A 230,686-nucleotide genomic window follows, 5' to 3' on the forward strand; every position below is an offset into this window, starting at 1 on the left:
CTGTCATTGCATGAGCGCGAGCTGCTGCAGCGCTTCCGCCAACTCTCTCACCGCCAGCAAAACGCTCTCGTTTCACTGATCGCCCATGACGCCGAAATGGCTGCAGACGCCTCCTGATTCATCCCCGCAAGTTCAAGCCAGCCTGATCGCTGGCTTTTTTTGCCTGAAATTCGGCCGAAAAAAAGCCCGCCGTAGGGCGTAATGCTGTTCACATAAGCATGGGGTTGTATATAAGAACTGAATTGGGGGGGGGGGAATATCCATTGCTGCGGTAACGGCTGCTAATGGTTTCGCCCTTACGGCGACTCACTTTTCCAAACGCCGGAATGCCGGCCCAGCGAAAAGTAAGCAAAAGGCTTTGCCCCACCACTCGGTGCCTCGCTTAGGCTCGGCATGCCCTCTCTCCGGCATTGCTCCGTGGGTCGCCGCGATGGGCCGTCCCTGGCCCAGCACGGCTAAACCGGCGTCCTGCCGGTTTACCCACTGCGCAATGCCTGCGTTCGGCCATCGTGGTTTAACGGGGCGCCCAAATCTAAAGCCAAAGCGAGGCGGCCTGACAGCCGACCTGATTTTTGCAGATACCCCCAATCCCCTGTGGGAGCGAGCTTGCTCGCGATGTTCGTCAACGATAACGCGCCCTGTCTGGATGAACGCGTTGCCTGGAAGTCCATCGCGAGCAAGCTCGCTCCCACAGTTGGATCGCGGACAGACCTGCAATCAGGTCGGCTTTAAGGCCGCCTCGCGTTGCTTTGGCTTTTGATTTTCTTGCCCCATCGAGAGGCCGAGTGGAGGTTCTGCGCAGTGGGTAAACCGGCATGGATGCCGGTTTAGCCGCGCTGGGCCAAGGATGGCCCATCGCGGCGAGCCCACGGAGCAGGACCGGAGCGAGGGCATGCCGAGCCACAGCGAGGCACCGAACGCCAGGGGCAAGAGCCCTTGGTTACTTGGGGCCGGGCGGCGTTCCGTTTTTCCAAGTGACTCGCTGTAAGAGCGAAACCGCCAGTGGCCCTTACCGCAGCAACGGATATTCACCCAAGCCAAATATGCACCCGCCCCCCCCAACCTAAAGCGAACAGCATTACGCCGTAGGGCGGGCTTCAAAACAAGCGCATCAGAGCAGGAAAATCGTTGCCAGCCCAAGGAAGATAAAGAAGCCACCACTATCGGTCATGGCGGTAATCATTACGCTGGCACCCATGGCAGGATCTCGCCCGAGCCGCGCCAGGGTCATCGGGATCAAGACCCCCATCAATGCCGCAAGTAACAGATTGAGGGTCATGGCAGCGGTCATCACCACACCGAGCGACCAGCTGCCATACAACAGGTAGGCAACAACGCCAATCACCCCACCCCAGATCACGCCGTTGATCAAAGCAACCGCCAGCTCCTTGCGCATCAGCCGCGAAGTGTTACCCGTACTCACCTGGTCCAGCGCCATGGCCCGAACAATCATGGTGATGGTCTGGTTGCCGGAGTTACCTCCGATACCAGCAACGATCGGCATCAGTGCGGCCAGCGCCACCAGCTTCTCAATGGAGCCTTCGAACAGACCAATCACCCGGGAAGCCACAAATGCGGTGATCAGGTTCACTGCCAGCCAGGCCCAGCGGTTACGCAGGGACTTCCAGACCGACGCAAAAATATCTTCCTCTTCACGCAGACCCGCCATGTTGAGAACTTCGTTTTCGCTCTCTTCACGAATCAGGTCGACCATTTCATCGATGGTCAGACGACCGATCAGCTTACCGTTCTTGTCGACGACGGGCGCCGAAATCAAGTCGTAACGCTCAAACGCCTGAGCAGCATCGTAGGCCTCTTCATCCGGATGGAAACTCACCGGATCGCTGGCCATGACTTCGGAAACCTGCTTTTCCGGATCGTTGACCAGCAAGCGCTTGATCGGCAGCACACCCTTGAGCACGCCGTCGTAGTCAACCACAAACAGTTTGTCGGTATGGCCTGGCAGTTCCTTGAGGCGACGCAAGTAGCGCAGAACCACTTCGAGACTGACATCCTCACGGATGGTGACCATCTCGAAGTCCATCAGCGCGCCGACCTGCTCCTCGTCATAGGACAACGCCGAGCGCACACGCTCGCGCTGCTGAGCATCGAGGGTTTCCATCAGCTCGTGGACGACATCTCGTGGCAGCTCGGAAGCCAGGTCGGCCAGCTCGTCGGCATCCATGTCCTTGGTCGCAGCCAGGAGTTCGTGATCGTCCATGTCGGCGATCAGGGTTTCACGAACCGAATCGGATACTTCGAGCAGGATGTCGCCGTCGCGATCGGCCTTGACCAATTGCCAGAGCGTCAGGCGGTCATCCAGCGGCAAGGCTTCAAGAATATAGGCGACGTCGGCGGAGTGCAGGTCATCGAGCTTGCGTTGCAGCTCAACGAGATTTTGCCGGTGAACCAGGTTTTCGACGCGATCCTGATTCGGACCTTCCTGGCGATGAGTCAGGTCTTCAACCACTCGCTGACGCTGCAACAGCTCAACAACTTGAGCCAGGCGGTCCTGCAAGCTTTCCTGCGTTTTCTTTACTTCAACTTCAGACATAGGCGAACTCCACTCCCAGCAGCGGGGTGCGCCGGAAGGATCAATCAGTCAATTCATGATTGGAAAATCGGGTTATTGAGTAACTACTGGGTAAGTCCATGGAGGTAATCCAAAAGCCCCGGCGGGGCTGACGGGCGCAATCATACACCGACTGACGGCTTAAAACGTTAAAAAATCGCGGATGAAACAAGCGCTTGCGAAACAATCTTGAGCGCGTGCCTGACACTTGAAAGTGCGACGACTCATCTCGAAAAGAAAACACACTGGTGATGAAAAATGCAGGCGCCAGGCTTGATCGGAAGCTGTCATGGAGGACGCTGAATGTCACCGAGAACATCCCGCCGCCGGCTTGAGCCAACTGGAGGTCGAAAGCGCTCTGGGCAAGATCAGCATTCAAAACTCAAGCATCAGCTACCAGGCGAGGTCGCAGCACCAGCATTGAGTTCGACGAGAGAGGATGCACGAAGGGAAAAGCCAAATCCCAGACGGCAAAAAGCCCGCTTTAAAGGCGGGCTTTTTGTTTGTATGGTGCACTCGACAGGATTCGAACCTGTGACCGCTCGGTTCGTAGCCGAGTACTCTATCCAGCTGAGCTACGAGTGCATTTGTGTTTTTATACCAGATCACAACTGGTTGGAGCCAAGCTATTCACATCACTGCAAACAACTCTTAAATGGTGCACTCGACAGGATTCGAACCTGTGACCGCTCGGTTCGTAGCCGAGTACTCTATCCAGCTGAGCTACGAGTGCATTTGTTGCCGCGCATTATAGGCCGTCTAATCTCTATGTCAAGCACTTTTTCTAGTAATTTCAACAACTTACCGAAGAAGCCAGATTACAACGTACTACGCAAATAATGGCGGAGAACGGGGGATTCGAACCCCCGACACCCTTTTGAGGTGTACTCCCTTAGCAGGGGAGCGCCTTCGGCCACTCGGCCAGCTCTCCGCAACACGGGGCGTATCTTAACCAACCTTTTCCCCGTTTGCAAACATAAAAAACGATAAAAATTAATGGCTTGGTTCTTCGTCCTTCTCTTTCTTTATACGCAGGTAAATTTCCTCACGGTGGACCGCAACCTCTTTCGGGGCGTTGACACCGATGCGCACTTGATTTCCTTTGACGCCGAGCACGGTCACGGTGATTTCGCCATCACCTATAATCAGGCTTTCTGCGCACCGACGAGTCAGAATCAGCATACCTTTCTCCTCACGCATTACATTTTCAGGGACAACAGTCTGCAAAAAAAAGGCACTCGACCTACAACCAAAAAGGTCGTAGCCCTACATGCCTGAGTATTGACCAGCGCGAGCAAAAGAACAGCCTTGAGGTCGCGCCTTGCAAAAAAACAAAGGGCGCGGTCAGACCGCGCCCTTTGGCAAACGCATCACTCGCCCTGGCGGACCGGTGCGTCCAGTTCGAAAGCCGTGTGCAAGGCGCGCACAGCCAGTTCCAGGTACTTCTCTTCGATCACTACGGAGACTTTGATTTCCGACGTCGAGATCATCTGGATGTTGATGGTTTCCTTGGCCAGCGCTTCGAACATGCGGCTGGCGACGCCTGCGTGGGAGCGCATGCCAACGCCGACGATCGACACCTTGGCGATCTTGGTGTCGCCGATGACTTCACGGGCACCCAGCTCGCCAGCGGTCTTTTCCAGCACGGTTTGCGCCGCCTGGTAGTCGTTGCGGTGCACGGTGAAGGTGAAGTCGGTGGTGTTATCGTGCGCGACGTTCTGCACGATCATGTCGACTTCGATGTTCGCGGCGCTGATAGGGCCGAGAATCTTGAAGGCAACGCCCGGGATGTCTGGCACGCCACGGATGGTCAGCTTGGCTTCATCGCGGTTGAAAGCGATACCGGAAATGATCGGCTGTTCCATGGTTTCCTCTTCATCAATAGTAATGAGGGTGCCCGGACCCTCCTTGAAGCTGTGCAATACGCGCAGCGGGACGTTGTACTTGCCGGCGAACTCCACCGCACGAATCTGCAGCACCTTGGAACCGAGGCTGGCCATTTCCAGCATCTCTTCGAAAGTGATCTTGTCCAGGCGCTGAGCCACGGACACGACGCGCGGGTCAGTGGTGTAGACGCCATCGACGTCGGTGTAGATCTGGCACTCGTCAGCCTTCAAGGCTGCCGCCAGGGCCACACCGGTGGTGTCGGAACCGCCACGACCGAGGGTGGTGATGTTGCCGTGCTCGTCGACGCCCTGGAAACCGGCGACAACCACCACGCGACCGGCCTTCAGGTCGCCGCGAATCTTCTGGTCGTCAATCTGCAGGATTCGCGCTTTGTTGTGTGCGCTATCCGTCAGGATCCGTACCTGGTTGCCGGTGTAGGACACTGCCGGCACACCGCGCTTGATCAGCGCCATGGCCAACAGGGCAATCGTCACCTGCTCACCGGTGGAGACGATCACATCCAGCTCGCGAGGAACCGGTTGATCACCGCCACTGATTTGCTTGGCCAGATCGATCAGACGGTTGGTTTCGCCGCTCATTGCAGACAGCACAACCACCAGGTCATCGCCGGCATCGCGGAATTTCTTAACCTTGTCGGCGACCTGCTCGATTCTCTCGACAGTGCCGACCGAGGTGCCTCCAAATTTCTGTACGATCAAAGCCATTTCAAAGCCGCCTCTGCCCATGAAGGGCGCCCAAATAATCACTCAAACAGCGTTGCGACCCGCCACTAGACTGCGCGCCGCAGGCACTGCCTTATAAACCCTGCTCTACAAACGGAACGGTCAGCGCCAGTGCCGCATCCAGGGCGCCAGCGTCGGTACCGCCGCCTTGCGCCATGTCTGGACGACCACCGCCCTTCCCGCCCACTGCCGCAGCGGCCTGCTTCATCAAATCACCGGCTTTGAGTTGGCCAGTCAGGTCTTTGGTTACGCCTGCAACCAGAACGACCTTTTCCTCATGGACACTGCCGAGCAGGATCACTGCGCGGCCGAGTTTGTTTTTCAGTTGATCGACCAGCGCCAGCAGCGCCTTGCCATCCTGCCCGTCCAGACGCACGGCCAGCACTTTCACGCCCTTGACGTCCAGGGCTTGCGCCGACAGATCGTCACCCGCCGCACTGGCGGCCTTGGCTTGCAACTGCTCGAGTTGCTTCTCCAGCAGACGGTTGCGCTCCAGCACAGCCGACAGCTTGTCGATCAGGTTGTCGCGGCTGCCCTTGACCAGGCTGGCCGCTTCCTTGAGTTGCTCTTCCGCAGCGTTCAGGTAAGCCAGTGCTGCAGCGCCTGTCACCGCTTCGATACGACGCACGCCAGAAGCCACACCGCCTTCGCTGATGATTTTCAGCAGGCCGATGTCGCCGGTACGGTTGGCGTGGATACCGCCGCACAGCTCGACGGAGAAATCGCCCATGCTCAGCACCCGCACGTTGTCGCCGTACTTCTCGCCGAACAGCGCCATGGCGCCTTTCTGCTTGGCGGTTTCGATATCGGTTTCTTCGGTTGCAACTTCGGAGTTCTTGCGAATCTCGGCGTTGACGATGTCTTCCAGTGCTTTCAGCTGTTCAGGCTTGATGGCCTCGAAGTGGCTGAAGTCGAAGCGCAGGCGCTGACTGTCGACCAACGAGCCTTTCTGCTGGACGTGATCGCCCAGCACCTGACGCAATGCGGCGTGCAGCAAGTGAGTCGCCGAGTGGTTCAGCGACGTCGCGTGACGCACTTCGGCATCGACATGAGTCTCGACCGGAGCACCTACGATCAGGCTACCCGAATCCAGCACACCGTGGTGCAGGAACGCACCGCCGGTCTTGGTGGTGTCGCGCACGTCGAAACGTGCAGCGCCAGCCTGGAGGAAGCCGCAATCGCCAATCTGACCACCGGATTCGGCATAGAACGGCGTCTGGTTCAGAACGACCACGCCCTCTTCGCCTTCATTCAACACGTCGACCGATTGCCCGTCTTTATAGATAGCAACGATTTTTGCCGAACCGCTGTGAGCGGTGTAGCCGGTGAACTCGGTGTCCACATCGACCTTGACCAGGCTGTTGTAGTCCATGCCAAAGGAGCTGGCCGAACGTGCACGGACGCGCTGGGCTTCCATCTCACGCTCAAAACCTGCTTCGTCGATGGTCAGGCTGCGCTCGCGAGCGATGTCGCCCGTCAGGTCCATCGGGAAACCGTAGGTGTCGTAGAGTTTGAACACTACGTCGCCCGGTACCACGTCGCCCTTCAGCTCGGCCAGATCCTGCTCGAGGATCTTCAGGCCCTGTTCCAGGGTCTTGGCGAATTGCTCTTCCTCGGCTTTGAGCACGCGCTCGATGTGCGACTGCTGGGATTTCAGTTCCGGGAAGGCTTCGCCCATCTCGGCGACCAGGGCCGCGACGATCTGGTAGAAGAAGCTGCCCTTGGCGCCCAGTTTGTTGCCGTGACGGCAAGCGCGACGAATGATGCGGCGCAGTACATAACCGCGGCCTTCGTTGGACGGCAGCACGCCATCAGCGATCAGGAAACCGCAGGAACGGATGTGGTCAGCCACGACTTTCAGGGAAGCCTGGGCGTCGTTGGTGCAACCGATGGCCTTGGCCGATGAGCTCAGCAGACTCTGGAACAGGTCGATTTCATAGTTCGAGTGAGCGTGCTGCAGCACGGCACTGATTCGCTCCAGACCCATGCCGGTATCGACCGACGGCGCTGGCAGCGGGTGCAACACGCCGTCGGCGGTGCGGTTGAACTGCATGAACACGTTGTTCCAGATTTCGATGTAGCGGTCGCCGTCTTCTTCCGGCGAGCCCGGTGGGCCGCCCCAGATGTCGGCGCCGTGATCGTAGAAAATCTCGGTGCAAGGACCGCACGGGCCGGTATCGCCCATGGTCCAGAAGTTGTCGGACGCGTAAGGCGCGCCTTTGTTGTCGCCGATGCGAACCATGCGCTCGGCCGGAACGCCGATTTCCTTGGTCCAGATGTCGTACGCCTCGTCATCGCTGGCGTAGACGGTGACCCAGAGCTTTTCCTTCGGCAGGTTCAGCCACTTGTCGGAGGTCAGGAAGTTCCAGGCGTAGGTGATGGCGTCACGCTTGAAGTAGTCACCGAAGCTGAAGTTACCCAGCATTTCGAAGAAGGTGTGGTGACGTGCGGTATAACCAACGTTTTCCAGGTCGTTGTGCTTGCCGCCGGCGCGCACGCATTTCTGGCTGCTGACGGCGCGGGTGTACGCGCGCTTTTCCTGGCCCAGGAAGCAGTCCTTGAACTGGTTCATCCCCGCGTTGGTGAACAGCAGGGTTGGGTCGTTGCCCGGAATCAAAGAGCTGGAGGCTACACGGGTGTGGCCTTGCTCTTCGAAGAAGCGAAGGAAGGCTTCACGGATTTCTGCGCTTTTCATTAGGTTCTTCCACGGAGGCTGCGGCCAAAGGCCTGTTCGAAACGTCAACAGACGAAGCGACGGCAAAGGGCCGCATTATATCGGCCCTGCGCGCGGGGTACAGCGTGTTTATACGATAGAAACGGTCAATTGGAGCGCTAACGCTATCACTTACTGGAAAAGTCGACGAATGTCGCGACGACCTGCTCGATTTGCGTAGCGCTGACGTCCATGTGCGTGACCATGCGCAGACGAGCGGCAGCGCTGAGCTTGATCCCGCGCTCGGCGGCGAAAGACTTGAGTGCTTCGGCCTTGTCGCCCATTGCGACGTAAACCATGTTGGTCTGCACGGGCTCTACCTCAAAACCTGCTGCACGCAGGCCTTCGGCGAGCAATTGGGCATTGGCGTGGTCCTCGGCCAGGCGCTGAACGTTATGCTCCAGCGCGTACAGGCCTGCCGCCGCCAGGATCCCGGCCTGGCGCATGCCGCCACCAACCATTTTGCGCAGGCGCCGTGCCTTGCCGATCAGCTCCGCCGAACCGCACAACACCGAACCAACCGGTGCGCCCAGGCCTTTGGACAGGCACACCGAGACGGAATCGAAATGCCGGGTGATGTCCCGGGCATCGACACCCAGCTTCACCGCCGCGTTGTACAGCCGCGCACCGTCCAGGTGCAGTTGCAACCCGTGTTCGCGGGTAAAGCTGCGCGCCCGGGCCAGGTATTCGAGGGGCAGGACCTTGCCCTGCATGGTGTTTTCCAGCGCCAGCAAACGGGTGCGGGCAAAGTGGAAGTCGTCCGGTTTGATCGCCGCGGCAACCTGCGAAAGGTCCAGCGAGCCATCGGCCTGCACTTCCAGTGGCTGCGGCTGGATCGAGCCGAGCACCGCCGCCCCGCCTCCTTCGTACTTATAGGTGTGAGCCTGCTGGCCGACGATGTATTCGTCACCGCGCTCGCAATGGGCCATCAAGCCCAGCAGGTTGCTCATGGTGCCCGTCGGGACAAATAGTGCCGCGGCGAAATCCAAACGATTTGCCAGCTCTGCTTCCAGTCGATTGACCGTCGGATCTTCGCCATACACGTCGTCACCGGTGACGGCGGTGACCATCGCGTCGAGCATGCCAGGGGTGGGTTGGGTGACGGTGTCGCTGCGAAGATCGATAACGCTCATGAATCCGGCCTCGGTTAGCAGGGGGAAATCCCTTTCGGACAGCAAGTACTGCGGTCATGCCAACGAATATTCAACCCTTGGGGAGCAAACGACTCCTTGAGCTGACGAAAAAGTCGATAGCAATCATCAAATAGCAGCAATGCGCAGATGAGAAATATGTGATAAAAAAGCTGCGCCGCCAAACAATCTGGCGGCAAAACGTTCTCAGGGCGGGGTGCAACTCCCCACCGGCGGTAATTGCGTGCAACACGCATAGCCCGCGAGCGCTTGGTGGCAGACACGGCCTTTGCCGTGCATGGCGACAAGGTCAGCAGACCCGGTGTGATCCCGGGGCCGACGGTCATAGTCCGGATGAAGAGAGAACGGGATTGGCGCCGCCTAGGCTCTATACCAAAGCGCCGTCCGTAGGCACTTATGCCTGCGCAGCCTTAAATCCCATTCGATTCATAAGCCCTGTTTTTCACACAAACAGGAACCAGAACATGCAACCCACCGCAATCGACAGCAAAAGCAAACACCATCATGGCGAGCGCGTTGCGTTCATCCAGGCCTGCTGGCACAAAGACATTGTCGACCAGAGCCGTAAAGGCTTCGTCAGCGAAATGATTGCTCAGGGTTATCAGGAGTCAGACATCGATTTCTTCGAAGTCGGCGGCGCCTTTGAAATGCCCCTGCACGCCAAGTTGCTGGCCAAGACCGGCCGTTATGCCGGCATCGTCGCGGCAGCCCTGGTGGTGGACGGCGGGATCTACCGTCATGAATTCGTCGCCCAGTCGGTGGTCAGCGGCCTGATGCAGGTTCAGCTGGAAACCGAAGTGCCGGTGTTCTCGGTGTCACTCACCCCGCATCACTTCCATGCCGGTGAAGAGCACCAGAAGTTCTTCTTCGAGCACTTCCTGCATAAAGGCCAGGAAGCGGCGAAGACGTGTGCGGATACGTTGCTGAAGATCCGCTCCCTGCGTCGCAGTGAGCCGCGTGCGTTAGCTGTCTAAACGCCACAAAAACCTGTGGGAGCGAGCTTGCTCGCGATTACGGGCTATCAGTCGACGATTATGTTGACTGATGCACCGCTATCGCGAGCAAGCTCGCTCCCACATTGGTTCGATGTCTGGCTTGAGATCGCGGTCAGGCCAGGTTTTCGTCGGTGGTCGGCACGATCAGGATGCCGGCACGCAGGCCATTCTTTACTTTGGGGTTCGGGAAGATGATCCGGGCGCCCTCCTCCTCGATGATCCAGCGGGTATTGGCGATGTCTTCCGCCAGCAGGTAACCAACCTCCAGTTCCGAAAAGTTCTCGATGTCCACTGGCAGGTTCAGGCGGAAGCTGTCGCTGTGCTTGATGATTTCCCGTGCCACGCTGAACAGCTGCAAACCGTCCAGCGCCTCTTCAGCCATCTCGGGTTCGGTGCCTTCGATGATCTGTTTGAGACGGGTTTCCAGCCGGGAGACGTTCACCCCGTCGTTCTGCCCGAACGGCCGCGCCTTGCCCAGCTCAAGGGTGAAGGACTCGGCCCCGAGCTTGTCGTAGGTATAGGAGCTGAAGACGATGGACGGCTTGTTCTGCAACAGCACCGCTTCCATGCCTGCGGCGCGCAACCGGGCTAGCTCCTGGCGCGAATGCTGGCGATCTTCCTTCCAGGGGTACAAGGCGAACTGCTCGATTTTCGAGCCGCGAATCGCGGTGTGCAAGTCGTAGTGCAGACGCTGGCGATCCGGCAGGCTGAAGAAACTGGCGGCCAGCCGCTCCAGCTCACAAGCACGCAGGGCTTCGCAGCCACTGCTCTGCTCGTGACGACCATTGAACAGCCGATTGACGTCCTGCTCGACGAAACGCTCGCCACGGCGAATGGCGTCGGGGTTGCCGAACAGGAACAGAATACGTGCGCGCGGCTTCAGATCGCCGCGAGCGATGTCATGCAGCAGCCGATCAAGTAATTCGATCGGTGCTGTTTCGTTGCCGTGGATCCCCGCAGACAGCAGCAGGTCCAGGCCATTGTCGCGCGCTTCGGGTGGCCGGACTTCCAGCGCACCTTCGCTCAACCAGCGCATGCGCACGCCTTCGACAGTCAGTTGAGTCTTCTCCGCCGGTTCGCGGCCGGCGAGGGTCAGTTCAAGCAGTTTGCCGAGGGCGAGCATAGAGCGGTTTCCTTAATGGTCGTGATTGCAGTCCGGGCCGTGAACGTGGTCCTCGTCGTCACCGAGTTCCGCCGGTTCCATCTCCAGTTGCAGACTTACCAGATTAGTCGCCAATGGGCGCAACAGCAGGTTGGCGTATTCGGCGTCGCCTTCTTCGACGTCCACGCCGATCAGCAATTGGCCACGGCCATCGTGTTGGATCCACAGCTCTTTGCCTTGCCACATGACCGCGACGCGGGTGCAGGACGTTTCCAGTTGCGTGCCATCGGTGTCTTCAAGGATCAGCTGCAGGGTATCGCTCATGTCTTTACGCTCTCGGTGGAGATGAAGCGGCGCGCTGTCATGCATAACAACGCGCCGTCGATCAATTGATCTGGAATGGATAAACCGCGCCCAGTTTAAGGATTTGCGTCAGTTCATCCAGTGCCGTCCGGCACTCAAGCAACAATTGCGGGTCCGCCAGATCGTTTTCGGTCATGCGGTCGCGGTAGTGCTTCTCGACCCATTCGGTCAGAGTGCCGTACAACGGTGCCGTCATGATAACCCCTGGGTTGACGGCCGCCAGCTCGGTTTCGTTGAGCGCGACACGCAACCTCAGGCAAGCAGGGCCACCGCCGTTCTGCATGCTCTGCTTGAGATCGAAGACTTTCACTTCGCGGATCAGGCCGCCGGAGGTGGTCAAACCCTGCAGGTATTGCCATACGCGCTCGTTGCCACGGCATTCTTCCGGCACGATCAACAGCATGGAGCCGTCAGGACGCGAAAGCAGCTGGCTATTGAACAGGTAGGACCGAACTGCGTCTTCGACGGTTACCGCGGAACGCGGAACGCACACTGACTGAAATTTCCCACCGACCTTGGCGAGTTTGCTCTGCAATTCGGCAAGCATCTTCTCGGTCTCGAGGAAAGCGTCCTCGTGATAGAACAATACTTCACCATTACCGACCGCGATCACGTCATTGTGGAACACGCCCTGATCGATCACAGACGGGTTCTGCTGGGCGTAGACCACGCCGTCATCGCTCAGACCGTGCAGGCGAGCGACCGCCTGGGATGCTTCGAGGGTCTGGCGAGCCGGATATTTCTGCGGTGCCGGGTAACGGGTGTCGAAGGCACTGCGACCGAACACGAAGAACTCGACACCGGCTTCGCCGTACTCACGGCAGAAACGCGTGTGGTTGGCCGCGCCTTCGTCACCGAACTGCGCCACGGCCGGCAACGCGGCGTGGTGGGCGAAGTGCTGCTGGTCGGCGAACATGGCGCCCAGCACGCGACTGGTGGTCGGATGCTCGATGCTGCGGTGGTACTTGCAGTTGAGATTGGCGGCGGTGAAATGCACGCGGCCATCCGCGGTGTCGGCGCTCGGGCTGACGGTGGCGGCGTTGGCCACCCACATGCTCGATGCCGAGCAGCTGGCGACCAGCAATGGCATCGCTTCTTTGGCGGCGCGCTCGATGACTTGAGCGTCGGTGCCGCCAAAACCCAGGCGACGCAGTGCAGCCACGTCCGGGCGTTCTTGGGGCGCCAGCACACCTTGTTGAAAGCCCATGTCCGTCAGCGCTTTCATCTTCGCCAGGCCTTGCAGCGCCGCTTCCTTGGGATTGGAAGACTGCTGGCTGTTGCTCTGGGACGCGACGTTGCCGTAGGACAGGCCGCCGTAGTTATGGGTCGGCCCCACTAGACCGTCAAAATTGACTTCATAGGATTTCATCAGCGAGGCTCCACGAGAATCTGTTGTTATGGCTTCAAGTAACAAATCTTTTAGACCGAGTCGCGGCCTTCGCGAGCAGGCTCGCTCCCACATTGGAATGCATTTCCCTGTGGGAGCGAGCCTGCTCGCGAATGGCCGTTACGCCATCTTCACGCCAGGCGTCAAAGCCGCAGGCAACACCAGGCTCGGCGTTTCCAACGAAGCCACCGGGTACGCGCAGTAATCGGCTGCATAGTAGGCGCTGGCGCGATGGTTACCCGAGGCACCGACGCCACCGAATGGCGCGCTGCTCGCCGCACCGGTCAGTTGTTTGTTCCAGTTGACGATACCGGCACGGCTTTCCAGCCAGAACTGCTGGTAGCGTGCTTCGGAATCCGACAGCAGGCCGGCCGCCAGACCATATTCGGTGTCGTTGGCTTCAGCGATCGCCGCTTCAAAATCAGCGTAGCGGATCACTTGCAGCAACGGACCGAACAGCTCTTCGTCCGGGCGCTCAGCTACTGCCGTGACGTCCAGAATCCCTGGGGTCAGCAAGGCGGCCCGGGCCTGAGGCTGCGTCATTTCCAGCAGCGCCACGGCGCCGTTGGCCAGCAAATGCTCCTGGGCATCCATCAACGCTTTCGCCGCGCCGAGGGAAATCACCGAGCCCATGAATGGCGCCGGTTGCTGATCGAAAGCACCGACATCAATTGTCGAGCTGACCGCGACCAGACGCGCCAGCAATGTGTCGCCCCAGGCGCCTTGCGGCACCAGCAAGCGGCGGGCACAGGTGCAGCGCTGGCCGGCAGAGATGAACGCCGACTGGATGATGGTGTAGACAGCGGCATCGAGATCGGCGACCTGATCCACCACCAGCGGATTGTTACCGCCCATCTCCAGCGCAAGAATCTTGTCCGGACGACCGGCGAATTGATTGTGCAGGTGATTGCCAGTGCGGCTGGAACCGGTGAAGAACAGGCCGTCGATGCCCGGGTTCGCCGCCAGGGCGATACCGGTTTCGCGAGCGCCCTGCAGCAGGTTCAGCACGCCCGCCGGCAAACCGGCTTCGATCCAGCACTTGACCGTCAGCTCGGCGACTTTCGGCGTCAGTTCACTCGGCTTGAACAGCACGGTGTTACCGGCCAGCAGCGCCGGCACGATATGCCCGTTGGGCAAGTGGCCCGGGAAGTTGTAAGGGCCGAACACCGCCACCACGCCGTGCGGCTTGTGGCGCAGCACTGCGGTGGCGTCGCCCAGCGGGCCGCTCTTCTCGCCAGTGCGCTCACGATAGCTCTGCACCGAGATCGCAATCTTGTTGACCATGCTGGTGACTTCGGTGGTTGCTTCCCACAGGGGCTTGCCGGTTTCCTCACCGATGGCATGGGCCAGTTCGTCCGCGTGATTTTTCAGGGCTGCAGCAAAGGCTTCCAGCACCGAAATACGCTCTTGCAGGGTCCGACGGGCCCAACCGGCAAACGCCTGGCGCGCAGCCTGCACGGCCGACTCGACCTGATCAGTGGTAGCACCGGTGCCGGACCACAGCACTTGCTGGGTCACCGGGTTCAGCGATTCAAAGGCTTCGCCCCCACCTGCCAGCCATTCACCTGCAATGTATAGCGACTTCATTATTTCGACTCCCGAGCAGCGGACAACGCCACGGCGCGCACTTGATCGCCAGCGTTGAGTTGAAGACGTTTGGCGGTCAGCGGATCGACCACCAGCGTGCCGGCGGCGAGACGTGCCGGAGCGGCAGTGATGCGGCAGTCATCGCGCTTGCGGTTGTGAATGATGAACGGCGTGGCGTCGTCACCCGGTGTGCCGATGGCCAGCACCAGCGCCTGGCTGTCGCGCACTGCGCGGATCTTGCCGGTTTCGCACTCGATGGCCGGACCGGCGTCGAAGATGTCGACGTAGCCTTGATAGCTGAAGCCTTCGCTCTTGAGCATCGACAACGCAGGCTCGGTGTCAGGGTGCACCTGGCCAATCACGTTGCGCGCATCGGGCGACAGGAAGCAGGTGTACAGCGGAAACTTCGGCATCAGCTCAGCAATGAAGGCTTTGTTGCCCACGCCGGTCAGGTAGTCAGCCTGACTGAATTCCATCTTGAAGAAGTGCCGGCCCAGGCTTTCCCAGAACGGTGAACGCCCGGCTTCGTCGGAAACACCGCGCATCTCGGCAATGATCTTGTTGCCGAACAGTTGCGGGAACTCGGCGATGAACAGCATCCGCGCCTTGGACAGCATGCGGCCGTTGAGGCCAGTGCGATAATCGGCATGCAGGAACAGCGAGCACAGCTCGGAATTACCGGTCAGGTCGTTGGCCAGGAACAGCGTCGGGATTTCGCGATAGATGTTCAGCTCTTGCGAAGCGCTGACAGTCAGGCCGACCCGGAAGTTGTACCAGGGCTCACGCAGGCCGACGGCGCCAGCGATGGCGGAAATGCCCACCACACGGCCGTTGTCGTCTTCGAGCACGAACAGGTAGTCCGCATCGCCCCGCCCGGCTTCGCCGCGGAAGGTCTTCTCGGCCCAGCCGACCCGGTGGGCCAGACGCTCTTCGTTGGCCGGCAAGGTGGTCAGGCCGGTGCCAGTGCTGCGGGCCAGGTCGATCAGAGCGGGTAAATCGCTGCTGCGTACGGGACGAACGATCATGCTATCTCCTCAATCGGGCCGCTTGCGCCACCCGTGAAACTTCGCTGCTTTCTTGGCAATTCTCTAGCGCTTGAAGCAGGCGTTAAACCGCCACCAGGCGCACGCTCGCACCTTCACCGACGCCCAGGGCTTCGGCCGCTTCCAGATCCAGGGTCACGGGCTTGCCCGGCGCGTAATCGAGCTCGAGCATGATTGCGCGGTAATCCTGCAACTGGGCGTTGGCCACCAGGTACTGACGACCGGCACCTTTGACCGGCTCACCGATCTTCACCGGCACCACGCGGCTCTGGGCGATCGAACGGATCCCCGAAACACGGGCATGCAAGGTCGGGCCGCCGTCGAAGATGTCGATGTAGTGATCGGTTTCGAAGCCTTCACGCATCAGGATGTCGAAGGTGATTTGCGCCCGAGGGTGCACCTGGCCCATCGCTTCCTGAGCGGAGTCCGGCAGCAGCGGCACGTAGATCGGGTAGTGCGGCATCAGTTCGGCGAGGAAGGTCCGGCTCTTCAGGCCACACAGACGCTCGGCTTCGGCGTAGTTGAGGTCGAAGAAGTTGCGACCGATGGCATCCCAGAACGGCGAGTCGCCATTTTCATCGCTGTAACCGACGATCTCGGTCACCACCGAATCGGCGAAGCGCTCCGGGTGGCTGGCGACGAACAGCAGGCGGCCACGGGAATTGAGCTCGGCCCAAGGCGAACCCACCAGCTCGCGCTGCACGTAGAAACTGGTCAGCAAGCTGTTACCGGTCAGGTCGTGGCACTGCGAGAGCACGTGTATCTTGTTATGAATCTTCAGCTCGCGGGAGGCGTGCACGAAGGTTTCATTACGGAAACTGTAGAACGGCTCGGAATAACCCGCCGAGGCCACGATCGCCGAACAGCCCACCAACTTGCCGGTGGCCGTGTCTTCAAGCACGAAGAAATAGCTCTCTTCACCGTTGAAGCTGACTTCGGCGGCGAACGAAGCTTCGCTCGCGGCGATCTTGTCGCTCAGGCGTTCAACGTCATCCGGCAAGGAAGTGACACCAATCGGGCTGTCCGCAGCCAGACGCTGTACCTCGCCCAGATCAGCCATTTGCGCGGGGCGCATCACCAGCATGGTGTCACTCCTTTCTCTTATAAATTTCACAGAAAAAACGCCGGATACTGTGGGAGCGAGCCTGCTCGCGAAAGCGGTGTATCAGTCAGCAGAGATATTGACTGACACGCCCTCTTCGCGAGCAGGCTCGCTCCCACAATGGAACAAGCCCGGCATCAAAATTGGGTTCGACGCCTGACGTGCAGGCGCCGAAGGGTCCATCAGGCTTGCGTCAGTTTTGCCGCGGCGCGTTCGAAACGGTCCAGACCTTCGTCGATGTCCGCGTCTTCGACCACCAGGCTTGGCGCGAAACGCACCACATCCGGGCCGGCTTGCAGCACCATCAAGCCTTCACGCTCGGCGGCGTTGAAGATGTCCTTGGCCTTGCCTTTCCAGGCATCGCTCAGTACGCAACCGATCAACAGGCCCATGCCACGGACCTGGGTGAACAGGCCGTACTTCTCGCCGATCTGCTCAAGGCGCGCCTTGAACTTGTCGTGCTTGGCGTTGACACCGGCCAGCACTTCAGGGGTGTTGATCACATCGATCACGGCCTCGGCAACAGCGCATGCCAGCGGGTTGCCGCCGTACGTGGTGCCGTGGGTGCCGACGACCAGGTGCTTGGCCAGGTCTTCGGTGGTCAGCATTGCCGCGATCGGGAAACCGCCGCCCAGGCTCTTGGCACTGGTCAGGATGTCCGGGGTCACGCCGTAATGCTGGTAGGCGAACAGATGGCCGGTGCGACCCATGCCGGTTTGCACTTCGTCGAAGATCAGCAGCGCGTTGTGCGCGGTGCAGAGTTCGCGGGCACCTTGCAGGTATTCGAGTTCCGCCGGAATCACCCCGCTCTCGCCCTGGATCGGCTCCAGGACCACAGCGCAGGTCTTGTCGGAAATGGCAGCTTTCAGCGCGGCCAGATCGTTGTACGGCACATGGGTGATACCGGTGATCTTTGGACCGAAGCCGTCGGAGTACTTCGACTGGCCACCGACGTTGACGGTGAACAGGGTACGGCCGTGGAAGCTATTGAGCGCGGCGATGATCTCGTACTTCTCGCTGCCGAAACGGTCGAAACCGACACGACGGGCCAGCTTGAAGGCCGCTTCGTTGGCTTCGGCGCCAGAGTTGCAGAAGAAGGCACGCTCGGCAAAAGTGGCATCGACCAGCTTATGGGCCAGGCGCAGGGCCGGCTCATTGGTGAATACGTTGGACACGTGCCACAGCTTGTTGGCCTGCTCGGTCAAGGCACCGACCAGCGCTGGATGTGCGTGGCCCAATACGTTGACGGCGATGCCGCCGGCGAAGTCGATCAGCTCGCGACCAGACTGGTCCCATACGCGGGAACCGGCGCCACGCACAGGAATAAAGGCGGCTGGCGCGTAGTTGGGAACCATTACCTGGTCGAAATCGGCGCGTTCTACCGCAGCGTGCTCAACGGACATCGGAGTCTCCTGAAGAGGAACACCCGCCTGAAACTGGCGAGCGATGGGGGGATTGTAAGGACAGTTTTCAGCCCGGCCTTGCCGCCAAGCGACAACTTCTTATAGCGCAAACCCCGGTTTTTCCCGGGTTTACGGCAATGCGACATATAGGGTCGCAAAGGCGCAGTTTAAACTGCTGGAGGGGTTAGAGGCAGGGTTGTCGGGATTTCAATTCAGACATTCGGCACACCTTTAAATATGTACCGCATCTTGAGAGGTGCTTTCTGTTTTGCTCGGCGCTCTCTCAACGCTAAAGGATTGGCAAGATGCCCCCGACCGACGAACAGCAAGTAACCATTCTGGCTGAAGCGATAATCGCGCAACACCCGGACACCCACTATCAACATCTCAGCACCGCCATACCGCAATGGGTGGGCAAGGCTTCGCCTGCCAAGCGCCAAGCGTTGAAAAACACCCGCCCTCAGCTCCTCGAGCAACTCAAGGCAGCGCCAGCCACAGAACACGAAAAACTGCAGGCACTCAACGCTGCACACTGGACGGCGCAAAATGAAGTCGATCGAACGCTGGAACACCTGCAAGACGCGAGCGCATTTGCCGAGCCCTTGCTCAGAGAAGCCCTGAAAACCCGATTCGGCCTCGATCTGGACGTCAGAAAAACCTTCTTGCGCCTGTACATTCCCGCGACGATCCCCTGGTTCCCGGTCAAGTCCGGAGCGGCTCGCGCCTGGACGGTTTCGCTGCTGGACGCGGCCTTGCACAACTTTGAAGAGTCAGAAACCGAAGACAGCGCCTATGAGCCTGACTCGACCTTCATTACTGAACCCTCTGCGTCCGGACAATTCGACACCCTGCCCGCCCTCAAACGCACAATCACCATCCCGGCGTTTACCAGGTTATGCCGGGAGCTGGATATTGGCGGCCAATACACCACCTACCTGGAAGACGCCCTGGGTGTGTCCAACCCTGTCGTCGCGGCCACACTGCAACCCAAGGTAGCGACGAGTCAAAAAGCGGCGCTGAAAGCTGCGCTGCAATTTGCCCGGATGAACGGTGATATTCAGGTTGATTATTTCCGCCTGATTCAGGGCATGCTCGATGGCCTGCAAGGCATGAGACTGGATGGCCTGGACTTGCGGTGTCACGACTTGACGATGATGTCTACCAAACTCACCGGCATCGTGCTTTTTTCCCCGGACCTTGAACAGGCCCGGAAGGTGGTACGGGTGGTGGCTTATGTCCCGGAAGACCCGGAGCACCCGATCAAGGAGTACAGCTCGTTCGTCGAACTGATCAAGGAACTGACCCGACAATTACGCTCAAGCGATTATCAGCGTTATTTCAGTCGTTTCGTGGCCCATGAGCAACGAGGTCATTTCTTCGGCGAGCTGAGTCATCGCCTGGCAAAAATGACATGGCATCCAACCGTCGAAGGCAGCCACCTGCCCAATTGGCGGGAGACGCCCGTCGACGATCCCAATCTGCAATTCGCTGCCACCCCGTTCTACGACAATCTGTGGCAACACCTCTATCAGGAAAAACTGAACAAGATCCTCAATGACGCACGGGTCATTGCCGTTTCAACCGCAACCGTCGACCAGAACGCCCGCTGGGCACTGTGGGACTCCTTCTCAAAAATAGTATCTACGATCCTTGAGATTGCGACGTTCGTCATCGCGCCGTTCGTACCTTACCTGGGTGAACTGATGTTGGCTTATATGGCCTATCAACTGCTCAACGAGGCGTTCGAAGGCATCATCGATTGGGCACAAGGTCGGACCACCGAAGCGTTCGAGCACCTCATGGGCGTGGTCGAGTCTCTGGTCCAGCTAGGCGCCTTTGCAGTAGGTGGCACCATCGTCGCCGGTGAGTTTCGGGCAGTGCTTCCCGGTGAAATAGTGAAATTCATCGATCAGTTCAAACCCGTTGAGGTCCGCAACGGTAAAACCCGTTACTGGAAACCGGACCTGGCCCCCTACGAGCAGAACATTGCACTGCCGCAAGGTTCGAAAGCCAACAACCTGGGCCTGCACCGGTACGAAGGCAAAAACATTGTGCCCATCGAGGATGCGCACTACGCCGTGAGCGAGAACCCTGACAGCGGCCAGCACCACATTGAGCATCCGAGCCGACCCGACGCTTACAAGCCAACACTGCGGCACAACGGAGATGGCGCGTGGCACACGGAACTGGAGCAACCACTGGAGTGGGATACAGCCACTGCATTGCGTCGTATTGGCCACCCTGTCGAGTCATTTTCTCCTGCCCGGCGCGAGCAGATTCTCAAGGTCAGTGGCTACCCGGAGAACGCACTGCGCAAAATGCACGTCAACCAGGAGCCATTACCGCCACTGCTGGCCGACACTATCAAGCGTTTCAAAATAGATCAGGACCTTCAACACTTTGCTGACCAGATCGCCAGCGACCTGCCTGAACATTACCTCAACGCCGATCCACAGACTCAGCTGCAGACTCTCAAGGACGAAGGCTTATGGCCAGATAGCAAAAGGCTGCGCCTGCTCAATGAACAAGGACAGATCGCCTGGGAATCTTCAACCAACGAGAACCTGCCCCTGACAGTGATTCGCCAAGACAAGCTGAGCGACGGGGATTTGCTCAAAACACTCCTTCAAACCCTTGATGAAAGTGAGATGAAAACGCTGCTGGGTGAAGAGTTCGGCGGTCCGATAATCACCCTCGACATCCGCACCAGGACCCTGAGGACGAAATTGGCGCAGATCGCCAAGAAGCAAAGAGCCTCACGCTTTGATTCACGCTACAAATCCCTCGAGCAAAATGAAAACCCACTCGTACAAAACATTGTCCAGGCTGAACCAGAGCTGCCTGCAAGCGTCGCGCAAGAACTGCTGAACGTTGCCACCGGTTCGGAACTGCAACAGATCAGCCAGGGACAACTGCCTGATCGACTGGTACCACTCGCAAACCTGGCCAAACAAGAAGTGCGCGTCACCCACGCCTATGGAGGACTGGAACTGGAGTCGGTTGAAAGTCCGGATACCGACATACTCGCGCTGCACACCCTGCAAACATTGCCTGGCTGGTCTTCTGACGTGCGCATAGAAGTGCGCAATGACTCCTATGGCGGAGAACTGCGCGACAGTATCGGCCGCGAGGATGCGTCCATATACAAAGTTTTGGTCCGCCAGGAAAACGGTACGTACGAGGCCTATGACAACGAGGGACAGCAATTACATGGGGCCGCGGATCTCTACACCAGCATCTTGCAGGCGCTGCCAAATGCCGAGCGCACCGCACTGAACACTCACATCGGCCAAGGGGAGAAGCTCAAACAGATGGTTCGCGACAAGCCTCTGGAGAGAAACGAGCTTCGAACGGCGCTTTCGTTCCAAAGCATCCGGGAACCGGTCGTTGACACACTGCGCCTGTTAGGCATGGAAGGGTATCCCCGCCTTGTGGGTGAGCCTCCACGCACATTGGAAGAAAGGGTACTGGAAGTTTACCCGAGCCTTTCTCTCGAAGAGGTCCAGTCCCTGATTCAGACGCTGCAAAACCATCCCGCAGGCCCGCGCGCAGAACTTTCCCGCTTGCGCAACGAGTACTTTGAGCTGATGAATGATCTGCAAATATGGGCCAATGATCCACCGCGCCTTCACCCGGAAACCGGTGTCAGGCTCAGCCGGGAGGAATCTACAATCGCAACACGAAATCGAAGACTCTTCAGGGAGGAAATACTGCGTTGCTGGCGCAGGGAAACAGGCGGAAATCATGGCTATGCACTTCAACTCCTGGAACCGACACTCGGGGACCTCCCCACCCTGAGCGCCGACTTCAGCCATGTTTCCATTCTGTCGCTCAACGGAAGCAGCACCACGCGTGGAGTCCTTCCTTTCCTTGAGCACTTCCGAAGGCTACTACGCCTGGAAATGCGCAATTTCACCCTGGATGATCTGCCCCAGGCAATCAGCAGAATGCCGACACTTCGGCAACTGAGGTTGCGCGATTGCGGCATCGTACTCACCCCCGACGGTCAGGCAACACTCTCATCACTCGACAGCCTCACAATGCTGGATCTGCATGGCAATCCACTAGGGCTCACCCCCGATATGGAAGCCATGCCCGGGCTGAGCTACATTCGACTGTCCAACACAGGTATTTCCAGCCTTCCAACCGGTCTGTCGAATCACCCGCGGCTTAGAATAGCGATCTTCAATGGCAACCAGATAAGCGAACTTCCCGACGCGCTCTTCAATCTTCCCGTTAACCGCAGCAAGGGGTTTCATTTCTCCGGCAATCCACTGCACTCAACCACCCGAGAAAGAATAAAGACCCACTACAGTCGAACCGGGCAGAACTTTGGGGTATTGGCCGAACAGGCCGATCTCGATCTAACCAGAGCGTTGTATCCTGGCCTGGACAACGAACAAGCAAGTGATTTGATCTATCGCTTACCCGGGACGCTGGATGAAGGCCGAATCCAGCTCACCCACCGGGAAGCAGAGATCACCCAGTTAATCATCGACCTTACTGCATGGGCTCGTGACGTTCCTGACCGCCACCCCTCAACTGGCCAGCCTCTCTACGCCACCGAGATGTACGCCAATCACGTCGCAAGAGAAGTATTCAGCCAAGACCTTGAACGGTTCTGGCGCCAGAGATCGACAGACAATCCAGGAGTAACAAGGGGAGACAAGCTCGAGTCGACCCTGGCATTCACAGGTGATATGCCTGTGCTCACAGCGGATTTCAGCCATGTTTCCTTCCTGACCCTCAATGGCAACCGTGCCGTCGGTGCAACCGACCCGTTCCTCGAGCTGTTTGCGGGATTACGCAGCCTGCAAATGCGCAATTTCGCCCTGGAACAGGTTCCCCGGGCGATCACCCGCATGCCGGTACTTGAGGAGCTGGTGTTGAGTGATTGCGGCGTTGTACTCACTCCCGAGAGCCAGGCAGCTCTTTCATCACTCAGAGAGCTTGCAATACTGGACCTGCGCTACAACCCGCTAGGCATCGTACCCAGCCTGGAGGCCATGCCTGGGTTAACCCATATCGACCTTTCCAATACCGGCATTTCCAGCGTTCCCGCCGGCCTGTCGAGTCATCCACGGCTTGATATGGCGATCTTCAGTGGCAATCAGATAACCGAACTGCCCGACGCCCTCTTCAACCTTCCCGCCAGCACCAGTGAGGAGTTGGATTTCGGCAACAATCCACTGTCCGCAGTCACCCGAGAACGGATAAAAACCTATTACAGTCAGACCGAGCAATACCTTGGGGTATCGGCTGAACAGGTTGATCTCGATCAGGCACAAGCGCTATATCCAAGCCTGGACACCGAAGAGGCGAGTCACTTTATCTATAGCTTACCTGGCACGCTGGAGGACGGACGAACCTTACTGACACGCAAGGAGGCCGAGCTCGTCGCCTTGGTTAACGACCTTACGGTATGGATGACCGATATACCCCAAGACCACCCAATAACAGGCAACCCCCTCAATGCCGAGGAACTGCTCCAGGAGCAGTACAAAAGAAAGGAGTTCAAGGAGAGCCTGGAACGGTGCTGGCGCCAGATCCCAACAGAAAGTGTGGCCACGAGCGAATTCGGGTTTGCATCGAGCCTGCCGATCATGGGGGATTTGCCTGTGCTGACAGCCGACTTCAGCCATGTGCCCGAACTGTACCTGACGAGCGCTGGCGACATTGCCCCAAGGGCAAGTCGTTTCCTGGAGTATTTCCCGAACCTGGAAAGCCTTACCGTACGGGGCTACCAGCTGGATAACATCCCCGAAGCCGTCTTCAGGATGGGTAGGTTGACGGCATTGAACCTGCCTGAATGCCGTATCACCTTGACTCAGCAAACGCTCAATGCATTGGCAGGCATTGAGCACCTTGACCATCTGAATCTCAGGAACAATCCACTAGGCCTCACCCCCGATCTCAGCAACATGACGGATATATCGACATTGGATCTGAGTCATACAGGTATCACGGAAATTCCAGGCGGTTTGCTCAGTATCGATTCCTTGACGGACGTCGACCTGAGCCATAACGCAATTACCGAGATGCCAGTCGAGCTCATGCAAGTCCATCCGGATCGCAGTGACGGTTTTGACCTCAATGGTAATCCATTCACTGAAGAAAGCCTGCAACGCATTGCCGCTTACTTTCGCGCCACGGGGAACGATCTCAATATTGACGAGGTAGCCAATAGGCCAGCTGCGGCGGATGAGGCCCCAGATACTGATATGGAAGACTGAGCGCAGGGAATGTGCCCGGGGCCATGGTGCATAACGGCGTCCCATGGCCTCCACTCAATATCCCGTTCAGCCTATCCTCGCTCTGAAGGCACCGAGGACAATTCGAACGGGCTGCTGCTGCGCCGCTGGTTGCGATCTTCGCGCGGTGTGGCACCGAAGAAATTGCGGTACGCGCTGGAGAAGTGCGGCCCTGAGGAGAAACCACAGGACAGGCCGATCTGGATGATCGACTTGCTGGTTTGCATCAACATCTGCCGGGCCTTGTTCAGGCGCAGTTCCAGATAGTACTGGCTCGGCACGCGGTTGAGGTATTGCTTGAAGATCCGCTCCAGTTGCCGACGGGACACGCACACATGCTGAGCGATTTCGTCGGTGGTCAGCGGCTCTTCGATGTTGGCTTCCATCAGCAACACCGCCTGGGTGAGCTTTGGATGGCTGGAGCCAAGGCGGTTCTGCAACGGAATGCGTTGGCGCTCACCCCCCTCACGAATACGCTCGACCACCAGCTCCTCCGACACCGCGCCGGCCAGCTCGGCGCCGTGATCGCGAGCCAGTACCGCCAACAGCAAGTCGAGCACCGACAGGCCGCCACACGCGGTCAGGCGATCGCGATCCCAGTCGAACAGATGACTGGTGGCGATGACTTTCGGGAAGCGCTCGGCGAAATCATCCTGCCAGCGCCAGTGCACCGCAGCGCGGTAACCGTCGAGCAAGCCCAGTTGCGCCAACGGATAAACACCAGCCGACAGCCCGCCGATCACGCAGCCCGCACGCACCAGCTGCTTGAGCGCACTGCTCAGCGCTGGCGCGAGACTGGTCGGCGGCTCGTCAGCGAGCAGGAACAGTTTCTGGAAGTTTTCGAGCTTGCCGGCCCAGGGTTCACCGGGCAATTGCCATTGGCCTTCGCTCGGCGGTTCGGCCTGCAAAAACGAGAGTTCGTAGACCACGTCCGGGTGCACACGCTGGGCAACTCGCAAGGCCTCCTCAGCCAGCGCCAGCGTCAGTGCTTTTGTGCTGGGCCAAATCAGGAAACCTATTCGATGGGCAGTCATGGCGGGCAATCCGAAACGAAAACAGTGAAGAAGGCATGGGCCAATGCTAGCCCGGAAATGAACGCAAATCTCAAAACCAACTGAGATCAACTGTAGGAGCCGGCTTGCTGGCGATGGCGGTATGTCTGTGCCAGATATTTAAATTGACCCACCGCTATCGCCAGCAAGCCGGCTCCTACAGGGGATCGGCCAGCCTCTGGATCGCGAAGCATGCACTATCCCGGTGCACAACGGCAGCCCTGATTACTTCAGGCTGCCCGAGAGGAATTGTTGCAAACGTTCGGACTGTGGATTGACCAGCACCTCACGCGGGTTGCCGCTTTCTTCAACGATACCTTTGTGCAGGAACACCAGTTGGTTCGACACTTCACGGGCGAAGCCCATTTCGTGGGTCACCACCACCATGGTCCGGCCTTCCTGGGCCAGGGCCTGCATGACCTTCAGCACGTCGCCGACCAGTTCCGGGTCGAGGGCTGAGGTCGGTTCGTCGAACAGCATCACCTCAGGCTCCATCGCCAGCGCACGGGCAATCGCCACGCGCTGCTGTTCACCGCCGGACATGTGGCCCGGGTAAGCGTCTTTACGATGCGCCACGCCAACCTTGTTCAGGTAGTGCTCGGCTTTTTCACGGGCTTCGGCCTTGGACATGCCCAGCACGTGAACCGGCGCTTCCATGATGTTTTCCAGCGCGGTCATGTGCGACCACAGATTGAAATGCTGGAACACCATCGACAGGCGCGAACGCATGCGTTGCAGCTGTTTCGGGTCGGCAGCTTTCATTGCGCCGTCCTTGTTCGCCACCAGTTTCAGCTCTTCGTTGTTGAGCAGGATCCTGCCCGCGTGCGGCTGCTCCAGCAGATTGATGCAGCGCAGGAAGGTACTCTTGCCGGAGCCACTGGAGCCGATGATGCTGATCACATCGCCGGCCGCCGCTTTCAGGGACACGCCCTTGAGCACTTCGTGACTGCCATAGCGTTTATGCAGGTCTTGGACTTCAAGTTTGTACATGCGGTCGGTTCTCACAAAAACAGTCAGTCAGTCGTTGAGCAAGCGCCCGTGACGCAGCGCTTCGCGCCCCGCCACCTTGGCCAGCCAGAAACCGGGTTGGGCGTAACGCAGCCGTTCAATGGCAAACAGCACCCCGGACGTACCAGCACACACCGTGCTGACCCGATCCGCCAGCGGATCGATCACTTCGAAAATCTCATCGCCTGCCTCAACCCATTCACCGGGTTTGCGCAGGAAACTCACCACACCGGGATGCGGCGCGAACAGCAATTCAGTACCTTCGAACGGCAGGCCTTCGCACGCCTCCTGCGCAGGTTGCGGCCAGTCACCGCTGATCAATCCCTGCTCGGCGAGGAACGCCAGAATGCCTTCGGCGTAGGCCTCGGTTTCAGAGCGGCCGGTATCAGCCTGACCACCCAGTTCAAGGGTAGTCGCCAGGCACGCCAGCGGAATCTGCGCATCCGGGAACAGACGCGACAGGCGCAACCACGGCAGCGAACAGGCTTCATCAAAAGAGCTGCCGCCGGAATCTTCCGCCAGCAAGCCAACCCGGACATTCAGGTGCGCCGCTAGCGAACGCCACTGCGGCCAGTGTTGCGGCAAGGCGTACATGTGCAGCGCGGCTTCGGTATCGCAATGCAGGTCCAGCACCACATCGGCGGTGCAGGCATGGCTGAGCAGGATGCGCTGCATGCCTTGCAACTGACTGGAGGCAGGCGGCAAAGCGGCCAGCACATCACTCATGGTCTGGCGAATCAAACGGATATTGGCGTGAGGATCATCGCCCAGGTGCCCGGCAAGCTCGGCGGCCACTGGCGCGCTCAACTCAACGAAATCCCGGTTGAAATTCTTGCCGCTACCGGCCTCGAAACGCCCTTGATGATTGCCCTGCAGCAACTGACCGAGACCCAATGGATTGGCCACCGGCACCAGTTCAATCACACCGTTCAACAGGCCTTGGGCTTCGAGTTCGGCCAGGCGCTTTTTCAGCGCCCAGGCCGTGCGCATGCCCGGCAGTTCGTCGGCGTGGAGGCTGGCCTGGATGTAGGCCTTGCGCTCGCCATTGCCGAAGCGGAACACCGAGATCTGGCGTTCGCTGCCCAGGTGGCTCCACGGCAATGAATGATCGATGCGTTCCATATCAGTGCTTCCGCGGGGCCAGGTAGCCCAGCCAGCGGCGCTCGGCCATCTTGAACAGCTTCACCAGAATGAAGGTCAGGCACAGGTAGAACACGCCGGCGGTGATATACGCCTCGAACGGCAGGTAGAACTGCGCGTTGACCGTGCGCGCAGCACCGGTGATGTCGATCAGGGTCACGATGGATGCCAGACTGGTGGTCTGCAGCATCATGATCACTTCGTTGCTGTACTGCGGCAGCGCCCGGCGCAGGGCCGACGGCAGCAGGATGCGCTTGTACATCTTGAAGCGCGACATGCCCATGGCCTTGGCCGCTTCGATCTCGCCGTTCGGCGTGGCACGCAGGCTGCCGGCGATGATTTCGGCGGTGTAGGCGCTGGTGTTGATGGCAAACGCCAGGCACGCACAGAACGTGGCGCTGGACAGCCACGGCCACAAGAAGCTTTCACGTACGGCTTCGAACTGCGCCAGACCGTAGTAGATCAAAAACAGCTGCACCAGCATCGGCGTGCCGCGGATCACGTAGGTATAAAGCCAGGCCGACATGTTGACCACGGCGTTTTTCGAGACGCGCATCAAGCCCAGCGGCAACGCACACAGCAAGCCGAAGAACAGCGACAGCGCGAGCAATTTGAGGGTGGTCAGCAGGCCGCCAAAGTACAGCGGCAAGGCCTCCCAAATGACGTTGTAGTCGAAGATCATAGCTCAGCCGCCCTTACGCCTACCGAGTAGCGCTTCTCGAGGTGACGCAATGCCAGCAACGAGACACTGGTGATCACCAGATACATCGCCGCCACTGCGAGGAAGAAGGTGAATGGTTCGCGGGTAGCGTCTGCTGCCTGCTTGGCCTTGAACATCATGTCTTGCAGGCCCACCACCGAAATCAGTGCGGTAGCCTTGGTCAGCACCAGCCAGTTGTTGGTGAAACCCGGAATCGCCAGGCGAATCATCTGCGGCACCAGCACCCGGAAGAACACCTGGAAACTGCTCATGCCGTAGGCCATGCCCGCTTCGGCCTGCCCTTTGGGGATCGCCATGAACGCGCCACGGAAGGTTTCCGACAGGTACGCACCGAAGATAAAGCCCAAGGTGCCGATACCGGCGGCCAACGGGTTCAGGTCGATGTAGTCGTCATAGCCCAGCATCGGCGCGACGCGATTGAGCAGGTCCTGGCCGCCGTAGAAAATCAGCAGGATCAGCACCAGGTCGGGAATCCCGCGGATCACCGTGGAATACAAATCGCCCAGCCAGGCCAGCCAGCGCACCGGCGACAGACGCAGTGCCACGCCGATCAGGCCCAGGACAATGGCCAGGGCCATGGACGACAAGGCGAGCTGAAGCGTCAGCCAAACGCCATCGAGGATGACAGCCCCGTAGCCTTTCAACATGATTCAGGTCCTCGAAAGTTGGGATGAAAAAATGGCGCAAACCTCAGAGATCCTGTTGCTTGCGCCATTTAGGACTTGTCGTTGCGACGTGTTTACTTGCCGTAAATGTCGAAATCGAAGTACTTGTCCTGGATTTGCTTGTACTTGCCATTCTCGCGGATGGCAGTGATCGCGGTGTTGATCTTGTCCTTCAGTGCGTCACCTTTACGAACTGCGATACCCACGCCGTCGCCGAAGTATTTGACGTCGGTGAACGCCGGCCCAACGAAGGCGAAGCCTTTACCGGCGTCGGTTTTCAGGAAGCCGTCATTCAACAGGGTAGCGTCTGCCACGGTGCCGTCGAGGCGGCCGGCGGCCACGTCGAGATAAATTTCGTTCTGCGAACCGTATGGCTTGATCTCGGCACCCAGTGGCGCCAGGACTTCGCGGGCGAAACGCTCGTGGATCGAACCACGCTGTACGCCGATGTTCTTGCCCTTGAGCTCGGTCAGGCCGTCGCTGACCTGAGTGCCTTGCTTCATGACCAGGCGAGCCGGGGTGTTGTAGTACTTGTTGGTGAAGTCCACGGACTTCTTGCGGTCTTCAGTGATCGACATGGAGGACAGGATCGCGTCGATCTTGCGCACTTTCAGGGCCGGGATCAGACCGTCGAACTCTTGCTCGACCCACACGCACTTGACCTTCATCTCTTCGCACAGGGCGTTACCGATGTCGTAGTCGAAACCCACGATGCTGCCGTCCGGTGCTTTGGAAGCGAACGGAGGGTAAGCCGCTTCGATACCGATCTTCAGAGGTTTTTCATCGGCGAAGGATGGCATGGACAGCACGGCGGACATTGCCAGGGCGCCAAGCAGCACGAGTTTCTTCATCTTGGGACTCCATCGGTAAAGGGCTAAAACGGCAGAGTGAGCGACAGCCCAATATGCGAATGAGTGGAACCGGAAAGCGTTGCTGCGTCCCGGGATGCGAGTGTTGAAATTAAACACCGGCAACGACGAGCGAGTGATCGGCATTCTAACGACAGGCCCGAAGCCGATATTTCTTCAATGCGACAACTAATTACAGATGCACCGAGAAAGCCGTTCGAGCACGTTGACAGCCCTGCAAAATCATGCAAGAGCAAAAGACAGTGAACCGATCTATATTGCAAGTTGCGGGCCTATTATTGGCAAACCCTTCTAATCCGGCAAGCGCAGCGTGGGGTCTTATTTTTTGCGCAAGCGTCTGAAGCCCTGACCGGGGGCTTGGCGTTTCCCAATGCCCCGTATGGGCGCGGCGCGGTTACACATTCAGTAACCTGAAAAATCGCGGGTAACAGTAGGAAACATCCCACAGAGGAAGCCGATAATTATTGGCCGATATTTAAGTGGCGCCTGACAAACCGCCATCGCGAGCAAGCTCGCTCCCACAGTGGTTTGGTATCGAACGCAAATTCCGCATTCACTGCAGATCCCCTGTGGGAGCGAGCTTGCTCGCGATGAGGCCAGCCCAGACCACACAAAAACCTCAGGCACAAAAAAGCCCCGCCAGACTCAACATCTGACGGGGCGTTTATGTGACTCAGAACCGCCGCTTACGCCACATTCATGGTCCTGTGCGTATCAATCAAATGCTGCACCACACCCGGATCTGCCAGTGTGGAGATATCGCCCAACGCATCGTACTCAGCGGTAGCAATCTTGCGCAGAATCCGGCGCATGATCTTGCCCGACCGAGTCTTCGGCAGCCCCGGCGCCCACTGGATCACATCCGGCGAAGCAATCGGACCGATCTCCTTGCGCACCCAGTTTTTCAGCTCCAGGCGCAGTTGCTCGTTCGGCTCCTCGCCAGAGATCAGGGTGACATACACGTAGATGCCCTGCCCCTTGATGTCGTGCGGCACACCGACCACCGCCGCTTCGGCGACTTTCGGGTGAGCGACCATCGCGCTTTCGATCTCGGCGGTGCCCATGCGGTGGCCGGACACGTTGAGCACGTCGTCGACGCGACCGGTGATCCAGTAGTAACCGTCTTCGTCACGACGGGCACCGTCACCGGTGAAGTACATGCCGCGGAAGGTCTTGAAGTAAGTGTCAACGAAGCGGTCATGGTCGCCGTACAGCGTACGCGCCTGGCCCGGCCACGAATCGAGAATCACCAGGTTGCCCTCGGCCGCACCCTCGATGATATTGCCCAGGTTGTCCACCAGGGCCGGCACCACGCCAAAGAACGGACGCGCCGCGGAACCCGGCTTCAAGCCATGGGCACCGGGCAGCGGGCTCATCAGGGTCGCACCGGTTTCGGTCTGCCACCAGGTGTCGACGATCGGGCAACGGGATTGACCGACGTTCTTGTAGTACCAGTCCCAGGCTTCCGGGTTGATCGGCTCGCCCACCGAACCCAACAGGCGCAGGCTGCTGCCATCGGCGCCTTCAACGGCGGCGGTACCCGACGCCATCATCGCGCGAATCGCGGTGGGTGCGGTGTAGAGGATGTTGACCTTGTGCTTGTCGACGATCTTCGCCACCCGGGTGATGTCCGGATAGTTCGGCACGCCTTCGAACAGCAGCGTGGTCGCGCCGTTGGCCAGCGGGCCGTAGACGATGTAGGTGTGGCCGGTGACCCAGCCGACGTCGGCGGTGCACCAGTAGATTTCACCCGGGCGGTAGTCGAACACGCGTTCGTGGGTCATGGCCGCGTACAACAGATAGCCGCCAGTGGTGTGCTGCACGCCCTTGGGCTTGCCGGTGGAGCCGGAGGTGTAAAGGATGAACAGCGCTTCTTCGGCGCCCATCTCTTTGGGGGCGCAAACGGTGCCCGCCACTTTCATCAAGTCTTCGTACCAGATGTCGCGGTGCTGGTTCCACTTGATCTCGCCACCGGTGCGCTTGCACACGATGACTTTCTGGATGCTGCTGGTTTCCGGATTGGTCAGGGCGTCATCGACGTTGGCCTTGAGCGGAATCTTCTTACCGGCACGAATGCCTTCGTCAGCGGTGATCACCACCTTGGAGCGGCAGTCGATGATGCGACCGGCCAGGGCCTCCGGCGAGAAACCGCCGAACACCACCGAGTGAATCGCGCCGATCCGGGTACAGGCCAGCATGGCGACCACGGCTTCGGGGATCATCGGCATATAGATCGTTACCACATCGCCGCGGTGCACGTCCTGGCCACGCAAGGCGTTGGCGAACTTGCAGACTTGTTCGTGCAGTTCGCGGTAGGTGATGTTGCGGCTTTCGGACGGATCATCACCTTCCCAGATGATCGCAACCTGGTCGCCGCGCTCGGCCAGATGACGGTCGAGGCAGTTGTAGGAAACGTTCAGGGTGCCGTCGGCGAACCATTTGATGTCGACATGGTGATCATCGAAGGAAGTCTGCTTGACCGTGGTGAAAGGCTTGATCCAGTCGAGGCGCTTGGCTTGCTCGCGCCAGAAGCCGTCCGGGTTGACGACCGACTGCTGGTACATGGCCTTGTAGGTCGCCTCGTCGGTCAGGGTATTGGCCAGAACCTCGGGACGAACGGGATACAGGGAAGCCGCACTCATCTTTCTTACCTCGGTGGAATAGTTGTTTTTGTATGACCCTGTTGTAGCCGGGTGGGGCCTATAGAACCATTCGACGATGGTAGTAACAAGCCCACACAAAACGTCCTGACAACCGCGAAACACGCCTGGTACAAATGTCCCAAATCCCCCTTACTGATCGTTCCCACGCTCTGCGTGGGAATGCAGCCCGTGACGCTCCGCGTCACTGGACGCAGAGCGTCCCTTGAGGCATTCCTTTGCGGCGCATGGGAACGATCAGAATCTAATCAGGGATTGTTACAAAATCCGTCAAAGGTGTTTATCAAATCCACGCCTATATGAATGCCACCCCCACGCCTAAAATTCGCCCCGCCAACCCGGCAAACTGAGTTAACCCAGTTACAGCCCCCACGAAGGCAGTTAACCCAAATCCAAATAGTCAGACCCACACGCAACCCCAAAAAGGTTGCGTGACCCCACTCGACTTTTAAAAGGTAAACACTAGATGAAAGCTTTATTGGTTCTGGCCCTCACTAGCCTGTGCGCAACCGCCATGGCAGACGAGGTCCAGACTGATGTCGCGCAGCAACAACCGGCCATCGAGGATTACACTTACTCGATGCACCTGGACATCGCCAAAGTTATTTCAATGAGCGAAGTCCCCAATGTGTGTGAAGTTGTCCCGATGAAAATGGAATATGACGACTCCAAAGGCCAGCGCCATATTCTGCGTTACAGCGTCATGGGTAACGGCTGCTCCAGCGGCTGATCTGACTGCGCCGAATCCGCCCTGCTCAGCAGCTTGTTGAAGGTCGATTCCAGCCCGGCTAACGTCGGGCTCAGTTGTGTCTGGACTGGTTAAAAATCGCTCAGAAACACAAGATGTAGTGAAAAAGGCCCTTTTCTGCTTACTTTTTGAGCAAAACAGATTCCACGCCATTTCCACGAAAAAAAATCTTCACCCGCCAAAGCCCTGTAAACCCTCGCTCCGACCGAAAAACCCGCCCTCTCGACCGCTGCATGCGCGGATTCGCCCCACCACGACCGTGAAAATTTCCCTATAATGCGGCCTTAAACGGGCCTGCAATATCCCCTTACAGGGATGAATAGCCAGTCTGAAGCCCCGCAGCAGCATTCGATGCTGATTGCGCCCATCAGTGGCTCTCGGAACCCCGTACTAATTTATGTTTATTTGCCTGCGTAGCAACGGCGCAAAAAACGATATCCAACGCGGCCAGCACCGCCGTGTGAAAAAACCAACCGATCAATTTTCACACGGGCACACTGGCCCTCACGCAGGAGACGACACGTCATGCTGAGCTGGGACGAATTCGACAAAGAAGACACGGAAGTAGCAGTCAAGAGCGCCAACGCCGGCCACGCTACCGAAGCCAACATGGACCGTCTCGACAGCGCCGGCGGTGCCGCCGCCCTGGAAGCTCGCGCCGTGACCGCCGCTGACTCCGCCGCCGTTGCCCGCGCCAAGGCTGCCCTTGACTCCCTCGACGTCGCCGAAGGCCTCGCCGAACTCGAAGGCGCCTCCGCCCGTGTCGCTGTCGATGAAAAGCGCATGATCAACTGCCGTGCCGACCTCAACCAGCTCGTACCCTTCAAGTACGACTGGGCCTGGCAGAAGTACCTGGACGGCTGCGCAAACCACTGGATGCCGCAAGAAGTCAACATGACCGCCGACATCGCGCTCTGGAAAGACCCGGAAGGCCTGACCGACGACGAGCGCCGCATCGTGATGCGCAACCTCGGCTTCTTCTCCACCGCCGACTCCCTGGTAGCCAACAACCTGGTCCTGGCCGTATACCGCCTGATCACCAACCCGGAATGCCGCCAGTACATCCTGCGCCAGGCATTCGAAGAGGCGATCCACACCCACGCCTACCAGTACTGCATCGAATCGCTGGCCATGGATGAAGGCGAGATCTTCAACATGTACCACGAGATCCCATCGGTCGCGAAAAAAGCCACCTGGGGCCTGAAATACACCCGCTCGATCTCCGATCCGAAGTTCGAAACCGGCACCGTCGAAACCGACAAGGAATTGCTGCGCAACCTGATCGCCTACTACTGCGTCCTGGAAGGCATCTTCTTCTACTGCGGCTTCACCCAGATCCTCTCCATGGGCCGCCGCAACAAAATGACCGGCGTCGCCGAGCAGTTCCAGTACATCCTGCGCGACGAATCCATGCACCTGAACTTCGGCATCGACGTGATCAACCAGATCAAAATCGAAAACCCACACCTGTGGGACGCCGAAATGAAGGAAGAAGCTTCGCAGATGATCCTGCAAGGCACCCAACTGGAAATCGAATACGCCCGCGACACCATGCCTCGCGGCGTGCTGGGCATGAACGCGGCGATGATGGAGGACTACCTCAAGTTCATCGCTAACCGTCGCCTGTCGCAGATCGGTTTGAAGGAAGAGTACCCAGGGACGACTAACCCGTTCCCTTGGATGAGCGAGATCATGGACTTGAAGAAGGAGAAGAACTTCTTTGAGACTCGCGTAATCGAGTACCAAACCGGTGGTGCGCTTAGCTGGGACTGATTCCAGAGTTAGCCACGATTTGACGACTTGAATCGACAAATCGAAAATCTAAAAGCCCCCGATCCGTTCGGGGGCTTTTTTATGAAGTAGGAAAACTCTTACTAACCCTCTCAGTAGTTGCTAAACCTCCCACGAGAATTACAGCTGCGTCCGTATTGAAGACTGTCTCAAGTGCTTTTAAGCTCTGTTGTAGGTGCCTAAGAAACGCCCAACGTAGAAGCAATTCCCTCACACGGTACGCATGCTGGCACAAGCTATGTATGCGCAATCTTGTGTGTCAAAGGAGCTGCTGGTTGGGATTTCTTTGATCCTCTACGTCGGGTTCCGGCCCTCTCCAATTTCATACGTAGAGGTAATGGATATGCCTGCAGAAATCCCCCACCGATCAGTCATTCCTGATCCTTGCAGACCGACAGTCTTCACCCGTCATAACCTTCGACTCCATGCCCTTCTCGTGGAAAACCAAACTTGGTTCTGCGCCCGAGATATCGGTCGCTTAATGGGGGTCCATCTGAGTGATCGAATGGTCAGCAAGCTAGATAAGGATCAGCGCCGCATTTTGTGGATTGAGTATTTCAGAAATCCAGAAAAACAGATGATGCTCAGCGAGTCTGGCGTGTATGCATTGTTGGTATATCACTACGTCCCAGGGAATCGATTGTTGCGTGAGTGGCTGACTCATCAGGTCGTGCCAGCCTTACGCGACGCTGCACCCTCGGCAAATACAGAGCGACCGATGCTGAGTTTGCTGGATTGGCCGGATATGTCGTTGAGCCTACTGCACTGGCAGAATGAGGGTTGGATTCGGCTGCGAGATATGCCTTACGTTCTGCACGATCACACGCAACGGAGAGTGCCTGTCGCTAAGCCTTGGTGGCGGAGAGTCGCGCAGATATTTCAATCGTCGAAGCATTCGATGGGTTAGATGACGCGTTTGTAGGATCCACTGCAAGATCCGTCGCTACTTCTTGTAGGAAAATTCGTAGACAGCCGTAATGGCCACTCAGTATCGTCCGAGGGTTTTCAACTCTCGGCGATTTTATGAGCGTAAAGATAAAAGATAGCGACTGGAGCGTTTTTGAGATCAAGGCCGCGGTGAATGCCTATCTGAAGATGCTCGCGCTGGAGCTAAGCGGCCAGAAATTCGTGAAGACGGAAGAAAATCTTGCTCTACGCGAAACGGCCCTACCCACCCGTACCAAAGGCTCCGTCGAATTCCGGATGCAAAACATCTCTACGGTTTTGATGAAGATGGATAGGGAATTCATCAAGGGCTATAAACCTGCCAAGAATGTTGGTTCGAATGTTGAGCAGTTAATTCGAGCAGCGCTCACCGAACGAGGCGTTCGGCCTGGCGACCCTACCGCTCCGACAGCTGATGAACAAACGCTAGAGCGTCGTGCTGCTGCGCTTCAAAAGCAAAAGATCAAGGAGCCGCCAAAAGGCATTAAGAAACCGAAGCGAGCGGCAAGCTCTAGCACAGTTTATGTTCGCGATCCCGAGGTGCGAGCGTGGGTGCGAAATGAAGCCGAAGGTCATTGCGATAGCTGTGGCGAACGCGCTCCGTTTCAAAAACTTGGATTGCCTTATCTCGAGGTTCACCACGTTAAGCCCCTCGCTGAAAAAGGCTCGGATCAAGTCACCAACGCCGTAGCGCTGTGCCCGAACTGCCATCGTCGCTGCCATCATTCAAGTGATAGCGAGGAGTTCACCGCTTCCCTTTATAAGAAGGTCAGACGGTTGATTCCTGAATAATCGAGCTCAGTGTCGGGATCGCAAGTCTTGTCGAAATCCGCGAACATCCGAATTTTCCCTTTCAACCGTCCGGGCTTGCGCGCGCGAGGTGTTTCGACATGAGGTAGCAGATCCAGATAAGGCTTGCCGGCCTTGGCGATTACAACCTTGTCACCATGCCATGCACGCTCAGCAAGCTGGGAGAGTTGGGATTTTGCTTGATGCATATTTACTTGCACAAGTTCATTCATATGGCATCTCGATAGAGTTAGCTAAGCTAGCCTAAGCCGTTGTCGGACTCACCGTCTGTCAGGCAGGTCGTTCGCGAATGCCGCTGGCTCAAGCTCTTGCCGAAGCTGATCTTCCAGAGCCCATATTTCCCGCTTCACTTCCATGCGCCTATCTCGGGCGGCTTGAATGCGAGACTCATCAAGACCACCGTAACGGCGTAGCCAATGAACGATCATTTCCTCATCCGGGTAGTAATAGTCCTTGCGGCCTTTACTACTTCTCGGGGTGTCGTTCATATCACTGTCGAAGCGGCCAGCCGCGAACTCATCCGGGGGCAACGTACCCCATTCGGCGGCGCAATCCTCGAATATCCAGGCAATTTCATTGAGGTGTTTTTGCGCACCGCGATGACCGCGTTTGTAGAACACGTGCTCGCGGCAACTCTCCTTGAAACGCTCCATCATCGGCTCGTCATCGACCCAGCGAAGGATGTCGTGGTGGCCCGCATGGCGGATCAGGCCGTTTAACCAACGCTCGGCAAAACGATCGACAAAACCTTCCACATCCGCTTTTTTCGCGTCCGCGAAAATCATGCAATACCGGGTTTGCACATGGATGACGAACAGCACGTGCTTGCGTTGAACGGTAATAGCGTGGACCAGCCACTGTTCGGCCGACTCATCAGGCGCATCGTCCTCAATAATGAGCGATGGCGGTTTCTCCACCGGGGTGATTTTCTTGCCCTTGTGAACACGACTGAAAAAGTTGCTGGCGGCTTCGGTGCAATTGAAGATCAACATCCTGGTCCTCTGGTAGACGGCTGGCGATAGCGGTTGTCAGTCTTGCGGCACAATCTCATCAGCCCATTCAATCTCATAGGGCTGGCGAACCGCGTCAGCAATCTCTTCCCGTGCCGCTTCGCTGAGGACCGATAGCTCTGCATCGGTCAGCAAGTCGTGCCTGACCATCATTCTCAAAGCCATAATTGCGTTAGAGCGACTGTAAGGATCGAAAGTCCGGACGATGTCTTTATCCCGGTCGCGCATCAGTCGGTAAAGCATCCCATACCTGGCTTGAGCCGAAAGCGCACCATGTTGAGTGATGGTCTGGGCATCGGCCAACACACCCTGGCAGAAACGATCGAGCGCTAGCTTGTGCAGTTCCTTGAACTTCTTCCAGTCGCTTTCGATGATGGACATGAGCATTACCTTTGCGAAGAATTATTGCCGAAGTAAAACTCATTCTTGCTAAAAAGTCCTGTCGCATTCAGGTCATCACTGTCCATCAGGCGCCGCAATCAAACGCTTATCCGCTTTGCCGACTCCACGAAGTCCAAAGCAGCTGCGCCGCATACCCTCGATAAGGCCGCCACCCCTCAGCCCGCGCCAACAACTGCCGAGCCGTCACCGGCCCGCCCTCCAATGCCGCCAACGCATTGATCAGCCCCACATCCCCATTCGGCAACCCATCCATTTCCCGCAGCTGCCGCAGGGCGATGTATTGCGCCGTCCAGTCGCCAATGCCATACAACGCCAGCAACCGCGCCACCCCGCCGTGCCGACCGGGTTCAAACAACAGGGGATCATCGAGCACCGCCTGAGCCACGCCCGACAGCGTACGGCCTCGGCTTTTGGGCATTCCCAATGTCGCAAGGTCCGCCGCCGCCAACACTGCCGCCTCGGGAAACACATGGGTCAAGCCACCGCGCGCCGAGGTCAAGGGCGCGCCGTATTGCGCCACCAGTTTCCCGGCCAGTTTGATGGCCGCGCTCACGGTAATCTGCTGCCCCAACACCGCGCGGATCGCCAGTTCCAGACCATCCCACGTCCCCGGCACGCGTAGCCCTGGGCGCTCTGCAATCAGCCGTGCCAGCAGTGGATCAGCCGCCAGATGCCGATGAATCGTGATCAGATCGGCATCCAGATCAAACATCCGCCGCAGTCTGGCGACGATCTCTGGGACTGCATTGGTATCGGGAAAGTCCAGGGTCAGTTGCAGTGAGTCCGCCGTTGCAGGCTTGATCGACAGCGTGCCGTGTACCCCGTTCAAGCCGATGCTGCGCGAGTAGACGTCGTCGACCACTTCTTCGATTCCGGCAATCGCCCGTGCCGACAGGAACCCCATCATCGCGGGCCAGTCGTAGGGCGGCTGGAACGCCAGCAGCAACTTCACAGGCTGAGCACCCCGCTGTACAGCCCATACGCCGCCAACCCGGCAGCGCTGATGACACAGGTAAATATGCCTTTCTCGATCGTGGTAAACAGCGGCTTGCCCTGTTCATGCCTGGCCTTGGCGAACAGGATCACCCCCGGCGCATAGAGCAACGCCGAGAGCAGCAGATACTTCACGCCACCGGCATACAGCAACCACACCGCATAGCTCAGGGCGATGCCGCCGATCAGCAGGTCCTTGGTCCGTTCGGCGGACGCGTGTTCATAGGTTTCTCCGCGCCCACTTAACAACACCGCATACGCTGCCGACCACAGATAGGGCACCAGGATCATCGACGAAGCGAGGTAGATCAGGCTGGTGTAGGTGCCGGCGGAAAACAGCGTGATCAGCAAAAATAGCTGAATCATCAGGTTGGTCATCCACAGCGCATTGACCGGCACATGGTTGGCGTTTTCCTTGGTCAGGAACGCCGGCATGGTCTTGTCCCTGGCCGTGGCAAACAGAATCTCCGCGCACAGCAACGCCCAGGACAGCAAGGCACCCAGCAGTGAAATCCCCAGGCCGATACTGATCAGCAACGCGCCCCAAGGGCCGACGATATGTTCCAGCACCGATGCCAGCGACGGGTTCTGCAAGGTGGCCAGTTCCGGTTGGCTCAGGATCCCCAGCGACAGCACGTTGACCAACACCAGCAGCGCCAGCACCCCGAGAAAACCGATGACCGTGGCCCGGCCCACATCCGAACGTTTCTCCGCCCGCGCCGAGTAGACACTGGCCCCCTCGATGCCGATGAACACGAACACCGTGACCAGCATCATGCTGCGCACCTGGTCCATCACGCTGCCGAAACTCGGGTTGCTGTGCCCCCAGATGTCTCGGGTAAAGATGTCCGCTTTGAACGCCACGGCAGCGATCACGATGAACATGATCAGCGGCACGATCTTGGCCACGGTCGTCAGCAGGTTGATGAACGCTGCCTCCTTGATCCCGCGCATCACCACGAAATGCACTGTCCACAGCAGCACCGAGGCACAGGCGATGGCGATCGGTGTGTTGCCTTCGCCGAACACCGGAAAGAAAAAACCCAGGGTGCTGAACAGCAACACGAAGTAACCGACGTTGCCCAGCCAGGCGCTGATCCAGTAGCCCCAGGCCGAAGAGAATCCCATGTAGTCGCCGAATCCGGCCTTGGCGTAGGCGTACACCCCGGAGTCCAGTTCCGGCTTGCGGTTGGCCAGGGTCTGGAACACGAAGGCCAGGGTCAGCATCCCGACGGCGGTGATGGACCAGCCAATCAGGATCGCCCCCGCATCGGCCTTGGCCGCCATGTTCTGCGGCAGGGAAAAGATCCCGCCGCCAATCATCGACCCCACCACCAGGGCGATCAGTGCGCTCAGGCGAAGCTTTTGCGTCGATTGCGACATGGCGTCTCCAGTTACCTAGGGGCGGCAGTCGCCGCGAGAACGTCACTAAACCTGTGTTAACTAAATGGATGAAGCGTAATGACGTTTATTGGATAACGCCAACAAACGTCCTTTTAATTGCCAGATATGTCGGAACAGCCATCGATATAATCATTCGCTTTATACAAGTTAATCTATAAGCCATATCTGTTCTGATTCACCATGGAGAAAATTTGCGTATTGAAAAAAACGAACTAGTTTGATAATTCGCAAGAATGCGAAAAAATTTCAACAAAAGTTCAACGAAGCCTCTGGAACAAGCCTTACAGGCAGTATCCGTGCACGAACTAATCTTTCAGTTATTAACGATGGAATGTAGACCTGCGTTGATCTAAGTCAGTCGACTGGATGGCTGGCGGACTTAGTCTGCTATCTCACCTCTCCTGCAATGGAGTCATGCAATGTCTGAAGCACCCGGAAAACTGAAACTCGGCGCACTGGTTGCCTTGGTCGTCGGTTCGATGATTGGTGGCGGTATCTTTTCCCTGCCGCAGAACATGGCGGCCAGTGCGGACGTCGGCGCCATTCTGATTGGCTGGGCGATCACCGCTATCGGCATGCTCACCCTCGCTTTTGTCTTCCAGACCCTGGCCAACCGCAAGCCTGACCTGGACGGCGGGGTCTACGCCTACGCCAAGGCCGGTTTCGGCGACTACATGGGTTTCTCTTCAGCCTGGGGTTACTGGATCAGTGCCTGGCTGGGCAACGTCGGTTACTTCGTGCTGTTGTTCAGCACCCTGGGCTACTTCTTCCCGGTTTTTGGCGAGGGCAATACCGTAGCCGCCGTGATCGGCGCGTCCGTGTTGCTGTGGGCCGTGCATTTGCTGGTGTTGCGGGGGATCAAGGAAGCGGCGTTCATCAACCTGGTCACCACGGTCGCCAAAATCGTACCGCTGATACTCTTTGTGCTGATTGCGATTTTCGCCTTCAAACTGGAGATCTTCACCGCCGACATCTGGGGCCTGAAGAACCCGGACCTGGGCAGCGTGATGAACCAGGTGCGCAACATGATGCTGGTCACCGTATGGGTGTTCATCGGCATCGAAGGCGCGAGTATTTTCTCGGCGCGTGCCGAAAAACGCAGTGATGTGGGTAAAGCCACGGTGATCGGTTTTATCAGCGTGCTGCTGATCCTGGTGCTGGTGAACGTGCTGTCGCTGGGCATCATGACCCAGCCGGAACTGGCCAAGCTGCAGAACCCGTCGATGGCCGCCGTGCTGGAACACGTAGTGGGTCAGTGGGGGGCGGTGCTGATCAGCGTCGGCCTGATTATCTCTTTGCTCGGAGCGCTGTTGTCGTGGGTGCTGCTGTGCGCGGAGATCATGTTCGCCGCCGCCAAGGACCACACCATGCCAGCGTTCCTGCGCAAGGAAAACGCCAACCAGGTACCGGTCAACGCGCTGTGGCTGACCAATGCCATGGTCCAGATATTCCTGGTTATCACGCTGTTTTCGGCCAGCACCTACCTGTCGCTGATCTACCTCGCCACCTCGATGATTCTGGTGCCGTACCTGTGGTCGGCGGCCTACGCCCTGCTGTTGGCCGTGCGCGGCGAAACCTACGAAGGCGCGGCGGGCGAGCGCCAGAAGGACCTGCTCATTGGCGCCGTGGCCCTGATCTACGCGGTCTGGCTGCTGTACGCCGGTGGCATCAAATACCTGCTGCTCTCGGCCCTGCTCTATGCCCCCGGCGTGATCTTGTTCGCCAAAGCCAAGCTGGAACTCAAAAAACCGGTTTTCACCAACGTCGAGAAGCTGATCTTCGCTTTGGTGGTCGTCGGCGCCCTGGTGGCGGCCTACGGTCTCTACGACGGCTTCCTGACCCTGTAACACGATTGTTTTGCCATCTGGAGGTTCACTGAAATGACCACGGAAAAAGTTAAGTACGGCGTCCATTCCGAAGCCGGCAAACTGCGCAAAGTCATGGTTTGCTCCCCCGGCCTGGCCCATCAGCGGCTGACCCCGAACAACTGCGACGAACTGCTTTTCGATGATGTGCTGTGGGTAGCCCAGGCCAAGCGCGACCATTTCGATTTCGTCACCAAAATGCGCGAACGCAATGTCGATGTGCTGGAAATGCACAACCTGCTGACCGACATTGTTGCCATCCCCGAAGCCCTGGACTGGATTCTTGAACGCAAGATCACCGCCGATTCGGTGGGCTTGGGCCTGATCAATGAAACCGGCTCGTGGCTGCGCAGCCTGGAGCCGCGCAAGATCGCCGAGTTCCTGATTGGTGGTGTCTCAGCCGATGACCTGCCGGACAGTTTCGGCGGCAAGACGATTCAGATGTTCCGCGAATTCCTCGGCCACTCCAGCTTCATTCTGCCGCCACTGCCCAACACCCAATTCACCCGCGACACCACGTGCTGGATCTACGGCGGCGTCACCCTCAACCCGATGTACTGGCCGGCGCGTCGCCAGGAAACCCTGCTGACCACGGCCATCTACAAGTTCCATCCGCAATTCACCAACGCTGATTTCCAGATCTGGTACGGCGACCCGGACAAGGACCACGGTAGCTCCACCCTTGAAGGCGGCGACGTGATGCCGATCGGCAACGGCGTGGTGTTGATCGGCATGGGCGAACGTTCTTCCCGCCAGGCCATCGGCCAACTGGCGGTCAATCTGTTCAAGAACAAGGCCGTGGAAAAAGTCATTGTCGCCGGCCTGCCGAAATCCCGCGCAGCGATGCACCTGGACACCGTGTTCAGCTTCTGCGACCGCGACGTGGTGACCATCTTCCCGGAAGTGGTGAACCAGATCGTCGCCTTCACCCTGCGCCCCGATGAAAGCAAACCGGGTGGCATCGATATCCGCCGCGAAGAAACCAACTTCCTCGACACCGTGGCCCAGGCCCTCAACCTCAAGGCCCTGCGCGTCGTCGAAACCGGCGGCAACAGTTTCGCCGCCGAACGCGAGCAATGGGACGACGGCAACAACGTGGTCGCCGTGGAGCCTGGCGTGGTCATCGGCTACGACCGCAACACCTACACCAACACCCTGCTGCGCAAGGCCGGGGTAGAGGTCATCACCATCAGCGCCGGCGAACTCGGACGCGGTCGCGGCGGTGGCCACTGCATGACCTGCCCGATCATCCGCGATCCGATCGACTACTAACCTATCAGCCTTGGCCCGCACCGACCGAGTGCGGGCCAACGGGATAACCGACACCTTAGGAGATCCAAAATGGCGTTCAATATCCATAACCGCAATCTGCTGAGCCTGGAACACCACACCCCTCGCGAATTGCGCTACCTGCTCGACCTGTCCCGCGATCTCAAGCGTGCCAAATACACCGGCACCGAACAGCAACACCTCAAGGGCAACAACATCGCGCTGATCTTCGAAAAAACCTCGACCCGCACCCGTTGCGCATTCGAAGTCGCCGCCTATGACCAGGGCGCCAACGTCACTTACATCGACCCGAACTCCTCGCAGATCGGCCACAAGGAAAGCATGAAGGACACCGCCCGCGTGCTCGGGCGCATGTACGACGCCATCGAGTACCGTGGCTTCAAACAGGAAATCGTCGAGGAGCTGGCCAAGTTTGCCGGCGTGCCGGTGTTCAACGGCCTGACCGATGAATATCACCCGACGCAAATGATCGCCGACGTGCTGACCATGCGTGAACATGCCGACAAGCCGATTCACGAAATCAGCTACGCCTACCTTGGGGATGCGCGTAACAACATGGGCAATTCGCTGCTGCTGATCGGCGCCAAACTGGGCATGGACGTGCGCATCTGCGCGCCGAAAGCCCTGTGGCCGGCGGACGACCTGGTGGCCCGATGCAAAAAATACGGTGAAGAAAGCGGTGCTCGCATCACCCTCACCGAAGACCCGAAAGCCGCGGTCAAGGGCGTGGACTTCATCCACACCGACGTCTGGGTCTCCATGGGCGAACCGGTCGAAGCCTGGGCCGAGCGCATCCAGCAACTGCTGCCGTATCAGGTGAATGCCGAACTGATGAAAGCCACCGGCAACCCGCGCACCAAGTTCATGCACTGCCTGCCGGCCTTCCACAACAGCGACACCAAGATCGGCAAACAGATTGCCGAGCAGTACCCGAACCTGAAGAACGGCATCGAAGTGACCGATGACGTGTTTGAGTCGCCGGCCTGTATCGCCTTCGAGCAAGCGGAGAATCGCATGCACACGATCAAGGCGATTCTGGTGTCGACGCTGGCGGATCTCTGAAGACCCACCCGGTCAATGTGGGAGCGAGCCTGCTCGCGAAAGCGGTCTGACATTCAGCATTGATGTTGACTGACACGACGCCTTCGCAAGCAGGCTCGCTCCCACAAGGGATCGAGTCGCTTGTGACTAATCTTTTAGAAGGACATGCACCATGCGTATCGTCGTTGCTCTGGGCGGTAACGCCCTGCTCCGCCGGGGTGAACCCATGACCGCGGACAACCAGCGCGCCAATATCCGGATCGCCACCGAGCAGATCGCCAAGATCCATCCCGGCAACCAGTTGGTCATCGCCCACGGCAATGGTCCGCAGGTCGGCCTGCTGTCGTTGCAGGCGGCCGCCTACACCTCGGTGTCGCCTTACCCGCTGGACGTACTCGGCGCCGAAACCGAAGGCATGATCGGCTACATCATCGAACAGGAACTGGGCAATCTGCTGGACTTCGAGGTGCCGTTCGCCACCTTGCTGACCCAGGTCGAAGTCGATGCCAACGACCCGGCCTTCCAGAACCCCACCAAACCCATCGGTCCGGTGTACACCAAAGCCGAGGCAGAAAAGCTCGCTGCCGAAAAAGGCTGGGCCATTGCCCCCGATGGCGACAAATACCGCCGTGTGGTCGCCAGCCCCAAACCCAAGCGCATCTTCGAAATCCGCCCGATCAAATGGTTGCTGGAAAAAAACAGCATCGTGATCTGCGCCGGCGGTGGCGGCATCCCGACCATGTACACCGCACCCGGCAAGCTGGAAGGCGTCGAAGCGGTGATCGACAAAGACCTGTGCTCGGCGCTGCTGGCCGAACAGCTGGAAGCCGATCTGCTGGTGATTGCCACCGACGTCAACGCCGCGTTTATCGACTTCGGCAAACCGACCCAGAAAAGTATCGCCCAGGCGCACCCCGACGAAATGGAAAAACTCGGCTTCGCTGCCGGCTCCATGGGACCGAAGGTGCAGGCAGCCTGCGAGTTCGCGCGCCATACTGGAAAGGTCGCGGTGATCGGCTCACTCGCGGACATCGAAGCGATCGTCCAGGGCAAGGCCGGCACCCGCATCAGCACGGCGACACCTGGCATTACCTACTCGTAAGGAGAGACGCCCATGGCACAGTTTGAGCCAGGTCACTTGCACATCGAGCGTCATGCGCTGACACCGGACGATGTCAGCTACAACGTGCACCTCGACTATGAAGTCAGCAAGAATGACAAAGGTGAAAAGGGCATCCAGTTCACCATGCATGGCAGCATTCAGGGCAAGGAGATGTCAGAGCCCTTCTTCCTGCTCAAGGAGGATGCCTACAACTTCGCCAGGGATGTGACGAGAATTGCCGAGAAGTACGGAATTCCGAAAACACATAGCCAGATCGGCTCGATCCACAAGCATTACGATTTGATGTTTGAAGACATCCGGCAGCAGTTGAATATGAAATCCGGCGATCCGGTAAACCCCGAGCACTTCGAATAACCCGAACACACATTCTGTGATCAACCACAAACTACTGTGGGAGCGAGCCTGCTCGCGAAAGCGGTGTGTCAGTTGCCATCCACGTTGCCTGACACGACGCCTTCGCGAGCAGGCTCGCTCCCACAAGGGGTCATCGCCGCGTTGAAATCCCGCGCAGGATTTCACCATTAGCCCGCCCCAAGGCATACTTGCCACCCTCCGCATTCCAGAACCCAAAACCGCACCATGCGTATCCACGTCAGCTTCATCGATCGCGTCGGCATCACCCAGGAAGTCCTGGCCTTGCTCGGTGGACGTAACCTCAATCTGGATGCGGTGGAAATGGTTCCGCCCAACGTCTATATCGACGCGCCGACACTTCGCCCGGAAGTGCTCGAAGAGTTGCGCGATGCGCTGCTGAGCGTGCGTGGCGTGCAGGCGATGACAGTGGTCGACATTCTTCCAGGCCAGCGTCGGCACTTGCAGCTTGATGCGTTGCTCGCGGCGATGACCGACCCGGTGCTGGCGCTGGACAGCGCCGGCAAGGTGTTGCTGGCCAATCCGGCGTTGATTGATTTGTACGGTCGCGAGCCGGCCGGAGAAAGTGTCGCCGACCTGTTTGCCGACCCGGCGCTGCTCGGTGCGTTGCTCGAACACGGTTTTCGCCTGCCGCTGCGGGAAATTACCGTCAACGGCCAGACATTGTTGCTGGACGCCACACCGATCACCGACGCCGGCGCCCTGTTGACCCTGTATCAACCGAACCGTATCGGCGAACGACTCTCTGCACTGCACCATGATCACGCCGAAGGCTTCGATGCACTGCTAGGCGAATCGCCGGTGATTCGCACGCTCAAAGTCCGCGCGCAACGGGTCGCGGCACTCGATGCACCGCTGTTGATCCAAGGCGAGACCGGCACCGGCAAGGAACTGGTGGCCCGGGCTTGCCACGCGATCAGTGCGCGACACAATTCACCGTTTCTGGCGTTGAACTGCGCAGCATTGCCGGAGAACCTCGCCGAAAGCGAACTGTTCGGCTACGCCCCCGGCGCCTTCACCGGCGCGCAACGGGGCGGCAAGCCGGGGCTGATGGAACTGGCCAACCAGGGCACGGTTTTTCTCGACGAAATCGGCGAGATGTCACCGTACTTGCAGGCCAAGTTGCTGCGCTTCCTCAACGATGGCAGCTTCCGTCGGGTCGGCGGTGATCGCGAGGTCAAGGTCAACGTGCGGATCCTCAGCGCAACCCACCGCGACCTGGAAAAAATGGTCAGCGAAGGTTTGTTCCGCGAAGACCTGTTTTACCGGCTCAACGTGCTCAATGTCGAAGTCCCGCCCCTGCGCGAACGCGGACAGGACATCCTGCTCTTGGCCCGCTATTTCATGCAGCAGGCCTGCGCACAGATCCAGCGCCCGGTCTGTCGCCTGGCGCCGGGTACTTACCCGGCGTTGCTGGGCAACCGCTGGCCGGGCAACGTGCGGCAACTGCAAAACGTGATCTTCCGTGCAGCGGCCATTTGCGAAAGCAGTCTGGTGGACATTGGCGACCTCGACATCGCCGGCACCTCGGTGGCACGCCAAGGCGATCACGATGTCGACAGCCTGGAGCAAGCCATGGATGAATTCGAGAAAACCCTGCTGGAAAAGCTCTACGTGAGCTACCCCTCGACCCGCCAACTGGCCAGCCGCCTGCAAACCTCGCACACGGCGATTGCCCATCGGTTGCGCAAGTACGGGATTCCCAACAAAGCCTGAGGTGCTGATTGATCGTTCCCATGCTCCGCGTGGGAATGCAGCCCGGGACGCTCTGCGTCCCAAAGCGTGACGCAGAGCGTCACAAGAGGCATTCCCACGCAGAGCATGGGAACGATCAAGTTGGTCCTGATATCGCATCAAAAGCGACCTCTACCTGTACTGAAAGCGCTACAGCGGAACGATATCGCTACACCCCTCTTCAACTAGCCCTGCGCAAGGCTTTGATCCACTTCAGCTTTTTTCTCCTGCTGCCGCTGTAGCGATTTCGCTACAGGCTGCCCTTTTCGTCGAACCACAAATCAACATAACTTATTGATTTATAACAATAAAAAAACATTGGCAGCGTTCTTGCTTAGTAACCCCTCATAAATCAGGGCATTGCCCAAGCATTCAATCGCGTCCACCAGACGAGTCTGGCCCCCTAGGAGTTTCCATGAGCGAGTTGCGTTTTACTGAAGATCACGAATGGCTGCGCACCGAAGCTGACGGTAGCGTCACAGTCGGTATCACCGCTTTCGCACAGAACGCACTGGGCGACGTGGTTTTCGTACAACTGCCAGAGCTGCAGTCCTACGACAAAGGCGCTGAAGCAGCCACCGTGGAATCGGTAAAAGCCGCCAGCGGTGTGTACATGCCACTGGACGGAGAAGTACTGGAAGTGAACCCGGCGCTGGATGGCAGCCCTGAATTGGTCAACGAAGATCCGCTGGGCGAAGGCTGGTTCTTCCGTTTCCAGCCAAGCGACGCTTCGGCGGTCGCCAAACTGCTGGATCAGGACGCGTACGACCGTCTGATCAAAGCCCAAGCCGAAGCCTGAGGAGCCCGCCATGACTATCAATCTCAGCACCGCCAACGAATTCATCGCCCGTCACATTGGCCCCCGCGCCGGTGACGAGCAAGCCATGCTCAACACCCTCGGTTTCGACTCCCTCGAAGCCCTGAGCGCCAGCGTCATTCCCGACAGCATCAAGGGCACCAGCGTGCTCGGCCTGGAAGACGGTTTGAGCGAAGCCGACGCTCTGGCGATGATCAAAGGCATCGCCGGCAAGAACCAGCTGTTCAAGACCTTCATCGGCCAGGGCTACTACGGCACCCACACGCCGTCGCCGATCCTGCGTAACCTGCTGGAAAACCCGGCCTGGTACACCGCCTACACCCCGTACCAGCCGGAAATTTCCCAGGGCCGTCTCGAAGCGCTGCTGAACTTCCAGACCCTGATCAGCGACCTCACCGGCCTGCCGATCGCTAACGCCTCGCTGCTCGACGAAGCCACCGCCGCCGCCGAAGCCATGACCTTCTGCAAGCGCCTGAGCAAGAACAAGGGCAGCCACCAGTTCTTCGCTTCCGTGCATTGCCACCCGCAAACCCTCGACGTGCTGCGCACCCGTGCCGAGCCGCTGGGCATCGAGGTGGTGGTCGGTGACGAGCGCGAATTGAGCGACGTGACGCCGTTCTTTGGCGCCCTGCTGCAATACCCGGCGAGCAACGGTGACGTGTTCGACTACCATGCCCTGACCGAACGCTTGCACGCCGCCAACGCCCTGGTGGCGGTGGCCGCCGACCTGCTGGCCCTGACCCTGCTGACCCCGCCGGGCGAGTTCGGCGCCGACGTGGCCATCGGTAGCGCGCAACGCTTCGGCGTGCCGCTGGGCTTCGGTGGCCCGCACGCGGCGTACTTCTCCACCAAGGACGCGTTCAAGCGCGACATGCCGGGCCGTCTGGTCGGTGTCTCCGTCGACCGTTTCGGCAAGCCGGCCCTGCGCCTGGCGATGCAAACCCGCGAGCAACACATCCGCCGCGAGAAGGCCACCAGCAACATCTGCACCGCGCAGGTTTTGCTGGCCAACATCGCCAGCATGTACGCCGTGTACCACGGTCCGAAAGGCCTGACGCAGATCGCCCAGCGCGTGCATCAGCTGACCGCGATCCTGGCCAAGGGCTTGAGCGCACTGGGTCTGAGCGTCGAGCAGGAAAACTTCTTCGACACGCTGACGATCAAAACTGGCGCGCAAACCGCTGCGTTGCACGAGCAGGCCCGCGCCCGTCAGATCAACCTGCGCGTGGTCGATGCCGAACGCCTGGGCCTGTCCCTCGACGAAACCAGCACCCAGGCTGACGTCGAAACCCTGTGGGCGCTGTTCGCCGCTGGCCAGACCCTGCCGGACTTCACCGCCCTCGCCGCGTCGACTCAAGCGACTATCCCGGCCGCCCTGCTGCGCCAATCGCCGATCCTCAGCCACCCGGTGTTCAACCGCTACCACTCGGAAACCGAGCTGATGCGCTACCTGCGCAAGCTGGCGGACAAGGACCTGGCGCTGGACCGCACTATGATCCCGCTGGGCTCGTGCACCATGAAACTCAACGCCGCCAGCGAAATGATCCCGGTGACCTGGGCCGAATTCGGCGCCCTGCACCCGTTCGCCCCGGCCGAACAAAGCGCCGGTTACCAGCAACTGACCGATGAACTGGAAGCGATGCTCTGCGCCGCTACCGGCTACGACTCGATCTCGCTGCAACCGAACGCCGGTTCGCAGGGTGAATACGCCGGCCTGCTGGCCATTCGCGCCTACCACCAGAGCCGTGGCGAAGACCGTCGCGACATCTGCCTGATCCCGTCCTCGGCCCACGGCACCAACCCGGCCACGGCACAAATGGCCGGCATGCGCGTGGTGGTCACCGCCTGCGACGCCCGCGGTAACGTCGACATCGAAGACCTGCGGGCCAAGGCCATCGAGCACCGCGAGCACCTCGCGGCCTTGATGATCACCTACCCGTCGACCCACGGCGTGTTCGAGGAAGGCATCCGCGAAATCTGCGGCATCATCCATGACCACGGCGGCCAGGTGTACATCGACGGCGCCAACATGAACGCCATGGTCGGCCTCTGCGCCCCGGGCAAGTTCGGCGGCGACGTCTCGCACCTGAACCTGCACAAGACCTTCTGCATCCCCCACGGCGGTGGCGGCCCGGGCGTCGGCCCGATCGGCGTCAAGTCGCACCTGGCGCCGTTCCTGCCGGGCCACGCGCACATGGCACGCAAGGAAGGCGCGGTGTGTGCCGCACCGTTCGGCAGCGCGAGCATTCTGCCGATCACCTGGATGTACATCCGCATGATGGGCGGCGCCGGTCTGAAGCGTGCGTCGCAACTGGCGATCCTCAACGCCAACTACATTTCCCGCCGCCTCGAAGAGCACTATCCCGTGCTGTACACCGGCAGCAACGGCCTGGTGGCCCACGAGTGCATCCTCGACCTGCGTCCGCTCAAAGACAGCAGCGGCATCAGCGTCGATGACGTGGCCAAGCGCCTGATCGACTTCGGCTTCCACGCCCCGACCATGTCCTTCCCGGTGGCCGGCACCTTGATGATCGAGCCGACCGAAAGCGAATCCAGGGAAGAACTGGACCGCTTCTGCGACGCCATGATCCGCATCCGCGAAGAAATCCGCGCGGTGGAAAACGGCACCCTGGACAAGGACGACAACCCACTGAAAAACGCCCCGCACACCGCGGCGGAGCTGGTCGGCGAGTGGTCGCATCCGTACAGCCGTGAGCAGGCGGTGTATCCGGTTGCCTCGTTGATCGAAGGCAAGTACTGGCCGCCGGTCGGTCGTGTCGACAACGTCTTCGGTGATCGCAACCTGGTCTGCGCCTGCCCGTCGATCGAAAGCTACGCTTAAACGAATGAAGGGGCGGATTTATCCGCCCCCAATTTCAAGAACAGCGCATATCCCCCTGTGGGAGCGAGCCTGCTCGCGAAAGCGGTATGTCAGGCAACATCGATGGTGACTGACCCACCGCTTTCGCGAGCAGGCTCGCTCCCACAGGTGATCTGCACCTGATATCAGATTCCGCCATTCCTATAACAAGAAACCGGAGAACAACCATGTCGTTAAGCGTGTTCGACCTGTTCAAGATTGGCATCGGCCCCTCCAGCTCCCACACCGTCGGCCCGATGCGCGCTGCTGCACGTTTCGCCGAAGGTTTGCGCCGTGAAGGGCTGTTGGCTGCAACCACCTGCGTCAAAGTCGAGCTGTACGGCTCACTCGGCGCCACCGGTAAAGGCCACGGCAGCGACAAGGCTGTGTTGCTCGGCCTGGAAGGCGAACACCCGGATACCGTGGATACCGAAACCGTCGCCGCCCGTCTGCAAGAGATTCGCGGCAATGGTCGTTTGAACCTGCTCGGCGAACACAGCATTGCGTTCAATGAGAAAGAACACCTGGCGATGATTCGCAAACCCTTGGCCTATCACCCCAACGGCATGATTTTCCGCGCCTTCGACGCAGCGGGCTTGCAGATCCGCAGCCGCGAGTACTACTCGGTCGGCGGTGGTTTTGTCGTCGATGAAGACGCCGCCGGCGCCGACCGCATCGTCGAAGACGCCACCCCCCTGACCTTCCCGTTCAAAAGCGCCAAGGACCTGCTTGCTCACTGCGCCACCTACGGCCTGTCCATCAGCCAGCTGATGCTGACCAACGAAAGCGCCTGGCGCCCGGAAGCGGAAACCCGCGCCGGCCTGCTGAAAATCTGGCAAGTGATGCAGGACTGCGTCGCCGCCGGTTGCCGTAACGAAGGCATCCTGCCGGGCGGCCTGAAGGTCAAGCGCCGGGCAGCAGCGCTGCATCGGCAATTGTGCAAGAACCCCGAATCGGCACTGCGCGATCCACTGTCGGTATTGGACTGGGTCAACCTGTACGCCCTGGCGGTCAACGAAGAAAACGCCAATGGCGGACGCGTGGTTACAGCCCCGACCAACGGCGCGGCCGGGATCATCCCGGCGGTACTGCATTACTACATGCGCTTCATCCCCGGCGCGAACGATGACGGCGTGGTGCGCTTTCTGCTGACCGCCGCGGCCATCGGCATTCTGTACAAGGAAAACGCCTCGATCTCGGGCGCCGAAGTCGGCTGCCAGGGCGAAGTCGGCGTGGCCTGCTCCATGGCGGCGGGCGCCCTGTGCGAGGTGCTTGGCGGCACCGTGCAGCAAGTGGAAAACGCCGCGGAAATCGGCATGGAACACAACCTCGGGCTGACCTGCGACCCGATCGGCGGGCTGGTGCAAGTGCCTTGCATCGAACGCAATGCCATGGGTTCAGTCAAGGCCATCAATGCCGTGCGCATGGCCATGCGCGGCGACGGACAGCACTTCGTGTCCCTCGACAAGGTCATCCGCACCATGCGCCAGACCGGCGCCGACATGAAAAGCAAATACAAGGAAACCGCCCGTGGCGGTTTGGCGGTCAACATTATTGAGTGCTGATGCGCGCTCATCTTCACACTTCTCCAGGAGCTGAATATGTCCACCGAACAACTGTTGAAAACGCCGTTGCACGCCCTGCACATCGAATTGGGCGCGCGCATGGTGCCGTTCGCCGGCTATGACATGCCGGTGCAGTACCCGCTGGGTGTGATGAAAGAACACCAGCACACCCGCGAGCAGGCCGGCCTGTTCGACGTCTCGCACATGGGTCAGATCCGCCTGACCGGCGCCAATGCCGCCAAGGCCCTGGAAACCCTGGTGCCAGTGGACATCGTCGACTTGCCGGTCGGCATGCAGCGCTACGCGATGTTCACCAACGAGACCGGTGGCATCCTCGACGACCTGATGGTCGCCAACCTGGGTAACGACGAACTGTTCCTGGTGGTCAATGCCGCCTGCAAGGACCAGGACCTGGCCCACCTGCGCAATCACATCGGCGATCAATGCACCATCGAGCCGCTGTTCGAAGAACGCGCCCTCCTCGCCCTGCAAGGGCCGGCTGCAGTGACCGTGCTGGCACGTCTGGCGCCAGAAGTGGCAAAGATGACCTTCATGCAGTTCGCCCGCGTGAAACTGCTGGGCGTGGACTGCTTTGTCAGCCGCTCGGGTTACACCGGTGAAGACGGTTACGAAATCTCGGTACCGTCCGACAGCGCCGAAGCCCTGGCCCGGGCCCTGCTGGCCGAGCCTGAAGTGGCGGCCATCGGCCTCGGCGCACGCGATTCGCTGCGCCTGGAAGCCGGCCTGTGCCTGTACGGCCATGACATGAACACTGACACCACCCCGATCGAAGCCAGCCTGTTGTGGGCCATCTCCAAGCCGCGTCGTGCCGATGGTGCGCGCGCCGGCGGCTTCCCTGGCGCAGAAAGCGTATTCGCCCAACAACAAGCCGGTGTTACCCGCAAGCGCGTTGGCCTGCTACCGCAGGAACGCACCCCGGTGCGCGAAGGTGCCGAAATCGTCAACGAAGCCGGCGAGATCATCGGCAGCGTTTGCAGCGGCGGCTTTGGACCGACCCTGGGTGGCCCTTTGGCCATGGGTTACCTGGACAGCGCCTACATCGCCCTCGATACGCCGGTATGGGCAATTGTGCGTGGGAAAAAGGTAGCGTTGCTTGTAAGCAAAATGCCATTTGTTCCACAACGCTACTATCGCGGCTGATTGACTGTTCCTATAAGTAACGCGGTTGCGCTTACACTGCACTAATGTGTAACGCAACCGCCATAAAATAGTGCATCGTTTGGCTCTAAGCTTCGATTATGAACTTTGCTTATAACGATCGAAAACAATTGAACACCGCCAGCGCATAAGCCCGTGCTAGTTGTCGGGTGTGCCAGCAACCTGAGCAAATCCGGGCCTCTCACAGGGCTTGTTTTTTCTCCCGTAGTTGGCGTAGAGTTTGTTCACTGTGTTTGCATGGGTCGCTTGGAATCGTGACCTGGGCAGTAGCCTACAAGTTAGCTACATCCCGTTCGACGTCTTCTTACTCTCCTGCAACCAGCCCCAGTACTCTTTCATGAGAAGGAGACTGTCATTAATTTTTGCGTCAAAGGAAATAAGAAATGTCCCAACGTCAGAGCGGTACCGTCAAGTGGTTTAACGACGAGAAAGGTTTTGGTTTTATCACGCCTGAAAGCGGTCCGGATCTGTTCGTGCATTTCCGCGCCATCCAGGGCAACGGCTTCAAGAGCCTGAAAGAAGGCCAGAAAGTGACTTTCATCGCCGTGCAGGGCCAGAAAGGCATGCAGGCTGACGAAGTACAAGCAGAAGCATAATCTTCTGTAACGAAAAAGCCCCTGATGCTGACATCAGGGGCTTTTTTGTGTGCGTAAATCCGTAAAATGGCTTCTTTTGCGTCCAGAGGCTGCCATGTCGAAACACCCGCTCAAACCCCAGGGCGATTTCCCCGCCGTCGGCCTGGGTCGTCGCCTGGCAGCGATGTTCTATGACTTCCTGCTGTGCACAGCCCTGCTGATCGTCACCAGCGGCGTCTACAAGATGATCCAGATGGCGATCATCGGCGAAGAGAAAATGCGCACCCTCACCGAAGCTGGCGCGCTCGACGGCGATCCACTGCTTTCAACGGTGCTGCTGTTCGTACTATTCGGTTTCTTTGCCAAGTTCTGGACTTACTCAGGCCAGACCCTGGGTATGCAGGTCTGGGGCGTGCGCGTGCAGAATGCCGATGGCTCGTCCATCAGCCTATGGCAGGCGCTGCTGCGGTTTGTAGTGTCGATCGCATCGTTGCTGTGCGTGGGCTTGGGGTTCTTCTGGTCGCTGTTTGACGAGCAGAAACGCAGCTGGCATGACATGTATTCCAATACCCAGCTGGTGCGGATCCCGAAGAAGACCAAGTAACCCCGGTAAGCACAAACCAATGTGGGAGCGAGCCCGCTCGCGAAGGCGGTGTTTCAGCAACATTCATGTTGGCTGACACTCCCTCTTCGCGAGCAGGCTCGCTCCCACAGTTTTAGCGATTTTGATGGCAATTAAGCGTTGCCGGCCAATTTCATCCGCGCAGCCTGGGTGAAATCGAGCATGCGCTTGAGCGGTCGAATAGCCTGCGGAATCAACGCCGGATCAACAAAGATCTCGTTCGTCCCTTCCTTCAAGCTCTTGAGCGTGCGCTCAAGGGTGTTCATCGCCATCCAGGGGCAGTGCGCGCAACTGCGGCATGCCGCGCCGTTACCGGCCGTAGGCGCTTCGATAAAGACCTTGTCGGGGCACAACTGCTGCATCTTGTAGAAGATACCGCGATCGGTGGCGACAATCAGGGTCTTGTTCGGCAGGCTCTGTGCCGCAGCGATCAACTGACTGGTGGAGCCTACGGCATCCGCCAGCTCGATCACCGCGGTCGGCGACTCCGGGTGCACCAGGATCGCCGCATCCGGATACAGCGCCTTCATGTCTTCGAGCTGCTTGGACTTGAACTCTTCGTGAACGATGCAGGCACCGTCCCACAGCAACATGTCGGCGCCGGTCTGACGCTGGATGTAGGTGCCCAGGTGCTTGTCCGGCCCCCAGATGATGGTTTCACCGTTATCCATCAGGCTTTCGACGATTTCCAGCGCGCAGCTCGAAGTCACCACCCAGTCCGCCCGGGCTTTGACCGCCGCCGAGGTATTGGCGTAAACCACCACCGTACGCTCCGGATGCTGGTCGCAGAACGCAGAAAACTCATCGACAGGGCACCCAAGGTCCAGCGAGCAGGTCGCTTCCAGGGTCGGCATCAGGATGCGTTTTTCGGGGTTGAGGATCTTGGCCGTCTCGCCCATGAATTTCACACCGGCGACCACCACGGTCTTGGCCGGGTGGGCATTGCCAAAGCGGGCCATCTCCAGTGAGTCGGAGACACAGCCTCCGGTCTCTTCGGCCAGGGCCTGAATCACCGGATCGCAATAGAAGTGCGCCACCAGCACCGCGTCCTGAGCTTTTAGCTCGGCAGCGATGGCGGCACGATAATAAGCTTCCTCATCGGCGGTCAGCGGTTTGGGCTGCTTGGCGTCGAGGTGGGCTTGAACCAGAAGGCGTTCGGAAATCTGCGTCATGTTCGCAAGACCTGCAGGCGCGTTCGCGCGAAAGTCGAGTATACACCCGGCTCCGGACCCATCAGGGTACCGCCGGGAAAGTGAGTATTGATCAGGCACGGACAGCGTTGAAGCTGCGCAAGGCTACAGAATATCGGATGGATGCAAAAGATGATTCTGACCTGCGCCCTGCAGTGCAGCCCAGGAATCGGGCGGCGTTAAATTGCGGGCAAAAAAAAACCCGGAAATCCTCACTTTCGTGGGCCTTCCGGATTTTCTAAACCGCCAAAAATGGTGGGTCGTGTGGGATTCGAACCTACGACCAATTGGTTAAAAGCCAACTGCTCTACCAACTGAGCTAACGACCCGCTGTGTGGTGGCGCGTATAATACTGATTTTTAAGGACTATTCAACACCTATTTTAAAATAATTCAAAAATAAGGTGTTGGGTCGCTGATTCCGGCCGCGGCAAAGCCTTCTGCACGCAGGCGGCAGCTGTCGCACTTGCCGCAGGCACGGCCATTGTCGTCGGCCTGATAGCAGGAAACGGTCAGGCCGTAGTCCACGCCAAGCTTTACACCCGCCTGGACGATCTGCGCCTTGCTGAGGTTTTGCAGCGGCGCCTGAATGCGAAACCCCTTCCCTTCTACGCCGGCCTTGGTTGCCAGATTGGCCATGCGCTCGAAGGATTCGATGAACTCGGGACGGCAATCCGGGTAGCCGGAGTAATCCACTGCGTTCACGCCGATAAAGATGTCACGTGCGCCGAGCACTTCTGCCCAGCCCAGCGCCAGGGACAGGAACACCGTGTTACGCGCTGGCACGTAAGTCACCGGAATGCCCTCGCCCAACTCTTCCGGGATATCGATGCTGCTGTCAGTCAGCGCCGAGCCGCCCATGCCGTTCAGGTTAAGACCGATGACCTTGTGTTCGACCACACCCAGGTCGCGAGCGACGCGTTCGGCGGCATACAGCTCAGCGTGAGACCGCTGGCCGTAGTCGAAGCTCATGGTGTAGCAGCTGTAGCCTTCGGCGCGCGCCATGGCCACGACAGTTGCCGAGTCCAGGCCACCGGACAACAGGATGACCGCACGTTTTTCAGCAGTGTTGAGTGGTTCAGTCATTTCAGCGCCCCGGCTCGTCATTCCATAGATATTTATGCAGCTGCAATTGCAAACGCACTGGCAGGTTGTCCGCCACCACCCAGTCCGCCAGGTCTCGAGCATTGAGATCATGGTGGCTTGGCGAGAACAGGACTTCACCGGCGCGCTTGTCCAGACCGTATTGGATCAGCTTGGACACGGACCAGTCATAATCTTCCCGCGAGCAGATGACAAACTTCACCTGATCGTTGGGCGTCAGCAGCTCGATGTTTTCGTAGCGATTGCGGTGCGCTTCCTTCGAACCTGGGGTTTTCAGGTCGACAACGCGACTGACCCGGGAATCTACCGCCGAGATGTCGATAGAGCCACTGGTTTCCAGTGACACTTCGTAACCGGCATCACACAAGCGCTTGAGCAATGGAATGGCGTTGGGCTGGGCCAGGGGCTCGCCACCCGTGACGCAGACGTAACGCGGCCGAAAGCCGGCTACCTGCTCGAGGATATCGTCGAGGGTGCGGATGGTCCCACCGGTGAAGGCGTAGGCGCTGTCGCAGTATTGGCAACGCAGAGGGCAACCGGTCAGGCGCACAAAAACAGTGGGCAGGCCAGCAGTCCGCGTTTCACCCTGCAACGAGTAGAAAACTTCGGTAATTCTCAATGTGTCTTGCATAGTCGCCACGGGCGTAACAGCTAAACAGGCTGTCCGCCTCCGTCAGGCACTTCAAGGAACCCCGGCAATGCGCAGGCCCCAAAAAGCGTGTTTCATAAAAAGGGCGTGAATTCTAACGAAAAAACCCGCGACAAGCGCGGGTTTCTTCGAAACGGGTCAAGCAGCCCTTACATTTTTTGCAGATCACGCTGGGCCAGCTGAGCGGCGGAAGTGCCCGGATACTGGGACACAACCTGTTGCAGAATGCCTTTTACCTTGTCGGGATGACCCAGGCGGCGCTCTACATCAGCGAGCTTGTACAGCGAGTCAGGCACTTTGGCGTGCTTGGGGTACAGCTGCGAAACCTTGGCAAAAGCCTGACCTGCACCTTGCAGATCACCTTTGGCCAGGTTCACTTCGCCCAACCAGTACTGGGCATTGCCTGCGTACTGGCTGTTCGGGTACTTGCGCAGGAAAGCGGCAAAAGCCTGGCTGGCCTTGTCGAAATCCTTGGCCTTGATCAGGTCGAAGGCAGCATCGTAATAGAGCTTTTCCTTCGCCGGATCCGCCGGTTCGCTACCCGCGGCGGGTGCTTGAGCGGCTGCCGCTCCCGCACCTGCAGCTGCGCCAGCTGCTGCACCGGGGGCGTTCAAGTCGCCACCGGTTGAAGAATTCTCAGGAGTCGCGGCTGGTGCAACGCCGGTTCCTATGCGCCTATCAAGATCCTGGTATCGCTCCAGGCTTTCCTGCTTCATGCGCGCTACATCATTTTGCAGTTCTTCGATCACACCTTGTTGGCGCGAGATCTGATCCTGCATTTGTTGCAGTTGGTTGAACAGCTGGCCCTGTGCCGAGACAGGGGTCGAAACCCCTCCCCCGGCATAGGCGCCGTTCGTACCGTAACCTGCAGGCGGATTACTGGTCCCGCTATTGTTATAGCCGGAGTCGTTTTCGACCACAGGAACCGCAGCCCACGCCGCAAGCGGCGCGAGACTGAGAGCCAGGACAGTTACAGCACGACGGCACGTTCGCATGACGAATTACTTACGCAGTTCGACGCGACGGTTTTGAGCCCAGGACTGCTCGTCGTTGCCGGTAGCAACTGGACGCTCTTCGCCGTAGGAAACCAGTTCCAGCTGAGCTGGGGAAACACCTTGCAGTACCAGGTAGCGCTGAACGGCTTTCGCACGACGCTCGCCCAGTGCCATGTTGTACTCACGAGTACCACGTTCGTCGGTGTTGCCTTCCAGAACAACGCGAGCGCCGTTTGCTTTCAGGTCCTTGGCGTGAACGTCCAGAGCGCGCATGGCTTCTGGCTTCAGGTCCGAACTGTCGTATTCGAAGTAGAAAGTGGTGATAGCGCGCAGAGCAGCTTCTTCGCTCAGGGAGCCGTCAACTGCACCAGTGTTTGCGCCGTAACCAGCGTTTGGATCTACCGCGCCTTCACCGGCATTGTCGCCGCCTTTGGACGAGCAACCTACAGCTACAGCCATGGCCAGTGCCAGCGCAGCAAATTTACCAAACTTCAGCATTTCCATCGTGAAACTCCTAATGAACCCCAGTGTGTTAAGTACAACGTATAGCGCCGCGTCAGTTCAGGTAAGGGGACCAGGAAGGTTCTCTGACTTCGCCTTGAGCGGTAGGAAGCGGGAGCCTTACGCGTCCATTAATGGACACGAGCATCAAGACTCCCCGGCCCTGCTGGCGGGTGGCGTAGATTACCATGGTGCCGTTGGGCGCGACAGTAGGCGACTCGTCCAGAGTGCTATCAGTGAGGATTTTTACGCTACCGCGTTGCAAATCCTGGGCCGCCACCTTGAAATTGGTGAAACCTTCCTGACGATGGATCATCACCAGGGTCTTTTCATCGGCCGACAGTTTAGGGTTGGCGTTGTAGTTACCGACGAAAGTCACGCGTTCCGCACCACCACCGCTAGCGCTGGTTTTGTAGATCTGTGGCTTGCCGCCACGGTCGGAAGTGAAGTAGATGGTCGAACCATCCTTGCCCCAGAACGGTTCAGTGTTGATGCCCTGACCGTTGGTGACGCGACTGATCGAACGCGAACCCAGGTTCATCACGTAGATGTCCGGGTTACCGTCCTTGGACAATACGAATGCCAGTCGCTGACCATCCGGCGACCATGCTGGCGCGCCGTTCAGGCCTTCGAAGTTGGTGATCTGCTCACGGCGACCGGTGTCGATGTTCTGCATGAAGATGCGCGGACGCTTCTGCTCGAACGAGACGTAGGCGATACGCTTGCCATCGGGAGCGAAACGCGGCGACAGGATCGGCTCGCGCGATTGCAGCAGGGTCACGGCGCGGGCACCGTCATAGTCCGAACGCTGCAGTGTGTAACGCGTGTTCTTTTCGGAGAAGCGCTCGGCCGTCACGTACAGCAGGCGAGTCGAGAACGCACCCTTGATACCGGTGAGTTTTTCGAACGACTGGTCAGCGATGTAGTGCGACATGTCGCGCAACTGATCGACGCTGCCCGACACGCTGCCGGTGAGCACTTGCTGCTCGGTGGCGACGTTGAACAGGGCGTATTGAACCTGCAGGCGACCGCCCGCTGGCGCAATGCTGCCGACCATGACGTACTGGGCGCCCAGCGCCTTGAAGTCACGGAAGATGATTTCGCTGGCCTGGCTAGGCTGGCTGATCATGTTCTGCTTTGGAATCGGCGAGTAGTAACCCGAGTTACGCAGGTCGTTACCGATGATTTCCGCCATGTCGTCCGGTAGCACGCTACCGCCCTGGTTGCCGAACGGCACGACTGCAATCGGAGTAGCCCGATCGGTGCCGCTGGTGACCAGAATGTTTTTCTCATCTGCCATCGCGATCCCTGCCATGCAGCAGATCACGACGAGCATTCCTCGAAGGAGGTTTCTCACGGGGCTAGATCCTCAGGTGTGAATGTCATCTTGAATGAACGATACGGAGCAAAATCGCTCGGCTTCATTCCCTGCATTTCTGTCAAACGTCCAATATTCTTCACTGCCGCTACGGCTGAAGCGTCAAACGGACCGTCGCCACTGGACTTGAGCACCTTGACCGAAGTCACCGTACCGTCCGGCAACATGCCGATTTGCAGCTGAACCGTCATGCCTTTGCGGGCCGAAGGTGGACGAGCCCAGCCTTCCGCTGCACGCAATCGAATCAAATCATCGAAGCTGCCGGCGACTTCGTCGCCCTGCTCATCCGCCAAGGCCTGCTGACGCTGCGGCGTGTCGGAAAGCAAATCTGCCAAGGCCTGGGCCTTCTTGTCTTCGGCGGATTTACGTGCCGCATCCTGCGATTTCTTCTTCGCAGCATCGGCAGCAGCTTTCTTCTTCGCTTCGTCGGCGACTTTCTTCTTCGCCTCTTCAGCTTCAGCTTTCTTCTTGGCGTCTTCGGCGGCTTTCTTCTTCGCGTCTTCGACGATCTTTTTCTTCGCTTCTTCAGCGGCCGCTTTCTTGGCCTCTTCTTCAGCAGCCTTCTTGGCTTCTTCTTCCGCTTTCTTCTTGGCTATATCAGCCAATTGTTTCTCTTCTGCCTTCTTGGCTTCGGCGGTCTTCTTCGCTTCATCGGCTTTCTTGGCTTCATCAGCCTTCTTGGCCTCATCAGCCTTTTTCGCCTCTTCCGCTTTCTTCGACTCGTCGGCCTTCTTGGCTTCCTCGGCCTTTTGAGCCGCTTCTTCTTTCTTTTGTTCCGCAGCCTTCACCGCTTCCTGCTCGACCTTCTTCTGTTCCAACTGCTCGACTTCGGTCTGGCGCGCGGCGGATTTCTTCGCCTCACCCGCAATCTTCTGATTGGTCTGGGTGGTTGCCTGACTTTTCGATTTCAGCTGGTACAGGGTCGCCTGGACAATCGGCTTGGCCGGCGGCAACTCCGGAGTGAAGGCAAAACTGACGAACAGCATGCCGAACACCAGCACGTGCAAGCCAATCGCCCAGACACTAGGCCAGAAGTAGCTTTCCGAGGCGGACGGCTCTCGCTGTTGCTGCATCAGGGCGCCTCGGTAATCAAGCCAACATTACCGACGCCGGCTTTCTGCAACCCGCCCATGGCGCCCATGACGGAGCCGTAGTCGACACTCTTGTCACCGCGGATGAAGACCTGGGTGCGCTTGCCGCCTTCGTTGCCCACGCGAATGATCTTGGTCACGGCGTCGGTCATTTGCGGCAAGGTCATGGCCCTGTCCTGCTGCTTCTCGGTGTCGACTTCGCTGCCAAGGTTCCAGTAGTAGGTCTTGTCAGACTTGATCGAAATGGTCAGGACCTGGGTGTTGTTGTCCTGCGGCAAGGCTTCGCTGGAAACCTTGGGCAGATCAACTTTCACGCCCTGATTGAGCATTGGCGCGGTCACCATGAAGATGACCAGCAGCACCAACATCACGTCGATGTAGGGCACCACGTTCATCTCGGCGACCGGCTTGCGCTTTTTGCGAGCTCGAGCGATTAAAGCCATTGGAAATTACCTGCTTATTCTTCGCTGGTGTGCACTTTGCGGTGCAGGATCGCCTGGAATTCATCGGCGAAGGTGTAGTAACGGCCCAGCAAGGTTTCGCTGCGGGCAGCAAAACGGTTGTAAGCGATAACGGCTGGAATGGCGGCGAACAGACCGATCGCGGTGGCGATCAGGGCTTCGGCGATACCCGGAGCCACAGTGGCCAGAGTGGCTTGCTGGGCAGTCGCCAGGCCACGGAAGGAGTTCATGATGCCCCAAACCGTACCGAACAGACCGATATACGGGCTCACGGAACCGACGGTGGCGAGGAACGGCAGGCTCTGCTCGAGCTTTTCTTCTTCACGGGAAATGGCAACGCGCATGGCACGGGCCACGCCTTCCATGACCGCCTCGGGATCGACCCCTGGCTGTTGGCGCAGACGGGAAAATTCCTTGAAGCCGGCGCGGAAGATCTGCTCGACGCCGGAATCCGGGTCCGGGTTGCTACCCGCCTGACGGTAGAGTTTGGACAGGTCGATACCCGACCAGAAGCGCTCTTCGAAGCTCTCCAGGGCGCGTCGACCGGCGCGCAGCAGGTTGCTGCGCTGAAAGATCATGATCCATGAGGTCACCGATGCGGCTACCAGGGTCAGCATTACCAGTTGCACCACGATACTGGCATTGCTGACCAGGCTCCACATGGAGGAATGGTCGACGACGTTAGCTTCCACGCTTTATCTCCTGCTTTGAGTGTGTACCCGCGCCGCTCACGTCGGCAAAGGCCGCTCGTAGAGCTTCGGGAATGGCCCGGGGTTTTAAACTTTCAGTGCGCACACAGGCCACCAGAAACTGCCCTTCACAGAGCAGTGCATCATCCGTGGCCCGCCTGACCTGCTGCTTGAAGCGCAAGCTGGCACGGTTCAATTCGATTACTTCAGCGCTTACCAGCAGTTCGTCGTCCAGTCGCGCCGGCGCGTGGTAGCGCGCTTCGCTGGAATGCACGACGAACAACAGGTCCTCTCCGGCAAGCTGCGATTGGGCAAAGCCCAGCTCTCGTAGCCGCTCGGTTCGAGCCCGTTCCATAAACTTGAGGTAATTGACGTAATACACGATGCCGCCCGCATCGGTGTCCTCGTAATAAACGCGACAACGATGTGCGAAAGGCTCAAGCCCGTTTTGCGCGCGCATACTCTAGTGCTTACTCCTCGGGTTGCCAATCCGGCCAGGCAACTGTTTTTCAATGTTCTGCGGCTTTTTCGCGAAAGTACGGTCCTAGGACAGCACAATGCCGGAAAATTCAGCGCGCAAAAGTTAATTAATCGTCCACGGCATCAAGGAACTCGTCTACCACGGGCATCTCACCCAATCGTGACGGAATGTTTAAGCCGAAGTGCAGGTACGCATGCCGGGTCACCACCCGACCACGCGGCGTGCGCATGATATAGCCCTGCTGGATCAGGTACGGCTCCAGCACGTCTTCAATGGTGTGACGCTCTTCGCTGATGGCCGCCGCCAGGCTGTCTACCCCTACCGGCCCGCCATCGAACTTCTCGATCATGGTCAGCAACAGGCGTCGGTCCTGGTGATCGAAGCCACGCTCGTCGACATCCAGCAGGTTGAGGGCCAGGTCGGCAATCGGCTTGGTGATGTGGCCTTTGGCGCGTACTTCTGCGAAATCGCGCACCCGCCGCAGCAAGCGGTTGGCGATCCGCGGCGTGCCGCGGGCACGGCGGGCAATTTCGAAGGCGCCTTCCGGGTCCAGCGGCAAGCCGAGAATGCCCGCCGAACGACTGACAATCGTCGAAAGATCGGCGGTGTTGTAGAACTCCAGGCGCTGGACGATGCCGAAACGGTCACGCAACGGGTTGGTCAGCATCCCCGCCCGCGTGGTCGCACCGACCAGGGTGAACGGCGGCAGATCAAGCTTGATCGACCGCGCGGCCGGCCCTTCGCCGATCATGATGTCGAGTTGGAAATCCTCCATGGCCGGATACAGCACTTCCTCGACAATCGGCGACAAGCGATGGATTTCATCGATGAACAGCACGTCGTGGGGCTCAAGGTTGGTCAGCAGCGCCGCCAGGTCGCCAGGACGCTCGAGGACCGGGCCCGATGTGCTCTTGATCGACACCCCCATTTCCTGGGCGATGATATTGGCCAGGGTGGTCTTGCCCAGACCCGGCGGGCCAAAGATCAATGTGTGGTCCAGGGACTCTTTACGCCCGCGGGCAGCCTGGATGAACAGTTCCATTTGCTCGCGAACGGTCGGCTGGCCAATGTACTCGGCCAGGCTGACTGGACGAATCGCCCGGTCCTGGACTTCCTCGCGATCACGTGGGGCACCCGTGGCGGCGATCAGACGGTCAGCTTCAATCACTTAGATCATTCCCTTCAGGGCACGACGAATCAGGTCTTCGCTGCTCAAGCCTTTCTCCTTGATTGCGGAAATCGCCTTGCTGGCTTCCTGTGGCTTGTAGCCAAGGGAGATCAGCGCGCTGACCGCGTCGTTTTCGGCGGTATTGACCGGCGCAGGGGCATCCGGCTGGTTGGGCACCAGGGCAAACATGGCAGGCACGGTTTCCCAGGCCTTGAAGCGATCCTTGAGCTCTACCAGCAGGCGCTCGGCAGTTTTCTTGCCCACGCCCGGCACCTTGGTCAGCGCCGATGTGTCCTGGGACTGCACGCAACGCACCAGCTCGTCGACTTCCAGGCTCGACATCAAGGCCAGGGCCAGTTTCGGCCCTACACCATTGAGACGGATCAGTTCGCGAAAAAAGTCTCGCTCACGCTTGCCGACGAAGCCATAGAGTAACTGCGCGTCTTCGCGTACGACCAAATGGGTATGCAGCGTCAGCGGTTCACCGACCGACGGCAGGCGATAAAGCGTGGTCATGGGCACTTCAAGCTCATACCCCAGGCCATTTACATCCAGAATCAGGTGCGGTGGCTGTTTCTCAGCCAGTGTGCCGCGCAAGCGTCCAATCACGTTACAGATCCTTGAGCGTTGGCCAGCCCTGGGTCAGCGACTGAGAGAACAAGGGTTTTGCGCCGACAACACAGGCGCATGACCCTCATTCCAGAAAAATGATTGCTGATGCTATCAGAGACGCAGGCGCCCGCCACGACTGCGTGCCGCGCCCAGGCCATGGGGCAACAGGCTGGAACGGGTGTGCGCATGGCAAATGGCAATGGCCAGGGCATCGGAGGCATCGATTTGCGGTTTGCTGGTCAGCTTCAGCATGTGCATGACCATCATCTGTACCTGCTCTTTATTGGCCGCGCCGGTGCCGACCACCGCCTGCTTGACCTGGGTTGCCGTGTATTCGGCGATTTCCAGGTTTTCTTCCGCGCCGGCCACGATGGCCGCGCCACGGGCCTGCCCCAGTTTCAGGGCGGAATCGGCGTTACGGGCCATGAACACCTTTTCGATGCCCATGGTCACCGGACCGTAGGTCTGGATGATTTCCCGCACGCCGCGATAAACAATCTGCAGGCGTTCATGCAGCTCGCCGGCACCGGTGCGGATGCAACCGGAGGCCACGTACTCACAGCCACGACCGGTATCGCGTACCACGCCGTAACCGGTAATGCGCGAACCGGGGTCGATACCAAGAATTAAAGTCATAACGCCTGCGGGTTCAATAAATGCACGAATAACAAATGTGGGAGCGAGCCTGCTCGCGAAAGCGGTTTCATATTCAGCAACTATGTCGCTTGAAAATCCGCATTCGCGAGCAGGCTCGCTCCCACAAAGGATCCTGTTCGCCCTTAACCGAGCTGTGCGGCGACCGACTCCGGGATATCGGCATTGGAGTAGACGTTCTGCACGTCATCCAGGTCTTCGAGCATATCGATCAGCTTGAGGACTTTCTCCGCCCCTTCCAGATCCAGTTCGGCACTGGTGGTCGGCAGCATGACGATTTCTGCGTCATCACCCTTGAAACCAGCCGCTTCAAGCGCGTTACGTACGGAATAGAACCCGGCAAACGAGGTGAAGACATCGATCGAACCGTCTTCGTTGGTCACCACGTCATCGGCATCGGCTTCCATGGCGGCTTCCATCAGCGCGTCTTCGTCAACGCCCTGGGCGAAGGAAATTTGTCCCTTGCGCTCGAACAGGTACGCCACCGAACCGTCGGTGCCGAGATTACCGCCGCACTTGCTGAACGCGTGACGAACCGCGGCTGCGGTGCGATTGCGATTGTCGGTCATGCATTCGACCATCACCGCCACGCCACCCGGGCCGTACCCTTCGTAGGTCAGCTCGACCATATCGTCGGTATCGGCAGCACCGGCACCACGGGCAACCGCGCGATCAATGATGTCGCGGCTCATGTTCGCACCAAGGGCCTTGTCCAGCGCCAGGCGCAGGCGCGGGTTGGAGCCTGGATCGCCACCACCCTGACGGGCCGCGACGGTCAGCTCACGAATCCACTTGGTGAAGATCTTGCCCTTCTTGGCATCCTGACGTTCTTTGCGGTGCTTGATGTTCGCCCACTTGGAATGACCTGCCATAACTCGCTCCGAATTCTCTTTGAAACATTGCCCGCCACGCTGTTGTGCGCCGGCCGGCAACCAAAAATCTTGAAGTGCTCTACGTATAAAGAAAGGGCGCATCCGCAGATGCGCCCTCCAGGTGAGCCTTACTCTGCCTTAGGCGTTTCGCGCAGACGAATGTGCAGTTCGCGCAATGCCTTGGCATCGACCTGACCCGGTGCCTGAGTCATGACGTCCGCCGCGCTCTGGGTTTTCGGGAAGGCGATCACTTCACGGATCGACTGGGCGCCGGTCATCAACATCACCAGACGGTCCAGACCGAAGGCCAGGCCACCGTGCGGCGGCGCGCCGTATTTCAGGGCGTCGAGCAGGAAGCCGAACTTCTCTTCCTGTTCCGCTTCGTTGATACCCAGCAGACGGAACACCGACTGTTGCATCTCTTTACGGTGGATACGGATCGAACCGCCACCCAGCTCGGTACCGTTCAATACCATGTCGTAAGCACGGGACAGAGCGCCAGCCGGGTTGGCTTCCAGTTCTGCCGGGGTGCACTTCGGCGCGGTGAACGGGTGGTGCAAGGCACTGAAGCTGCCGTCGTCGTTCTCTTCGAACATCGGGAAGTCGACGACCCACATCGGCGCCCACTTGCAGGTCAGCAGCTCCAGGTCGTGGCCGAGCTTGATCCGCAGCGCGCCCAGGGCTTCGCTGACGATCTTGGCTTTATCGGCACCGAAGAACACGATATCGCCATCGACTGCGCCAACGCGATCGAGGATCACGTTGAGGTTGGCTTCAGGAATGTTCTTCACGATTGGCGACTGCAGGCCTTCGACGCCTTTGGCGCGCTCGTTGACCTTGATGTACGCCAGGCCCTTGGCACCGTAGATACCGACAAACTTGGTGTAATCGTCGATCTGCTTGCGCGGCATGCTTGCCCCGCCTGGAACACGCAGAGCGGCAATACGGCATTTAGGGTCGTTGGCCGGGCCGCTGAACACCTTGAAGTCGACTTCCTTGAGCTGGTCGGCAACATCCACCAATTCCAGCGGGTTACGCAGGTCTGGCTTGTCGGAACCGTAGCGACGCATGGCTTCTTCGAAGGTCATGTGCGGGAACTCGCCGAATTCCAGACCCAGCACTTCCTTGAACAGGTTGCGGATCATTTGTTCGGTCAGGCCCATGATCTCTTTTTCATCGAGGAAGCTGGTCTCGATGTCGATCTGGGTGAATTCCGGCTGACGGTCGGCGCGCAGGTCTTCGTCGCGGAAGCACTTGGCGATCTGGTAGTAGCGGTCGAAGCCAGCCACCATCAGCAATTGCTTGAACAGCTGCGGCGATTGCGGCAGGGCGAAGAACGAACCGGCGTGGGTACGGCTTGGCACCAGGTAATCACGCGCGCCTTCAGGGGTGGCGCGAGTCAGGATCGGCGTTTCGACGTCGAGGAAGCCATTCTCGTCCAGGAAGCGGCGGATGCTGGTGGTCATGCGCGAACGCAGGCGCAGCTTCTCGGCCATTTCCGGACGACGCAGGTCCAGGAAGCGATAGCGCAGGCGGGTCTCTTCGCCGACGTCGGAGAACTCGTTCAGCGGGAACGGCGGGGTTTCCGACTCGTTCAGCACTTCTAGCTCATAGCCCAGGACTTCGATCATGCCCGACGCCATGTTGGCGTTGGTGGCACCGGCCGGACGCAGGCGAACCTTGCCGGTGATCTTCACAACGTACTCGCTGCGCACGCGATCGGCAGCGGCGAAGGATTCAGCGCGGTCCGGATCGAATACCACTTGGGCCAGACCGTCACGATCACGGATATCGAGGAAAATCACCCCACCGTGGTCACGACGACGGTGGACCCATCCGCAAAGGGTAATTTCCTGGCCTTCCAGGCTTTCGTTCAGTTGGCCGCAATAATGGCTGCGCATCATGGTAGTGGTTTCACTTCTCGTAATTCGACATTCGGTTGGAGACCTTGCGTCGATCCGCTGACGGATGACGCAAGAGCTCGCGCGTGTGGTTCAACTCAGGTCCTGATCCCTAGTCAGCTTTGTCGCCGCCGGCCAGGTTCTTCTTGGAACCGGTCTTGAAATCGGTCTCGTACCAGCCCGTGCCGCTGAGGCGGAAGCCCGGCATGGACAGCATCTTCTTTAGCTCTGGCGCCTGGCACGCAGGGCAGTCGACCAACGGTGCATCGCTGATCTTTTGAATGGCTTCCAACTGATGACCACAGGAAGCACATTGGTAATCGTACATCGGCATGGGGGTTGTCTCGGCGATCAGATTGCTACCGCGCACGCTGGGTTTTGCGGCAAAGAGCGGGATTATATCCATTAAATGCAGCCTGTGCAGCCGTAAGACTGCACAGATCGACACGCTGCTCTTTGATTCATCGGGTTCAAGCCATGACCGGGCAACGCCCTTCCTTGAGGCTGTGGACAACACAGACTACCCGCACCAGCCCGCTGAAATTTCTTACCCCGCCATGACGCAAATGCACCTGGCGATCGACATGGGACAGCAACGCACTGACCGAACAGCTATTGACCCTGGCCATGTCGCCCAAAATATCCCAATACACCTGCTCAAGCCGCAAACAGGTGGCAAAGCCATTCAATCGCACCGATCGGGATAAAGGCTGGGCCAGCCCCATATCGAACTCACTGACAAATGGATCGATCCTTATATCCCTGGCCAGCCCACCCCGCCCCTCATCTCTCCTGCCTTCATATTCCATATCACTGACACTCCTTTGCCAATTGCGATTTCCATAAAAGCAATTTGAATGCCTATAAAAACGCTAGGGCAAAGTTATAGCCAGATGACTTTATGACCATCCGCGTAGGATAAGCCAACAACGGAAGGCAGATCAGGGAGAGCGTCCTAGTCCGGCACTTTTCCCACAGCAACAAGCGAAGATTCGCTCAACCAACAGGTCGCCTATCTGAAGGAAAGAAGCGCGCGAACAACAGTGCCATCCACGCGCCGGCGAATCATTGATCCAGCAGTGCGCGGAGCATCCACGCGGTTTTCTCGTGGACCTGCATGCGCTGAGTCAGCAGGTCAGCCGTAGGTTCGTCGCTGACTTTATCGAGCAACGGGAAGATCCCTCGGGCAGTGCGCGTGACAGCCTCCTGCCCCGCCACCAATTGCCTGATCATGTCTTCGGCAGCCGGCACACCTTCTTCTTCCTTGATGGAGGACAGGCGCGCATACACAGAATAGGCGCCCGGCGCCGGGAATCCGAGCGCGCGAATTCGCTCGGCAATCGAATCGACCGCCAAAGCCAACTCGTTATATTGCTCCTCGAACATCAAATGCAGGGTGCGGAACATCGGGCCGGTGACGTTCCAATGGAAGTTATGGGTTTTCAGGTAAAGCACATAGGTGTCCGACAGCAGCCGCGAAAGTCCGTCGACGATGGACTTGCGGTCCTCTTCACTGATACCGATATCGATTGCCATGTTTTTCCCCTAAAGGTGATGAAGTTCATCCAACAGGTGCACGACCACTCTAGCAAGCCTGCCGCCAGGCTGCAGCCCGGATGCCCCGCCAAGCGGCGGCAAGGCCCTCCGATACACCGCTGGACTCCTTGATTTGAGTAGGCTGCAGCTTTGCTGTTAAATAGGCAGCGTGTCGTCAGTGCCTATTTTTTCGGGCGCGGCGCATAGGCTGATACCGGGTACGTGTCCAACGCCTCTCATTTATTCCGAAGCGAACCGTGCGCCATCAGCTCTTCCTTGTGAGCTGTCTTAACGTGAGTTAATCAAAATGTTGAAAATCGTCCACCTGCTGATAGGCGCAGCGGCCTTGCTGCTGTCCTTCTTCCCTAGCCTGCGATCCGAAGCCCTGCCTTACCTGCAACAACCCGAGGCGCTGTACCTGGCCTTTTTTGGCCTGCTCAACCTGACGCTTGCCCCAGTTATCCCTTACTGGAACAAAGGCCCGCGCCATCAACTGCAGAACCTGGTCAGCGCCCTGCTGGTTCTGGCTGTCGTCCTGCAAACCCTGACGCTGATCGCGGAGATTTCGGTCATTGCCGGCCAGCCTGCCGTGCTGTTCAGCCTGGTTGCAGCCCTGGTCGCTGTTGCCCTGCACCTGGCCATCAGCTTCTACAAATCGTCACCGGCCGCCGCTTCGCCTAGCTACGACATGAGCAACCGCGATACCGGGACCGTCAAGTGGTTCAACACCTCCAAAGGCTTCGGCTTTATTTCCCGCGACTCCGGTGACGATATTTTCGTGCACTTCCGGGCCATTCGCGGAGAAGGCCATCGCGTTCTGGTCGAAGGCCAGCGCGTCGAGTTCTCCGTCATGAATCGTGACAAAGGCCTGCAAGCCGAAGACGTCATCGCCGCCCTGCCGCGACGCTGATCAAAGGCAATAAAAAACCGCGAACATGTTCGCGGTTTTTTTATGTCTGCGCTTCTACCTGCACTTCTACTAGTAGTTAGTAGTGCGGTGGCGGCGCATCTTCTTCGAAAGACTCGAACTGGCCGACCATTTCCTCTTGCCGCTTGAGCAGCGCGGCCATTTGCAGCTGCAGGCGCTCGACCACCCGCTGCTGCGCCACCAGGACATCATTCAACGCCTGGATGGTGTCATCTTGAAACGCCAGTCGGCTTTCAAGGTCGGTTACGCGCTCTTCAAGGCTCATGGCTCAACCCTCCACAAACGTAAAATCATCGGTCAGCACCAGGCGCAGCCGTTCGCGAATCGCCGCGACCTGCTCTGCATTGTAAGGCCTGGCCGGGTGCTTGCCCCAGACAGGTGCCGGCCAGGCCGCGTCTTCACGCTTGCGCACGATCACATGCATGTGCAACTGACTGACCACGTTGCCCAGGGCAGCGACGTTCAGCTTGTCGGCATCGAACGAGTCCTTGAGCAACTCTGACAACGAGGTAGTTTCCTGCCACAGCTGCACCTGATCGGCGACACTTAACTGAAATATCTCGCTGATATCGTCCCTGCGTGGCACGAGGATGAACCAGGGGTAGTTCGAATCATTGGACAACAGCAACCGACAAAGCGGGAAATCACCGATCGGTAGTGTGTCTTGTTGAAGTCGTGGATCTAAAGCGAACACTGCGCATACTCCCGCCAGGTCATCATTTTTCAGCTTGGCGCTCCTCTAGAGTGATCGTACGCCAGGCCACTGGACGGCAGCATACCCTGCCGGCTTCGCAGCGAACCACTGGCTATGCCACTCGAGGATCTACAAATGGCTTCAAGCCCGCCCCGAGATGAGACATTTGCTGCAAAAACGCACCAATACCGCACCAGCATGCTTTAAAAAACGCCGAAATGACCAGAAAACCACGGCCTGTTCACACTACGTATAAACGCCCACTGTTTGAATTCAGTACAGTCATTGAAATTTTTTGCACCAAAACCGCACAGTACGTCTACGCTGAGTGCTTCGCATATCCGCCTTTTACTCACTGGCGGGGTGAACCGGTAACGCTTTTGCATGTCACGTGGCCTGACAGGAGGCTGAAACACGATGCCAACCTTCGCGTCAAGCCCGAAGTAAAGAAGCATGAGCCCCCCGGTTTTATGAGGTTTTTACCGCATCAGGCAGCCAGACAGAAAAAAACATCGATGGAGTTCTGATTTGTGCACGCTTGTTGCATTGATACCCACATCGTCTATAAGGCAACCGCTGGAAGCGGGCGGCCTTAAGACCAAGAAAAACAGCGGCAGGGTAGCCCGATGGAGATTCAAACGTTTCACCAGGGACTCTTTTTATCGATGCGCCAGTCCAGAAAAACAGCACTAAAGTTGTCAGTCCGGTTGCATCGGGGCTGTAAATTTGCGACATCTAGCTAGCCGTTTACGACAGGGTCGTAAAGAAGCTGAAAGGTTAGATGCGCAAGTATCGCCAACATTGTCGGCGTGATATAAGTTTGCGCCGACACAAAAAGAAAGAGCCGCCCAGATAATAAAACAGGTGGGACGGCAGTACTCTTCTAAAAACCAAAGGAGCAAATCACGATGCGCGTGATGAAGTGGAGCATGATCGCACTGGCTGTTGCAGCTGGTACCTCGCAGTTCGCAGTGGCGTCGTCCCAGGACGAGTCCAAGGGTTTCTTCGGCGACCAAAGCCTGAAACTCAAAACCCGTTTTGAGTATATGAACCGCGACTACAAAAACGGTGCAAGCAACCCATCCAGCGGCACCGCCGGCTATCGTCAGGACTCCGGTCTGAGCCAGTTGCTCTCTTACGAGTCGGGCTTCACTCAAGGTACTGTTGGTTTCGGCCTCGACGCCATGGCCATGGGTTCGGTCAAACTGGACGGCGGCTCGGGCAAGCGCGGTAACGGCCTGTTCGCCAACGACAGCGAAGGCAACCCTGAAAAATCCCAGGGCAAGGTTGGCGGTGCAGTGAAACTGCGTCTGTCCGACACCGTCCTGAAATACGGCCAGCAATTCGTTGCCAGCCCTGTATTCGCCACCGACGACAGCCGTTTGCTGCCAGAAGTCGCTACCGGCACCCTGCTGACTTCCAAGGAAATCAAAGGCCTGGAAGTGAGCGCTGGTCGCTTCACCGCACTGAGCAAACAAACCGGTATGGCCCGTGACAGCATCGGCGGCCTGCCAGATGAAGACGGTTTCCACTCCAAAGGCCTGAGCGACGGCATCAACATCTTCGGTGCCAGCTACGCCTTCACCGACAACTTCACCGCTGCCGTGGCTGCGTCGGATGCTGAAGAGTACTTCAAGAAGTACTACGTCAACATGAACCTGACCGTGCCGATCAACGACGAACAGTCGCTGAACTTCGACCTGAACGGTTACAAAACCAAGGGCGACAAACGTGGCGACCTGGTTGACGCCATCGGCGACGGCACCCTGGGTGTGGACAACAACCTGTGGTCCCTGGCAGCTGCCTATAGCCTGGGCGCTCACAAGTTCACCCTGGCTTACCAGCAGTCGAGCGGCGACAACGCTTACTACTACGGCGTTGACGGCAACAGCACCATCTTCGTCTCCAACTCCATTCAGATCTCCGACTTCGTGGGCCGCGAGGAGAAATCCTACCAAGCTCGCTACGACCTGAACATGGCGACCTACGGCGTACCTGGCCTGAGCTTCATGACCCGTTACGTAATGGGTGACAACATCAAGACCAACGGTCTGGGTGAAGGCAAGGAAAACGAGTGGAACCTGGAGTCCAAGTACGTCGTACAGGAAGGTCCGGCAAAAGACCTGTCGTTCCGTGCACGTTTCGCCAACTACCGCTCGAACGGCGCGTACAGCGGCTACTCGTCTGACGTCTACGACACCCGCCTGATCATCGAGTACCCACTGAGCATCCTGTAATCAGGGTGTAAAACCGGAACTCTGTAGATCAAGAAACCGCCCACCTCTTCAGGTGGGCGGTTTTTTTATGCCTGCCACATGCCAAACATCGCAGCAAGCAACTTCCGCGCATAACGTTAATACTTTTTTCAATGAACCGATCAATAGTCACAAAAAAACCCAAGAGACTATTAGCCTCTTGGGTTTATGCATTAAGAAACAAATCAGGCTTACTGCACTGCCGCTTCCTGAACCACGCGAACTACACGCTGAGGAAATGGAATGTCAATACCCGCCGCTTTCAATCGATCACGGGACTGTTCGTTGAACATAAACATTACATCCCAGTAATCTGCAGTCTTTACCCACACACGCAGGGAAACAGTGATCGAACTGTCACCAAGCGTCGAGATGACGGCCTGAGGTTCCGGATCAGGCAACACTCGTGGATCCTTGGCCAGGTCCAGTAATACTTGACGAGCCTTTTGCAGGTCCGCTTCGTAATCAACGCCAACATCAAATACCACCTTGCGGGTCGGTTGGCGGTTGGTGTTGGTGATAATGCCGTTCGACAGATTGCCGTTAGGCACGATGATGGTTTTGTTGTCACCAGTGCGCAGCACCGTGTGGAAGATCTGGATACTGTCGACGGTACCCGCCACACCCTGGGCTTCGATCCAGTCACCAATACGGAACGGACGGAACAACAGAATCAGCACGCCGCCAGCGAAGTTCGCCAGGCTGCCCTGCAAGGCCAGGCCGATGGCCAGGCCTGCCGCACCGATCGCTGCCACGAACGAAGTGGTTTCCACACCGATCATCGACGCCACGCTGACGACCAGCAGGATCTTCAGAATGATGTTCGCCAGGCTGCTGATAAAGCCTTGCAGCGCAAGGTCAGCGTTACGCAGGGCTATCAGACCACCGAGCTTGTGCGTGACCTTGTTGATCAACCACCAGCCGATAGCCAGGGTGAGCACCGCCAACAGCACACGGCTGCCGTATTCCATGATCATCGGGATCCAGGACTGGGACACCTTGACCAGGTTGTCTACTTCAGCATTTAAGTCCATCTGCTTTCTCCTGCACTTTTCCGGCTACCCGGCACGCGAAAAATAAAGCGGCAGAAAGACCGAACCCTATCCGGATCGATCGTTCCTGCCGTTGCTTGGGCCTCGGACGCCGAAAACGCCGAGAGGTTCCCGCCTTGTACGTTAATCGCGGAAGTTGTTGAACTGCAGCGGCATGCCAAATTCCTTGGCCCGCAACGCAGCAATGGCTTCCTGCAGATCGTCACGCTTCTTGCCGGTGATGCGCACTTGCTCACCCTGGATGGCGGCCTGCACCTTCAGCTTGGCGTCCTTGACGTGAGCGACGATTTTCTTCGCCAGCTCTTTGTCGATGCCTTCCTTGAGGACAGCTTCCTGCTTCATCAACTTGCCCGACGCAAAAGCGTCCTTGACCTCAAGGCACTGCACATCGATCTTGCGCTTGACCAGCGCCAGCTTGAGGATCTCAATCATCGCTTCGAGCTGGAAATCCGCTTCAGCGGTCAGGTTGACGGTCAGGTCCTTTTCCTTGAACTCGAAGCTGCCTTTGCCTTTCAGGTCATAACGACGATCGAGCTCCTTGACGGCGTTCTCGACCGCGTTGGTGACTTCGTGTTTGTCCAGTTCGGATACCACGTCGAACGACGGCATGTAATCTCTCCAATAAATAGGGCGCGCTCGATCAAGATGGAGCACGCCTGGCTTGCGGTTAAAATCCGCGCTGATTATAACGGGTCTTTCCGATCATTCACTGCGAGCCTCCCATGCGCGCCTTAAACAGAGCAAAAAGCTGATGTCCACCACCTGGCATGTTCTAGGCGCCGGTAGCCTCGGCACATTGTGGGCCACCCGCCTGGCGCGGGCCGCAGTGCCGGTGCGGCTGATACTGCGTGACGCGGCCCGGTTGCAGTCGTACGAGGCGGCAGGCGGTTTAACCCTGGTCGAACATGGCCAGGCCCAGCGCTATCCGGTGAGCGCCGAAACGGCCGACAGCCTCGCCCCGATCAATCGCCTGCTGGTCGCCTGCAAAGCCTACGACGCGGAACAGGCCGTGGCACAGCTGGCACCCCGCCTGGCGCCCGGCGCCGAGCTGATCCTGTTGCAGAACGGCCTGGGCAGCCAGGACGCCGTGGCGGCGCAAGTACCGCAGGCGCGCTGCATTTACGCGTCAAGCACTGAAGGCGCCTTTCGCGATGGTGACTGGCGTGTGGTCTTTGCCGGGCACGGGTTTACCTGGCTGGGGGATGCCGGCCATCCTGTCGCACCGATCTGGCTGGACGACCTCGACGCCGCGGGTATTCCCCATGAGTGGAGCACCGAAATCCTCACCCGGTTGTGGCGCAAACTGGCACTCAACTGCGCGATCAATCCGTTGACGGTGCTGCACGATTGCCGCAATGGCGGGTTGCAGGAGCACCACTGTGAGGTCGCCACCCTGTGCGGTGAACTGATCGAGCTGTTGCAGCGTTGCGGCCAGCCGGCTGCTGCCGAAAACCTGCAACAGGAGGTTGAACGGGTGATCCACGCGACCGCTGCCAACTACTCCTCGATGTACCAGGACGTCAGCAACCGGCGCCGCACCGAAATCAGTTACCTGCTGGGTCATGCCTGTAAAGTCGCAGCACGGCATCAACTGAACCTGCCGCACCTCAATCAGCTTGAGTCGAGGTTGATCGCGCGCCTGCAAAGCCTTGGATTGCCCAGCGACTGAGCAGCGGCTACGCTGGCCACTTGTTCCTTTGCAGCGATAAACCTGATGCCATTGCGCCAGCGTCTTGAAAACCTTCCTGTCGGCCAGAAACTGCTGGCCGCCCTGTTGGTGCTGTTGACCACTGTACTGCTGGTTGCCAACCTGACCTTTATCAGCGCCGCGTACTATATCTCCCAGGAAAGCATGGCGCCCCAGGCCCTGCAGACCATCGGCCGCCTGGTCTCCAACCCAAGCCTTGTGGCCGAGGCACTGGAATCGCCGCAAAGCGCCCAACGCCTGCTGGACGAGCTCGACAGCTATTCACCGCTGCGCGCTGCGGCCCTGTATGACGGCAAGGGCGAGCGCCTGGCGCAGTTGCAACATGGCGATCATCTGAGCCTGCCCAAGCGTTACCAGCACATCGAATCCTGGCAAGTCACCGAATTTCGCAGCAACCAGGTCATCACGCTGCCCCGCCCCGGCACCGCACCCGGCCATCTGCTGCTGGTGGCCAGCAGCGAGTTGCCCATGGCGTTCTATACCGGGACCCTGACCGCCAGCCTGGGGATCCTGATTTTCAGTGTGCTGCTGTGGCTGGTCATCGCGCGGCAAATCAAACGCCTGATTACCCGGCCGATTCATCAACTGGAGGAACTGTCCCGGCAAGTGACCCGGGAAGAGAACTACGCCCTGCGTGCTTCCCGGGGCAACCACGATGAAATCGGCAGCCTGGCCGAAGCGTTCAATACCATGCTCTCGCGAATCGAGGCACGGGAGCAGCAACTCAAGCGCGCCCGTGATGACTCCCAGGCTGCGTATGACCAGGCCCAGGGCCTGGCCGAAGAAACTCGCCACACCAATCGCAAGCTCGAACTCGAAGTCCAGGTACGGAGCAAGATCGAGAAAAAGCTCACAGGTTTTCAGAATTACCTCAACAGCATCATCGACTCCATGCCATCGGCACTGATCGCCCTCGACGAACAGCTTTACGTGACGCAGTGGAACCAGGAAGCCAGCGCCCTTTCCGGTACGCGCCTGGACGAAGCCTTGAACCAGCCGATCTTCCTCGCCTTCGAACCGCTCAAGCCGTTTCTGCCGCAGCTCAAGCAAACCGTCGAGCAGCACACGGTGGCCAAAATCGAGCGCGTGACCTGGGTCAAGGACGATGAACCCCGCCACTACGCCCTGACCTTCTATCCGCTGATGGGCGGCGCCGGGCGTGGCGTGGTAATCCGCATCGACGACATCACCCAGCGCCTGTCCCTTGAAGAAATGATGGTGCAGTCAGAGAAAATGCTTTCCGTCGGCGGCCTCGCCGCGGGCATGGCCCACGAAATCAACAACCCGCTCGGCGCGATCCTGCACAACGTGCAGAATATCCGCCGTCGCCTGTCCCCCGAACTGCCCAAAAACCTGGAGCAGGCCGAGCAGGTCGGCATCGAACTGTCGACCGTCAACCAATACCTGCAAGCGCGCGAAGTGCCGCAGTTGCTCGACGGCATCCAGCAGGCCGGGGCCCGGGCGGCGAAGATCGTCACGCACATGCTCAGTTTCAGTCGCCGCAGCACCCGACAAATGGCCCCGTGCGATCTGCCCGCGCTGATCGATCAGGCAGTGGAAATCGCCGGAAACGACTTCGACCTGGCGATTGGTTTCGACTTCAAAGGCCAGGCGATCATTCGCCAGTTCGACCCGGCGCTAGGCCCGGTACCCGGCACCGCCAACGAGTTGGAACAGGTGCTGCTCAATCTGCTGAAAAACGCCGCGCAAGCCATTCACCAGCGTGAAGACGACAGCGAACCAGGGCGGATCATTCTGCGCACCAAACTGAATCCGCCATGGGCGGAGATCCAGGTCGAAGACAACGGCATCGGCATGAGCGAAAGCGTGCGAAAGCGCACCTTCGAACCGTTTTTCACCACCAAGGAAATCGGTCAGGGTACCGGCCTTGGCCTGTCAGTCTCGTACTTCATCATTACCAATAACCACAAGGGCCAGATGGAAGTGCAATCGACCCTGGGCCAAGGCACCTGCTTTACCCTGCGCCTGCCATTGGCGAGCACCCCGCTCGTCTCTCAAGAATTCAACCAGCTAACGAGGTAACCATGGGCTTTCGCTTGTCGAAGATTTACACCCGCACCGGCGACAAAGGCGAAACCGGGCTGGGCGACGGTCGCCGTGTGCCCAAGGACCACCCACGGATCGAGGCCATTGGCGAGGTCGATACGCTGAACAGTCAGGTGGGCGTTTTGCTGGCCGGGCTGGCAGCGGAAAGTGTCGAGTATCCAGGGCTGGATGAAGTGATCGAGGTATTGGCGCCCTGTCAGCATCGATTGTTCGACCTGGGCGGTGAACTGGCGATGCCGGAGTATCAAGCGTTGAATGCGGCGGAAATCGAACGCCTGGAAGCGGCGATTGATGTGTGGAATGAAGAGCTGGGGCCGCTAGAGAATTTTATTCTGCCGGGGGGTTCGGCGTTGATTGCCCAGGCTCACGTCTGCCGCAGTCTGGCCCGCAGTGCGGAGCGCCGGTGTCAGCATTTGAATTCTGTAGAGCCGTTGGCCGGGGTGGGTTTGGCGTATATCAATCGGCTGTCGGATTTGTTGTTTGTGGTGGCAAGGTTGATTGCCAGACGCCAGGGAGTTGCCGAGATTTTGTGGCAACCTGCGGCGAAGCCAGAGATTTAGCCGTCGCCTTTCAGACCGCCTTCGCGAGCAGGCTCGCTCCCACATTCGACCGTGTTCTCGGTCAACTGTGGGAGCGAGCCTGCTCGCGAAGGGGCCACTCGCAGCGCTTTAAAATCAAGCCTCAGGCCAGAACGCCCGAATCCCCGCCACACCCTGGGCACCGGCAGCCCATGCCTTCTGAACTTCCGCAGGGCCAACACCACCGAGCAAAAACACCGGCCTGCTGAAGCCCTCGATCAAGGTCGACGCCTGCTCCCAACCCAGCGGCTCAGCCCCCGGATGCGTCAAGGTCGGCTGCACCGGCGACAGGGTCACGAAGTCGACACCCATCTCCTCGGCCAGCGCCAGCTCTTCAGCATTATGGCAAGACGCTGCCAACCAGCGCGATGCCGGCAGAGGCCGACCGGCAGCCGCGTACTTGCGCAACTGGGCCGACGTGATGTGCCAGCCGGCGGACGGAAAATCCCCCAGCCACTCGAACGGCCCCTTGATCATCAACTGCGCCTTGCCGGCACACAGACCCACTGCATCCACTGCCAGATCACGGTACTTGGGGTCGTAACCGTTTGGCGCGCGCAACTGGATCAGCTTGATGCCGCCCGCGATGGCTTTCTGGATCCCCCGCAACAGGGCCGGGGTTTCCAGGTCTTCCGGGGTGATCAGGTACTGCTCGGGCAAGCGCGCGGCCGCCACGATTGGCCGGTTGGCCTCAGGGAACTCGTAACCCGAGAGTTCACGCGCCGTCACCCAGGCCAATGGCTGACCTTCGGCGCCGTGAGGTTCGCCGCTGAATGCCGAGACCTCCCAGACATCCAGCAACACCTGTTTATCCGGGTAATCATGGCGGACCTTGATCAACGGGCGCGCCGCGCCGACCACGATACCCAGCTCTTCCTGCAGCTCACGGGCCAAGGCGCTTTCAACCGACTCGTCGGCCTCGACCTTGCCACCGGGAAACTCCCACAGGCCGCCCTGGTGCTGAGTGTCCGCACGGCGGGCGATGAGGATCTTGCCGCTGCCATCACGGATAACGGCGGCCGCTACATGTACTCGTTTCACCGCTCGATTTCCTCCAGGCCAGCCTTTTGCCAGGCCTTGAAAGCGGGCCATTGGTAGATGGTTTGAACATAGGCTTCGTCAGCCTCGGGCAGCTTCACCTGATAGGTGCGCAGGCGCACGGCAATCGGGGCGAAGAACGCATCGGCCAGGGTTATACGGCCAAACAGGTACGGGCCACTTTCGGTCGCCGCGGCGCGGCACTCGGCCCACAATGCCGACATGCGCTCAACGTCCGCCTGCACATCCGCCGGAACCGGAGACAGCGGTGCATCATGGCTCAGGTCGAATGGCATGTTGCCGCGCATGGCGAAGAATCCACTGTGCATTTGCGCGCACGCCGAACGCGCCTGGGCACGGGCGGCGATATCTTTCGGCCACAGGCCCGCTTCGGGGAACTGTTCCGCCAGATACTCGGCAATCGCCAGGGAGTCGGCGATGGTGCCGTGTTCGGTCTTCAACAGCGGGACTTTGCCGGTCGGCGAGTGTTTGAGCAGGCGCTCGCGGGTGTCAGGCTGATTCAGCTTGATCAGTTCTTCGGTGTAGGAGGCGCCGGTCAGATCGAGGGCCAGCGCGCCGCGCAAGGACCAGGAGGAAAGCAGTTTGTCGCCGATGATCAGGTGCAGGCTCATGTTCAGGCGTCCTTATGCATAAAGAGGACCTGTAGGAGCTGGCTTGCCAGCGATAACGGTAGCGGCCTCAACACAACTATCGCGGCAGAGGACGCCTTCGCCAGCAAGCCGGCTCCTACAGGTTTTGCACCGTTAAGTACGGTACTCGGCGTTGATCTTCACGTACTCGTGGGACAGGTCGGTCGTCCAGATGGTTTCGCTGCAATCGCCGCGACCCAGTTCGATACGGATGGTGATTTCTTCCTGCTGCATCACCGCCGCGCCCTGGGCTTCGGTGTAGGTCGCAGCGCGGGCGCCACGGCTGGCAATGCACACTTCACCGAGGAACACATCGATCTTGCTCACGTCCAGGTTCGGTACGCCGGCACGACCGACAGCCGCGAGGATGCGGCCCCAGTTCGGGTCGGAAGCGAACAGTGCGGTCTTGATCAATGGCGAGTGAGCCACGGTGTAGCCGACGTCCAGGCACTCCTGGTGATTGCCGCCGCCGTTGACTTCAACGGTAACGAATTTGGTCGCGCCTTCGCCGTCGCGCACGATCGCCTGGGCCACCTCCATGCACACCTCGAACACCGCTTGCTTGAGCTTGGCGAACAACTCGCCCTCGGCACGGGTGATTTCCGGCAGCGCCGCCTGACCGGTGGCGATCAGCATGCAGCAGTCGTTGGTAGAGGTGTCGCCATCGATGGTGATACGGTTGAACGACTTGTTGGCGCCGTCCAGCATCAAGTTTTGCAGCACATCGCGGGCAACCTTGGCGTCGGTGGCGATATAGCCGAGCATGGTCGCCATGTTGGGACGAATCATGCCCGCGCCTTTGCTGATACCGGTGACGGTGATGGTCACGCCGTCGTGCTGGAACTGGCGGCTGGCACCCTTTGGCAGGGTATCGGTGGTCATGATGCCGGTGGCGGCAGCTTCCCAGTTGTTTACCGACAGATCGTCGAGGGCGGCTTGCAGTGCGCCTTCGATTTTCTCGACCGGCAGTGGCTCGCCAATCACGCCGGTGGAATATGGCAGCACCAGGCTGGCATCGACACCGGTCAACTCTGCCAGTTTGGCGCAAGTGCGCTCGGCCGCGGCCAGGCCCGGTTCACCGGTACCGGCGTTGGCATTGCCGGTATTGGTCAGCAAGTAACGCACCGGACCTTGCACGCGCTGTTTTGCCAGGATTACCGGGGCTGCGCAAAAGGCGTTCAAGGTGAACACACCCGCCACCGTTGAGCCTTCGGCACAACGCATGACCACAACATCCTTGCGCCCCGGGCGCTTGATACCGGCCGAGGCGATACCGAGTTCAAATCCGGCAACCGGGTGCAACGTTGGCAAAGGACCAAGACCAACAGCCATGAATGCGCTCCTTTATAGATGATGTCTGCACCGCTTCAGCAAAAGCGGTGGTCAAATTGGCAAAACGCCGCGACGGCATGAGCCGGTCGCGGCGCGGGTATTTCAGCGTATGAAACGGGGGTTACTGGATCTGCCCGTGGCAATGCTTGAACTTCTTGCCCGAACCGCAGTAGCACAGCTCGTTACGGCCCAGCTTCTGCTCGTTGCGAACCGGGGCGGTGGCGAGGGCCACATCGACCTCTTCACCCAACTGCTCCGGCTGCTCAAGGCCAGGGGCCTCTTCATGCAGAAACTGCATGCGTGCCGCCAGTGCCTCGGCTTCCTGGCGCAGGCGCGCCTCTTCCTCGGCCGGATCTTCGCGACGCACCTGAACGTGCGACAACACACGGATCGAGTCGCGCTTGATCGAATCCAGCAGCTCGGAGAACAGCGTGAACGACTCGCGCTTGTACTCTTGCTTCGGGTTCTTCTGCGCATAACCACGCAGGTGGATACCGTGACGCAGGTGGTCCATGGTCGACAGGTGGTCTTTCCACAGGTCATCCAGCACGCGCAGGACGATCTGCTTCTCGAAGGTGCGCAGCGCTTCGGCGCCCGCCTGGTCTTCTTTCTCGTTGTACGCGGCGATCAGCTCCTGCATCAGTTTCTCGCGCAGGGTTTCCTCGTACAGGTGATCGTCTTCGTCGAGCCACTGCTGGATCGGCAGCTTCACGCCGAAATCGCTTTCCAGGGTCGCTTCCAGACCCGCCACGTCCCACTGCTCTGGTAGCGATTGCGGTGGAATGTGCGCGCTGACCGTAGCGTTGAGTACGTCCTGACGGAAGTCGGCAATGGTTTCGCCGATGTTGTCAGCGGCCAGCAACGTGTTACGCATGTGATAGATCACTTTACGTTGTTCGTTGTTGACGTCGTCGAACTCGAGCAGTTGCTTGCGAATATCGAAGTTGCGGCCTTCAACCTTGCGCTGGGCCTTTTCGATGGCGTTGGTCACCATGCGGTGCTCGATCGCTTCGCCAGGCTGCATGCCCAGGGCCTTCATGAAGTTCTTCACCCGGTCAGAGGCGAAAATGCGCATCAGGCTGTCTTCCAGCGACAGGTAGAAACGGCTGGAACCGGCATCACCCTGGCGACCGGCACGACCACGCAACTGGTTGTCGATACGGCGCGATTCGTGACGCTCGGACGCGATCACCTGCAAACCGCCCGACTCGAGCACTTGCTGGTGACGTTTCTGCCAGTCGGCCTTGATCTGGGCAATCTGCTCAGGGGTCGGATTTTCCAGGGAAGCAACTTCGACTTCCCAGTTGCCACCCAACAGGATGTCGGTACCGCGACCGGCCATGTTGGTGGCGATGGTCAGTGCACCCGGACGACCGGCCTGGGCGATAATCTCGGCTTCTTTTTCGTGGAACTTGGCGTTCAGGACCTTGTGCTCGATGCCTTCCTTGTTGAGCAGGTCGGACATGCGCTCGGAGGTTTCGATGGTCGCAGTACCCACCAGCACCGGTCGGCCCGCAGCCATGCTTTCCTTGATGTCAGTGACGATTGCCGCGTATTTCTCGTCGGCGGTCAGAAACACCAGGTCGTTGTAGTCTTTACGGGCCAGCGGCTTGTTCGTCGGAATGACGATGACCTGCAGGCCATAGATCTGATGGAACTCGAACGCTTCGGTGTCGGCCGTACCGGTCATGCCGGACAGTTTGTTGTACAGACGGAAGTAGTTCTGGAACGTGGTCGATGCCAGGGTCTGGCTTTCGGCCTGGATGTTCAGGTTTTCCTTGGCTTCGATGGCCTGGTGCAGGCCTTCGGACAAACGACGGCCCGGCATGGTACGACCGGTGTGTTCGTCGACCAGTACGACCTGACCGTCCTGCACGATGTATTCAACGTTGCGATGGAACAGCTTGTGCGCGCGCAGGCCAGCGTAAACGTGCGTCAGCAGGGCCAGATTGTGTGCCGAGTACAGGCTCTCGCCTTCCGCCAGCAGGCCGAGACGGGTCAGCGCGTCTTCGACGAACTGGTGACCGGCTTCGTTGAGTTCGACCTGACGGGTCTTTTCGTCAACGGTGTAGTGGCCGGCCTTGGTGACTTCGCCTTCGACTTCTTCGATGTGCAATTCCAGCTGCGGGATCAGTTTGTTGATCTCGATGTACAGCTTGGAGCTGTCCTCGGCCTGACCGGAAATGATCAGCGGGGTACGGGCTTCGTCGATGAGGATGGAGTCGACTTCGTCGATCACGGCAAAGTTGAGTTCGCGCTGGAATTTTTCTTCCATGCTGAACGCCATGTTGTCACGCAGGTAGTCGAAACCGAATTCGTTGTTGGTGCCGTAGGTGATGTCGGCGGCATAGGCCAAACGCTTCTCTTCCGGCGGCTGGAATGGCGTGACCACGCCGACCGTCAGGCCGAGGAATTCGTAGAGCGGACGCATCCAGTTGGCGTCACGACGGGCCAGGTAGTCGTTCACCGTCACAACGTGCACGCCCTTGCCGGACAATGCGTTGAGGTAAACGCCCAGCGTTGCCACCAGGGTCTTGCCTTCACCGGTACGCATCTCGGCGATCTTGCCTTCATGCAAGGTCATGCCGCCGATCAGCTGGACATCGAAGTGGCGCATGCCCATGACGCGCTTACCGGCTTCACGGGCGACCGCGAAGGCTTCCGGCAGCAGCTGGTCGAGGGTTTCCCCTTTGGCGAAGCGGGCCTTGAACTCATCTGTCTTGGCACGCAACTGATCGTCCGAAAGGGCCACCATCCGCTCTTCGAAGGCATTGACGAATTGCACCGTCTTGAGCATGCGTTTGACTTCACGCTCGTTCTTGCTTCCAAAAAGTTTCTTTAACAAAGGCGCAAACATATCGGCAGGATCTTCCACACTAAAGGGATGGAGGGCGGCCCCGTGAGTCGCCCGAGCAGCCCTCATGGCCGCATGCGAACGAGCATTCTACCCGGAAACGGTGGTGAGGAAAGTGGCGTTATTCCACGATGCTGGCACAGCGTTGTGACGGGGCTCACTTAAAATAAGGGCAAATAGCTGAACTTCAACCCATTCACGGCAGAAGTTACTTGTTGATTTAATGGGTAATGCGCGCGCAAAGCAATGGGTCGGGCGCATCCGGCGCTTTCTGCTACCATGGCGGCTCTGTTACTTCAGGTGTCTGATCATGGCATTTCGCCCTCTTACGGCCAGAGCACCCGCCGTTCTCCTTCGCGAAGCCAAGCCGCTAAAAGCCATTCTCGGCCACGCTCAACGCCTGGGTCATTTGCAACGCCTGCTCGAAAGCCAGCTGCAGCCCGCCGCGCGCGCGCATTGCCACGTGGCGTCCTGGCGCGAAGGCAGTTTGCTGTTGATTGTCACCGACGGTCATTGGGCCACTCGCCTGCGCTACCAGCAAAAGCGCCTGCTGCGGCAATTGCAGATGTTCGACGAGTTCGCCAACCTCACGCGAATCCTGTTCAAGGTCCAGCCACCCACCGTTCAGCAAGGCGCAGTGGGGCATACCATGGACTTATCCTTTGATGCGGCCGCGACCATCCAGGCCACGGCCGACGGGATCAGCGATCCTAATCTGCGGGCGGCACTGGAGCGCCTGGCGGCGCACGCCAAGTCCAAGGCATGACATAGAACCCATGTGGGAGCGAGCCTGCTCGCGAAAGCGGTGGATCAGTCAACATAAATGTTGAATGTAAAATCGCATTCGCGAGCAGGCTCGCTCCCACAGTTTTTAATTGTGCTCACTCCAATCAGCGGCGTTTGCTGCCACCGAGTAAAGACCCCATCAACCCACGCACCAATTGCCGCCCCAACTGATTGGCCGCCTGTCGCATCGCCGATTTCAATGCCTGCCCCGCCGCCGTGCCGAGAAACTCTCCGGCCTGCTCGGTGAAGCTCGGTTCCTGCGCCGCCGGTTTTGCCGGTGCCGCCTCAGATTCGGGCGCAAGTCCCTTGCGCCCCATCAGCACTTCATAAGCCGATTCGCGATCGATCGGTTTTTCGTACCGCCCCTTGCACGGCGAACCGGCTATCAGCAGCGTGCGCTCCGTTTCGCTCAGCGGCCCGATGCGTGATTGCGGTGGGGCTACCAGCACGCGCTGGACCATTGCCGGTGTCCCCTTGTCCTGCAAGGTGCCCACCAGCGCTTCGCCGATGCCAAGTTCGGTCAATACTGACAGGGCGTCAAACGCCGGGTTCGGGCGGAAGCCGTCGGCCACCGCCCGCAGGGATTTCTGCTCCTTGGCAGTGAACGCTCGCAAGCCGTGCTGCACGCGCAGGCCCAGCTGTGCCAGCACGTCGTCCGGCAAGTCGCCCGGTGACTGGGTGACGAAATACACCCCCACGCCTTTGGAACGAATCAGCCGCACCACTTGCTCCAGACGATCCTGCAGCGCCTTGGGCGTACCGGCGAACAACAAGTGCGCCTCGTCGAAAAACAGCGCCAGCAGCGGTTTGTCCACATCGCCGCGTTCCGGCAGTTGCTCGAACAGTTCGGCCAGCAGCCACAACAGGAAGGTCGCGTAGACCTTCGGCGCTTCATGCACCAGACGACTGGCATCGAGCAGGTGAATGCGTCCGCGGCCATCGGCGGTCGGTTGCAGAATGTCCTCCAGTTGCAGCGCCGGTTCACCGAACAGCGCTTCAGCGCCCTGCTGTTCCAGGGTTGCCAGGCGTCGTAGCAGGGCCTGGCTGGAACCGGTGGTCATCAACGCCGCGTCATCGCCCAGCAGCTCGGGGTTGTCCTTGAGGTGATTGAGCAGCGCCTTGAGGTCCTTCAGATCCAGCAGCAACAGGCCTTCGCGGTCGGCAACCTTGAACGCGGCATACAGCGTCGACTGCTGGCTGTCGGTCAATTCCAGCAGGCTGCCCAGGAGTAACGGCCCCATTTCGCTCAATGTCGTGCGTAACGGATGACCGGACTGACCGTGAATGTCCCACAAGGTCACCGGATACGCCGCAGGCTTGTGGTTCAGCCACGGCATGCCGGCGATCCGCTCGGCGACCTTGCCCTGGGGGTTGCCGGCGGCGCCCAGGCCGCACAGGTCACCCTTGATGTCGGCGGCAAACACCGCCACGCCGGCATCGCTGAAGGCTTCGGCCATGCGTTGCAACGTGACGGTCTTGCCGGTCCCGGTAGCGCCCGCGATCAATCCGTGGCGGTTCGCCAGGCGCATGGCCTGGGCGATCGGCTGACCCGCGAGATCGGCGCCGATAACAAGTTGCAATGAATCAGGCATTTGGTCACCCATGGTTAATCTTTGGTCCTACACGGCCGATAGAAATAACGACAAAGCAGACAGACACAAATTTGTCGGACATTTCCCTTAAGGAGCGTCGGAAATATCTCTTGCTTTCAACATTGCCCATCGTGCGTCCCTTTATAAAAGCACGCGCTGGACATTAAGACCTTAGCGGAACCCCAAGCCATGAACAAAAATCTACGCTTCAGCCATAAAATCCTGCTTGCCGCCGCCCTCATCGTCATTGCCACTTTCGCCTCATTCACCCTGTATAACGACTATTTACAGCGCAATGCCATCCGCGAAAACCTGGACAACTATCTTACTGAGATGGGCGACGTCACCGCCAACAACATCCAGACCTGGTTGACCGGCCGCATCCTGCTGATCGAGAGCCTCTCGCAAAACATTGCCATCAACCCGGAACAAGCCAACGTCGCTGCTCTTCTGGAACAGAAAGCACTGACGTCGACGTTCATGGCGTCCTACCTGGGTGACGCTACCGGGCACTTCACCATCCGTCCGGATGCGAAGATGCCGGAGGGTTTCGACCCACGGGTTCGCCCTTGGTACAAGGGTGCGCAAAACAGCAGCACGCCGACCCTGACCGAACCCTATATCGATGCAGCGACCGGGCAAACGATCATTTCCATGGCCATGGCCTCGACGAAAGCCGGGCAAAGCGTTGGCGTGGTGGGCGGCGACCTTAGCCTGCAAACCTTGATCGAGACCCTCAGTGCCCGGGATTTCGACGGCATGGGCTACGCCTTCCTGGTCAGCGCCGATGGCAAGATCCTGGTCCACCCGGACAAAGCCCTGGTCATGAAGTCCCTGGGCGAGGCCTACCCGCAAAATACCCCGCGCATCAGCAGCGACTTCAGTGAAATCGTGGTCGACGGCAAGACCCGCATCGTCACCTTTACCCCGATCAAAGGCCTGCCGTCGGTCAATTGGTACATCGGCCTGTCGGTGGATAAAGACAAAGCCTTCTCGATGCTCAGCGAGTTCCGCGCCTCGGCGGTGGTTGCCACGGTGATCGCCGTCGCCATCATCATCGCCTTGCTGGGCATGTTGATCCGCCTGCTGATTCAGCCGCTGCACGTGATGACCCGGGCCATGGCCGACATCGCCGACGGTGAAGGCGACCTGACCAAGCGCCTGGTGATCCAGAACAATGACGAGTTCGGTAGCCTCGGCACCGCGTTCAACCGTTTCGTGGAGCGTATCCACGGTTCGATCCGCGAAGTGTCCTCGGCCACGGGCCAGGTCAACGAAGTGGCGTTGCGCGTGGTCGCCGCCTCGAACTCGTCGATGTACAACTCTGACCAGCAGGCGTCGCGCACCAGCAGCGTGGCAGCGGCGATCAACCAGCTCGGTGCCGCCGCCCAGGAAATCGCCCGCAATGCCGCGCAAGCGTCGAGCCAGGCCAGCGATGCCCGCAACCTGGCCGAAGATGGCCAGCAAGTGGTGGACCGCAGCATTGCCGCCATGAATCAACTGTCGAATATGCTCAGCGCCTCAAGCAGCAACATCGAATCGCTGAATAGCAAAACCGTGAACATCGGACAAATTCTCGAAGTGATCACCAGCATTTCCCAACAGACCAACCTGCTGGCGCTCAACGCCGCCATCGAAGCGGCGCGGGCCGGTGAAGCCGGGCGTGGCTTTGCCGTGGTGGCCGATGAAGTGCGTAACCTGGCACATCGCACCCAGGAATCGGCGCAACAGGTGCAGACCATGATCGAAGAACTGCAAATCGGCGCCCGCGAGTCGGTCAGTACCATGAGCGACAGCCAGCGCCACAGTCAGGACAGCGTGGTAATTGCCAACCTGGCCGGCGAGCGCCTGAGCAGCGTGACGCAACGCATCGGCGAAATCGATGGCATGAACCAGTCGGTGGCAACCGCCACCGAGGAACAGACCGCGGTGGTCGAGTCGATCAACGTGGACATCACCGAAATCAACACGCTGAACCAGGAAGGTGTGGAAAACCTGCAATCGACGTTGCGCGCGTGTACGGACCTTGAGCAACAGGCGGCGCGGTTGAAGCAGTTGGTGGGCAGCTTCCGCATCTAGCGCTTGATCCAGCCTCTTCGCGGGCGGCAATCCGACTTGCCCGCGAAGACGATCGCCAAAACACCAATCCCCCCGCCCCCCTCCACCAAACCCCAACCGAACATCTATTCTTCATAAAGGTCAACCAAGGAGATCAACGGACCGGAGGGATGTTCATCGTGCATATCGCTGACATAACCATGTTCTACGCCCCTGCCAGCGGTGGCGTGCGCACTTATCTGGATGCCAAGCATCATCGCCTGTGCACCAGGCCAGGCATTCGCCACAGCGTGCTGATTCCGGGGGCCGTTCTCAGCGAACAGGATGGCATCTACACGGTTCCGGCTCCCGCCCTGCCCTTCGGCAAAGGTTATCGTTTCCCTCTGCGCCTCGCGCCCTGGCGCAATGTCCTGCAGGCTCTGCAACCCGAGCTGATTGAAGTCGGCGACCCTTACCTCACCGCCTGGGCGGCCCTGGACGCTCGCCGCCAACTGGATGTGCCAGTCATCGGCTTTTATCACTCCGACCTGCCACTGCTGGCCAGCAATCGAATGGGCAACTGGGTCACGCCAAACGTCGAGGCCTATGTCAGCAAGCTCTACGGCAACTTCGACCGGGTACTGGCTCCGAGTCAGGTCATGGCCGACAAGCTGACTGGCCTTGGGGTGAAGAACGTTTTCGTGCAGCCCCTGGGGGTCGATCTCCAGGTGTTTCATCCCGATGCAAGGGATACCGGCCTTCGGGCCGAGCTGGGTCTCGACGAAAACACTCATCTATTGATCTTCGCCGGGCGCGGTTCCAAGGAGAAGAACCTGCCGGTGCTGCTCGATTGCATGATTCGCCTGGGTCGACGCTATCACCTGCTTCTGGTCGGTTCGTCGATGCCGACCACCGTGCCGGGCAACGTCACGGTCATCGACGAGTTCTGCCCTGCCACGCAAGTCGCCCGTCTGATGGCCAGTGCCGACGCTTTGCTGCATGCCGGCGACCAGGAAACCTTTGGCCTGGTGATCCTCGAAGCAATGGCCTGCGGCATCCCGGTGGTGGCGGTGGCCGCTGGCGCGTTTGAGGAAATCATCACCGATCAATGTGGCTTGTTGTGTGCCCCCAACGATCCTTCGGCCATGGCCAACGCCGTGCGCGAACTGTTCAACCAGGGCAGCGCAGCTCTCGGCCAGCAAGCCCGACGGCATGTCGAGCGGTATTACGCCTGGGACGCCGTGGTCAACAGTTTGCTCGGCCATTATCACGCCGTCCTCGGCAGCCAATGGCCGCGAGCCGCCAATGGCTGAACCCATGAATGCGCCCAGCCTGCTACTGGTACTGCACGATGTCGCGCCACCCACCTGGGCCGATTACCAGCCCTTTGTCGAAGCCGTCGACGCGCTAGGCAGCGTGCCAATCACCTGGCTGGTGGTGCCGGATTTCCACAAACACAACGACCTGCAAGCCCACCCGCAATTTTGTCGTCAGCTCAGCGCACGGCTCGAGCGCGGCGATGAACTGGTGCTGCACGGTTATTTCCACTGCGATGACGCTCCGAAGGCGAGTAATCCCCGCGACTGGTTCATGCGCCGGGTCTACACGCACGAAGGCGAGTTCTACAGTTTGTCTCGCGAGGCCGCCCTCACCCGCCTGCACGCGGGCATTGAAGTATTCCAGCGATACGATTGGCCGTTGCAGGGTTTCGTCGCGCCGGCCTGGTTGATGAGCGAAGGCACGCGCCAGGCCTTGAGACAGTTACCGCTGAATTACACCAGCGACGCCCGGCATCTTTTTCGCCTGCCTGATTTCACTGCGATCGATGCCCCAGGCCTGGTCTGGAGTGCGCGCAGTGTCTGGCGGCGTGGTGTATCGAAACTGGTCAGCCAGCAACTCGAACAGCGCTGGCGAACGGCGCCGGTGATTCGCTTGGGCCTGCACCCGGTGGACATGCGCCATGAGTTCTCGCGTACATACTGGTTGCAAACCCTCAAGCGCCTGCTCGATGAGGGCCGCGTACCCATGACCAAAACCCGTTGGCTAGCCTTGCACAGCGAGCGCATGGGGCGTGCGGCATGAGCCGCACGATTGTGCTGTGCATCGGCCTGCTCGCTGCGCTGCTGATTCCCTGGCTCTTGGGCGGCAGCGAAACCTGGTCGCGGCTCAATGACTTTCCACTGAGCAGCTTGCTGGTCATGTTCGGCATGATCTTGCTGTGCTGGGTCGTCAATACGATGCGATTGCGCCTGTTGCTGGGAGATCAGCGCCACAAGGTCAGCCCCGTGAAAAGCCTCGGCGTGGTGATGGCCGCCGAATTTGCCTATTGCGCCACGCCGGGTGGCAGTGGCGGGCCACTGACCATCATGGCGTTGCTGGCGCGCAACGGCGTGCGACCGGCCAGGGGCAGCGCGGTGTTTGCCATGGACCAACTGAGCGATCTGTTGTTTTTCCTCTGCGCATTGAGCGGGATTCTGATTTACGCCCTGTTCCAGCATCTCAGCCAGCACATGGCGTGGTTGCTGATCGTCAGTGCCGTTTCGATGTTCGGTGGACTGGTCAGTTGCGTGGTGGTGGCGCGCTATCACCGCCTGCTGATCCGTATGGGGGGCCGACTGCTGGCACGCCTCAACGTCGAGTCCTCGACCCGTATGCGTTGGGCACGAAAACTCCTGCACTTTCTGGCGGCGTTTACCGACACCCTGAAGCTGCCCCTGCAGACGCTGATCATTGTGTTTGGCTTGACGTGCGTGCATTGGATCTTGCGTTACAGCGTGTTGTACCTGGCGCTGCTTGGGCTCGGCGCGGACTTGCAGTGGGCCTGGAGCTTTCTGATCCAGATGGTTTCATTGAGTGCGGGGCAGTTCAGCCTGTTGCCAGGCGGGGCGGGGGCTGCGGAATTGACTTCCGCGGCGCTGTTGGCGCCCATGGTGGGGAAATCCACGGCAGCGGCGGCCATTCTGATCTGGCGGGCGGTGACCTATTACTTCTATTTGCTGGTGGGTGGGCCGGTATTTTTACTGATGCTGGGCCGGCCGTTGCTCAAGAAGCTTATGAAGAATGTGTACCTGTAGGTGTTGGCTTGCCGACGATGGCGCCCTGACAGCCGACTAATCGCTCGCGCCTGTACCCGATCTACTGTGGGAGCGAGCTTGCTCGCGATAGCGGCCTGACAGCGTACATATCCATTCCTGCGGTAACGGCCACCTATGGTTCCGCTCTTACATCTATGGTTACCCCCTTTTCTGCAATACTGTTTTTGATGCGTGTTTGGCTTGCTTTCATCTATTCGGCGTCTGAGTGGGGGTGTCGCCCCGCGCCTCGATGAGAATCGATGCCCAACGATCCTTATTAGCGAGACGGCCTTTCAGCCGTGTAAGAGCCCAGGGTTGTCGTCAGGCCGGTTGGCCGTTCACGTCATCAGTTATCCAGCATCGCAAAACCAGGTGGGTGGTGCTCGGGTGACAGCAGGGTCAGGCGCTCATCGCGTTTGGCCCTGCATCGAATTCAGTACGGTGTGCCGCAATCGCCCAGGCGATCCTCGCCAGCTTGTTGGCCAGCGCGCAAACCACGTGGTTGGAATGATGGCGGGCCAGTAGCTGCCGGACCCAGTCCGCCAGCCAGCCTTTCTGGTGGTTCAGATGCATCAGGTACACCCGGGCGCACTGGACCAGCAAGCGTCGCTGGTTGCGATCTCCGCGCTTGCTGATGCCCAACAACACGCTCTTGCCGCCCGTGGAATGCTGCTTGGGCACCAGGCCGATCGAGGCCGAGTAGTCTCGACCGCATTTGAACTGTTTGCCATCGCCCAACTCGGCGGCCAGGACGGTGGAGGTGATCGGGCCGACGCACGGCATGGTCATCAAGCGAGATGCCAGATCATCTTCAGCGGCCTGGCATTGCACCTCCTTGTCCAGCGACTTGATCTCCTCTTCCAGATTCTTGAAATGTCGATACAGCCTCGTCAGATTTTTTTTGAAGGGCTCAGACATTGAACTCGCCTCAAGCAGCGCCGGCAGAGTGTTGATCGATTTGAAGCCGGGGCCAGGCTGACGCCAACCTCCAGAAGGGCTGCATGAATCCGATTGGCGGTTGCGGTGCGATCCTTGATGAACGCATCGCGTATCGAGTTGGACATGGCCAGCACCTGCTGGGTCTGGGTTTTGGGCGGCACAAAGCGCATCGTCGGGCGAGTCGCTGCCTCGCAGATCGCTTCGGCATCGGCGAAGTCGTTTTTGTTGCTTTTCACGTAGGGACGTACAAGATGAGGGGCAATGAGCTTGGGTAAATGTCCAAGCTTTGCGACCTCCTGTGCCATGAAATGGGCTCCGCCACAGGCTTCCATCACCACGGTGCAAGGCTCGACATTTGCCAGATGCTGGATGAGCGCGGTACGCGTAAATTTTTTGCGGTAGAGCTCATGCCCGCGATCATCTTGAGCATGCAAATGAAAGGTGTGTTTTCCCAGGTCGATGGCGGCAATAGCTACTTTGTTCATGGCAATGGTCTCCGGTGAGCCCCCGGTGAAAGCTTAGTGGGCGATCACCGGGGGCGGCGGGGGTAGCCATCTCATTAGCGAGTCACTTGGAAGAGCCTGTAGGAGCGAGCATGCTCGCGATGGAGGTCAACGATGACGCGGGGAGCCTGACACCCCGCGGTGCTCTCAGGTTTTTCGCGAGCATGCTCGCTCCTACAGAGCCCGCCGCGATGGGCCATCCTTGGCCCAGCGCGGCTAAACCGGCATCCATGCCGGTTTACCCACTGCGCAGAACCTCCACTCGGCCTCTCGAGGGGGCAAGAAAATCAAAAGCCAAAGTAAAAGCGAGGCGGCCTACCGGCCGGCCTGATCGGGAGCCGTACGCGTTTCCCCGCATAAGGGCGCAACCATCAACTCATGTATCGTGCCCATTTTTTGGCAAGCCAGCGCCTGCTGGCTCTTGCTGCAACTGTTCCCACAATTCAGCGGCCCCCGGAAACTCCGTGCCATCTTCCGGGCTCAATTCATCGGGGTCGTAACGGCTCAAACAACCCTCACCCAAGGTGGCGGGTGCCTTGGAGGTGGCTTTGTCCAGTGGATCGGCCATGGTCATGTCCTCGGTGCAGAAACGGCGAAGGGCCTGCAGCGATTGAACGCCCAGGCCCTTCGAATTTCAACCGTGCCGTGCAGCGATCAGAACACCACGGTTTTGTTGCCGTGTACCAGCACCCGGTCTTCCAGGTGGTAACGCAGACCACGGGCCAGCACCATTTTCTCGACATCACGACCGAAGCGCACCATGTCTTCGATGCTGTCGCTGTGGCTGACGCGCACCACGTCCTGCTCGATGATCGGGCCGGCGTCCAGTTCTTCGGTTACATAGTGGCAAGTAGCGCCGATCAGCTTTACCCCGCGCAGGGAAGCCTGGTGGTACGGCTTGGCGCCGACGAACGACGGCAGGAAGCTGTGGTGGATGTTGATGACCTTGTGTGCATATTCACGGCACAGTTCAGGCGGCAGAATCTGCATGTAGCGGGCCAATACGACCACTTCGGCATCATGCTGCTTGACCAGGCGCGAGACCTCGGCAAATGCCGGCTCCTTGTCCTGGGGATTCACCGGTACGTGGTAGTACGGAATGCCGTGCCATTCGACCATGCTGCGCAGGTCGTCGTGGTTGGAAATCACACAGGCGATTTCACAATCCAGTTCATCGCTGTGCCAGCGATGCAGCAAGTCGGCGAGGCAGTGAGACTCGCGGCTGGCCATCAGCACCACGCGCTTCTTCTCCTCGGTATCGGTAATACGCCAGTCCATCGAGAACTCTTCGGCAATCGGCGCAAAGGCTTCGCGCAAGGCGTCGATCCCGAAAGGCAGCGAATCGGCACGAATTTCGTGACGCATGAAGAACCAGCCACTGAGATTGTCCGAGTGGTGGCTCGCTTCAGTGATCCAGCCGTTATGTGACGCCAGAAAGTTACTGACTTTGGCAACGATGCCGACGCGGTCCGGGCAAGAAATCACCAGCCGAAAAGTGCGCATGAGGGGGAAACTCCAGAACTTCGCAAAGGCGGCCATTCTAGCGATTGCGCAGAAAAACTGCAGTAATGATGACGCGCCGCTTTCCCCGATGGCTTACGCCAAGGTTTGCGCTGCACCAGAGTGACGCCCGGCACACTGTACTTGGCGATCGACCAGCACTGGTTTGTAAATATCTGTAGCACAGGCTGCGCATTATTTAACTGCGCATCCAATGCGTGCTGAATTTACTGGAATTTAATTAAATAAACTCGGGTTTAATGTTTACTTGATGAAACAGCCTGACTATTATTGCCGCACTGTCACCTGCCATCCAGCGCCCTACATAAGGTAGTAATCATGTCCTTGATCAACGAATATCGCGCCACCGAAGAAGCTATCAAAGAGCTGCAAGCCCGTTTGAAGAATCTGTCCCAAGACGACAAACTGCAGACCGAGCTGGAATTCGAAGGCAAGCTGCGCACCCTGATGGGCGAATATTCCAAGTCCCTGCGCGACATCATCGCGCTGCTGGATCCAGAAGCAAAAACCAAAGCACCACGTGGCGGCGCAGTAAAAACTACTGGCACCAAGCGTGCTCGCAAAGTTAAACAATACAAAAACCCGCACAACGGCGAAGTCATCGAGACCAAAGGTGGCAACCACAAAACTCTGAAAGAGTGGAAAGCCAAGTGGGGCGGTGACGTGGTTGAAGGCTGGGCTACCCTGCTGGGCTAAGCTTGCGCGCTTGTCGCGGATCGATTGCGACAAAAAAACGCCAGCACACGCTGGCGTTTTTTTATGCCCGGAGTTTAACCCCGGGACATTTTCGATATCAAAGATTCAAACGTTTGCGTAAACCCTGAACATATTCCTGCCATTCATTCAGTACCACCTGCTGCAACGATGTCGCTGTAAGGCTCAACTGGGCTGCGGCCTCTACGAAACTATCCAGGGTATTCGGCGCGCCCCATTCAGGCACTGACAAACGTTTCTGACAGAATATTCGCCAGCGTTCTTGCTCGTCGAGACTCAAGGTGTCGGGAAAGTTACGCGCTCGATATCGAAACAATAGCTCTGGCAAACGTTCATCATCGAAAGGCCATTGCTCTTGTGCCAATTGCAGCGGGTCGACTGTTCTCACTTGCTCGCATAGACGCCGATCACGGTCGCCGATAAATCCATCGTATAACTGTTGTTCAGGATCCTCGCTCGAGGAAAAATCTTCACGGGCATAAATCGCCAGAACTTTAGCTTGCCAATCTTGCTGCGCGTCACTTAGCCGCAGTGCGCGTTGCTGATAGAGCGCAACATCCATTCCCAGGCGCAGCTGGTCTTCAGGACGAAGAACCGATACCGGCGCCACCACGGGGCATTTATTGATATGGATAAGCTTGAGCGGTACGGGCAACTCACCCTCTGCCAGGTCTTCGCGGCGGGTATACAAGCGCTGGCGCAAGGTTTCGGCATCGAGATCGAGCAAGCCCTGCGGGTCGATGTGCAGGTCGCAGACAATCAGTGCGTTCTTGTTGCGTGGGTGCCAGGCCAAGGGCAACACCACGCCGACATAGTTGCGCGCCGCAGAAAAGCGCCCCGACACATGCACCATGGGTTGCAGCAGGCGTATCTGGTCCAGAACCTTTTGCTTGCTGCGAAGCTGAAACAACCAGTCATACAACTTTGGCTGCTTTTCCCGGATCAGGCGCGCCAGGGCGATCGTGGCGCGAACGTCCGACAGCGCTTCGTGGGCGTTGCCATGATCGATGCCGTTGGCGGCGGTCAGGCGTTCAAGCTTGAGGGTCACCCGCCCCTCATCGTCTGTCGGCCAGACAAGGCCATCGGGGCGCAAGGCATAGGCCGCGCGCACGACATCGATCAGGTCCCAGCGACTGTTACCACCCTGCCATTCCCGCGCATAAGGGTCGAAAAAATTGCGGTACAGACTGTAGCGGGTCATCTCATCGTCGAAGCGCAACGTGTTGTACCCGGCGCCGCAAGTACCCGGCGCCGCCAGTTGGGCATGTACCCGGGTCATGAAGTCGGCTTCGCTCAACCCGTCCTCGGCCAGTCGGGCGGGCGTAATGCCAGTGATTGCGCAGGCCGCGGGATGCGGCAGGATGTCGTCGCTGGGCCGGCAAAAGAGGTTGACCGGCTCGTCGATTTCATTGAGCTCGAAGTCAGTACGCAACCCCGCCATTTGCAGCGGGCGGTCGCAACGAGGATTGATTCCCGTCGTTTCGTAGTCGTACCAGAAGATGGAGGTCACGGGCTATTCCTGAACTGAAGATTGGCGAAGTCTAGGCGTTCCCGTCCCGCTCCGGCCAGCAATCCTGCCATTCAATCATCCCTGGCTACTCAATGTGCAATACATAGTTATGTCGTTTTTCCCGACGAGGCTGCTAGCATCCGGTGAAGAGACAAACCGATCAGGCCACACCATCAGGTTGCCCATGCTCGACACCACAGCACTGCCACGGAAAGCGACGCTGCCCCCACCACTGGACACGCGGTATCAGGTCGAAACGCCCGAAGGCATAGACTTGCCACTGCGCCCGGCCGGGTTGATGGTGCGCGCACTGGCGTTTTCCATCGACCTGGGGTTGCGCGGGTTGATCCTGGGCCTGCTGTTCATTGCCCTGGCGATGCTCGGAAAACTCGGTGCAGGGCTGGGTTCGATCCTGCTCTTCGGCGTGAGCTGGTGGTACATGGTGCTGTTCGAAGTCTTCAACCAGGGGTGTTCACCGGGCAAACAATGGATGGGCCTGCGTGTCGTTCAGGACGATGGCACGCCTGTTGGCTGGTCCACGTCACTGTTGCGCAACCTGCTGCGATTTGTCGACATGTTGCCGTTCGGCTACTTTCTCGGCGCCATCAGTTGCCTGCAGCACCCCAACTTCAAGCGCCTCGGTGATCTGGCCGCCGGCACGCTGGTGATCTACCGCGAGCAGCCGCTCACCCGCCCCCAGCTCCCACCCTCGCAACCCCGTCGCGCACCTTTTGCACTGACACTGACCGAGCAACGCGCCATCCTCGGGTTTGCCGAACGCCAGGCCGGGCTGTCCGATGCCAGGGTCAATGAGCTCGCCTCGATCCTCGCGCGCCCCTTGCAGGTTTCTGCTCCCCGGGCCGTGGTCGAACTCAACGGCATCGCCCACGGTTTGTTGGGTCCGGCATGAAACAAAGCCTTTTCGAACATCGGCACATGGCCGAATGGGAGCAGTTTTCCCTCATGCTGGACAGGCTGGAGCGGGACAGGAAAGCCAATGAGGGCGGCAATTTCCCGGCCGATTATCGGCGCATTTGCCAACACTTGGCACTGGCCCGCGAGCGGGGTTACAGCAGCTTCCTGATCGACTCATTGCAGCAACACGTGTTGCGCGGGCATCAGCAGCTTTATCGACATCGCAGTCAGCTCGGGGCCCATGCGCTGGGTTTCATCCTGGCCGGCTTCCCCCGGCTGGTACGCGAACAATGGCGCTTCGTGCTCGCCGCCAGCCTGATGTTTTTCGGCAGCCTGATCGCGATTGCAGGGCTGGTGTATCTGTTTCCGGACTTGGTCTATAACCTGATTCCGGCCGATCAGGTCAGCGACATGCAAAGCATGTACGACCCCGATGCCGGTCACCTGGGGCGCTCGATGGAGCGGGCAGCCAGTGAAGACTGGGCAATGTTCGGCTACTACATCATGCACAACATCGGGATCGCCTTTCAGACCTACGCCAGCGGTTTGCTGTTTGGCCTGGGCAGCGCGTTTTTCCTGGTCTTCAACGGTTTGATGATCGGCGCGGTGGCCGGGCACCTGACGCATATTGGATACGGGCAAAGCTTCTGGTCATTCGTGGTCGGCCACGGTGCCTTTGAGTTGACAGCCATTGCCCTGGCGGGTGCCGCAGGCCTGCAACTGGGTTGGGCGTTGATTGCACCGGGACGTCTGTCCCGTGCCGAAGCCTTGCGCCTGGCGGCCCGCAAGAGCGTGCTGCTGATTTGCGGCGTCATGTTGTTTCTGCTGATCGCGGCATTTATCGAAGCCTACTGGTCGTCGATGGCGACCCCGGCGCCCCTGACCAAATACCTGGTCGGTGCGGCCCTCTGGGTGCTGGTGGCGGTTTACCTGCTATTCGCCGGACGGACCCACCATGCGCCTGAGTGATACCACAGTGGTCATCCGCCCAAGACCGACCTGGGAAGCTATGGACCTCGGCGTGCTGTTGAGCCAGCGCCACCGGCGCCTGCTGATGAGCAGTTGGGCGATTGTCACTTTGCCGGTTTTCGCGTTGCTCACCTGGTTGCTGTGGGATTCGCCGACCCTGGCCGTGTTCATCTTCTGGTGGCTGAAACCGGCCTTCGAGCGCTTGCCGTTGTACATCCTTTCCAAAGCCATTTTTGCAGAAACGCCCACCCTCAAGCAGGCGCTTTACCAGTGGCCACGGTTGCTCAAGCCGCAACTGTTGGCCAGCCTGACCTGGCGACGCCTGAGCCTGAGTCGCAGCTTGGTGCTGCCCGTGTTGCAGCTCGAAGGCCTGAGCGGTGATGCGCGCCAACAACGATTGCAGGTGTTGTTGCAGCGTGACGCCAGCGCGGCACGCTGGCTGACCGTGATCGGTGCGCATCTGGAAGGCGCGTTATGGATCGGTTTGATGGTGCTGTTTTATCTGCTGTTGCCACAACAGGTCGCACTTGACTGGAGCTGGCAGTCGCTGATCAGCGCCGCGACGCAGGATTGGCACTGGCTGGAACACCTGTCCAACGGCTTCTACGTCCTGGTGCTGGTGGTTTGGGAACCGGTCTACGTGGCCGCAGGCTTCAGCCTGTACCTGAACCGGCGCACCGCGCTCGAAGCCTGGGATATCGAGCTGGTGTTTCGCCGCCTGTCCCAGCGTTTGAGCGGCACAACCCTTGCCCTGTTACTGGCAGCGACCTTGTTGCTGCCGATCGCACCCACCGTCTGGGCGGCCGGGTCGCCCCCTGCGACGCCCGACAGTCCGCGCTTGCTGGAGCAACCACTGACCAGCCAGGCGTCCCGGGACAGCATCAAGACCCTCCTCGAACAGCCACCGTTCAAGAACAGGGAAACCGTCACCCGCTATCGATTCGGCGAGAACCAGGCCGCCGACGAACGCGCGGATGACGACAAGCTACCTCAATGGCTGCAGGCGCTGCTCCAGCTGTTTGACAACCAGCACTTCGGCGCATTGGCCACGTTGATCGAAGTCACGCTGTGGACAGCCGTGATCACCGCCATCGGCGTCTTGATCTGGAACTACCGTGAGTGGTTGCAGGCGTTCGTAAGCCGTCGCCCGCGCCCCGCTAAAAAAGCCCGGCAGCCGCCTACCCCGCAGGCCTTCGGTTTGGACCTCAGCCTCGAGACCCTGCCCCCCGACATCGCCGCCAGTGCCGAAAGTCTCTGGCAGAGCAACCCGCGTGCAGCGCTTGGCTTGCTCTATCGCGCCCTGCTCAGCCGCCTGTTGCACGACTTCAACATGCCACTCAAAGCCGCCGACACCGAAGGTCAGGTACTGGAGCGCATCGAGCAACTGCAGCAACCGGCCCTGTTGGCCTTCAGCAAAGACCTGACCGCGCATTGGCAAAACATGGCCTACGGGCACCGACTGCCGCCCACTCATGTGCAGCGCGAACTGTGCGACGCCTGGCGTGGCGTATTTGGCCCGGAAATCGCCCGTTGAACCGGCGCACCTGGCCAATCGTCAGCGCAGTGACCGCTGTGCTGCTGGGCGTGCTGATGACTTGGCTGTACCTGAAGGCAACGCCCTACTCGGCCGAAATCGACCACGGCCCGGCGCCTGAAGCCCTGGCCAATCCCTACCTGGCCGCCGAGCTTTTTCTGCGCAAGCAGGGCCTGAGTGTCAGCCATGCCAATAGCCTCGACATCCTGCCAAGCCTTGCGCCAGCCCATCACAGTCTGTTGTTGCTCGGCGACCGCTACAACATGACGCCCAGGCAAATCGATCAAGTGCTGAACTGGACCCGGGCCGGCGGGCGCCTGCTGTTCGTCGCACAGTCGCTGTGGGATGAAAAAACCGGGCAAAGCAATGACCTGTTGCTTGATCGGGTGCAACTGCAGCAATCGCTGAGCAAAGACCTCAAGGACCCGCCGCCCGATACCCCGGGCGACCCCTACCCGCAACTGACCAAACTCCATCTGGAAAATGAAGACGCACCGGCCTACGCTGGCTTCGATACCGCGTTCCATCTCGAAGACCCGAAAAACCTCGCCCAGGCCTGGGCCAACAGTGCCAAGGCCACCCATATGATGCAACTGGACCACGGGCTCGGCTCGATCATTGTGGTGACCGACGCCGACCTGTGGAAAACCCCGGCCATCGATCAATACGACAATGCCTGGCTGCTCTGGTACCTGACCGTCGATACCGGTGTGACCCTTTTGTTCAACACCGAGCACGACAGCCTGCTGACACTGCTGCTGCGCCATTTCCCACAGGCGCTGGTCGCCTTGGTCGCCCTGATCGGACTGGTCTGCTGGCACTTCGGTGTGCGCCACGGCCCACTGCTGGAACCGCAGGCCAAAGCCCGTCGCCAGCTGCAGGAACACCTGCGCGCCAGTGCCGATTTCATGTTGCGGCACAATGGCCAGGACAGTCTTCTGCAGGCCTTGCAGCAAGACATACTGCGCCGAGTGAGACACCGTCATCCTGGCTATGAACAACTCGATGTCGCCGAACAATGGCGGGTGCTCGCCCGCCTGAGCGGCCAGCCCACGGACGCGATCAGCCAAGCCATGGGCCCGAGGGCGAAGCAGCGGCTTTCCAGCACTGAATTCAGCCGCCAGGTCGCCCGTCTGCAAACTTTGAGGAATGCGATATGAGTCAACCGATCGAGCCCGATGCGATCAACCACGCCAGCCAGCAACGCCATCGCGCCTGCCAGCTGGCCCAGGCGGTGCGCAATGAATTGCAAAAAGCCGTGATCGGACAGAACACGGTCATCGACGACGTTCTCACAGCCCTGCTTGCCGGCGGTCACGTATTGCTCGAAGGCGTGCCGGGCCTGGGCAAGACGTTGCTGGTAAGGGCGCTGGCACGCTGCTTCGGCGGCGAATTCGCGCGTATCCAGTTCACCCCTGACCTGATGCCCAGCGATGTCACCGGGCATGCGGTGTACGACTTGCAGACCGAGCAATTCAAGCTGCGCAAGGGACCGTTGTTCACCAACCTGTTGCTCGCCGACGAGATCAACCGTGCCCCGGCAAAAACCCAGGCCGCGCTGCTCGAAGCCATGCAGGAACGGCAAGTCACCCTCGAAGGCCGCGCCCTGCCGATCGCGCAGCCGTTCATGGTGCTCGCCACGCAAAACCCCATCGAACAGGAAGGCACTTACCCGCTGCCGGAAGCCGAACTTGATCGTTTCATGCTCAAGGTGCGCATGGACTACCCCGACGCCGAGCAGGAATTGAACATGGTGCGCCAGGTCAGCCGCTCGACCCGGGCCGACATGCTCGATGTGCAACCGCTGCGCACCGTGCTGCAAGCCAAGGAGGTGCTGGCCTTGCAGCGCATCGCCAGTGATTTGCCGTTGGACGATCAAGTCCTCGACTACGCCGTACGCCTGGCCCGCAGCACCCGCAGCTGGCCCGGCCTCACCCTCGGCGCCGGGCCTCGGGCGTCCATAGCGCTGGTGCGCTGCGCAAGGGCACGGGCCTTGTTGCGCGGCGGCGAGTTTGTGATACCCGATGACATAAAAGGCTGCGCCCTGGCCGTGTTGCGCCATCGCGTGCGCATCGCGCCGGAGCTGGATATCGAAGGGCTAGACGTCGATCAGGTCCTGCGGCAACTGCTCGACCAAGTGCCGGCGCCACGGCTTTGAAACCCTCGCGCCTGCTGCTGATCTGGCTCGCGATCCTGCTAGCCATCGGCATCGTGCTGGGCACCTTGCGGGCGCTGGACATGGCGTTGCCATCGAGCCTGTTCTCGATCAACTGGGGATTGCTGCTGGCACTACTGGCACTGGCGATACTCGATGCTGTTCGTCTCAAACGCCTGCCCTCCCCCCGAGTGCAGCGACAAATGCCCGGCAGCCTGGCCCTCGGCCGCTGGAGTGCAGTGCGACTGGAAGTCGAGCACGACTTTCCCCTATCACTGCACATCCAGATCTACGACCACGTACCCGACGGCCTGAGCTTCGAGAACCTGCCCCTGTCGGTCGAACTTCAACCAGGCCAGCACAGCGACGTCGAGTATCGCCTGCGCCCGCTCAAACGCGGCCACTTCAGCTTCGATACCTGCGAAATCAGCCTGCCCAGCCCATTGGGTCTATGGCACGGCAAACGCCTGTTGAGCGTGATCGACCACACCCGCGTCTACCCCGACTTCGCCCGACTCTACGGCGGCCAACTACTGGCGGTGGACAACTGGCTCAGCCAACTCGGCGTGCGCCAGCGCCAACGACGCGGCCTTGGCCTGGAGTTTCATCAGCTACGGGAATTTCGCGAAGGCGACAGCCTGCGCCAGATCGACTGGAAAGCCACCGCCCGCCAACGCACACCGATTGCCCGGGAGTACCAGGACGAGCGTGACCAACAGATCATCTTCATGCTCGATTGCGGGAGACGCATGCGCAGCCAGGACGGTGAACTGACGCATTTCGATCACGCGCTCAACGCCTGCCTGTTGCTGAGCTACGTCGCGCTGCGCCAGGGGGATGCGGTCGGCCTCAGCACCTTTGCCAGCGATCACCCGCGCTACCTCGCCCCGGTGAAAGGTGCTGGCCAGCTGAACGTGGTGCTCAACACGGTCTACGACCTGAACAGCACCCAACGCAGTGCCGATTATCAAGCCGCTGCAACTCATCTGCTAGCCCGACAAAAACGCCGCTCGCTAGTAGTGTTAATGACCAGCTTGCGGGACGAAGACGATGAGGAACTGCTCACGGCTGTCAAACGCCTGAGCAAGCAGCATCGGGTGCTGGTCGCGAGCCTGCGCGAAGACGTACTCGACAACCTGCGTCAGACAACCGTGCAAACCTTGTCCGAAGCGCTGATATATTGCGCAACGGTGGACTTCTTGAATACTCGGTCCGAACTTCATGAACGACTGAATGCCCATCGCGTGCCGGTACTTGATGCAAGCACTCGTGAACTGGGCGCCGCGCTGGTGACGCGCTACCTGGAATGGAAGAGGGCAGGAGTCTTTTAGCTTTTGTCACATACTACGAATAAAATTTCTCTCAAAATGCCAAACGGGTAGAACGTCTAGCGACGATCATAATTTGAGTCAATGGGGGATGAAAAAGATACTCAATCGCGGGCAACTGAGTGGTGAAACCGTGAAATGATCAAAATAACAGCTGTAGAGCTCCGAAGGAGATAACGCCCCTTTAAGAGCTCTACAGCTCAAATGCTACCTTGACTGAAAGCATCCAACTACAAAAAAAAACGGCTATTGCACATTAAACCATCCGCTGGAATACAACACAGACGTTTCGTTCTTGGAGATGAACCGATAATTGATAGCGTTGTTGCCAACTGGCATTTGAAAATCCGTGGTAAACCTAAACGGGTTCCCCTCCATTTTCACGCCCTTGCGGAGATACTGATTAGTGTCCTTGTCGTAGAATTCCATCACTATAGATTCCCACCCTCCCGAATCAACCATTAAATTCACATTTGGACCGCGAGAAATAGTCTGTCCAGGACCTGGAGTGATCCAGGGACGAATGGTAAGCGGTTCTTCGGTTTTGGCTGAGTCATCTTTTTTATCTGTCATGTTCTTAAGCTCCGAAAGTTACTTGGCCAGAAGGGTGGCAAGCACAATCTAGAGCGATAAAAAACCAATTACAGCTGTCACAATTGACAGTCCAGACCAACGGTTATCACGCTCAAGCGCCGCAGGTTTCCCAGCGATGAGCCTCTTCCCCGCCAACTTTATAACCTCATCTCAGGCAGACGCCGGTAACGGCTGAAAACTGAAGTACTGCTTCAATGCCTCCACCAGTTGCCCATACTCCGGTGGTGCCCGTTGCAGGCTAAACCCGGCGTCATAATGGTGGGGTGTTGCGTCTTCATGGCACCACAAGCAACACGCCCGCAGATCGATGACCTGCATACACCCGCCGCTCGCGGGGATTTTCAGGCGCAAATCGAAATCCGCGCCGATCATCATCGGCAGCTGACTGATGAGCATCAGCCCGTCTTCGGAAACATTGCCGAGATAGCCAATCGGTTTATCGGTAATGCTGTTGAACACTTTCAGAAAATACGGCAGTTGATGCCGCTCGATCCGGCGGTCAGTGAACATGCTGAATTCGCTATGCCAGGCCCTTAAGCAGGGCCGCACTAATGCTTCGGAACGGGCCGACCTGCTGTTGAGTCAGGCATGGGCGCGCTCTCCCCGATCCTGGTGCGACAGTCCATGAACCGCTGCCGCTTACTCCTGCCGATCACAGGTGTTACGTCGGTCTGGAGGCAAGGCTCTAAACCGCTTTATTCGACTATAGCTCACCGTCGCCGGTGAGCCAGCCATTGAATGAGAAACGTAATCAGAAGCGGGTCGGACGCACCACCGCCGCGCTGCGCAGCGGGTAGTGACCCAGCGCTTGCAAGGTTTCCAAGCGTGCCTGGGCGCGGTAGGCGTATTCGCTTTGCGGGTACGACGCGATGATGAACTGGTAGGTTTGCGCCGCATCGACAAACAGTTTCTGCCGTTCCAGGCACAAACCGCGCAGCATCGACACTTCCGGCCATACATAAGGCCGCGCACGGCTGGCGCGTTCAACTTTGGACAGCTCGAGCGTCACTTGCTCGCAATTGCCACGGTCATAGGCGCTGTAGGCGAGGTTCAAATGGTGGTTCATCGACCAACGGGTGCAGCCCACAACACTGAGGGCAAGGACGGCTATGAGCACGAATCGCATGGGAGTTCTCCTGACTTGAGCTCTGTATCGACCCGTGGCTCAAAATCTTCAGGCTTCCGGTAACCAAAAGTAATCGGGTCAATAAACAAACGAATAAGTAGTGCACATGAACAATGACTACACCCCAAGAGCATAGTAGCCTCACTCAGCGCTTGAACTCAGGAGTCTTTGCATGTCCGTCCGTCGTACCAAAATCGTCGCCACCCTTGGCCCGGCCAGTAACTCGCCGGAAGTTCTCGAACAGCTGATCCTGGCTGGCCTGGACGTCGCCCGCCTGAACTTCTCCCACGGCACCCCCGACGAGCACAAGGCTCGCGCTAAGCTGGTGCGTGACCTGGCGGCCAAGCACGGCCGCTTCGTCGCCCTGCTGGGTGACCTGCAAGGCCCGAAAATCCGTATCGCCAAATTCGCCAACAAGAAGATCGAGCTGAAGATCGGTGATCAATTCACCTTCTCCACCAGCCATCCCCTGACCGAAGGCAACCAGCAAGTGGTCGGTATCGACTACCCGGACCTGGTCAAGGACTGCGGTGTAGGCGACGAGCTGCTGCTCGACGACGGCCGCGTGGTGATGCGCGTCGATACCGCCACCGCTACCGAACTGAACTGCACCGTGATCATCGGTGGTCCGCTGTCCGACCATAAAGGCATCAACCGTCGCGGCGGTGGCCTGACCGCTCCAGCCCTGACCGAGAAAGACAAGGCTGACATCAAGCTCGCCGCAGAAATGCAGGTCGACTACCTGGCAGTGTCCTTCCCGCGTGACGCCGCCGACATGGAATACGCCCGTCAACTGCGCGACGAAGCCGGCGGTACTGCCTGGCTGGTGGCGAAGATTGAACGCGCCGAAGCTGTGGCCGATGACGACACACTCGACGCACTGATCAATGCCTCCGACGCCGTCATGGTGGCGCGTGGTGATCTCGGCGTGGAAATCGGCGACGCCGAGCTGGTGGGCATCCAGAAAAAAATCATTCTGCACGCACGCCGCCACAACAAGGCCGTGATCGTGGCGACCCAGATGATGGAGTCGATGATCCAGAACCCGATGCCGACCCGCGCCGAAGTGTCCGACGTGGCCAACGCCGTGCTCGACTACACCGACGCCGTGATGCTCTCGGCCGAAAGTGCTGCCGGCCTGTACCCGTTGGAAGCCGTGCAGGCGATGGCGCGCATTTGCGTCGGCGCTGAAAAGCACCCGACCAGCAAGACCTCCAGCCACCGCATCGGCAAAGAGTTCCAGCGCTGTGACGAAAGCATTGCGCTGGCGACCATGTACACCGCCAACCACTTCCCAGGCGTAAAAGCGATCATCGCCCTGACCGAAAGCGGCTACACCCCACTGATCATGTCGCGCATCCGTTCCTCGGTGCCGATCTATGCCTTCACCCCACACCGCGAAGCCCAGGCACGCGCGGCGCTGTTCCGTGGCGTGTACACCATTCCGTTCGATCCGGCTTCGCTGGCGCCGAACGAAGTCAGCCAGAAGGCGATCGACGAGCTGGTCAAGCGCGGCGTCGTAGAGAAAGGCGACTGGGTCATCCTGACCAAGGGCGACAGCTACCACACCACCGGTGGCACCAACGGCATGAAGATCCTGCACGTTGGTGATCCGATGGTCTGAATGATCGCCTGTTGAAAAAGCCCCGCAGCGGACAGCTCCGGGGCTTTTTTATTCTGAATAATTCAGGAATTACTGTCAAATATGACAGTATTCAGCGCTTTTAAACTTCGATTGAATGTCTCTCATCAGCGTGCCACTTCGGCCGCTAAGGCCACAATTGGAGATTCAAAATGTTGAACCAGTCGACTCCCCAAAAATTTAATGCCGGTGACCTCGATCAAACTTTTGGTGTGAACGGTACAAGTATCCTCGCAGGCGAAAATGTGATGGCTATCGTCGTCCTGAAAACACCAGGCAGCCATCAGGGGAAAATTGTTGGTGTACTGAGAGACGGTGTTGAATTCAAACTGTTCCGACTTGAAAAAAACGGGCTGCTCGACACTTCATTTGCTAATGCCGGCTACTTGCACTGGGGTTTCGCAAGCAGCCCGACCCGATCGATTCCAACCGGCATTACTGAACTCGGGGGCGATAAGCTGCTCGTTACGGGATACATTACCGAGGGTCCAACCCAGAACTACCCGGCAGTCGCGCGCTTCAACATCAGTGGGTCCATTGACCCCACGTTTGGCAGCAACGGTATTTTTATTTTCAAGGAGCCGGCGCCCGTGATGCAGCAGGCATCTACCACCACTGCGCAAACTGAAGCCAGCGGAAGCGTCTCTGTCATCCCGTCCAGCGACGACAGGATCCTTATTTGCTTTAACAGCGGGAGCCTGCGACCTTACATCAACCATGGCCTACTGTTTCAACTCACATCTGCTGGACAGCTCGACCTACGTTTCAATCAAAAGGGTTATTCCTACTTTCAGTACGAACTGCAAAATACCTCATCCGTCGGATTAGTGGCACGCGAAAACGGCAACATTCTGATTGCAGGCATTACCGGCAATAACGGTTTCATGGCGGAGTTCACGGAAACCGGGGAAGTCCACACTGAATTCGGAAGTGAGGGTTTTGTCTTGCTCGAGGCGCCTGGCGTGCCGCTAAGACTCAGTGCGTTACTGCTTCAACCGGATAACAAACCTGTTGCAGTCGGCTCGTTTGCAGTGGGCTCGTCTGTAAAGGGTTATGTAGCAAGAACGCTACCGGATGGTAAAAAAGACAGTAGCTTCAATGACGGCAAGGCTCTCATCATTGAGCGTCAGTTCCAGAGTTATCAGTTTAACAGCGCCACATTGGACTCAAACCAGGCAATCATCGTGGCAGGAGAGCATGCTTCGCGCAAACTAGGGCTGGTGGGTCGAGCAACGACACTGGGCCATATGGACAGCAATTTCGGTAACGACGGCTTAACCGATACCGCAATTGTCGGCGTTCTCAATTTCACCAATAGCGTGGCCCATCAAGACGAAAACATCGTTACTGCCGGGCAAAAAGCTGGTGCCTCTGCACTCACTCGTTATCACGGTTGAATTTTTCAACTGGCAAACGATAAATACAACAAAGCCCTGCCATGTAAATGGCGGGGCTTTTTATTTGTACTCGGGCTGGATGGCATCGCTGATGATGGGGCTCGCATCTGAAAAGTCAGTGTTCACCCGCGGGGCAAGAACACATCGGCCAGCAGTTGATTGCGCGGCAGTCCCGCCAGGTACAGGCGCCGGGCAAAGGTGTCGACGCTGTCGGGAGCCCCGCAGACCAAGGCCAGGGTTTGCCGAGAGACAAGCCGCAGTTGTGCCAAAGCCGCAGGCAACCCGGCCGGGGTCCAGAGCTCGACGCTGAGGTTCGAGCGGCTGGCCGCCATGGCTTGCAGGGGTTTGGCCAGATAATGCTCATTGGCGTCATGGGCCAGGTGAATGACGCGAATAGCACCCCGATGATCCTGACGCAACGCTTCGCGCAACACGCCAAACAACGGCCCCAGGCCGGTGCCGGCGGCCATCAGCCACAGCGGTCGGTCGTGCCAGTCCGGGTCGTAGTGCAACGCCCCGCCGCGCAACTCGCCGAGGCGGATCGAATCACCAATCCTGAATTGGCGGGCTGCGTCGCTGAACGCCCCCGACTGGCGGCAATCAAGGTGAAACTCGAGAAAGCGGTCCTCTTCCGGCAGGCTGGCGAGGGAATACGGCCGTGCCACATTGCCCGCCCATAGCACCAGATGCTGGCCGGCGCTGTAGCGCAACGGCCGCTGTGGCGTCAGGCGCAAGCGCAACACGCTGGCGCTCAGCCAATCGATGGCAGCGACCTCGGCCGGCCGACCATCCTCCAGCGGGTCGAAAGTGTGCACCTGCAAGTCCACGACTACCTGACACTGGCAAGCCAGGCGCCAGCCTTGCTGGCGCTGCTCCGCGCTCAAGGCATCGGGGCGGCTGTCGCTCGGCAGCCCTTGCACACATTGCACCAGGCACGCATGGCAACTGCCGGCACGGCAGCTATAAGGTACCGATACGCCGTTCTGGTTCAGGGCATCAAGCAGATTACTGCCAGCCGCCACCGACCATTGGCGGTCGCCGACGCGCAACTCAGGCATCGACGTTTTCCCATGCCGCCGCGCACCGGTTGCGGCCGTCACGCTTGGCGCGATAAAGCGCCTGGTCAGCCCGCTGCAAGGCCTCGTCAAGATCATCGCCCAGTTCCAGCAGGGTCATGCCGGCGGAGAGGCTGAGACTGCCGACCTTCAAGCCAATCAGCTCGACATCGATGAAGGCGATACGCAGCCGCTCGCAACAAGCAGTCAATCGCCCGGCATCGCAATCAGGCAGCAACACCACGAACTCTTCTCCGCCGTAGCGTGCCAGGACATCACCGTCGCGCAGGCAGGCCGAGGCCACGCCGGCAAAAGCTTGCAACACCTGATCGCCAGCCGCATGGCCGTGAAGGTCGTTGATGCGCTTGAAGTGATCGAGGTCGATTAGCGCCAGGCCATGCACGACGCAGGGGTCCATGGCTTTGAGTTCGCGCGAAGCCAGGCGCAGGAAATGTCGGCGATTGAACAATCCGGTCAACTCGTCGGTGGCCACCAGGTCCTCGAGCTGGCGCATCATCCCGCGCAACGTGTCCTGGTGCGCCTGCAAGGCGAAGCGGCGCTGACGCATGCGTTGGCGGGAGGCCTGGACGTATCGGGCGTAGAGTTCCAGCCAGACCAGAACAATAAACAGTATGCACACCTGCAACACGGCCAGCGCCGGGTCGGCCAGCTGAAAGTGATAACCCTCCCACAGCGTGATCGCGCTGAAACTGAAGAACACCAGCAACGCGCATCGCGCAAACGCACGGCGCGACAGATGAAACAGCCCGAACAACAGAATCAGCACGTAGAACACCAGAAACGCGCCGCGAGCCTCATCCAGATTGGCAATCAGCCAGGTTTGCCAGCCCAGCCCCAGCAGCACCTGCGCCTCGGTCAGGCTGGGGTCGGAAAAACGCAGGTTGCAGCCGCTGTAAAACACCACGAACAACGCCGCCTGGCTGATGACCACGAGTGCGCTGCCGACGGCAACATTGGCCAGCGGTTCATCGAAATGGCCGGTAAAAAACGTCAGCCACAGCAGCAGCAAAGCCAGGGCATAAGTGCCGGCCCCGAGGGCAAACCGTTTGAACAACAGGCGCTGGATGGCGTTATGGGTCAATCGTTGACTCACCCTATGAAAGGAGACTGACAGAGCGTCCTACTCTACAGACCGATGGCCACTTTAGTGGCGCGGCCGATAAATGACCATTCAATTTTCGGGCTGACCCGATTCCACTGTAGGAGCTGCCGCAGGCTGCGATCTTTTGATTTGATTTTAAAGATCAAGATCAAAAGATCGCAGCCTGCGGCAGCTCCTACGGGGATCGGGTACGACAATGAGACCAAGGTTTGACCGCCGGCACGTGTACCCGCCATTGATGCGCGGTATACTGCCGCGCCTTTTTAGCGTCGCGCCAGCATGCCCGGCGTGCCTTGAAAGGTGCTTGCAACCGACCGATGCACCCAAGCTGCAAGCACCTTATTGAATGTTCCCGTCTTTTAGAGGAGCGCGACTCATGACCGTGATCAAGCAAGACGACCTGATTCAGAGCGTTGCCGACGCCCTGCAGTTCATTTCCTACTACCACCCCGTGGATTTCATCCAGGCGATGCATGAAGCCTACCTGCGCGAAGAATCGCCAGCGGCCCGTGACTCGATCGCACAGATCCTGATCAACTCGCGCATGTGCGCCACCGGCCACCGCCCGATCTGCCAGGACACCGGCATCGTGACCGTATTCGTGCGCGTGGGCATGGACGTACGTTGGGATGGCGCCACCATGGGCCTGGACGACATGATCAACGAAGGCGTGCGCCGGGCCTACAACCTGCCGGAAAACGTCCTGCGTGCCTCGATCCTCGCCGACCCGGCGGGCGCTCGCAAGAACACCAAGGACAACACCCCGGCCGTTATCCACTACTCCATCGTTCCGGGTAACACCGTGGAAGTGGACGTGGCGGCCAAGGGCGGCGGTTCCGAGAACAAGTCGAAAATGGCCATGCTCAATCCATCCGACTCGATCGTCGACTGGGTTCTGAAGACCGTTCCGACCATGGGCGCCGGCTGGTGCCCACCGGGCATGCTCGGTATCGGCATCGGCGGCACTGCCGAGAAAGCCGCGGTAATGGCCAAGGAAGTGTTGATGGAGTCCATCGACATTCACGAGCTGAAGGCCCGCGGCCCGCAGAACCGCATCGAAGAAATGCGCCTGGAGCTGTTCGAGAAGGTCAACCAGCTTGGCATCGGTGCCCAGGGCCTCGGTGGCCTGACCACCGTGCTGGACGTGAAGATCATGGATTACCCGACCCACGCCGCGTCCCTGCCGGTGTGCATGATCCCGAACTGCGCCGCCACCCGTCACGCGCACTTCGTGCTCGACGGTTCCGGCCCTGCCTCGCTGGAAGCGCCACCGCTGGATGCCTACCCGGAAATCGTCTGGGAAGCCGGTCCATCGGCCCGTCGCGTCAACCTCGACACCCTGACCCCGGAAGAAGTGCAGAGCTGGAAGCCGGGCGAAACCGTCCTGCTCAACGGCAAGATGCTCACCGGTCGCGATGCCGCGCACAAGCGCATGGTCGAGATGCTTAACAAGGGTGAAACCCTGCCGGTGGACCTCAAGGGTCGCTTCATCTATTACGTCGGCCCGGTCGATCCGGTGCGCGAAGAAGTGGTTGGCCCGGCGGGCCCGACCACCGCGACGCGGATGGACAAGTTCACCCGTCAGATCCTCGAACAAACCGGCCTGCTGGGCATGATCGGCAAATCCGAGCGCGGCCCGACCGCCATCGATGCGATCAAGGACCACAAGGCCGTTTACCTGATGGCAGTGGGCGGCGCGGCTTACCTGGTGGCGCAAGCCATCAAGAAGTCCCGCGTGGTGGCGTTCGCCGAACTGGGTATGGAAGCGATCTACGAGTTCGACGTGAAAGACATGCCTGTGACCGTTGCGGTCGACAGCAAGGGCGAGTCCGTACACATCACCGGTCCTGCCATCTGGCAGCAAAAGATCAGTGAAAGCCTGGCGGTGGAAGTGCAGTAAGCGCTTCGACTGGCACGAAAAAGGCGTCAGGGGATTCTCCTGACGCCTTTTTTATTGCCGCCTTTTGCAGGAGCCGCTTTTGTGGGATGACCGCGAAGGCCCATGTTATGGTGCGCCCCCCGTACACGGTGTAATGCCCAGCATGTTTGAATCCTCTCGCCCTTTGCGCCTGGCGCTGTATACCTTGTTGATTATCGCGGGAGCCGCCCTCGCAGCGACCCTGGCCGTTCGTCAAACCGTGCGCCAGTCACTGGTCGATGACGCGGCCCGTGCCAACCAGCAACTGGCGCTGTACGCCACGTCCCTGCATACCCTGATCGAACGCTATCGCGCCCTGCCCTCGGTACTGGCGCTGGATCCGCAGCTGCGTGACTCACTCAAAGGCCCGGTGAGCCCAGAGCAGCAGGACGTGCTGAACCGTAAACTGGAAAAGATCAACGGCGCCGCCGAGTCCTCGACCCTGGAACTGCTCGATCGCACCGGCCTGGCGGTGGCAGCGAGCAACTGGCGTTTGCCCAGCAGCTATGTCGGCCACAATTACGGATTTCGTCCCTACTTCAACCAGACCCGCACCCAGGGCACGGGGCGCTTTTATGCCGTTGGGGTGACCAGCGGGATACCGGGGTACTTCCTGTCCAGCGCCGTGACCAACGACGACGGGCAGTTTCTCGGTGCCATGGTGGTGAAGCTGGAGTTTCCCGAGCTGGAACGCGAATGGCGCCAGGGCAGCGACACCCTGCTGGTCAGTGACGCCCGCGGGATCATCTTCATCGCCAACCAGCCGGGCTGGCGCTATCGGCACCTGAAACCGCTGAGCGACAGCGATCACGCCGAACTCAAGGCCACCCGCCAATACGACAAGCAGCCGCTGACGCTGCTCGGCTATCAATCGCTGCGCCGCTTCGACGACAACAGTGAACTGGCGCGGGTCGATGGTCCGGACGGCAAAACGGATTACCTGTGGGAATCCCTGCCGCTGACCGCTGAGGGCTGGACGCTGCATCTGCTGCGTCGTCCGCAAGTGGCGTTCGAAGACAGTCGCAACGCCGCAATCGCCGCGGCCGGCCTGTGGCTGACGCTGGTGTTTCTGCTGCTGTTCCTCAACCAGCGCTGGCGCCTGGCGAAAATACGCCAGCGCAGTCGCGAAGAGCTCGAACAGCTTGTACAAGAGCGTACCCGCGACCTGCGCACCGCTCAGGAAGGCCTGGTGCAATCGGCCAAACTGGCCGCCCTCGGTCAGATGTCCGCCGCCCTCGCCCATGAGATCAACCAGCCGTTGACCGCCCAGCGTATGCAGCTGGCGACCCTTAGGCTGCTGCTTGATCACGGCCGGGTCGACGAAGCCTACAAGGCGCTCAAGCCGCTGGACGAGATGCTCACTCGCATGGCTGCTCTCACCGGTCACCTGAAGACCTTTGCCCGCAAAAGCCCCAGTGGCTTGCGCGAACGCCTGGATCTGGCGTCGGTGGTGGACCAATCGCTGCAACTGCTCGACACACGATTGCGCGACGAACAGGTCAGCACCGTGCTGCACTTGACGCGACCGGCCTGGGTCCGTGGTGACGCGATTCGCCTGGAGCAGGTGCTGATCAACCTGCTGCGCAACGCCCTGGATGCGATGCAGGACAAACCCTGCAAGCGTCTGGAAATTCGCCTCGAAGCCGACGAACAACTGTGGTGCCTGAGCGTCATCGACAATGGCAGCGGCATCGCCGAAGAAAACCTGTCGAAGGTCTTCGATCCCTTTTTCACCACCAAACCGGTGGGCGATGGCCTGGGCATCGGCCTGGCCGTATCCTTTGCCATCGTTCACGAATCGGGCGGACGCCTGAGCGCCGATAATCACGACAACGGCGCGGTGTTCACACTCACCTTGCCTATCGATCCGGAGGCTCCTGGCACATGCTCAATTCAGTGATGGTGGTCGACGACGAAAGCAGCATTCGCAGCGCCGTCGAACAGTGGTTGAGCCTGTCGGGTTTCGAGGTGCAACTGTTCAGCCGCGCCGATGAATGCCTGGCGCAACTGCCCGCGCATTACCCTGGCGTGATCCTCAGCGACGTGCGCATGCCGGGCATGACCGGGCTGGAACTGCTGGCCGAAGTTCAGCGCCGCGATGCCGACTTGCCGGTGATTCTGCTGACCGGCCATGGCGACGTGCCGATGGCCGTCGATGCGATGCGCGATGGCGCTTACGACTTCCTCGAAAAACCCTTCAGCCCGCAAACCCTGCTTGGCAGCCTGCGCCGCGCGCTGGACAAGCGCCGGCTGGTGCTGGAAAACCGCGCCTTGCACGAGCAGGCCGACAACCGCGCCAAACTCGACGCGACGCTGCTGGGTGTGTCCCGTGGCTTGCAAACGCTGCGTCGGCAGGTTCTGGACTTGGCGGCGTTGCCGGTCAACGTGTTGATCCGCGGCGAAACTGGCAGCGGCAAGGAGCTGGTTGCCCGCTGCCTGCACGACTTCGGCCCACGCGCGGATAAACCTTTCGTCGCCTTGAACTGCGCGGCCATCCCCGAACAACTGTTCGAGGCCGAGCTGTTCGGCCACGAAAGCGGTGCGTTCACCGGCGCCCAGGGCAAGCGTATCGGCAAACTCGAATACGCCGATGGCGGTACGCTGTTTCTCGATGAAATCGAAAGCATGCCCCTGGCGCAGCAAGTGAAATTGCTGCGGGTGTTGCAGGAGCAGAAGCTTGAGCGCCTGGGCTCGAACCAGAGTATTCGTGTGGATTTGCGCATCATCGCCGCGACCAAGCCGGACCTGCTCGACGAAGCTCGGGCCGGACGTTTTCGCGAGGACCTGGCTTACCGTTTGAACGTCGCCGAATTGCGTCTGCCACCGTTGCGCGACCGTCGCGAAGACATTCCCTTGTTGTACGAGACCTTTGCCCAGAGTGCCGCCGAGCGTTTGGGCCGCACCTTTGCGCCGTTGAGCGGGCCGCAGTTGAGCCATCTGTTGAGCCACGACTGGCCAGGCAATGTGCGCGAGCTGGCAAACGTGGCCGAGCGCCAGGTGTTGGGACTGGGCGAGCCTGTACCGGCGGGCATCGAGCCGGGGCAGTCATTGGCGGCGCAGCAGGAAGCCTTTGAAGCGCAGTGCCTGCGGGCAGCGTTGACCCGGCACAAAGGTGATGTGAAAGCGGTGCTCGAAGAACTGCAACTGCCGCGTCGTACCTTCAATGAAAAGATGCAGCGGCATGGGCTCAACCGTGAGATGTTCCTGTAGCGCCCGAACTGGCCCCTTCGCGAGCAGGCTCGCTCCCACAATGTGCGATGTGCACCGATCCACTGTGGGAGCGAGCCTGCTCGCGAAGGGGCCGGCAAATACAACGAATCTCCCGAGTCGAATGAGCAATTTTCCGCTCGCGGCCAATTTTCAATAAGCGGATTCCCGCTCACTCAAGGCTCTAACCCCCTCTAAACCGGCCCTCTCCCTCTTGGCACAGCTCCTGCTATAGCCCCCGCAGGCTGCGTTTATGCGCGCTCCATAAAAAATAATTAAACGAAGGATCCTTCAATGGATAACTCCAATACCCTGCCCCGTGGGTCGGCTGCCGCGCCGACAAAAGAACGCACCACCTCCAGCCGTATCAAATCGATCTTCAGCGGCTCTGTAGGCAACATGGTCGAGTGGTATGACTGGTATGTCTACGCCGCTTTCTCTCTCTATTTCGCCAAGGCCTTTTTCCCCAAAGGCGACACCACTGCACAACTGCTGAACACCGCTGCGATTTTCGCCGTGGGCTTCCTGATGCGCCCGATCGGGGGTTGGCTGATGGGCCTGTACGCCGACAAAGTCGGGCGAAAAAAGGCCCTGATGGCCTCGGTGTACCTGATGTGCTTCGGCTCGCTGCTGATTGCCCTGAGCCCGGGCTATGAAACCATCGGTATCGGTGCGCCGATCCTGCTGGTGTTTGCCCGTTTGCTGCAGGGCCTGTCGGTCGGGGGCGAATACGGTACCTCCGCCACTTACCTCAGCGAGATGGCGACCAAGGAACGTCGCGGTTTCTACTCCAGCTTCCAGTACGTGACCCTGATCTCCGGTCAGCTCATAGCGCTGGGCGTATTGATCGTCCTGCAAAACGTACTGACCACCGAAGAGCTGTACGCCTGGGGCTGGCGCATCCCGTTCGCCATCGGCGCGCTGTGTGCCGTGGTCGCGCTGTACCTGCGTCGGGGCATGGAAGAAACCGAGTCGTTCACCAAGAAAGAAAAGGCCAAGGAAAGCGCGATGCGCACCTTGATGCGCCATCCGAAGGAACTGATGACCGTGGTCGGCCTGACCATGGGCGGCACCCTGGCGTTCTACACCTACACCACCTACATGCAGAAATACCTGGTGAACACCGTCGGCATGAGCATCTCCGACTCCACCACCATCTCTGCCGCCACGCTGTTCCTGTTCATGTGCCTGCAACCGATCATCGGTGGCCTGTCAGACAAGATCGGCCGCCGTCCGATCCTGATCGCCTTTGGCGTACTGGGCACGATTTTCACCGTGCCGATCCTGATGACCCTGCACACCATCCAGACCTGGTGGGGCGCGTTCTTCCTGATCATGGCGGCGCTGATCATCGTCAGCGGCTACACCTCGATCAACGCGGTGGTGAAAGCCGAACTGTTCCCGACCGAAATCCGCGCCCTGGGCGTGGGTCTGCCGTATGCCCTGACCGTGTCGATCTTCGGCGGCACCGCTGAATACATCGCGCTGTGGTTCAAGAGCATTGGCATGGAAACCGGTTACTACTGGTATGTAACCGCGTGCATCGCCGTGTCGTTGCTGGTGTACATCACCATGAAAGACACCCGCAAGCATTCGCGGATCCTCACGGACTAAGTCCAGACGCGTTACAAGCAAAAGGGGCAGATCGTCGGGATCTGCCCCTTTTTTGTTGCCTTGAGCCCTGTATGAAAAATCCTTCATCCCCTTGGAAGACGGATTAATCACGAGTTAATGCTCTTCCCCCATTCTGAACCTGCCAAATCGATTAGCCGTGACGCGCTCACTCAGACCTTGAAAGCGAAAAAACCCAACAGCGTTAACATCTGCTTAATCGATTGTTTTTAGCATTATTCTGCGCTTTTTAATCAGTTTAATTGGCGTAGCATGAAACCCATGCCCAAGAGACAAAACGCCAAAGAACCTGGAGAAATGAAGATGAAAACCAAACTGTTCCTCGCTATCGCCCTGTCCGTACTGGCCGCCAACACCTTCGCTGCCGACGGTTACGACCGTACTGGCTCCGCTGTTGCAGCAGACGGCTATGACCGTACAGGCTCCGCTACCGTTGCGGCTGATGGCTACGACCGTACCGGTTCCGCCACCGTCGCTGAAGATGGCTACGACCGCACTGGGGGCGCTTCCGTCAGCTGATCTACAAACGCGGCATCACAGCCCGGCTTCGGCCGGGCTTAGTCATTTCTGGGGCTGAGCAATTTCCCCGGCTGGTATAGATCCTGTGGGAGCGAGCCTGCTCGCGATTACAATCGGTCAGTCAACATTGATGGTGAATGTCAGTCCGCAATCGTCGGATCGCCGCCCGGAGCAAGCTCGCTCCCACAGGGTTTTCATGTGACTGGAAAACAGCGAAGCACCCTTGCACTATGGCTCTCCTCCGATTCAAGCCTTCAGGAAGACTGGCCATGCCCGACGACATCCACTATTACGAACCCGCCAACGGCCACGGCCTGCCTCACGATCCGTTCAACGCGATCGTCGGCCCGCGTCCCATCGGCTGGATTTCTTCACAGGATGCCGAAGGCCGCTTGAACCTGGCGCCTTACAGCTTTTTCAACGCCTTCAACTACATTCCGCCAATCATTGGTTTTTCCAGCATCGGGCGCAAAGACAGCCTCAACAACATCGAACAGACCGGCGAATTCGCCTGGAACCTGGCCACCCGGCCATTGGCTGAGCAGATGAACCAGAGCAGCGCCATGGTCGGGCCGCAGGTCAACGAGTTCGAACTGGCTGGCCTGACCACCGTCGCCTCGAAAATCATTCAGGTGCCAAGGGTCGCCGAAAGCCCAGTGTCTTTCGAGTGCAAGGTCACGCAGATCATTCAGTTGCAGCGGGCGGACGGGAATGTGGTGCCGAGCTGGCTGATTCTCGGCGAAGTGGTCGCCGTGCATATCGCCAAGTGGCTGTTGAAGGATGGGGTGTACGACACCGCCGCGGCAGAACCGATTCTGCGCGGCGGCGGGCCGGCGGATTATTTCCAGCTGGGGCCTGAGGCGTTGTTCAAGATGAATCGCCCGGGGGCGGTGAAGTAATTACCAGAGCAGGTCGGCGTCTTCTTTGACGTCTTTGAGGCGGGTCAGCTCTTTGGCGGCCGCCAGATCGGCGTCATGGGCGGTCTTGAAGGTCTGACCTTCCAGTATTTTGTGAAAACGCGGGGCGCCGGAACCGGCCAACGCTTTGACGGCGATAGCGGCATGGTAACCACCCTCGCCCGGTACTACGGCTGAAACGGCTTCGAAGTGATCAAAGGCTTTGCGTGCCATGTCGCGCATCCTGGCTAGTTGAGAATGCTGCCATTAAACCCTCAACCGGCCAGTTTGTGTACCGCTGCCCCGGACTGACGCAACGCCTGCGCCGCGGACACATCCTCGAAGGTGTGAAAATCCAGGCTGTCGATCACCAGTTCCTGCACCACCTCGGCAAAAACCTCCATGGCCGGCGTGCTGAAGTACGCGGTCATGGCCTGCTGGTTGGCCCAGAAACCGGACACCAGCCACAACTGCGGATCGCATTGCGAGTGCTGCAAGGCAAAGCTCAGGCAGCCTGGCGCGGCGCGGGACGGCTCGATCAGCGCGCTCAAGCGCACACCCAGCTCTTGAGTACGCCCGGCGCGCGCCCGGACAAAGGCCATATGACTGACGGGGATCTGCTTTGACATGTTCAACCCTCCCGGGGAGTCGCGTGGCAGCCGGGGGAAGGGCTGCGACAGGATCAAAGGTTAAAGGCCTCTGTGCCTGTGTCGTTAGTCGATTCCTGCCGGCGTGTTGCACAATCCTGCGAGCGTGCATAACTGGCTGTAACAACGTGTAAAACCCTGTCACGACTCTGCCCTGTAGGAGCTGCCGTAGGCTGCGATCTTTTGATCTTGAAATCAAAATCAAAAGATCGCAGCCTACGGCAGCTCCTACAGGGGTTGATTGGCGTCAGGTAGTCTGTCTGGGCGCTGAACATCGCAGGGATAGAAACAACCCCGTGCAGAATCAGGCAAGCATCAGGCAGGATGTGTCTACCGCTGTTGCTTGCACAAACTTATGCTCTGCCCCATCACCCATGCCTTGCCGAGGATGCCTTGCATGTCGTCTCTCGATCACTTTTTACACCCGCCCCAAGCCCCGCTGGATACCGACATGGAAAAACAGCGCGCGGAACTGGCGGCGATCATTCGGCGCAACACCGCCGAAGATGGCAGTTATGCCACTGCCATCGGCTCACTGTTCATGTCGCGCCACAGCCAGTCCCACGAGTTCGCCCCGGTGCTGGCGCAACCGGCGCTGTGCATCATGGCCCAGGGGCGCAAGGAAGTTCAGCTGGCTAATGAGTACTTCAATTACGACCCGCTGAACTACCTGGTGGTCTCGGTCTCGATGCCGCTGAGCGGGCGGGTGGTCAATGTCTCGACCGAGGAACCGATCCTGGCCTTGCGGCTGGACATCGACCCTGCGGAGATCACCGCGCTGATCGCCGACGCCGGCCCCCTCGGCGTACCCTCCCGGCCAACCGGGCGCGGGCTGTATGTCGAACGGCTCGACAGCGCAATGCTCGACGCCGTGCTGCGCCTGGCGCGGTTGCTCGACACACCGAAAGACATCGCCATGCTCGCGCCGCTGATTCGTCGGGAAATTCTCTACCGGTTGTTACGCAGCAAGCAGGGTCACCGGCTGTATGAAATCGCCATTGCCAACAGTCAGAGTCATCGCATCAGCCAGGCAATCAAGTGGCTCAACAGCAACTATGAGCAGCCGCTGCGTATCGATGACTTGGCAAAGGAAGTGAACCTGAGCGTGTCGACCTTGCATCACCGCTTCAAGGCGATGACGGCGATGAGCCCGTTGCAGTATCAGAAGCAACTGCGCCTGCAGGAGGCGCGGCGCTTGATGCTGGCCGAAGGGCTGGAGGCTTCGGCGGCGGGGTATCGGGTCGGGTATGAAAGCCCTTCGCAATTCAGCCGTGAGTACAGCCGGTTGTTCGGGGCCCCGCCGTTGCGGGATCTGGCGCGGTTGCGGTTGAGTGTTTAGCTGAGTTTGGTGTTGGTTGTGCCGGCCCCTTCGCGAGCAGGCTCGCTCCCACAGGGGGCTGGGGCACGCCGATCCATTGTGGGAGCGAGCCTGCTCGCGAAAGGGCCAGTCAGTCAGGCGCCGAGTACGCGGCAAGACTCCGCCGGCAAGGTCACCGAAACCGGATGCCCAACGCTCAAGCCAAACCCCTGGCACGGCGTGCTCAACGCCGTAAACGACACCCCGGAACACTCCACCGTGGTCTCGATGGTCGCGCCGATGTCCCGCACGAACGTCACCTTGCCCAGCAAGCGGTTACCCGCCGTGGCCTGCGGCGCCGACAGTTGCAGGTCTTCAGGGCGAATCAGCATCTTCACTTTTTCACCGACCACAATGCTGCTGCAAATCGGCACTTGCAGCGCATCGCCGCCCGGCAGGCTGACCTTGCCGTTGCCCAGCGCCGTGGCCGGGAAGATGTTGCCCGAGCCGATGAAGTCCGCAACGAACTCGTTGGCCGGGTGACGGTAGATCTCGATCGGCGTACCCACCTGCTGCACTTTATGCTCACCCAACACGACGACGATGTCGGCCATGGTCATGGCCTCGCGCTGGTCGTGGGTGACCATGATGGTGGTGATGTTCAGGCGCTGTTGCAGCTGACGGATTTCCACCTGCATCGACTCGCGCAGCTTGGCGTCCAACGCCGAGAGTGGTTCGTCGAGCAAAAGGATTTTCGGGTGATTGGCAATCGCCCGGGCAATCGCCACGCGCTGACGCTGGCCGCCGGACAATTTCGCCACCGGCCGGTCGATCATGGGTTGCAGCTGAATCAATTCCAGCAACTCCACCACCCGCGCCTGCTGATCAGCCTTGCTGACGCCGCGCAGTTTCAATGGATAAGCAATGTTCTCGCCCACGGTCATGTGCGGGAACAGCGCCAGCGATTGGAACACCATGCCGAAATTACGCAGGTGCGCCGGGGTATGGCCAATGTCCTCGCCATCCAGGCGAATCTCGCCACCGCTCAGGGTTTCCAGGCCGGAGATCATCCGCAGCAACGTGGTTTTGCCACAACCCGAGGGGCCCAGGAAACACACCAGTTTGCCCTCGGGCAAATGCAGGTTCACATCTTTTACCGCGCAGGCCGAGCCGTAATGTTTCTCGACGTTTTCCAGAATCAGACCAGACATAAGAATCACCTTCAGAATAAAGGTTCTGGCTGGAGGTCGCCGAGCGAAGATCAGGCAAGGCAAAAGTCTGCGAAGAAGCGGAGTTGACTTTAGTCAATGAGCATTCTGAGCTGACTTTTAACGCAGCATGATCGAGCGCAGGCACCTCCAGGCAGAAGCTAGAACGAAACGCCACCTTCACCGACTAACTTCTCCAGCGCCCAGATCAGGACGAAGTCGATCAGCACGATCAGCACGGCAAACGAAAATACGGTTGGATCGAGCGAAGACACGGTGCGGCTGTACATCCAGATCGGCACGGTCATGACGTCGATGGTGTAGAGGAAATAGGTCACGGTGAATTCGTTGAACGAGACGATGAACGCCAGCAGCATGCCCGCCAGAATCCCCGATTTCATCAACGGCACCACCACGTCGACGATCGCCCGCAGCGGTGAAGCGCCGAGCATTTGCGCAGCCTCTTCGACTTCACTGCCGATCGAGAGCATGGCCGCCGTGCAGTTCTTCACCACGAACGGCAACGCCAGAATCACGTGGGCGATCACCAGCCGTGAGGTGGTCATCTGGAACGGCAGGCTATCGAACACCAGCAGCAACGCCAGGCCCAGCACCACCATCGGGAACACCAGGGGCAGCGACATCAGTTGCAGTGCCACGGCCTTGCCACGGAACTCGCAACGGGTCAGGGCATAGGCCGCCGGCACTGCGATGATGGTCGCGAAGACCATGGTCAGGCACGCCACCATCAGGCTGGTGGTCATGGCCTTGCCCAGGCTCAGCACATCGCTGGCATCCGGCGACACGAAGGTGTGCCAGGCGGCCTTGTACCATTGCAGGCTATAGCTGCTCGGCGGGAAGTCGAGGTTCGACGCGCCGCTGAACGACATCACGATCATGGTCAGGATCGGCAATACCGCCAGCAGCAGGATGAAACCCGAGAGGATGCCGGCGAACTTGCCGGTTTCGCCCGGTAGCAGCCCATAACGTTTCTTGATCAGCGTGCTCATTGCGAAGCCTCCAGCATGCGCCGACGACGGCCAGTGATGTATTCGGACAGGGTCATGATCGCGAGAGTCGTGACGATCAGCACCACACCGGCAGCGGATGCGGCGGGCCAGTTCATCAGCGGGGCGATCTGGTCATGCACCATCACTGCCAGCATCGGCACGCGGCGACCACCGAGCAGCAACGGCACCACGAAACTGCTGGCGTTGTAGGCGAATACCAGGGTCGCACCGGTGATGATCCCCGGCAGGCTCATCGGCAACACCACTTGGCGGAACACCTGGAAGCGACTCGCGCCCAAGGTGGCAGCCGCTTCTTCGTAGCTGCGGGCGACGCCGCGCATGGCGCTGGCAATCGGCAACACGGCCAACGGGAAGGCAGTTTGTACAAGACCCATCAGCACGCCGTTCTGGTTGTACAGCAGCATGATCGGACGCTTGATCAGACCCAGGCCCATCAGTGCCTGGTTGAGCATGCCGCCCGGGCCGAGAATCACCAGCCAGCCGTAGCTTTGCAGCAGCAGGTTGACCAGCAACGGCAACAGCACCGCAGCAAGGAAGATTCGGCGCACAAAGGGCGAGGTCAGCCGGGACATGGTGTAGGCCACCGGGATCGCCAGCACCACTGCGATCACCGCACTGATCAGCGCCAGGCGCAGGGTGAGCATCAGGGATTTGAGATAGTAGGGTTCGAGCAATTGGGCGTAACTGGCCAGGCTGAACCCGGACCATTCCGCGCCTTTGGTGCCCACGCTCATGCGCAGTACCAGCAGGCTGGCGGCAATCAGCACGCCCAGGAACAGCATCGACGGCGTGAGGAAAAACCAGGCACGGGCTGTCGGTGAAACACCGAGGCGTGGGCGCGACTCAGCGACGCTGACCGAATGGGTCAAAGGTTGGTGTTCCATAGCAAAGGTCTCGTCAATGGAAGGCAGCTGTCAAACACATGTCTCGAAACCACTTCAGCCCCTGTGGGAGCGAGCTTGCTCGCGATAGCGGTGTATCAGTCGACATCAATGTTGAATGACAGTCGGCAATCGCGAGCAAGCTCGCTCCCACAGAGGATCTTCAGTGCTTGAAGATCCTGTGTTCGTCACACGATCAGGAAGAAAAGATTTCCGTGTAACGACGAATCCATTGGTCATGCACGGTGGCCAGGAAGGCGTTGTCGTGCATGATCGCCTTCTCGGCAATCTGCTCCGGCGTGAGAATGAACGGGCTCTTGCGCGCTTCGGCGGAGATGATCGCCTTGGCGTTGACCGGGCCGTTGTAGATGTCTTCAGCCATCTTGCCCTGCACCAACGGGTCCAGAGAGTGGTTGATGAAGGCGTAGGTCAGGTCGGTATCGCCCGGACGATTCTTCGGCATCACCGAGAGCATCAGGTCGGTGTAGAAACCTTCCTTCATGCCGAAGGTGGCGCCCAGGCCGTAGGCCGGATCGCGGATCTGTTTCGGGAAAAACGCCGGCGCGTACAGGCCGCCCATGTCCAGGGAACCGGTGCGGAACAGCTCGGCAATCTGGTTCGGGTTCTCGCCCAGGGTCACCACACGATCCTTGAGCTCGGCGAGTTTCTTGAAGCCCGGCTCGATGTTGTGTTCGTCACCACCGGCCAGTTTGGCGGCGATGATGATCAGGTCCATGGCCTCGGTCCAGTTTGGCGGCGGCAGGAAGATGTTCGGTGACAGCTCGGCGTCCCAAAGGGCGGCGTAGCTGTTCGGGGCTTCCTTGATGGTGCGGGTGCTGTAGACCAGGCTGTTGCACCAGAGCAGGTAACCGATGCCGTGGCCATTGGCGCCGGTGCGGTATTTTTCCGGTACGTCGACCAGGTTGGGAATGCGATTGAGGTCGGGTTTTTCCAGCAGGTTGGCGGCGGCCAGACCTTCGGCGCCGACACCGGCCAGGGTAATAATGTCGTATTGCGGACGATCACCGGCGGCCTTGAGTTTGGCGACCATTTCCGAGGTACTGCCGGTGCGGTCGGCGATGACCTTGCAGCCGTACTTGTCTTCGAAGGTCGCGGCGATGTTGCGCAGTGCAGCCAGGCCGGTGTCGTCGGACCAGGTCAGCAGGCGCAGGGTCTTGCCTTGAAAGCGGGTGTCGCTGGCATTGGCCTTGACGAACGGCAGGCTCATGGCCGCCGCGGCAACCGAGGCTACGCCCACGGTCTTGATGAATTGACGTCTGTTCAGATCATGCTCGCCCATTACGGACTCCCGTTGTTTTTGTAGGTATAAGGCAGGTCGAAACTGTTGCATCCGCGCGGCTGGATCAGCGTTACTCCTCGTATCTTCGGGAGTTTTACCGGGCCAGCGAGTTCATCCTGAGGTCGTGTAAAACACCTGACTATCGATAAAAACTCATTGAAGCCATGACGTCGGCGCATGCCTCATCGCGAGGCATGCGCGGACCGTTTTCGTGCCTTCAGACGGCCCGAATCACGTGCTTGATTTCCTGGAAAGCCTGCAAGCCCCACGGACCCAATTCGCGGCCGATGCTGCTCTGCTTGTAGCCACCCCAGGCGGTCTGCGGGAAGATCACTTGCGGCGCGTTGATCCACACAAGCCCCGCCTGCAAAGCGTTGGCGACGCGATCCGCCGCCTCGGCATTGCGCGTGACCACGCTGGCGACCAGACCGAACTGGCTGTCGTTGGCCAAGGCAATCGCTTCGCCCTCGGAAGCGAAACTGCGCACGCAGATCACCGGGCCGAAAATCTCTTCACACCACAGCGCACTGTCGAGGGGCACTTCAGTGAAAACAGTCGGCTGCAAAAAATATCCGCGCGGCAGGTCTGCCGGACGATTGCCGCCGCAAACCAGCTTGGCGCCAGCGCTCAAACCGCGATCGATGTGGCCGAGCACGCGCTGGTATTGCGCCTGATTGACCAGCGCGCCCATTTCCACGTTCGGGTCGAACGGGTCGGCCACGCGAATGGCTTCGGCGCGGGCCTTTACACGGGTGAGGAATTCATCGGCCAGCTCATCGGCGACCAGCACGCGGCTGGTGGCGGAGCACATCTGCCCGGCGTTGAAGAAACCGCCACCGCAGGCCACTTCCACCGCCAGGTCGAGGTCGGCATCGGCCAGCACCAGCAAGGAGGATTTTCCGCCCAGTTCCAGGCTCACGCCCTTGACGGTTTCCGCTGCACGCTGCATGACCTGCACGCCCACCGCGTTGCTGCCGGTGAACGACACCTTGGCGATACGCGGGTCTGCCGACAGCGGTGCGCCAACGGCCAGGCCGGTGCCGCACACCAGGTTGAACACACCGGCAGGCAGGCCGGCTTGGGCAATGATCGTCGCCAGTTCCAGCTCCGGCAGCGGCGTCACTTCTGAGGGCTTGAGCACCACGCAGCAACCGGCGGCCAGGGCCGGGGCGAGTTTCCACGCGGTGGTGACCATCGGGAAGTTCCACGGCACGATCAGTCCGACCACACCGCAAGGTTCACGGCGCAGGCGCGCACTGAAATCGTCAGTCGGCAGTTCTACCGGGCTGTCCTGTTTCGCGTCCAGCCCTTCGGCCAGAGCGGCGTAATACTCGAACGTGGCGATCACGTCATCGACGTCGATGGCCGCTTCGAACAATGGCTTGCCGTTGTTGCTCGACTGCAAATGCATCAACTGGTCACGACCGGCCTGTACACCAGCGGCGATTTTGCGCAGGATCGCGCCGCGCTCGGCGCCGCTGGTTTTCGACCAGTCGGCAAAGGCTTTGGTCGCTGCGCTGACAGCCTGATCGACGGCGCGCTCATCGCCGCCATTCACCGTGGTCAACAGGGCTTCGGTGGCCGGGTTGATCACACGCAAGTGTTCGTTGCCGGCCGACCATTTACCGTCGATGTAAAGGCCATCCAAAGTCGTCGGAAAAATCGTAGAAAAGCTCATTTCGACACTGCCTTCGTCCACTCGGTCTGATCGATTTCAATCAGGGTTGGACCCTGGCGATCGGTGGCGACACGCAATGCCGTACGCAGTTGTTCGACACCATTGACCGCCTCGGCGGCGCAGCCCAAAGCCTTGGCCACACCGATGAAGTCCGGGGTATAAATATCCACGCCGACCGGCTCGATGGCACGGTTGACCATGTACTTCTTGATCTCTTCGTAACCCTGGTTATTCCACAGCAGCACGATCACCGGCGTGCGCGCTTCAACGGCGCTGGCCAGTTCCGGCAGGGTGAATTGCAGGCCGCCATCGCCGATCAGGCACACCACTGGAGGACGTGCGCCACCTTCGACGGTGCCGCCCAGCCAGGCGCCAATCGCCGCCGGCAAGGCGTAACCGAGGGTGCCGTAACCGGTGGACGAGTTGAACCAGCGACGCGGGCGCTCCGGGTTGAACGTCAGGTTGCCGGTATACACCGGTTGGGTCGAATCGCCGACAAATACCGCGTTCGGCAGTTCGTGCAAAACGGTTTCCAGGAAGCGGGTCTGGGCCAGGGTCGGCGCATCCCAGGTGGCGGCCAGTTCTTCGCGCAAACGGGCGGCACGCACCTGGCCCCAATCGTTGCGGCGCTCGTCCAGCGACTTGTGCGACAACGCGCTGAGCAGGGCTTGGGCAGCGTTGCGCGAGTCGGCTACCAAGGCCACATGCGGCGGGTAGTTGCGTACGGTCTGGTCCGGATCGATGTCGACGCGCAGCAGCTTGCCTGGAATCTCGAACCCACCGGCGAAGGTGACGTCGTAGTCGGTCTCGGCCAGTTCGGTACCGATGGCCAGCACCACGTCGGCCTCGGCGACCAGTGCGCGGGTCGCGACCAGGCTCTGGGTCGAACCGATCAGCAACGGATGAGCGGATTGCAGCATGCCCTTGGCATTGATGGTCAGCGCTACGGGCGCGTCCAGCAGTTCAGCCAGTTCGGTCAGCTCGGCAGCGGCGTCGATGGCACCGCCACCGGCGAGGATCAACGGACGCTTGGCGCCCGCCAGCAGTTCTGTCATGCGCGAAACAGCGGACGGCGAAGCTCCGGCGCGGTCGATGTTCACCGGCAGGCTGGCGAGCAGGTCGTCGGCTTCTTCAACCAGAACGTCCAGCGGAATTTCGATGTGCACCGGGCGTGGACGACCGGCCTGGAACAGCGCGAAGGCACGGGCCAACACGCCCGGCAATTCGGATGCCGACATCAGGGTATGGGAGAACGCCGCCACGCCGCCGACCAGTGCACTCTGGTTCGGCAACTCGTGGAGCTTGCCGCGACCGCCGCCCAGCTGGTTGCGGGTCTGGACGCTGGAGATCACCAGCATCGGGATCGAGTCGGCATAAGCCTGGCCCATTGCCGTGGTGATGTTGGTCATGCCAGGACCGGTGATGATGAAGCACACACCCGGCTTGCCGCTGGTGCGGGCATAGCCGTCAGCCATGAAGCCGGCGCCCTGCTCGTGACGCGGGGTGACGTGGTTGATGCTCGAACGGGCCAGCCCGCGATACAGCTCCACGGTATGAACCCCGGGAATGCCGAATACCTGCTCGACTCCGTAACCTTCGAGTAACTTGACCAATACTTCGCCGCACGTCGCCATGTGATTGCCCTTCTTGTTCGTTTGAGACGCCGGGCCTGCGCAGTGTTTATGATGGATTCGCAGGTCCAGGGATGGCCTCATTGGAACGGGCGACACGTAGCCGCAACAATGGATAAAAAGTCATACTAGCCATGTCCTCACGTCATACCTTGGATCCCAATGAAACGATTGCCTCCCCTGCCGGCGCTGCACACTTTTCTGATTACCGCGCAGTGCTGCAACTTCACCCGGGCCGCCGAGCAACTGCACATCACCCAAGGCGCCGTGAGCCGGCAGATCGCCGGGCTGGAAGATCATCTGGGTTATGAGCTGTTCATTCGCCAGGCCCGAGGCCTGGACCTGACCGCCGAGGGACGCGAGTGGTTGCCACGGGTCCAGCAGATTTTCGGCTTGATCGACGAAGCGGTCGAACAGATCGGCGAGAAGCGCGAAACCCTGCAGCTCAAGGCCCCGACCTGCGTCATGCGCTGGCTGTTGCCACGGCTGTTGCAGTGGCAAAGAGAACGCCCGGACGTGCCGGTCGAGCTCACCACCACGGTCAAGCACGGCGTGGATTTTCATCGCGAGCAGTTCGATGCGGCAGTGATGTATGGCGCGCCGCCGGACGGCTCACTGGAGTCGCAAAAACTCTTCGATGAGCAACTGACGCCGGTGTGCTCCAAGCCGTTGCTCGAAGGTTCGGTGCCGCTCCAATCGCCGGAAGATCTGGAGCAGCACATGCTGCTGCACCCGACCCGGGATGAACGGGACTGGAAGGCTTGGCTGGCCACTGCGGATATTCGCTTGAGCAATGTGAGCAAGGGCCAGCATTTCGAAACGCTGGACCTGGCCATGTCGATGGCGTCCCAGGGAACGGGGGTAGCGATCGGTGACTGGTCGTTGATCGGCGATGATTTGAGTGCCGGGCGGCTGGTCATGCCTTTCGAATTGAAGGTAAAAACCGGGCTGGCGTATTACCTGGTTTTCCCGGAAAAACCGGGGCCTTCGGCGAAGTTGCGCGAGTTGATGGGGTGGTTGGTGGAGCAGGCGCAGAGTCGCTGAAATACCCTTGTAGGAGCTGCCGCAGGCTGCGATCTTTTGATCTTGTTTGTAAAAAGCAAAATCAAAAGATCGCAGCCTGCGGCAGCTCCTACAGGATGCGGTGCCGCGAGGATCAATACCCGACGGTAAACCGCTGCCGCGAATGTTTCGGCACTTCCACTTCATCGAGCATCGCAATCGCATAATCGGCGAACGTGATCCAGCTACGCCCTGCGCTGCTCACCAGCAAATCATCCTTGCCGACCCGAAAAGTCCCCGTACGCTCACCTTCGACAAACTCCGCTGACGGCGACACAAAGGTCCAATCCAGCGCCTTTTCCTGACGCAGGTTTTCCAGGAACTCGGCACCCGCGCCCGCCTCTGCCTTGTACTCCGCTGGGAAGCCTGCGCTATCGATCACCCGGGTACCGTCCGGCAACAACAGAGAACCGGCACCGCCCACCACCAGCAGGCGTTTGACCCCGGCCTGCTTCACCGGCCCGATGACGGCACTGGCAGGCATTGTCGCGAAATGCGTCGCGCTGATCACCACGTCATGCCCGGCGATTGCCGCTTGCAACGCTGCCCCATCCAGCGCGTCGACAGCCTTGCTCACCACACCATCACGCGCGCCGATCCTTGAGGTGTCACGGGCGATGGCGGTAACGCTGTGACCGCGACGCAGGGCTTCTTCCAGCAGTTGGCTACCGGCACGACCGGTGGCCCCGATGATTGCGATTTTGCTCATAGCATTCTCCAGTTGGATTGGGTCGGTCATTGCACATCTCGATGGCGAAAGCGCTTTTGTGGCGAGGGGATTTATCCCCGTTGGGCTGCGAAGCGGCCCCAGCTTTTCAAAGTCAAACCGCATGCAATGGTTTGACGACTGCTGCGCAGCCGAACGGGGATAAATCCCCTCGCCACAAAAGCCCCCTCGCCAACATCATTCACCCCACTTCATCTCGCCCTTGGCGACTTTGGCGCTCAGCTCCAGGGAGCTTTCCTCGCCCAGTGTCGGGAAGCGCTTTTTCATCGCCGCGATCAGTGCCGCTGAATCTTTTGCCTTGGCGGTTTCTTCGTCGAAGGCCTTGATGTAATCGGCGGTGAACTGCACGGCGACCAGGGAACGGCCGCTTTCGCCGAGGTAATGACCCGGCACGACGATTTTCGGCTTCAGGGTTTCGATCGAGTGCAACGTAGCCAACCAATCGGCATGGGACTGGGGAGTCTGGGTGTCGGCCATCCACACGTGGATGTTTTCTGCCACGACCACTCCACCGACAACGGCCTTGATCGATGGAATCCACACGAAGCTGCGATCCGGTTGCTTGCCATCAAGGCCGATCACCTGCAACTTCTGCCCTTCGAGGATCAGGCTGTCGCCCTTGAGCACATCCGGCACGATAGTTTTGGCGGGCGCGTCAGTCCCCAGCTTCGGTCCCCAGAACGCCAGTTTGCCATCGACGGTTTGCTTGATGTGATCAACGGTCGGCTGCGAAGCGAGCACTTTGGCCTTGGGGAATGCTGCGGTCAGGGTATCGAGGCCGAAGTAGTAATCCGGGTCACCGTGGCTGATGTAGATGGTGGTCAGTTGCTTGCCGCTGGCGCGGATTTTTTCCACCACTTGCGCGGCCTGGGATTTGCCGAATTGGGCATCCATCAGGATCGCCTCTTTCTCGCCGCTGACCAGCACCGACGTCACCGGGAATATCGCTTGAGCGCCGGGGTTATAGACATCCAGCGTCAATGTCGACGCAGCTGCGTGGGCGGCGAAACCGAGGGCGACGCTCGCCAGCAAAACGCGTTTAAGGGTGGTGAAACCGATCATCTGTTACTCCGTTGTTCGATGGCCTGGGTTGGCCGGTATGGGAACAGAGCTTAGTTGCTTGCTTCAGTACAAAAAATGCGATGATTGAACATAGTTTGTTTCTGAAATCGGTCAAATCATGGATCGTCTACAAGCAATGCGGGTGTTCGTCACGGTGGTCGATCTCGGCAGTCAGTCGGCTGCCGCCGATCATCTGGAGCTGTCACGGCCGGTGGTTTCGCGCTATCTGTCGGAGCTGGAAAATTGGGTCGGCGCACGCCTGATGCACCGCACCACACGCAAATTGAGCCTGACCGCCGCCGGCAGTGAAATGCTGCCCCGCTGCCGGCAGATGCTCGACCTGTCCACGGACATGCAAGCCGCCGTCAGCGTGCCGGACGATGCACCCCGCGGCCTGCTGCGAATCAGCGTCAGCACCTCGTTCGGCCAGGCGCAATTGGCCGATGCCATGACGGCATTCGTCAAGCGCTACCCGGGTGTCAGCATCGACATGCAGATGCTTGACCGCACGGTGAACCTGGTGGATGAGCGCATCGACCTGGCCATTCGCACCAGCAATGACCTGGACCCGAATCTGATCGCCCGACGGTTGACGGTATGTCGCTCAGTGATCTGCGCATCGCCCGCTTATCTGCGCGAACACTCGACGCCGCAACGGATCGAGGACCTGAGCCAGCACAATTGCCTGACCCACTCCTACTTCGGCAAAAGCCTGTGGCACTTTGAAATGGATGGGGAACAGGTTTCGGTGCCGGTGCAGGGCAACATCAGCGCCAACGAGGCCAGCACGTTGATGCGTGCGGCGATGGCCGGTGCCGGGGTGGCGATGCTCCCCACTTATCAGGCCGGCGTGCACATCCACAGCGGTGAGCTGGTCCGCCTGCTGCCCCAGGCCGAACCACGGCAGATGAACGTCTACGCGGTGTACGCCTCACGCAAACACATGCCATCGGCGCTGCGCAGCTTGCTGGATTTTCTGGTGGTGAGGTTTCCCGAAGAACCGGAGTGGGATATCGGCCTGTAACACCGCTCCCCCTGTAGGAGCGAGCATGCTCGCGAAGGTCGCCAATGATGACGCTGGGAACCTGATACCCCACAGCGTTCTCAGGCTCTTCGCGAGCATGCTCGCTCCTACAAGGGTCATCAGCGTGTTGAATACCGCGTTACAAGCGTGGCCCGTGTTGCTGGCAACTCACCGCCCCTGACCTATGCTCAAGGTAGTACCGAAGGGTATTCGTTCAGAGGTCTACGCCATGAACATCAAAACAAGAAGGTACCTCGCCATTTTCGTCACCTGCGCGGTCACGCTCGGGCTGTATGGCGCTGCTGCCTGGCGCGTCGAGCAGTTGCGCAACTCGCCCCGGGAGGCCGCCAGCTGCAATTTCGAGCACTGCATTCCGCACAACGCGACCCTTAACGCCCTGCGGTAACGAAGGGGTCAGGCCTCGCTGTCCTGATCGGCCTTCAAGCGGTCGCGGAACGCCTTTGGCGAGATTCCCACGCGACGTCGGAACAGGCGCGTGAAGTTCGTCGGATCAGAGAACCCCAACACGTCAGACATTTCATAGATGGTCATGCTGGTGTAGGTCAGCAGGCGCTTGGCCTCCAGCAATTGCCGTTCGTGCATGATCTGCAACGCCGGTTGCCCCGCCAGCTCACGGCAGGTGCCATTGAGGTGAGAGACCGAAATCCCCAGTCGATGGGCCAGGTCTTCAACCTTGACGTGCTGGCGATAGGTTTCTTCCACCAACTGGATATACCCATTGAGGTATTCCCGCGCCCGCTGCGGTCGCTGACTGGCTGAGCGGCGCTGGATCACCTGACGACTGACCCACACCATGATCACGCTGACCAGCGAGTGCATGAGCATTTCCCGCGCCGGTTGATGGCTGGTGTATTCGTTCTGCAACGCGCTAAACAGACTGTTGAGGTACTCGGCGTCCTGATCTGCCGGGTAGCTCTCGGCCTGGGCCAACGCGTTCACCGAATGCCCCAATTGCACCTGAAGATGCGCGATCAGCGGTGCCGCGAGGGTGACCACGAATCCCTCGACATCTTCGCTGAACCGGAAGCCATGCACCGACAGCGGCGGCAGGATCTGGATCGCCGGCTCAGTCAGTTGCGTACGTTTGCCTTCGATTTCAAGCTCTGCCTGACCTTTGAATACGAAGAGCAACTGACATAAATCGGCGTGACGGTGAGGTTTGATTTCCCATTGATGTTCGCGACTGCGTTTGGAAATGGTTTCACAGTGCAGCAAGTCCGGGGTCGGCCAATCCAGGCTTTCACCGTAGAGCTTGAACACCGGAATCGAAGGCAGGTCAGGCTTGTTCATCACTTCAATCCAGGTTTCGGAATAGATGACGGGCGATAATCGCACCGATTGGCAGAATGTACAGCTATCCGCTCAGTTTTCACCTTCAATTGACGGACCCGCAAGGGAAAAATGCAAGCACTCGATCCATAAAAATCATTCACCGACCTCCGTCGCGTGTAGCTTGCGAGCCATAAAAACAATGAAAACGCTGAAAACCCAAGTCGCCATTATCGGTGCCGGTCCGTCCGGTTTACTGCTCGGTCAATTGTTGCACAAGGCTGGCATCGACACGGTCATCGTCGAACGCCAGCCCCCCGATTATGTGCTCGGGCGAATCCGTGCCGGCGTTCTCGAACAGGGTATGGTAGAGCTGTTGCGCCAGGCCGGTGTGGGTCAGCGCATGGACGCCGAAGGGCTGGTCCACGGTGGCTTCGAACTGGCGCTGGACGGGCGTCAGGTGCATATCGATCTACAGGCACTGACCGGTGGCAAAACGGTGATGATCTACGGTCAGACCGAAGTCACCCGCGACCTGATGGCCGCTCGTCAGGTCGAAGGTTTGCAAACGATTTACCAGGCCGCCAATGTCGTTCCCCACGACATGAAAACCGATGAAGCGTTCGTGACATTCGAAAAGGACGGCGAAAGCTGGCGACTCGACTGCGACTATATTGCCGGATGCGACGGGTTCCATGGCGTGGCGCGCCAGTCCATCCCCGCCGATTGCCTGAATGTTTTCGAACGGGTGTACCCGTTCGGCTGGCTGGGGATTCTCGCCGATACCCCTCCTGTCCACGAAGAACTGGTCTACGCCCGCCACGCGCGCGGTTTTGCCTTGTGCAGCATGCGTTCGGCAACGCGCACCCGCTATTACTTGCAGGTACCGGCGGACGAAAAGGTCGAGGCCTGGTCCGACCAACGCTTCTGGGATGAACTCAAGTCGCGCCTGCCGCCAGCCTTGGCGGACAAGCTGGTGACCGGTCCGTCCATCGAAAAAAGCATCGCGCCGTTGCGCAGTTTCGTGGTCGAACCGATGCAGTACGGGCGGATGTTCCTGGTCGGCGACGCGGCGCACATTGTCCCGCCCACCGGCGCCAAGGGCTTGAACCTGGCGGCCAGCGATGTCAGCACGCTGTTCAATATCCTGCTCAAGGTCTACCGCGAAGGCCGGGTCGATTTGCTGGAGAAGTACTCCGAGGTCTGCCTGCGCCGGGTGTGGAAAGCCGAGCGGTTTTCCTGGTGGATGACGTCGATGCTGCACCGCTTCGATGAGCACGACGCCTTCAGCCAGCGCATTGCCGAATCGGAGCTGGACTATTTCGTCGACTCCGAAGCGGGTCGCAGGACCATTGCGGAAAATTACGTCGGTCTTCCCTATGAGGCTATCGAATAGCTTCCTACCGACTTACACTGGCGAGCATCCCGCTCGCCTTGCCTCTGGCGGGTCAATCACTGCCGCAGGTTTGCCCGTGACCAATCTCCACCAGCCTGAATTGCCCAAACCAGCCATTCGCAGCGTGCTGATCGCGCTGATGCTGGCGATTTTCCTCGGCGCGCTGGACCAGACCATCGTTGCCGTGTCGATGCCGGCCATTTCCGCGCAATTCAAGGACGTCAGCCTGCTGGCCTGGGTGATTTCCGGCTACATGGTGGCGATGACGGTGGCGGTGCCGATCTACGGCAAATTGGGCGACCTGTATGGCCGGCGCAAATTGATGCTGTTCGGCATGGGCCTGTTCACCGTGGCGTCGCTGTTCTGCGGCATGGCCCAAAGCATGGAGCAGCTGGTGCTGGCGCGAATTCTCCAGGGGATCGGTGCCGGTGGAATGATCTCGGTGAGCCAGGCGATCATCGGCGACATCGTGCCGCCCCGCGAGCGCGGCCGTTATCAAGGCTACTTCAGCAGCATGTATGCGGTGGCCAGCGTAGCCGGCCCGGTGCTGGGGGGGTACATGACCGAATACCTGTCCTGGCGCTGGGTCTTCCTGATCAATTTGCCGCTGGGCCTGGGGGCGTGGCTGGTGGCCAATCGGACGCTGGTGGGCTTGCCGATTCCGCAACGCAAGCCGGTGATCGACTACCTCGGTACCCTGTTGATGATCATCGGGTTGACGGCGTTGCTGCTGGGCATCACCCAGTTCGGTCAGGGCCACTCCTGGCGCAGTGCCGAGGTATTGGGGTGGCTGACTTGTGCAGCAGCTGTGCTGGGCTTGTTCGTGCTGCATGAACGACGGGCGTCGGAACCATTGCTACCGATGCACTTGTTCGCCAACCGTAATGCAATCCTGTGCTGGTGCACGATTTTCTTCACCAGCTTCCAGGCCATCTCGTTGATCGTGCTGATGCCCCTGCGTTTCCAGAGTGTCACCGGTGCCGGTGCAGACAGCGCCGCCCTTCACCTGCTGCCTCTGGCCATCGGTTTGCCGATAGGTGCATATTTCGCCGGCCGTCGTACCTCCGTGACCGGGCGCTACAAGCCGATGATTCTGAGCGGCGCCCTGCTGATGCCGCTGTCGATTCTGGGCATGGCGTTCAGCCCGCCCCAGGCCTTCTTCCTGAGCAGCCTGTTCATGTTGTTCTGCGGGATCGCCTCGGGCATGCAGTTTCCGACCTCCCTGGTCGGCACCCAGAACTCGGTGCAACAGCGTGACATCGGCGTCGCCACCAGCACCACCAACCTGTTCCGCTCATTGGGCGGTGCGGTGGGCGTGGCATTGATGTCGGCGCTGTTGCTGGCGTTGTTGCAGGATTCGAGCTTCGCCCATCTGGCCGGCTCTGCACTGATGGCCGAAGGTCACTCGGGGAATGTTCTGCTCGACGGATTGAACGCAGCGCCGGGGGATGCGCAGGATGCCTTGCGCGCGGAACTGTTGCTGACGTTCCGGCATTTGCTGATGGTCAGTGCGGCGGTGTCGCTTCTTGGATTGGCGGCGGCGATTGCCATGCCGAACATGATGTTGCGTGGGCGCGAGGACAAGGTCCGGTAGAGAGACCGAGTCGCCAGCATTCGCGAGCAGGCTCGCTCCCACATTGAATCTCCAGCGATCACACATTTTGTGTACCCTGGAAATCACTGTGGGAGCGAGCCTGCTCGCGAAAGCGGTGTATCAGGCACTACCATTCAAGGGCTGTAATACCCCACAGCCACCAGGAAATGCCCGACCTTTTTCAGGTAGGCATGCTTGTCCTCGACCTTCCCGGTCACCGGGTTTTTCCAGCGGTACTCATACTCGCCATAATCCTGTTTCGCAATCAGCGCCAGCATCGGCTCCCCCACCGGCTTGCCATCCGGATCATTGATCTTGCTGAAATCGGTATTGATCAATCGCAGGTTGGTGCCATGGGCGACATAGCGCCGGGTGTTGAGGTCGACGACAAATACATACAGGTCATCCTGCAGGTAGCCGCCCTTCAGGGAGTTGATCGCTGCCAGGGTACCCTTCTCGTCCTTGGCCAGGTCGGTCGCCGCCTTGTTCAGCAAGGCCATGGCCTGTTCCGCCGAGGCCCGTGGCAGGTAGTAGCCGACCGCGAGGATTCGCTGGCCGACACGCTGATAGTACACATGCTTGCGCTCGACCTTGCCGTCTGACCAGTTTTGCCAACGGTACTCCGCTTGCTGGATGCCATTGCCCTCGGGAATTTTCAGCGCATCCTTGAAGGCCTTCTGCAGATCCGGCCCGAGCACATCTGACACATCCCGGCCAATCAGCGCCGCCGAGGGCCCGCCACTGGCAAGCATCACGCCCTTGGTATCGACCACAAAGACGTACCGGTCCTGGTCGACAAACTCGCCCTGGCGGCTGAATGCGGCGAAGGCCTTGTCGCCATTATCGTGGTAGTAGGCCAAGGCTTTTTCCAGCAAGGCGATGGCGGCCTGGCTGTCAGCCTTTTCGGTTCCGGCAGCTTGAACCTGACCCAGGCACATCAGCAGCATGCCGCCCAGCCAGGCCAACTTGTGCACAACTCCCATGGCGCATCCCTCGTTCTTTCAGGTGTTTGAAGAGCGTAGACGGCAATGGCGTATGCAGGAATATTCAACGAAACAAGGGGATCATTCCCGGCGAACCGGGAATGAGGCAGGACCTACTGGCGAGTGCGCATCTGCTGTTGCAGGTTCTGGATCTGTGCTTGCAGGCCGTTGATGGTCCGGGTGACCTGGCTACGGAAGGCATCGAACTCAGCGGTGCTTGCGCCTTGAGGGGCGCCGGGACGGTTGTCCTGCTGACTTTTCAGGACAACGATGTCCTGTTCCAGGCGGTCGATGGCAGCGTTCGGATTGCCCTGCTTCTTCAGCGCCGTGATGTCGGCGCCCAGACTTTTCAGCTGTGCGTCGAATTTTTCGGTGTCCGCCGGGGTATTTTTCAGCGTGGTCAGTTCACTGCTCAAGGCTTTGACCTGCTCCTGAACTTGCGCATTGGCCTTCTGCTGCTCGGTGTCCTGGGCGGCCATCTGGGCCAGGCGCTTGTCCAGTTCGCTGGTCTGCGCGGTCATCTGCGCCAGACGCTTGTCCAGGTCGCTGGTTTGCGCGGTCATTTGCGCCAGACGCTTGTCCAGGTCCGAGGCCTGACCGGCGACGCCCTGCTGTTGCTTGCCCTGATCCTGCAACTGGCTTTGCAGCTGCCTGATTTGCAACTTCAGCGCTTCGCTGTCGGTGCTGACGTTGGTCTGGCTGGCGACGACCTTGCCGGAAATATCCTGCAAGCGCCCCGCCGCTTCTTCACTGATTCGCGCAAAGCTTTCCTGGGTCGCCACCAGCTGTTGCTCCATCAGCGAAATCTGCTGGAAGCTCCACCAGGCCAGGCCCGCGAAGGCAAAGAGCAAGGCGCCGACCAGTGCCCACAACGGGCCGGTGCTCGCCGCCTTGACCTTGACCACTGGCGGCGTGCGCGAATGCACGGCGGTGCGAGCGTTCTTCGGGAAATCATCGTCATCGAGGATGTCTGCACGCAGGCTCGGTACATCGTCGAAGTCATCGTTGGCATCGTTACGCATGGACATTGAGTCAACCTTTGTGAAACGCGGTGATGGCTTGATGCGGCGCAGTATAACCCCCATGGCCGCAACGATTGACCCTGAACCCGAACCCCGGTTCAGTGAGGCCGGTTTCAGCGAATGTCCTGAGCCTTCCACCAGGCGCAGAATTCATCGAGCGCCGTCCAGAGACTGACCTTGGGGTCGTAGTCCAGATAATGCCGGGCGCGACTGATATCCAGGGTGAAATTTTTCTTCATGACCTGCATGCCCAGTCGCGACAGGGTCGGCTCGGGACGCCCCGGCCACACCTTGCAAAACCCCTCATTGAGCGCCGCGACGCTGTAGCCCAGGCCGTAGGAACGGTAGCGCGTCACTTGTGGGACTTCCATTTTGCGCATGACGTAATTGACCACGTCCCACAACGGGATCGGCGCTCCGTTGCTGATGTTGTAGACCTTGCCCAAGGCTGAACCGCTGGCCAGCAAACTGCTGAGCAACGCTTCATTGAGGTTGTGCACGCTGGTGAAATCGACCTTGTTCAAACCGTTGCCAATGATTGCCAAGCGGCCCTTGCGCTGCATGTTGAGCAACCGTGGGAAGATGCTCATGTCACCCGCCCCGGTCACGAAACGCGGACGCAGCGCCAGAGTTTCGAGGCCGAACTCCTGGGCGCCGAAGACTTTTTGCTCGGCCAGGTACTTGGTCGCGGCGTACGGGTGCTTGAAGCGTTTGGGTACCTGCTCTTCAGTCAGCCCCAGATGATCGCGGCCATCGAAATAGATCGACGGTGATGACAAGTGCACCAGGCGCCGGACCCGCTGTTTCAGGCAGGCTTCGACCACATTCTCGGTGACCTGGACGTTGCCTAGATGAAAGTCCTGATAACGCCCCCACAGGCCAACGGCACCGGCGCAATGCACCACGGCCTCAACGTCGGAACACAGGTCGCGTGCCAGCAGCGGGTCGCTCAAGTCGCCCTGGATGAACTCGGCGCCACGGCGCACCAGATGCTCGACACTTTCGGCCCGGCGACCGTTGACCCGCACGTCCAGGCCCTGCTCCAGGGCGAAACGCGCAAAGCGCCCGCCAATGAAGCCGCTTGCGCCGGTGACCAGAATTTTCATGTATTGCTCCGAATATTTCGTTTTGCGTTTTGCATATTGCGTGGGGCGTGAGGACTTGACGCTGCCCGTCAGTCCAACGGCACCAACCATTCCTTCGACGCGCGCACCAATTGCTCAGTCAGCAACCCCAGCAACTGACCGCCATTGCGCCAATGATGCCAGTACAGCGGCACGTCGATCGGTTTATCTGGCAAAAGCTCCAGCAAAACGCCACGCTCCAGTTGTTCGCGCACTTGCAGTTCCGGCACCAGGCCCCAGCCAAGGCCGGCTTCGGTGAGGCGGATAAAGCCTTCAGACGATGGGCACAGATGGTGCTCGAAACCGCCATCGACGCCGAGGGACGCCAGGTAGCGATGCTGCAGGAAGTCGTCCGGGCCGAACACCAGCGCCGGGGTCCGGGCCAGCTGATCGGCACGCACGCCTTGAGGAAAGTGCCGTGCAATGAAGGCCGGGCTGGCCAACGCACGGTAACGCATCGCTCCGAGCAATACGCTGCGCGCACCGGCGACCGGGCGCTCGCTGGCACACAGGCACGCCGCGACTTCGCCTGCGCGCATGCGCTTGAGGCCGACGGTCTGATCCTCTACCACCAGATCCATCAACAGGTGTTGTTGCGCGCAAAAATCCCCCACCGCCTGGGCCCACCAGGTCGCCAGGCTATCGGCATTCAGGGCGATCCGCAGGCGTTCCGGCAGGCCCTCTTCGTCCAGCGCCGGCACCAGCGTCTGCAAATCCCGCTCAAGCAGACGCACCTGCTGCACATGGTTGAGCAAACGCCGACCGATCTCGGTCGGCGACGGCGGCGTACCCCGCACCAACACCGGTTGACCGACCCGCGCCTCGAGTAACTTGATGCGTTGGGAAATGGCCGATTGCGACAACCCCAACACTTGGGCTGCCCGTTCGAAACCGGCCTGCTCGACCACCGCGGCCAGGGCAGAAAGCAATTTATAGTCGAACATCAGTTTTCCTAATGAGCGATCAGCAATATTGGTTTTTCTTATACAGGTTCCTGCCGGAGAATGGCCAGCACGAACTCTTGCACAAGGATCACCCACATGGCTGGCGAAACTTCACTGGCAACGCTGCTGCGCAGCATGAGCCCGCAACTCAACGCCGGCGAATACGTGTTCTGCACCCTGGGCGACGGCCAATTGCCTGCGGGCCTGGACATCGTCGGTAGCTTTCGCGAGCAGGAAGGCCTGACCGTGATTGTCGAACGCTCCCGCGCCGAGCAGGCGGGTTTGAGCTTCGACTATGTCGCCGCGTGGATCACCCTGAACGTGCATTCGGCCCTTGAAGCCGTCGGCCTCACCGCTGCGTTCGCCACGGCCCTGGGCCAGGCCGGGATCAGCTGCAATGTGATCGCCGGTTACTACCACGACCATTTGTTTGTCGGCCAGGCCGACGCCGAGCGCGCCCTGCAGGTACTGCGCAACCTGGCAGCCAACGCGGAGTAAAGAACATGTGGCAAAGCTATATCAACGGCCTGCTGGTGGCCTTCGGCCTGATCATGGCGATCGGCACGCAGAATGCCTTTGTACTGGCGCAAAGCCTGCGCCGCGAACATCACCTGCCGGTGGCGGCACTCTGCGTGGCCTGCGATGCCTTGCTGGTGGCCGCCGGCGTATTCGGCCTGGCGACGGTGCTGGCACAGAACCCGACCCTGTTGGCCATCGCTCGTTGGGGCGGCGCGGCTTTTCTGCTGTGGTACGGCAGTCAGGCGTTGCGTCGGGCCTGTTCCAGGCAGAGCCTGCAACAGGGTGAAAACCAGACGGTTCGTTCGTTGCGCGCGGTGATGCTCAGCGCGCTGGCGGTAACGCTGCTCAATCCGCATGTTTATCTGGATACCGTTTTGCTGATCGGCTCCCTCGGCGCACAACAGACCGAACCTGGCGCTTACGTGGTGGGCGCGGCCAGTGCTTCATTGCTGTGGTTTTTCACCCTGGCCCTGGGGGCGGCGTGGCTCGCGCCTTGGCTGGCACGGCCGAGCACCTGGCGTATTCTTGACCTGTTGGTGGCAGTGATGATGTTCGCCGTAGCATTCCAGCTGATCAGTGCTGGTTGATTTATTCCAAAAGGCTCTGGAACCTCTATTCCACACAGTTGTTGCGTGGTTATGCCGCCACCCCGGTGCTATGATCCGATTCCCTGCGCCGCAAAGAGTACAAACTCCCCGGCGCTTGTCTGGCCGCCCGTGATCGGCCTTGCGCTCACCGCAACTGACCTGATTAGGAGAATCATAATGGCTTTCGAATTGCCGCCGCTGCCGTACGCACACGATGCCCTGCAGCCGCACATTTCCAAGGAAACCCTGGAATTTCACCACGACAAGCACCACAACACCTATGTCGTGAACCTGAACAACCTGGTGCCTGGCACCGAGTTCGAAGGCAAGACCCTGGAAGAAATCGTCAAGACTTCCTCGGGCGGCATCTTCAACAACGCCGCTCAAGTGTGGAACCACACTTTCTACTGGAACTGCCTGGCGCCAAACGCTGGCGGTCAACCAACCGGCGCGCTGGCTGAAGCCATCAACGCAGCCTTCGGTTCGTTCGACAAGTTCAAGGAAGAGTTCAGCAAGACTTCCATCGGCACTTTCGGTTCCGGTTGGGGCTGGCTGGTGAAAAAGGCTGACGGTTCCCTGGGCCTGGCCAGCACCATCGGTGCCGGCAACCCGCTGACCAACGGCGACACCCCGCTGCTGACCTGCGACGTCTGGGAGCACGCTTACTACATCGACTACCGCAACCTGCGTCCGAAGTACGTCGAAGCGTTCTGGAACCTGGTCAACTGGAAGTTCGTGGCTGAGCAGTTCGAAGGCAAAACCTTCACCGCTTAAGCTCGACGTCCATTAAAAAACCCGGCTTTCATGCCGGGTTTTTTTGTGGGTGAAGAAAATGAAGGCCATAAAAAACCCGCTGACGAATCAGCGGGTTTTTTATGGCGGCGATCAAAGGATCAGAAATCCTCCAACCGCCACACTTCATAAGCCGGCGTCTCATAGGGGTGACTCTGTTTCAGAGCCGCCACCACCGAGCCAATCAACTCATCGGCCACCACAAGCTCGACCTTCCATTCCTCGACCTGCTCGACCTGCCCCGCCTCGCCAATGAACGGCTGACTGCCGTCCAGTGGACGAAACTGGCCCTGGCCCAACACCTGCCAGGCGCAGTGATCGTAAGCGCCGATCCGTCCGCCACCGGCAGCGAATACGGCACTCTTGACCACGTCGACATGACTGTCGGGAACAAAAAAGCTGAGCTTGTACACGACGCTTAGTTCACCCACACGCGAGCATTACGGAACATACGCATCCAAGGTGCGTCTTCGTTCCAGTCTTCCGAACGCCACGAGTTCTGCACGGCGCGGAACACACGCTCCGGGTGCGGCATCATGATGGTCACGCGACCGTCGCGGCTGGTCAAACCGGTGATTCCGCGCGGCGAGCCGTTCGGGTTGGCCGGGTAGCTTTCGGTGACCTTGCCGTGGTTGTCGACGAAACGCATCGCCACGCAACCGGACAGATCGGCTTCCAGCAACGCCTCTTCGCTGGCGAACTCGGCGTGACCTTCACCGTGGGCGATGGCGATCGGCATACGCGAACCGGCCATGCCTTGCAGGAAGATCGAGTTCGACTCCTGGATCTGAACCATGGCTACACGGGCTTCGAACTGCTCGGAACGGTTGCGCACAAAGTGCGGCCAGAACTCGCTGCCCGGGATCAGCTCGTGCAGGTTGGACATCATCTGGCAACCGTTGCACACGCCGAGGGTGAAGCTGTCGTTACGCTCGAAGAAGCCCTGGAACGCATCGCGGGCGCGGCTGTTGAACAGCGCCGACTTGGCCCAGCCTTCACCGGCGCCCAGTACGTCGCCGTAGGAGAAGCCGCCGCAAGCGACCAGCCCCTTGAACTCGTTCAGGTCGACACGGCCGGCCAGAATGTCGCTCATGTGCACGTCGATCGCGTTGAAACCGGCGCGGTCGAACGCTGCCGCCATTTCCACCTGGCCGTTGACGCCCTGCTCACGCAGCACGGCAACCTGTGGGCGGATGCCTTTCTTGATGTAAGGCGCGGCGATGTCCTGGTTGACGTCGTAGCTCAGCTTGACGCTCAGGCCCGGGTTGTCCTCTTCCAGCAGCACGTCGAATTCCTGATCGGCGCAGTCGGCGTTGTCACGCAGACGCTGGATCTGGTAGCTGGTCTCGGCCCACTGGCGTTGCAGCAGACGACGCTGGCCTTCGAACACGGTGTCACCGTTGAAGGTGATGCTGATCTCGCCGTTGTTGATCGGCTGACCGACTACCGACACGCAATCGCCCAAACCGGCAGCGCTGAACTGCGCGAGGATGTCCGGGGTAGCGTCCTGGCGAACCTGGATGACGGCACCCAGTTCTTCGTTGAACAGGATCGCGGCGATGTCAGCGGAAGTTTCCGCCAGGCCGTCGAGATTCAGGCTCAGGCCGCAATGGCCGGCGAAAGCCATCTCGACAACGCTGGTCAGCAGACCACCATCGGAGCGATCGTGGTAAGCCAGCAGGTGACCGTCGGCGTTGAGGCCCTGGATCACCGCAAAGAAGGCTTTGAGGTCTTCGGCGTCATCGACGTCCGGAGCTTGCGAGCCGAGCTTGCCGTGAACCTGTGCCAGGATCGAGGCGCCCATGCGGTTCTGGCCACGGCCCAGGTCGATCAGGATCAGGTCGGTGGTGCCCTTGTCCATGCGCAGTTGCGGGGTCAGGGTCTGACGGATATCAGTCACTGGCGCGAAACCGGTCACGATCAGGGACATCGGCGAAGTGACGGACTTGTCCACGCCTTCATCGTTCCAGCGCGTGGCCATGGACATCGAGTCCTTGCCCACCGGAATGGTAATGCCCAAATCAGGGCACAACTCCATGCCGACCGCTTTCACGGTGTCGTACAGACGCGCGTCTTCACCCGGGTGACCGGCAGCCGACATCCAGTTTGCCGACAGCTTGATGTCGGAGATCTTGCCGATGCGCGAAGCCGCGATGTTGGTCAGGGTTTCGCCGATGGCCATGCGGCCCGACGCCGGAGCGTCCAGCAGTGCCAGCGGAGTACGCTCGCCCATGGCCATGGCTTCACCGGTGTAGACGTCGAAGCTGGTGGCGGTGACGGCAACGTCGGCCACCGGAACCTGCCACGGGCCGACCATTTGGTCACGGGCCACGAGGCCGGTGATGGTGCGGTCGCCGATGGTGATCAGGAAGCTCTTGCTCGCGACGGCCGGGTGATGCAGGACGCGCTCGACGCAGTTGGCGATGTCCAGGGTCGACGGGTCGAAATCGTCGCCCAGCTCGTTTTCACGCACCACCGAACGGTGCATGCGCGGGGCTTTGCCCAGCAGCACTTCGAGCGGCATGTCCACCGGGCTGTTGCCGAAGTGGCTGTCGGTGACGGTCAGCTGCGGCTCGGCCGTGGCTTCGCCGACTACCGCAAACGGGCAACGCTCACGTTCGCAGATCGCCTTGAAGCGCTCGAAGTCGGCCGGGCCGACTGCCAACACGTAGCGTTCCTGGGACTCGTTGGACCAGATTTCGTGCGGGGCCATGCCCGGCTCGTCGTTTGGAATGTTGCGCAGTTCGAAACGGCCACCGCGGTCGCCGTCGTTGACCAGTTCCGGGAAGGCGTTGGACAGACCGCCCGCGCCCACGTCGTGGATGAAGCTGATCGGGTTCTTGTCACCCAGTTGCCAGCAACGGTCGATGACCTCTTGGCAGCGACGCTCCATCTCAGGGTTTTCACGCTGTACGGAGGCGAAGTCCAGGTCTGCCGAGCTGGTGCCGGTGGCCATGGAGGAAGCCGCGCCGCCGCCCAGGCCGATCAGCATCGCTGGGCCGCCGAGCACGATCAGCTTGGAGCCAACGACGATCTCGCCTTTCTTCACGTGTTCTTCACGGATGTTGCCCATGCCGCCGGCCAACATGATCGGCTTGTGGTAACCGCGCACTTCATCACCGTGCGGGGTACTGATCGACTGTTCGAAGGTACGGAAGTAGCCGGTCAGCGCCGGACGACCGAATTCGTTGTTGAACGCAGCGCCGCCCAGCGGGCCTTCGATCATGATGTCCAGCGCGGTAACGATGCGCTCGGGCTTGCCGTACGGCACTTCCCACGGCTGTTCGAAGCCCGGGATCTGCAGGTTGGATACGGTGAAACCGGTCAGGCCAGCCTTTGGCTTGGCGCCGCGACCGGTCGCGCCTTCGTCGCGAATCTCGCCACCGGAACCGGTGGACGCGCCCGGGAACGGGGCAATCGCGGTCGGGTGGTTGTGGGTCTCGACTTTCATCAGGATGTGCACCGGCTCCTGCACCGCGCCGTACTGGCGGGTCTCAGGGTCCGGGAAGAAGCGACCGGCCACGGAGCCGACGATCACCGAAGCGTTGTCCTTATAAGCCGACAGAACGCCTTCGCTGTGCATCACGTAGGTGTTCTTGATCATGCCGAACAGGCTTTTTTCCTGGCTCTCGCCGTCGATGTCCCAGCTGGCGTTGAAGATCTTGTGGCGGCAGTGCTCGGAGTTCGCCTGGGCGAACATCATCAGTTCGATGTCGTGCGGGTTGCGCTTCAAGCCGACGAAGGCGTTGACCAGGTAGTCGATCTCGTCTTCGGCCAGGGCCAGGCCCAGCTCGGTGTTGGCTTTTTCCAGCGCGGCACGGCCGCCACCCAACACGTCGATTGCAGTCAGCGGCTTGGGTTCGGCGTGGCTGAACAGGCCGGCGGCCTGTTCCAGGTTGCCCAGGACGATCTGGGTCATGCGGTCGTGCAGTGCATCGGCGATCAGCTGGGCGTCAGCATCGCTGAACTGGCCGGCGACGTAGAAAGCAATGCCGCGCTCCAGGCGCTGGATCTTGCTCAGGCCGCAGTTGCGAGCGATGTCGCTGGCCTTGCTCGACCAGGGCGAGATGGTGCCGAAACGCGGCAGCACCAGGAACAGACGACCGGTCGGCTCCTGGACAGGAACGCTTGGACCGTACTTCAGAAGGCGCGCAAGCACCTGCTGTTCGTCGCCAGTCAGGACGCCGGTAACTTCGGCGAAGTGAGCGAATTCAGCATACAGGCCACTGACAGCCGGGACCTTCTGGCTCAGTTGCTCAAGGAGCTTGCTGTGGCGAAAGGCAGAAAGGGCAGGAGCGCCGCGCAGGATCAACATCTTCGGGACAGCCTCGGGAAGGGGTGTGCTTTGAGGCCGTGCATTCTAGCCTAAACAGCCCGCGACAGCACCCGAAACGCTACGTGCGGTTGCACTCGAGCGTCGATCTGTGTTTCTGCCTCGAAAGTCAGGTTAACCGGGCGTTTAACGACAGCTTATTTTTACTGTATCAAAATGCAGAAAAGGCCCATTCCTACGGTGTTTCGGCCGGTTTTTTGATTGCTAGCAGACTACCCCATCGCTGTCGAGATATGGCGCTCGTGGTCCTTTGCGTATACTGCGCAAATGTTTTCCCCAACGGCTTTGCGTCCGCGGTACGCCAAATGGCTGATCGCAACCGGACTCTTCCTGATGCTCAGTGGCTGTGTTGATAAACCCAACACACTGGAGCGCGTAAAGGAGGATGGTGTGCTGCGGGTGGTTACCCGTAACAGCCCCGCCACCTACTTTCAGGATCGCAACGGTGAAACCGGCTTCGAATACGAGCTGGTGAAGCGCTTCGCCGACGATCTGGGGGTCGAGCTCAAGATCGAGACGGCCGACAACCTCGACGACCTGTTCAATCAGGTGGGCAAGCCCAATGGCCCGGTGCTGGCGGCCGCTGGCCTGGTCAGTAGTGAAGCACGCAAAAAGCAGGTGCGGTTTTCCCACCCCTACCTGGAAGTCACTCCGCAAATCATCTACCGCAACGGTCAGTCGCGCCCTACTGACGCGAAGGATCTGGTCGGCAAGAAGATCATGGTGCTCAAGGGCAGCACCCATGCCGAGCAGCTCGCACAGCTGAAACAGAAATTTCCCGGCATCGAATACGAAGAATCCGACGCGGTCGAGGTCGTGGATCTCCTGCGCATGGTCGACGAAGGTCAGATTGATCTGACACTGGTCGACTCCAATGAAGTCGCGATGAACCAGGTGTACTTCACCAACATCCGGGTCGCCTTCGACCTGGGTGACGCCAGCAATCAGAGTTGGGCGGTGGCGGCCGGGGTCGACAACAGCCTGCTCAACGAGATCAACGAGTACCTCGACAAGGTCAAGAAAAACGGCACCCTGCAACGCTTGAAAGACCGCTACTACGGGCACGTCGACGTACTCGGCTACATGGGCGCCACCACATTCGCCCAACACCTGCAGCAACGTCTGCCCAAGTACGAGCAGCACTTCAAGGCGTACGCCAAGAAAGAGAAAGTCGACTGGCGCCTGCTCGCGGCAGTCGGTTATCAGGAATCGTTATGGCAGCCCGCAGTGACGTCCAAGACCGGCGTGCGCGGCCTGATGATGCTGACCCAGAACACCGCGCGAGCCATGGGCGTGTCCAACCGCCTCGATCCAAAACAGAGCATCATGGGCGGCGCCAAGTACCTGGCCTACATGAAGGACCAACTGGACGACTCGATCCAGGAGCCGGATCGCACCTGGTTTGCCCTGGCCGCCTACAACGTCGGCAGCGGTCACCTCGACGACGCCCGCAAGCTGGCGGCCAAGGAAGGGTTGAATCCGGACAAATGGCTGGACGTGAAAAAAATCCTGCCGCGCCTGTCGGAGAAGAAGTGGTACAGCAAAACCCGTTACGGCTACGCCCGTGGCGGCGAGCCGGTGCATTTTGTGGCAAACATCCGTCGCTACTACGACATCCTGACCTGGGTTACACAGCCGCAGCTTGAGGGCGATCAGGTCGCCGAGGGCAACCTGCATGTGCCTGGGATCGACAAGACCAAGCCATCCCAGGAACCTGCGCCGCTCTAACGGCCTTTCCCTATCAAAACTGTGGGAGCGAGCCTGCTCGCGAATGCGGTGCATCAGTCAAAGTTCATGTCGACTGACACCCCGCTTTCGCGAGCAGGCTCGCTCCCACAAGGTTTTACATTGTTCTTCAGGCCTTGGCAGCAGCAGCCAGAATCAGCGCCTTCATCTCCGAAACAGCCGACTTGAAGCCCACGAACAGCGCATGGGCCACCAACGCATGGCCGATGTTCAATTCGTTGATGCCCTTGATCGCCGCCACCGCCTCGACGTTGTGATAGTGCAGACCGTGGCCGGCATTGACGATCAGGCCCTGGGCCAAGCCAAACGCCACACCGTCAGCGACGCGCTTGAGCTCTTCAGCCACTTCGGTCGGCGTCTCGGCATCGGCGTAACGGCCGGTGTGCAGCTCGACAGCCGGGGCACCGACACGGCGAGAAGCTTCGATCTGCCGCTCATCGGCATCGATGAACAACGACACTTCAGAGCCGATCTTCGACAGGCGCTCCACCGCGGCCTTGATCCGCGCCTCCTGCCCCGCCACGTCCAGCCCGCCTTCGGTCGTCAGCTCCTGACGGGTTTCCGGCACCAGGCAGATGTGCGCCGGGCGGATGCGCTCGGCGAACTGCATCATTTCTTCGGTGATGCCCATTTCGAAGTTCATGCGGGTTTGCAGCACGTCCTTGAGCAGCAGCACGTCGCGCTCCTGGATGTGTCGGCGGTCTTCGCGCAGGTGCACGGTGATGCCGTCAGCGCCCGCCTCTTCCGCATCCAGTGCCGCCTTGACCGGATCCGGGTAGCGAGTTCCCCGGGCCTGACGCAGGGTGGCAACGTGGTCAATGTTCACGCCAAGAAGAATGCGGGTGCTGGTGGTCACGGAAGCGCTCCAGAATAAGAAAAAGTTCGGTGCACAGCATACGGGGAGACTACGGCTTGCGAAACAGCTCGCGACTGACCAGGGGACGACCGCCCAAATGAACCGCCAGTGCCTGACGCATCAAACGCTTGGCCGCGGACAACGCACCCGGTGTGCTCCAGTCAGCTTCAGCCATGGCCAGCAGTTCGGCGCCATTGAACAACCCGGGCTGCAGCAGGTAGACGCGCTCCAGCCCCGCATCCACCTGCAAACGGTAGAGACCGTCTGGTGCAATGGGTTCGTCGTGGATATCGGCAATCAATGAAAAACCGTAGCCCAGATCATCCAGCAAGCGCCATTCGAACGAACGCAGCAACGGCTCCAGCGCTCGACCTTCGGCCAGGGCGAGCAAGGTCGCGGCATAGTGATCGAAAACCGAAGGGAAAGGGTCTTCGGCGGGCAGCAGGCGAATCAACAGCTCATTGAGATAAAGACCGCTGAACAACGCCTCACCGCTGAGCCAGGTGGCGATGCCAGCACTCTCCATGCGACCGACATTTTTCAGCTCGCCACGCCCGCGAAACTCCACCTCCAGCGGCACGAACGGCCGCGCCAGCGTCCCGGCCTTGCCCCGCGCACTGCGCAATACCGCCCGCAGCCGACCTTGCGGCGTGAGGAAGTCCACCAGGGCGCTGCTTTCGCGGTAGGCGCGGGAATGGAGGACGTAGGCGGGTTGGGGGATGGGTTGGGACATGGAACTCGCAGATCTCAATGAAGGAACGCAGTTTTACAAACAACCCAAAACCAATGTGGGAGCGAGCTTGCTCGCGATGAGGACCTGACATTCAACATTGATGTTGACTGGTAGACCGCTATCGCGAGCAAGCTCGCTCCCACAGGGTGCTTCGGTGTAACAGGAACCGATATTACAGGTCGCCGTAGCCCAGCGAGCGCAGGGCGCGTTCGTCGTCGGACCAGCCGCCCTTCACCTTGACCCACAGGTTGAGCATGATCTTGGAGTCGAACAACAGCTCCATGTCCTTGCGCGCTTCGGTGCCGATGCGCTTGATGCGCTCGCCCTTGTCGCCAATGATGATCTTCTTCTGGCCATCACGCTCGACGAGGATCAGGGCATGGATGTGCAAGGTCTTGCCCTGCTGCTTGAACTCTTCGATTTCGACGGTGATCTGGTACGGCAGCTCGGCGCCCAACTGGCGCATGATTTTTTCGCGCACCAGCTCGGCGGCGAGGAAACGGCTGCTGCGGTCGGTGATCTGGTCTTCCGGGAAGAAGTGATCGTTTTCCGGCAGGTGCTCGGCGATCACCCGCTCCAGCGCGTCGAGGTTGTGCCCGTGCTGCGCGGAGATAGGGATGATCTGCGCGTTCGGCAGCTGCTCCTGCAACCAGCTCAGGTGCGGCATCAGCTCGGCCTTGTCTTCGATGCGATCGGTCTTGTTCAGTGCCACGATCAGCGGACCGGTCACGTACTGGACGCGCTCGAGGACCATCTGGTCTTCGTCGGTCCACTTGGTGCGATCCACCACGAAGATCACCACGTCGACGTCTTTCAACGCCGCCGAAGCGGTCTTGTTCATGTAGCGGTTCAAGGCCTTTTCGCCACCCTTGTGCATACCGGGCGTATCGACGTAGATCGCCTGCACATCACCCTCGGTCTTGATGCCGAGCATGTTGTGACGGGTGGTTTGCGGCTTGCGCGAAGTGATCGCCAGCTTCTGGCCGAGGATGTGGTTGAGCAGCGTGGACTTGCCCACGTTCGGACGGCCGACGATGGCAACATAGCCACAGCGCGTTGCGTTTGTATCAGTCATTGCCATTCTCCACACCCAGGGCAATCAGTGCTGCGGCGGCCGCTACCTGTTCGGCAATACGACGGCTCACACCCTGACCTCGGCTTTTTTCATTCAAAAGGGTGATTTCACATTCGACGAAGAACGTCCGGCAATGCGGTTCACCCTGGATATCCACCACTTCGTAACGCGGCAGCTCGCAACCACGGGACTGCAGGAATTCCTGCAGGCGGGTTTTTGGATCTTTGTTGGTGTCGACCAGCGTCAGGCCTTCGAACTCTCCGGCCAGCCAGGCCAGCACGCGCTCGCGTGCCGTTTCCATGCCGGCGTCCAGGTAGATCGCGCCAATCAGCGCTTCCAGGGCATCGGCCAGAATCGACTCGCGACGAAAGCCCCCGCTTTTCAATTCACCGGAGCCCAGGCGCAGGTACTCGCCCAGATCGAAACCACGGGCCAGTACGGCCAGGGTCTCACCTTTGACCAGGCGTGCGCGCAAACGCGACAGCTGGCCTTCGCGGGCCAGCGGGAAGCGATCGAACAACGCCTCGCCGGCAACGAAGTTGAGGATGGCATCACCGAGGAATTCCAGGCGCTCGTTGTTACGCCCGGCAAAACTGCGGTGAGTCAGGGCCAGGACCATCAGTTCCTGATCCTTGAAGGTGTAGCCGAGCTGACGCTCGAGACGGCTTAAGGAGACGCTCACGGTTTACCCACGCTGAGTTCGTGGTTGGATTCCACCGCCATCGCCGGGAGTCGGCGCAGGCTTGGGACAATTAACGCTGTGTTCAAAAATAACGTCCTGAATATCGTTGTTTTCATGCATCTGACGCCGATTGTGTCGACTCCAGAAATGCATTCGGCGCTGTGTTCAACAGCGCCGTGTTTGATTACTGGATCAGGCCAACCCGCGAGAAATTCGGCAGGTGACTGAGTTTGGGTTCCGGCCAGCTCATCCAGACCGCGAAGGCCTTGCCGACGATATTCTTGTCGGGAACCATGCCCAGCAGATCCTTGGGAATGGCTGGATCATCCCAGTAGCGACTGTCGTTGGAGTTGTCGCGGTTGTCGCCCATCATGAAGTAGTGCCCGGCCGGCACGGTCCATGTACGGTCCGGCGATGCGCGGTAGCGGCTCATTTCCTTGCGGATCAGGTGCTCGGCGACACCGAGTTTTTCCTTGTAGAGCTCGGCGCTGCCCAGCGTGCCCGGCTCGGAGCCGACCAGCTTTTCGGCAATCGACTCACCATTGACGAACAGACGCTTGTCAGCGGTGTACCGCACCGTATCGCCCGGCAGCCCCACTACACGCTTGATGTAGTTGACGTTCGGATCGCTCGGATAGCGGAACACCATCACATCGCCACGCTGTGGCTCACCGATTTCGATGACTTTCTTGTCGATCACCGGCAAGCGGATCCCGTAGGAAAACTTGCTCACCAGAATGAAGTCGCCGACGTCCAGGGTCGGTTTCATCGAGCCGGACGGGATCTGGAACGGTTCCACCAGGAACGAACGCAGCACCAGCACGATGAACAACACCGGGAAGAACGACTTGCCGTATTCGACCAGCAGCGGTTCTTTGTTCAGCTTCTCGACCACCACCCCGTCAGGCTGGCTGACGCTGCCCTGATAGGAGGCGATGGCGGCACGCCGACGCGGTGCCAGGATCAACAGATCAAGCAACGCCAACAGGCCGCAGACGAACACGGCGATGACCAGCAACAGCGGGAAATTTAGCGACATAGGACCTAACTATCCAACCTGAGCACGGCAAGGAAGGCTTCCTGTGGAATTTCCACGTTGCCGACCTGCTTCATGCGTTTTTTACCGGCCTTTTGCTTTTCCAGCAGCTTTTTCTTACGGCTGACGTCACCGCCGTAGCATTTGGCCAATACGTTCTTTCTGAGCGCCTTGACGGTTGTACGCGCCACAATCTGCCCGCCAATGGCGGCCTGGATTGCCACGTCGAACATCTGCCGCGGAATCAGTTCTTTCATCTTCTCGGTCAACTGGCGACCTTTGTAGTGCGCATTGTCACGGTGCACGATCAACGCCAGCGCGTCGACCTTGTCGCCGTTGATCAGCACGTCCAGTTTCACCAGACTAGCCGATTGGTAACGATCGAAATGGTAATCCAGCGAAGCATAGCCGCGGCTGGTGGATTTCAGGCGATCGAAGAAGTCCAGGACCACTTCGTTCATCGGCAAGTCATAGGTCACTTGTACCTGGGTGCCGAGGAACAACATGTCGACCTGCACACCACGTTTTTCGATGCACAGCGTAATGACGTTACCCAGGTGCTCTTGCGGCACAAGAATGTTGGCGCGCACGATCGGCTCGCGCATGTCTTCGATGGAAGACAGGTCCGGCAACTTCGACGGGTTATCGACGTAGATCGTCTCGCCGGTCTTGAGCAGCAGCTCGAAGATTACCGTCGGCGCCGTGGTGATCAGGTCCAGGTCATACTCGCGCTCCAGGCGCTCCTGGATGATTTCCATGTGCAGCATGCCGAGGAACCCGCAGCGGAAGCCGAAGCCCAGGGCGTCGGAGCTTTCCGGGGTGTACTGCAGCGACGAATCGTTCAGGGTGAGCTTTTGCAGGGCCTCACGGAAATCTTCGAAGTCGTCGGAGCTGACCGGGAACAGGCCCGCGTATACCTGCGGCTGAATGCGCTTGAAACCTGGCAGCACATCGACGTCCGGCGTCGAGCTCAAGGTCAGGGTGTCACCCACGGGTGCACCGTGAATGTCCTTGATACCGGCGATGATGAAGCCCACTTCACCGGCTTTCAGGTCGACGGTAGCGGTGTGTTTCGGGTTGAACACACCAACGCTGTCCACCAGGTGCATCTTGCCGGTGGACTTGACCAGGATCTTGTCACCCTTCTTCACGCGACCATGGCGCACGCGCACCAGGGACACGACGCCCAGGTAGTTGTCGAACCAGGAGTCGATGATCAACGCTTGCAGCGGATCTTCGATGTTGCCGGTCGGTGCAGGAATGGTGGCGACCAGGCGTTCAAGCACTTCATCGACGCCCAGACCGGTCTTGGCAGAGCAAGTGACCGCGTCGGTGGCATCGATGCCGATGATTTTTTCGATTTCTTCTTTTACGCGGTCCGGATCGGCCTGTGGCAGGTCGATTTTGTTCAGCACCGGCATCACTTCCAGGCCCTGCTCGATCGCCGTGTAGCAGTTGGCAACCGACTGCGCTTCAACACCTTGACCGGCATCGACCACCAGCAGCGCGCCTTCACAGGCCGCCAGCGAACGGCTCACCTCATAGGTGAAGTCAACGTGACCGGGGGTATCGATGAAGTTCAGTTGGTAGTTGATACCATCGCGAGCCTTGTAATACAGGGTGACGCTGTGCGCCTTGATGGTGATCCCGCGCTCACGCTCAAGATCCATGGAATCCAGTACCTGGGCTTCCATTTCACGCTCGGCCAGGCCGCCGCACATCTGGATGAAGCGATCGGCCAGCGTCGACTTGCCATGGTCAATGTGGGCGATGATGGAGAAATTGCGGATATGACTCAAATCACTCACGGATCAACACTCAAAAAGGCTGCAGGCATAGCCCGCCGAAAAATAGCCGGGAATTGTACCTGATCCACGGCGCTAGCGTCACGTTTGCAGGCCAGACGGCCCGTACAAAAACGCCCCGGTCTTGCGACAGGGGCGTTTTTTATCAGCAGCGAAGCGAGGAACCAGCCGCCATCAACCGGCGCGACGCAACAACCAGAGCCCGGCCACGGCACACACACTGGCTGGCACGAGCACCGCGAACAGTGGCGAAAAACCGAAGACCAGGCTCGAAGGCCCGAGCAAATCCTGGGCAATACGGAAGGTGAAGCCCACCAGCACACCGGTAAACACCCGCTGACCGAGGGTCACCGAACGCAGCGGACCAAAGATGAAGGAAATCGCCATCAGCACCAGGGCAGCGGTGACCAGCGGCTGCAACACCTTGACCCAAAATGCCAGCCAGTAACGGCCATTGTTCAGCCCCTGGTCAGCCAGATAGTGGATATAGCCCCAAAGCCCCGAGATCGACAGCGATTCCGGCGCCATGACCACCGTACTCAACAATTGCGGACTCAACGCCACCTCCCAGCGCTCGACTGGAGCGGTAACCACTTCGGTGCTCTTTTCGTGGAATACCGTGGTGGTGACATCGGACAACTGCCAGTGATCCTTGTCGAACTCCGCGCGCTTGGCGAAGCTCGCCGACAGCATGTGCCGCTCCTTGTCGAAGTGATAGCGGGTCACGCCATACAGCAGGCCATTGGGTTGCACGGAGTTGACGTGGATGAATTCGTCACCCTGGCGATGCCACAGACCGTGCTTGGCGCTTTGCGCGTCGCCACTGCCCTGGGCCAGCGAACGGTTGGCCTGGGCGGTGCTTTCAGTCGCCGGCGCAACGTATTCACCAATCAGCACCCCCACCACCATCAGCACCAGCATCGGCTTCATGACCGCCCAGACGATCCGCCCGATGGACACGCCGGCAGCACGCATGATAGTCAGCTCGCTGTTGCTGGCCAGGCTGCCGAGACCGATCAGGCAACCGATCAGGGCCGCCATCGGCAGCATGTCATAGAGCCGGCGTGGCGCGGTCAGCAGCACGTAGCTCAGGACGTCGACCAGGGTGTAGGTATCGCTGGCGTCGCCCATCTCGTCGATGAACGCGAACAACGTGGCCAGGCCGAGAATGATCCCCAGTACCGCCAGGATCGCCACGAACACGCTGCTACCGATGTAGCGGTCGAGCTTAACCACGGGCCACCTCCAGCGCGCTGCGGCGACTCGCCATCTTCAAGCGCAAGGGCTCCCAGTAGAGCAGGCCCAGGCCAATGACCAGGAATATCCCGTGTACCCACCACAAGCCCAGCGCCGGTGGGATCTTGCCCTTTTCGAGGGCGCCGCGGGCGGCAATCAGGATGGTCAGGTAAGCCATATAAAGAAGGATTGCCGGCAACAGCTTGAGGAAACGCCCCTGGCGCGGGTTGACCCGCGACAGCGGCACCGCCATCAAGGTCACGATGAACACCAGCAACGGCAAGGACAGGCGCCATTGCAGCTCGGTGCGCGAACGGATGTCGTCGCTGCCAAGCAAGGAAGCCGTGGTCATGGCGTCACGGTCGGTCACTTCGTCGCTGACGTCCGGCTTGGGCAGCAGCACGCCGTATTCGTCGTACTTGATCGCCCTGTAATCGGCCTGCCCCGGATTACCGTCATAGCGGTAGCCGTTATCGAGGATCAGGTAGCGGTTGCCGTCGGGGCGGATTTCCTGCCGGCCCTTTTCGGCCACCAGCACGGAGATCCCGCGATCCTTCTTGTCGGAATTGATGTTCTTTTGCGAAATGAAGACTCCCGCCAGATTGATGCGGTCGTCGGACAACTGCTCGGTATAGGTCACCCGCGTACCGTCGCGCAGGGCCTGGAAGCGACCAGGCTCCAGGGTGTCGAATTCGGTCAGGGCATCCTGCTTGTTCAGCAACAACTGGAACTGATTGGCACCCTGTGGCGCCAGGCTCAGGCTCAACCAGGCAACGACCAGTGCAACCAGGGTGGCCGGGAACAGGGTCATGCGAAACAGGCGTTGCTGGCTCATGCCTGTGGCCGAAAGCACGGTCATTTCGCTTTCAAGGTACAGGCGGCCGTACGCCAGCAGGATCCCGAGAAAAAGGCCCAGCGGCAGGATCAACTGCAGGAATCCCGGCAGGCGAAAACCCATGATGAGGAACAGCGAGCCTGGGTCCAGTTGACCCGAGGCTGCCTGCGCGAGGTACTTGATGAAGCGTCCACTCATGATGATGACCAGCAGCACCGCACTGACGGCACTCAAGGTCAACAGGACTTCGCGGGATAGATAACGGAAGACAATCAAACCAGACACTCCAGGGTTGTCAGGCTATGGCGGCCAAACAAGCAAACACATCAGACAGCCCGCAATTCAGGGCTGCCGAAAAAAAGATGGCGCATTATCCTGTGATTGGGTGCGCCTGTCACTGCGCAATGCATTGGGGGGACTGTAGGAGCGAGCCTGCTCGCGATGGCCGTCAACGATAACGCGGGAAGTCTGAAGCCCCGCGGCGGCCTCAGGTTTTTCGCGAGCAGGCTCGCTCCTACATTGGCCGACAAAACCGCGAAGATCGTACAACCGAGGGTTGTCAGGCGCCGCTGGCGAGGTTCAAACTGCCGCCTTCGTCGCCGGTCGATCCTGGCGCCTTTCTATTTATAAGCAAGCGCTGCCCGCACCTTGTCGAGCGCTTGCGTATTGACCATCAATTCAGGGACCCGGACATGGAACTGGTTGTAAAAAGCGTCAACCCGCAAACGTTGAAAACCGCCACGCTGGTGGTTGCCGTCGGCGAAGGCCGCAAGCTCGGCGCTCTGGCCAAACAGCTCGACGAACTCAGCGCTGGCGCCATCAGTGCCGTGCTCAAGCGCGGCGACCTGGCCGGCAAGGTTGGCCAGAGCCTGTTGCTGCACAGCCTGCCGAACCTGAAAGCCGAACGCGTATTACTGGTCGGCGTGGGCAAGGATGAAGAACTGGGTGACCGCCCGTTCCGCAAAATCATCGCCGGCATCCTCAACACGCTCAAAGGCCTGGGCGGCAGCGACGCAGTGCTGGCCCTGGACGAAATCGTGATCAAGAGCCGCGACAGCTATGGCAAGACCCGCCTGCTGGCCGAAACCCTGGTGGACGGCGAATACCAGTTCGACCAGTTCAAGAGCCAGAAAGCCGAGCCGCGCGCCCTGAAGAAAATCACCCTGGTGACCATCAAGGCCGCCGAGGCTGAAGTGCAACGCGCCGTGACCCACGCCACCGCCATCGCCAACGGCATGGCCTTCACCCGCAACCTGGGCAACCTGCCGCCGAACATCTGCCACCCGACCTTCCTCGGCGAGCAAGCGAAAGACCTGGGCAAGCAATTCAAGGACCTGAAAGTCGAAGTCCTCGACGAGAAGAAGATCAAGTCCTTGGGTATGGGCTCGTTCTACGCCGTCGGCCAGGGCAGCGCCCAGCCGCCACGCCTGATCGTCATGCAATACAACGGTGGCAAGAAGTCCGAGAAGCCCTACGCCCTGGTCGGCAAGGGCATCACCTTCGACACCGGCGGCATCAGCCTCAAGCCGGGTGCCGGCATGGATGAAATGAAGTACGACATGGGTGGCGCTGCCAGCGTATTCGGCACCCTGCGCGCCGTGCTCGAACTGAAGCTGCCGATCAACCTGGTGTGCATCCTGGCTTGCGCCGAGAACATGCCGAGCGGCAACGCATCGCGCCCGGGCGACATCGTCACCACCATGAGCGGCCAGACCGTGGAAATCCTCAATACCGACGCCGAAGGCCGTCTGGTGCTGTGCGACGCCCTGACCTACTCCGAGCGTTTCAAGCCGCAAGCGGTGATCGACATCGCCACCCTGACCGGCGCCTGCGTGGTTGCACTGGGCTCCCACACCTCGGGCCTGCTGGGCAACAACGAGCAATTGATCGACCAGCTGCTGAGCGCCGGCAAGGCTGCCGACGACCGCGCCTGGCAACTGCCGCTGTTCGATGAGTACCAGGAGCAACTCGACAGCCCGTTCGCCGACATCGCCAACATCGGTGGTCCGAAAGCTGGCACCATCACGGCGGCCTGCTTCCTGTCGCGCTTCACCAAGAACCTGAACTGGGCGCACCTGGACATCGCCGGCACCGCATGGACCAGCGGCGGCAAGGACAAGGGCGCCACTGGCCGTCCGGTTCCGTTGCTGACCCAATACCTGCTGGACCGAGCCAAAGCCTGAAACCGATAACCTCGGGTGGCGTCGCTTTCGGGCGGCGCCGCTCAAGGCTCAGGAACTGCAATGACCAAAGTCGACTTCTATATCCTGCCCAGCGCCGATCCTTCGGCGCGGCTGGATTTCGCCTGCAAGCTCACCGAAAAAGCCTGGCGCATGGGCCATCGCGTCTATCTGCATTGCAGCGATGCGGCCCAGCGAGACGATCTCGATGCGCGCCTGTGGGCGTTCAAGGGTGAAAGCTTCGTGCCCCACGGCCCCGCCGAAAGCGAACCGGACAGCCTGATCGTGCTGGGCTTTGGCGATGACTGCGGTCAGCATCAGGACCTGCTGGTCAATCTCGATCTGAAAGTACCGGCCTTTGCCCAACGTTTCGCCCGCGTGGCGGAAGTGGTGGTCGAAGACCCGGTGATACGCACGGCTGCGCGGGAGAGTTTCCGTTTCTACCGCGAACAGGGCTATCCTCTGCAAGATCACCGTTTACAGCGACTCTGAGCATTCCGATGGACACTCCAAAACCGCTGCAACAATCCGCGCACCTGCTGGACGACCTCGAGTCGATCCGCCAACTGCTCGGCGATGACAACCTGCAACCCCCTCTGCTGACCGACACGGTCGAAGAAGGTGATCAGGAACAGATACCGATGCTGTTCGACACCGTCAGCGAACCCTCGCCGACCGTCGAGCCAACACCGCCCAAGCCCGCCGCCGAGCCCGCGCCGAGCACCAACCAGAACGCCGACGCGTTGCTTTACCTGGACAGCGAACTGCGCGCCGCCGCGCAATTGATCATGCAAGACGTGATCGACGACTTCGCGCCGCACATCGAAACCGAAATCAAACGCCGCCTCAGCGCGCGGATGGAACGGTTGCTGAGCCAGTACAACGACTGAACCAACCAGCAGGACAGAGCCCTTGTGGTGAGAGGGGGATTCTGTGGCGAGGGGATTTATCCCCGCTCGGCTGCGCAGCAGTCGTTAATGCGTATTGCGACTGAAATGCCGGGGCCGCTTCGCAGCCCAACGGGGCGGTGCGACGTTTCGATAAATCCCCTCGCCACAAGTCCGCACCTGCTCGCCCTGCGCCCCATGCCCCGCTATACTTGCCGGCTTTTCCTGAACAAATGCCAATAGGGTCCCGCCGCGCATGGATAAGACCTACCAGCCGCACGCCATTGAAACTTCCTGGTACAACACCTGGGAGTCAGAGAATTACTTCGCCCCGCAAGGCGCGGGCGAGTCCTACACCATCATGATCCCGCCGCCGAACGTCACCGGCAGCCTGCACATGGGGCACGGCTTCAACAACGCGATCATGGACGCCCTGATCCGCTTCCGCCGCATGCAGGGTCGTAACACCCTGTGGCAACCGGGTACCGACCACGCCGGTATCGCCACGCAGATGCTGGTGGAGCGTCAACTCGAAGCCCAGGGCCAGAATCGCCACGACCTGGGCCGCGACAAGTTCCTCGAGAAAGTCTGGGAATGGAAGGATCAGTCCGGCGGCAACATCAGCCGTCAGATCCGCCGCCTCGGCTCGTCCGTGGACTGGAGCCGTGAGCGCTTCACCATGGACGACGGTCTCTCGGAAGCCGTGAAAGAAGCATTCGTGCGCCTGCACGAAGACGGCCTGATCTACCGCGGCAAGCGCCTGGTCAACTGGGACACCAAGCTGCACACGGCCATTTCCGATCTTGAAGTGGAAAACCACGACGAGAAAGGTTTCCTGTGGAACCTGAAGTACCCGCTGGCAGACGGCGCCAAGACCGCTGAAGGCAACGCCTTCCTGATCGTCGCGACCACCCGTCCGGAAACCATGCTCGGCGACTCCGCCGTCGCGGTTAACCCGAACGATGAGCGCTACAAAGCCCTGATCGGCAAATTTGTCGAGCTGCCGCTGGTCGGCCGCCGCATCCCGATCATCGCCGACGATTACTGCGATCCTGAATTCGGCACCGGTTGCGTGAAAATCACCCCGGCCCACGATTTCAATGACTACGAAGTCGGCAAGCGCCACAACCTGCCGCTGCTGAACATCTTCGACAAGAACGCCAATGTCCTGCCTGCCGTTCAGGCGTTCAACCTCGATGGCACCCTGAATGAAACGATCGACGGCAACATCCCGGCTGAATATGCCGGCCTGGACCGTTTCGAAGCGCGCAAACAGATCGTTGCGGCGTTCGAAGCCGCGGGCCTGTTGGTCAGCGTCGACGATCACGCCCTGAAAGTGCCGAAAGGCGATCGCTCCGGCACCATCATCGAGCCGTGGCTGACCGACCAGTGGTACGTGTCTACCAAGCCATTGGCCGAACCTGCGATTGCCGCCGTTGAAGACGGTCGCATCCAGTTCGTGCCGAAACAATACGAAAACATGTACTTCTCGTGGATGCGTGACATCCAGGACTGGTGCATCAGCCGCCAGCTGTGGTGGGGCCACCGGATTCCGGCCTGGTACGACGAGTCGGGCAAAGTCTACGTCGGTCGCGACGAAGCCGAAGTGCGCGCCAAGCACAACCTCGGCCCGGACATCGCGCTGCAACAGGACAACGACGTACTCGACACCTGGTTCAGCTCGGGCCTGTGGACCTTCTCCACCCTTGGCTGGCCGGAACAGACCGAGCTCCTGAAGAAATTCCACTCCACCGACGTCCTGGTCACCGGCTTCGACATCATTTTCTTCTGGGTTGCCCGGATGATCATGCTCACCATGCATTTGGTGAAGAATGAAGACGGCACACCGCAGGTGCCGTTCAAGACCGTGTACGTGCACGGTCTGGTGCGTGATGGCCAGGGCCAGAAGATGTCCAAGTCCAAGGGCAACGTCCTTGACCCGCTGGACATCATCGACGGTATCGAACTGGAAGAGCTGGTGCAGAAACGCACTTCCGGCCTGATGCAGCCGAAACTGGCGAAGAAGATCGAGAAGCAGACCCGCGACGAGTTCGCCGAGGGTATCGCCAGCTACGGCACCGACGCCTTGCGCTTCACCTTCTGCTCGCTGGCTTCCACCGGTCGCGACATCAAGTTCGACATGGGCCGCGTCGAAGGCTATCGCAACTTCTGCAACAAGATCTGGAACGCCGCGCGCTACGTGCTGGACAAGGGCGAAGACTGCGGTCAGAACGGCGAAGCCTACGAGCTGTCGCTGGCCGATCGCTGGATCATTTCGCAGCTGCAACGTACCGAAGCCGAAGTGACTCGTCAGCTCGACCAGTTCCGTTTCGACCTGGCCGCGCAAGCCTTGTACGAGTTCATCTGGAACCAGTATTGCGACTGGTACCTGGAACTGTCCAAGCCAGTGCTGTGGGACGAAAACGCACCGGTCGAACGTCAGCGCGGCACCCGTCGCACCCTGGTTCGCGTGCTCGAAGTGGCCCTGCGCCTGGCGCACCCGTTCATGCCGTTCATCACCGAAGAAATCTGGCAGCGCCTCGCGCCGCTGGCCGGTATCGAAGGCAAGACGATCATGCTGCAACCTTGGCCAGTGGCCAATGAAGCACGCATCGATCAGGCCGCCGAAGACGACATCGAATGGCTCAAGGGCCTGATGCTTGGCACCCGCAACATCCGTGGCGAAATGAACATCGGCCCGGGCAAACCGCTGCCGCTGTTCCTGAAGAACGTCGGTGCGGAAGATCAGCGTCGCCTGACCGAGAACGAAGCGTTGCTGAAGAAGCTGGCACGCCTGGAATCGATCACCGTGCTGGCCGCCGGCGAAGAGGCACCGCTGTCCGCCACCGCACTGGTCGGCGAGATGGAAGTGCTGGTGCCGATGGCCGGCCTGATCGACAAAGGTTCCGAGCTTGCGCGCCTGGACAAGGAAATCCAGCGTCTGCAAGGCGAAGTGCAACGCGTCGGCGGCAAGCTGTCCAACGCCGGGTTCGTTGACAAGGCCCCGGCCGAAGTCATCGACAAGGAACGCGCCAAACTGGCTGAAGCCGAACAGGCTCTGGGCAAGTTGGCCGAGCAGCATGCGCGGATTGCCAGTTTGTAAGGGCGAACCGCAATAAAAAGGGAGGCCCGCAACGGCCTCCCTTTTTTGTGCCCGCCCCATTCCCCAAACACCACATATCCCCTGTAGGAGCTGCCGCAGGCTGCGATCTTTTGATTTTAAAAATCCAGATCAAAAGATCGCAGCCTCGTTCCCCTCGGCAGCTCCTACAGGGGATGTGCGTCATCAGGGAGCTAATGTGGGACAATGCCCCCCACTTTCAGCCATACCCGAATCGACCACACCCATGAACGCCCCCCGCACACCCCGCCCTGCGCGCAAGAAGCCTGATTCCGCCACCCCGGCCACAACCGTGGAACCGCGTGAAAAGGCCAGCCTGCACCCGCGCAACCGCCACCAGGGTCGTTACGACTTCCCGGCGCTGATCAAGACCACGCCGGAACTGGCGAAGTTCGTGATCATCAACCCGTATGGCAAGGAAAGTATCGACTTCGCCAGCCCGGACGCGGTGCGGGTGTTCAACCGGGCGTTGCTCAAGTCGTTCTACGGCGTGGCGCATTGGGACATCCCGGCGGATTACCTGTGCCCGCCGGTTCCGGGACGAGCCGACTACGTGCACTTCCTGGCCGACCTGCTGGCCAGCGTCAACGACGGTGAAATCCCGCGCGGCGCACCGGTCAAGGTGCTCGATATCGGCATGGGCGCCAACTGCGTCTATCCGTTGATCGGTTACAGCGACTACCGCTGGCACTTCCTCGGATCGGAAATCGATCCAACCGCCGTGGCCGCCGCCAAGGCCATCGTGCAGTCCAACGGGCTGAACAAAGCCATTCAGTTGCGCAAGCAGAGCAATCCCAAGCATATTTTGCTGGGCCTGCTGGAGCCGGGCGAACGCTTCGACCTGACCATGTGCAACCCGCCGTTCCACGCCTCGATGGACGAAGCGACCAAGGGCAGCGAGCGCAAATGGCGCGCACTGGGCCGCGCCGACCCGAAACGCAAGCTGCCGGTGCTGAACTTTGGTGGTCAGTCGGCCGAACTGTGGTGCGAGGGCGGCGAAGCGCGCTTCGTGACTCAACTGATCGCCGAGAGCGCGCATTTCCAGCACAAAGTGCTGTGGTTCAGCACCCTGGTGTCCAAGGCGTCGAACCTGCCGGCCATCGAGATCGCCCTGAAAAAGGCCGGAGTGCTGGAAAGCCAGGTTGTGGAAATGTCTCAGGGCCAGAAGAAAAGTCGTTTCGTCGCCTGGACCTTCCAGACCAAGAGCGAACAGCAAGTCTGGCGCCAGCGCTGGACGCGTAAAAGCTAAGTTGGGCTGACAAGCTTAATTGCCGAAGAAATCAACTCAAACGCCTCGAACTCTCGGGGCGTTTATCTTTCAGAAGGCAAAGCAAATCTACAGCCGCCGCCAATAACCACCTTCAACATGAAATGTAATTTTTTCTATTAAATCCTGCCACCCCGACATTTAAAATCCAGTTAACCTCAACACTGCAAAGCTTTAAGTTTGCACATGACACTTTATTGATAAAGGACTATCAACATGAGCACAAATCGACAAAAATCATTCATCGCAACCATGAGCTTTTATGGCCAGTCTGTAGCCATGGTGCCAGATCCCAGAAATAAAAAACGCATGATATGGGGTCAAAACGGCAAGTATGCCCCCGACCAGCTTTATTTCAGGTGCGAGGGTGATTACTACAACATTTACATTCGCAGTAAAGGGCAACATTACGGAAAGACTATAGACCAGGAAGGAAACGACTTCGTAGCCAATCCTCCAGCGGGAGGTGATACGACTTCCTTCAACATCACCGACAAGAACTCGAACATCCTGACACTTGACGATTTGCCAGGCGAACGTGAAGAAATCTACTTGAGAACACGAAGCGGCTGCAAACTTACAACCCACTGGGCCTTTACTGACGAACCAACGATGATAATTGTGGGCGGCCAACGGATGCCACCCTTCACGTTGCATATTCTAGAGCGCAATGCTCCTTATCTAAGTAACCCAGAAGAAATATAACCGGCCAAATCCCGCCTCCCCTGGAGACTTCGTCATCGCTCCACGCAGGATGCCGAATGACGGGCACAAAAAAACCGTGCCCGGATCGCTCCGGCGCACGGTTTTTTTTTAACAAGTCTTACTTGTTAACAGCGTCGGTCAGGCCTTTGGCCACAACCAGCTTGATCACTTTCTTGGCAGCGATTTCGATGGCAGCGCCAGTCGAAGGGTTACGGCCAGTACGGGCAGGACGCTCGGTCACTTTCAGTTTGCCGATACCTGGCAGAGTGATTTCGCCGCCGTTTTCCAGCTGATCGGCAACGATTTGGCCCAGTTGGTCCAGAGCGTTACGCGCGGTGGTTTTCGGCGCGTCGATAGCTTCAGCGATGTCGGCGATCAGTTGGTCTTTAGTAAGAGCCATGTAGTGTTCCTTCCCTATCAAATTCATATGGATTGCAGAGTGCAGTGTCAGCCATCGAGCCCGATCTTCTGGATCTGGCACCCTCGGCCAAATAACCACGGGATCGGGGTTATAGATACCGAAATCAGGGTTTGGTTCGACCTGACAAATGCTGAATGCACGCTTAACGCAGTGACTACGCGTAAGACCGGGCAAAACTAGCACAGAGACGGGGAAATATCCGCCTCTAGCTACCCAATTGGTCAGCTTTATTGCTCTAAATCGGCAAAAAAACGCATAAGCACCGCCGGTCGCCCCACAATTGCCGTTCGCACCGCGCCAAAACCAGTGGTTGCGGTACACTGAGCGCTTTTTCGGGGAGCGCGCCCTCCCGTCTTCAATCAGCCGAGAAGCCCATGCCGATCCGTCATTGCATCGTCCACCTGATCGACAAAAAACCCGACGGCACGCCCGCAATTCTCCACGCTCGGGACTCGGAACTGGCCGAGTCCAGCGCCATCGAGAACATGCTTGCCGACCTCAATGAGAGCTACAACGCCAAACAAGGCAAGGCCTGGGGTTTCTTCCATGCCGAGTCCGGGGCACATCCGTTCAGCGGCTGGCTGAAGGAGTACTTCGATGGCGGCAAGGATTTCACTGCCTTCAGTCGCGTGGCGGTGGAGCACCTGCAAAAACTGATGGAAGAGTCCAACCTCTCGGTCGGCGGTCACGTCCTGTTCGCCCACTATCAGCAAGGCATGACCGATTACCTGGCCATCGCCCTGCTGCACCACAGTGAAGGCGTCGCGGTGACCGAACAACTGGACGTGACCCCGTCCCGTCACCTGGACTTGGGCCAGTTGCACCTGGCGGCGCGAATCAACGTGTCCGAGTGGCAGAACAACAAACAGTCCAAACAGTACATCTCGTTCATCAAAGGCAAGAACGGCAAAAAAGTCTCGGAGTATTTCCGCGACTTCATCGGCTGCCAGGAAGGCGTCGACGGCCCGGGCGAAACCCGCACCCTGCTCAAGGCCTTCAGTGACTTCGTCGAAAGCGAAGACCTGCCCGAAGACTCCGCGCGCGAGAAAACCAAGACCCTGGTGGATTACGCCAGCAGCCAGGCCAAGCTCGGCGAACCGATGGGCCTGGAAGAGTTGTCGGAACTGATCGACGAAGAACGTCCGAAAGCCTTCTACGACCACATCCGCAACAAGGACTACGGACTGTCGCCGGAAATCCCTGCCGATAAACGCACCCTGAACCAGTTCCGCCGTTTCACAGGCCGCGCCGAAGGTCTTTCCATCAGCTTCGAGGCGCACTTGCTGGGCTCGAAAATCGAGTACGACGAAGAAGCCGGCACGCTGATCATCAAGGGTCTGCCAACTTCGCTCACCGATCAGCTCAAGCGCCGCAACTGATGCTCGGTAGCGTATTGAAGAAATTCCTGCTGATACTGCTGGTGGTCGTGGTCTATCAGCAGTGGGGCAAGATCGAGCGGGTGTTCAACCCGTCGCAAGTGGTGTCCGAGCAGACCCAGGCCAAGGCCAACGTCGTGCTGTACGCCACCGAGTGGTGTGGCTACTGCAAGCTGACCCGGCGCTTTCTCGATCAGAAAGGCATTCCGTACAAGGAATTCGACATCGAGAAAGATGCCGTGGCGCGCAAGGCCTATGAGGCATTGGGGGGCGGCGGGATTCCGATCATCGATGTGAACGGGACGCTGATTCGCGGGTACGACCCGGATGCGATTCTGGCTGCCCTGAAATAATTTCTTCAGGGGCAACTGACTCTTGTGGCGAGGGGATTTAGCGAATCGTCGCACCGCCCCGTTGGGCCGCGCAGCGGCTCCAAAAGAGGGACTGCTGCGCAGTCCAACGGGGATAAATCCCCTCGCCACAGTTGTGTGTGTGCAGGTGTAGGTTTTCAGCGTGCCTCGATACGGAATCCAAACCGCGGAACGTGCACATGCACTACGCCGCCGCGCTCATCCTCACGACGCACAATCAATTCCTCGCTACCGGCAAACAACAACTCACCCGCCACCGGATCAACACCATAATCAGTGGCCGCGATCACCACTTGCTGACCCGCCTTGAAACCATTCGGGTCATCGAACGCTTCATCCGGCAGAGCAGCCGGCGTGGCGTTGCGGGCGACGTTCAGGGCTTCTTCAGAGGTCATCTCGCTTGGGGCACCATGACCGAAACCCAGCACTCGGGCCAACCAGGCCGACACCGCCGGATAGTTATCCACAAGTGGTGAGGTCACTGGTGTCGCCTTGAGGAACCACAATGGGTGAGCCAGAGCGAAGTCGGCAATCGATGGCTCGCCGAACAGGTAATCGCCCTCCTCGCGCTGCAGTTGCTGCTCCAGGCGCACCATGATCGTCGGCCATTGATGCCTGGCCTGCTCGGCGGATAAGCGGGTTGCACTGCCGCCACTGAACACGCCCGCCCGGTCGGCGATAAACGCCTTGATCGCTTCGGGGGATAAATTGGCAAAACGTACCGCTATCGATTCCGGCTGAAACACCAGGCTGACTGCATGCTGGAACACCACCGAATCGGCCCACGCCGCGAAGGACGCGGCGATCATTTCCTGCCCCTCGGGAAAGAATGCTGGCAAGGCTTTTTCCTGTTCCAGGCGCCGGGCAATCAAGGCCGTGTCGCAATAGATATCCGCACCGATCTGCAGCACCGGAGTTTTGCGATAGCCGCCGGTCAACGCGGTCAAATCGGGCTTTGGCATCACCGGCGAGATCTTCACCGAGCGCCAGGACAGCCCCTTGAAACCCAGGAGCAAACGGGCTTTTTCGGCGAAAGGGGACGTCGGGTAATGATGCAGGATCAACTCGGACATGCTCGGCTCCGTCGCACGAATGGGAACCCCAGCTTAGCGCGCAATCGGCAGGCAGCCTACCGATCTGCCTGATGGGAACTGATCAGTCAGATTGATAAGCCGGCAGCCGCGCTCGCCACCAGGCATTCCTTGGCGCTTTTCCTGAGTTTTTTGATCAGCCGTTCCTGACGCAGCGCTTCGCTTTTATCGCGGCAGATTTCGGTATAGACCAGCGCTACGGCCGGGCTGGAAAGAAAGAACCGCGCCCCTTTGCCACTTTGATGAGTGGCGAAGCGACGCACAGGATCATCGCTGATTCCGCAGTAGAGCGAACCATTGGCCGCGCGAACCAGATAGACGAACCACGGCTTAGTCACCTGTGAATCGGTGTCGGCAGGTTTTTCGTTGAGGGTGCTCACGTAACGATCAAGACTTGAAAGGAAACAAGCGGCGATCTTATCAGCGACTGGCCTGGAAAGCCTTCAGGCCCTTCAACGCTTGAGCGCGAACAGCGTTCTTCACCAGTGGCGTCCAGCCCAACAACAGGCCTTTGAAACCCAGTGCCTGACGTGACCAGGTCCATAGATCGAAGCTGTCGTGGTGCTCGCAGATCTTGCCGTCACGGAAGACAAAACGCGCCTGAATATCGTTGACCACGGTGTTGCCCGTCTGGCTGAACACATACGTCGCCACCCAATGGGCGCCACCCGTGCGTTCATCACTGCGCACATTGTCGAATGTCAGGGAAAAATCCTTGGCCCGGGTGGTGAGCATGCGCCACATGTCGCCAGCCTCTTGACCACGCAACTCGCCGAACGCCGGATCACTGAACACCACGTCATCGGTATAGCAGGCGCTCATGGCCTCGGCATCCAGCCGCGCAAAGGCCTGGTAGAACTGGGTGATCAATGCGTTGTGGGCATCACTCATGGGCAGGCTCCGAACGTTCACAGGATTGCCTGCACGATAGTCTGCAAATGCGTTGAAGACCATCGGCATTCGTGACAGGAATACCGGTTCACCTATTGCACTATGCCGCTCTCACGGGCATAGGCAAAAAGATCCACATCCGAGGAAATGCCCAGTCGTTGCATGGCCATGTTTTTCTGTTTGCTGATCGTTGAAACGCTGCGTTTGAAGTGACCGGCGATTTCACTGACGGTCATGCCGCTGGCTAGCATTCTTACGACTTCATGTTCTTTGGCCGACAATGCCGGGGAACTTGATTGGGCACCCGCATCTGCCTGAACCAGCGCCGTGCGCAAGGATTGGCTGATAAACCGCCGCCCTTCTTTCACCGCTTTGATCGCCTTGGGCAGTTCCGTTGCCGACGCGCCTTTGGCAACAATAGCCACCACACCCTGAGCGAACGCTGCCCGCAACGTCGCGACGTTGGCGAGCATCGTGACCAGAATGATGGGTGTCGCAGGATAGCGACGTCGAACCGTGCCCAACATTTTCAGGCCATCGGCCTGCTGATTGCCCGGCATCGAAAAGTCCGTGATCAACAAATCGCAAGGCGTGGCGCAGAGCAGGCGCAAAAGACTGTCCGGGTCATCGGCCTCACCCACGACTATGCACGTCCTGCTCAGATCGATCAGCATCCGCAAGCCGATGCGAACGACGGGATGGTCATCAGCAATAATTACCCTCATTGTCGGATTTTTCCTGTTTTGTGACTGGAATGCGCGAAAAATAGCGCCGTCCATCTCCCACCACAACGACCAATATTGAGCGAAAAATCGCCTCGCCCAACGCATTCGGGGTGTTGGGTTTTATCCTATAAAAGAATAAGAACCGCCCTACGATTTCAGGCTACAAGGGTTACGCAGAAGGACTACAGACAACACTACAAAAGCAGCGATTTGTACTGCGCCAACTCGCTTTCATACGCCGAACCGCCCGTTTTCGTATTAGTTGCATTCCACCTGGCTACATCGATCGATAGATTGCGCCCACCAACATGGGGCACAGCCCGCCAATCTTTCATCGAGGTAGCGTTCCACATGAACAAACGTATATCCCTTCTGGACACTGCATTGTTGTTGGCGCCCGTGTTGATCGCCTGCGCCCCCGCGACCCATGCCGCCAGCAGCACCGAGTTGAGCGTCTCCGGACTGATCACTCCCAGCGCCTGCACACCCAGCCTGTCCGGTGGCGGCATCGTCGACCACGGCAAAGTGACGGTCAAAGACTTGAACCCGGAAAAGCCCACCAGCCTGCAAAACGGCACGCTGTACCTCGATGTGAATTGCGAAGCCGCCACGCTGTTTACCCTGACGACCATCGACAATCGCGACGGCTCTTCCGCCTTTCACCCCAATAGTCACGGACTGGGCGTCATCAACGACGACCAGAACCTGGGCAGTGTTGCGTTCGGGCTGTTTGATGCGATAGCCGATGGGGTTCCGGTGAAAACCATCATGTCCCTCAACGATGGCGCCAACTGGCGAGTCTCTTCCTACCTGGGGCACGCCGGCCTGACTTCGTTTGCGTCATTGACTGACCTGACCACACCCATCGCCATTAAAGACTTGAACGCCCGTCTGACGGCCTTTACCACCATCGTTCGCGCGAACGACCTGACGCTGTCCGACGAAATCCCCATCGACGGGCACATCACCGTGCAGCTGAACTACTGATGGGCCGCAGAGCCCGGCTACTTTTACTCGCACTTTCAACGGGACACGTCATGACCAGATTTTTAACCGGTACGCGTCACCTGCTCCATTACGGCGTCGGTGCGCTCGCCCTCCTGCTGGCCGTACAAGCTCAGGCCGACGGCATGGTGCCGAACACTTCCGTGGTGATCGTCGACGAGGCCGACGGCGAAGCTTCTGTTTCGGTGACTAACACCGATGCCAACCTGGCATTGATGCACGTCACCATCGAAGACATCGCCGAGGACAGCGAGTCCCTGGTGTTCGTGACACCGCCGCTGGCGCGGGTAGACGCCTCAAAAACGCAATTGGTGCGGTTCATTCTTCAAACGGAAAAACCCTTGCTCACTCAGCGCTTGAAGCGGGTGATCTTCGAAGGCATACCCCAAGGCAAACCTGAGGCCCAGGCCGGGCAGGCACGGGTTGGCGTGACCGTGCGCCAGAACCTGCCCGTGATCCTCCATCCCAAAGGCCTGGCGCCTAATCGCACACCCTGGACCGACCTGCAATGGTCGCTGCAAGACGGTCAATTGAGCGTGCGCAACGACACGCCTTACGTCGTGCGTCTGGGCCAGGAGGTGCAATTGTTGCCTTCGGCGGGCCATGCGATGTTGCCCAAAACCTATGTGTTGCCCGGGGAAAACATCAGCATCAAGGCACCTGAAGGGGCCGCCACGCAGGTGCGTTTTCAACCGGCGACTGTCTATGGTTTCGCCGTGCCGCATTACGAGGCGCCAATCAAATCCTGAAACCCACCCTGAGAGCGCCTACAACGGAACAGTGAGCGCCTGATTCAAGGCGACGGCACTTCAGCCGTCGCCCCAGGCGTGTCTGAGCCATAGCGAATGGGCCGGCACGCCGACATAACCCAAGTGAACCCGATGAACACAGTATCAATTTACCGTGATGGCGAAGCCGTGCCCGTGAATCGTGCCAGCGCTCGCCCTCACCTGTTGCGGCGGCGAACCACGGTGGCGTTGCTGTTGACCAGCGCGCTGATGGTGCCCGACGTCTGCAGTGATGTTTTGATACCGGCGTCGTTCGACAAAGACACGTTGCAGCAGCGCGGTATCGATCCGGCACTCGCGACGTTGCTGATGCAAGCGCCGCGATTCGCCGCCGGAAGGCACCCGGTCACCCTCACGGTCAACGGCCAGCGCCATGGCCGGGTCGACGTTACGTTCAATCGCGAAGGCGCGTTGTGCTTCGATCGCCCGTTACTCGATGCGGCCAACCTGACTGTGCCCACCCGCATGCTGGACGATGGCCCGTGTCACGACTTCCTCGGCACCTCACCGCAGACCGTGATTGAACCGGATCCGGCGAGCCTTGCCCTGGCACTGGTCGTGCCTACCGACGCGATACGCCCCACGGCCCGGGATTTCACCGGTTATCAAACCGGTGGTGTCGCCGGTCTGCTCAATTACGACGTCACTGGCCTGCACAGTCGTTTTGGCGACCAGTCGAGTCGCTATGCCTCGGCCAACACCGAACTCGGCTTCAATGCCGGCGACTGGATCGTGCGCAGCCGTCAGGTACAGACCTGGCAGGACAATGTTTCCCGCACGACCCATATCGCGGCCTACGCCCAACGCACCTTTGCCAGTCATGAGGCGGTGCTGCAGGCGGGTCAGATCAATCTGTACAACCCGGTCCTGGCCGGTGCGCAGATCACCGGCGTGCAAGTGCTGAATGAGCAAGCGCTGCAGATCGAAGGACAGAGCGCGGTCATCGAAGGTATCGCCAACAGTCAGGCTCAGGTCGAGGTTCGGCAGAACGGTTCGTTGATCTATTCCACGGTAGTGCCCGCCGGGCCGTTTGCCCTGACCAACGTACGACGACTCAACACTCGCTCCGACGTAGAAGTCACCGTCAAGGAAACCGATGGCAGCGAGCGCAGCTTTACCATACCTGCCACGATGCTCGGCATAGGTTTGCCAGCCCCCGGCTATTCGCTGGCGGCCGGCCAGGTACGCAGTATCGGCGATGAACAGGGTGGCGATCCCTGGGTGATCAGTGGCGGCTGGAGCGGTGCGCTCACCCCGCAAGTGTTGCTCAGTGCAGGCCTGACCGGCGCCGCCGATTATCGCGCGGCCGGGGCCAGCGTCGGGCTGCTGCCCTCCCCTGTCACCCAGGTTCAAGCCACGCTGACCGGCGCCGACGCCGGTGGCCGACAAGCCAGTCAAGGACTTCAGGCAGACCTGAACGTATCGCACCGATTAAGCGAGCAGTGGGCGTTCAATGTCGGCAGTTCCTACCGAACCCTTGGCTACCGTGAACTGGAAGACGCGGTGTTCGACAACACCGCAGGCGACAGTAAGTCCCGTTATCGCGACCAGCAAAGCGCAGCCCTGTCATGGTCCCATCCGTGGCTGGGCGCCTTCAGCGGGGGCTTCAGTCGATCCAGCTCATTCGACGGGCAAAGCAACAGCCGCGCCCTGGCCTCCTGGGGCACTTACATCGGCGGGGTTTCTGTCTCGGCAACGGCCGAATGGCAAGTCAGCGGCGCCAATCGCAGCGATGACAGCATTTACCTGAACCTCAGCTTTCCCTTGGGCGAGAACCGCCGGGCACGCACCTGGGTGCGCAACGCCGGTGGCGAATACCGCAGCGGCGTTGGCCTGAGTGAACAGGTCAGCGATCAACTGGCGTACCGGGTCGGCGTCGAACATGACACACGGGACAAACAGGTGCAGTCCACGGCCGGTGTTTCGCTGTTGCCGCGCTACAGCCAACTGGACCTGAACTACAGCCGTTCCGACGCCGAGCGCTCCAGCTATCAGGCCAGCGCCCGTGGCGGCGCGGTGCTGCACAGCGGTGGCGTGACGCTGTCGCCTTATCCAGTGAGCGACACCTTTGCCCTGCTCTCGGTGGGCGAAATGGGTGCGATCAAAGTGACGACGCCCAGCGGTCCGGTCTGGACTGACTGGCGAGGTCAGGCGGTGGTCCCGCAAGTGGCGGCTTATGGTCGCAGCCCAGTGGAAGTCGACACCAAAACCCTGCCGCGCAACGCCGACATTCACAACGGGCTGGCGGTGATTTCCGCTGGACGCGGTGCCGTCGACAACGTCGAGTTCGGCATCAGCATGACCCGTCGCGCCTTGCTCAAAGTCACCAGCGCCAACGGTGCGCCACTGCCGCGTGGCGCGACTGTGAATACCGAGGATGGCGAGTTCGTCACCCTGGTACAGGACGGCGGCCTGGTGTTTTTGCCCAACGTCCTCGACGCCCGTTCGTTGTGGATAAGCGCGCCGGGGCTGGATCGCTGCGAACTGCGTTTCGAACTGCCGGCCGATGCCGACATCAACGCGTATTACGAAACCGTCCCCGCCAAGTGCCGAGCGCTCTGAACATGAATGCAATGAACCTGTCCCGATATTGGCTGCTGCCCCTCGCTCCGATGGCGCTGAGCGCACTCCCCTCGCTTGCCGAGGCGTCCGCTGATAACTGCCAGTTCAACCTGAGCCAGCCCGTGCTCGATTACGGGTTGATGAACCGGGCGATTCGTCCCGATTCTGCACCAGAGCGAAACTTGGGTGAACGTCAGCTACGCCTGAACCTGAGTTGTCCACAGCCCATCGACATGCACCTGTTTTATCGAGCCACGGCTGCGACGGCTGAGCGTTTTCGCTTTGCCGAACGCGGCAGTTATCAGGTACGTATCCGTGACGCGGTACTCGATGGCAAATCCGTCGATATCGGATTGATTGCCGGTGCCGGCCAGCCCCCCAGGGAAACGGCGGCCAACCTGATCTGGCGACCGGGGCATGGTGTTGTTCCCATGCAAGCCGGCGCGTCGTTACAGGGCCGCCGTTTCTCGGCACAGCTTGAGCTGAGCGCCTGGGTTCAAGAGCAAGGAATGCAGGTGCGTGACGCGGTCACCTGGGAGACTTCCGGTGTGTTCGATGCCGTCGCTGCCGGACGCACCCAAGAGGCAACCTTGCGCGCCCGATTCGCCCCGGCAGCCTGCGAACCCATGCTGTCCAACGGCGGCGTGGTCGACTTCGGCACCCTGTCGAAAAACCAGCTCAACGCCGATAAGAGCACGCGCCTGCCGCCCAAGTCCCTGAGCCTGAGGGTTGCTTGCGACGCGCCCACTTCATTCGCCCTGATCATGCAAGACAACCGCTCAGGCTCAGCCTCGATCACCAGCGACATTTACTACGGCCTGGGAGCTGACAGCCGCCAGAACAAGATCGGCCTGTATTCATTGAACGTCGACCCGGCCGACGCCAGTGCCGACGGCTTCGCCCGTCTCTATCGAACCGACTCCACCACCAACGGCGTGGCCTGGAGCACCGCCAGCGCCAATCCGATCCCCATTGGCAAAACCAGTTACCTGGGCTTTACCGACAGCCCCGGTAGCAACGCCGGCCCGGCGCTGATCCAGAACCTCAGCACCACCGTAACCGTCGATGCCGTCATCGCCCCCACCAACAATCTGGATTTGAGCAGCGCCATCGACCTCGATGGCGCTGGGACGATCGAGATTGTTTACCTGTAACACCCAACCCGATCCTGCTGAATCCGGGGCGCGTTCGAGCACCTCGGGGCCGTCAGGACAACAACCGTAGAAGTGAGTAAAAAATGATTAAAAAATACTTTGTAGCACTCTCCGCCACCACGCTGATCAGCATTACGCCTTATGCGCTGGCAGCGTCCAGTACTGATCTGACCGTCACCGGCACTATCACGCCAGGTGCTTGCACGCCGACCCTGTCCAACGGTGGCGTCATTGATCATGGAAAGACTTCGGCAAAGGATCTAAATCTGGACCGCAATACAAATCTGCCAAAAGAGACGCTGCAATTTTCGATCAACTGCGATGCTGAGCAGCCTTTCAAACTACGCGCCATCGATAACCGGCCTGGCACGTCGATAAGCACCAGCACATACGGTCTGGGCTTCATCAATGGCAATCAAAAGCTCGGGGGGTTTTTCATAAGAATGGTGAATCCATTGGCAAACGGCGTCCCGGCATCGACCCTGGCCTCTTACGATGGCGGCGCAACGTGGATACCGAACAAGTGGATGGATCCTGAGTATCCCCTGCTCTCGGTCGGTTCCGTTAGCGACACAACCACCCCGATAGCCGTCAAGGACGTGACGATGGACCTTGAAGTATCCACCGCGATTGCCCGCGCCGACGGCCTGGACCTGACTGACGAAGTCGCTATCGACGGTTCCATCACCCTGGAAGTCGACTACCTGTAACACCGTAGCCACCCTTGCCCGGGGTCATGCTTCGGGCAAGGATTGATTCCGCTGACCCTCCATAGCGAAACCCTGCCCCATGAAAACAATCGCCCATGCTCTGACGATGGCGTTCATCGTCACGACTTCGCCACTCACATTCGCCGCCTCGTCGACGGACCTGAGCGTAAAAGGAACCATCACCCCGCTAGCCTGCACGCCGAGCCTGTCCAACAGCGGCCTCGTCGATTTCGGAAAAATCCCCCGGCAGAACCTGAGCGTCGACAATCGAACGCGACTGCGCGACCAGACGCTAGACCTAGGCATCCAGTGCAATGCCCCCACACGTTTCGCCCTGCTCATGCGTGACAACCGCGACGGCTCGGCCATCGTCAACAGCGAGATTTATTACGGCCTGAACCTCGACCGCAGCAACAACAAAATCGGCCTGTATTCGCTGCACTTCGAGCCAGCCAGCACTGTGGTGGACGATCTGCCGCAAGTCTTCAGAACCGACTCCACCACAGGCGGCTTGGCCTGGAGCTCATCGAGCAGCCGTTCGATTGCAATTGGCGCCAGAAGTTACCTGGGGTTTACCGACGTGGCCGGCAGCAGCGCCGGCCCGATTGCTATCCAGAACCTGACGAGCCGAGTGACTGTCGAAACCGTCATCTCGCCCACCTCCGAGCTGGACCTCAGCGCCGAGGTGCAACTCGACGGCGCGGCGACACTGGAGGTTGTTTACTTGTAGTTCAGACCTTCTCGCTGACCACCTGAACGTACAGCGAACGCCCGGCACCGAGGCCGGCAATGATTGCACCGAGGCCGATCACGCCGAAGATCCAGCCCACGGCGGTCCAGCCGCCGGTCCAGTCGTGCACGATGCCGACTGCGAACGGTCCCATGGATGCCAGGGTGTAACCGAAACCCTGGGCCATGCTCGACAGGTTCGCCGCCACGTGGGAATCGCGCGAGCGCAATACGATCAAGGTCAATGCCAGGCTGAACGTCCCTCCCTGCCCCAGCCCCAACAGAATCGCCCAGCCCCAAAGGCCTTCGATCGGAGCATACAAACAACCAAACAAACCGCCGAGGGTCAGCACCATGACAATCACAATGGCCAGACGCTGATCCTTTCCGCGCGTCGCCAGCCACGGCGCCGCCAGAGAGCTGGCCAACTGGATGATGACCGAACCCGACAACACCAGGCCGGCCTGGGTTGCGGTCAGGCCACGACCGATCATGATCGACGGCAACCAGCCGAACACGATGTAGGCCAGGGACGATTGCAGGCCCATGTACAAGGTGACTTGCCAGGCCAACGGGTCGCGCAGCAATCCCCGGACGCGATAGGCAACGTTGTGCGCGCCGTGTTTCTGCCCGACTTGCGGTAGCCAGAAAATCGCCGCGATCAAGGCTGGAATCACCCAGAACCCGAGCCCCAGCGCCCAGCTTTTGTCCCAGTGTTCGCTCAACGGCACCGTGGCGCCCGCCGCCATGGCCGCGCCCAGGCACAGGGCCATGGTGTAGACACCGGTCATGGTTCCGGCGTGTTTGGCGAAGTCGCGCTTGACGATGCCCGGCAGTAACACACCGATCACACCGATGCTGGCGCCCGCCAAAACGCTGCCGGCGAACAGGCCGATCTCGCCAAAGGAACTGCGCAGGATGATCCCGCCCGCCAGCGTCAGGAGAATGCCCAACACCACCCGCTCCGCACCGAAACGACGCGCCAGAACCGGTGCCAGCGGGGCGAACAGGCCCAGGCACAGCACCGGCAACGTGGTCAGCAACCCGGCCTGTGACGCTGACAGACCCAGGTTTTTCGACACCTCGCTCAGCATCGGCGCCATGCTCGACAGTGCCGGGCGCAGGTTCAGCGCCACCAGAATCAGGCCCAGCAGCAACAGCCACGGTCGACCCAGGATTGGCTGGGTTTGCTGGACCTGATCGTCATCGGCCTCGGCGTCGATCAGCAGCTCTTCCAGTTCTGCCGTGCGCTTGGGTGAGGTGAGATCGGTTGGCTGGCTGGACATGGTTCTCTCGGTTTCAAGGTTCATTGATCAACTGCCTCGACAGGGCTTTGGCCCGCTCCGGGTCGCGTTGCTCCACGGCATCGAGCAGTTCGACGTGCAGGTCGAAGACTTCCTGGCGCCGGGGTGTGATGTTCAGGCAGTGGCGCAATTGCGCGCCGACTACGCTGGAGAAATAGCGATACAGCTCGCTGAGGGTCGGGTTGTGCGCGGCGTCCACAAGACGGCGGTGGAACACCAGGTCGCAAGCGATATAGGTGTCGAGATCGCCGTGATAGTGGCTACCGCTGACACCCAATGCCTCACGCAAGGCCACCAGGTCTTCCTCGGTGCGGCGCAATGCAGCCAGGCCGATGGCCTCGACTTCGAGGATGTGCCGGGTTTCACGGGCCTGCTCCTGGGAGCAACGAGTCAAGGCCTTCATGGTGTCCAACGGATCGACCACGGCACGCAGATAACTGCCATCGCCCTGACGAATCTCGATCAACCCGGAAAACGCCAACACACGCATGGCTTCGCGCACTGTGTTGCGGCTGATGCCCAGCTCTGCAGACAGCTCGGGCTCGGTTGGCAAGCGCTGGCCCACCGCCCAGACGCCCTGATTGATGCGCAGGCGCAACTGCTCCAAGGCCTGATCGACCAGGGAACGCTTAATCAATGGAGAAATTTCTGACATAGGATTCGCCCTGTCATCCAATCATAGGATGAATTTTCTGACATATTAGTCAGGTCGGTGCGAGAGAACAACCTTCTCAGAGGGAATCGCGATCCCCTGTGGGAGCGAGCCTGCTCGCGATGGACGTTAACGATTACGCTGGGAGCCTGACGCCCCGCTGGGTTCTCAGGTCCATCGTCGGAACGCCGCCCGGAGCATGCTCGCTCCTACAATTTGCAAATGGGCAGGCGAAAAAAAGGCCCTTCACGGTTTGCCGTGAAGGGCCTTCTTGATGCCCGAGTATCAGGCTTCGGTCTTGGCTGCCGCAGCTTTGGCAGCCGCATCCTTGACCAGGGCCTGCAACGAACCGTCAGCGGACATTTCAGTCATGATGTCGCTACCGCCGACCAGCTCACCAGCTACCCACAGTTGCGGGAAGGTTGGCCAGTTGGCGTATTTTGGCAGGTTGGCGCGGATTTCCGGGTTCTGCAGGATATCCACGTACGCAAATTTTTCGCCACACGCCATCACGGCCTGCGCGGCTTTCGCGGAGAAGCCACACTGCGGGGCGTTCGGCGAGCCTTTCATGTAAAGCAGAATGGTGTTGTTGGCAATCTGCTCTTTAATCGTTTCGATGATATCCATGGAGCACCTCGGCTGAACTTTCCGACTCATGGGTCGGCACGGTGGCGCATTGTAACGGAAAGCCGAGCGCCCTGCTCGGTCTCTCCGTCAGATGCGATCAGGCCGCTGCGACCGTCACAGGAACGCCGTTCAACGCCGCATTACCCGACAATTCGTCAAGCTGACACTCGTCCGTCAGGTCATTGGCGCTGGAGCCCGGCTGGCCACTGGCGATAGTCATTTTCACCCCCGGTCGCGCATGGCCCCAACCGTGCGGAAGGCTGACTACACCTTTCATCATATCCAGGCTGGCCAACACTTCCACTTCGATGACCCCGACCCGCGAACTGACCCGCACCTTCTGCCCGTCGCTTAACCCGCGACTGGCCAGATCATCCGGGTGCATCAACAACTGGTGACGTGGCTTGCCCTTCACCAGACGGTGATAGTTATGCATCCACGAGTTGTTACTGCGCACATGTCGCCGGCCGATCATCAACAACTCATCGGTGGTCGGCGCCTGCAATGCCGCGAAGCGTACCAGGTCGGCGAGGATGGCGGCGGGGGCAGCCTGGATTCGCTGATTGGCGGTTTTCAGACGGGGCGCCAGGTTGGATTTCAATGCTCCCAGGTCAACCCCATGGGGATGATCGAACAGGGTCGCCAGCGACAATTTGTGCGCCGAAGCGTCGCCGTATAGCCCCATGCGCAAACCGCGGTCGATCATCTGCGCCGGGGCGATGGTGGGCTTCAACTCCTTGCCGGTCTTCGCCGCGAACGCCTTGGCCAACCCGACAAAAATCTCCCAGTCGTGCAATGCACCTTCAGGCTTGGGCAGGATGGCGCGATTGAAGCGGCTGACGTTGCGCACCGCAAACATATTGAAGGTGGTGTCGTAATGATCGTTTTCCAGCGCCGAGGTCGACGGCAGGATCAGGTCGGCATATCGCGTGGTTTCGTTGATATACAGGTCGACACTGACCATGAACTCCAGGCCGTCCAGCGCCTGCTCCAGCCGGCGGCCATTGGGCGTGGACAGCACCGGGTTGCCCGCCACGGTGATCAACGCGCGGACCTGCCCTTCGCCTTCGGTGAGCATTTCCTCCGCCAAAGCCGACACCGGCAGTTCACCGCCGTACTCAGGGCGCCCGGACACCCGGCTCTGCCACAAATTGAAATGCCCGCCCGACGTCGAAGCCACCAGGTCGACGGCCGGTTCTGTGCACAACGCGCCGCCGACGCAGTCGAGGTTGCCGGTGACCAGGTTGATCAACTGCACCAGCCAATGGCACAGCGTGCCGAACGCCTGGGTCGAAACACCCATGCGGCCGTAGCAAACCGCGCTCGGCGCTGCGGCGAAGTCCCGCGCCAACTGGCGGATCTGCTCGGCCGGCACCGCGCACAGCGGGCTCATGGCCTCGGCGCTGAACGTTGCGGTGGCTTCGCGCACGTCATCCAGGCCGTCTACCGGCAAATGGCTGTCGCGGGTCAAGCCTTCAGCGAACAAGGTATTGAGCAGCCCGAACAGCAACGCCGCATCGCCACCGGGGCGCACGAACAGATGCTGGTCGGCGATCGCCGCCGTTTCGCTGCGACGCGGATCGACCACCACCACTTTGCCGCCCCGGGCCTGGATCGCCTTCAAGCGCTTTTCCACATCCGGCACGGTCATGATGCTGCCGTTGGAAGCCAGCGGATTGCCGCCCAGGATCAACATGAAGTCGGTGTGATCGATATCCGGTATCGGCAGCAGCAAGCCGTGGCCGTACATCAAGTGACTGGTCAGGTGATGGGGCAACTGGTCGACGGACGTAGCGGAAAACCGGTTGCGGGTTTTCAGCAAGCCCAGAAAGTAATTGCTGTGGGTCATCAACCCATAGTTGTGCACGCTGGGATTGCCCTGATAAACCGCTACCGCGTTTTGCCCGTGGCGCGCCTGGATGCCCGCCAGGCGCTCGGCGACCAGGTCGAAGGCGGCGTCCCACTCAATCGGTTGCCATTGGCTGCCCACCCGCAGCATCGGTCGATGCAGGCGATCCGGATCGCTCTGAATGTCTTGCAGGGCAACCGCCTTGGGGCAGATGTGCCCACGGCTGAAGGTGTCCTGGGGGTCGCCCTTGATCGAGGTGATCTGCAGGTTGCCTTCGAGCTCAGTGGTTTCGATGGTCAGGCCGCAGATGGCTTCACACAAATGGCACGCACGGTGATGGAGAGTCTTGGTCATGGCCAGTCTCTGTCTTGTTCTGGGCGGGCAAAAGCGACCGCGGGAACAAAACTATGGCGCCTGCCCCGCCACCGCGCCAGCGACGTTCGTCTTGTGAATCGGTGGCCATCAGGCCTGCCGATAACCGCCGACGATCAGCTCGAGGGCAACCTCGGCGGCGCCTGCAACTGGATTTCCTGGATGGTTTCTATCTGCTCATGGGCGACGTGCACACCGGTCAGCTCGCCTATTAGACGCCAGTGTTCGTCAAGCCCGGCACTGATGGTGGCCATGCGGTCGATCATGCGCCGTCCTGCGTCCCGCGTGACCTGGTCGTCGCTGCGCAGCAGTTCGAAAGACATCGACGTCATGGAGGCGGTCAGGTGAGTCAGCGAGCGGGCCGTGAGGCCGAGCAATTCCATTAGCTGCTGTTCTTTCGATTCCATCGCCGGGCTTCCTGCGTCACTCGTGATTTATTTATAACCCAGCACTTTGCATTCGCAAATATTTCAGATCGACTGCGCTCAGTTCCAAGGCCACGCACCACGTCAGAAACCGACTGCCTGCGCGCTATCCCCGCCCCACTGGATTGCCAAGCTCCACGGCGCCGGTGTACAAATGCTTGGCTGCAGTCAGGAAACAGGCTTCAAAAGCGCTATCGCGGTCACCCCATAGCCCCTCTGAAATCCCCTAAAAACCGTAGCCCTATTGGTAAGACGCGACATTTAATTATAAGATCGCGCCTTCCCCTATTTCGTCGCCCCGTGCGGCTTACGCCGCAGGTCTCGCCCGTTGTTCCGTTAAACAAGGCTTTGAGCATCTGCGGTTTGTAGCAAAAAGGTAGTCAATGATGAGCGCAAGGCACTTTCTCTCCCTGATGGATTGCACGCCCCAAGAGCTGGTCAGCGTGATCCGTCGCGGCGTTGAGCTCAAAGACCTGCGTAACCGCGGCGTACTGTTCGAGCCTTTGAAAAACCGCGTGCTCGGGATGATTTTCGAAAAGTCCTCGACCCGCACCCGAATTTCCTTCGAAGCCGGCATGATCCAGCTCGGTGGCCAGGCGATCTTCCTTTCGCCTCGCGATACCCAGCTGGGCCGTGGCGAGCCGATCGGCGACTGTGCGATCGTCATGTCGAGCATGCTCGACGCCGTGATGATCCGCACCTTTGCCCACAGCAACCTGACCGAATTCGCCGCCAACTCTCGCGTGCCGGTAATCAACGGCTTGTCCGACGACCTGCACCCGTGCCAGTTGCTGGCCGACATGCAGACGTTCCTCGAACACCGTGGCTCCATCCAGGGCAAGACCGTGGCCTGGATCGGTGACGGCAACAACATGTGCAACAGCTATATAGAAGCGGCGATCCAGTTCGACTTCCAGTTGCGCATCGCCTGCCCGGAAGGTTACGAACCCAATCCCGAATTCGTGGCCAAGGCCGGCGACCGGGTGACCATCGTCCGTGATCCGCAGGACGCCGTGCGCGGTGCGCATCTGGTGAGCACCGATGTCTGGACCTCCATGGGCCAGGAAGAAGAAACTGCCAAGCGCCTTCAGCTATTTGCCCCGTACCAGGTCAACCGTGCTCTGCTCGACCTGGCCGCCCCGGACGTGCTGTTCATGCATTGCCTGCCGGCCCACCGCGGCGAAGAGATCAGTCTCGACCTGCTCGACGACCCGCGCTCGGTGGCGTGGGACCAGGCTGAAAACCGGCTTCACGCACAAAAGGCCCTGCTCGAGTTTCTCGTCCCGCCTTCGTACCATCACGCATGAGCCAGCCATTACTGCTTAACCTGCGCAACCTCGCCTGCGGCTATCAAGACCAGCGCGTGGTGCAAAACCTCAACCTGCACTTGAACGCCGGTGACATCGGTTGCCTGCTGGGCTCCTCAGGCTGCGGCAAGACCACCACCCTGCGCGCCATTGCCGGCTTCGAACCGGTGCACGAAGGTGACATCCAGCTGGCTGGCGAGACCATCTCCAGTGCCGGTTTCACCCTCGCGCCCGAGAAACGTCGCATCGGCATGGTGTTCCAGGATTACGCCCTGTTTCCGCATTTGAGCGTGGCCGACAACATCGCCTTCGGCATTCGCAAGCATCCGAACAAGGAACGCGTCACCGAAGAATTGCTCGAACTGGTCAACCTGAAAAACCTCGGCAAGCGTTACCCCCACGAGCTCTCCGGCGGCCAGCAGCAACGGGTCGCCCTGGCTCGCGCCCTGGCGCCGGAACCGCAATTGCTGCTGCTGGACGAACCGTTCTCCAACCTCGACGGTGAATTACGCCGCAAACTCAGCCACGAGGTGCGCGACATTCTCAAGGCCCGCGGCACCAGTGCAATTCTGGTGACGCACGACCAGGAAGAAGCCTTCGCGGTCAGCGATCACGTCGGCGTTTTCAAGGAAGGCCGGCTTGAGCAATGGGATACGCCCTACAACCTCTATCACGAACCGCTGACACCCTATGTGGCCAGCTTCATCGGTCAGGGTTACTTCATTCGCGGCCAGCTGAGCAGCCCGGAGTCGGTGCAGACGGAGCTTGGAGAATTGCGCGGCAACCGTGCCTACACCTGGCCGGTCGGTGGTGCGGTGGATGTACTGCTGCGTCCGGACGATATCGTTTATGCGCCAGACAGTGCATTGAAAGCGCGGATCGTCGGCAAGTCTTTCCAGGGCGCTTCGACGCTTTATCGCCTGCAAATGCTGACCGGCGCACAACTGGAATCGATCTTCCCGAGCCATGTCGACCATCTGATCGGCGCAGAAGTCGGCATTCGTGTTGCGGCGGAACATCTGGTGCTGTTCCAGGCATCCGGTAGCATGGCGGCGCAGATTCCAACCGTTGATTCAGGCGTCCGGCGCCACAGCACCGCGCACTGATCAACCAATCCCTGTAGGAGCGAGCCTGCTCGCGATGAGCCCGGGAACACCACGGGGTGTCAGGTTGCCAGCGTTATCGTTAGCGACCATCGCGAGCAGGCTCGCTCCTACAGTTCAGGCGCGGCCAATATCGGCGAATGTTGCCTGGGTATGTTCGGCCAGCACGGCGGGGGCTAATTCGACTTCAAGGCCCCGCCGTCCCGCGCTGACAAAAATGCTCGCAAACGGCTGGGCCGAATTGTCGATAAAGGTCCGCAAGCGCTTTTTCTGCCCCAACGGGCTGATACCGCCCAACAGATAACCGGTGGAGCGTTGGGCCGCCGCTGGGTCGGCCATTTCGACTTTCTTCACCTTGGCCGCCTGGGCCAAGGCCTTCAGATCCAGGCTCCCGCCAACCGGCACCACCGCCACCAGCAACTCGCCTTTTTCACTGGCCGCCAGCAAGGTCTTGAACACTTGCGCCGGGTCCAGTCCGAGCTTCTCCGCGGCTTCCAAGCCATAGGACGCAGCTTTCGGGTCATGTTCATAACTGTGCACACGGTGTTCGGCCCGAACCTTTTTCAGCAAATCCAATGCGGGTGTCATGACAGCTCCAGACTGGTGGCAGTAGAAAAATCCTGCGCCGGATTCTAGGACATTGGTCCACAAAAGGCTCTATCGCCGCACCGTTGCAAAAAGCGCGCGATCCGAATCCGCCCACTCACCGGCGCGATCATTCACACAACTAATAGATTATTTGTGACCGACGGTTCACTTTCGACCTTTGACAGCAGCGTTTCTTGTCTATATTTTTTCGTTTGTGAAACTGTATGAAATATCTTACCGCAGTGCCCAGCTGTAAACCGGGGACAGGACGGGGATCCTGCCTCAGTGAAAACCGCGCTTTGACCATGATGCAATGGATGCGTCAGACAAGAAAAAAAATGAGGTTTCAATGACTACTGCTTTACAACAATCGTCGCTGTCGAGCCAATGCATGGCCGAGTTCCTGGGCACTGCACTGCTAATCTTCTTTGGTACGGGCTGCGTTGCCGCGCTCAAGGTCGCGGGTGCCAGCTTTGGCCTCTGGGAAATCAGCATTATCTGGGGTGTCGGCGTAAGCATGGCGATCTACTTGACCGCCGGGGTTTCCGGCGCTCATCTGAACCCTGCCGTCAGTATCGCGTTGAGCATTTTTGCCGACTTCGAAAAGCGCAAACTGCCTTTCTATATCATCGCGCAGGTGGCTGGCGCCTTTTGCGGGGCCTTGCTGGTGTACACGCTGTACAGCAATCTATTCTTCGATTTCGAACAAACTCACCAAATGGTTCGCGGCAGTGCAGCCAGCCTTGAATTGGCCTCGGTGTTCTCCACCTTCCCCAACCCAAGCCTGTCCACGGCCCAGGCGTTCCTGGTCGAAGTGATCATCACCGCGATCCTGATGGGCGTGATCATGTCGCTGACCGACGATAACAATGGCCTGCCCAATGGCCCGCTGGCGCCCATCTTGATCGGCTTGCTGATTGCAGTGATTGGCAGTTCGATGGGACCGCTGACCGGTTTTGCGATGAACCCGGCACGAGACTTCGGGCCTAAACTGATGACTTTCTTCGCGGGCTGGGGTGAAATTTCCTTCACTGGCGGCCGCGCTATTCCGTACTTCCTGATTCCGGTTTTTGCACCGATTGTCGGTGCCTGCCTGGGTGCTGCCGCCTACCGCGGCTTGATTGCCCGTCACCTGCCTGGCGCCGCACCTGCTACAAAGGATGCACTACCTGGCATCGACGGCAAGCCCAGAACTTCTTGATACCGTTGGCGCGCGACCCTGCCCGTTTGCTCGCGCGCCAGACTTCATTCCCTATTTCGTCCAAGGCAATCGACATGACCGACACTCAGAACAAGAACTACATCATTGCCCTCGATCAGGGTACGACCAGCTCCCGCGCGATCATTTTCGACCGCGACGCCAATGTGGTCTGCACCGCCCAGCGCGAGTTCGCGCAGCATTATCCGCAAGCCGGCTGGGTCGAACATGACCCGATGGAAATCTTCGCCACCCAAAGCGCGGTGATGGTCGAAGCCTTGGCGCAAGCCGGCCTGCATCACGATCAGGTCGCGGCCATCGGCATCACCAACCAGCGTGAAACCACCGTAGTCTGGGACAAGAACACCGGCCGCCCGATCTACAACGCGATCGTCTGGCAATGCCGGCGCAGCACCGAGATCTGCCAGCAGCTCAAGCGCGATGGCCACGAGCAATACATCAGCGAAACCACGGGACTGGTCACCGACCCGTACTTCTCCGGCACCAAGCTCAAGTGGATTCTCGACAACGTCGAAGGCAGCCGGGAACGCGCGCGCAACGGTGAGCTGCTGTTCGGCACCGTCGACAGTTGGCTGATCTGGAAATTTACTGGCGGCAAGGTGCACGTCACCGACTACACCAACGCCTCCCGCACAATGCTCTTCAACATCCACACCCTGGAGTGGGATGCGAAGATGCTGGAGTTGCTGGACATCCCGCGGGAAATGCTGCCGCAGGTGAAGTCGTCGTCGGAAATCTACGGCCACACCAAAAGCGGCATCGCCATCGGTGGTATCGCTGGTGATCAGCAGGCCGCCCTGTTCGGTCAAATGTGCGTCGAAGCCGGCCAAGCGAAAAACACTTACGGCACCGGTTGTTTCCTGCTGATGAACACCGGAGACAAAGCCGTGAAGTCCAACCACGGCATGCTCACGACTATCGCTTGCGGCCCACGTGGCGAAGTCGCTTACGCGCTGGAAGGCGCGGTGTTCAACGGCGGCTCCACCGTGCAGTGGCTGCGCGACGAGTTGAAGATCATCAACGATGCCCACGACACCGAATACTTCGCCAATAAGGTCAAGGACAGCAACGGCGTGTACCTGGTGCCGGCCTTCACCGGCCTGGGCGCGCCGTACTGGGATCCGTACGCGCGAGGCGCGCTGTTCGGCCTGACCCGTGGTGTGCGCGTCGATCACATCATTCGCGCTGCGCTGGAGTCGATTGCCTACCAGACCCGCGACGTGCTCGACGCCATGCAGCAGGATGCTGGCGAACGCCTGAAAGCCCTGCGCGTGGACGGCGGTGCAGTGGCGAACAACTTCCTGATGCAATTCCAGGCCGACATTCTCGGCACCCAGGTCGAGCGCCCGCAAATGCGCGAAACCACGGCACTGGGCGCCGCTTACCTGGCGGGCCTGGCCTGCGGCTTCTGGGGCAGCCTGGACGAGTTGCGCGGCAAGGCGGTGATCGAGCGCCAGTTCGAACCGACACTCGATGAAGCGGCGAAAGAAAAACTCTACGCCGGCTGGAAAAAAGCCGTCAGCCGCACACGCGATTGGGAGCCACACGAAGGGGCTGAATAAGCCAGGCTGAGGGCTCGTATCGGGATGTAACTGGTAGGGAGCAGATTCCTGCGGCATCATGGGCAAATTTTGCACGGCAGCCCAAAGGACGCCCCATGAATCTGCCTCCCCGTCAGCAGCAAATCCTCGAACTGGTCCGCGAACGCGGTTATGTCAGCATCGAGGAAATGGCCACGCTGTTCGTTGTTACTCCGCAGACCATCCGCCGCGACATCAATCAACTGGCGGAAGCCAATCTGTTGCGCCGCTACCACGGTGGCGCGGCTTACGATTCCAGTGTTGAAAACACCGCCTACGCCATGCGCGCCGATCAGATGCGCGACGAGAAACAGCGCATCGGCGAAGCCATTGCCGCGCAGATCCCCGACCACGCCTCGCTGTTCATCAATATCGGTACGACCACCGAGTCGATTGCCCGCGCCCTGCTCAATCACAATCACCTGAAGATCATCACCAACAACCTGCATGTGGCCTCGATGCTCAGTGCCAAGGACGACTTCGACGTTCTGCTGACCGGAGGCAATGTGCGGCGTGACGGTGGCGTGGTCGGGCAGGCCAGCGTCGATTTCATCAACCAGTTCAAGGTCGACTTTGCCCTGGTCGGCATCAGCGGCATCGATGAAGACGGCAGCCTGCTGGATTTCGATTATCAGGAAGTGCGGGTATCCCAGGCGATCATCGCCAACGCGCGCAAGGTGATTCTCGCCGCCGACTCCAGCAAGTTCGGGCGCAACGCCATGATCCGCCTGGGGCCGATCAGCCTGATCGATTGCCTGGTCACCGACCAGCAGCCGGTGCCGGCGCTGGCGCAGTTGTTGAATCAGCACAAGATTCGGCTGGAAGTCGTTTAACCCCCCATTGTGGTGAGGGATTTCTGTGGCGAGGGGATTTATCCCCGTTCGGCTGCGCAGCAGTCGTCAAACCATTGCATGCGGTTTGACATTGAAATGCTGGGGCTGCTTCGCAGCCCAACGGGGATAAATCCCCTCGCCACAGAAATCCCCTCGCCACAAAGTCCTCCGCTCGCCCACGTAATGTTCGAATATTTTCCTTTCCCTGCCCTTCGATGAGTTTTTTCAATCGAACTTGACTGGCTGCGCGCGTCTTAATGGGCTAAGATTTTCGCAAATGAACATTAATGTTCGAATTCAAATACAGAAAATCAAAGAATTCCGAGGCCTTAGCCGATGCCCACTTCTACCTTACCTACGCCACCTCTCGCCGAGGTCTACGATATCGCCGTCATCGGTGGCGGCATCAATGGCGTAGGGATCGCGGCAGATGCCGCTGGTCGCGGCCTCTCGGTGTTCCTTTGCGAAAAGGATGATCTGGCCAGCCACACCTCCTCGGCCAGCAGCAAGCTGATCCACGGCGGCCTGCGCTACCTCGAACATTATGAATTCCGCCTGGTGCGCGAAGCCCTGGCCGAGCGTGAAGTGCTGCTGGCCAAGGCCCCGCACATCGTCAAGCCAATGCGCTTCGTGCTACCGCACCGCCCCCACCTGCGCCCGGCCTGGATGATCCGCGCCGGCCTGTTCCTTTATGACAACTTGGGCAAACGGGAAAAACTGGCCGGTTCAAAAAGCCTGAAGTTCGGCCCCGACAGCGCGCTGAAAAGCGAAATCACCAAAGGTTTCGAATATTCCGACTGCTGGGTCGACGATGCGCGACTGGTGGTATTGAACGCCATGGCGGCCCGGGAAAAAGGCGCCCACGTTCACACCCAGACCCGTTGCGTCAGCGCGCGTCGCACCAAAGGCCTGTGGCACCTGCACCTGGAACGCGCCGATGGCAGCTTGTTTTCGATCCGCGCCAAGGCACTGGTGAACGCGGCCGGCCCTTGGGTCGCCAAGTTCATTCGTGACGACCTGAAAATGGAATCGCCGTACGGCATCCGCCTGATCCAGGGCAGCCACCTGATCGTGCCGAAGCTGTACGAAGGCGATCACGCGCACATCTTGCAAAACGAAGATCAGCGCATCGTGTTCACCATTCCGTACCTCAATCACTTCACCCTGATCGGCACCACCGACCGCGAGTACACGGGTGATCCGGCAAAAGTGGCGATCACCGAGGCAGAAACCGATTACCTGCTGCAAGTGGTCAACGCCCACTTCAAGAAACAGATCGGCCGTGACGATATCCGGCACAGCTATTCCGGCGTTCGTCCGCTGTGCAACGACGAGTCCGACAACCCGTCGGCCGTCACCCGCGACTACACCCTGGCGCTGTCGGGCAGCGGCGAGGAAGCGCCCCTGCTTTCGGTGTTCGGCGGCAAACTGACCACCTACCGCAAGCTGGCCGAATCGGCGCTGGCGCAACTGGCGCCGCATTTCCCGCACATCAAGCCAAGCTGGACCGCCAACGCCACCCTGCCGGGCGGCGAAGACATGAGCACACCCCAGGCGCTGAGCTCGCTGATCCGCGACAAGTACGACTGGATCCCCAGTGAAATCTCGCGCCGCTGGGCCACCACCTACGGCAGTCGCACCTGGCGCATGCTCGAAGGCGTGCAGAACCTCAACGACATGGGCGAACACATTGGTGGCGGCCTCTACACCCGTGAGGTCGATTACCTGTGCAGCGAAGAGTGGGCGACCAGCGCCCACGACATTCTGTGGCGTCGCAGCAAACTCGGCTTGTTCACCACCCCAGAGCAACAGCAAGAGCTCGCCGATTACTTGAGCAAGGTCGAGCAGAACCGCAGCAAGACCGAAGCGGCCTGATCAAAGTCCCGGCTTGTAGGAGCCAGGCTTGCCGGCGAAGGCGTCCTTGAGACTTGCGGTTGTCTTTCGGGCGCCTTCGCTACAACGCATCACACGCGTCCGACGCATCCGACGCATTCGGTTTTCCGAACGCGACTTGGCGGTCGATTCGGTTAACCGGATTTCTCCTGCCCAAGAAAATCTCAATAAATATTTAATCTCCTTATAAATCAATATATTGAGTCGTTCAGCCTGGCCTGGCACGAGTCATGCTCTACACTCTTGGACGAATGCCTGTTGCGCCATCACTTCAGGAGCCTTCAAGCATTCGAAGCACAAAAGGGCCGACGAACTGGCTCCATAAAAAAAACAATGTCGAGGAAAATTTGATGCGCATCGTTCCCCATATCCTGGGCGCAGCCATTGCTGCCGCTCTGATCAGCACGCCAGTTTTCGCCGCCGAACTCACCGGCACCCTGAAGAAGATCAAAGAGTCCGGTGTCATCACCCTCGGGCATCGTGACGCCTCCATTCCTTTCTCCTACATCGCAGACGCTTCCGGCAAACCGGTCGGCTACTCCCACGACATCCAGCTGAAAGTCGTCGAAGCCCTGAAAAAAGACCTGGACCTGCCGAACCTGCAGGTCAAGTACAACCTGGTCACCTCGCAAACCCGTATCCCGCTGGTGCAGAACGGCACCGTGGACCTCGAATGCGGTTCGACCACCAACAACGTCGAGCGCCAGCAACAAGTCGACTTCTCCGTCGGCATCTTCGAAATCGGTACTCGCCTGCTGTCCAAGGTTGATTCCAAGTACAAGGACTTCCCGGATCTGGCCGGCAAGAACGTCGTGACCACCGCCGGCACTACGTCCGAGCGCATCCTCAAGGCGATGAACGCCGACAAGCAGATGGGCATGAACGTCATCTCCGCCAAAGACCACGGCGAGTCCTTCCAGATGCTGGAAACCGGCCGTGCAGTGGCCTTCATGATGGACGACGCCCTGCTGGCAGGCGAAGCCGCCAAGGCCAAGAAGGCAAGTGACTGGGCCGTAACCGGTACCCCACAATCCTATGAAATCTACGGCTGCATGGTGCGCAAGGGCGACGAGCCGTTCAAGAAGGCCGTGGATGACGCCATCAAGGCCACCTACGCGTCGGGCGAGATCAACAAGATCTACGAAAAATGGTTCATGCAGCCAATCCCGCCGAAAAACCTGAACCTGAACTTCCCGATGAGCGACGAGCTCAAGGCCCTGATCGCCAATCCGACCGATAAAGCGGCTGACGACAAGAAATCCTGATTTCTGACTAACCTTATCTCCTGGAAGGGTCTCGGCCCTTTCGGGAGGTTGTCACTCCCTGCTGGCATTTCTGGAAACACTCGAACCGGTGGCTGTCGAGCCGTTCGCGTGTGCCTGATCGTCAAGATCAGGCGGGAACGGAGCTTCCCCCAAACGGGTACCTGTACATCGATCGATCTGAGGGGAGACCCTAATGAATTACAACTGGGACTGGGGCGTGTTCTTCAAGTCCACCGGCGTTGGCAGCGAGACGTATCTCGACTGGTACATCACTGGTTTGGGCTGGACCATCGGCATCGCCATCGCGGCCTGGATCATTGCCCTGACACTGGGTTCGATCCTGGGTGTCATGCGCACTGTGCCGAACCGCATCGTATCGGGCATTGCCACCTGCTACGTCGAACTCTTCCGTAACGTGCCGCTGCTGGTTCAGCTGTTCATCTGGTACTTCCTGGTACCCGACCTGCTGCCTGCCGACCTGCAAGAGTGGTACAAGCAGGACCTGAACCCGACCACCTCGGCCTTCCTCAGCGTCGTCGTGTGCCTGGGCCTGTTCACCACCGCGCGGGTTTGCGAACAAGTGCGTACCGGTATCCAGGCACTGCCACGCGGCCAGGAATCCGCTGCCCGCGCCATGGGTTTCAAGCTGCCGCAGATCTACTGGAACGTGCTGCTGCCCCAGGCCTACCGGATCATCATTCCGCCGCTCACCTCGGAATTCCTGAACGTATTCAAGAACACCTCCGTGGCCTCGCTGATCGGCTTGATGGAATTGCTCGCGCAGACCAAACAGACCGCCGAGTTCTCCGCCAACCTGTTCGAAGCCTTCACCCTGGCCACGCTGATCTACTTCACCCTGAACATGAGCCTGATGTTGCTGATGCGCCTGGTCGAGAAGAAAGTCGCCGTACCGGGCCTGATTTCCGTAGGGGGTAAATGATGGAATTCGACTTCTCGGGCATCATCCCGGCCATTCCCGGTTTGTGGAACGGCATGGTCATGACCCTCAAGCTGATGGTCATGGGCGTGATCGGCGGGATCATCCTCGGCACGATCCTGGCGTTGATGCGCCTGTCCCACAACAAACTGTTGTCGAACATCGCCGGCGCCTACGTCAACTACTTCCGCTCGATCCCGCTGCTGCTGGTGATCACCTGGTTCTACCTGGCGGTGCCATTCGTGCTGCGCTGGATCACCGGCGAAGACACCCCGATCGGCGCGTTCACCTCGTGCATCGTGGCCTTCATGATGTTCGAAGCAGCGTACTTCTGCGAGATCGTCCGCGCCGGTGTACAGTCTATTCCCAAGGGCCAGATGGGTGCCGCCCAGGCACTGGGGATGAGCTATGGCCAGATGATGCGCCTTATCATCCTGCCGCAAGCGTTCCGCAAGATGACCCCGCTGTTACTGCAACAGAGCATCATCCTGTTCCAGGACACCTCGCTGGTCTACGCCGTCGGCCTGGTGGACTTCCTCAATGCTTCGCGCGCCAGTGGCGACATCATTGGTCGCTCCAATGAGTTCCTGATCTTCGCAGGTCTCGTGTACTTCATCATCAGCTTTGCCGCCTCGCAGCTGGTCAAGCGTCTGCAAAAAAGGTTCGCCGTATGATCTCTATCAAAAACATCAACAAGTGGTATGGGGACTTCCAGGTGCTGACTGATTGCAGCACCGAGGTCAAGAAAGGCGAAGTGATCGTGGTGTGCGGGCCGTCCGGTTCCGGCAAATCGACCCTGATCAAATGCGTCAACGCCCTGGAACCGTTCCAGAAAGGCGACATCGTGGTCGACGGTACGTCCATCGCCGACCCGAAGACCAACCTGCCGAAACTGCGTTCACGCGTGGGCATGGTGTTTCAGCATTTCGAATTGTTCCCGCACTTGACCATCACCGAAAACCTGACCATCGCGCAGATCAAGGTGTTGGGTCGCAGCAAGGAAGAAGCCACCAAGAAAGGCCTGCAATTGCTGGAACGTGTCGGCCTCTCGGCCCACGCCCACAAGCACCCGGGCCAACTGTCCGGCGGTCAGCAGCAGCGTGTGGCGATTGCCCGTGCGCTGGCGATGGACCCGATCGTTATGCTGTTCGACGAACCGACTTCGGCGCTTGACCCGGAAATGGTCAACGAAGTGCTGGACGTGATGGTGCAACTGGCCCACGAAGGCATGACCATGATGTGCGTGACCCACGAAATGGGCTTCGCCCGCAAAGTGGCCGACCGCGTGATTTTCATGGACCAGGGCAAGATCATCGAAGACTGCAAGAAGGAGGACTTCTTCGGCGACATCAACCACCGTGCCGAGCGTACGCAGCACTTCCTCAACAAGATTTTGCAACACTAACAGCTGTGCGCCCCTCCCCTGTAGGAGCGAGCTCTGTGGCGAGGGGATTTATCCCCGTTCGGCTGCGCAGCAGTCGTAAACCGTGTACATGCGGTTTAACGATGAAATGCCGGGGCCGCTTCGCAGCCCAACGGGGATAAATCCCCTCGCCACAAAAGCTCGCTCCTACAGTTGGGGCGAGCGCTGGTTGACCCAAGGCATCTGTGATGAAATGCGACTCCACTCTCTATCGCGCCACGTCGCCATCACTCGCCGTGAAACCCCGCCTGATTCGCCATCTGTTCCTGCCGCCGCTGATCATCGCGCTGATGATCGGACTGGGTTATATCGGCTTCTGGACCAGTGAACACTATGGTATCCGCAGCCTCGGCGAAAACGGCCAGCGCCAGCTGGAACTGCACGCCCGCGCCGTCGAAAGCGAGATCAGCAAATACACCTACCTGCCGAGCCTGCTGGAACTCGAAACCAGTGTTTCGAAACTGCTGGCCGACCCGACGCCGGAACACCGGCAGACCGTCAACGATTACCTCGAAGGCCTGAACCGGCGCAGCCGCAGCCGGGCCATCTATGTAATGGACACCACCGGCCGTGTCATGGCCACCAGCAACTGGCGCGATGTCGATAGTTACCTGGGTGAAGACCTGTCTTTCCGCGCCTATTTCCAGAACGCCGTGCGTGGCCAGCCCGGACGCTTCTATGGCATTGGCAGCACCAACGGCGAACCCGGTTACTACCTGGCCCATGGCCTGGAAGAACACGGCAAGATCATCGGCGTCGCGGTGGTCAAGGTCCGCCTCGAAGCCATGGAAGAACGCTGGCAGCGGGCGCGCCTGGAAGCCTTCGTCAGCGACGAGAACGGCATCATCATTCTCTCCAGTGATCCCGCGCGACGCCTGAAGTCAGTGGTGCCGCTGAGCGAAGAAACCAAGGAAAAGCTTGCCCGCAGTCTCCAGTACTACTGGTTCCCGCTGAACGAATTGCAACCGCTGGCCCGGGAAACCCTGTCCGAGGGCGTGGAAAAACTCACCTTCCCGGCCAATAGCGAACTGGTTTCCGATGACGAAAACATCAGCTACCTGTCGCAGACCCGCCCGTTGAGCGATACCCCGTGGAACTTCACCCTGCTCACGCCACTGCAGGACCTGCGCCGCGAAGCGATCAACCAGGGGATTCTGGTCGCCGTCGCATTTGCCTTGGTGGCGTTCCTGCTGATTGCCTGGAACGAGCGGCGCAAAGTGATTGCCACCCGCCTCGCCGCCCGCGAAGCCTTGCAGGAAGCCAACAATCAATTGGAGCGTCGGATTACCGAACGCACCACAGACCTGCGCGCCAGCAACGAGCGGCTCAAGGGGCAGATCCGCGAACGCCGTCACGCCGAAGAGACGCTGCGCCGCGCCCAGGATGAACTGGTGCAGGCCGGAAAACTCGCCGCCATCGGCCAGATGTCCACCAGCATCGCCCACGAACTGAACCAGCCGCTGGCGGCGCTGCGCACCCTTTCCGGCAACACCGTGCGGTTTCTCGAGCGCGGTCAACTGGACGTGGCCAGCACCAACCTCAAGACCATCAACGAGTTGATCGACCGCATGGGCCGGATCACCGCCAGCCTGCGCTCCTTTGCCCGGCGCGGTGACGACAAGGGCCAGGCCTGTCTTGGCAAAGGGGTCGACGCGGCCTTGCAGTTACTCGGCAGCCGCGTTGAAAACGCCCATTTGAAACTGCATCGCCACTTCGACGATGTGCAGGTGCAGATTGACCAGACCCGTGTGGAGCAGATTCTGGTCAACCTCATCGGCAATGCCCTCGATGCCATGCAAGCGCAGCCGCAACCGGAGTTGTGGCTCGAAGGTGAAGTTGTCGATGGCAAATATCGACTGCGCGTGCGGGACAACGGCCACGGCATCGATGCAGAAGCGCGCAAGCATCTGTTTGAACCGTTTTTCACCACCAAACCCGGCGAACAAGGCCTGGGCCTCGGCCTGACCCTCTCCGCGAGCCTGGCCGCTGCCACTGGCGGTCACCTGGGTGTCGAGCACCCGGCCAGCGGTGGTACCGCTTTCGTCCTCAGTTTACCGTTGGTAAGCCCCACTTCCGCTGAGCCAATATGAACAACGACCTTAGTGTATTGATCGTCGAAGACGACCCCCATGTGCTGCTCGGCTGCCAACAGGCGCTGACCCTGGAAGACATTCCCTGCATCGGTGTCGGCAGTGCCGAGGAAGCCCTGGAACGGGTAGGCGAGAACTTCGCCGGCATCGTCATCAGTGACATTCGCCTGCCGGGCATCGATGGCCTGGAACTGCTGAACCGCCTCAAGGCTCGCGATCGCAGCCTGCCGGTGGTACTGATTACAGGTCACGGCGACATTTCCATGGCCGTCGGCGCCATGCAGAAAGGCGCCTACGACTTCATGGAGAAACCCTTCTCTCCCGAACGCCTGGTGGACGTAGCCCGCCGAGCCCTGGAACAACGCAGCCTGGCACGGGAAGTCTCGTCCTTACGCCGGCAACTGGCCGAGCGCGACTCCCTCGAAGGTCGGATCATCGGCCGTTCGCCGGCCATGCAAAACCTGCGCGAACTGATCGCCAATGTCGCCGATACTTCAGCCAACGTGCTGATCGAAGGCGAAACCGGCACCGGTAAGGAACTGGTCGCGCGCTGCCTGCACGACTTCAGTCGTCGGCACACCCGGCAATTCGTGGCGCTCAATTGCGGTGGCCTGCCGGAAAACCTGTTCGAAAGCGAGATCTTCGGCCACGAAGCCAACGCCTTCACCGGCGCAGGCAAACGGCGGATTGGCAAGATCGAGCACGCCGATGGCGGCACGCTGTTCCTCGACGAAGTGGAAAGCATGCCCCTGCCCCTGCAGATCAAACTGCTGCGGGTATTGCAGGAACGCACCCTCGAACGCCTCGGCTCGAACCAGAGCGTGGCGGTAGATTGCCGGGTGATCGCGGCAACCAAATCCGATCTCGACGAGTCGAGCAAGGCCGGTGAATTCCGCAGCGACCTGTATTACCGCCTCAACGTGGTGACCCTGGAACTGCCTCCCCTGCGCGAGCGCCGCGAAGACATCCTGCAATTGTTCGAGTACTTTTTGCAGCAGTCGTCCCTGCGCTTCGACCGCGCAGTGCCGGAGCTCGACAACCAGACCTTGTCGAACCTGATGAGCCACGACTGGCCGGGCAATGTGCGCGAACTGCGCAACGTCGCCGAACGCTACGCCCTTGGCCTGCCGGCGTTCAAGAAATCCGGCGCCAGCGGCAGCAATCAGGGCCTGGCGTTCGCCGAAGCGGTCGAAGCCTTCGAGCGCAATCTGCTGGTGGACGCGCTGCAACGTAGTGGCGGCAACCTGACCCAGGCGAGTCAGGAACTCGGCATGGCCAAGACCACACTGTTCGACAAAGTGAAGAAATACGGGTTGAGCCACTGATGGATCTGGTTCTCAAGGCGACCCAGTGCACCCACATGGGGCCATGGGCCGCGGGTCAAAGGAGATTGTGCTCAGCCACCGGATCAATCTGCGCCCAATGCGAGGTGTCTTCGCGGTGGGCCTGCAGGTACGGCAATACCGCCGCCAGTAACGGCGCCTTGAACGCTTCCTGAAAACGATGAGCCAGCCCCGGAATCAGCTTCAACTGACTGCCGCGAATATGCGCCGCCAGGTGCACCCCGTGCATGACCGGCAACAACGGATCAGCTGTGCCGTGCACCACCAGCGTGGGCACCTGCAGTTGATTGAGCAGCGCCACCCGGCTGGGCTCGGCAAGTATGGCCATGATCTGGCGCTTCACGCCCTCGGGGTTGAACGCCCGGTCATAGGACTGGGCGGCCTGTTGCAGCAAGGCCTGGCGATCATCGCTGATGGTCGGGCTGCCCAGTGCCGCGAGCAGGTCGGCTTGTTGCTCGAGTGCCGCCTCGCGATTGGGCGCACCGCGCCGCGCCAGCAGCTGTACCAATGCTGAGTTGGGCGCCGGCAAGCCCTCAGCGCCGGAGCTGGTCATGATCAGGGTCAGGCTTTCAACCCGCTGCGGCGCCATGGCCGCCATATGCTGGGCGATCATTCCGCCCATGCTGGCGCCCAGTACGTGAAATTGCTCGATATGCAGGGCGTCCATCAACCCGAAACCATCGTCGGCCATGTCGGTCAGGGTGTACGGCGCCGCCACGGGTAAACCGAGCTTGTAGCGCAGCACTTCGAAGGTCAGGTTGGCCTCGACCGGCGTCTGCCGCCAGGTGGACAGGCCGACATCACGATTGTCATAACGGATCACCCGAAAGCCCTGCTGACACAGCGCGACCACCACCTCGTCCGGCCAGTGAATAAGCTGCCCGCCCAGGCCCATGACCAACAGCAACGCAGGGTCCGACGCACGGCCGATGCTTTGGTACGCCAGGCTCACTTCGGCCAGGTCGACCCGTTCCGTCGCTACATTCACATCACATCGAGAGGCCGCCCACGACGGCAGGCTGAACAGCGCGGCAATAAATATGACCGCTGAATAAAACAAAGCACGCATGAAAAAACACCAAAACGCAGAACCCCAGTAGAGCGCGAGTTTGATGATATTTGTGCCAGCGCGCTGCCACAGTTGCGTGACAGTTTGATGAACATCGCCGAACGGTTGCGGCGATAACTATGTAGTGCCTGAGACCGGCAAATTTTCCCTTAAATGGCCTGCTTCAGGAGCGGACCATCCGCTTCACGCACCGAGCCATATTGCCATGATCGACAAATCCGCTTTCGACCTGCCCCTGCCAGCAGAGAGCTTCGTGCCCCCTGCTTCAGCACAACCGCCGCTGCACGACGCCAGCCTCTTCCTCGAGGCTTCGGCGCGCTGGCGCACCAGTACACTAGGCTGGCGTTCCTTGCTGGCCGCCAGCCCGGGTATCCGCGATACGATCGACGATCTGCTCAAGCGCGAACTGGATCTGGACGGACGCATTGCCGGACTGCTGTTCGCCCCCGTAGACGGAAAGCAGGCACGTTTTGTCAGTTTCACCGATGCCTGCGCGTTTGTGCTGCAGCACCCGACACTGGAGACAGACCTGGACCAGCGTTGCCAGGTCAGTGGCCTGCGCCTGGGTCATCCACTGTCCGAGCTGACCCCGCTGCAAATGCTCGAAAGGCTCAAATCCCTTGTGCCGGAGCAGGCCCATGGCGAGCGCTGGCGCAAATTCTGGGAGGGCCGTGCCAGCGGGGCAGCAGTCTCGCGACAAGCCTGGACGATGCAACAGTACCGAGACCATTTCGAGGCTGCCGCCCAGCTGGCATCCGCCGAAAAAACCCTCACAAAAGAGCAGTTAGCTCCGCTCCTGTTGATCATCAATCCACCGGCCGGCGCGTTGACGCTGAACGGCCTGCCCATCCATACCGAGCAACTGGCCCTGGTGTTGAGCAACCAGAGTCGAGTCAAACTCACGGGTGCCTGGGTCATCACCGTTGGCGATTCATCCAACACCAGCAACCTGCTGTACCTGCCCAGTCGACCCATCGCAATTCAGCACTTCGCTCAACGTAGCGCCATGGAAGACTGGTTGTCACGCCAGTCCCTGGTGCCCATCGGTCTGCCAGCCGCCAACTTGAAATTTGAATACACCGCCCAGACCGATCCGCTGACGTTGGGCGCCAGCGACCTGCTGGCCGCCCACCATCAGGCGCAGATCACCGCACTGCGGCACGGCCTAAGGGGCAAATCCGGGCTGGCGGAATTTGGCGCGCAGGCCCTGCAGCAGGTTGAGCAAGTTGAAACACAACTGCGCGGCGCCAGCTTTTTTGCCTCACCACCCAAAATGCCGGAAGCGCCTGAAGGAATCGAGGCTGATGACCAGGCGCTGTTCGGCAGCCTGTATGCCGATATCCCCAGGGGTATGCGCGAAACTGCGCTGGCCCGTCAGCGTGAGGCGCTGGAAAACCTCTCGCAAGAGCTGGGCGATGGCGACGCACTGCAGCCGTTCAAGGACTCGCTGAAAGCCTTGGACAACGCCGAAAAGGCCGGCGACGTGGCTGCCGAAACTTTGTTGTACCGCGCGCGCGCCCTGGACCTTGCCACTTTCCAGCAGGCATTTACCGACCTGCATGCCGCCCACAAGGCAGGCCTGCACGCCGAAGCCGCGGTGCAAGTCATGCTCAAGCTACTGGGCAGTGATGAACACACTCTGCTCAAGGCGCTGCTCGACACTCCCGACGATCCGGGCACTGATCCTGTCGCAGCGAGCCTGACCCTGTCGCTGACCGAACAGCAAGGTGACGAGACCACCGTCCGTAGCGCGGTACTGCGGGGCGTGCTTGTCATGACCCGAGCCGATGCGCTCGCGGACGTCGATTCGCCCCACAGTGTGCTGCTCTATTGGCCAGGTAACGGTGGTGGGCTGCAACGCTTCGCCAACCGTCGCGAGCTTGAGCGCGAGCTGTTTCGGATTCAGCCACAGGACTCCGTGACGAGTTTGCAGTTGAGCAAAATCACCGGTGATGCGCTCCTCCACGGCTTGAACCAGCTGACCAGCGAATTCGAAGAACAGGCCGGCCCGCTACGCCAGAGCCAAACCCTGGCTGATCAGACTGCGCAGCAAGTCGAACAACTGGACATCCTGCGCAAACAGACCCGCGCCCTGCTGCAGGTGCCGGTGAACGCGGCCAGGACTCTGGCGTTTACCCATATTGAGGAGCAAGACCGCAGCAGCGCCCTCACCTCTGACGTGCCGGACTGGTTGAGCGCGCTGAGCGAGCCTGACCGCCTCCACCTCAAGAGTCTGATCGAGGCATATATAGCGGCGATGCATCGCAGCCACGAACTGATGACGGTTGCGCTCGAACCCCGGGACGACTTCACCCGCAAGCGCCTGGACAAGCGCCTGCGCCAGGACTTTTCGCTCAAGGGCAGTTTCAGCGTGACCCTTGACCTGCCTGATTCGGTGCGCAAGGAATACCATTTCACCGAGGGTGCCGGGGCGCCCGGCACTCCACGCAAAATGGTGCTGGTCCCCAGCGCGGCCCGCGGCAAGATGAGCCTCGAGGACCTCGCCCAGCACAACGTCGACAATTCTCCCTGGCTGAGCCTGGAGCCCCTGGTGCTGCGCCTGGCCTACATGCAGGTGGAGGTGACGGCGGCGGATGAAACCGAACGCCAGACATTAAAAGACGGCATCACCCTGGACTGGCTGAAACGGGTCCTGCCCGAAATGGACTTGCCCAAGGCTTACGAAACGCAGATTCGCGAGGCGTTTCATGGAGGCGCCAGCGAGTCTACCTTCGTCATTGAACACCGCCGGGAAAGCCTGATCGAGCCCTGGAGTCTGATGATCAAGCTCCAGGGTGAAGCTGCGCGCCTGCAAAAACAGATCTACGCCAAAGATCTGCAGGTGCTCGATATTGCCATCAATGCCAGCACCCCAGAAGCCTGGACCACCGGCGGCAAGCAAATCGTGTTGTGGCCCGCGTATCTGAGCCCGGGAGGCAAGGACACCCCCGGCGAGGGTTCCGTCACCCTGGCGGGCGTGACCTTTATCGAGGAACAACTCAGCGGGGCCACTTTGTTGTATGCGCCCGACAGTCCGGATGGCCAGTTTCTGCGCCGTTACGACAGCCTGGAAGAAGCCCGCAAATCCCTGTTCAACCTGTGCCTGCATGATAAATGGGCTGACTACCTCGCGGGTCGGGCATTACTCGGTGAAGTCGACTCGCATAAACAACGCATCAAGCAGAGCCTGCTGAACAACTTCGACGACCTGATCGGAGTCGGTACACGCTGGCCAGCAACCACCTCTTTGGCTGCCCACCAGCTCAATACGCACATGGGGCGCCTGATCGAAGCACATCGTGGCAGCTCCCGTTCCAATGACGCCTTATATTTCGAGCGTTATGCCCTCAAAGGCCCGCGTGCTTTCAACTACATAAAAATGGCGTTGGGGGTGGTGCCGTACGTGGGCACAGTCATTTCCCTGTACGACGCCTGGACCGATACAAACGCGGCGGTGGCGAATTTTCTGCGCGGAGAAACGGCTGACGGTTTGTCCGCTCTGGAATCAGCGCTGGCATCATTGGTAGATGCAGCCGTGGACATGGTCCCCGGTGAAGCCCAAATTTCGGTCGTGTCGCGCACGGCGCGTGCTTTCGCGCGAGCGCGCCAATTAAAGAGACTGGCCAGGAACGTTGGCGCACTCAAGGCATCGTCCCTTCGTCAAGCCGAGCACGTGGTGCAACGTTTCGCCGGTTACGAGTATGAAAAACCCATTTCGCTGTCCGGCCTGCAGCCCGCAACCCACGGCCTGTTCCGCAATATCTTCCGCCATGCCGATGGCGACTTTATCCTGCGCCAGGGGCGTATTTTCCAGGTAGAACGCAGTGTCGACTCACGCAATTGGCGCTTGAGCGGTACCAGCAAGAAGACGTACAAGCAGCCTCTCGCGCTGGACGAGGCCGGTCAGTGGGATACCTACTACGGGGTATATGGCGTCACATTCGAAGGCGGTGGACTCGGTGGCGGCCAGGTGTTCGGGCATCTGGCCGACGCCTTCGACCCTCTTTGGCCGCGTGTTATCCGTGAACGGCTGCCGCGCTGGTGGGCCGATCAAGCCTACCGCCGCCAGGGACAATTGCAAGACACGGTCGATGACCTTACTCGGCGTTACAATTCAGAAATTGCGCAATCTGAAGCGGTGCTCGCGCGGTTCAGGAAGAGTACACCAGCTCAGAGTGCAGAACATGGCCGGGCAGCGGAAACCACATGCCTGAGCGATATAGAACTGGGCACCCGGCGTTATGAAGCGGCGGAAGAACTGAGACTTCTCAGCAGTGGCAACAACCAGGCCACGGCCAAGCTGGCCAAGAACGAATCCGCCTGGCTGGTGAGTGATCGACTTACCCAGCGCATCCACATTGCCGGCAGCCGGATAAATACTTTGGTGGACAAGGCAGATTTGCTGTCGAGCCGTCTGGATGACTTACCGGAAGGAAAACTCGGCGAGTACCTGGATATCCTCGAGGAACTACGCAACGTGCGAACAAATATTGTTCGTGAAATGGATCATATTGAAGAACTGAGGATCCAGATGAACCTGTGGTTTGGCAAAGTCAAGCCACCCAATAAACACCCGACAACACCGACCAGGGACGAGAAATTGTTCGCCGGATTGAGAGGGGACATCGAGTCCATCAATAAACGTTCCAGCGAAGCGAGAGTGACGCTTGTCAAAATCGGACACCTGCTGGAAATGGTCAAGCGGGTTGGCACCACCAGCGACATGTCCTGGATTGACCTGCAACAGCAGACCAGATCCTTGCGTACCCGATTCGAGCGGGCCCTATATGCGCAGTTCGGCCTGACGGAAGCCGACGCCACCCGCGCCCAGCGTAACCAGATATTTACCGATTGCGTCGAGGTTTATGCTGAGTTCCGGCGTGGCACGCGAGCCTGGACGACCGGCTATCCGCAGCACTTTCACATGGAGGTGGTCGAACCGCTGCTGCTGAACATCGAAAAAGCTTCCGACCACGCGCGTAAAGGTATTGATAAACCGGCACCCGTCAGAAAGGCCGGCGAGATCAAGAAAAAAGTCTTCACCTCCGAAGATAATCAGACGCTGATCGGGGTCGAGCGTTGGGAAGAAACCACCGGCAAGCGCCAATTCACCATGACTGGCCAAGGTGGGCACACGGAAATTTGGGAACAGGGCAGCGATGGCAAGTTCCGTCTATTGAACCCGCAGGCGGCGCCTGCCCCCTCTGCTCCCAGGACCATTGAGTCGTTGGTCACGGACGCCCGCAGCCGCCTGCAGTCCCAGTCCACCTATCAAACCAAAGTACAGTCCTACTCCGATGGGGCCATGTTGCCGGTCGACCTGGAGCACATGATGGTCAGCGAGGCGCAGGAACTGACCCGTCGTGCTGATGCCATCCAGGCGATTAGCCCGCAGCATGAGCTGATCAAGCAACTGCGGGACAAGGCCACTGAGTTGACCGCCAGCGGACGCAGGATGCGCACCAGTCAGGCACTGCGCAGTAAAAAACCCACCGATGGCATGCTGGACGATCTGGCGCGCAACAACGCGGTGGATATTCGCAAGACCAACCCGATCAAAAACCTGGGCAAACGTCGGGACGGGCGCAGCGACTATATGCAGGAATACGAAATACGCGATACCACGCAAACACCGCCAACTCTACTTTGGTACGCGCACTTCCATTACACCAGGGCAGCGCCGACTTTCGCCGAGTTCGAGAAAGCGCATCTGAAGCTGCCGGAACACCGTTATCGGACTCACGCCGACGACGCCGAACTGCCTTATGCCGACATCGGCAAACGCTCGGCCGCGCTCGTCCACTTCCAAAACCTGTAAAGCACGGGCTTTTTGCAGGAGCGAGCTTGCTCGCGAAGAACCCATGGACAACGCGTTTTTCCAGGCTTCACGCGTTATCGTTGACGTTTTTCGCGAGCAAGCTCGCTCCTACAATTTCAAGCCAACTGACTGCGCAACTGCCGCGCCGCCGCCACCATATTCACCAGCGCCGCCTCGGTTTCCGGCCACGCTCGGGTTTTCAGTCCGCAGTCGGGATTGACCCATAGGCGCTCAGCCGGAATCCGCTGCGCGGCCTTGCGCAGCAAATTGATCATCTCGGCAGTGTCGGGCACCCGCGGCGAGTGAATGTCATACACGCCCGGGCCGATATCGTTGGGGTAGTCGAAGGCTTCGAAGGCTTCCAGCAGTTCCATATCCGAGCGCGAGGTTTCGATGGTTATCACATCGGCGTCCATGGCCGCGATGGCCTGGATCACGTCGTTGAATTCGCTGTAGCACATATGGGTATGGATCTGGGTTTCGTCGCGCACTCCCGAAGCGCTCAAGCGGAAAGCCTCTACCGCCCAGTCGAGGTATTCCTGCCATTGCGCTCGACGCAGGGGCAGGCCTTCGCGAAACGCCGCTTCATCGATCTGCACAATCTTGATGCCGGCGTTTTCCAGGTCCACCACTTCGTCACGCAGGGCCAGCGCCAGTTGCTGCGCCTGGACTTTGCGCGAGACATCTTCCCGGGGGAACGACCACATCAGCATCGTTACCGGGCCGGTCAGCATGCCCTTCATGACTTTGTCGGTCAGGCTTTGAGCATAGGTGATCCAGTCCACCGTCATGGCGCGGGGGCGACTCAGGTCACCATAGATGATCGCCGGTTTCACGCAACGTGAACCATAGCTCTGCACCCAGCCAAACCGGGTAAAGACATAACCTTCCAGCTGCTCGGCGAAGTACTCGACCATGTCGTTGCGCTCGGCTTCACCGTGCACCAGTACATCCAGGCCCAGGCGTTCCTGGATTTGCACGGCGTGCCGAATTTCACGGTGCATGGCGTCGGTGTAATCGTTGGCCGACAGCTTGCCTTGCTTGAACGCCTGGCGCGCCAGTCGGATCGACCCGGTTTGCGGGAACGAGCCGATGGTGGTGGTCGGGAACGCCGGCAGTTGCAGGCGCGCACGCTGTTGTTCGATGCGTTGGGCAAACGGCGATCGGCGCTGACTGTGAGTGGCATCTACAGCAGCAACACGGGCCTGCACTTCGGCTTTGTGGATGCGCGGCGACTCGGCGCGACTGGCCTGAATGGCATTGCTTTCAGCCAGCGCAGCTCGCACCTTGGGTGCTTGTGGATCGTTCAATGCGTCACGCAGCACGGCGATCTCGCCACACTTTTGCACGGCAAACGCCAACCAGCTTTTCAGTTCCGGATCAAGCGTGTCCTCGCGATCCAGATCCACCGGGCTGTGCAGCAGCGAGCAGGAACTGCTGACCCACAGGTTATCGCCGAAACGCTCCTGGGCCGGTTGCAGTTGCGCCAGCACCGACTCCAGTTCGCAGCGCCAGACATTGCGCCCGTTCACCAGGCCCACCGAGAGAATCTTGTAGGTCGGCAGGCGATCCAGTACCTGGCCGAGCTGGTCCGGTGCGCGTACGGCGTCGATGTGCAAGCCTTGCACCGGCAGGCCGACTGCCAGGCCGAGGTTGTCTTCCAGGCCGCTGAAGTAGGTGGCCACGAGTTTTTTCAGCGGCGAATACTGGAGGATGTGGTAAGCGCGTTCGAAGGCATTCTTCCAGGCCTGGGGCAAGTCGAGGGTCAGGATCGGCTCATCGATCTGCACCCATTCCACACCTTGGGCGGCGAGGCGACTGAGGATTTCGTTATAGACCGGCAGCAGACGTTCGAGCAGATCGAGCCTGTCGAAGTCGTTGCCTTTGGCCTTGCCCAGCCACAGGTAGGTCAGCGGGCCGATAATCACCGGCTTGACGTTGTGACCGAGCGCCAAAGCTTCGTCCACTTCGTCGAACAATTGCTCCCAGCTGAGCTTGAACTGTTGCTCGGCGCTGAACTCCGGCACCAGGTAGTGGTAGTTGGTGTCGAACCACTTGGTCAGCTCCTGGGCGTATTGCGCCGTGCCGTGCTCACCACCGCAGCAGGCCGCGGTCGCGCCACGGGCCATGGCGAACAGGGTGTCGAGGCTCGGCAGGCCGTTCTCGCACCTGACGTTGTCAAAACGTTGCGGGATCACGCCGAAGGTCAGGGAATGGGTCAGCACCTGGTCGTACCAGGCGAAATCGCCGACCGGCAACAAATCAATACCGGCATCTTTCTGCAACTGCCAGTGGGTGGCGCGCAACTGGCGGCCAACGCTCTGCAAGGCGGCTTGGTCGAGGTCACCTTTCCAGTAGGACTCCAGGGCTTTTTTCAGCTCGCGATCTGCGCCGATGCGGGGGAAACCGAGGGTGTGGGCCAGTGCCATGTTGAATGCTCTCTATCTAAAAGGGGGTGCAAAACATGGCGCTATTGTCGACAGGCAAGGCAACATGAGACAAACTCAACCTTTTCGTGTTGATCACAAGTTTTCCTCATGGAGCCACCGGTGCTTGAAATCCGCCACCTGAAAACCCTGCACGCCTTGCGCGAAGCCGACAGCCTGGTCGATGCTGCCGACCGCCTGCACCTGACCCAGTCGGCGCTGTCCCATCAGTTCAAGGAGCTGGAAGAACGCATGGGCATGCCGTTGTTCGTGCGCAAGACCAAGCCCGTGCGCTTCACCAGCGCCGGTTTGCGCCTGCTGCAACTGGCCGATGCCACCCTGCCGCTGCTGCGCGGCGCCGAGCGCGATATTGCGCGGTTGGCTGGCGGCACTGCGGGGCGCTTGCACATGGCGATCGAATGCCACAGTTGCTTCCAGTGGCTGATGCCGACCATCGACCAGTTCCGCGATGCGTGGCCGGAAGTCGAGCTGGACCTGGCCTCGGGCTTTTCCTTCGCTCCTCTGCCGGCCCTGGCCCGTGGCGACCTGGACCTGGTGGTGACGTCCGACCCGCTGGAACTGGTAGGGATCACCTATGTGCCGTTGTTTACCTATGAAGCGATGCTCGCGGTGGCGAACCAGCACCGCTTGGCCAGCAAGGCCTGCATTGTCCCGCAAGACTTGCTCACCGAGACCCTGATCACTTACCCGGTGGAACGTGACCGGCTGGATATCTTCACGCGCTTCCTGGAGCCGGCCGACGTCGAACCGGCCCAGGTCCGCACCTCGGAACTGACGGTGATGATGATGCAACTGGTGGCCAGCGGGCGCGGCGTGTGCGGCATGCCTCATTGGGCGCTGCATGAATACAGCTCACGGGGCTACGTGAAGGCCAAGCGCCTGGGCGAGAAAGGCTTGTTTGCGACGCTGTACGCGGCGATCCGCGCCGACATGCTCGATGCGCCGTATATGCGGGACTTTTTGCTGACGGCCAAGGACACGTCGTTTTCGACTTTGGATGGGGTCAGCGCCGTTCGTTAGAACACCCTTGTGGCGAGGGGACTTGTCCCCGTTGGAGTGCGAAGCACTCCCCAGCATTTTTCAGACAAACCGTGCTCGCAGGTCTTAGGGCCGCTTCGCAGCCCAACGGGGACAAGTCCCCTCGCCACAAAAGCGGTCATCCCTTGGATTCTGGGGAAATCTCGCGCCACATGTGGATCTTGTCGAAGTATTCCTCGCCCACCCGCACCGCCATCGGCTCCAGACCAAACTGGACGAAGCCGCAGCGCCGATAGAGGTTGAATGCGGCGTCGTTGCCGGTGGTGACGGTCAACTTGATCAGCCGCAGATGTTGGTGGGTCCGCGCCTCGGCCAGCACCGCCTGCACCAGTTGCACGCCGAGCCCGCGCTGGCGCACGTTGGCAGACACGTACATGCCAAACAACGTCGCCTTGTGCCGGGCCTTTTCCCGGGGCTCGAAGGCCAGCCCGGCGATGCCCGTCAACCGGCCCTCGTCGAAAGCACCGAGCACCACATCCAGCTTGCCGCTCAGGCGTGACTCCCACCAGCTCAAGGGCATTGCTGCCCGCTCGCGCACACTTGAGGTGAACGCCTGCGGGTGCCGGTCACAGGCTTCGAGCGTCATCGCCCGATAGTCCAGCGCATGGCTGGCATCCAGCGGCTGAATCCACATGTTCAGGCCATCCGTTTTTGCTCGAGCATCAAGCGCAGCGCCAGCGCCGACAACACAAAGCCCATGAAATAACGCTGCATCGCCAGCCAGGTCGGATTGCTGACAAACCATGACGCGATGCCCGCCGCGAACATGGCGATCATCAGGTTCACGCAGAAACTGACGCTGATCTGGGTCAGGCCCAGAACAATACTTTGAGTGAACACCGAACCGTGCTCGGGGGTAATGAATTGCGGAAACACCGACAGGTAAAACACCGCAATCTTCGGGTTCAGGGCGCTGGTGAGAAAACCCATGGTGATCAGCTTGCGCGACGAGTCCGGTGGTAACTGTTGGGCTTCGAACGGCGAACGCGCACCCGGCTTGACCGCCTGCCAGGCCAGCCACAACAGGTACAGCGCGCCGGCCCACTTCAACACTTCATAGGCCATCGGCACCGCCAGGAACACCGCGGTCAAACCGGCCGCGGCCGCGAACAGATGCACGAAGAACCCCGCGACCACGCCGAGCAACGAAGTCACCCCGGCCTTGCGTCCCTGGCAGATCGAACGGGAGATCAGGTAGATCATGTTCGGCCCCGGTGTCAGCACCATCAACAACGCGGCAGCGGCGAAAATCAGCAGGTCTTGAAGCGGGATCATGGGCGAAGTCCTTTGCGTAAATGATCAGGCGGTCACGGTCAGCGAAGCTCGATAAAACGGCAGGATCAGGTCCCGTGTCAATGGCGCCAGAACGACACCACCGTCGGTGCCCGGATCAATCCAGAGCACCTCTTCTATCTCGGCAGCCGGGGTGACATCGGCATCGATGGTCAGCAGAAACAGTTCGGCCTGTACGACAAAACCCGGCTCATTGGCGGCAGGGGCCGAGAACTGCCCGAGGAAAGTGGCGTGCGTCGGATCGATGAGCAACCCCAACTCTTCTTCCAGCTCCCGGGCCAGTGCGCTGACCGGTTGCTCATGGGCCTCGATCTTGCCGCCCGGTTGCATGAACGCCTGGGTGCCGCGCTTGCGCACCAGCAGGGTGCGGCCGTCGGGGCCGATCAACAGGGCGGCGGCGATGTGGATAAGTTCAGAAGGTTGGGCAGGAAACGTCGACATGAAAAAAGGCCTTTGACTCAAAAGCGGCAAGGATCACATGTCCGCCACCCGGCGTCATGTTTGATCGTTCCCACGCTCTGCGTGGGAATGCAGCCAGGGACGCTCCGCGTCCCAAATCAAGAGCCGAACGCAGAGCGTCCGTTGATGCATTCCTTTGCTGCGCGTGGGAACGATCGGTTAACGCAAAGGAATCATCAGCTCGCGCAATCCATTGGCATGCTCAACCATCTCCCCCGGCAACTTCAGCCGCTGATCAGCCAGATACCGATAATCCTGACGCGCCGCCGTCAACCGCTTCAGGTCCAGCTCCACCGCGAACTGCCCTTCTTCGCGACCCGCCTCGAACAGCAGCGTGCCCAAGGGATCGACCAGCGCACTGCCACCGGCGAACAACAACCCGCCATCACCCTCTTCCACGCGGTTGACCATCAGCGCAAACGCCTGGTTTTCCTGGGCGCGGGCCATGATCGCGGTGCGGTGAGTCGGACCGTAGGGGTCCATGTTGCCGTTGGTCACCAGCAGCAACTCGGCCCCCAGTTGCGCCAGGGCGCGGGCGGTTTCCGGGAACTCGATGTCGTAGCAGATCAGCAAGCCGACGCGTACGCCGTTCCACAGGCAGGTGGCGTAACGATCACCGGCTTCATACACACCACGATCCGATGCCCACAGGTGCGTCTTGCGGTACTTGAGCGCGATACCTTCGGGGGTGATCAGCAACGTAGTGTTGTAAAAACGGCCGTTGTCGTTTTCGCAGGTGCCGATGACCACGGCGATATTGCGTTCACGGGCGGCGGCGACTATCGCGCTGACTGTCGGTCCGTCCAGCGGCTCGGCGACCTCGGCCACGGACTCGGCGGACGGGAAGCCCATCAGGTGGCTTTCCGGGAACATGATCAGTTGCGTGTCGGCGGCGCAGGCATTAATTACAGCCAGGGCACGTTCGAGATTGTAAGCCGTGTCGTTGTCACGGCCCGCCAATTGGGCGAGTTCGACTTTCATGGGTAGTCCTTGTTCTGCGCACCGGAAAGATTGCCCGGTCGTTGTGTGTGCGCCAGTATGCGCAGCAAGCACGCGGTCGAAAATCACGCCGCTGGGGTAACACGATAGGGGTAGAGGCATGACACTCTCGTTGGACGACATCGCCTGGCACCGTTCGGTCGGGCAATTGATCGATGCCCTGGACAAGCCCAATTTCTGGACGCAGCTGGTGCGCCTGCTGGATCAATACGTGCCCTGCGACAGCTGGGTAGCCTTGCTGTTCAGCGCCGATCAGCACCCGCAGGTGTTCGCCGAATGCCCAGGCATTGACGGCAGCCCCGACCAGTTGTTCCAGGATTACCTGCGCGGTCTATACCTGCTCGATCCGTTCTACATCGCCTGCCGCGAGCAGTCGCGTAGCGGTCTGTATCGCCTGTCGGAAGTGGCGCCGGAGCATTTCGAACTCACCGAGTACTATCAACGATACTTTCGTGTGAATGTCGTGGCCGACGAAATACAGTTTAATTGCCAACTGGAGGGCGACCGCACGTTGTGCCTGTCACTGGGCAGTCGGCAACGCTTCAGCGCACAGCAGATTGCCTTGCTGTCGCTGATCCAGCCGTGGGTGCTCGGATTGTTGCGCCAGCGTCTGCCCTACGAAATCAACGAAGTGGTGGCCCTTGCCCCAACGCCGGTACAAGGCGACTGGCGAGTGCAGCTGGAAGCTTCGGTGCAGCAACTCAAGGGCGCGCAATTGACCGCCCGGGAGCTGGATGTCGGGCGCCTGATGCTCAGCGGTTGCTCCAGCAAGGAAATCGCCCGCAAACTGGAAATCTCGATCGAAACCGTGAAAGTCCATAAGAAACACATGTACAGCAAGCTGGGGATCAAGTCCCAGTCCGAGCTGTTTTCGATTTTTCTCCAGGCACAAAATGCCTGACACAGCGCTGAAATGCTTTCCTGTGGGAATAGATTCCCTGTGGCGAGGGGATTTATCCCCGATGGGTGGCGAAGCCGCCCCAAAACCATTCACTGCGGTTTAACTGAAAGACCGCATGCACTGATTTTGCGACTGCTTCGCAGCCGATCGGGGATAAATCCCCTCGCCACAGAAGCCCATGCCACAGGTTTGCAAACCATTGAGTCCGAACCCAAGGAAACCGTATGAGCCTGTCACTCCTGAGCCGCTACGCCTTCTTTGCCGTCTGCGTGATCTTTACCCTCGCCAGCCTGCCTTTCCTCGAACACGACTGGCTCTGGCCAATCACTGCCGTCACCGGCGTGCTCAGCCTGATCGGCGTTTTCGATTTAATGCAAAGCCCTCACGCGGTGCGGCGCAATTACCCGATTCTCGGCAACATCCGTTACCTGGTGGAAGCCATTCGCCCGGAAATCCGCCAGTACCTGCTCGAATCCGACAGCGACGCCCTGCCCTTTTCCCGCGCCCAGCGCTCGCTGGTCTATTCCCGGGCCAAGAATGAAAGCGCCGACAAACCCTTCGGCACCTTGATCGATGTGTACCAGTCGGGTTTTGAATTCATCGGCCACTCGATGCGCCCGGCCCCCTTGAGCGACCCGAGCGGCTTCCGGGTCACGGTCGGCGGCCCGCAGTGCACCCAGCCGTATTCCGCGTCGGTGTTCAACATCTCGGCCATGAGCTTCGGCTCGCTCAGCGCCAACGCCATTCGCGCGTTGAACCAGGGCGCCAAGCTCGGCAACTTCGCCCATGACACCGGCGAAGGCAGCATCAGTCCCTATCACCGCGAACACGGTGGCGACCTGACCTGGGAACTGGGCAGCGGCTACTTCGGCTGTCGCACCCCTGATGGCCGCTTCGACCCGGAGCGTTTCGCCGCGCAGGCGCAAACGCCTCAGGTACGGATGATCGAAATCAAGATGAGCCAGGGCGCCAAGCCAGGCCACGGCGGGATCCTGCCCAAGCACAAGGTCACCCGAGAGATCGCCGAAACCCGCGGCATTCTGATGGGCGAAGACTGCATCTCGCCGTCACGCCACAGTGCGTTTTCCACGCCGATCGAGATGATGCATTTCATCCAGCAATTGCGCGAGCTGTCCGGCGGCAAACCGGTCGGTTTCAAATTTTGCCTGGGCCACCCGTGGGAGTTCATGGGCATCGCCAAGGCCATGCTGGAAACCGGCATTCTCCCGGACTTCATCGTCGTCGACGGCAAGGAAGGTGGCACCGGCGCCGCGCCCGTGGAATTCACCGATCACATCGGCGTGCCGATGCGCGAGGGCCTGTTGTTCGTGCACAACACCCTGATCGGCCTCAACCTGCGGGACAAGATCAAGCTCGGCGCCAGCGGCAAGATCGTCAGCGCGTTCGATATCGCTAGCGTGCTGGCCATCGGCGCCGACTGGGCCAACTCGGCGCGCGGTTTCATGTTCGCCATTGGTTGCATCCAGTCGCAAAGCTGCCACACCAACAAATGCCCGACCGGCGTCGCCACCCAGGACACCCTGCGCCAGCGCGCGCTGGTGGTGCCGGACAAGGCCCAACGCGTCTACAACTTCCATCGCAATACCCTCAAGGGCCTGGCCGAGATGCTCGCCGCCGCGGGCCTTGAACACCCATCGCAACTGTCGGCCAAGCACCTGGTGCGGCGCATGTCAGCGACCGAAATCAAGTTGTTCTCACAGCTGCATGTGTTCCTCAAGCCGGGGGAGTTGCTCACCGGGGAAGTGAATGGCGAGTTCTACTCGCGGATGTGGCAGATGGCGCGGGCGGACAGTTTCGAGCCCAATGAGGTGGCGGCGGCCTGACCTTCACGGCCCCGACATTGCGCTTCACCAATGAAGCGATTTGATCGGGGCCGGTTCCTTCATGACGATAAAACCGTAATCCCCAATCAGGTAAATCCGGTAGAACTGGCTCTCCACCAGCGGCGGGTAACCTTGATAACCCACCCGCGTCGCGTTGCGTCGCTCCTTCTCCGCGACCACGTTGGTGATGCCCACCTTGGGCAGGTTTTCAGCCAGCATGTAGAAGTCGACGTTCAGCAGATAATGCAACACCGGCATCTGCTTGAACGAACCCGCCGCCCCCAGCAGCCAGTGATCGGAATAGGTCACCGACATGTAAATGCGCTTGGCGTCACGCAAGGGTTGATGGCTGGTGATGTCGCGTTCAAGGCTGTTCAGGGCACTGTTGGCGAAGGATTTCTGCACTGTCAGGACCCGGCCATAGGCAAACGACAACGACAACATGGCCAGCAGCGGCACCAGCAGCAGCAGCGGCAGGCGTTCGTGGAGCGTTGCCAGCGCCAGATGACTCAAATAGAACAGCAGCACCAGCAACACCGCGAACCCCATCAAGGTCCTGGCGCCTTCGTTGAAGTCGCGGAAGAACAGCGCGACACCGGACACCAACACCACCACGACCGGCACTGTCAGCAAACACAGCAGGCCGATCAGGAGTTTCTTCGGCCCGCTGTCGTTGCGCTCGACAACCTTCAATCCCAGGCGAACAGCTCCGGCAATGCCGCACAGCACCAACCCGGCGGACACCCAGGCAAATCCGCCATGGAACAGCAGCACGACTTTTTCCAGTAATCGCGCGATGTTGATATGAATCTGCAGCAAAGGCTGCGCTGACCCATTCAGCAGCAACGTGCGATCCTGCCCCATGAAGGGGAATGCGCTGACGCAGTAAATCAGCCAACCGAGGAACAGCTGGGCGACTCTCCAGCCGATCAAACCGCCCCACCGCGACCAGGCCACTTTGTCATTGACCGCCCTGAGCACTTCAAGACAGCACAGTCCTAGAAACACATTGATGCTGACTTGATACAGGCCCAGCGCCAGCGCAATCAGGAAGGACGGCACCAGCCATTGCAGACTGCGCGACGGGTGACGAAAGGTGATGGCGTAGATCACCGCCACCACACTCAAGGTCATGACCGGGCCGTCGTATTGATAGGTCAGGTTTTGCAGGAAGAACGGGTTGTACCAGAGCGGCAACAGCACCAGGCAGCATGCGACGGTCGGTTGGCGGAAGTGATGAAAGGTCAGGCTGGTCAGTGCCCAGGACATGGCCAGGGTGGCGATCAACAACGGCAGCGGGAAGATGTTCGGCGCCCCACTACTGAACGTCAGCGCGTTGTAGAACAACTCGGCGAACAAACGCCCTTCCTTGGCCCAGGCCATACCGGCCGACAGCGAGCGCCAGTTGTCATCGATGTAGGGATAATCCGCGAGGATCAGCGGCAGGACATATACAAAGGTCGCGAGCAGAAAAAACAGCCATGCCTGGCGTCGAGTGAGTTCCTTGATGAAGAAATCGCTGAACCTGCTCATCCTAAGGTTTGCGCCTGTCTTTGCCGCCGACGATGTCCTTGACCACATAGCGCGGCCGGTGCTTGGCTTCGATGTAAATCCGGCCGACGTATTCGCCTAGGATACCGATGCCGATCAGTTGCACGCCGCCGAGAAACAGAATAGCGGTCATCAACGAGGGGTAACCGGGCACGCTGTTACCGAAGAAAATCTTGTCCAGCACCATGTACACCGCGTACAGCACCGCAAAAATCGAAATCACTCCGCCGACGTAGGTCCACAGGCGCAACGGCACGGTGCTGAAAGACGTCACGCCCTCCAGTGCCAGGTTCCACAGTTTCCAGCCGTTGAACTTGCTGCTTCCTGCCACGCGCCCGGCCCGTTCGTATTCCACCACCACCGTGTTGAACCCGGCCCACGACAACACGCCTTTCATGAACAACTGATGCTCGGGCAAGGTGCGAATCACGTCCACCACCTTGCGGTCCATGAGCCGGAAGTCACCCACGTTCTCTTCGATCCGGGTGTAGGAAATTCGATTCAACAAGTGATAGAACAGCGCGGCGCTGTGACGCTTCAAGTAACCATCGGCGGTGCGGTCACGGCGCTTGGCCAGCACCACATCCGCGCCTTTTTGCCATTGTTCGATCAACCGCGGGATGACGCTGATCGGGTCCTGCAAGTCGACGTCCATCGGGATGACCGCATCGCCGCTGGCATATTCCAGACCGGCAAACAGCGCCGGTTCCTTGCCGAAATTGCGCGAAAAATTGATCAGCAGGACTTGTTCGTCCGCCTGCGCCAAGGCCGACGCCTGTGCGGCCGTGCCATCGGTGCTGCCGTCATTGATAAACACGATCTCGACTTCGGCCCCGTCGAGTTTCAACTCACGTCGTACCGCCTGATAGAACAGATTGATCGCCTGTTCTTCGTTGAACACCGGGACGATGAGCGAAACCTTCATTGGTCACGCTCACGAAACACCACGTACTTGGAAAACAGGAAGCCCAACACCAGGCTCAACGCAGAAAACAGTGCCACGGTCAGCAAGCCATGTAACCGCCAGACATCGCCGGCGTGGCCGACACCGAGGCTGAGCGCGCCCATCGCCACCATGAACGACAGATAGCCGCCGACTGACGCCTTGGCATCAAAGGTATAGAGCGCGTTCATATAAAAGGAAAACGAGGCCGCCACGCAAAAGGCTGCCAGGTTGCTGGCCGCTTGCGTGAAGCCGGCAGCCACACTCAAGAGAAAAAAGATCTGCCAGTGAATCAGCGTGTTCGCAACGCCAATCACGGTGTAGCTGGACAAGCCTTTGCATGAAAGTCTCACGTGACGCTCCTGCGATAGAACGCGGATCACACAAGTATTTGAGCTTGTCTACTGTCATAAATCGCAGGTATGCCAACCTTTCAGACCAGCGGTCAGGGTCCGCGCTAATGCCAGGAGACATTCCGAAATACCCCGCCTTTGCAATTGCAGGCGAATCAGTCCACCCTGCGCGCCGCCAATATGCGGCGCGCAACTGTTTGCGCCCTCGGCCAATCCTTTGTTCAATACCTGTTTACGAGCCTGCCGTCATGACGTTAGCGCGCGATCACCGGATCGATTTTTTTCGCGGTCTGGCACTGATCTTCATTTTCTGGGATCACGTGCCCCACAACCCTTTGGGTCAAATCACGCTGCGCAATTTCGGCTTCAGCGATGCCGCCGAAGTCTTCGTGTTCCTGGCCGGTTATGCGGCCGTCCTGGCCTACGGCAAAGTCCTTGCACGGGAAGGCTTGCTGATCGCCTGTGTGAAAATCCTGCGCCGCGCCTGGGTGCTCTATGTGGTGCACATCTTCCTGCTAGCGATGTTGATGGGCATCGTATTCTTCGCCAACAGCCACGTGGAGACCCGCGATCTGGTGGAGGAAATGGGCATGCACCACTTCATCAGCGACCCTCAGCAGGCCTTGATCGATGAGCTGCTGTTGCGTTTCAAACCGAACCTGATGGACCCTCTGCCGCTGTACATCGTGCTGCTGGCGGGCTTGCCGCTGGTGCTGCCGATACTGGTGCGCAAAGTCTGGCCGGTGGTGGCGGTGTCCTTTGCGCTGTACCTGACCGTGCCGTTGTTTGGCTGGAACCTGGCCGCGATCAAGGATGGTGTCTGGTACTTCAACCCCGTGGCCTGGCAACTGCTGTTTATCCTCGGCGGCGCGGCGGCGATTCATGCTCAACGCCCACGTTTGCCCGACACCCGGCCGCTGGTGCGTCAGCCGTTGTTCATGACGGCGGCGGTCTATGCAGTACTCGCCGGGGTGCTGACTATCGCCTGGCGCTGGCCACAGATCCACGACGCCCTGATGCCCACCAGCTTGAGCAATCTGTTGTATCCGATCAGCAAGACCAACCTGTCGCCTGTGCGCCTGCTGCACTTCCTTGCGCTGGCCTACGTCACCGCGAAACTGCTTCCCGATACCGGCTGGACACAAAACTGGCTGGCACAGCAAAGCTGTCGCATGGGGCGTTTTTCCCTGGAGATTTTCTGCCTGGGCGTGCTGCTGGCGCCCCTGGCGGACATGCTCAATGCGCTGACCGACGATGCATTCGCCATGCAAATCTTCACCGCGTTGGTGGGGGCCGGGTTGATGGCGTTGCTGGGGGCGTGGCTTGAGTTCAACAAGCGCTTGAATCGACCCGCTCCAGCGGTAAACGCCTTGTAAAAAAAACCGTATATAAGAACTGGATTGGGGGGATATCCGTTGCTGCGGTAACGGCCACTTATGGTTTCGCCCTTACGGCGACTCACTTTTCCAAACGCCGAAAAGTAAGCAAAAGGCTTTGCCCCACCACTCGGTGCCTCGCTGTGGCTCGGCATGCCCTCTCTCTGGCATTACTCCGTGGGTCGCCGCGATGGGCCATCCCTGGCCCAGCGCGGCTAAACCGGCGTCCTGCCGGTTTCCCCACTGCGCAATGCCTGCGTTCGGCCATCGTGGTTTAACGGGGCGCCCAAATCTAAAGCCAAGGCGAGGCGGCCTGACAGCCGACCTGACTTTTGCAGATACCCTCAAACCCCTGTGGGAGCGAGCCTGCTCGCGATGGACGTCAACGATAACGCGCCCTGTCTGAAGGATCTCGTTGTCCAGACGTCCATCGCGAGCAGGCTCGCTCCCACAATAGGATCGCGGACAAGCCTGCAATCAGGTCGGCTGTCAGGCCGCCTCGCTTTTGCTTAGGCTTTTGATTTTCTTGCCCCATCGAGAGGCCGAGTGGAGGTTCTGCGCAGTGGGTAACCCGGCATGGATGCCGGGTTAGCCGCGCTGGGCCAAGGATGGCCCATCGCGGCGGGCCCACGGAGCAGGACCGGAGCGAGGGCATGCCGAGCATTAGCGAGGCACCGAACGCCAGGGGCAAGAGCCCTTGGTTACTTGGGGCTCTTCCAAGTGACTCGCTGTAAAAGCGAAACCATAAGTGGCCGTTACCGCAGGAATGGATATACACCCAATCCAAATATGCACCTTCCCCCCCAACCTAAAATGGACAGCATTTCGACCGGGGCTTTTGCATTTCGGGCGTTACAACTTACGAAGCCGAACGCACCGCACCTTGGGTCGTATTGGTCGGTTGCAGCTTGAAGACATAGAACAACACCGTCAGCAGCACCAGGAACGCAGGGCCGACATACAACGCCACGCGGGTATCCGGGAAATACGCCATCAAGCCGACCACCAGCACCAGGAACGCCAGCGCCAGGTAAGAGCTGATCGGGTACAACCACATGCGGTATTTGAGGCCGGCACGCTCGCTGGCGCTCAGGCCTTGGCGGAATTTGAGCTGGGCCAGCAGGATCATCACCCAGGTCCAGATCGCGCCGAAGGTGGCAATCGCCGTCACCCAGACAAACACCTTCTCAGGCACCAGGTAGTTGAGCAGCACGCCCAGCAGCAGGGCGCCAATCGACAGCAGCAAGGCGCGACGCGGCACGCCATTGCTGGAGGTCTTGGCAAAACCGGCCGGGGCCTGGCCATTCTGCGCCAGGCTGTAGAGCATGCGCCCGGTGCTGAAGATGCCGCCGTTGCAGGACGACAGCGCGGCGGTGATCACCACGAAATTGATGATGCCGGCGGCGGTCTTGATGCCCAGACGCTCGAAGGTCATCACGAACGGGCTGCCCTGGGTGCCGATTTCGTTCCACGGGTAGATCGACAGAATCACGAACAGCGCGCCGACGTAGAACAGCAGGATGCGCCAGAACACCGAGCCGATTGCGCTGGGAATGGTCTTCTGCGGGTTCTTCGCTTCACCGGCGGTCAGGCCGATCATCTCCACGCCGAGGTAGGCGAACATGACCATTTGCAGAGACATCAACACGCCCTGCACACCGTTTGGCATGAAGCCGCCGTGGGTCCAGAGATTGGAAATCCCCAAGGCCACACCGTCGTTGCCGAAACCGAATGCGATGATGCCGATACCGCCGAACACCATGGCAATGATGGTGACGATCTTGATCAGGGCGAACCAGAACTCGAATTCACCGAAGGCTTTCACCGCGATCAGGTTGATCGAACCCATGCTGATCAATGCCGCCAGCGCCCAGATCCAGCGCGGCACATCGGGGAACCACACGCCCATGTACACCGCCACGGCAGTGATTTCCGCGACACAGGTCACCAGCCACAGGAACCAGTAGTTCCAACCGGTCAGGAAGCCCGCCAGCGGGCCGAGGTAGTCTTGGGCGTAACGGCTGAACGAGCCGGCGACCGGGTTGTGCACGGCCATCTCGCCGAGCGCACGCATGATCACCAGGATGGCCAGGCCGCCGATGATGTAGGACAGCATGATGGCCGGGCCAGCCATTTCAATGGCCTTGGCCGAACCGAGAAACAGACCGACGCCGATACAGGCACCGAGTGCCATCAAGCGAATATGCCGTTCGCCGAGTTCACGTTTGAGCGGGCCGCCCTGAGCGGTCTCGCCGTGGGGCAGGTGATTGCCTACGGACATGGGTACAACCTCGTCTTGTTATTGGATATATCCACCGAGTGGCGAAGCGCTGACCGATAAGCCAGCGCCTCCCTTGACCGACCCTGCTTCGTGGGCAGAACCGTCTTGCAGGGCAAAACCTGCGAGATCAGCGGGGGAGTAGTATAAAAAGCTGATGATAGAGATTTTCACTCTATAAACCACAAAAAACAGGCGTAAATCTCGGCAAAACCGCTATCTACGGAGATGAATTATCTGAGCCTTGTAGGATTTTTCGCAACCTGTGATGAGGGGATTTATCTGTGGCGAGGGGATTTATCTGTGGCGAGGGGATTTATCCCCGTTGGGCGGCGCAGCCGCCCCCTGCGTCCATTCAGACCGACTGAGCTGTCAGGATTTACGACTGCTTCGCAGCCGGACGGGGTGGTGCGGCATTCCGATAAATCCCCTCACCACAGATAAATCCCCTCGCCACAAAGGCACACTCACCAGTCCTTCGTCACAATCAGAATATTCACTCAACAATTGAGGACCCGAAAATGGCTGTCGGCACCTAGCCTGATTGCATCACCCGACAATCACGCTAAGGAAGCAATGGATTGCCTACTCATCCGAATTCACATCGCCTGCGCTTCGGCCGGCACTCCGAAAACGGTCGCGCCTATCTCATCACCACAGTCATCCACAAGCGCCAGCCCATCTTTTCTGATTGGCGTTTAGGGCGCTTGGTTGTTGCGGAACTTCGTCGAGCTCATGACTCGGGGCTAGTGAGCTCAATTGCCTGGGTTGTTATGCCTGATCACTTTCATTGGCTGATGCAGTTGCATGACAGCAATCTAGGGAATGTCATCGGCGCTACCAAAGCACGCAGCACCCAAGCAGTGAACAAAACGATTGGTCGGCGTGGCCCACTCTGGCAAACCGGCTATCACGACCGGGCTATCCGCGATGGTGAAGATCTGTTGCCGTTCGCGCGCTATATCGTCGCCAACCCATTACGAGCAGGAATTGTAGAGAAAATCGGCGACTACCCGCTTTGGGATGCCTGTTGGCTGTGATGCCGAACAGGATTTGCTGTGGTGAGGGGATTTATCCCCTCACCACAGATAAATCCCCTCACCACAGATGAAAGTGGATCCATGATGATTGGAGCTCCACAATTTTTTCACCAACGCCAACCACCGACTAAGCTTCAGACAAGTCCGATCAATCTGCGTGAATGGATCAATCGACTATGGGCGCTTTACAGCAAAACGATACGAGTACAACCGTGGTCCAGACTGAACCTGTGGATGAAGCGCCAATACCTGAAAAACCCCCTCGCAGCCGCGTCAAGCACGGCTGGAAAGCGTTCTGGTTGCTGTTGGTGATCATTGCGATTGTCCTGGGCCTGGCGGCGTCCAAGGAGATGCGCACCTCGAGGTTTCAAGCCAGGGAAGTCAGCAAGTTTGCCAAAACCCTGAGCTATGAACTCAAACCCGGTCCCAGCGACGCGATTCACTACCCTGGCGCTGGCCCCTTCGACATGCGCCTGGGTTACAGCTCGCTGGACGAGTTCCTGCCGCGCCTGCTCAAGCGTGATTACGTCATTTCCGCCCAGACCCGGTTTTCCAAGGCTTTGATGGACTACACGGACAAGGGCCTGTTCGTGCCCTATACGGAGAAAATCCAGGCTGGATTGTCAATCACCGATTGCCGCGCAAACCCTGTGTACCAGTACAAGTATCCGCAACAGCTCTATTCCAGCTTTGAGGCGATCCCGCCGGTGGTGGTCAATAGCTTGCTGTTCATCGAAAACCGCTTTTTGCTCGACCCTCGCCAGCCCCTCGCCAACCCGGCTGTGGACTGGCCGCGGTTCGGCATGGCGGCGTATACCCAGGTCGCCAAGATGCTGCACCTGCCCGGTCAATCGGCGGGGGGCAGTACCCTGGCAACGCAACTCGAGAAATATCGGCACTCACCCGATGGGTTGACCGTGTCGGGCGGAGAAAAAATTCGCCAGATGATTTCCGCCACCGTGCGCGCCTACCAGGATGGTCCGCAAACGCTCAAGGCTCGGCAGAACGTGGTGCGCGACTACCTCAATAGCGTGCCGCTGTCGGCGGTGCCGGGCCACGGTGAAGTCCATGGCATGGCTGAGGGCCTGCGCGTGTGGTACGGCGCTGACTTCAACAAGGCCAACGAAACCCTGGCGAGCGACGCCACGGATGCAAAAAGCCTGGCGGAAAAAGGCCTGGCCCTGCGCGAGATGCTGTCCTTGATGATTGCCCAGCGCCGTCCTTCCCATTACTTGACCAAAGGCCACGATGAACTGGCCGACCTCACCGACAGCCACATTCGCCTGCTGGCACAAAATGGCGTGATCGATGCGCCCTTTGCCGCCGCGGCATTGGCCAGCAAAGTGACGTATCGCGACTGGGCTACCCAACCGACCATTCAACCGATCGAAACCAACAAGGGCATCAGCGTGGCGCGCAGCCGCTTGGCCGGGTTGCTCAATCGTCCGCTGTACGATCTCGACCGGCTCGACCTTTCGGCCACCAGCACCCTGCAAGGCGAGCTGCAAACCCAGGCCACCGCCTACCTCAAACGCCTGGCCGACCCGGCCTATGCGGCGGAAATCGGCCTGATGGGCGAACGCTTGCTGACCCCCACCAGCACCACCCAGGTGCGCTACAGCTTCACGCTGTTCGAGCTGACACCGGATGGCTCACGGGTGCGGGTGCAAACCGACAGCACCGATCAACCGTTCGATATCAATGAAGGCAGCAAACTGGAACTGGGCTCCACCGCAAAAATGCGCGTGCTGACCACTTACCTGCAAATCATTGCCGAGTTGCACGACAAATATGCCGAGATGACCATCCCGGAACTGAAGAAAGTCGAGGTGCCGGAGCAGGATCGCCTGAGCCGCTGGGTGGTCGATTACCTGATCCAGAACAAAGACCACAGCCTGCAACCCATGCTCGGCGCCGCGCTGGATCGCAAATACTCCGCCAGCCCCGGCGAAGCGTTTTTCACCGGTGGCGGCCTGCATACGTTCAATAACTTTCGCAAGGAAGACAACGGCCGCAACCCGACCCTGCGCGATGCCCTGCGTGAGTCGATCAACCTGCCGTTCATTCGCCTGATGCGCGACCTGGTGCGCTACACCACGTATTCCGGCACCAACAACAGGGCCGAATTGCTCAAGGACGACCGCGACCCTCGGCGTCAGGAATACCTGGCTTCGTTCGCCGACCGCGAAGGCACTTCGTTCCTGCTCAAGTTCTGGAAAAAATACCGCAACAAGGACACCCAGGCGCGGCTCGAGACCTTCCTCGACAGCATGCGCCCGACACCGATCCGCCTGGCCGCCGTGCACCGTTACCTGTTGCCGCAGGCCAGCCAGCAAAGCTTCAACACCTTTGTGCGTTCGCACCTCACGGGCGAAAAGCTCACCGATAAAGAGAAACTCACCGACGAGCGCCTCGAACGCCTGTACCTCGCCTACGGCCCCGGCACCTACGACTTGCCCGACCAGGGCTTCATCGCCAAGGTCCACCCGCTGGACCTGTGGATGATGGGCTACTTGCTGACCCACCCGGACGCCACGTTCAAAGACATCGTCAAAGCCAGCCAGTTCGAGCGCCAGGAAGTCTACAGCTGGCTGTTCAAAAGCCGCCACAAGGGCGCCCGTGACAATCGGATTCGCACCATCCTGGAAATCGAAGCCTTCCTCGACATTCACCAGCGTTGGCAGAGCGTCGGCTATCCGTTCGATCACCTGGTGCCGTCGCTGGCCACCGCCATCGGCAGCTCCGGCGACCGTCCGGCCGCGCTGGCTGAGCTGATCGGCACCATCCTTAACGACGGTGTGCGCATGCCGACGCTGCGCATCGACAGCCTGCACTTCGCGGCGAATACACCCTATGAAACCAAACTGATCAATGACCCGGATGTCGGCAAACGGGTGATGCCGTCTGAGGTTGCCACGGCCATGCGCGAAGCCTTGTCGCAAGTGGTGGATGCCGGTACGGCCAAGCGGGTTTCCGGCAGTTTCACCACGCCCGATGGCAAGCCGTTGGCCATGGGCGGTAAGACCGGCACCGGCGATAACCGCATCGAAGCCATCGGTTCCGGCGGTCGAATTCTGAGTTCGAAGTCGATCAACCGCACGGCGACCTTCGTGTTCTACATCGGCGACACCCATTTCGGCACCCTGACCGCATTCGTGCCGGGGCGCACGGCCGAAGCCTTCAAGTTTACCTCGGCGTTGCCGGTGCAAGTGCTCAAGGGCATGGCACCGATTCTCACGGCGTATCTGCAACCGGGGAGCGATACGCAGTGCCTGCCGGTCGAGGTGGCACGGCGCTGAAGAAAAATCCGGTGGCCGGGTGGTAAATAGTTGTTTTCGACATGGATAATTCAAAAGGTTTGAGCGTGCTTGCACCGATTCGGCAACGATAAATCAAACTTTTACTTTAAGCCCCAAGCGTTAGGCTGGAACTCCACTTAACGCTTGAGGTTTATTGAAACATGCCGCAAATACATGGACGTACATTTGCTGACACCGGCGAAGACAAAGGTCGCCACTACCAATTCATCAAGAGCCGAATCGACCCCACGTTCAAGGGAGCCTCGCGCCACCGCATTGACGAAATGAGCCTGACCAAAAGCACGCCAGGGCAGTGGACAAAAATCTCCAGGGCTTTTGATCACACGGCGCTGCAACAGGCCAACCTCGAACTCTGGTCAGCACAAAACACCGTCGACCGAACCCTGGAGAAAGTACAAGGCGTCTACGAGTTCGCCGCACCGTTACTCACGGACGCCCTGCTGGAACAGTACAAGGTTGATGTCGATGTAACAAAAACCTACCTGCACCTCTATCTACCGAAAACCCTGCCCTGGTACGCCAGCGATCTGGGTGGCGTGGTCACCCGCACTGTCTCAATGCTGGACGCGGCCCTGCACAACTTTTCGAGCAAGGAAACCTGCGAAGCGGACTCGGATTTCATCAGCCAGCCCGATGCGCGCAGTCACTTCGATATCCTGCCGATCAAACAAAAGATGACCATCGCCCAGTTCCAGACCCTGTGCCGCGAACTGGACATCGGTGCACGCTACAACAAGTACCTGGAAGAACAGTTGAAGCCCAAGGACGGCCTTGCCCAAGGCGTCTTGAAACACAAGCTTATCGAGAGTGACAAGGCCGCGTTCAAGGCCGCCGCGCAAATGGCGGTCCTGACCGGCGACATCGACGCAGACGCCCGAGACCTGATCCTGAGCATGCTCGATGGCCAGCGCAACCTCACCCGCAAAGGCTGGGTGATGGAATTTTGCGAGTTGTCCATTCTCGACAGTCGGCTGACCGGCATCGTGTTGCTCACCGCCAATGCGCAACAACGCGTGCGCACCGTCACTCCGCTCATTGCCTATGTCCCGCAAGACCCGGAGCACCCGCTCAAGGAATACGCTTCGAGCGTCGCCTTCATGGATGAACTGACCCGACAACTGCGCGACAATCCCGTCGTGTCGTCCACCGGCATGACCTACCAGCAATACTTCAGCCGGTTCGTCGATCAGGCCGACCGCGGGCATTTTTTCGGCGGGCTGCAGCAACGTCTGTTCGAAGTGAAATGGCACGAAAAAGCCCCACTGGATCAGGGTCCGAGCTGGCGCGAAATACCTGTCACCGCCCCCAACCTGCATTTCGCAGCGACCCCGATCACCGGCGAACTCTGGCAGTACCGTTTCGAACAAAAACTCAGCAAGATCCTCAACGACGCCAAGTTCATCGCCGTGTCCACCGCCGAGGCCGACTCCAACGCTCGCTGGGCCTGGTGGGAGAACTTCAAGAAAATAGTCTCGGACCTCTTCAACGTCGCCCTGATGGTCTTCACACCTTTCGTTCCTGGGCTGGGTGAGTTGATGCTGGTGTACTCCGTGTACCAGATGACCAGCGACGTCGTCGAAGGCATCCTCGACCTGACCATGGGGCTGCGGATCGAAGCCGGCGAGCACATTGCCGCTGCATTCACGGACTTGCTGTCGCTGGTGGCGTTTGCCGCTGGCGCCGAGATCGGTGACCTTGCGCGCCTGAAATTGTCGCCGCTGATCGAGGGTATGAAACCGGTGACCCTGCCCAATGGCGAACCTCGCCTGTGGAATCCAGACCTCACCCCCTATCGGCGGCCCGAAGTGCAACTGCCGGTCGACTCGCGTCCTGACGCGCTGGGGCTGCATACCCACGAAGGCGAGAAAATCCTGCCTCTGGAGAACGAGCACTACGCCGTGCAAGAGGACGCACAAACCAGCGCCTGGCGAGTCAAGCACCCCGAACGCGACAATGCCTATCAACCCGAGGTGAAACACAACGGTCAGGGCGCCTGGACCCATGAAGCGGAAAACCCGCGCGCCTGGGAACGCCCGACCCTGATGCGGCGCCTCGGCCACTCGGTAGATGCCTTTACCGACGCCGACCTCGAACAGGTACGCATCGCCAGCGGCACCGATGAAGGGGCGTTGCGCCGAATGTACGTCGACAACACCGCCCCGCCCCCCTTGCTGGACGACAGCCTCACTCGCTTGCGCATCCAGCGCCAGACCCGGCAAAACATAGCGAACATTCGCGCAGGCCAGGCGCTCGATCCTGACGCCTACTGGTTTGAACCGCTGGCGACTTACCTGGAGGGCTGGCCGGCGGACAAAGCTCTGAAGATCTACGAAAAATCCGATATGACCGGCCCGTTCCGTCAGTATGGCAATGCCGATGCAACGAACGAGCAGACGCTCTCCATCAGCCTGGCACGGCTCACAAGCGCCGAGTTCGCCCCCGACCTGGCCGAGTTTCTCAGCGAAGAGGAACTGCAGACGGTACTCGGCGGGCCGACCGAGAAAAGTACGCAAGTGCAGGCGATGCGCGATCGCCTCGCGGATGAAGCCACCCGGCTGCACACCGACATCGTCAATCAGCTGTACCAGGGTGCGCAAGCCTCTGACGACACGCAGATAAGCCTGATCCGGCAGAGGTACCCCGAGCTCCCATCACGGGCAGCCAGAACCCTGCTGGACACTGCCGAACCGGGCGAGCGCGCACGCCTGACCCAGGAGCAACGTCTGCCCCTGAGCCTCAAGAGCCGCGCCCGTGAAGCCGCGTTCGAAGCCCGGGCGAATCATGCCTACGAAGGTTTCCACGACGGCGCGCAGTGGTCGGCGCAAACCGAAAGCCTGGTGCTGAACGCCTTGAGGATTCATACCGACACCTTCGCGCAGTTGCGCATCGAGGTTCGCGAGGGCACCACTGACGGCGCTCTGCGCACGAGCGTGGGGAACCAGGACGCCTCGACAGTCCGGCTGCTGGTCAGGAACGAGCAGAACCAGTTCGAAGTCTGGGACGGCGCCAACCGCAGACTGAATGACGCCGCTGATTTTTACGAGGCCACCCTCAATGCCGTGCCGAGCGACAAACGCGCACAGCTTGGGTATCAACCAGGCCAGGGCGAGCGCTTCAGGCAATGGGTCATGGCCAAGACCGACACCCCGCTCGAACGCCGCGCCGCCCTCGCCGCGCCGCCGATTCTCCCCATGGCCAACCACGAAGACATGACGCTATTGCGCGGCCCCACATTCTCCCGCTCCGCTGCCACACTGACCGAGCGAGTCGAAGACCTTTATCCCCATTTCAACGACCGAGAGGTCAGTAACTTTGTGCAGTCCCTGGGTTCGCAAGAGCAGGGGCATCAGACGCTCGACACCCTGGACCGGGAACTGGATGACCTGAACGTACTGTTGAATCGCTGGCGCTACGAACGAGCCGAGACCTGGGGGCCGGATCGAGAAGGTTTCGTGAACGGTGGCGGGTTGCACATTTCTGAACGGCTTATCGAATGCTTCCAACGAAAGCCCACGGTGCTGGGTGAACGCAACACCACCGCCAATGGCCGCTACGTGCTGGACTTGTCCACAGAGATGAATGTTATCGATCTTGAGAACTGGTGGCAGAAGCTGCCGGACCTCAAGCACTATCTGGATCAGATCGACACCCTGAACCTGGACCGCACGACCTTTTCCGCCAGCGCGTCCAGCCTGCTGGAAGACTTCCCTCACCTGCGCCAGCTGAGCGCCAGGAGCTGCGGTTTGACGCAGCTGCCAGAAAGCATCGGCGAGATGCACTTCCTGCGCACCTTGCGCCTGATGAACAATGACCTCACCCTGACGGCTTCGGCCGTCGAGCAACTGCGCAACCTGACTCGCCTGGAAACCCTCAGGCTCGATGACAATCCGCGACTCAGGTTGCTTCCGGATGTCTCACGCATGCCCAAACTCAGGATCCTGGGTTTGAGCACCACGGGTGCAACCCAATGGCCCGAGGGCCTGTTCGGGCCATTCAGCAAGCGTCGCCCCCGGGGTTTCTTCCTGGACTTGCTGAACAACCCGATCAGCGAACTGCCGAACGTGGTTCCCGGTTCCGACGATGCCTTTATCGTGGCCCGCACCCTGATCCACGAAACACCCTTGTCGGAACGCAATCGACTGCTCTACAGGGAGTATCGACGTTCGGTCGGCCTCGCCCCCGAGCAGGTGTACTCGCCGGCGGCGACCAACGCCATGGACCAGTGGCCGATGAACAACGACTCGACCTGGTGGAGTAACCGGGCGCCGGGCCTGGGAACCTTCCGCGAAGAGGCCTGGGACAACCTGATGACCGAGCCGGACTCCGAAGGCTTCTTTTCCCTGAT

193 protein-coding genes, 4 tRNA genes, 3 pseudogenes and 1 riboswitch (2 of these 201 running past the window's edge) are annotated in these 230,686 nt (G+C 59.6%); of the genes and pseudogenes, 90 read left to right on the forward strand and 110 right to left on the reverse strand.

Annotation, left to right across the window (positions count from 1 at the left end; genetic code table 11):
* Nucleotides 1-117: the final stretch of an Arc family DNA-binding protein gene (locus ACA054_RS25695; protein ID WP_003178899.1), read on the forward strand. 210 nt of this gene lie to the left of the window's left edge; the window shows 117 of its 327 coding nt (coding positions 211-327); its start codon lies beyond the left edge, outside the window; its stop codon occupies nt 115-117.
* Nucleotides 118-1,111: 994 nt separating this feature from the next.
* Here ACA054_RS25695 and mgtE read toward each other — a convergent pair.
* Nucleotides 1,112-2,554: a magnesium transporter gene (gene mgtE / locus ACA054_RS25700; RefSeq protein WP_497686744.1), complete on the reverse strand. Its 1,443-nt coding sequence runs from the start codon at nt 2,552-2,554 to the stop codon at nt 1,112-1,114.
* A gap of 343 nt (nt 2,555-2,897) precedes the next feature.
* Here mgtE and ACA054_RS25705 point away from each other — a divergent pair.
* Nucleotides 2,898-3,060: pseudogene (locus tag ACA054_RS25705) on the forward strand (cell envelope protein SmpA); the annotation flags it as partial.
* Between the two features lie 20 nt (nt 3,061-3,080).
* On the opposite strand, the gene ACA054_RS25710 reads toward ACA054_RS25705, so the two are convergent.
* The 7 genes from ACA054_RS25710 to ltaE form a co-directional block, all read right to left on the reverse strand.
* Nucleotides 3,081-3,157: transfer RNA gene (locus ACA054_RS25710), tRNA-Arg, on the reverse strand.
* A gap of 71 nt (nt 3,158-3,228) precedes the next feature.
* Nucleotides 3,229-3,305 (reverse strand) — tRNA-Arg (locus ACA054_RS25715).
* A 107-nt stretch (nt 3,306-3,412) separates the two neighbouring features.
* A tRNA-Ser gene (locus ACA054_RS25720) sits at nt 3,413-3,503 on the reverse strand.
* 62 nt (nt 3,504-3,565) lie between these two features.
* On the reverse strand, nt 3,566-3,754 hold the full coding sequence (csrA, locus tag ACA054_RS25725) for a carbon storage regulator CsrA (protein ID WP_002554426.1): 189 nt from the start codon (nt 3,752-3,754) through the stop codon (nt 3,566-3,568).
* Between the two features lie 188 nt (nt 3,755-3,942).
* Nucleotides 3,943-5,184 (reverse strand): aspartate kinase, encoded by a 1,242-nt coding sequence (locus ACA054_RS25730; protein ID WP_110755162.1) that lies wholly within the window; start codon nt 5,182-5,184, stop codon nt 3,943-3,945.
* 91 nt (nt 5,185-5,275) lie between these two features.
* Nucleotides 5,276-7,897 (reverse strand): alanine--tRNA ligase, encoded by a 2,622-nt coding sequence (gene alaS / locus ACA054_RS25735; protein WP_497686745.1) that lies wholly within the window; start codon nt 7,895-7,897, stop codon nt 5,276-5,278.
* Between the two features lie 146 nt (nt 7,898-8,043).
* Complete coding sequence (gene ltaE / locus ACA054_RS25740) at nt 8,044-9,048, reverse strand: low-specificity L-threonine aldolase (RefSeq protein ID WP_497686746.1); 1,005 nt, start codon at nt 9,046-9,048, stop codon at nt 8,044-8,046.
* Between the two features lie 196 nt (nt 9,049-9,244).
* Nucleotides 9,245-9,416: riboswitch (FMN riboswitch) on the forward strand.
* A 114-nt stretch (nt 9,417-9,530) separates the two neighbouring features.
* Between ltaE and ACA054_RS25745 the strand changes: the two genes are divergently transcribed.
* A complete protein-coding gene (locus ACA054_RS25745; protein ID WP_497686747.1) occupies nt 9,531-10,040 on the forward strand; it encodes a 6,7-dimethyl-8-ribityllumazine synthase in 510 nt (169 codons plus the stop codon).
* 133 nt (nt 10,041-10,173) lie between these two features.
* Here ACA054_RS25745 and astE read toward each other — a convergent pair whose 3' ends face one another.
* The 7 genes from astE to ACA054_RS25780 all read right to left on the reverse strand — a co-directional run bounded on the left by astE (nt 10,174) and on the right by ACA054_RS25780 (nt 18,048).
* Nucleotides 10,174-11,184 carry a succinylglutamate desuccinylase gene (astE, locus tag ACA054_RS25750; RefSeq protein ID WP_497686748.1) on the reverse strand — a complete coding sequence of 337 codons (1,011 nt, stop codon included), beginning with the start codon at nt 11,182-11,184 and terminating at the stop codon, nt 10,174-10,176.
* A 12-nt stretch (nt 11,185-11,196) separates the two neighbouring features.
* On the reverse strand, nt 11,197-11,487 hold the full coding sequence (locus tag ACA054_RS25755; protein ID WP_497686749.1) for a topoisomerase II: 291 nt from the start codon (nt 11,485-11,487) through the stop codon (nt 11,197-11,199).
* 61 nt (nt 11,488-11,548) lie between these two features.
* Nucleotides 11,549-12,895 (reverse strand): N-succinylarginine dihydrolase, encoded by a 1,347-nt coding sequence (gene astB, locus ACA054_RS25760; RefSeq protein WP_497686750.1) that lies wholly within the window; start codon nt 12,893-12,895, stop codon nt 11,549-11,551.
* 138 nt (nt 12,896-13,033) lie between these two features.
* Entirely contained in the window at nt 13,034-14,503 is a 1,470-nt protein-coding gene (gene astD, locus ACA054_RS25765; protein ID WP_497690371.1) for a succinylglutamate-semialdehyde dehydrogenase, read from the reverse strand.
* Nucleotides 14,500-15,525: an arginine N-succinyltransferase gene (astA, locus tag ACA054_RS25770; RefSeq protein WP_497686751.1), complete on the reverse strand. Its 1,026-nt coding sequence runs from the start codon at nt 15,523-15,525 to the stop codon at nt 14,500-14,502. The genes astD and astA overlap by 4 nt, the downstream gene beginning before the upstream one ends.
* A gap of 82 nt (nt 15,526-15,607) precedes the next feature.
* Nucleotides 15,608-16,627, reverse strand: a complete 1,020-nt coding sequence (gene aruF / locus ACA054_RS25775) for an arginine/ornithine succinyltransferase subunit alpha (RefSeq protein WP_008058001.1) — start codon at nt 16,625-16,627, stop codon at nt 15,608-15,610.
* A 200-nt stretch (nt 16,628-16,827) separates the two neighbouring features.
* Nucleotides 16,828-18,048, reverse strand: a complete 1,221-nt coding sequence (locus ACA054_RS25780; RefSeq protein WP_497686752.1) for an aspartate aminotransferase family protein — start codon at nt 18,046-18,048, stop codon at nt 16,828-16,830.
* Between the two features lie 305 nt (nt 18,049-18,353).
* Here ACA054_RS25780 and ACA054_RS25785 point away from each other — a divergent pair, with 305 nt between their 5' ends.
* Nucleotides 18,354-24,281 carry a dermonecrotic toxin domain-containing protein gene (locus tag ACA054_RS25785; RefSeq protein WP_497686753.1) on the forward strand — a complete coding sequence of 1,976 codons (5,928 nt, stop codon included), beginning with the start codon at nt 18,354-18,356 and terminating at the stop codon, nt 24,279-24,281.
* 71 nt (nt 24,282-24,352) lie between these two features.
* Here ACA054_RS25785 and argR read toward each other — a convergent pair whose 3' ends face one another.
* The 7 genes from argR to acs all read right to left on the reverse strand — a co-directional run bounded on the left by argR (nt 24,353) and on the right by acs (nt 32,396).
* Nucleotides 24,353-25,333, reverse strand: a complete 981-nt coding sequence (gene argR / locus ACA054_RS25790) for a transcriptional regulator ArgR (protein ID WP_497686754.1) — start codon at nt 25,331-25,333, stop codon at nt 24,353-24,355.
* A gap of 243 nt (nt 25,334-25,576) precedes the next feature.
* Complete coding sequence (locus tag ACA054_RS25795) at nt 25,577-26,341, reverse strand: ABC transporter ATP-binding protein (protein WP_497686755.1); 765 nt, start codon at nt 26,339-26,341, stop codon at nt 25,577-25,579.
* A gap of 27 nt (nt 26,342-26,368) precedes the next feature.
* The gene (locus tag ACA054_RS25800) at nt 26,369-27,481 is read right to left on the reverse strand and encodes a M14 family metallopeptidase (RefSeq protein ID WP_497686756.1); all 1,113 of its coding nucleotides are present in this window, start codon (nt 27,479-27,481) and stop codon (nt 26,369-26,371) included.
* 1 nt (nt 27,482) lies between these two features.
* A complete protein-coding gene (locus ACA054_RS25805; RefSeq protein ID WP_459733834.1) occupies nt 27,483-28,181 on the reverse strand; it encodes an ABC transporter permease in 699 nt (232 codons plus the stop codon).
* Entirely contained in the window at nt 28,178-28,867 is a 690-nt protein-coding gene (locus tag ACA054_RS25810) for an ABC transporter permease (protein WP_497636296.1), read from the reverse strand. The genes ACA054_RS25805 and ACA054_RS25810 overlap by 4 nt, the downstream gene beginning before the upstream one ends.
* A gap of 92 nt (nt 28,868-28,959) precedes the next feature.
* On the reverse strand, nt 28,960-29,736 hold the full coding sequence (locus ACA054_RS25815) for an ABC transporter substrate-binding protein (RefSeq protein WP_497686757.1): 777 nt from the start codon (nt 29,734-29,736) through the stop codon (nt 28,960-28,962).
* A 704-nt stretch (nt 29,737-30,440) separates the two neighbouring features.
* On the reverse strand, nt 30,441-32,396 hold the full coding sequence (gene acs, locus ACA054_RS25820) for an acetate--CoA ligase (protein ID WP_497686758.1): 1,956 nt from the start codon (nt 32,394-32,396) through the stop codon (nt 30,441-30,443).
* Between the two features lie 484 nt (nt 32,397-32,880).
* On the opposite strand from acs, the gene ACA054_RS25825 reads away from it, so the two are divergent.
* From ACA054_RS25825 to ACA054_RS25840, 4 genes are all read left to right on the forward strand, one after another.
* Nucleotides 32,881-33,144 carry a DUF2790 domain-containing protein gene (locus ACA054_RS25825; RefSeq protein WP_497686759.1) on the forward strand — a complete coding sequence of 88 codons (264 nt, stop codon included), beginning with the start codon at nt 32,881-32,883 and terminating at the stop codon, nt 33,142-33,144.
* Nucleotides 33,145-33,687: 543 nt separating this feature from the next.
* On the forward strand, nt 33,688-34,935 hold the full coding sequence (locus ACA054_RS25830; RefSeq protein ID WP_160389719.1) for a ribonucleotide-diphosphate reductase subunit beta: 1,248 nt from the start codon (nt 33,688-33,690) through the stop codon (nt 34,933-34,935).
* A gap of 361 nt (nt 34,936-35,296) precedes the next feature.
* Nucleotides 35,297-35,860 carry a BRO-N domain-containing protein gene (locus tag ACA054_RS25835; protein WP_497686760.1) on the forward strand — a complete coding sequence of 188 codons (564 nt, stop codon included), beginning with the start codon at nt 35,297-35,299 and terminating at the stop codon, nt 35,858-35,860.
* A gap of 116 nt (nt 35,861-35,976) precedes the next feature.
* Nucleotides 35,977-36,690: an HNH endonuclease gene (locus tag ACA054_RS25840; RefSeq protein WP_497686761.1), complete on the forward strand. Its 714-nt coding sequence runs from the start codon at nt 35,977-35,979 to the stop codon at nt 36,688-36,690.
* Here ACA054_RS25840 and ACA054_RS25845 read toward each other — a convergent pair.
* The 5 genes from ACA054_RS25845 to arcD (ACA054_RS25865) all read right to left on the reverse strand — a co-directional run bounded on the left by ACA054_RS25845 (nt 36,657) and on the right by arcD (ACA054_RS25865) (nt 40,496).
* Nucleotides 36,657-36,920: a type II toxin-antitoxin system Phd/YefM family antitoxin gene (locus ACA054_RS25845; protein ID WP_497686762.1), complete on the reverse strand. Its 264-nt coding sequence runs from the start codon at nt 36,918-36,920 to the stop codon at nt 36,657-36,659. The genes ACA054_RS25840 and ACA054_RS25845 overlap by 34 nt on opposite strands.
* 48 nt (nt 36,921-36,968) lie before the next feature.
* Nucleotides 36,969-37,700 (reverse strand): DUF6933 domain-containing protein, encoded by a 732-nt coding sequence (locus tag ACA054_RS25850; protein ID WP_497686763.1) that lies wholly within the window; start codon nt 37,698-37,700, stop codon nt 36,969-36,971.
* 36 nt (nt 37,701-37,736) lie between these two features.
* Nucleotides 37,737-38,099 (reverse strand): hypothetical protein, encoded by a 363-nt coding sequence (locus ACA054_RS25855; protein WP_497686764.1) that lies wholly within the window; start codon nt 38,097-38,099, stop codon nt 37,737-37,739.
* Between the two features lie 106 nt (nt 38,100-38,205).
* Complete coding sequence (locus ACA054_RS25860) at nt 38,206-39,072, reverse strand: DNA-3-methyladenine glycosylase family protein (protein WP_497686765.1); 867 nt, start codon at nt 39,070-39,072, stop codon at nt 38,206-38,208.
* Nucleotides 39,069-40,496: an arginine-ornithine antiporter gene (gene arcD, locus ACA054_RS25865; protein ID WP_497686766.1), complete on the reverse strand. Its 1,428-nt coding sequence runs from the start codon at nt 40,494-40,496 to the stop codon at nt 39,069-39,071. The genes ACA054_RS25860 and arcD (ACA054_RS25865) overlap by 4 nt, the downstream gene beginning before the upstream one ends.
* A gap of 440 nt (nt 40,497-40,936) precedes the next feature.
* On the opposite strand from arcD (ACA054_RS25865), the gene arcD (ACA054_RS25870) reads away from it, so the two are divergent.
* The 12 genes from arcD (ACA054_RS25870) (at nt 40,937) to ACA054_RS25925 (ending at nt 55,542) form a co-directional block, all read left to right on the forward strand.
* Nucleotides 40,937-42,364 carry an arginine-ornithine antiporter gene (gene arcD, locus ACA054_RS25870; RefSeq protein WP_497686767.1) on the forward strand — a complete coding sequence of 476 codons (1,428 nt, stop codon included), beginning with the start codon at nt 40,937-40,939 and terminating at the stop codon, nt 42,362-42,364.
* A gap of 33 nt (nt 42,365-42,397) precedes the next feature.
* Nucleotides 42,398-43,654: an arginine deiminase gene (gene arcA, locus ACA054_RS25875; RefSeq protein WP_497686768.1), complete on the forward strand. Its 1,257-nt coding sequence runs from the start codon at nt 42,398-42,400 to the stop codon at nt 43,652-43,654.
* Between the two features lie 69 nt (nt 43,655-43,723).
* Entirely contained in the window at nt 43,724-44,734 is a 1,011-nt protein-coding gene (locus ACA054_RS25880) for an ornithine carbamoyltransferase (RefSeq protein WP_497686769.1), read from the forward strand.
* 151 nt (nt 44,735-44,885) lie between these two features.
* Nucleotides 44,886-45,815: a carbamate kinase gene (arcC, locus tag ACA054_RS25885; RefSeq protein WP_497686770.1), complete on the forward strand. Its 930-nt coding sequence runs from the start codon at nt 44,886-44,888 to the stop codon at nt 45,813-45,815.
* A 12-nt stretch (nt 45,816-45,827) separates the two neighbouring features.
* Nucleotides 45,828-46,190 (forward strand): DUF5064 family protein, encoded by a 363-nt coding sequence (locus ACA054_RS25890; RefSeq protein WP_497686771.1) that lies wholly within the window; start codon nt 45,828-45,830, stop codon nt 46,188-46,190.
* A gap of 225 nt (nt 46,191-46,415) precedes the next feature.
* A complete protein-coding gene (gcsR, locus tag ACA054_RS25895) occupies nt 46,416-47,924 on the forward strand; it encodes a transcriptional regulator GcsR (protein ID WP_497686772.1) in 1,509 nt (502 codons plus the stop codon).
* Between the two features lie 433 nt (nt 47,925-48,357).
* On the forward strand, nt 48,358-48,741 hold the full coding sequence (gcvH, locus tag ACA054_RS25900; protein ID WP_497686773.1) for a glycine cleavage system protein GcvH: 384 nt from the start codon (nt 48,358-48,360) through the stop codon (nt 48,739-48,741).
* A 10-nt stretch (nt 48,742-48,751) separates the two neighbouring features.
* Nucleotides 48,752-51,601 carry an aminomethyl-transferring glycine dehydrogenase gene (gene gcvP / locus ACA054_RS25905; RefSeq protein WP_497686774.1) on the forward strand — a complete coding sequence of 950 codons (2,850 nt, stop codon included), beginning with the start codon at nt 48,752-48,754 and terminating at the stop codon, nt 51,599-51,601.
* A 206-nt stretch (nt 51,602-51,807) separates the two neighbouring features.
* Nucleotides 51,808-53,184 carry an L-serine ammonia-lyase gene (locus ACA054_RS25910; protein ID WP_497686775.1) on the forward strand — a complete coding sequence of 459 codons (1,377 nt, stop codon included), beginning with the start codon at nt 51,808-51,810 and terminating at the stop codon, nt 53,182-53,184.
* 36 nt (nt 53,185-53,220) lie between these two features.
* Entirely contained in the window at nt 53,221-54,345 is a 1,125-nt protein-coding gene (gene gcvT / locus ACA054_RS25915; protein ID WP_497686776.1) for a glycine cleavage system aminomethyltransferase GcvT, read from the forward strand.
* Between the two features lie 401 nt (nt 54,346-54,746).
* Nucleotides 54,747-54,959 (forward strand): cold-shock protein, encoded by a 213-nt coding sequence (locus ACA054_RS25920; RefSeq protein WP_007977299.1) that lies wholly within the window; start codon nt 54,747-54,749, stop codon nt 54,957-54,959.
* A 94-nt stretch (nt 54,960-55,053) separates the two neighbouring features.
* Nucleotides 55,054-55,542, forward strand: a complete 489-nt coding sequence (locus tag ACA054_RS25925) for an RDD family protein (protein WP_497686777.1) — start codon at nt 55,054-55,056, stop codon at nt 55,540-55,542.
* 131 nt (nt 55,543-55,673) lie between these two features.
* On the opposite strand, the gene nadA is transcribed toward ACA054_RS25925, so the two are convergent.
* The 19 genes from nadA to ACA054_RS26020 all read right to left on the reverse strand — a co-directional run bounded on the left by nadA (nt 55,674) and on the right by ACA054_RS26020 (nt 70,841).
* On the reverse strand, nt 55,674-56,732 hold the full coding sequence (nadA, locus tag ACA054_RS25930; protein ID WP_497686778.1) for a quinolinate synthase NadA: 1,059 nt from the start codon (nt 56,730-56,732) through the stop codon (nt 55,674-55,676).
* A gap of 271 nt (nt 56,733-57,003) precedes the next feature.
* Nucleotides 57,004-57,079, reverse strand: a tRNA-Lys gene (locus ACA054_RS25935).
* Between the two features lie 63 nt (nt 57,080-57,142).
* On the reverse strand, nt 57,143-57,835 hold the full coding sequence (queC, locus tag ACA054_RS25940) for a 7-cyano-7-deazaguanine synthase QueC (RefSeq protein ID WP_497686779.1): 693 nt from the start codon (nt 57,833-57,835) through the stop codon (nt 57,143-57,145).
* 1 nt (nt 57,836) lies between these two features.
* Nucleotides 57,837-58,484: a 7-carboxy-7-deazaguanine synthase QueE gene (gene queE / locus ACA054_RS25945; RefSeq protein ID WP_056726033.1), complete on the reverse strand. Its 648-nt coding sequence runs from the start codon at nt 58,482-58,484 to the stop codon at nt 57,837-57,839.
* 167 nt (nt 58,485-58,651) lie between these two features.
* Nucleotides 58,652-59,497 carry a tol-pal system protein YbgF gene (gene ybgF, locus ACA054_RS25950; RefSeq protein WP_497686780.1) on the reverse strand — a complete coding sequence of 282 codons (846 nt, stop codon included), beginning with the start codon at nt 59,495-59,497 and terminating at the stop codon, nt 58,652-58,654.
* A gap of 6 nt (nt 59,498-59,503) precedes the next feature.
* Nucleotides 59,504-60,001 (reverse strand): peptidoglycan-associated lipoprotein Pal, encoded by a 498-nt coding sequence (pal, locus tag ACA054_RS25955; RefSeq protein WP_003178634.1) that lies wholly within the window; start codon nt 59,999-60,001, stop codon nt 59,504-59,506.
* A gap of 52 nt (nt 60,002-60,053) precedes the next feature.
* Complete coding sequence (tolB, locus tag ACA054_RS25960; RefSeq protein ID WP_497690372.1) at nt 60,054-61,334, reverse strand: Tol-Pal system beta propeller repeat protein TolB; 1,281 nt, start codon at nt 61,332-61,334, stop codon at nt 60,054-60,056.
* A 17-nt stretch (nt 61,335-61,351) separates the two neighbouring features.
* Nucleotides 61,352-62,449 carry a cell envelope integrity protein TolA gene (tolA, locus tag ACA054_RS25965; RefSeq protein ID WP_497686781.1) on the reverse strand — a complete coding sequence of 366 codons (1,098 nt, stop codon included), beginning with the start codon at nt 62,447-62,449 and terminating at the stop codon, nt 61,352-61,354.
* A complete protein-coding gene (gene tolR, locus ACA054_RS25970) occupies nt 62,449-62,901 on the reverse strand; it encodes a protein TolR (RefSeq protein ID WP_162135951.1) in 453 nt (150 codons plus the stop codon). The genes tolA and tolR overlap by 1 nt, the downstream gene beginning before the upstream one ends.
* A 23-nt stretch (nt 62,902-62,924) precedes the next feature.
* Nucleotides 62,925-63,620 carry a protein TolQ gene (tolQ, locus tag ACA054_RS25975; protein ID WP_007995636.1) on the reverse strand — a complete coding sequence of 232 codons (696 nt, stop codon included), beginning with the start codon at nt 63,618-63,620 and terminating at the stop codon, nt 62,925-62,927.
* Nucleotides 63,610-64,077 (reverse strand): tol-pal system-associated acyl-CoA thioesterase, encoded by a 468-nt coding sequence (ybgC, locus tag ACA054_RS25980; protein ID WP_497686782.1) that lies wholly within the window; start codon nt 64,075-64,077, stop codon nt 63,610-63,612. Before ybgC ends, tolQ begins: the two co-directional genes overlap by 11 nt.
* 127 nt (nt 64,078-64,204) lie before the next feature.
* On the reverse strand, nt 64,205-65,266 hold the full coding sequence (ruvB, locus tag ACA054_RS25985) for a Holliday junction branch migration DNA helicase RuvB (RefSeq protein ID WP_497636323.1): 1,062 nt from the start codon (nt 65,264-65,266) through the stop codon (nt 64,205-64,207).
* Nucleotides 65,267-65,875: a Holliday junction branch migration protein RuvA gene (gene ruvA, locus ACA054_RS25990; RefSeq protein ID WP_020798459.1), complete on the reverse strand. Its 609-nt coding sequence runs from the start codon at nt 65,873-65,875 to the stop codon at nt 65,267-65,269.
* A 114-nt stretch (nt 65,876-65,989) separates the two neighbouring features.
* Complete coding sequence (ruvC, locus tag ACA054_RS25995; RefSeq protein ID WP_020798460.1) at nt 65,990-66,514, reverse strand: crossover junction endodeoxyribonuclease RuvC; 525 nt, start codon at nt 66,512-66,514, stop codon at nt 65,990-65,992.
* A gap of 143 nt (nt 66,515-66,657) precedes the next feature.
* The gene (locus ACA054_RS26000; protein ID WP_272603363.1) at nt 66,658-67,404 is read right to left on the reverse strand and encodes a YebC/PmpR family DNA-binding transcriptional regulator; all 747 of its coding nucleotides are present in this window, start codon (nt 67,402-67,404) and stop codon (nt 66,658-66,660) included.
* Nucleotides 67,405-67,532: 128 nt separating this feature from the next.
* Complete coding sequence (aspS, locus tag ACA054_RS26005; protein ID WP_497686783.1) at nt 67,533-69,308, reverse strand: aspartate--tRNA ligase; 1,776 nt, start codon at nt 69,306-69,308, stop codon at nt 67,533-67,535.
* A 109-nt stretch (nt 69,309-69,417) separates the two neighbouring features.
* Nucleotides 69,418-69,639, reverse strand: coding sequence for an FmdB family zinc ribbon protein (locus ACA054_RS26010; protein ID WP_007977333.1), 222 nt, complete (start codon nt 69,637-69,639; stop codon nt 69,418-69,420).
* A 136-nt stretch (nt 69,640-69,775) separates the two neighbouring features.
* Nucleotides 69,776-70,114, reverse strand: coding sequence for a ribbon-helix-helix domain-containing protein (locus ACA054_RS26015; protein WP_497686784.1), 339 nt, complete (start codon nt 70,112-70,114; stop codon nt 69,776-69,778).
* A 256-nt stretch (nt 70,115-70,370) separates the two neighbouring features.
* Entirely contained in the window at nt 70,371-70,841 is a 471-nt protein-coding gene (locus ACA054_RS26020; protein ID WP_180205182.1) for a Dps family protein, read from the reverse strand.
* Between the two features lie 307 nt (nt 70,842-71,148).
* Here ACA054_RS26020 and ACA054_RS26025 point away from each other — a divergent pair, with 307 nt between their 5' ends.
* The gene (locus ACA054_RS26025; protein WP_497686785.1) at nt 71,149-71,751 is read left to right on the forward strand and encodes a cold-shock protein; all 603 of its coding nucleotides are present in this window, start codon (nt 71,149-71,151) and stop codon (nt 71,749-71,751) included.
* 76 nt (nt 71,752-71,827) lie between these two features.
* Here ACA054_RS26025 and ACA054_RS26030 read toward each other — a convergent pair whose 3' ends face one another.
* Both ACA054_RS26030 and ACA054_RS26035 read right to left on the reverse strand, forming a co-directional pair.
* Nucleotides 71,828-72,034, reverse strand: coding sequence for a SlyX family protein (locus tag ACA054_RS26030; protein ID WP_053155314.1), 207 nt, complete (start codon nt 72,032-72,034; stop codon nt 71,828-71,830).
* Between the two features lie 3 nt (nt 72,035-72,037).
* Complete coding sequence (locus tag ACA054_RS26035) at nt 72,038-72,463, reverse strand: HIT domain-containing protein (protein WP_497686786.1); 426 nt, start codon at nt 72,461-72,463, stop codon at nt 72,038-72,040.
* Nucleotides 72,464-73,371: 908 nt separating this feature from the next.
* On the opposite strand from ACA054_RS26035, the gene ACA054_RS26040 reads away from it, so the two are divergent.
* Nucleotides 73,372-74,700, forward strand: coding sequence for an OprD family porin (locus tag ACA054_RS26040; protein WP_497686787.1), 1,329 nt, complete (start codon nt 73,372-73,374; stop codon nt 74,698-74,700).
* 209 nt (nt 74,701-74,909) lie between these two features.
* Here the strand turns inward: ACA054_RS26040 and ACA054_RS26045 are convergent, their stop codons facing one another.
* Together ACA054_RS26045 and ACA054_RS26050 are read right to left on the reverse strand one after the other, a co-directional pair.
* Nucleotides 74,910-75,752 (reverse strand): mechanosensitive ion channel family protein, encoded by an 843-nt coding sequence (locus ACA054_RS26045; protein WP_497686788.1) that lies wholly within the window; start codon nt 75,750-75,752, stop codon nt 74,910-74,912.
* 141 nt (nt 75,753-75,893) lie between these two features.
* Entirely contained in the window at nt 75,894-76,379 is a 486-nt protein-coding gene (locus ACA054_RS26050; RefSeq protein ID WP_053155306.1) for a YajQ family cyclic di-GMP-binding protein, read from the reverse strand.
* 142 nt (nt 76,380-76,521) lie between these two features.
* Between ACA054_RS26050 and ACA054_RS26055 the strand changes: the two genes are divergently transcribed.
* The 3 genes from ACA054_RS26055 to ACA054_RS26065 are packed head-to-tail and all read left to right on the forward strand — an operon-like array spanning nt 76,522 to nt 80,105.
* Complete coding sequence (locus tag ACA054_RS26055) at nt 76,522-77,439, forward strand: putative 2-dehydropantoate 2-reductase (protein WP_497686789.1); 918 nt, start codon at nt 76,522-76,524, stop codon at nt 77,437-77,439.
* A gap of 45 nt (nt 77,440-77,484) precedes the next feature.
* Complete coding sequence (locus ACA054_RS26060) at nt 77,485-79,521, forward strand: sensor histidine kinase (RefSeq protein WP_497686790.1); 2,037 nt, start codon at nt 77,485-77,487, stop codon at nt 79,519-79,521.
* 2 nt (nt 79,522-79,523) lie between these two features.
* Nucleotides 79,524-80,105 carry a cob(I)yrinic acid a,c-diamide adenosyltransferase gene (locus tag ACA054_RS26065; RefSeq protein WP_497686791.1) on the forward strand — a complete coding sequence of 194 codons (582 nt, stop codon included), beginning with the start codon at nt 79,524-79,526 and terminating at the stop codon, nt 80,103-80,105.
* Between the two features lie 114 nt (nt 80,106-80,219).
* On the opposite strand, the gene ACA054_RS26070 is transcribed toward ACA054_RS26065, so the two are convergent.
* The 4 genes from ACA054_RS26070 to secA form a co-directional block, all read right to left on the reverse strand.
* On the reverse strand, nt 80,220-81,164 hold the full coding sequence (locus ACA054_RS26070; protein ID WP_497686792.1) for a Nudix family hydrolase: 945 nt from the start codon (nt 81,162-81,164) through the stop codon (nt 80,220-80,222).
* Nucleotides 81,161-81,793 (reverse strand): glutathione S-transferase family protein, encoded by a 633-nt coding sequence (locus ACA054_RS26075; RefSeq protein ID WP_497686793.1) that lies wholly within the window; start codon nt 81,791-81,793, stop codon nt 81,161-81,163. Before ACA054_RS26075 ends, ACA054_RS26070 begins: the two co-directional genes overlap by 4 nt.
* 132 nt (nt 81,794-81,925) lie before the next feature.
* Nucleotides 81,926-83,143 (reverse strand): bifunctional glutamate N-acetyltransferase/amino-acid acetyltransferase ArgJ, encoded by a 1,218-nt coding sequence (argJ, locus tag ACA054_RS26080; RefSeq protein ID WP_497686794.1) that lies wholly within the window; start codon nt 83,141-83,143, stop codon nt 81,926-81,928.
* 121 nt (nt 83,144-83,264) lie between these two features.
* Entirely contained in the window at nt 83,265-86,000 is a 2,736-nt protein-coding gene (gene secA / locus ACA054_RS26085) for a preprotein translocase subunit SecA (RefSeq protein ID WP_497686795.1), read from the reverse strand.
* 307 nt (nt 86,001-86,307) lie between these two features.
* Between secA and ACA054_RS26090 the strand changes: the two genes are divergently transcribed.
* Nucleotides 86,308-86,763 (forward strand): DUF721 domain-containing protein, encoded by a 456-nt coding sequence (locus ACA054_RS26090; RefSeq protein WP_497686796.1) that lies wholly within the window; start codon nt 86,308-86,310, stop codon nt 86,761-86,763.
* A 124-nt stretch (nt 86,764-86,887) separates the two neighbouring features.
* Here the strand turns inward: ACA054_RS26090 and ACA054_RS26095 are convergent, their stop codons facing one another.
* Nucleotides 86,888-88,375, reverse strand: a complete 1,488-nt coding sequence (locus tag ACA054_RS26095; RefSeq protein ID WP_497686797.1) for a helicase HerA-like domain-containing protein — start codon at nt 88,373-88,375, stop codon at nt 86,888-86,890.
* A gap of 189 nt (nt 88,376-88,564) precedes the next feature.
* Between ACA054_RS26095 and ACA054_RS26100 the strand changes: the two are divergent.
* The 5 genes and pseudogenes from ACA054_RS26100 to gpgF form a co-directional block, all read left to right on the forward strand.
* Nucleotides 88,565-89,596 (forward strand): annotated as a pseudogene (locus ACA054_RS26100) (HAMP domain-containing protein); the annotation flags it as partial.
* Nucleotides 89,597-89,689: 93 nt separating this feature from the next.
* A complete protein-coding gene (locus tag ACA054_RS26105) occupies nt 89,690-90,454 on the forward strand; it encodes a methyl-accepting chemotaxis protein (RefSeq protein ID WP_497690373.1) in 765 nt (254 codons plus the stop codon).
* Nucleotides 90,455-90,603: 149 nt separating this feature from the next.
* Nucleotides 90,604-91,725: an N-acetylglucosaminyl phosphatidylglycerol synthase gene (gpgS, locus tag ACA054_RS26110; RefSeq protein WP_497686798.1), complete on the forward strand. Its 1,122-nt coding sequence runs from the start codon at nt 90,604-90,606 to the stop codon at nt 91,723-91,725.
* Nucleotides 91,718-92,494 carry an N-acetylglucosaminyl phosphatidylglycerol deacetylase gene (gpgD, locus tag ACA054_RS26115; protein ID WP_497686799.1) on the forward strand — a complete coding sequence of 259 codons (777 nt, stop codon included), beginning with the start codon at nt 91,718-91,720 and terminating at the stop codon, nt 92,492-92,494. The genes gpgS and gpgD overlap by 8 nt, the downstream gene beginning before the upstream one ends.
* A complete protein-coding gene (gene gpgF / locus ACA054_RS26120; RefSeq protein WP_497686800.1) occupies nt 92,491-93,486 on the forward strand; it encodes a glucosaminyl phosphatidylglycerol flippase in 996 nt (331 codons plus the stop codon). The genes gpgD and gpgF overlap by 4 nt, the downstream gene beginning before the upstream one ends.
* Before the next feature lie 399 nt (nt 93,487-93,885).
* Here the strand turns inward: gpgF and ACA054_RS26125 are convergent.
* From ACA054_RS26125 to purU, 3 genes and pseudogenes are all read right to left on the reverse strand, one after another.
* Nucleotides 93,886-94,910: pseudogene (locus tag ACA054_RS26125) on the reverse strand (IS110 family RNA-guided transposase).
* Between the two features lie 394 nt (nt 94,911-95,304).
* Nucleotides 95,305-95,496 (reverse strand): hypothetical protein, encoded by a 192-nt coding sequence (locus tag ACA054_RS26130; protein WP_497686801.1) that lies wholly within the window; start codon nt 95,494-95,496, stop codon nt 95,305-95,307.
* Between the two features lie 86 nt (nt 95,497-95,582).
* Nucleotides 95,583-96,431, reverse strand: a complete 849-nt coding sequence (gene purU / locus ACA054_RS26135) for a formyltetrahydrofolate deformylase (protein ID WP_497686802.1) — start codon at nt 96,429-96,431, stop codon at nt 95,583-95,585.
* 336 nt (nt 96,432-96,767) lie between these two features.
* Here purU and mvaT point away from each other — a divergent pair, with 336 nt between their 5' ends.
* Nucleotides 96,768-97,145 carry a histone-like nucleoid-structuring protein MvaT gene (gene mvaT / locus ACA054_RS26140; RefSeq protein WP_008058684.1) on the forward strand — a complete coding sequence of 126 codons (378 nt, stop codon included), beginning with the start codon at nt 96,768-96,770 and terminating at the stop codon, nt 97,143-97,145.
* Between the two features lie 97 nt (nt 97,146-97,242).
* Here mvaT and sbcB read toward each other — a convergent pair whose 3' ends face one another.
* Nucleotides 97,243-98,673 carry an exodeoxyribonuclease I gene (gene sbcB, locus ACA054_RS26145; protein WP_497686803.1) on the reverse strand — a complete coding sequence of 477 codons (1,431 nt, stop codon included), beginning with the start codon at nt 98,671-98,673 and terminating at the stop codon, nt 97,243-97,245.
* Nucleotides 98,674-98,857: 184 nt separating this feature from the next.
* On the opposite strand from sbcB, the gene ACA054_RS26150 reads away from it, so the two are divergent.
* The 6 genes from ACA054_RS26150 to ACA054_RS26175 are packed head-to-tail and all read left to right on the forward strand — an operon-like array spanning nt 98,858 to nt 105,577.
* Nucleotides 98,858-99,583, forward strand: a complete 726-nt coding sequence (locus tag ACA054_RS26150) for an RDD family protein (RefSeq protein ID WP_497686804.1) — start codon at nt 98,858-98,860, stop codon at nt 99,581-99,583.
* Nucleotides 99,580-100,557: a stage II sporulation protein M gene (locus ACA054_RS26155; RefSeq protein ID WP_497686805.1), complete on the forward strand. Its 978-nt coding sequence runs from the start codon at nt 99,580-99,582 to the stop codon at nt 100,555-100,557. Before ACA054_RS26150 ends, ACA054_RS26155 begins: the two co-directional genes overlap by 4 nt.
* Nucleotides 100,544-102,091 carry a DUF4129 domain-containing protein gene (locus ACA054_RS26160; RefSeq protein ID WP_497686806.1) on the forward strand — a complete coding sequence of 516 codons (1,548 nt, stop codon included), beginning with the start codon at nt 100,544-100,546 and terminating at the stop codon, nt 102,089-102,091. Before ACA054_RS26155 ends, ACA054_RS26160 begins: the two co-directional genes overlap by 14 nt.
* The gene (locus tag ACA054_RS26165; protein ID WP_497686807.1) at nt 102,088-103,251 is read left to right on the forward strand and encodes a DUF4350 domain-containing protein; all 1,164 of its coding nucleotides are present in this window, start codon (nt 102,088-102,090) and stop codon (nt 103,249-103,251) included. The genes ACA054_RS26160 and ACA054_RS26165 overlap by 4 nt, the downstream gene beginning before the upstream one ends.
* The gene (locus ACA054_RS26170) at nt 103,248-104,249 is read left to right on the forward strand and encodes an AAA family ATPase (protein WP_497686808.1); all 1,002 of its coding nucleotides are present in this window, start codon (nt 103,248-103,250) and stop codon (nt 104,247-104,249) included. Before ACA054_RS26165 ends, ACA054_RS26170 begins: the two co-directional genes overlap by 4 nt.
* A complete protein-coding gene (locus ACA054_RS26175) occupies nt 104,246-105,577 on the forward strand; it encodes a DUF58 domain-containing protein (protein WP_497686809.1) in 1,332 nt (443 codons plus the stop codon). The genes ACA054_RS26170 and ACA054_RS26175 overlap by 4 nt, the downstream gene beginning before the upstream one ends.
* Nucleotides 105,578-105,820: 243 nt before the next feature.
* Here ACA054_RS26175 and ACA054_RS26180 read toward each other — a convergent pair whose 3' ends face one another.
* The 3 genes from ACA054_RS26180 to ACA054_RS26190 all read right to left on the reverse strand — a co-directional run bounded on the left by ACA054_RS26180 (nt 105,821) and on the right by ACA054_RS26190 (nt 107,294).
* Entirely contained in the window at nt 105,821-106,147 is a 327-nt protein-coding gene (locus ACA054_RS26180; RefSeq protein WP_497686810.1) for a hypothetical protein, read from the reverse strand.
* 171 nt (nt 106,148-106,318) lie between these two features.
* Entirely contained in the window at nt 106,319-106,678 is a 360-nt protein-coding gene (locus tag ACA054_RS26185) for a PilZ domain-containing protein (protein WP_497686811.1), read from the reverse strand.
* A gap of 241 nt (nt 106,679-106,919) precedes the next feature.
* A complete protein-coding gene (locus tag ACA054_RS26190; protein WP_497686812.1) occupies nt 106,920-107,294 on the reverse strand; it encodes a tetratricopeptide repeat protein in 375 nt (124 codons plus the stop codon).
* A gap of 172 nt (nt 107,295-107,466) precedes the next feature.
* On the opposite strand from ACA054_RS26190, the gene pyk reads away from it, so the two are divergent.
* Nucleotides 107,467-108,918 (forward strand): pyruvate kinase, encoded by a 1,452-nt coding sequence (gene pyk, locus ACA054_RS26195; RefSeq protein WP_497686813.1) that lies wholly within the window; start codon nt 107,467-107,469, stop codon nt 108,916-108,918.
* Between the two features lie 170 nt (nt 108,919-109,088).
* Entirely contained in the window at nt 109,089-110,333 is a 1,245-nt protein-coding gene (locus ACA054_RS26200) for a hypothetical protein (protein WP_497686814.1), read from the forward strand.
* A 122-nt stretch (nt 110,334-110,455) separates the two neighbouring features.
* Here the strand turns inward: ACA054_RS26200 and ACA054_RS26205 are convergent, their stop codons facing one another.
* Both ACA054_RS26205 and ACA054_RS26210 read right to left on the reverse strand, forming a co-directional pair.
* Nucleotides 110,456-111,391, reverse strand: coding sequence for an iron-sulfur-binding ferredoxin reductase (locus tag ACA054_RS26205; protein WP_497686815.1), 936 nt, complete (start codon nt 111,389-111,391; stop codon nt 110,456-110,458).
* Nucleotides 111,384-112,490 carry a GGDEF domain-containing protein gene (locus ACA054_RS26210; protein WP_497686816.1) on the reverse strand — a complete coding sequence of 369 codons (1,107 nt, stop codon included), beginning with the start codon at nt 112,488-112,490 and terminating at the stop codon, nt 111,384-111,386. Before ACA054_RS26210 ends, ACA054_RS26205 begins: the two co-directional genes overlap by 8 nt.
* Nucleotides 112,491-112,887: 397 nt before the next feature.
* On the opposite strand from ACA054_RS26210, the gene ACA054_RS26215 reads away from it, so the two are divergent.
* The 6 genes from ACA054_RS26215 to ACA054_RS26240 all read left to right on the forward strand — a co-directional run bounded on the left by ACA054_RS26215 (nt 112,888) and on the right by ACA054_RS26240 (nt 120,686).
* Nucleotides 112,888-114,411 (forward strand): fumarate hydratase, encoded by a 1,524-nt coding sequence (locus ACA054_RS26215; RefSeq protein ID WP_497686817.1) that lies wholly within the window; start codon nt 112,888-112,890, stop codon nt 114,409-114,411.
* A 142-nt stretch (nt 114,412-114,553) separates the two neighbouring features.
* Nucleotides 114,554-116,329 (forward strand): sensor histidine kinase, encoded by a 1,776-nt coding sequence (locus ACA054_RS26220; protein WP_497686818.1) that lies wholly within the window; start codon nt 114,554-114,556, stop codon nt 116,327-116,329.
* Nucleotides 116,314-117,639, forward strand: coding sequence for a sigma-54-dependent transcriptional regulator (locus ACA054_RS26225; RefSeq protein ID WP_497686819.1), 1,326 nt, complete (start codon nt 116,314-116,316; stop codon nt 117,637-117,639). The genes ACA054_RS26220 and ACA054_RS26225 overlap by 16 nt, the downstream gene beginning before the upstream one ends.
* Nucleotides 117,640-117,930: 291 nt before the next feature.
* Nucleotides 117,931-119,250 (forward strand): MFS transporter, encoded by a 1,320-nt coding sequence (locus tag ACA054_RS26230; protein ID WP_497686820.1) that lies wholly within the window; start codon nt 117,931-117,933, stop codon nt 119,248-119,250.
* Between the two features lie 321 nt (nt 119,251-119,571).
* The gene (locus ACA054_RS26235) at nt 119,572-119,787 is read left to right on the forward strand and encodes a hypothetical protein (protein WP_110752834.1); all 216 of its coding nucleotides are present in this window, start codon (nt 119,572-119,574) and stop codon (nt 119,785-119,787) included.
* Between the two features lie 269 nt (nt 119,788-120,056).
* Nucleotides 120,057-120,686, forward strand: a complete 630-nt coding sequence (locus ACA054_RS26240) for a flavin reductase family protein (RefSeq protein ID WP_497686821.1) — start codon at nt 120,057-120,059, stop codon at nt 120,684-120,686.
* Here the strand turns inward: ACA054_RS26240 and ACA054_RS26245 are convergent, their stop codons facing one another.
* Nucleotides 120,687-120,917, reverse strand: a complete 231-nt coding sequence (locus ACA054_RS26245) for a hypothetical protein (protein ID WP_497686822.1) — start codon at nt 120,915-120,917, stop codon at nt 120,687-120,689.
* A 41-nt stretch (nt 120,918-120,958) separates the two neighbouring features.
* Nucleotides 120,959-121,312 (reverse strand): putative quinol monooxygenase, encoded by a 354-nt coding sequence (locus tag ACA054_RS26250; RefSeq protein WP_497686823.1) that lies wholly within the window; start codon nt 121,310-121,312, stop codon nt 120,959-120,961.
* A gap of 415 nt (nt 121,313-121,727) precedes the next feature.
* On the opposite strand from ACA054_RS26250, the gene ACA054_RS26255 reads away from it, so the two are divergent.
* Entirely contained in the window at nt 121,728-122,669 is a 942-nt protein-coding gene (locus ACA054_RS26255) for an AraC family transcriptional regulator (RefSeq protein ID WP_497686824.1), read from the forward strand.
* A gap of 113 nt (nt 122,670-122,782) precedes the next feature.
* Here ACA054_RS26255 and ACA054_RS26260 read toward each other — a convergent pair whose 3' ends face one another.
* The 6 genes from ACA054_RS26260 to ACA054_RS26285 all read right to left on the reverse strand — a co-directional run bounded on the left by ACA054_RS26260 (nt 122,783) and on the right by ACA054_RS26285 (nt 130,359).
* On the reverse strand, nt 122,783-123,838 hold the full coding sequence (locus ACA054_RS26260) for an ABC transporter ATP-binding protein (protein WP_497686825.1): 1,056 nt from the start codon (nt 123,836-123,838) through the stop codon (nt 122,783-122,785).
* A 158-nt stretch (nt 123,839-123,996) separates the two neighbouring features.
* Complete coding sequence (locus tag ACA054_RS26265; RefSeq protein ID WP_497686826.1) at nt 123,997-124,845, reverse strand: ABC transporter permease; 849 nt, start codon at nt 124,843-124,845, stop codon at nt 123,997-123,999.
* Nucleotides 124,842-125,750: an ABC transporter permease gene (locus ACA054_RS26270; RefSeq protein ID WP_497686827.1), complete on the reverse strand. Its 909-nt coding sequence runs from the start codon at nt 125,748-125,750 to the stop codon at nt 124,842-124,844. The genes ACA054_RS26265 and ACA054_RS26270 overlap by 4 nt, the downstream gene beginning before the upstream one ends.
* Nucleotides 125,751-125,943: 193 nt before the next feature.
* Complete coding sequence (locus tag ACA054_RS26275; protein ID WP_497686828.1) at nt 125,944-127,047, reverse strand: extracellular solute-binding protein; 1,104 nt, start codon at nt 127,045-127,047, stop codon at nt 125,944-125,946.
* Between the two features lie 217 nt (nt 127,048-127,264).
* The gene (locus tag ACA054_RS26280; protein WP_497686829.1) at nt 127,265-128,725 is read right to left on the reverse strand and encodes an aldehyde dehydrogenase family protein; all 1,461 of its coding nucleotides are present in this window, start codon (nt 128,723-128,725) and stop codon (nt 127,265-127,267) included.
* Nucleotides 128,722-130,359 (reverse strand): 5-guanidino-2-oxopentanoate decarboxylase, encoded by a 1,638-nt coding sequence (locus ACA054_RS26285; protein ID WP_497686830.1) that lies wholly within the window; start codon nt 130,357-130,359, stop codon nt 128,722-128,724. The genes ACA054_RS26280 and ACA054_RS26285 overlap by 4 nt, the downstream gene beginning before the upstream one ends.
* Before the next feature lie 159 nt (nt 130,360-130,518).
* Between ACA054_RS26285 and ACA054_RS26290 the strand changes: the two genes are divergently transcribed.
* Entirely contained in the window at nt 130,519-131,400 is an 882-nt protein-coding gene (locus tag ACA054_RS26290; RefSeq protein ID WP_497686831.1) for a LysR substrate-binding domain-containing protein, read from the forward strand.
* Nucleotides 131,401-131,512: 112 nt separating this feature from the next.
* On the opposite strand, the gene ACA054_RS26295 is transcribed toward ACA054_RS26290, so the two are convergent.
* Nucleotides 131,513-132,127 carry an NAD(P)-dependent oxidoreductase gene (locus ACA054_RS26295; protein ID WP_497686832.1) on the reverse strand — a complete coding sequence of 205 codons (615 nt, stop codon included), beginning with the start codon at nt 132,125-132,127 and terminating at the stop codon, nt 131,513-131,515.
* A 195-nt stretch (nt 132,128-132,322) separates the two neighbouring features.
* Nucleotides 132,323-133,207: an MBL fold metallo-hydrolase gene (locus ACA054_RS26300; protein WP_497686833.1), complete on the reverse strand. Its 885-nt coding sequence runs from the start codon at nt 133,205-133,207 to the stop codon at nt 132,323-132,325.
* Nucleotides 133,208-133,325: 118 nt separating this feature from the next.
* On the opposite strand from ACA054_RS26300, the gene ACA054_RS26305 reads away from it, so the two are divergent.
* Nucleotides 133,326-134,231 (forward strand): LysR family transcriptional regulator, encoded by a 906-nt coding sequence (locus tag ACA054_RS26305; protein ID WP_497686834.1) that lies wholly within the window; start codon nt 133,326-133,328, stop codon nt 134,229-134,231.
* Nucleotides 134,232-134,460: 229 nt separating this feature from the next.
* A complete protein-coding gene (locus tag ACA054_RS26310) occupies nt 134,461-134,637 on the forward strand; it encodes a hypothetical protein (protein ID WP_497686835.1) in 177 nt (58 codons plus the stop codon).
* An 8-nt stretch (nt 134,638-134,645) separates the two neighbouring features.
* Here ACA054_RS26310 and ACA054_RS26315 read toward each other — a convergent pair whose 3' ends face one another.
* Nucleotides 134,646-135,542, reverse strand: a complete 897-nt coding sequence (locus tag ACA054_RS26315; RefSeq protein ID WP_497686836.1) for a helix-turn-helix domain-containing protein — start codon at nt 135,540-135,542, stop codon at nt 134,646-134,648.
* A 190-nt stretch (nt 135,543-135,732) separates the two neighbouring features.
* On the opposite strand from ACA054_RS26315, the gene pobA reads away from it, so the two are divergent.
* Nucleotides 135,733-136,917 (forward strand): 4-hydroxybenzoate 3-monooxygenase, encoded by a 1,185-nt coding sequence (gene pobA / locus ACA054_RS26320; protein ID WP_497690374.1) that lies wholly within the window; start codon nt 135,733-135,735, stop codon nt 136,915-136,917.
* A 76-nt stretch (nt 136,918-136,993) separates the two neighbouring features.
* Complete coding sequence (locus tag ACA054_RS26325; RefSeq protein ID WP_497686837.1) at nt 136,994-138,511, forward strand: MDR family MFS transporter; 1,518 nt, start codon at nt 136,994-136,996, stop codon at nt 138,509-138,511.
* A gap of 134 nt (nt 138,512-138,645) precedes the next feature.
* On the opposite strand, the gene ACA054_RS26330 is transcribed toward ACA054_RS26325, so the two are convergent.
* The 4 genes from ACA054_RS26330 to ACA054_RS26345 form a co-directional block, all read right to left on the reverse strand.
* Entirely contained in the window at nt 138,646-139,494 is an 849-nt protein-coding gene (locus ACA054_RS26330; RefSeq protein WP_497686838.1) for a cache domain-containing protein, read from the reverse strand.
* Nucleotides 139,495-139,607: 113 nt separating this feature from the next.
* Complete coding sequence (locus ACA054_RS26335) at nt 139,608-140,522, reverse strand: ATPase (protein WP_497686839.1); 915 nt, start codon at nt 140,520-140,522, stop codon at nt 139,608-139,610.
* A 107-nt stretch (nt 140,523-140,629) separates the two neighbouring features.
* The gene (locus tag ACA054_RS26340) at nt 140,630-141,622 is read right to left on the reverse strand and encodes an NAD-dependent epimerase/dehydratase family protein (RefSeq protein WP_497686840.1); all 993 of its coding nucleotides are present in this window, start codon (nt 141,620-141,622) and stop codon (nt 140,630-140,632) included.
* Nucleotides 141,623-141,690: 68 nt separating this feature from the next.
* A complete protein-coding gene (locus ACA054_RS26345) occupies nt 141,691-142,584 on the reverse strand; it encodes a LysR family transcriptional regulator ArgP (protein ID WP_497686841.1) in 894 nt (297 codons plus the stop codon).
* A 96-nt stretch (nt 142,585-142,680) separates the two neighbouring features.
* Here ACA054_RS26345 and ACA054_RS26350 point away from each other — a divergent pair, with 96 nt between their 5' ends.
* From ACA054_RS26350 to ACA054_RS26360, 3 genes are all read left to right on the forward strand, one after another.
* Entirely contained in the window at nt 142,681-143,082 is a 402-nt protein-coding gene (locus ACA054_RS26350; RefSeq protein WP_497686842.1) for an ACT domain-containing protein, read from the forward strand.
* Between the two features lie 5 nt (nt 143,083-143,087).
* Entirely contained in the window at nt 143,088-143,690 is a 603-nt protein-coding gene (locus tag ACA054_RS26355; protein ID WP_497686843.1) for a LysE/ArgO family amino acid transporter, read from the forward strand.
* A 177-nt stretch (nt 143,691-143,867) separates the two neighbouring features.
* Nucleotides 143,868-144,464, forward strand: a complete 597-nt coding sequence (locus tag ACA054_RS26360; protein ID WP_008052532.1) for a superoxide dismutase — start codon at nt 143,868-143,870, stop codon at nt 144,462-144,464.
* Between the two features lie 119 nt (nt 144,465-144,583).
* Here the strand turns inward: ACA054_RS26360 and ACA054_RS26365 are convergent, their stop codons facing one another.
* Together ACA054_RS26365 and purL are read right to left on the reverse strand one after the other, a co-directional pair.
* On the reverse strand, nt 144,584-144,895 hold the full coding sequence (locus tag ACA054_RS26365; protein ID WP_497686844.1) for an NGG1p interacting factor NIF3: 312 nt from the start codon (nt 144,893-144,895) through the stop codon (nt 144,584-144,586).
* Nucleotides 144,896-144,900: 5 nt separating this feature from the next.
* Nucleotides 144,901-148,797, reverse strand: a complete 3,897-nt coding sequence (purL, locus tag ACA054_RS26370) for a phosphoribosylformylglycinamidine synthase (protein WP_497686845.1) — start codon at nt 148,795-148,797, stop codon at nt 144,901-144,903.
* Between the two features lie 285 nt (nt 148,798-149,082).
* Between purL and mltF the strand changes: the two genes are divergently transcribed.
* Nucleotides 149,083-150,543, forward strand: a complete 1,461-nt coding sequence (mltF, locus tag ACA054_RS26375; RefSeq protein WP_497686846.1) for a membrane-bound lytic murein transglycosylase MltF — start codon at nt 149,083-149,085, stop codon at nt 150,541-150,543.
* 127 nt (nt 150,544-150,670) lie between these two features.
* On the opposite strand, the gene pdxJ is transcribed toward mltF, so the two are convergent.
* The 8 genes from pdxJ to lptF all read right to left on the reverse strand — a co-directional run bounded on the left by pdxJ (nt 150,671) and on the right by lptF (nt 159,095).
* Nucleotides 150,671-151,417, reverse strand: coding sequence for a pyridoxine 5'-phosphate synthase (gene pdxJ / locus ACA054_RS26380; protein ID WP_497686847.1), 747 nt, complete (start codon nt 151,415-151,417; stop codon nt 150,671-150,673).
* 49 nt (nt 151,418-151,466) lie between these two features.
* Nucleotides 151,467-152,150, reverse strand: a complete 684-nt coding sequence (gene recO / locus ACA054_RS26385) for a DNA repair protein RecO (RefSeq protein WP_497686848.1) — start codon at nt 152,148-152,150, stop codon at nt 151,467-151,469.
* Between the two features lie 172 nt (nt 152,151-152,322).
* On the reverse strand, nt 152,323-153,225 hold the full coding sequence (era, locus tag ACA054_RS26390; RefSeq protein ID WP_497686849.1) for a GTPase Era: 903 nt from the start codon (nt 153,223-153,225) through the stop codon (nt 152,323-152,325).
* Nucleotides 153,218-153,907, reverse strand: coding sequence for a ribonuclease III (rnc, locus tag ACA054_RS26395; RefSeq protein ID WP_497636390.1), 690 nt, complete (start codon nt 153,905-153,907; stop codon nt 153,218-153,220). The genes era and rnc overlap by 8 nt, the downstream gene beginning before the upstream one ends.
* A 184-nt stretch (nt 153,908-154,091) precedes the next feature.
* Nucleotides 154,092-154,946 carry a signal peptidase I gene (lepB, locus tag ACA054_RS26400; RefSeq protein ID WP_497686850.1) on the reverse strand — a complete coding sequence of 285 codons (855 nt, stop codon included), beginning with the start codon at nt 154,944-154,946 and terminating at the stop codon, nt 154,092-154,094.
* A 5-nt stretch (nt 154,947-154,951) separates the two neighbouring features.
* The gene (lepA, locus tag ACA054_RS26405) at nt 154,952-156,751 is read right to left on the reverse strand and encodes a translation elongation factor 4 (protein ID WP_497686851.1); all 1,800 of its coding nucleotides are present in this window, start codon (nt 156,749-156,751) and stop codon (nt 154,952-154,954) included.
* A gap of 171 nt (nt 156,752-156,922) precedes the next feature.
* Entirely contained in the window at nt 156,923-157,984 is a 1,062-nt protein-coding gene (lptG, locus tag ACA054_RS26410) for an LPS export ABC transporter permease LptG (protein ID WP_497686852.1), read from the reverse strand.
* On the reverse strand, nt 157,977-159,095 hold the full coding sequence (lptF, locus tag ACA054_RS26415) for an LPS export ABC transporter permease LptF (RefSeq protein ID WP_497686853.1): 1,119 nt from the start codon (nt 159,093-159,095) through the stop codon (nt 157,977-157,979). Before lptF ends, lptG begins: the two co-directional genes overlap by 8 nt.
* Nucleotides 159,096-159,511: 416 nt before the next feature.
* Between lptF and ACA054_RS26420 the strand changes: the two genes are divergently transcribed.
* The 6 genes from ACA054_RS26420 (at nt 159,512) to ACA054_RS26445 (ending at nt 166,979) form a co-directional block, all read left to right on the forward strand.
* Nucleotides 159,512-161,002 carry a leucyl aminopeptidase gene (locus ACA054_RS26420; protein WP_497686854.1) on the forward strand — a complete coding sequence of 497 codons (1,491 nt, stop codon included), beginning with the start codon at nt 159,512-159,514 and terminating at the stop codon, nt 161,000-161,002.
* A gap of 60 nt (nt 161,003-161,062) precedes the next feature.
* Entirely contained in the window at nt 161,063-161,491 is a 429-nt protein-coding gene (locus ACA054_RS26425) for a DNA polymerase III subunit chi (protein ID WP_272603421.1), read from the forward strand.
* 8 nt (nt 161,492-161,499) lie between these two features.
* Complete coding sequence (locus tag ACA054_RS26430; protein WP_497686855.1) at nt 161,500-161,889, forward strand: DNA polymerase III subunit chi; 390 nt, start codon at nt 161,500-161,502, stop codon at nt 161,887-161,889.
* Between the two features lie 253 nt (nt 161,890-162,142).
* On the forward strand, nt 162,143-164,989 hold the full coding sequence (locus ACA054_RS26435) for a valine--tRNA ligase (RefSeq protein ID WP_497686856.1): 2,847 nt from the start codon (nt 162,143-162,145) through the stop codon (nt 164,987-164,989).
* Nucleotides 164,990-165,233: 244 nt separating this feature from the next.
* A complete protein-coding gene (gene rlmF, locus ACA054_RS26440; RefSeq protein ID WP_497686857.1) occupies nt 165,234-166,256 on the forward strand; it encodes a 23S rRNA (adenine(1618)-N(6))-methyltransferase RlmF in 1,023 nt (340 codons plus the stop codon).
* A gap of 234 nt (nt 166,257-166,490) precedes the next feature.
* On the forward strand, nt 166,491-166,979 hold the full coding sequence (locus ACA054_RS26445; RefSeq protein ID WP_497686858.1) for a hypothetical protein: 489 nt from the start codon (nt 166,491-166,493) through the stop codon (nt 166,977-166,979).
* A gap of 118 nt (nt 166,980-167,097) precedes the next feature.
* On the opposite strand, the gene ACA054_RS26450 is transcribed toward ACA054_RS26445, so the two are convergent.
* Nucleotides 167,098-167,379 (reverse strand): HU family DNA-binding protein, encoded by a 282-nt coding sequence (locus ACA054_RS26450; RefSeq protein WP_007905514.1) that lies wholly within the window; start codon nt 167,377-167,379, stop codon nt 167,098-167,100.
* A gap of 395 nt (nt 167,380-167,774) precedes the next feature.
* Between ACA054_RS26450 and yejK the strand changes: the two genes are divergently transcribed.
* Together yejK and ACA054_RS26460 are read left to right on the forward strand one after the other, a co-directional pair.
* Nucleotides 167,775-168,779 (forward strand): nucleoid-associated protein YejK, encoded by a 1,005-nt coding sequence (yejK, locus tag ACA054_RS26455; protein ID WP_497686859.1) that lies wholly within the window; start codon nt 167,775-167,777, stop codon nt 168,777-168,779.
* Nucleotides 168,779-169,129 carry a glutaredoxin family protein gene (locus ACA054_RS26460; RefSeq protein WP_497686860.1) on the forward strand — a complete coding sequence of 117 codons (351 nt, stop codon included), beginning with the start codon at nt 168,779-168,781 and terminating at the stop codon, nt 169,127-169,129. The genes yejK and ACA054_RS26460 overlap by 1 nt, the downstream gene beginning before the upstream one ends.
* A 155-nt stretch (nt 169,130-169,284) precedes the next feature.
* On the opposite strand, the gene ACA054_RS26465 is transcribed toward ACA054_RS26460, so the two are convergent.
* From ACA054_RS26465 to ACA054_RS26480, 4 genes are all read right to left on the reverse strand, one after another.
* Nucleotides 169,285-170,220, reverse strand: a complete 936-nt coding sequence (locus ACA054_RS26465) for a glutathione S-transferase family protein (RefSeq protein WP_497686861.1) — start codon at nt 170,218-170,220, stop codon at nt 169,285-169,287.
* Between the two features lie 86 nt (nt 170,221-170,306).
* The gene (locus ACA054_RS26470) at nt 170,307-170,618 is read right to left on the reverse strand and encodes a GIY-YIG nuclease family protein (RefSeq protein WP_497686862.1); all 312 of its coding nucleotides are present in this window, start codon (nt 170,616-170,618) and stop codon (nt 170,307-170,309) included.
* A gap of 40 nt (nt 170,619-170,658) precedes the next feature.
* Entirely contained in the window at nt 170,659-171,129 is a 471-nt protein-coding gene (locus tag ACA054_RS26475) for a nuclear transport factor 2 family protein (RefSeq protein ID WP_497686863.1), read from the reverse strand.
* Nucleotides 171,130-171,221: 92 nt separating this feature from the next.
* Complete coding sequence (locus ACA054_RS26480; protein ID WP_497690375.1) at nt 171,222-171,854, reverse strand: response regulator; 633 nt, start codon at nt 171,852-171,854, stop codon at nt 171,222-171,224.
* 351 nt (nt 171,855-172,205) lie between these two features.
* On the opposite strand from ACA054_RS26480, the gene ACA054_RS26485 reads away from it, so the two are divergent.
* The 6 genes from ACA054_RS26485 (at nt 172,206) to ACA054_RS26510 (ending at nt 178,803) form a co-directional block, all read left to right on the forward strand.
* Nucleotides 172,206-172,841 carry a DUF1120 domain-containing protein gene (locus tag ACA054_RS26485; RefSeq protein WP_497686864.1) on the forward strand — a complete coding sequence of 212 codons (636 nt, stop codon included), beginning with the start codon at nt 172,206-172,208 and terminating at the stop codon, nt 172,839-172,841.
* A 50-nt stretch (nt 172,842-172,891) separates the two neighbouring features.
* Nucleotides 172,892-173,608 carry a fimbria/pilus chaperone family protein gene (locus ACA054_RS26490; RefSeq protein ID WP_497686865.1) on the forward strand — a complete coding sequence of 239 codons (717 nt, stop codon included), beginning with the start codon at nt 172,892-172,894 and terminating at the stop codon, nt 173,606-173,608.
* Between the two features lie 132 nt (nt 173,609-173,740).
* Nucleotides 173,741-176,209, forward strand: a complete 2,469-nt coding sequence (locus tag ACA054_RS26495) for a fimbria/pilus outer membrane usher protein (RefSeq protein WP_497686866.1) — start codon at nt 173,741-173,743, stop codon at nt 176,207-176,209.
* Between the two features lie 11 nt (nt 176,210-176,220).
* A complete protein-coding gene (locus ACA054_RS26500; protein ID WP_497690376.1) occupies nt 176,221-177,363 on the forward strand; it encodes a DUF1120 domain-containing protein in 1,143 nt (380 codons plus the stop codon).
* Nucleotides 177,364-177,446: 83 nt separating this feature from the next.
* Nucleotides 177,447-178,073 carry a DUF1120 domain-containing protein gene (locus ACA054_RS26505; RefSeq protein WP_497686867.1) on the forward strand — a complete coding sequence of 209 codons (627 nt, stop codon included), beginning with the start codon at nt 177,447-177,449 and terminating at the stop codon, nt 178,071-178,073.
* 79 nt (nt 178,074-178,152) lie between these two features.
* Nucleotides 178,153-178,803: a DUF1120 domain-containing protein gene (locus ACA054_RS26510; protein WP_497686868.1), complete on the forward strand. Its 651-nt coding sequence runs from the start codon at nt 178,153-178,155 to the stop codon at nt 178,801-178,803.
* A gap of 1 nt (nt 178,804) precedes the next feature.
* Here the strand turns inward: ACA054_RS26510 and ACA054_RS26515 are convergent, their stop codons facing one another.
* The 5 genes from ACA054_RS26515 to plzR all read right to left on the reverse strand — a co-directional run bounded on the left by ACA054_RS26515 (nt 178,805) and on the right by plzR (nt 184,013).
* On the reverse strand, nt 178,805-180,112 hold the full coding sequence (locus tag ACA054_RS26515; protein ID WP_497686869.1) for a CynX/NimT family MFS transporter: 1,308 nt from the start codon (nt 180,110-180,112) through the stop codon (nt 178,805-178,807).
* Nucleotides 180,102-180,761: a FadR/GntR family transcriptional regulator gene (locus tag ACA054_RS26520; protein WP_497636414.1), complete on the reverse strand. Its 660-nt coding sequence runs from the start codon at nt 180,759-180,761 to the stop codon at nt 180,102-180,104. Before ACA054_RS26520 ends, ACA054_RS26515 begins: the two co-directional genes overlap by 11 nt.
* Before the next feature lie 282 nt (nt 180,762-181,043).
* Nucleotides 181,044-181,385, reverse strand: a complete 342-nt coding sequence (grxD, locus tag ACA054_RS26525; RefSeq protein ID WP_497686870.1) for a Grx4 family monothiol glutaredoxin — start codon at nt 181,383-181,385, stop codon at nt 181,044-181,046.
* Between the two features lie 97 nt (nt 181,386-181,482).
* Nucleotides 181,483-183,588: a molybdopterin oxidoreductase family protein gene (locus ACA054_RS26530; RefSeq protein WP_497686871.1), complete on the reverse strand. Its 2,106-nt coding sequence runs from the start codon at nt 183,586-183,588 to the stop codon at nt 181,483-181,485.
* A 134-nt stretch (nt 183,589-183,722) separates the two neighbouring features.
* Nucleotides 183,723-184,013 (reverse strand): PlzR type 4 pili assembly inhibitor, encoded by a 291-nt coding sequence (plzR, locus tag ACA054_RS26535; protein WP_497686872.1) that lies wholly within the window; start codon nt 184,011-184,013, stop codon nt 183,723-183,725.
* A 404-nt stretch (nt 184,014-184,417) separates the two neighbouring features.
* Between plzR and argF the strand changes: the two genes are divergently transcribed.
* Nucleotides 184,418-185,338 carry an ornithine carbamoyltransferase gene (gene argF / locus ACA054_RS26540; protein ID WP_497686873.1) on the forward strand — a complete coding sequence of 307 codons (921 nt, stop codon included), beginning with the start codon at nt 184,418-184,420 and terminating at the stop codon, nt 185,336-185,338.
* Nucleotides 185,335-186,444, forward strand: a complete 1,110-nt coding sequence (locus ACA054_RS26545) for an ABC transporter ATP-binding protein (RefSeq protein WP_497686874.1) — start codon at nt 185,335-185,337, stop codon at nt 186,442-186,444. Before argF ends, ACA054_RS26545 begins: the two co-directional genes overlap by 4 nt.
* Before the next feature lie 114 nt (nt 186,445-186,558).
* On the opposite strand, the gene ybaK is transcribed toward ACA054_RS26545, so the two are convergent.
* The gene (ybaK, locus tag ACA054_RS26550) at nt 186,559-187,029 is read right to left on the reverse strand and encodes a Cys-tRNA(Pro) deacylase (protein WP_497686875.1); all 471 of its coding nucleotides are present in this window, start codon (nt 187,027-187,029) and stop codon (nt 186,559-186,561) included.
* Between the two features lie 349 nt (nt 187,030-187,378).
* Here ybaK and ACA054_RS26555 point away from each other — a divergent pair, with 349 nt between their 5' ends.
* From ACA054_RS26555 to aauR, 10 genes are all read left to right on the forward strand, one after another.
* The gene (locus ACA054_RS26555; RefSeq protein WP_497686876.1) at nt 187,379-188,230 is read left to right on the forward strand and encodes an MIP/aquaporin family protein; all 852 of its coding nucleotides are present in this window, start codon (nt 187,379-187,381) and stop codon (nt 188,228-188,230) included.
* 74 nt (nt 188,231-188,304) lie between these two features.
* Nucleotides 188,305-189,810, forward strand: coding sequence for a glycerol kinase GlpK (gene glpK, locus ACA054_RS26560; RefSeq protein ID WP_497686877.1), 1,506 nt, complete (start codon nt 188,305-188,307; stop codon nt 189,808-189,810).
* Between the two features lie 95 nt (nt 189,811-189,905).
* Nucleotides 189,906-190,661 carry a DeoR/GlpR family transcriptional regulator gene (locus ACA054_RS26565; RefSeq protein WP_497636422.1) on the forward strand — a complete coding sequence of 252 codons (756 nt, stop codon included), beginning with the start codon at nt 189,906-189,908 and terminating at the stop codon, nt 190,659-190,661.
* A gap of 336 nt (nt 190,662-190,997) precedes the next feature.
* Nucleotides 190,998-192,536, forward strand: a complete 1,539-nt coding sequence (glpD, locus tag ACA054_RS26570; RefSeq protein WP_497686878.1) for a glycerol-3-phosphate dehydrogenase — start codon at nt 190,998-191,000, stop codon at nt 192,534-192,536.
* A 368-nt stretch (nt 192,537-192,904) separates the two neighbouring features.
* Nucleotides 192,905-193,819, forward strand: coding sequence for a glutamate/aspartate ABC transporter substrate-binding protein (locus tag ACA054_RS26575; RefSeq protein ID WP_497686879.1), 915 nt, complete (start codon nt 192,905-192,907; stop codon nt 193,817-193,819).
* Between the two features lie 193 nt (nt 193,820-194,012).
* Nucleotides 194,013-194,759 carry an amino acid ABC transporter permease gene (locus ACA054_RS26580; RefSeq protein WP_497686880.1) on the forward strand — a complete coding sequence of 249 codons (747 nt, stop codon included), beginning with the start codon at nt 194,013-194,015 and terminating at the stop codon, nt 194,757-194,759.
* On the forward strand, nt 194,759-195,430 hold the full coding sequence (locus ACA054_RS26585) for an amino acid ABC transporter permease (protein WP_497636426.1): 672 nt from the start codon (nt 194,759-194,761) through the stop codon (nt 195,428-195,430). Before ACA054_RS26580 ends, ACA054_RS26585 begins: the two co-directional genes overlap by 1 nt.
* Entirely contained in the window at nt 195,427-196,161 is a 735-nt protein-coding gene (locus tag ACA054_RS26590; protein WP_497686881.1) for an amino acid ABC transporter ATP-binding protein, read from the forward strand. Before ACA054_RS26585 ends, ACA054_RS26590 begins: the two co-directional genes overlap by 4 nt.
* Nucleotides 196,162-196,367: 206 nt before the next feature.
* Nucleotides 196,368-198,269 carry a two-component sensor histidine kinase AauS gene (aauS, locus tag ACA054_RS26595; protein WP_497686882.1) on the forward strand — a complete coding sequence of 634 codons (1,902 nt, stop codon included), beginning with the start codon at nt 196,368-196,370 and terminating at the stop codon, nt 198,267-198,269.
* The gene (gene aauR / locus ACA054_RS26600; RefSeq protein WP_497686883.1) at nt 198,266-199,594 is read left to right on the forward strand and encodes a two-component response regulator AauR; all 1,329 of its coding nucleotides are present in this window, start codon (nt 198,266-198,268) and stop codon (nt 199,592-199,594) included. The genes aauS and aauR overlap by 4 nt, the downstream gene beginning before the upstream one ends.
* Nucleotides 199,595-199,649: 55 nt before the next feature.
* Here the strand turns inward: aauR and ACA054_RS26605 are convergent, their stop codons facing one another.
* Nucleotides 199,650-200,681 (reverse strand): alpha/beta fold hydrolase, encoded by a 1,032-nt coding sequence (locus tag ACA054_RS26605; protein WP_497686884.1) that lies wholly within the window; start codon nt 200,679-200,681, stop codon nt 199,650-199,652.
* 205 nt (nt 200,682-200,886) lie between these two features.
* On the opposite strand from ACA054_RS26605, the gene ACA054_RS26610 reads away from it, so the two are divergent.
* The gene (locus tag ACA054_RS26610; protein WP_497686885.1) at nt 200,887-206,499 is read left to right on the forward strand and encodes a dermonecrotic toxin domain-containing protein; all 5,613 of its coding nucleotides are present in this window, start codon (nt 200,887-200,889) and stop codon (nt 206,497-206,499) included.
* A 116-nt stretch (nt 206,500-206,615) separates the two neighbouring features.
* Here the strand turns inward: ACA054_RS26610 and metE are convergent, their stop codons facing one another.
* Nucleotides 206,616-208,928, reverse strand: a complete 2,313-nt coding sequence (gene metE, locus ACA054_RS26615) for a 5-methyltetrahydropteroyltriglutamate--homocysteine S-methyltransferase (protein ID WP_497686886.1) — start codon at nt 208,926-208,928, stop codon at nt 206,616-206,618.
* 120 nt (nt 208,929-209,048) lie between these two features.
* Between metE and metR the strand changes: the two genes are divergently transcribed.
* The gene (metR, locus tag ACA054_RS26620; protein WP_497686887.1) at nt 209,049-209,966 is read left to right on the forward strand and encodes a transcriptional regulator MetR; all 918 of its coding nucleotides are present in this window, start codon (nt 209,049-209,051) and stop codon (nt 209,964-209,966) included.
* 136 nt (nt 209,967-210,102) lie between these two features.
* On the opposite strand, the gene ACA054_RS26625 is transcribed toward metR, so the two are convergent.
* The 4 genes from ACA054_RS26625 to ACA054_RS26640 form a co-directional block, all read right to left on the reverse strand.
* Nucleotides 210,103-210,618, reverse strand: a complete 516-nt coding sequence (locus tag ACA054_RS26625; protein ID WP_497686888.1) for a GNAT family N-acetyltransferase — start codon at nt 210,616-210,618, stop codon at nt 210,103-210,105.
* A 2-nt stretch (nt 210,619-210,620) separates the two neighbouring features.
* The gene (locus ACA054_RS26630) at nt 210,621-211,259 is read right to left on the reverse strand and encodes a LysE family translocator (protein ID WP_497686889.1); all 639 of its coding nucleotides are present in this window, start codon (nt 211,257-211,259) and stop codon (nt 210,621-210,623) included.
* 24 nt (nt 211,260-211,283) lie between these two features.
* Nucleotides 211,284-211,718: an NUDIX hydrolase gene (locus ACA054_RS26635; protein WP_497686890.1), complete on the reverse strand. Its 435-nt coding sequence runs from the start codon at nt 211,716-211,718 to the stop codon at nt 211,284-211,286.
* A gap of 177 nt (nt 211,719-211,895) precedes the next feature.
* On the reverse strand, nt 211,896-212,717 hold the full coding sequence (locus ACA054_RS26640; protein WP_497686891.1) for a carbon-nitrogen hydrolase family protein: 822 nt from the start codon (nt 212,715-212,717) through the stop codon (nt 211,896-211,898).
* A gap of 118 nt (nt 212,718-212,835) precedes the next feature.
* Between ACA054_RS26640 and ACA054_RS26645 the strand changes: the two genes are divergently transcribed.
* Both ACA054_RS26645 and ACA054_RS26650 read left to right on the forward strand, forming a co-directional pair.
* Nucleotides 212,836-213,636 (forward strand): helix-turn-helix transcriptional regulator, encoded by an 801-nt coding sequence (locus ACA054_RS26645; protein ID WP_497686892.1) that lies wholly within the window; start codon nt 212,836-212,838, stop codon nt 213,634-213,636.
* A 224-nt stretch (nt 213,637-213,860) separates the two neighbouring features.
* Nucleotides 213,861-215,480, forward strand: a complete 1,620-nt coding sequence (locus tag ACA054_RS26650; protein WP_497686893.1) for an FMN-binding glutamate synthase family protein — start codon at nt 213,861-213,863, stop codon at nt 215,478-215,480.
* Nucleotides 215,481-215,504: 24 nt separating this feature from the next.
* Here the strand turns inward: ACA054_RS26650 and ACA054_RS26655 are convergent, their stop codons facing one another.
* The 3 genes from ACA054_RS26655 to ACA054_RS26665 are packed head-to-tail and all read right to left on the reverse strand — an operon-like array spanning nt 215,505 to nt 218,327.
* Complete coding sequence (locus ACA054_RS26655) at nt 215,505-217,013, reverse strand: glucosyltransferase domain-containing protein (RefSeq protein WP_497686894.1); 1,509 nt, start codon at nt 217,011-217,013, stop codon at nt 215,505-215,507.
* Nucleotide 217,014: 1 nt separating this feature from the next.
* Nucleotides 217,015-217,956 (reverse strand): glycosyltransferase family 2 protein, encoded by a 942-nt coding sequence (locus ACA054_RS26660; protein WP_497686895.1) that lies wholly within the window; start codon nt 217,954-217,956, stop codon nt 217,015-217,017.
* The gene (locus tag ACA054_RS26665; RefSeq protein WP_497686896.1) at nt 217,953-218,327 is read right to left on the reverse strand and encodes a GtrA family protein; all 375 of its coding nucleotides are present in this window, start codon (nt 218,325-218,327) and stop codon (nt 217,953-217,955) included. The genes ACA054_RS26660 and ACA054_RS26665 overlap by 4 nt, the downstream gene beginning before the upstream one ends.
* 248 nt (nt 218,328-218,575) lie before the next feature.
* Between ACA054_RS26665 and ACA054_RS26670 the strand changes: the two genes are divergently transcribed.
* Nucleotides 218,576-219,703, forward strand: coding sequence for an OpgC family protein (locus tag ACA054_RS26670; protein ID WP_497686897.1), 1,128 nt, complete (start codon nt 218,576-218,578; stop codon nt 219,701-219,703).
* An 859-nt stretch (nt 219,704-220,562) separates the two neighbouring features.
* Here the strand turns inward: ACA054_RS26670 and ACA054_RS26675 are convergent.
* The gene (locus tag ACA054_RS26675; protein ID WP_497686898.1) at nt 220,563-221,984 is read right to left on the reverse strand and encodes an amino acid permease; all 1,422 of its coding nucleotides are present in this window, start codon (nt 221,982-221,984) and stop codon (nt 220,563-220,565) included.
* Between the two features lie 578 nt (nt 221,985-222,562).
* On the opposite strand from ACA054_RS26675, the gene ACA054_RS26680 reads away from it, so the two are divergent.
* The 3 genes from ACA054_RS26680 to ACA054_RS26690 form a co-directional block, all read left to right on the forward strand.
* Complete coding sequence (locus ACA054_RS26680; RefSeq protein ID WP_497686899.1) at nt 222,563-223,021, forward strand: REP-associated tyrosine transposase; 459 nt, start codon at nt 222,563-222,565, stop codon at nt 223,019-223,021.
* A gap of 176 nt (nt 223,022-223,197) precedes the next feature.
* Nucleotides 223,198-226,320 (forward strand): transglycosylase domain-containing protein, encoded by a 3,123-nt coding sequence (locus ACA054_RS26685; RefSeq protein ID WP_497686900.1) that lies wholly within the window; start codon nt 223,198-223,200, stop codon nt 226,318-226,320.
* A gap of 161 nt (nt 226,321-226,481) precedes the next feature.
* Nucleotides 226,482-230,686, forward strand: the 5' portion of a protein-coding gene (locus ACA054_RS26690) for an NEL-type E3 ubiquitin ligase domain-containing protein (protein ID WP_497686901.1). The gene runs 859 nt beyond the window's last position; only the first 4,205 of its 5,064 coding nucleotides appear in the window; the start codon lies at nt 226,482-226,484; its stop codon lies beyond the right edge, outside the window.

The sequence above is a fragment of the Pseudomonas sp. LBUM1653 genome (assembly GCF_059716115.1).

Bases quoted from the DNA above. Each gene is read 5' to 3' on its own strand.
- mgtE (WP_497686744.1), bottom strand. From the start codon at position 2,554: ATGTCTGAAGTTGAAGTAAAGAAAACGCAGGAAAGCTTGCAGGACCGC.
- csrA (WP_002554426.1), bottom strand. From the start codon at position 3,754: ATGCTGATTCTGACTCGTCGGTGCGCAGAAAGCCTGATTATAGGTGAT.
- ACA054_RS25730 (WP_110755162.1), bottom strand. From the start codon at position 5,184: ATGGCTTTGATCGTACAGAAATTTGGAGGCACCTCGGTCGGCACTGTC.
- alaS (WP_497686745.1), bottom strand. From the start codon at position 7,897: ATGAAAAGCGCAGAAATCCGTGAAGCCTTCCTTCGCTTCTTCGAAGAG.
- ltaE (WP_497686746.1), bottom strand. From the start codon at position 9,048: ATGAGCGTTATCGATCTTCGCAGCGACACCGTCACCCAACCCACCCCT.
- ACA054_RS25745 (WP_497686747.1), top strand. From the start codon at position 9,531: ATGCAACCCACCGCAATCGACAGCAAAAGCAAACACCATCATGGCGAG.
- astE (WP_497686748.1), bottom strand. From the start codon at position 11,184: ATGCTCGCCCTCGGCAAACTGCTTGAACTGACCCTCGCCGGCCGCGAA.
- ACA054_RS25755 (WP_497686749.1), bottom strand. From the start codon at position 11,487: ATGAGCGATACCCTGCAGCTGATCCTTGAAGACACCGATGGCACGCAA.
- astB (WP_497686750.1), bottom strand. From the start codon at position 12,895: ATGAAATCCTATGAAGTCAATTTTGACGGTCTAGTGGGGCCGACCCAT.
- astA (WP_497686751.1), bottom strand. From the start codon at position 15,525: ATGATCGTTCGTCCCGTACGCAGCAGCGATTTACCCGCTCTGATCGAC.
- aruF (WP_008058001.1), bottom strand. From the start codon at position 16,627: ATGCTGGTGATGCGCCCCGCGCAAATGGCTGATCTGGGCGAGGTACAG.
- ACA054_RS25780 (WP_497686752.1), bottom strand. From the start codon at position 18,048: ATGTCCGTTGAGCACGCTGCGGTAGAACGCGCCGATTTCGACCAGGTA.
- ACA054_RS25785 (WP_497686753.1), top strand. From the start codon at position 18,354: ATGCCCCCGACCGACGAACAGCAAGTAACCATTCTGGCTGAAGCGATA.
- argR (WP_497686754.1), bottom strand. From the start codon at position 25,333: ATGACTGCCCATCGAATAGGTTTCCTGATTTGGCCCAGCACAAAAGCA.
- ACA054_RS25795 (WP_497686755.1), bottom strand. From the start codon at position 26,341: ATGTACAAACTTGAAGTCCAAGACCTGCATAAACGCTATGGCAGTCAC.
- ACA054_RS25800 (WP_497686756.1), bottom strand. From the start codon at position 27,481: ATGGAACGCATCGATCATTCATTGCCGTGGAGCCACCTGGGCAGCGAA.
- ACA054_RS25805 (WP_459733834.1), bottom strand. From the start codon at position 28,181: ATGATCTTCGACTACAACGTCATTTGGGAGGCCTTGCCGCTGTACTTT.
- ACA054_RS25810 (WP_497636296.1), bottom strand. From the start codon at position 28,867: ATGTTGAAAGGCTACGGGGCTGTCATCCTCGATGGCGTTTGGCTGACG.
- ACA054_RS25815 (WP_497686757.1), bottom strand. From the start codon at position 29,736: ATGAAGAAACTCGTGCTGCTTGGCGCCCTGGCAATGTCCGCCGTGCTG.
- acs (WP_497686758.1), bottom strand. From the start codon at position 32,396: ATGAGTGCGGCTTCCCTGTATCCCGTTCGTCCCGAGGTTCTGGCCAAT.
- ACA054_RS25825 (WP_497686759.1), top strand. From the start codon at position 32,881: ATGAAAGCTTTATTGGTTCTGGCCCTCACTAGCCTGTGCGCAACCGCC.
- ACA054_RS25830 (WP_160389719.1), top strand. From the start codon at position 33,688: ATGCTGAGCTGGGACGAATTCGACAAAGAAGACACGGAAGTAGCAGTC.
- ACA054_RS25835 (WP_497686760.1), top strand. From the start codon at position 35,297: ATGCCTGCAGAAATCCCCCACCGATCAGTCATTCCTGATCCTTGCAGA.
- ACA054_RS25840 (WP_497686761.1), top strand. From the start codon at position 35,977: ATGAGCGTAAAGATAAAAGATAGCGACTGGAGCGTTTTTGAGATCAAG.
- ACA054_RS25845 (WP_497686762.1), bottom strand. From the start codon at position 36,920: ATGAATGAACTTGTGCAAGTAAATATGCATCAAGCAAAATCCCAACTC.
- ACA054_RS25850 (WP_497686763.1), bottom strand. From the start codon at position 37,700: ATGTTGATCTTCAATTGCACCGAAGCCGCCAGCAACTTTTTCAGTCGT.
- ACA054_RS25855 (WP_497686764.1), bottom strand. From the start codon at position 38,099: ATGTCCATCATCGAAAGCGACTGGAAGAAGTTCAAGGAACTGCACAAG.
- arcD (WP_497686766.1), bottom strand. From the start codon at position 40,496: ATGTCGCAATCGACGCAAAAGCTTCGCCTGAGCGCACTGATCGCCCTG.
- arcD (WP_497686767.1), top strand. From the start codon at position 40,937: ATGTCTGAAGCACCCGGAAAACTGAAACTCGGCGCACTGGTTGCCTTG.
- arcA (WP_497686768.1), top strand. From the start codon at position 42,398: ATGACCACGGAAAAAGTTAAGTACGGCGTCCATTCCGAAGCCGGCAAA.
- ACA054_RS25880 (WP_497686769.1), top strand. From the start codon at position 43,724: ATGGCGTTCAATATCCATAACCGCAATCTGCTGAGCCTGGAACACCAC.
- arcC (WP_497686770.1), top strand. From the start codon at position 44,886: ATGCGTATCGTCGTTGCTCTGGGCGGTAACGCCCTGCTCCGCCGGGGT.
- ACA054_RS25890 (WP_497686771.1), top strand. From the start codon at position 45,828: ATGGCACAGTTTGAGCCAGGTCACTTGCACATCGAGCGTCATGCGCTG.
- gcsR (WP_497686772.1), top strand. From the start codon at position 46,416: ATGCGTATCCACGTCAGCTTCATCGATCGCGTCGGCATCACCCAGGAA.
- gcvH (WP_497686773.1), top strand. From the start codon at position 48,358: ATGAGCGAGTTGCGTTTTACTGAAGATCACGAATGGCTGCGCACCGAA.
- gcvP (WP_497686774.1), top strand. From the start codon at position 48,752: ATGACTATCAATCTCAGCACCGCCAACGAATTCATCGCCCGTCACATT.
- ACA054_RS25910 (WP_497686775.1), top strand. From the start codon at position 51,808: ATGTCGTTAAGCGTGTTCGACCTGTTCAAGATTGGCATCGGCCCCTCC.
- gcvT (WP_497686776.1), top strand. From the start codon at position 53,221: ATGTCCACCGAACAACTGTTGAAAACGCCGTTGCACGCCCTGCACATC.
- ACA054_RS25920 (WP_007977299.1), top strand. From the start codon at position 54,747: ATGTCCCAACGTCAGAGCGGTACCGTCAAGTGGTTTAACGACGAGAAA.
- ACA054_RS25925 (WP_497686777.1), top strand. From the start codon at position 55,054: ATGTCGAAACACCCGCTCAAACCCCAGGGCGATTTCCCCGCCGTCGGC.
- nadA (WP_497686778.1), bottom strand. From the start codon at position 56,732: ATGACGCAGATTTCCGAACGCCTTCTGGTTCAAGCCCACCTCGACGCC.
- queC (WP_497686779.1), bottom strand. From the start codon at position 57,835: ATGACTGAACCACTCAACACTGCTGAAAAACGTGCGGTCATCCTGTTG.
- queE (WP_056726033.1), bottom strand. From the start codon at position 58,484: ATGCAAGACACATTGAGAATTACCGAAGTTTTCTACTCGTTGCAGGGT.
- ybgF (WP_497686780.1), bottom strand. From the start codon at position 59,497: ATGCGAACGTGCCGTCGTGCTGTAACTGTCCTGGCTCTCAGTCTCGCG.
- pal (WP_003178634.1), bottom strand. From the start codon at position 60,001: ATGGAAATGCTGAAGTTTGGTAAATTTGCTGCGCTGGCACTGGCCATG.
- tolB (WP_497690372.1), bottom strand. From the start codon at position 61,334: ATGCTCGTCGTGATCTGCTGCATGGCAGGGATCGCGATGGCAGATGAG.
- tolA (WP_497686781.1), bottom strand. From the start codon at position 62,449: ATGCAGCAACAGCGAGAGCCGTCCGCCTCGGAAAGCTACTTCTGGCCT.
- ybgC (WP_497686782.1), bottom strand. From the start codon at position 64,077: ATGCGCGCGCAAAACGGGCTTGAGCCTTTCGCACATCGTTGTCGCGTT.
- ruvC (WP_020798460.1), bottom strand. From the start codon at position 66,514: ATGACTTTAATTCTTGGTATCGACCCCGGTTCGCGCATTACCGGTTAC.
- ACA054_RS26000 (WP_272603363.1), bottom strand. From the start codon at position 67,404: ATGGCAGGTCATTCCAAGTGGGCGAACATCAAGCACCGCAAAGAACGT.
- aspS (WP_497686783.1), bottom strand. From the start codon at position 69,308: ATGATGCGCAGCCATTATTGCGGCCAACTGAACGAAAGCCTGGAAGGC.
- ACA054_RS26010 (WP_007977333.1), bottom strand. From the start codon at position 69,639: ATGCCGATGTACGATTACCAATGTGCTTCCTGTGGTCATCAGTTGGAA.
- ACA054_RS26015 (WP_497686784.1), bottom strand. From the start codon at position 70,114: ATGGAATATGAAGGCAGGAGAGATGAGGGGCGGGGTGGGCTGGCCAGG.
- ACA054_RS26020 (WP_180205182.1), bottom strand. From the start codon at position 70,841: ATGGCAATCGATATCGGTATCAGTGAAGAGGACCGCAAGTCCATCGTC.
- ACA054_RS26025 (WP_497686785.1), top strand. From the start codon at position 71,149: ATGTTGAAAATCGTCCACCTGCTGATAGGCGCAGCGGCCTTGCTGCTG.
- ACA054_RS26030 (WP_053155314.1), bottom strand. From the start codon at position 72,034: ATGAGCCTTGAAGAGCGCGTAACCGACCTTGAAAGCCGACTGGCGTTT.
- ACA054_RS26040 (WP_497686787.1), top strand. From the start codon at position 73,372: ATGCGCGTGATGAAGTGGAGCATGATCGCACTGGCTGTTGCAGCTGGT.
- ACA054_RS26045 (WP_497686788.1), bottom strand. From the start codon at position 75,752: ATGGACTTAAATGCTGAAGTAGACAACCTGGTCAAGGTGTCCCAGTCC.
- ACA054_RS26050 (WP_053155306.1), bottom strand. From the start codon at position 76,379: ATGCCGTCGTTCGACGTGGTATCCGAACTGGACAAACACGAAGTCACC.
- ACA054_RS26055 (WP_497686789.1), top strand. From the start codon at position 76,522: ATGTCCACCACCTGGCATGTTCTAGGCGCCGGTAGCCTCGGCACATTG.
- ACA054_RS26060 (WP_497686790.1), top strand. From the start codon at position 77,485: ATGCCATTGCGCCAGCGTCTTGAAAACCTTCCTGTCGGCCAGAAACTG.
- ACA054_RS26065 (WP_497686791.1), top strand. From the start codon at position 79,524: ATGGGCTTTCGCTTGTCGAAGATTTACACCCGCACCGGCGACAAAGGC.
- ACA054_RS26075 (WP_497686793.1), bottom strand. From the start codon at position 81,793: ATGAGCCTGCACCTGATCATCGGCGACAAACTGCTTTCCTCCTGGTCC.
- argJ (WP_497686794.1), bottom strand. From the start codon at position 83,143: ATGGCTGTTGGTCTTGGTCCTTTGCCAACGTTGCACCCGGTTGCCGGA.
- secA (WP_497686795.1), bottom strand. From the start codon at position 86,000: ATGTTTGCGCCTTTGTTAAAGAAACTTTTTGGAAGCAAGAACGAGCGT.
- ACA054_RS26090 (WP_497686796.1), top strand. From the start codon at position 86,308: ATGGCATTTCGCCCTCTTACGGCCAGAGCACCCGCCGTTCTCCTTCGC.
- ACA054_RS26095 (WP_497686797.1), bottom strand. From the start codon at position 88,375: ATGCCTGATTCATTGCAACTTGTTATCGGCGCCGATCTCGCGGGTCAG.
- ACA054_RS26105 (WP_497690373.1), top strand. From the start codon at position 89,690: ATGTACAACTCTGACCAGCAGGCGTCGCGCACCAGCAGCGTGGCAGCG.
- gpgS (WP_497686798.1), top strand. From the start codon at position 90,604: ATGTTCATCGTGCATATCGCTGACATAACCATGTTCTACGCCCCTGCC.
- gpgD (WP_497686799.1), top strand. From the start codon at position 91,718: ATGGCTGAACCCATGAATGCGCCCAGCCTGCTACTGGTACTGCACGAT.
- gpgF (WP_497686800.1), top strand. From the start codon at position 92,491: ATGAGCCGCACGATTGTGCTGTGCATCGGCCTGCTCGCTGCGCTGCTG.
- ACA054_RS26130 (WP_497686801.1), bottom strand. From the start codon at position 95,496: ATGGCCGATCCACTGGACAAAGCCACCTCCAAGGCACCCGCCACCTTG.
- purU (WP_497686802.1), bottom strand. From the start codon at position 96,431: ATGCGCACTTTTCGGCTGGTGATTTCTTGCCCGGACCGCGTCGGCATC.
- mvaT (WP_008058684.1), top strand. From the start codon at position 96,768: ATGTCCTTGATCAACGAATATCGCGCCACCGAAGAAGCTATCAAAGAG.
- ACA054_RS26150 (WP_497686804.1), top strand. From the start codon at position 98,858: ATGCTCGACACCACAGCACTGCCACGGAAAGCGACGCTGCCCCCACCA.
- ACA054_RS26155 (WP_497686805.1), top strand. From the start codon at position 99,580: ATGAAACAAAGCCTTTTCGAACATCGGCACATGGCCGAATGGGAGCAG.
- ACA054_RS26160 (WP_497686806.1), top strand. From the start codon at position 100,544: ATGCGCCTGAGTGATACCACAGTGGTCATCCGCCCAAGACCGACCTGG.
- ACA054_RS26170 (WP_497686808.1), top strand. From the start codon at position 103,248: ATGAGTCAACCGATCGAGCCCGATGCGATCAACCACGCCAGCCAGCAA.
- ACA054_RS26180 (WP_497686810.1), bottom strand. From the start codon at position 106,147: ATGACAGATAAAAAAGATGACTCAGCCAAAACCGAAGAACCGCTTACC.
- ACA054_RS26185 (WP_497686811.1), bottom strand. From the start codon at position 106,678: ATGTTCACTGACCGCCGGATCGAGCGGCATCAACTGCCGTATTTTCTG.
- ACA054_RS26190 (WP_497686812.1), bottom strand. From the start codon at position 107,294: ATGCGATTCGTGCTCATAGCCGTCCTTGCCCTCAGTGTTGTGGGCTGC.
- pyk (WP_497686813.1), top strand. From the start codon at position 107,467: ATGTCCGTCCGTCGTACCAAAATCGTCGCCACCCTTGGCCCGGCCAGT.
- ACA054_RS26200 (WP_497686814.1), top strand. From the start codon at position 109,089: ATGTTGAACCAGTCGACTCCCCAAAAATTTAATGCCGGTGACCTCGAT.
- ACA054_RS26205 (WP_497686815.1), bottom strand. From the start codon at position 111,391: ATGCCTGAGTTGCGCGTCGGCGACCGCCAATGGTCGGTGGCGGCTGGC.
- ACA054_RS26215 (WP_497686817.1), top strand. From the start codon at position 112,888: ATGACCGTGATCAAGCAAGACGACCTGATTCAGAGCGTTGCCGACGCC.
- ACA054_RS26220 (WP_497686818.1), top strand. From the start codon at position 114,554: ATGTTTGAATCCTCTCGCCCTTTGCGCCTGGCGCTGTATACCTTGTTG.
- ACA054_RS26225 (WP_497686819.1), top strand. From the start codon at position 116,314: ATGCTCAATTCAGTGATGGTGGTCGACGACGAAAGCAGCATTCGCAGC.
- ACA054_RS26230 (WP_497686820.1), top strand. From the start codon at position 117,931: ATGGATAACTCCAATACCCTGCCCCGTGGGTCGGCTGCCGCGCCGACA.
- ACA054_RS26235 (WP_110752834.1), top strand. From the start codon at position 119,572: ATGAAAACCAAACTGTTCCTCGCTATCGCCCTGTCCGTACTGGCCGCC.
- ACA054_RS26240 (WP_497686821.1), top strand. From the start codon at position 120,057: ATGCCCGACGACATCCACTATTACGAACCCGCCAACGGCCACGGCCTG.
- ACA054_RS26245 (WP_497686822.1), bottom strand. From the start codon at position 120,917: ATGGCACGCAAAGCCTTTGATCACTTCGAAGCCGTTTCAGCCGTAGTA.
- ACA054_RS26250 (WP_497686823.1), bottom strand. From the start codon at position 121,312: ATGTCAAAGCAGATCCCCGTCAGTCATATGGCCTTTGTCCGGGCGCGC.
- ACA054_RS26255 (WP_497686824.1), top strand. From the start codon at position 121,728: ATGTCGTCTCTCGATCACTTTTTACACCCGCCCCAAGCCCCGCTGGAT.
- ACA054_RS26260 (WP_497686825.1), bottom strand. From the start codon at position 123,838: ATGTCTGGTCTGATTCTGGAAAACGTCGAGAAACATTACGGCTCGGCC.
- ACA054_RS26265 (WP_497686826.1), bottom strand. From the start codon at position 124,845: ATGAGCACGCTGATCAAGAAACGTTATGGGCTGCTACCGGGCGAAACC.
- ACA054_RS26270 (WP_497686827.1), bottom strand. From the start codon at position 125,750: ATGGAACACCAACCTTTGACCCATTCGGTCAGCGTCGCTGAGTCGCGC.
- ACA054_RS26275 (WP_497686828.1), bottom strand. From the start codon at position 127,047: ATGGGCGAGCATGATCTGAACAGACGTCAATTCATCAAGACCGTGGGC.
- ACA054_RS26280 (WP_497686829.1), bottom strand. From the start codon at position 128,725: ATGAGCTTTTCTACGATTTTTCCGACGACTTTGGATGGCCTTTACATC.
- ACA054_RS26285 (WP_497686830.1), bottom strand. From the start codon at position 130,359: ATGGCGACGTGCGGCGAAGTATTGGTCAAGTTACTCGAAGGTTACGGA.
- ACA054_RS26290 (WP_497686831.1), top strand. From the start codon at position 130,519: ATGAAACGATTGCCTCCCCTGCCGGCGCTGCACACTTTTCTGATTACC.
- ACA054_RS26295 (WP_497686832.1), bottom strand. From the start codon at position 132,127: ATGAGCAAAATCGCAATCATCGGGGCCACCGGTCGTGCCGGTAGCCAA.
- ACA054_RS26300 (WP_497686833.1), bottom strand. From the start codon at position 133,207: ATGATCGGTTTCACCACCCTTAAACGCGTTTTGCTGGCGAGCGTCGCC.
- ACA054_RS26305 (WP_497686834.1), top strand. From the start codon at position 133,326: ATGGATCGTCTACAAGCAATGCGGGTGTTCGTCACGGTGGTCGATCTC.
- ACA054_RS26310 (WP_497686835.1), top strand. From the start codon at position 134,461: ATGAACATCAAAACAAGAAGGTACCTCGCCATTTTCGTCACCTGCGCG.
- ACA054_RS26315 (WP_497686836.1), bottom strand. From the start codon at position 135,542: ATGAACAAGCCTGACCTGCCTTCGATTCCGGTGTTCAAGCTCTACGGT.
- ACA054_RS26330 (WP_497686838.1), bottom strand. From the start codon at position 139,494: ATGGGAGTTGTGCACAAGTTGGCCTGGCTGGGCGGCATGCTGCTGATG.
- ACA054_RS26335 (WP_497686839.1), bottom strand. From the start codon at position 140,522: ATGTCCATGCGTAACGATGCCAACGATGACTTCGACGATGTACCGAGC.
- ACA054_RS26340 (WP_497686840.1), bottom strand. From the start codon at position 141,622: ATGAAAATTCTGGTCACCGGCGCAAGCGGCTTCATTGGCGGGCGCTTT.
- ACA054_RS26345 (WP_497686841.1), bottom strand. From the start codon at position 142,584: ATGTTCGACTATAAATTGCTTTCTGCCCTGGCCGCGGTGGTCGAGCAG.
- ACA054_RS26350 (WP_497686842.1), top strand. From the start codon at position 142,681: ATGGCTGGCGAAACTTCACTGGCAACGCTGCTGCGCAGCATGAGCCCG.
- ACA054_RS26355 (WP_497686843.1), top strand. From the start codon at position 143,088: ATGTGGCAAAGCTATATCAACGGCCTGCTGGTGGCCTTCGGCCTGATC.
- ACA054_RS26360 (WP_008052532.1), top strand. From the start codon at position 143,868: ATGGCTTTCGAATTGCCGCCGCTGCCGTACGCACACGATGCCCTGCAG.
- purL (WP_497686845.1), bottom strand. From the start codon at position 148,797: ATGTTGATCCTGCGCGGCGCTCCTGCCCTTTCTGCCTTTCGCCACAGC.
- mltF (WP_497686846.1), top strand. From the start codon at position 149,083: ATGTTTTCCCCAACGGCTTTGCGTCCGCGGTACGCCAAATGGCTGATC.
- recO (WP_497686848.1), bottom strand. From the start codon at position 152,150: ATGTCCCAACCCATCCCCCAACCCGCCTACGTCCTCCATTCCCGCGCC.
- era (WP_497686849.1), bottom strand. From the start codon at position 153,225: ATGACTGATACAAACGCAACGCGCTGTGGCTATGTTGCCATCGTCGGC.
- lepB (WP_497686850.1), bottom strand. From the start codon at position 154,946: ATGTCGCTAAATTTCCCGCTGTTGCTGGTCATCGCCGTGTTCGTCTGC.
- ACA054_RS26420 (WP_497686854.1), top strand. From the start codon at position 159,512: ATGGAACTGGTTGTAAAAAGCGTCAACCCGCAAACGTTGAAAACCGCC.
- ACA054_RS26425 (WP_272603421.1), top strand. From the start codon at position 161,063: ATGACCAAAGTCGACTTCTATATCCTGCCCAGCGCCGATCCTTCGGCG.
- ACA054_RS26430 (WP_497686855.1), top strand. From the start codon at position 161,500: ATGGACACTCCAAAACCGCTGCAACAATCCGCGCACCTGCTGGACGAC.
- ACA054_RS26435 (WP_497686856.1), top strand. From the start codon at position 162,143: ATGGATAAGACCTACCAGCCGCACGCCATTGAAACTTCCTGGTACAAC.
- rlmF (WP_497686857.1), top strand. From the start codon at position 165,234: ATGAACGCCCCCCGCACACCCCGCCCTGCGCGCAAGAAGCCTGATTCC.
- ACA054_RS26445 (WP_497686858.1), top strand. From the start codon at position 166,491: ATGAGCACAAATCGACAAAAATCATTCATCGCAACCATGAGCTTTTAT.
- ACA054_RS26450 (WP_007905514.1), bottom strand. From the start codon at position 167,379: ATGGCTCTTACTAAAGACCAACTGATCGCCGACATCGCTGAAGCTATC.
- yejK (WP_497686859.1), top strand. From the start codon at position 167,775: ATGCCGATCCGTCATTGCATCGTCCACCTGATCGACAAAAAACCCGAC.
- ACA054_RS26460 (WP_497686860.1), top strand. From the start codon at position 168,779: ATGCTCGGTAGCGTATTGAAGAAATTCCTGCTGATACTGCTGGTGGTC.
- ACA054_RS26465 (WP_497686861.1), bottom strand. From the start codon at position 170,220: ATGTCCGAGTTGATCCTGCATCATTACCCGACGTCCCCTTTCGCCGAA.
- ACA054_RS26475 (WP_497686863.1), bottom strand. From the start codon at position 171,129: ATGAGTGATGCCCACAACGCATTGATCACCCAGTTCTACCAGGCCTTT.
- ACA054_RS26480 (WP_497690375.1), bottom strand. From the start codon at position 171,854: ATGAGGGTAATTATTGCTGATGACCATCCCGTCGTTCGCATCGGCTTG.
- ACA054_RS26485 (WP_497686864.1), top strand. From the start codon at position 172,206: ATGAACAAACGTATATCCCTTCTGGACACTGCATTGTTGTTGGCGCCC.
- ACA054_RS26490 (WP_497686865.1), top strand. From the start codon at position 172,892: ATGACCAGATTTTTAACCGGTACGCGTCACCTGCTCCATTACGGCGTC.
- ACA054_RS26495 (WP_497686866.1), top strand. From the start codon at position 173,741: ATGAACACAGTATCAATTTACCGTGATGGCGAAGCCGTGCCCGTGAAT.
- ACA054_RS26500 (WP_497690376.1), top strand. From the start codon at position 176,221: ATGAACCTGTCCCGATATTGGCTGCTGCCCCTCGCTCCGATGGCGCTG.
- ACA054_RS26505 (WP_497686867.1), top strand. From the start codon at position 177,447: ATGATTAAAAAATACTTTGTAGCACTCTCCGCCACCACGCTGATCAGC.
- ACA054_RS26510 (WP_497686868.1), top strand. From the start codon at position 178,153: ATGAAAACAATCGCCCATGCTCTGACGATGGCGTTCATCGTCACGACT.
- ACA054_RS26515 (WP_497686869.1), bottom strand. From the start codon at position 180,112: ATGAACCTTGAAACCGAGAGAACCATGTCCAGCCAGCCAACCGATCTC.
- ACA054_RS26520 (WP_497636414.1), bottom strand. From the start codon at position 180,761: ATGTCAGAAATTTCTCCATTGATTAAGCGTTCCCTGGTCGATCAGGCC.
- grxD (WP_497686870.1), bottom strand. From the start codon at position 181,385: ATGGATATCATCGAAACGATTAAAGAGCAGATTGCCAACAACACCATT.
- ACA054_RS26530 (WP_497686871.1), bottom strand. From the start codon at position 183,588: ATGACCAAGACTCTCCATCACCGTGCGTGCCATTTGTGTGAAGCCATC.
- plzR (WP_497686872.1), bottom strand. From the start codon at position 184,013: ATGGAATCGAAAGAACAGCAGCTAATGGAATTGCTCGGCCTCACGGCC.
- argF (WP_497686873.1), top strand. From the start codon at position 184,418: ATGAGCGCAAGGCACTTTCTCTCCCTGATGGATTGCACGCCCCAAGAG.
- ACA054_RS26545 (WP_497686874.1), top strand. From the start codon at position 185,335: ATGAGCCAGCCATTACTGCTTAACCTGCGCAACCTCGCCTGCGGCTAT.
- ybaK (WP_497686875.1), bottom strand. From the start codon at position 187,029: ATGACACCCGCATTGGATTTGCTGAAAAAGGTTCGGGCCGAACACCGT.
- ACA054_RS26555 (WP_497686876.1), top strand. From the start codon at position 187,379: ATGACTACTGCTTTACAACAATCGTCGCTGTCGAGCCAATGCATGGCC.
- glpK (WP_497686877.1), top strand. From the start codon at position 188,305: ATGACCGACACTCAGAACAAGAACTACATCATTGCCCTCGATCAGGGT.
- ACA054_RS26565 (WP_497636422.1), top strand. From the start codon at position 189,906: ATGAATCTGCCTCCCCGTCAGCAGCAAATCCTCGAACTGGTCCGCGAA.
- glpD (WP_497686878.1), top strand. From the start codon at position 190,998: ATGCCCACTTCTACCTTACCTACGCCACCTCTCGCCGAGGTCTACGAT.
- ACA054_RS26575 (WP_497686879.1), top strand. From the start codon at position 192,905: ATGCGCATCGTTCCCCATATCCTGGGCGCAGCCATTGCTGCCGCTCTG.
- ACA054_RS26580 (WP_497686880.1), top strand. From the start codon at position 194,013: ATGAATTACAACTGGGACTGGGGCGTGTTCTTCAAGTCCACCGGCGTT.
- ACA054_RS26585 (WP_497636426.1), top strand. From the start codon at position 194,759: ATGGAATTCGACTTCTCGGGCATCATCCCGGCCATTCCCGGTTTGTGG.
- ACA054_RS26590 (WP_497686881.1), top strand. From the start codon at position 195,427: ATGATCTCTATCAAAAACATCAACAAGTGGTATGGGGACTTCCAGGTG.
- aauS (WP_497686882.1), top strand. From the start codon at position 196,368: ATGAAATGCGACTCCACTCTCTATCGCGCCACGTCGCCATCACTCGCC.
- aauR (WP_497686883.1), top strand. From the start codon at position 198,266: ATGAACAACGACCTTAGTGTATTGATCGTCGAAGACGACCCCCATGTG.
- ACA054_RS26605 (WP_497686884.1), bottom strand. From the start codon at position 200,681: ATGCGTGCTTTGTTTTATTCAGCGGTCATATTTATTGCCGCGCTGTTC.
- ACA054_RS26610 (WP_497686885.1), top strand. From the start codon at position 200,887: ATGATCGACAAATCCGCTTTCGACCTGCCCCTGCCAGCAGAGAGCTTC.
- metE (WP_497686886.1), bottom strand. From the start codon at position 208,928: ATGGCACTGGCCCACACCCTCGGTTTCCCCCGCATCGGCGCAGATCGC.
- ACA054_RS26625 (WP_497686888.1), bottom strand. From the start codon at position 210,618: ATGTGGATTCAGCCGCTGGATGCCAGCCATGCGCTGGACTATCGGGCG.
- ACA054_RS26630 (WP_497686889.1), bottom strand. From the start codon at position 211,259: ATGATCCCGCTTCAAGACCTGCTGATTTTCGCCGCTGCCGCGTTGTTG.
- ACA054_RS26635 (WP_497686890.1), bottom strand. From the start codon at position 211,718: ATGTCGACGTTTCCTGCCCAACCTTCTGAACTTATCCACATCGCCGCC.
- ACA054_RS26640 (WP_497686891.1), bottom strand. From the start codon at position 212,717: ATGAAAGTCGAACTCGCCCAATTGGCGGGCCGTGACAACGACACGGCT.
- ACA054_RS26645 (WP_497686892.1), top strand. From the start codon at position 212,836: ATGACACTCTCGTTGGACGACATCGCCTGGCACCGTTCGGTCGGGCAA.
- ACA054_RS26650 (WP_497686893.1), top strand. From the start codon at position 213,861: ATGAGCCTGTCACTCCTGAGCCGCTACGCCTTCTTTGCCGTCTGCGTG.
- ACA054_RS26655 (WP_497686894.1), bottom strand. From the start codon at position 217,013: ATGAGCAGGTTCAGCGATTTCTTCATCAAGGAACTCACTCGACGCCAG.
- ACA054_RS26660 (WP_497686895.1), bottom strand. From the start codon at position 217,956: ATGAAGGTTTCGCTCATCGTCCCGGTGTTCAACGAAGAACAGGCGATC.
- ACA054_RS26670 (WP_497686897.1), top strand. From the start codon at position 218,576: ATGACGTTAGCGCGCGATCACCGGATCGATTTTTTTCGCGGTCTGGCA.
- ACA054_RS26675 (WP_497686898.1), bottom strand. From the start codon at position 221,984: ATGTCCGTAGGCAATCACCTGCCCCACGGCGAGACCGCTCAGGGCGGC.
- ACA054_RS26685 (WP_497686900.1), top strand. From the start codon at position 223,198: ATGGGCGCTTTACAGCAAAACGATACGAGTACAACCGTGGTCCAGACT.